Here is a 183,398-nt window from a genome sequence, read left to right as displayed (position 1 = left end):
AGTCGATCGCTCAATAACATTTTTAACCAAAGTGATCGGCATCGATGTTATTAGGTGATCGCCATGAATGGTATTGGCTGATCGGCATCAGTGTTATTGAGCGATCGGGATGGATGAAAATATGCAAATCGAGCTACAAAGCGCGTTTCCAAAAGGGAGTGATGCAGGTAGCCGCGCCAAATCATCAATATGGAGTAAGCCCGCAAAGTTTAATGCCTTGATGTCGCAGATGGAGCAAGGTTATGCCGATATGCTAGAGGGTGTTGAGCGTGAAGATACAGCGTTAGCAAAACTAGGTTTAAAGCAAGTAAATGGCACGTGTAAAGGTTGCCATCGCCAGTATCGTTCAGCTTGGTAAGGTTCATTTCAATTTATTTAAGAGTTAGCACTAAGATTTACATTAAGACCAAACAATAAGGGGATGTTATGAATAGGGTAACAATGAAACGTATACATAAAACGGCAGCGGTTATAGCTTTCCTTATGATTGTCTCATTTTTTTCAAGTAGCCTTTTCGCCGATATATTTGGTGATCATGAAATAATTGCACAAGTTAAACAGACTATTTTATACAGTGTCGGGTTATTGGTTATCGCAATGATGACGACGGGAATAACTGCGAACAAACTGTATGGCGCGAAAGTTCAGGGGGCATTAGCGGTTAAGCAAAAAAGAATGAAAATTGCAGCCGCTAATGGTGTGGTTATTCTTATACCTGCTGCGATTTTTTTAGCGCGTTGGTCGGTAGCTGGTCAATTTGATTCGCTATATTGGGCTGTACAGGGCATTGAATTAATTGCTGGGGCGACGAATGCTATTTTATTAGGGTTAAATATTCGTGATGGTATTCGATTGTCACACGCTACGAGTTAAAACTTTCCCTCTTATACCCAAGTCACCTCAAGATTCTCGCTGAAACGAGCATCTTGAGGTGACTTGGGTATAGCCATTTAGAAATAAGAAAAGGCAGGTAGGGGAACCTGCCTTTGAATATTGTCTAACGTTATTTCCTATCAGGAATCACTGATGTTTAATATTACTCTCAGCCTTAGTCTCAGGGTTTATGCATTTGCCGTTACTGCTGAATCACTTTTAGCTTGAGCTAGGTTAGCTCGAATCAGTTGCTCTGCATTATTCATTGCTTCTTTGGTTTTTGTATCGACAATATGCATGCCATCAAAGCGTTGAATTTCTTTAATCGCGACATCGTGAGCAAAGATAACCAGCTCTGCATTAGCGACATCTTTTGCGGTTAATCGGTTTACAATACCGTTAGCACCTTGGGTTTCGACTTTAATTTTAATGCCTAACTTACTTGCTGCTTTTTCTAAACTTTTTGCTGCAAGAAAAGTGTGCGCAACACCTGATGGACATGATGTAATTGCAAGTACCTGTGCCACACCTTCTTCAGAAATTGATTCAACAGGCGTGTAATTCATTGTTTCGTTTTCATCTTCTTCAGTAACTGGTTTCTTCAGTAAGTTAACGATAAGTGCAGTAACAACAGCACCTGCAATCGTACCTACAATGTAGCCAATTTTACCGTCTACAACAGGCAGTACAATCCAGCCACCCCAAGGTGCGTGGTTCAATACGTTAAACATGAAGCCAGTGACGTTACCCACAATACCACCTACAACAATGGCAGGAATAACACGTATTGGGTCAGCTGCAGCAAATGGAATCGCACCTTCGGTAATACCAATCATACCCATGATAGCGGCTGCTTTACCTGCTTCACGTTCATCTTTCTTATAGCGTTTAGGTGATAAAATAGTCGCCAGTGCCATACCCAGTGGTGGAACACAAATCGCGATGCCTACACCACCCATTAACCATGGCTGTGTATCAACTTGAGTTTGCGCAAACAGTGTTGCGACTTTATTGATTGGGCCACCCATATCAAATGCAGTCATACCACCAAGAATTGCACCGAGTAGTACCTTACCGCTGCCAGCCATGCCTGCTAGCCATTCATTCATTGATGTCATCATGTGTGCAATGGGTTCACCAATGCCCCACATTACGATACTACATACGATGAATGTACCAATCAGTGGGTAGATAAATATCGAGCCGAGTGACGTCATACTATCAGGCAGCTTAATACGTTTAAGTTGCTGCACAACAAAGCCTGCAATAAAGCCGACGACAATGGCACCTAAGAATCCCGTATTATATTGTTGAACTGCAATCCATGAACCAATCATTCCGGGTGCTAAACCTGGTTTATCAGCAATTGAGTAAGCAATATAGCCACCCAAAATAGCGGTAAATAAGGTTAACCCTGCAATACCCATTTCAGCGATGTCTTTTAATACACCGGTTTCTGGCACTGCACCTTTACCTGAAATCATCACTGATAAAGAAAGTAAAACACCACCAGCAACAATGAATGGAATCATGTGCGACGTACCAAACAACAAGTGTTGTTTCATTCGACCTAGTGATGCTTTAAAAGAGGAGGCTGGTACTTCAGGTTGTGTTGGTTGCATAGTTGGTTGTGCTTTTTTCTGTGGCGTTATTTGCGTTAATAACGTGACGGCTTCTTCTGCTGTTTTTGCTGCACGAAGTTTATCTGTGAATCCATCTTCAATTAATTTACTAGAAATTTGTGCTAGTACTTCAATGTGGTGATTATCGCCACCATCGGGTGATGCGATCATAAAGAATATATTAGACAGTTCACCATCATCTGCACCGTACTCTATACCAGCACGGCTAATACCGACAGCAACAGCGGGTTTAATAACTGCTGCACTCTTCGCGTGAGGAATTGCGATACCATCTTCAAAGCCTGTGCTACTAATGTCTTCTCGTGCCCATACGTCTGATAAATAAGCTTTTTTGTCAGAAATGCATTGAGTGCTTTCAAGAAGAGTTGCCATTTCAATTAGCACCTCTTTTTTATTTGTCGCTTTAAGATCTAAGCAAATTAATTGATTGGTTATTAGGGATTCAATCTTCATGATAATTCTCCGTATTAGTCATGCTTGTCTATATATTGAGGCAAAATATAAAACGCAGATATAGGATAAATCATGCATATACTGGATTTTCGTACCCACAAAATTAAAGTGTGATAGAAGTCTTAAATCGCTTGATAATTAACCGCCATGAAAAGCGGTATCGTTGTTTTCGATACCGAATTAAAAAATCATCTCTAAGTCCTTTCGCAATAAAGCATTACTTGATTACCACCAGTCACGATAGCATGATGAAAAACATCCGCTTCTCCATCATTTATTTTTAGCCGCTGTTATTGCCTTTACCTTGCTGAACATAAAATGTGTTCAGCACAGGGAAAACAGTCATACTTACAAATCATTCCCAAGCCACCTCAAGATGCAGGATTCTTGCTGAAACGAGCACCTTGAGGTGACTTGGGTATAATAGTAGTGCTTTTTAGGTAAACAAAAACTGAATGAAGTAAAGCTAAGTAAAAGGATGAGATGGGGTATAGGGAATACAAGATTGGCCGTGTAAATCATTGAGCTGATTGAGAACATTTGAGCGATATGTTTCTGCCACATAGCTTGATTCAGCAGGTGTGGCTTTAAGTTGCGCCAGCGGAAAGCCTTGCAGGGTTCCGACTTCTCCAGCAATAATTATGTTGAAAGATAAATAGGCCCTAGATGAAAAAAAACGATATAACGAAACAGGCTAATTACTATTAACTTCGTTTGAAATAAGAGACAGAGCTTGATCTAATGCTTCATCTCCTTTCATCATACCGTATACCATATTAGGGATAACCGCGACTCGCGTACTATACTTACTGGCAAGTTTCTGTAAATTATCTTTATAGAAGCTAATCTGAGGGCCGATTAAACAAACATCACAATCTTGCATTTTATCTTTCATTTCAATCTCGGCAAACGCTTCAACCGTACAATCGATCCCTCTAGTTTCAGCCTCCGCCCTCATTCTCTTTGCCAGTATACTGGTTGAGAATCCACCACCGCAGCACAATATAATCCTCATATCACTTTCCACCATTTTTAATTACATCATTTTGGTATGAGAACGATAGCATATAGGCCAAATACAAGAGCTGAAACTTTCGGAAATTGATGTGAATAGACTCGCAACCTAACAAACAAAAATTTAATTCGTCACATATCAATAAATTAAGACGTCAGAAACATGTTCAGCACCACGGTACTAACAAGTCAGATGCACACTTTGAAATAAGCTGTAACTAGTGCTTAACCTACAAAACTGTTATCCATGGACCAATGAGATTAGAGGTTTTTGCAAAGCTTTTGTAAGAGTGAGCACCATCAGAGCAAAATATAAAACGCAGTGTCGTTGTTTTCCATACAGAATTAAAAAATCACCTCTAAGTCCCTTGGCTATAAAACATTATGATTTTGCATAAAACGAATGCATTTGTTATTTCGATAATTAAAACGTATCTTGTCATCAATGTGTGCTTTGAAGGCATAATTTTGCAGCACTAATACTTTTTCGATTATTACCAGACTTGCCTCGTAGACTGTATGGATGAGTCGTTTAAATGGAGAGAACAAATGACAATTGAAGTCTGGTTAACCTTTTTGCTTGCAGCCATAGTGTTGAGTGTTTCGCCTGGTGCGGGGGCTGTGAATACGATGGCAAATACAATGAAGTATGGTTTCAAAGCCAGTTTAATCGCAAACCTAGGCTTACAAGTGGGCAGTGCATTTAATATTGTGATGGTTGGTTTGGGGTTAGGTGCGTTGCTTGCACAGTCAGAATTGGCGTTTTCGGTTATTAAGTGGGTAGGTGTCGCTTATCTTATTTTTCTTGGTTATCAAAAGTTTAATGAAGTTAGTAAACTCGATTTAGGTGAAGTGAAAGCGCAAAAACCTGAACCATTCAAGTTGTTTACTAAATCCGTTATTGTGAATGTGACTAATCCTAAAAGTATTGTTTTTTTGGTGGCATTATTACCACAATTCATGAATACCAACGAGCCTCAAATTAATCAGATTATGCTGTTGGGCACAACAATGCTGGTGGTAGATACAGTGGTCATGATTGGCTATTCCTTACTGGCAACGCGTTTAGTACACTTAATTAAAAATGAGCGTCATGTGCGTATTCAAAATAGAATTTTTGGCAGTATGTTTATGGGCGCTGGCTCTTTATTGGCAGTTGCAAGTCATAACTAACGCGTAGTTTTTCTTGTTGTTAACTGCCTTTAATATTAACCACACCAAGTAGTAGAATACTTGGTGTGGTTTTTATTTAATTATTGAATACACATTCGCTAGGTATATTCTCGGAAATAATAGTTGATTCTAAAATATCAATAGCACCATTAAAGTCGATGGCGAATCCACCTTTAGGCTGCTCTACATGCTCAGCGGTGATCTCTACATAAACCGGCTGGTAAGATTCGTTACGCGCATTTTGTAGCGTGATTGACAAGGCTTTCATTGGTTCTACAATGGCCGAGTTTTGTATTACCCAATAATAATTAGCAGAACCGCAAGGTTGAAAGCTGCGTATGCCATCTCCCCAAGTGTAGATACCTTTATAGTTAATGATGTCACCTGTTTGTGGTTCAGTGCTACATCCAATTAATCCCGTCGCTAAAAGTATGGTAAACACTCGTTTTGCAAGGCGAGCAGAAAACATCATCAATTTCTCTATTAATTATTTTTGTGACCAAATAATACCAGAGCCTAAGTTTGTGTCGTATTGATAGTGTCAAATTTTCTCATTATTTTTAGGTATTTTTTAAAAGAATTATCGTTTCTATTCTGTGATGAGCAAAGATTAACCAAGCCATTGTTTACTGTCGGAGTATATTCACATTTAGGCAACATTTATGATGTATATCAATGTCTAGAGTACAAATAAACTTGCACGCTACCCTGTAACGTACTACTGTGGTTATAACCAGTGTGTTTGGGAGGTACTTATGATTAAAGTTAACTTCGAACTGGCAAAGCAAGCTTATGCCAAGGTATTAAAATATCCTTATGGTGGCGAGATAGAGCAACACGAATATATGGCACTCCGTGTATTTCGTTGGGATTTAGCTCGAGCTGGAATGCCTATTGATAAAGCTTTCGACTTACGGTTGGTCGCTTCTGGCTATCGCAAAATTATGGCGCCAGCAGCGAAGGCGCACCGACCCCTTCCTGAGTGTGTTACAAATCAAATGAGCACGAGTTGGAAACATGGGCATGGTTATCACTAGTATTTCTTTTAAATGATATATACGGCGCTTAATATTTATTTTTTATAAAAGGTCTTGGTAGAGGCCTTTTTGAGTATTGTGTTATTTGCGATTGGATAAGCGTCATCCATTATAATTGGTGATATTTATATATGATTAAATTCAATACCATTGACCGTAACTGTACGGTTCTTATTTATTTGTTCTAGCAAAACATTCGCTGCAGCTAAGTGGGAGTATGTTATGCGTGAACCGTTAGTACAGTATTGATTTGCGTGATAAAGATCACCATCATGATTGAGTGATATTTTTTGAGATGAAGGGCTACATTCTTTGTTGGTTTCTATTAATCCAAAGATACCTTTAGTCTCATTGAAAAATAAAGCGCTGCTATTATCTTTAGATTCTATCTGCATGGAATTGTTATTCATTGCGTCATCAAAATTGACTGATGCACTAGCGATACTTGATGTAAGTACAAATAGAATAATAAGTGATTTCTTATACATGATAATCATACCTTCAGTAATGAATTTAAATTAGAGCAACGTAAATATTCCAGGTTAGAGACAGTAAATATACGTGTTTTTTGTCTGCTCATAATATCAATATGGGCTGAATCATTACTGAATGTTATGATCTATTCCTTAAATATATATCTGAACGACTCGCTAAGTGTATTTTTAATCTTAAGGTCGTTTGGATATCGAGAACAAAAAAGCCAGTGCAATGCACTGGCTTCTTGTTACTCGTGGAAGTTAGTCGTTAATAATTTTAACTATGACTTCGCACGTGCTTCTTTCATCGTTTCAGGATGCCATGCACCGTCTAACTCTTCCAGTTCAGGGAACTTAGAGCGATCAAATTCTGGTGTTTTCCCTGCTTTAAGCTGTGTTTCGTAGTCTTTGATAACTTTGAATGCCAACTTAGAGAGTAGAAGCAATGCCACTATATTAATCAGTGCCATCATTCCCATCGATGCATCAGCTAGGCTCCATACCACAGGTAGGGAAGCGACAGAGCCAAACATAACCATACCAAGAACAGTTAAACGGAAGATAAATAGACCTTTCTTCGTGTTACCGTTCAAGAACATGATGTTTGTTTCTGCGTAGCTGTAGTTCGCAATAATAGATGAGAAACAGAAAAGAATGATTGCTGCTGCCATGAAGTAAGTTGTCCAGCCACCTAGTTCACTCGTTAGTGCTTGCTGTAGTAGACCAATACCTGATGCTGCATCTGGCTGATCCATTACGCCTGAAAGCATAATCATTGCAGCAGAAGCTGTACAGATAACGATAGTATCGGCGAATACACCTAGCATCTGAACGAAACCCTGTGATGCAGGGTGGTTAGGGTTTGGTGTTGCACTTGCTGCGATGTTTGCAGCAGAACCCATACCGGCTTCGTTAGAGAATAGACCGCGAGCGATACCACTCTGCATTGCTTGGGCAATCGTATATGCAACACCACCTGCGGCAGCTTCCTGCCAACCAAATGCACTCTTAACGATTAATGTTAATGCTGCTGGTAGCTCTGAGATGTTCATTACAACAACAAGTGCAGCAACGGCTAAGTAACCCACTGCCATTACTGGAACGATTCGAGCAGAAGCTCTTGCAATTTTAGTTAAGCCACCCATGATGAAGAAAGCAGAGGCAATAACAATAATGATGCCCATTGTTGTTTCATCAAAACCAAATGAATGATTTAGTGCATCTGTAATCGTGTTTGCTTGAACGGCGTTGAAGACTAAACCGAACGCAATGATCAGGAATACTGAGAACAGTGAGCCCATCCAGCGTTGACCTAAACCTTTCTCCATGTAGTAAGCAGGGCCGCCACGGTATTGACCATCGACGTCTTTTACTTTGTATACTTGTGCAAGGGTTGATTCAACAAAGGCAGTTGCCATTCCGAATAGGGCGATAACCCACATCCAGAATATTGCGCCAGGTCCACCGACTGTCAGTGCTACAGCAACACCTGCCATGTTACCAGTACCGACACGAGCAGCCATTGATGTACAAAATACTTGATAAGAACTAATTCCTGTTTCGGAATTCTTACCTCTTTTAAGCACGCCAACAGCATGTTTGAATTGACGAATCTGGATGAAGCCTAAACGCACTGTGAAGTATACACCTACGCCAACAAGCATGTAGATAAGCACTTGGCCCCATAGAACACCGTTAACCGCGTTGATAACAGTCATTAGACTGTCATTCATTGATGTTAAAACACTCATAAAATTATCCTGTAACTAAGTCTCATTCAACGGACGTTGATGAGCGAACTGAAACATCCATTTCAGTTATTGTTCATGAATACGATTCTTAATTTATATTTTTTATTTTCCACTATTGCATGGTCTTGAAACCAGTTGCATTTACAATTGTGAAACATTGAATCGATAGCATTGCCCTGATAAGGCGCTGAAATTTAGCATGAAATCTCAAATTGTCAGCGTGATGCAGATCACGTTTTATGAATGATTTCTGTGGGGCGCAGGCATAGCGTATTATGTCCCGTTTAATTTGTTGTTATATAACAGTAACTTAAATAATTCGTGAGCTCTTTTATGGCGATCGCTAAAGAACACCGTACAATTGCAAATAAACAGATATTTAACCTGCTGTTAACGTTTTTTGCGGTTAATAAAGCTGTATTATTGGTTATGTTTGATTTCATATTTGTAACAAAAGCTTAATGGTACTATTTAATTGTGGGTATTTTATCAAGATATCTGAATAAAGAGTGAATCAATACAATGTTCTTTCAGACTGAATAAGTTGATACCAATATTAGGCACTAAAATGTGCCGTTCAATAGGTTTAATCTATAGCAAGATCAGACGAAGTTTGATTATGGGGAAGTTAAAACTCCCCCCAAAGGGAGTTTTAGGATTATCTTCAGCCAACTGTGAATGCCAGTGCCTAGTCTTAATTTTTATATTATGCAGAGAAGTGTTAAACCTCTAGGGATTTGGCGCTGTTGTTGCTCTTAGTGAATCTGATAAGAATCTTCTTTTAGATAACTCATTAAATCTTGGTGTACATCATTACTCTCTAGGGTTGATTCTGTAATTTTGATCTCATGTCCACATATACAAATGTATTTGTTTTCATGGCTAACCAAATATTCATCAGATTGCCCGCATTTGTTACATGTAGGGTATATTTCCATTTTTGTCTCCTTGAGAAAATCTGTTTAATGTTACTACGAGTATTTTTGGCTTGTCTCTAATGCAAAATTAGAAATGAGATTCATAGTTGATTTTTGATGCCTAACGCTAAATGACAGATTGTCATTTTTGCTTTAGAGGTCAGTTATCGACCAGATTCTTCTATATGGATCATATTCTTACAATTTCCTTGAAAACGGCTGCTTTTCGGTGCTTTTTCCAACTGGCTTACCAAATTATCATCAGGGTTAAAATCTCGTTCTAGGTTTAATTGAACTTCTGTTAGATAACGACCTTTACTGCACGATAAGCGTATGCGATTAACCGCATTGGTTCCAAGTGTTTGCGTCAGTTGATTTTTGAACTCAGATACAGAGACTGTTTTCCCAATGTTTTGCTTTATATAAAGGCCAATAGGGGACGCATTCACTTTTTTTACTAGGTCTATCGCTGTTAAAAAATAGTCATCATCGTTTAAATTCTGACATGCACCATGCTTTTTCCATTGATACTCACCAAAGCTATTTTGATAAAAAAAGTTAGGCATCCACGGCGAGATTGTTTTGATTGTTGCAGATGATAGGTTAAGTGTTGCCTGACTATCGCAGTAGCCATAGTTAATGCCACAGCTTCTTTTATTCGGCCACAGACCATGAAGCGTTAAATGTGATATCGTTTTTTCCCCACTGTTAATAGCATTGCACTCGGGCTTACGTCCTTTATAGTTAGCATGCTCGCAAAAGCCTGGTTGCCATGTAACGGCTAGCACATAAGAATCAAAATCATTAGGGGTTTGGCAGCTATTTTGGGTTTGCTGATTGTTATTGTTTGCATTGCTATTGCTTGCGGTATTGCCATTAAGTTTAAAGTCTGCGGTGCCACAATGTTTGTTAACCCAACGAACAGGAGGGGATGCATCTGGAATACGAAGTTGAACCCATAACCAGTCTTTGGTGTTTATCGATAATGCTTCATAGCGTCGGTTACTGATCAATTGGATATTATCTGGATTTGTTTCTTTTCGAAAAGATTGAAAGGCAGGGCAGGTAGCCGATGCAGTAAAATTACCAGAAACAGGAATGGATCCAAATGTTGAGAAACTGGTTATTCCGACAAAAAGCAAGAATACACGAATGATGGGTGCACAAAGCCGATGATGTTTAATCTGTTGAATGATAAACGTGGCAGTTTGCTGTAAGTGCAAATGAGCTTTTAGGTACAGTAACATAAGGATAAATTCTGAGATGTAATCGATTAAATTATTATAGTCTATTGAAAACAAAGAATAATAACAATTGTCAAAAAAGAATAAATTGTCTAAAATTGCGTATCTGTTACTTTTGAGTGTATTATTACACTAAGTGGAATTTGTAGTTTCAATGTGTTTGTTGGGTTGCATTTATGTAATGGTCGCTTGGCGTGTTTAATCATGTAAAGACAGTCGGCGAACATATTCGGCGATATATTTAGGCTAATTATTCTGTAATGATAAATTTATGTTCACATAAATGCATTCTACAGGTATATTTAACACTCAAGTCGTCATCTATGACATCTAAATCGCGAATTTCAATTATAATTAAAATATCCAAGTATCATTCTTGGTATGTTAGTTGGTAGAACTGATTTCAATCTCGTCTTTCAGATGGGTTGTTAATTTTATGCAACCTACGTAATGAACGAATGACCTATACGGAAATTTTCTTGTATAGGAATTATTGTTAATGCAATCCCCTGAGTTTTACCAAGCTCAGTGATTGATTCGTAAGATCCCCTGAGGTAATTCATGGATAGTTTTGCAGCTGCAGAAAAAGCGCTGAGTGAAATGTTAAAAGGTGTTGAATCTGGCACAACGGTTGTTGATTCAAGTACTATTATTAAAGAACCACAAAAACCCGCTAAAAGTGATGAGCGTTTTGATTATAGACAAGCATTGACTGATTTTGCTGATGAAGTACCAGGTCGTCAAAAAGCGGTAATTAAACGTATGCCTCTTTATAAGATCAATAACCTTATTGCTGTATTACATGAATTTAAAGAAGAAGCTCGTCTTGTTCGTATGAATGAAATATTGGCATTAATGGAAAAAGATGGTGTTCATCCTGAAGAGTTAATGGGAAGTGATATCGTTTCAGAAGACAATGTTGCAGAATAATTTATCGTAAGCTTCTGATTCTTAATATATTTCACAAAAAACAACCATTAGGGTTGGTTTAAGTATTCCTGACGTCGGCAATTGAATATTATCGATTGCTGATCGATATTCTATGTTTATCGTAATATTATTTGCCTGATTTAATATACATGCCAGCCTCACTATTTTGTGTAGGCATATAAATGATTTATACAAAATTTAAGTCAACATTTTCACTATTTCGAACTTGTTTCTAAGTGAATCTATTAACTGTCGTTATTTGAATTATTAGGCCTATACCCAAGTTATCTCAAGATACTCGTTTCAGCGAGAATTTGTTGGGTTCTAGGCAAGGCACTTATTTATAGACCTAGTCGTTCTACGTTGAAAATTGGGTATATGATTTAGTAAGCACTATCGACCGCCTTTCTGAATATTGAGAATGCGCGGTTGTATCTTTTTGGCTCCATACCCTGTAATTCTTCCTTCTACATACTTTATTGCTTATAACACTCCTTATCCTCTTTTTAGCTGAGATCACTCTGAATCCTGCATCTTGAGGTAGCTTGGGTATATCGTTTACATGTCTTTGTGTTAGTGGCGTAATTCTGCCTATTTCTTAATATTTTGCGAATTGAATCAATGATACATGCTATGAGACTTGGCATTTCATTGTGTTGGTGTTATATATCACTATAACAGTGGGTGCGATGAGTAAGCGATCGGTGAATGACTGGAATGATGAACTACCAATATATAAACAGTTGAGCCAACGAATTATAGATCAGATAGCTGATGGCACGTGGCTAGAAGGTACGGCATTACCATCGGTAAGGGCTGTTGCCGCTGATTTGAAAATTAACCATTTAACCGTAATGAAAGGCTATCAGTTACTGGCTGATCAAGGATTAATTGAAAAGAAACGAGGCCAAGGAATGTATGTACTATCTGGTGCTATGGATGTTATTCAAGAAAACCAGAAGTCATACTTCTTACAGAAAGAGTTGCCTGATCTTGTAGATAAGTTAAATAGAATTGGTTTGTCGATTGATGAGCTTGTTATTGAATTAGAAAAGAATGGTAGAGTGAAAAGTGGAAGTATTGATTAAAGCTGAAAAGCTAAGTAAGTCTTATCGCCAGCAAAAAGCTTTATCGAATATCAGTTTCGAACTTAAAGCTGGGCAAGTTTTAGGTTTACTCGGTCATAATGGTGCGGGCAAATCGACATTGATTAAATCTATTCTTGGCGCCCAAGATTATACGGGTGAAATGAGTATTTTTGGATTAAATCCGCAAAAAGATCGTGCACAAATAGTTTCACAACTGGCATATATTTCTGATGTAGCAGTATTGCCCGAGTGGATGAAAGTCTCTCAACTCATTAAATATACAGCGGGTGTTCATCCTCATTTTGACCGAAAAAAAATGGATGAATTTTTATCAAAAACAGACATAAAGAATAAAAGTAAAATCGGCAGTCTTTCAAAAGGCATGAAAGTACAGTTACACCTTGCATTGGTGATGTCGACTGATGCTAAAGTATTGATTTTAGATGAACCAACGTTAGGTCTTGATTTGATTTACCGCGATACATTTTATCGTTATTTAATGGAGTGGTTTCATGATGGTGACCGAGCATTAATTATTGCGAGTCATGAAGTATCTGAAATTCAGCACCTGTTAACCGATGTATTAATGCTTCGAAAAGGTGAAGTGGTATTACAAGCACCATTAGCTGATATTGAAGATAACTATATAGCTGTAACTGTTGAGCAAGCGAATTTGTCTTCTGCAGAGGCATTGTCTCCAATTTATGAAAAGTCAGGTTTAGGGCAACATCATTTATTATTTGAAAATATTGAACGAGAGTTGCTTGTGCCATTAGGTAAATTGTCGCAGCCAAATCTAGCCGATATTTTCATTGCAAAACAACTGGAGGGTCAGTTATGAGCCCTGTTATCTATATGCTTGAGAAAGAATTCTTAGAGCATAAATTGGTTACACGTTTACCCTTGTTCTTGGCTATTTTTGCCGTTGTTAATTTTATGCTTGTGATGAGTGGCGGTGATAATTTAAATATCAGCTATCAAATTTCAGGTATGGATGAGTGGGCTGGTTTTTCTAATGTGACGGGTTATGCGGGTATTATCGGTAAATTGAATATTATTGTGGCTGGTATTGTCGCAACGATTACCTTCTTTTCTTATGTACCTAAAACACTACGTAAAGAACGCCAAGAAGGAAGTTTGATGTTTTGGCGCTCAATGCCAGTGTCAGACAATCTTGCGATAGCCGTGAAATTGATTTTTGCACTAGTGGTTATTCCTTTAGTCGCTTCGATATTATTATTATTTTCTGATGTCATTGTTTGGGTATTAGCGAGTTGGTTTATGCCTGCTGATATGTTGGCGACATCATCAATCAGTTTTGCTAGCTTGATTATGCATTGGTTTGATTTTTTAGGGCGCATGGTATTAGTGAGTCTGGCATTATTACCCGTTGCTTGTTTGTTGATGGTTTTGTCGCAAATCACTAATCACCCGTTGGTTACCTTATTTATTGCGGTCGTTATGATTAAATTAATGGCTTATATGGTATTTGGTAGCAGCGTAGTAGGGGATTGGATTAGCAAGATTTACAATCTGCCGTTTAAGATTTTAACCAGTGATAGCCCAGTTACAGTCTTCTCTAGTGTTGGCTCTGTGACATTAATCGCTTTATTAGCGGCAAGTATCGCACTCTTCTGGATGTGTGCGAAGCTACGTTCGTCAGATGACTTTGCTAGAAAGCTAGGGATGAATAGTTAAGGTTAAGTAATACCTAGAACTATTGTTATAAAAAAACGGAGAGCATAGGCTCTCCGTTTTTTTAAACTAAATTCGATGCTTAAGCTGCTGCTACGTTCGTTATGTAATGAACTTCACTTTTGTACTTACGTACATTTCGAGACAAAGTGCCTTTCGGAAGTTCAAAACGTTTTTCTGCTTCATAGCTTGATAATCCATCAAAGATTACTGCTGCAACGGCAGAACGTTGCTCTTCAGATTTAAAGATACGTTGAGCAATTAACTTAAATTGGGAATGTGTCATAACTCTACTCACTATTTTCTCTAAACTCAGATCCAATAGACTTACTACCTATTGAATTTGGTAAAAATGATTTATATGAGCTTATGATAACAACATTTACCCTAACGAAAGCTTAACCGATCAGCCTTAATCCTGTAGGTAGTGCATCACCGAAAACACGTTTAGTTTCTGCTTCTGTTAATACTTTGACCTCTGATACCATTTGAATCCAACTTTCAGGCGCTTTACTTGCTTTCAATTTGTTAATGACTTTGGTTCTATTTTCGTCATTAATATCGAGCGTACGGTCGCCAGTCATTCGGCTCATCATTACTGCGGCAAACCCAATGTTGGGATCTTTGCGCCAATCAAACTCCATGAGTTCTGGTAAACAGTATGAAATATGTTCAGACGATAGCAAATTATGCGTACTGCCATAAAAAGGACTACGCGTGCCAATACGGCCAAGAGCCCACCAATGTGCTTGTGAGTACTGTGGTTTTTGTAAGCGTCCAAATAATGATTCAATCAGTTGTAGCTTGTTTTCGAACGGTAAATGTTCAAGAGATGCCGCTAAACGTACCATGTCTTCGTAACTGCGCTCTTGCATTTCTTTGCTTAGCTTACCGTTACGTGTTGCATTCGGACTAATATATTTAGCGATATCTTTAAAAATAACAAGTTGCTGATCTTGGGTTAGCCCGCCAGCGATGCGACGCCAGAATGTCCACCAATCGCTCCATGTTTGCGTATTGGAATCAAATTGTACACCGTGTTGATACAATGCCCAGACTTGTTCCATGCGGAATTCATCTGCCGGGTAGCCAAAACCAGGGCGCATAGTGAAGCCCGTCAGTTTCAACCAATTACGTTCATGTATATCAGAGCGACGTCGACGTTTACGACTGTCGATTAAGGTATCAGCTAATTCACGTAAACAAGGTACGTCCCAGTTATCACGCTTACCAATCATTTTTTCGAGGTCGTTACGTAGCGTTTTAATTGCTTTACCGCTGTTTATCGCTTGGATATTTGTATTTTTACTGCCGCCATAAACGAGTTTAATGGCAGATTTTGCTTCATCGATACGATTAGGCAATAATTGCTCAGCAAGTGTTGAATTATCTTTATCTCGATTAAGGCGTGCTAAATTCTTACGGATAGCGAATTCGACTTTCCAGCGTTTATTTTCATCTGTCACGCTGACACATTCAATTTGAAGCGTACCCACTTCTGTTAGTTGGCAAGCTAGAGTCACTTCTTCTCGATCTTTTTGGTTTGCGGCTAATTCTGAACGATCTCGTTCACTGTCTAGTGTTGCAATAAACGGTGGAAGATCAACATAACTCCCTTCGTTGTTTTCTTCATCTATTGTTAATAATCCTCCCGCTTCAATCTGGCTATCATCAGTTGATGAAATAAGATTGAAACGAACAGGTTCCCCCAGAGTTAGAGCAAATTTACGTTGGGTTAAGCGAACTTCAGTGCCTTCTTCGGTACCTTTCGGTAATAAACAAATACCTTGTTGATTTTTCTTTTTATCACCCAGCATTAGGAAGAAAGAACGCGCTGAGCCACCACCAATTTTTAACTGTGCACCGTGCCGTGCTTTTGCATACGCAACGGCACCATAAGCAACGGCTAAATCAGGGTGGGGGTTACTTAACTCTGTGACACTGTCACCACGCCAATGTGAGAAAATATCAAGCACTCGCTTGGTCAAAAGTGGGCTATTGAACACACCACCGTTTAGCAATACAGCTGACGGAATAATTGGCTGGCCATCGATGAGGTCAATTTTTGTGTCAGCATGTTGATTATGAGTCAGTAATGCATCGCGGCAAACACTGTCGTGTAGATCAATAAATTGCGCGAGGTGTTTACTAATAGCAGGATCGGCCGCATACGGTAAACCAAATTCGACAACCGCCGCTTGTCTATGACTCGGTTGGTCGTCAAATTCTGTTTCAGGAAAGAAACCGTTTAGGGCAATATCATGTACTTCTTGTCGCGTTAGTTCTATTGTTTTGGCTCCACCGATTAAACGTGAACCACTACCCAGTAACGTGACTTTTGCAGTCTCAGGTGCGTTGCCAGACAACAGCTGTTCTTTTACTTTTCGTGTTTGCTGAATCAGCTTAGATAAACCTGCTGCACTTAATTTTTTAGTGTCGCCGTGTAGACGTTGTTCTGCTTTATGGGCGAGGGCTAAATCAAGGTTATCACCGCCTAGCATGAGGTGATCACCTACGCCGATACGGTTAAGAGATAATTTACCTTTTTCAGTACCGACTTTGATTAAGCTTAAATCGGTTGTACCACCACCTACATCACATACCATTAATAATGGTATGTCTTGAAGCAGTGTTTCAGCGTTCTTTTTATTTTGAGCATACCAGTCGTAACAAACGGCTTGTGGCTCTTCAAGTAAAAGTACATTGGGTAAGCCAGCCATAGCAGCAGCTTCGATAGTTAATGCGCGCGCACCTTCATCAAAAGATGCAGGTACAGTGATCACCACTTCTTGATGGCATAATTTGTTGTCAGGGTGGTGATAATCCCATGCTTGGCGTACATGGTTTAAATAGCTGGCACTGGCAACAACAGGTGAAACCTTTGCAATGTCGCCCGTTGAAGCAATTGAAGATTGACGGCTTGAAGACCAAGGAAGAATAGCTTCACTGCGATCAACACCAGTGTGTGATAGCCAGCTTTTAGCACTGACAACTTGACGACCTTCAACCTTTGCACCTAAATCGCGCGCGAATTCGCCAATAATGGCATTGTTAACTTCACCCTCGACTGGCTGAATGTTCCAAGGTAGCACGAGTTCAGCTTCATTCATTTCCCCTGGTGCAGGGTGGTAACGAAAAGACGGTAATAACGCTTTACGTGCAACTTCACCCGGTGCAATCAGTTGATCAATTTCAAATATTTTTATGGGGCTAACTTCAAGCTGCTGCGTTTTTTCGGCAAGAAATGCGGTTTTATCTAGCGCATGATCTGATGAATGCGGTTCAGAGTCTTGGGGAATGGGTGAGTAAGCAACAACTGTGTGTGTCGTACCTAAATCGATACCGACAAGAAAGCGAGGTGAAGAGGGTGAAGACATTTTTTGCTCCAGAGTCAGTCCTGAGATCATTGCACAATAGAGTGATGAAATTGAAATAAGCAATGAGAATGTTCAGGAGATACTTTGTTATAGGACAGCTGGTTTATACCATTCTTTATTAAAATTAGAAATTCGCTTCGAATGGTATATAGAGACCTAAAAATTACGGCGCATCGTATGATGCGCCGTATGTGTAAGGTTTTAAGCTTCGCGAACGTCGAATTCGACTTGCCATTTCTGGCCGCCATCGCTTGGAATTGCTTCTAAGCAAAGCGTGCCTAATTCTGTTACACGAGAGGCTAAGCGTACGGGAACAATCTCGCCAACACTACGACCATCAGAAACGGGCAGTGTTACCTGAATAGCCGGTAGCTCTTCCAGTTCTTCTGGTTGCCACCAATCTAGGTGAGTACCTACAGGATCTTCTCGACGAACGGTTGAACCGAAGAATTTAAATTGTACTGGCTGACCAATAACAAGTCCGAATTCTTGGCTAGGTACTTCAGCATGAGAGCCTTCTTCCATACCAAATGGTGCGACGCACAATGCTTCCAGTGGTGGTTCCATACCTGGAATTGCAGGCATAGAGCTTTCGATACCCACATAGTAGCTACTTGCGATACCACCACGAATACGTACACCTTGGCCTTTACGAACTGAACCATAGTAAGACGCACCACTTGCAACCGCTAGATCAAGATCTAACCCTTCAAGTAATTTTGCGTCTTCACTACCCGCTGTTGTTAGCCAGTTATTCATGATCGAGAGTAGGCGTTCTGAAATCAGCGATGATTTAAGCACACCACCGTTGAATAGAATCGCAGTCGGGCGAATAAAACCGTCGTGTAATTGGTCGTATTTCTCGAATAATTCATCAACCGCAGCAGACTGGCGGCTTAAGAAGTGCGCTACATGGCGAGTAACCGCGGCATCTTGTGCATACGGTAAACCCATTTGCGTTAGTGCACCACGTGCAGTTTGTACTGGGTGCTCTTCTACGCTTGTGCGAGGGAAGAAGCCTTCAACCAATGTTTGTTGCACTTCTTCTTGCGTTAGCTCAGTTTGCAACGTGCCACCAAGCAGTTTAGAGCCGCGGCTAGGTACAACAATTGGCACAGCATTTAATTCAGCATCGCTTAACAATGCTTCTTTAGCATCACGACAAGCATGAGTAATGGCTTGTATTTGCCAAGGTTGCAGCTGTTTACCCTCTTGAGCTAGCTTCATCTTTAAACGGTAAGCCAGCGCCAGATCCATGTTATCGCCACCAAGTAAGATATGGTCACCAACAGCAACACGGTTAAGTGTCAGGTTTCCATCTTCCTCAGTTACAGCAACCAATGAAAGGTCAGTTGTACCGCCACCAATATCGACAACAAGAATAATATCGCCAACATTTACTTGGTCACGCCATGTAGTATCGTTGTTCTTGATCCAGCTATATACCGCTGCTTGAGGTTCTTCAAGCAATGTAAGGTGTTTAAGACCAATACTACGGGCAGCTTCAGCCGTTAAATCACGTGCCGCAGGGTCGAAAGATGCAGGAACAGTAATCGTGACATCTTGGTCACACAGTGGCGTGTCTGGGTGTTGGTTATTCCACGCGTCAGCCAAGTGCGATAAGTACGCACAGGTCGCATCAACAGGGGATACTTTTGCTACTTCTTCTGGGCTATTTAGCGGCAAAAATGCGTCGCGACGGTTTACACCACCGTGGCAAAGCCAGCTTTTAGCGCTAGAGATTAAGCGAATAGGGGTTTTGCTGCCAAGCGTACGCGCCATTGCACCGACAATGGCATTTGGCTGGCTATTCCAAGGTAATGAAGTATCACCTGGTGCAAGCTCAGACTCGTGTGCTTGGTACATAAATGAAGAAAGCTGATCTTTCTCTTCAACATTACCTGGTGTGGTTAGTTGAGGAATCGGCATAACTTGAACGCTTGCATCTTCATCGTGCAAATCTACATAAGACAATACGCAGTGCGTGGTACCTAAGTCGATACCAACGCTAAATTGATGCTCTTGATTATCTGGCATTATAATTCTACCTCAGCGGCTGCTACGATACGTACATCGTGACCTTCTGCTAGTTTAGGCAGTTTAACATCAGTCACTTTCCAACCACGGTGGATTAGGGTGCCATTGAATGGCGCTTCGCCAACAACGTTACCTGTAAGACGTACTTCTGACGCATTAAAGCCAGCAGGTAATGAGATACGGCTCTCTTCGTCTTCTGAACGGATTGGGGCAAAGGTAAAGTATTCATTTAGTACTTTATGACCGCCTTCGTGAATAACACGGGCAGCAGCCCCGATTTCTGCATCGGCGAAGCCTTTTAGGTCTTCTTGCATAAAGTCAATAAAGCGAGCTTCTTGTTGAAGCAGTGAAAGCAGCTGAAGTGCAGCATCAGGTGCCGATGTTTTTAGTTTTGGTTCAACTTCAACAATCTTTTCAACTTCAACGATTTTTTCTACTGGGATTTCGACGATCTTCTCAACAATCTTTTCGACAGGTTTTTCAACCTCTACGATTTTCTCTACTTCGACTTGCTTTTCAACAATCTTTTCTACTTCTACTGGCTTGCCTTTTTTAGCAATATACAGTACCAATAAAACCAAAACTAAACCGCCTAACCAAGCATGACCTAAGTCAATCGTGGTTGGCATCGTTGACAAATCAACAGTCATACTAGAAAAATCAAAAGCCATAATTCGTTTACTCTTAACAGTGAAAAATCGATTCACTATGAACAATTTGGGATAAATACTACCATAACAGCATTGCATTACATCTAATCGAACAGCAATTTTTGTCCCAAAACTAATAAGAATCGGTGTCTTAGTCTATTTTACAACCAATCATGAGATTGACATAACTTTGTCATAGCTTGATGTTGATTTTGTTATACTTCTAAACCCAATAAAAAACCATGATATATATGTCGAGCTTATCCATTTGTAGATCAAAAACAGGGCTCTTTTTTCATCAATTAGCCCCTTATTTTTACTTGTGTCTGTGACTATCTCTATATCCTTGTGACTTCTGTATTGCACTACTACCCGTGTCAGTGTTTCAATAGGTATATTACTGGTTAGTATGAATGCATTTCAGGTGCTGTTTTTGATGAGTATTGCTAAAAACAGTGATTTAAATTTATGCTAAATAGAGCTGATTAAAGAAATAACAGGTTGAGATATGTCGTCTGATCATTATGGCACAAGTGCCAGCTATGCTCGTAAAGAGCAAGGTTACCGAGAAAAAGCACTGAAAATTTACCCTTGGGTCTGTGGACGTTGTTCTCGTGAATTTGTTTATTCTAACTTGCGTGAATTAACGGTTCACCACATGGATCATGATCATACTAATAATCCTCAAGATGGTAGTAACTGGGAATTATTGTGTCTTTTCTGTCACGATCATGAACATGAAAAATACACTGAACACGATCAACAAAGTGGCAGTGTTATTGTAGCGGGTGAAGATGATCACCAAGCTGCGACGTTTAATCCATTTGCTGATTTAAAAGCAATGATGAACAAGAAAAAATAAATTAAGACGTAATATCGAGCGATTAGACACTCGATATTAACGGTAAAGTAAAGGCAAAAAGAGCGGGGCTTATACAAGCACCGCTCTTTTTTTAGAAATATTGAAGCGCTTTTATTTTATCGCTACGCCCTAAGTATTGTTTGAATCCAGTTTTAAGGCTTAAGTTCCTAGAATCTGCATTGGTAATCGTAGTAGCTCATCACCTGTGCTCGCAAAGTACCATATAATACCGATTAGTGAACTTACTAAGCCGACATACCAAGCGAACGAGAAGATTTGGCCATAACGATCTAATGGCAATAAATGACTCTGATGACGGTGTTTCCATTCAAATAGAATTTCAACACAGCCCATAATCAATAAGAAACCGAATAACGTTAAGCCCAATGTATAGCTTAATACCACCCCCCCAATCGCAGCAGATAGGCATAACGCGATACCCACTTTACTGTTCATCGAGAAGCTGATGCTTTTAAGTACATGCCCACCATCTAAAGGCAGGATCGGTAACAGGTTGAACAAGTTTAATAGGGCATTGAAAACAGCAAGCCCAGCAAAGAACATGTTGCCAGTTACCCAATAGGCAATTACGCAGGCAATTGACATGATTAAGCCAAACAGTGGCCCCATAATCGAGATAACAACGTCTTGCCAACGCGTGTTAATTTTTTCATCACTTAATGCTAAACCACCCAAAAATGGGATTAAGTAAATGCCTTTCGTTTTCATACCAAAGTACTTCATCGCACGGATATGGCCGTACTCGTGAAATACTAAGCAAGCCAGTAATGCTAAGGCGAACTGAATTGAAAATAACCATGAATAAGCGGCAAGGCTGGCCGATGCTAATACGACTTTAATCAATTTTGCACTTTTCAGTGCTTTCATTCCTAACGATGCAAGACCAATTAAGCTAAAGCGGCGCTCTGCTTTAGGGGTAACTTGCGGTGTTTGTTGTTCAATGTCTTTTTCATTACGCGAGCCGTTAGCAACGAGCTGATCATTGGCAGTGGCTTTGTATTCAACGAAAAAAGGTTGCCAGCTAAGATTTACTTCTACACTGCATTTAATGACGTTATCGCCATTAGTCAGTTCAAATTCATGCAGGTGCTTATCGTTATGGTCGGCATGTGCATTAAGTTGTGAAACTAAGGTGTTATTCCAAAACAGCTGTTGCCAACCAGCCATAGAGCCTTCAATACGTAAAGGCTGGCCAAGAAAATCAATTGATAGTAATTCCAAGAGTCATTCCGTTTGTCGAAGATAAATCGATGAGGATTATTGCGCGTAATTATGCCGAGGTGATGTAAAGGCGTAAAGACAAATGATGAATGAGCATGCTTTATGGATAATCTAACGCTGATTTGATATCAGTTAAGTTTTCTTTAATCCAGTGTTTGTTAATGGCACCCCAGTTGGTAATTGTGTAGTGACCACTGTGGTTACGTTCGCCTTTTGTTTGCTGAAAGACACATTCGATGTCTAATTCAGCAAGGCTTTTTATCGTATCTTGCGCTGTACGACGCGGCATACCAGTGTATTCAATAAGTGCTGGTACACTTGCTATACCTGTCTCAATTAAGTGTGCAACGTACAGGCGACGATAATAACTTGATTTTGTTTTGCTGATTGTCATGGGGATTTAACGTCCTTTTAGAATGTTTGCCTTTAACGTTAAGAGCAAAAACGAGCACCTTGAGGTGACTTGGGTATATCAATAATAACATTAATTATCTTCTGCTTATATTGGCAATTATTTCAATTTATGTCGTGAAAATTGTATTGATTGTTCAGCTATTTGTTTCCTAAGTAATGATAAATAGACAGTCGTTGCGAATATTTTTCACTTACTTATCAAAATTCCCATCTATGACTAGAGTTAACAGTAACTCAACGAACACGGAGTAGACGTATGGAACATGAAAACCAACGTCGCATCGAACTTAAAGCCTTTATTTTTATCACTGTTATTTTATTTCCAATCTTGGCTTTTGCTGCTGTTGGTGGCTATGGCTTCTTTGTGTGGTTCCTACAAGTTGTGACGGGGTGAGGGGCTGTAATACAGCCTGTACACAGATGCCATTAATGAAGTAAGAAACGAGTAACGCTGGAGAGGTAATAATGAAAGTTTCTCGACGGAAGTTTATTAAAGCACAGGCTGTTGCTTCGGCAGCTGCTGCAGCAGGTATCTCAATACCAATAAGTGCGAGCAATGTTGTGACTGATGCTTCACTGACTAAGATAACATGGGAGAAAGCACCTTGTCGTTTTTGTGGAACAGGTTGTTCGGTTAACGTGGGCACGAAAGAAGGTAAAGTGGTTGCCACACATGGCGACATTAAATCACCTGTTAATCGTGGATTGAATTGCGTGAAAGGCTATTTTTTATCAAAAATCATGTATGGGCAAGACCGCCTGACTCAGCCACTGTTAAGAATGACTGATGGTAAGTATGATAAAAACGGTGAGTTTTCCCCAATCAGCTGGGATCAAGCATTTGATATCATGGCTGAAAAATGGAAGAAAACATTAAAAGAAAAAGGACCAGAAGCGATAGGCATGTTTGGTTCTGGTCAGTGGACGATTTATGAAGGCTACGCGGCTTCTAAGTTAATGAAAGCAGGCTTTCGTTCAAATAACCTTGAACCGAATGCTCGGCACTGTATGGCGTCAGCGGTTGTTGGCTTTATTCGTACCTTTGGTATTGATGAACCAATGGGTTGCTATGATGATATAGAAGCAGCCGATGCGTTTGTTTTATGGGGCTCAAACATGGCAGAAATGCACCCCATTTTGTGGACACGTATAACAGATCGTCGATTGTCTGTACCTGATGTGAAGGTATCTGTGTTATCCACGTTCGAACATCGTAGTTTTGAGTTGGCTGATCTTCCTATTATCTTCACTCCCCAATCTGATTTAGCCATTCTTAATTACATTGCCAACTACATTATTACCAACGACAAGGTCAACAAAGACTTTACTTCAAAGCATGTTAACTTCCGGCGCGGAGCTACCGACATTGGTTATGGGCTTCGACCTGAAAACCCACTACAGCAAGCGGCTAAGAACCCAGATAGTGGTGACTCGACACCAATGACATTTGAAGAATTCAAAGCGTTTGTGTCGGAATATACGGTTGAAAAAGCCAGTGAAATGTCTGGTGTTAAACCAGATAAACTGATTGAACTTGCCGAGCTTTATGCTAACCCAGAGATCAAAGTTACCTCGTTCTGGACCATGGGGTTCAACCAACATACGCGTGGCGTATGGTGTAATAATTTGGTTTATAACATTCACTTGTTAACAGGGAAAATATCCACTCCAGGTAACAGCCCATTTTCTCTAACAGGTCAGCCTTCTGCGTGTGGTACAGCACGAGAGGTGGGTACTTTTGCCCATCGATTACCTGCTGATCTCGTGGTCGCTAATCCCGAACATCGTAAAACGGCAGAAAAAATCTGGAAACTACCTGATGGCACAATACCAAGCAAAGTAGGGGCACACGCGGTATTGCAATCTCGGATGCTAAAAGACGGTAAGATCAATGCGTATTGGATCCAAGTGAATAATAACTTGCAAGCAGGAGCAAACATAAACGAAGAAACCTTACCGGGCTACCGTAATCCAGACAATTTCATTGTGGTTTCTGAAGCCTATCCAACCGTCACATCACAAGCTGCTGATTTAATTTTACCGACAGCAATGTGGGTAGAAAAAGAAGGTGGATATGGTAATGCTGAACGCAGAACTCAACTTTGGCACCAAATGGTTGAAGCACCAGGAGAATCAGAATCAGATCTTTGGCAGTTGATGGAGTTTTCAAAGCGCTTTACAACCGATGAAGTTTGGCCCAAAGAATTACTAGATGCCAATCCAGATTACAAAGGTAAAACGTTATTCGATGTTCTGTATGTTAACGGTAAAGTGAACAAATACCCGCTTAGCGATCTTGCTGAAGGAAAGTTGAACGATGAAGCTAACTATTATGGTTTCTATGTTCAAAAAGGTTTATTTGAAGAATATGCCGAGTTTGGTCGTGGGCACGGACATGATTTAGCACCCTTCGATATGTATCACGAAACACGCGGTCTACGTTGGCCGGTTGTTGATGGAAAAGAAACGTTGTGGCGCTATCGCGAAGGGTCAGATCCTTATGTAAAAGAAGGGGCTGTTTTTGAGTTTTATGGTAAACCAGACGGTAAGGCGATCATCTTCGCATTACCGTATGAGCCGCCCGCAGAAAGCCCCGATGAAGAATATGACATGTGGCTAAGTACGGGCCGTGTTATTGAGCATTGGCATTCAGGTTCTATGACACAACGTGTGCCTGAATTGTTTAAAGCCTACCCAGATGCGCAAGTCTTTATGCACCCTGACGATGCAACATCGCGAGGATTACGCCGTGGTGATGCAGTAAAGGTGGTCTCTCGCCGTGGTGAGATTATTACACGGGTAGAAACGCGAGGTAGAAATAAGCCGCCAATAGGTTTGGTGTTTGTTCCATGGTTTGATGCTAGCCAACTCATCAACAAGGTGACACTGGATGCAACCGATCCACTGTCTAAGCAAACTGACTTCAAGAAATGTGCAGTCAAGATTGTGAAGGCATAAGGGGGAATGACAATGAAACGATTAATGTTGGCGATTTTATTCTCGGCGGTAGCAATTGTGGGCATAACGGTAAGCGTGGCCGCTACCGTTGATTCTGATTTAGCGACGCTCAGAAAAGTACCGCTTAATCAAGAACCAACTCCGCCACCCATGAGTAAGACACTCAATACAGACATAATACCTGCGCGTAGCTACCCTATGCAGCCTCCACTTATTCCTCATAAAATCGATAACTATCAAGTCGATGTAAAGGCGAATAAATGTATGTCTTGTCACGCAAGAAGCCGCGTGGCAGATACGCAAGCAACCATGATCAGTGTGACCCATTACATGGATCGTGATGGTAATTTCTTGGCAGAGCTTTCACCTAGGCGTTACTTTTGCCAACAATGCCATGTAACGCAATCAGATGCCAAATTGCTGGTGGATACTGATTTTACCGATCTTGACTCGTTAATAGGTCAAGAGCCGTGAGGGAGAAACCAGTATGTGGATTTGGATTAAAAAGTGGTGGAGCGTTATTAGGCAACCCCCTAAATATTTTAGCCTTGGTTTTTTAACATTAGGCGGATTTATTGCAGGGATCATTTTCTGGGGCGCATTTAATACGGGAATGGAATTAACCAATACTGAAAAATTCTGTGCCAGTTGTCACCAGAATGATGTGTACCAAGAAATACAAAGTACTATTCACTTTACGAATCGTACCGGTGTACGTGCTATTTGTTCTAATTGTCATGTACCGCATGATTGGACCGATAAAATGGCGCGTAAGATGCAAGCTTCTAAAGAAGTGTTTGCTTGGCTTACTGGGGCAATATCGACCCCTGAAAAATTTGAAGCTCGGCGGCGTGAAATGGCTGAACGGGAATGGGCTCGGATGAAAAAAAATGATTCATTAGAGTGCCGCAATTGCCATGAATTCGTCTATATGGATTTCACTCGTCAATCAACACGTGCTTCAAAGCAGCATTCAACGGCGCTCGCCGATGGCAGTAAAACGTGTATAGACTGCCATAAAGGTATTGCACATCACTTACCTGAAATGAAAGGGGTTGAAGGCTTTTAAAATAAAAATCGTGTTTTAGTGGAAACCAAGATTGAAATGAAGCGAGTCATGATTGTTCATGGCTCGTTTTTTTCGATCTTGTAAATCAGAGCCTGTAAATCAATAAGGGTAATTTGCTCAATTTTTATCATAAATTGCGCTCTTATTGCCACAAAATGACGCCTTCATACCACTTCAACCAACAAACGTCGGCTATTTCTTTCACAATGCAACTATTGGTAATACAATGCTGAGCGTCAAAAAAAAATAGCTTGGGTGCATGTCTGTTGCATACCAAATAACAAATATAACTAGGTTTCACTTTTTTATTTATGAGTAACTTTACGCCTCCCACATTTACTAAAGCGCTTTTACATCCACGTTATTGGCTAACACTATTCTTTGTTGGGCTAATGTATTTAATTAGTTGGTTACCTTATTTTATTCAATATCGAATGGGGCAGGGAGTAGGGCGCTTAGCAATGCGTTTTATGAAAAAACGCCGTAAAATCATTAATCGTAATTTAGAGCTTTGCTTCCCGAACATGTCGAAAGACGAACGCGAAGTGATGATTAAGAAAAATATAGACAATACTGGTCTCGCGCTGTTCGAATCAGGAATGGCTTGGTTTTGGCCTGATGTACGTGTTAACCGTCACGTTGATATCAAAGGCCTAGAGCACATGAAAAAGCTGGAAGCTGAAGGCAAAGGGGCATTACTCGTTGCAGTACACTCTATGAACCTTGAGTTAGGCGCACGTGCATTTGGTATTAAAATGTCGGGCACGGGTGTTTACCGCCCAAACGGCAACCCTTGTTATGACTTTTTCCAGTACCGAGGTCGAGCACGTTCAAACCGTACGTTGATTGATCGAAAAGACGTGAAAGGCATGTTGCGTGCTCTTCGCCGTGGTGAGCGTGTTTGGTATGCACCTGATCATGATTACGGACGCCGTCGTTCAACGTTTGCCCCTTTATTTGCCGTTGATAACGCATGTACAACAACTGGTACGAGTTTATTAGTGGATGCGACAGATTGTGCTGTTGTACCTTTTACTATGGTACGAGACAGCGCTTCTGGTAAGTACACGTTAACCATGTACCCGCCAGTTGAAGGTTTCCCTCATAAAAATCCTGAAGAAGGTGCAGCTTTCATTAATAAGATTGTAGAAAACTCAATTATGCAGGCACCTGAACAGTACATGTGGTTACATCGACGCTTTAAAACTCGTCCAGAAGGCGAAGCGTGTTTATATACGCAATAATACCAAGCGAGTATATTATGACCAACTACTTACCTAGAATGGTATTACGCTAGAAATTTAGAAGCCCACAACAGTGGGCTTTTTATATCAACGTACGTCAGTACTTGTGCATTGATCGTCTCAATCATCAATTAACGTGCCGTTTTGATAATCCTGAATAGTTTGGTTTATTTCATCCATCGTATTCATCACGAAAGGCCCATAGTGCACAACAGGCTCGTCAATTGGAATACCTGAAAGCAGCAAAACGCCACTGTCTTTTAAGGCAGAAAGTGCTAATCCTTCGCCCTGATCTAAGATTGCCATTTGTCCTGCAATAACGGTTGTACCTTCTACTTCAATTTCGCCTTTATACACATATAGCATGGCTTGGAAATCGGGGTTTAAACAGCTGCCGAATGTTTCACCACTACCAGCTTGCCAATCTGCAATTGTGGTTGGTACACCTGTTTTTTGTAATGGACCAGTTAGGGTTTCCCCTTTAATGGTTAAATCACCTGCAATAATGCGAATAAGGTTTTTCGTATTAAATGCTTTTTCTGTGATTTCTTCTGGTTGAAAATCATGATATTGCGCGGGTAGCATTTTTTTTGCCGCAGGAAGGTTTATCCAAAGCTGGAACCCATGCAGCTTTCCGTCAGACATGACTGGCATTTCACTGTGAATAACCCCGCGACCTGCCGACATCCATTGCGCCCCGCCATCACGTAACTCGCCAGTATTACCCATATGATCTTTATGCTGAAAGTGACCATTTAACATATAGGTTAATGTTTCAATTCCTCGGTGAGGGTGCGATGGAAAGCCACCAATATAATCATCTGGAGTGTCAGATTTAAGTTCATCAAGCATTAGGAATGGAGAGAATAATCCGTTATCAAAACCATGAATACGTTGAATTTTAACACCATCACCATCAGATGATGGGTGTGATTGAAGAATCTGTTTAATACGTCTAATCGCCATAAGGCCTCCGAACTGAAACTCAGATTTTGAATTCAACTGAGTGATGCAATCAGTGTAGAGCGACGATGGATCAGTTAACAGACAGCAGAAGTGAACAGCTTATTAGAAAAATTCGAATGAGTTGTATAACTAAGTTAGATATTCAAGTGACCTAGATATTCAAATGCTCTTGTATTCTTTGCCATGCTTCACAAATTATTCTGAATTGATGCGCATCGCCATTAGGTCTATCTGGGTGCCACCGCAATGCAAGTTTACGCCACTGACGACGAATCTCGTTAGGCTTTGCGTCGATAGTAAGTTCTAAAGTCATTAAATCTTGCTGATTGATTGTATGAAATGTATGCCGTGAACTTGATGGATTCTGTGCTGATTTTTTTGAAGAATGAATGCCAATATGATCTTGGTAACGGTGCCAAAAAGAAGAAAGTAAGTTTTGAATGGTTGCAGTATCAGCATCGTAGTTTTTCCAATTTAAATAGTATTCACGCAGTGGGTCGTTGAATGCTATTTGATTATTGTTCGAGCTAAGATTATGAGAGAGCTGAATGTCCATTGCTTGTGCTTGCAACCATTGTTCTGGCAGCAACATTTCTTGCAGTTGATATAGTGCATTCATCAATAGAAAATTGCGCTTAAATAGATCTTTTTCCGGCTCGTTATCCAGCGTTGATAGTATCCCTCGTTGTTTTAATTCTTCTGAAAGGGTATGGATCATCCAACCTGTTGGCTGCTCTTTTAATAGCGTAATGATGGGCCAAATAAGAGGATTGTCATGGTGTGATTGGCAATATGATTGCTCACTATTCATTTGCATATAAAGGTCATATCCTTGATTGCTACATTCGCAATGAATAAAGCTTATCTATTGTTTACTATAGTGAAAGTTTAGAGTAATTCAATTGATTAGTCATATCAGCAGATGATCTGTGAAATGATTTGCAGGGTCGTGAACGTAGACATGAAAAAGTAGGGGGTGGAATAAATAAAAACGAGACCTTAACAAAGTCTATTTTGTTATCGATCTCGCTATATTTATTTAGGTACTTACGCAGTATTAGTCGCGGAAGTTATCAAACTGGAAGGGTTGACCTAATTCTTCATTATTGCGAACTAACGCCATTGCTGCTTGTAAGTCATCACGCTTTTTAGCGGTTACGCGTACTTTGTCACCTTGAATCGATGCCTGAACTTTTAGCTTTGCATCTTTAATTGTTTTTACTACTTTTTTTGCAGTGTCAGATTCAATGCCTTGCTTGAATTCAACATTACACGCCCACGCTTTACCTGTACGTACTGTGTCTTTTTGCGTCATTGATTGTGCATCAACTTCGCGTTTAGCCAGGTTTCCACGAAGAATAGAAACAAGCTGCGTTAGCTGGAAGTCAGATTCAGTCGTGATTTTTACGATTTCTTTTTCAAACGTGATGCTTGCTTCAACATTTTTAAAATCAAAACGTGTTTTTAGTTCACGTGCTGAGTTATCTACAGCATTTCGAACTTCTACAAAATCGACTTCAGAAACAATATCAAAAGATGGCATGTGTTCAACCTTAGTTGTGATGTCAAAGGGTAAGTTAACCAATGTATATCAACCTAATAACAGTATATATGACACTTTACGAAAAATGCACTGTCATGAAACGGGTTAATATCGCCTTATATTAGACGTGTTGTTGGTACTAAACCTTGGTTTGGTTTTAGTTGCTAAATCTAATGGTTTAGCTTTGGCAATGCAGTATTTTAACAGAAAATAGATACAGTATTTGAGTAACTGTACCTATTTATCTGATTTTATTTACGTGTTTTGATCGCGTCAGCAAGCATATCTAGCATAGTGACGGTATCTTCCCAGTTTACACAAGGGTCTGTAATAGATTGACCGTAGACAAGTTCTTTTTCTTTTCCAGCAACAACAGCTTGGTTGCCTTCAATAATAAAGCTTTCAGCCATAATACCCGCAATGTAATTGCTGCCTTCACGAATTTGAGTACAGATATCAGCTGCGACATCAAGTTGACGACGGTGTTGCTTTTGGCAATTACCGTGGCTGAAATCAACAACAAGGCGTGTTGGTAAATCAAATTCAGCCAGTGTATTACATGATGTTTCAACATCAGCTTGGTGGTAATTTGGCATTTTGCCACCACGTAAAATCACATGACCGTGTGGGTTACCTGCTGTACGGTAAATCGTCATTTGACCATTTTTCGCTGGTGAGCAAAATAGGTGAGATTCACGTGTTGCACGAATCGCATCAATGGCTATTTTGATATTTCCGTCAGTACCATTTTTGAAACCAACAGGACAAGAAAGGGCTGAAGCCATTTCACGGTGAATTTGAGACTCAGTTGTACGCGCGCCAATTGCTCCCCATGTGATTAAGTCAGCAAGATACTGTCCTGTAATCATATCAAGGAATTCAGTAGCAGTAGCCAAACCTAAAGCATTTACATCCACTAATAACTTACGTGCTTTATGTAAACCTGCGACAAAATCTAAGCTACCGTCAAGGTGTGGATCTGAAATTAACCCTTTCCAGCCTACAACGGTACGAGGCTTTTCAAAGTATGTGCGCATAACAATACAAAGTTCATTTCTGTATTGTTCCTGAACAGCAACAAGGCGTTTAGCATAATCCATTGCTGCATCTGTATCGTGAACAGAACATGGTCCTACGACAACTAAAAGTCGAGAATCCTTACCGGTTAGGATGTCTTCAACTTGACGGCGAGAATCAGCAACGTGCGCTGCAATTTCGTCAGTAATAGGAGAGACAGCTTCAATTTCTGCCGGAGTTGGCATTAACCCTAGGCTAACGGTACGGAGCTCATCAGTTTTCATTGGCATAATACGTTTGCCTACCTTGGTATATCAAAAAATAACGACGCGTTAAGATAGCCCAAAAGCCATCAGGAATAAACCAAACTTGTGATATGGCTTAGATTTTTCATTGTTGAATGCCGTTTTTTTAGTAATACCTGCTGGATTGTTAGCCAATAGTAAGTTATGAACATAAAATGACCAAATGGGTTGATGTATTAGTCGCTATAGATAGGGCTAATACATGCATAAAGATAAGTACGAGTAATTTTTATTCTTATTTTTTGAATATTTTTGCAATTTAATATTTTAAAGGCTTGCTACATTAATCATGAAACAGTAATGTCAGAATAAAGCAATGAAACATGATTAACAGTCACTTATCTATTTTCTGTTGCAATGTTTTCCCTCTTGGGAAAAGGTAGCGAGCAAAAGTTGAGATTGCATGTTTAATGCATGATTATTGGTGGTTTATTTTGATGGTGCTGTATCTAATACCGTTTTCATGGAAGTATTCAGATGACGTTATAGAAGATGATGCGCCATTAAGGTAGGGCTGTTTTGTGTTTACATTGTTTTATAAACGGCTTTGACAAACTTAAGCTTCTTAAATGAGGGCGATGTCATCAATGGATGATAACGACACCTCGCGCACTTTTTAACATGGTTGTATTGGTGCCTTATGACAAATAAAACTCAGGCTGAACTGAATTATTTAGAATTACTGACAAACACTGCTCAATTAGCGAACGAGGAGTGTTCAATTGGCTTAGTATCGCTAGATGTTTTGAGTCAGTCACTTATCGGTATTCATCCTTATGCGGTCGTTAATACACATAAGCTGGACGACAAAAAGCAACAGGAAGTACTTGAACTTGCGGGGGAGCATGGCGCACCTTCGGAATACTATGTCTCTGAATTGACAAACGCGTTAGTTAGCGCAGCTCAAAAAATGAAGGGTAAGCCATTAAAGGTAAAACTTTCAGGGGCAGATTCGCATACGCGCAGTGAGTTACTGGGCAGTGAATTAGAAAATAAAGAAATAAACCCTCTGATTGGTTTGCGCGGTGTTTCTCGTTTTGCAGAGAAGAAGCATCGAGGTAGCTTTGAACTTGAGTGTGAAATTATTAAACGTGCTCGTAATGCTGAAGGTATGGTCAATATTGAATTGGTTATTCCGTTCGTTCGTACGTTAAGTGAATCTGCAACCATCATTGATCTATTAGCTGAGCAAGGTTTGTGTCGTGGCGCAGATGGTTTGAAAGTGCACATTATGTGTGAATTACCGGGTAATGCATTGTTAGCCGATAAATTTTTACAGTACTTCGATGGTATGGTGATTGATATTGATCAGTTAGCTCAGTTCACTTTGGGTCTCGATCAGAGTAATGCTTCACTGAGTTATCTGCATGATGACCAAAATGAAGCGGTTTTATCATTAGTGCAGCAAGCCCTTAAATCGGCTGCCAATACAGGTAAACCTTGTGATGTAGTTACACATTTCATTCATCAAGCACCCAAGTTACAGCGTTGGTTGCTTGAACATGATGTTGATACGGTTATTTGTCAGTAATCAGCGGATTTAACCGATAGATCCGTGTTAATACTTCTGAAGTAATAACATCGAATAAATAGACATAGAAAAACGGCATCTTTAAGGCTTTTAGTTATATATACCCAAGTTACCTCAAGATGCTCGTTTCAGCGAGAATTTGTTGGGCTCTAGGCAAGGCACTTATTTATAGACCTAGTCGTTCTACGTTGAAAATAAGTAACACCGCATAGAGCCCAACAAAACTCGCCCTTCGGGAGTGATTCAGCGTATCTACTTCTGTGTCAAATGTGTTTGAAAGGGAAAGCCATTCCTACACACATTTTCCTTGAATTAAATACGCTGAGATCACTCTGAATCCTGCATATTGAGGTAGCTTGGGTATAAAGCCAAGATGCCGTTTTTATTGCTAGTGAACCATACGAGAGCAATACACGAACAAGACGGGATTAATCGTTAACGTAGTAATACACGTTTGAGTGGCGTTAGCTCAATCAACCATATCAATATCATCGAGATGATAAAGGTAAGAGGAATGATAGTGAGATCCCTTATGAGATCGTCGATGTTGAGCATACGCGCAATGTTCAAAATATAAATAATGACTAATAGGTGACATAAATACACCCCCAGTACATCTTTACTCCAACGAGATACTCTTGGGCAGTCGCCAAATGTCGGGTTAGCTTGAAGCAAAAAGAAAATACCTAGCACCCAAATTGGTGTACCGACTAAGAAGTCATGAATATTAAAATCTATCCCTCTAGACATAAAGAAATATGCTTCAGCTAAGTGCAGTGACATTCCCCCTAATAACAGCGACAGAGCGATAGGCTGCGAGATTGTTAGCTTATGCCGACGAATTTCAAAACCAAGCGCAACAATTAAGGTACTAAAGAAAGGACCATTGCGCGTTAATAAAGGTGATTCAATACCAAAAATTGGCTCATAACTGCCAGCAATTAACCCAAAGACATAAAGTGCTAAGGCTATAGGAAGAATATACTTTTCTTGTTTAATAGAGATTAACGTTGCCAGTATTGCTACGGCACTCAGTAATGCTGGAATGTACCATAAATGCACTAATCCACCCTCAAACAGTGTGTTTAGAGGGTTCTGCATTAAGTAATTCCAATAGCCTGTACGTTCGGCTAAATATCCTTTTTCAGCTACCGTTTGTAAGTTAAACGGGATTAGTAGATAAATAATACTCCATGCCGCCCACACCTTGAGTAACGGAAAACTGTAGTGCTTAAGCGCTTGAAAAGGGGCTGCTATTAATCGAGGTTGAACAAGAAAACCCGCTAAAATGAAAAACAAAGGTACAGCAAACCGACTTATCTGGTTAACGAGTAAACCGACCCATGGTAAATCATCAATGATTGGCATTGTCATGAATGGTTTTGCATGAATTGCGATAACGGCAAATAGGGCAATTATTCGTCCCCATTCAAAGCTAGAGATTTGTTTCATAGTATCTACTTATCGATTCGCATTTAACATCACCAAAGTTGTGTTGTGACGTTTTTCAAATTGGGTAGGGAATTTAACAGGCAGGGAATTGTTGTAAATAGAGCGATAGCAATAATTTTCATATTTACGCGAGGGAGTTTATGAAGCGTGAAGCGTGTCGCACATATAATATGGCTAAATCATTTATCTAGTGATTCTTATGTTAGTAACCATTACATACAGTGATTTCATGGTTACTAACTGTGACAGGAAACGTTATTGTTCTGTGTGCGCAAGTGTTACGACGAGCAGCTAATCTCCAGTTTTTTCCCCCAGTATGGCGGCTTATCTGCAAATTGATGAAATTCAAGATGTTCGTCGAAGGGAGATGATAGCACCTGTAATAACTCATCTATCATGGTGAAATCACCATCTTCCGCTTTATCAATAGCTTGCTGAGCAAGGTAGTTTCGTAATATGTACTTTGGATTATGCCGCTTCATCTGCGTTAAGCGTAATGTATCGCCGTCTTTTTCAAAACTTAGCCGAACAGCGTATGCCTTTAGCCATTTTTCTAGTGGTTGGGTACACGTGAATAAATCGTCAAAACGTTCAATGCTATTAGGTAATGAAGTCACAGATAAAGCAGTAGCTGAAATACTCGATAGCGTTCTGAAGAAAAGCGTGTAATCCACCATTTGTGATTGAAGTAGCTCAAACAGACTCGAAAAGAGCACGGTATCTTCTTCTCGTTTTTCGATTAATCCTAATTTATTACGCATTCTTGCGCTGTAATCACGCTGTAGTGTGAGGTGATAACGATTCAATATTGCATCAACATCTTCCTTGTCGATCAACGGTGTGAGTGCATAACCCAATGCTGACAAGTTCCATAAAGCAATGGAAGGCTGTTGATTAAACGCGTAGCGACCACTGTAATCGGAATGGTTACAAATGTAGTCGGGATTATAATCATCAAGGAAACCAAAAGGACCATAATCAAAAGTGAGCCCTAATACCGACATGTTGTCGGTATTCATTACACCGTGTGCAAAACCGACCGACTGCCACCCTGCAATTAACTGGGCTGTTAATTCCACAATACGCGTCAACATGCTGGCATAGATATTATGGTGCTGATTAGGTGATGCAGTTTGTTTATCTTCTTGCTCACTTTCAGTGGTAAGCAGATCGGGAAAGTGATGTTTTATTAAATAGTCTGCAAGCAGTTTAAGTTCGCTGTGCTGGTGGGTATAAAACAAATACTCGAAATGACCAAAACGTAAATGGCTTTCAGCCACACGGATTAAGGTAGCACCACGTTCCATTTTCTCGCGAGAAACCAGTGTTGTACTGCCTAACAGTGCCAACGCGTGAGTGGTTTTAATGCCCAGCCCGTTAAGTGCTGCACTGCCTAGGTATTCGCGAATACTCGAACGTAATACCGCACGACCATCACCTTGGCGAGAGTAGGGCGTTTTACCTGAGCCTTTTAAATGAATATCCCATTTAGCATTCGTTGATGTTAATACTTCACCCAACAACAAGCCACGACCATCCCCAAGGTCAGGATTGTAATGTCCAAACTGATGCCCTGTATATTTCATTGCTAGCGGTGCTGTACCTGCTAACTCTTTATTGCCAGTAAAGGAGTTAATAAAGAGACGTGTTTTTGCTTCTAGCGGGTCTAACTCAAGCATTTCAGCAACTTGTGGATTAACGCTTACCAAAAAAGGGTCTGATAGCGGCTGAGGTATTACAGCTGTACCAAAGGTCGTTGGTAATTCACTGTAAGTATTGTTGAACACAAGTTGGGACAGGGTTTTCATTGACTGCTCACTTATCAAAAGCATGATGATATCGAGTTACTCTTCTTAAAGAGTAACAAGTTAATGCAGAGTAACAAGAGACAAAAAGTAGGGGTATTACAAGCTAAGTAAGAACGAAGCCTTTCTATGATGAGCTAAATATTATGTACTCGATGGTTATTATCCACTTAGATATAACCATTTTAAGCGTGTTTTTGAGGGAGCTTAGCGACAAGTTGTAGTTTATTCGATAATATTCACACCAATTAGAATAATAGGCTAAATTGATATGAAAATTTCCGTTGATGGTGGATCTTTTAAAGTTGCGATTGATACTGAATATGAAGGTGTAATTGCTGAGGCAACAGATATCTTTCAAGAAACCTTAAAGCAAGCTAAATCAAATGATAAGGCTATCTTACGGTTTCTACAGATAATTATTGAGCACCGCGAAAGTGATGATGCGATTGGCTATGCTGTACTAGGCTTGCTTGGTTGGTATAACGAGGTCATTAGTTCAGTGGAAGATAAAGATATCGAGCTAAATTTACCTAAGATTTTGCCTCACCTCATTAATCCTGCTGGTGATCTTACTGCAACTAGCGAAACTGAAACGAATACTTTCAAACACTAGTTAGCCATATTTAAAGCTGTTCCGATATGAAAAATTAAACCTGATTACGCTGGTATAGTCAGGTTTCTTCCCGTTATTTTGTTACGTTGTTATTGAATTTAATGTCGAAAAAAAGCCACCAGAGGGGAATCTCGGCAGCTTTTGATATTATGCGTTATCGAATATACGTAAGGCTGTGATTATGTACGAAACTGATTTAGCTCCGTACGCAATGTAGTTGCCGTGTCAGCCAATTGTTCCGACAAGATAGACGATGCATTCATGCTATCCACCACATCATTGGCGGTTTCGTTGATGATCACTACGTTGCGGTTGATCTCTTCGGTGACCAAACTTTGCTCTTCTGCGGCAGATGCAATCTGGTTGTTCATGTCGTTGACCACGTTAATTGCTGCATTGATTTCTTCTAATGCAGCTTGAGCTGAATCTGTTTCGGTACGGGTTGAGAGAGCTTGTTGTTGACTCTCGGCCATCAAGATCACGATTGATTGGGTTTCGCTTTCGAGGCGAGATAACATGCCACGGATTTCTTCGGTTGATCCTTGTGTGCGATTTGCCAAGCTACGAACTTCGTCGGCAACGACGGCAAAGCCACGGCCAAATTCACCTGCACGGGCAGCTTCAATCGCGGCATTAAGAGCGAGTAAATTGGTTTGATCTGCAATACCGCCAATTTCAGACAAGATATTCTGAATCGCAGCACTGGATTCTGCCAAGTTTTGAATTTGCGCTTGCGCATTGTTAATGCGTTCTGCTAATTCGGTGACTGAACAGGCGGCGTAATCCATTTTCGCAATGCCTTCTTGGCTACTCACTTGCACCTGACTCGCAGCGGTGGCGGCCTGAACAGCAGAGCTTGCCACTTCATTGGCTGTGGCACTCATTTCATTCATCGCGGTGGCTAATGAGTTCACTTCAGCCAACTGTATCGCCAGTTTCGTTTTCGCATCATCTGCTTTTTCGGTGCCAGCAACGGCATTGCGATCCACGGCTTCCGCGGTTTCGGTCGCGTGACGCAGGGTTTCTTGCATACGTGCTACGAACGTATTGAACCAGTGCGCGAGCTGACCCGTTTCGTCTTTGCTGTGAATTTCAATACGGCGGGTTAAATCGCCTTCACCTTCGGCAATATCACGCATGCGATCAACTAACTGCATCATGATTGTACCGATGTTATTTGCCAATAAAATCATGGCCACAATACCCACGACGGCTGCGAATAAGCCCGCCAACACACCGTTTGTGATGGCTTGGTCGTTTTGCTCTGTGCTCCAATCGGTGAAAGCATTCACGTCTTTGGTTAACACGTTAGAAGGAATCGATACCAACACAATCCATGGTTTGCCTGTGGTATTAACTGATGATACGGCCATGATGTCGTTACCGATCGTCAGCAGTGTTTGATTGTTACTTAAGGCGAGCTGTTGAATGTCGCCCCAACGTTGTGAAATATCACCAGAAACAGCCTTACCCACATCGGCAGGTGCTTTGCTGTGCGCCATCACATTACCTTGCCATGAGGTAATCATGATGTCGCCTTGGCCGTCATACAGCTCGCTAGCAAGTTGTTGGCTTTGGCCTTGAAATTCAGCCAACGACCAGTCAAAACCTAATGAACCAACGATTTTTCCGTTAACTTTTAATGGTTTGCTGATAGTAGTGATCAGCTCTTTGTTGCCACGCACGTCGTAATAATACGGTTCCATAACAAACGTATTGCCTGTTTCATACGGCGCGAGATGCCACTCGTCAATACGTTCTCCATTGCTATTAAGCGATTGGTTTTGGAAGGAATCCATTGCTGTGGGTTCAAAGCCACCAGCCGAGGTAGGGGAAAAAAATGGGGCTAGGTAACCCGCTTTATTTAATGAAGCAAGGCCTTCTTGCGTGACTGGTGCAGCCCAAGGTGATGATTCCCATACCATGTAACCGGCAAAAACACTTTTGTTTTGATTTTTAAGGCTAGCAATAAACTGTTGAACTAAAAGATCGGCGCTGCCTTGTTGTGATGCCGTTAATTCGAGCATGGTACGTAATTGGTCAAGATTGGCCAAAACCGGAGCCAGTTGGTTATTTAGCGTGTTGCTTTGCTCGTTAGCTGCAGCTATGAGGTTATTGTCTGTTGCTGTTTTTAATTGTTCAGTAACACGGTTGGTAATTTGCTGCTGAACGGAAGTGAATGATTGCGTGGTAAACCACATTGCAATGGCAAGCGTGAATATCATTGCTACGCCAGAGCTGACTGCAATGCGCGTTTTAATAGATGCAAACACGTGCTGCTCCCTCGTTAATATAAAAAAGAAAAATAGAAAATGGTTAGATTTATTATAAAAATAGTTATTTTTGGAACCGGAGGAATTATAAAGCAAAGATAAAAACAGAAGATGTGTAGATATATTTATTCATTAAAGATAATGAATGAATTGTTAATGTCTTCAACAAAACTTTGTTACGGCGAGAACGCTACTGGGGTAAATCGAGTGATGACAGGCTAACTGGACGATATTCAAAAGGCAGGTACATCATTCGTGCAGAACGGTCATGACTATGGCTTTATGACCATAAACAGGCATAACAAAATAGGATAGGCACACTTAACCATCTTGTCGTGCAAGATGATATTTTAATTTACGAGTGCCAGCCTTTAAATACCGTCATTAAAACAGGTATAACATCCCAATGCTTGCTAGGTTTACTGACGAATCATAGAAGTTAATATCACTATCTTCTTCAAACCAGACCACACCAGCATTGGCCAGCCAGCCTTCCCAACCAAAAGGTTTGTTATAGAAGGCTGTAAAGCTGAGACCGTATCGATTACTGTCTGCTTTTTTACTGTAAACAGGATTGGCTTCATCGTATTCCAGAGTTGCATAACTGGCATTGGTGACAAATTTCCAGCGATTAACTGAGTAAATATAGTTTACATTAAAAGACAGTCCATCATAGGCTACGGCGTCGCCGTCGAGATCTTGATCTATATAGGCTATTGCAGGGGTAATTCTATGTTTATTCTCGTCCCTGTTAAAAGTGTATTGAACAGAGAAACGATTTCTATCGCCGTTACGATCCAGCAGAGCGCGATCGGCAGCAGACAATCCCAGATCTTCACCACTTCGTTCCTTATCGATATCAACTTCCCGTGCAGAGTAGCGAAGCTCTAGTCCGGTTCCGTATATTTTATCCCAGATGAGTCGATAGCCGTTGCTGGTACGATCGGTGTTTGTACGATTGGTGCCGGTGACAAAGGGATCTTCCCACATTTCGGTCGCAAGTGGAGTTTGCAAAAAGCTAACACCGATTACACCAGCATTACCTATTTCTTGCCGCACACCAGCGCGAGCGGCAAAATCGAAGCGGATATAGTCTTCAAGTTGGTTACCAAAAAATATCTGGGTACGGGTGCTGGCAAAAGTGTAGGCGATCTCCAGACCTAGTACAGGTAGACCGGAAGTTTCACTATCAGGTGAGCTAGTGAGAGTGTCGATGCTTTTGTTACCGAGGTCGACACCGCCGAACTTTGCCAGCGTGTTGGACTCGACGCTGGTAACACCGGCTCCGAGATTGATAAAACCACTGAAGCCACTTTGCGGGGGAATTGGCTTCATAGCGTAAGCGGATGATACCATGGTAGTGCTGAAGACAAGAAAACTCAGGTAACGCATAGAAAATCTCATTGGCCAATCAATATTAATATCAACAATAGTCATATTTCCTGTCTGGAGTTTTATTAATGATAAGAAATACACTAAAAGCTTTCCAGCTAGGCTAGATCAGAAGATTAATAGATGTGGTGAAGCCTGTCAGTTTAGGTCACATACTGATTCTTAAACTGACAGATTGAGTCTCGATTAATCCACATTACACAGTGTGATATTATTTTTCAGGTGTGACCGTCTCCATGACTTCCACATCAACAATGCGAGAACGGTTCATGATGATCTTCCATCGCTGAATACGTACCGTATCATCTTCATCTGTCTCTTTGGTGATCAGATTGATTAAGTGACGTTTTTCAACCGACTCCTTGGTAACCTGCCCATCACTGAGTTGATAGATTCGCTGTGACCCTTTCTCCATTAAGCTGGTTAACACGCGTAGATCAAGCATGATTGATTCACGTGTTTGCTCATAACCACTTAAAAACTTAGTGGGTGACATACGAGTGGTACTTTTGTAATGCAATATTGTTTCTTCACGTTGCGACACTTGGTGTTTACGCACCCTTTTAATGTCGCCTTCCAATGCGTCGTAGTTGGTATATTCCAGCCATTCAAGCTGTCGACCTGTTAGGTGGCCCGTGTTTGCATCGAAGAATTGCTTACGCCACTTTGCTTTGCCTTTACGCAGTAGGCGCCATAGCATTATTTTCAAATCGTCTTTAAATACTTCACGAGCCGCATAGATCAAAGACAGTACCAAGATGAAAGAGGCTGTAATATCACCTAAGAAACCGCGCGCTTTAATCAGCATTATTGTAACGAAAATCATCACGATACCCGCAGCCAAACCAGTCACAATTTTCTTGGTATTTTTACCCAGTTCAATGGTTTTTTCTTTCATTGTTACTGGGTATTCAATCAAGCGACGCAGTAAACGCATCTTGTTAGACATACGCGTTTGATCTTGCATTGCTTTTGTTGAGTTGTAGTCGTGCTTAGTACGGTGCTCTGATTCTGTTTTGCAGGTCTCTAGCAGCATTTCCTTTATTTCTGGGTATTCTTTGCTGCGAGGTAGGTGTGCAACTAATGCAAGGCAACGTTGTTCGGTAAACCATGATAAGTAATTATCGATATTTTCGTAGTATTTCAGTAGCTTTTTATCCGTAGGTCGACTTCTACGTAAACGCTTAAGAATGCGCACACAAAGTTGGGCGACTTCTGCAACTTCTTCTAAATCGCGTTCTTGTTTATCATCCAATAATTGCTGAGCTGATTTCTCGAGCGCAAGCGCATACTGATAGGCGTACAAACTCAAACTTAAACGATACTGTTCACTTGATAGTTTACCTCGGCTGGCGAGTCGACTGTGTACTAGCGGTAGGTGGTTAATATCACTGTAGTAAGTACGTTTTCCGTGAATAGCATTGTGATAAAATTCATCCTCGGTAACGATATTGGAATGTAAGCCAAGTTCACCAGGAACGAAAATATACATATCAAGCTGTCGATTAGTTGTTTCCTGGATGACATGGGAAATCTTTAGTTTATGCCCATCTTTTCTTTCGACAGTGATCACTTCGTTTATATGCCTCTATGCAGGTTGTTATTTGATGTTTACGGTTATAATTTTAGAGTATTTAAGCGGGTATTATTAGCTGATTTTGCATTGATTTGTGTCAACAGCATGAAATTTAGTCAAATAACCGAAGATAGGTCAGGCAAGCTGAACTAACATCACGTATAATGCGCGACCAAAGTTCGTATTGATACTCGTATATAGCGTAATGTCTCGCTGTTTGTGACTTAGCTTTACGAAATGTATCACTATTATTTACTCAGAGAGTGTCGGATTCATGATTAAGATTGGACAATACAACACATTAGAAGTCGTCAAGCTAGTTGATTTTGGCGTGTTTCTATATGGTGGTGAAGACATTGGTAATATTCTTTTGCCAAAGAATTCTGTTCCAGCCGGCACGCAACTGGGTGATGAGCTGAACGTTTTTATCTATTTTGATTCGCAAGATGACATCATTGCAACCACGACAGAACCACTGGTTCAGGTGGGTGAGTTCGCTAAGCTACGTGTTGTAGGCGTTAGTAGCTTTGGTGCATTTGTTGATTGGGGTTTGGTTAAAGACCTGTTGGTTCCATTCAGTGAGCAACGCCGTAAACTGGAAGAAGGCGACAACGTGATGCTTCGCGTTTATACCGATAAAGCATCGGGTCGTATCGTTGGCTCAACGAAGTTTAACCGTTTCCTTGATAACACGCCGGCGGATTACACCGTTGATCAAGAAGTGAAGGTAGTTATTATAGAAATTACCGACCTTGGCTACAAAGTAGCAATTGAAAATGAGCATTCGGGTCTTATCTTCAAAACAGAATCTTTCGGTAAACTGTTTGTTGGCAAGAAACTGAAAGCATTTGTGAAAGAACTGCGTCCAGACGGTAAAATCAGCTTATCACTGCAGAAAGCAGGCCGTGGAAAAGTTGACGATTTGTCAGAGAAAGTATTGAAGTCGCTAGAACGTAAGGGTGGTTTTATGCCATTAAGCGATAAATCATCACCAGATGAAATTTTCGAAGCGTTCCGTACAAGTAAAGCAACGTTCAAGAAAACAATCGGTGGCTTATATAAGCAAGGTCTGATTGAAATTACTCGTGAAGGTATTCAGCTTAAAGACAACGACTAGTTAGTCTGAAAATATCACCCCCCCAAAAAAGCCGATGATTATCATCGGCTTTTTTTACAGTAGACACAACCTAAAAGTAATCTATTTAGACTGACATTTGTTAGTCTTTTTATTGAAAAAGTTAGATTAACAATCTAACTTAAAACTAGATTATTTGATTGGTGAGTCTAATGGGACAATATTACCATTTAGTGCAAACAAGTGAGTAAATTGAAATAGGTGATGTAGAGGCTGATGTGTCTGGTGTAGAGCCTACATATACCGTAGACAAGCCCATGCAGTTTAAAGGTGTGAAGCTGCTTTTCTCTAGTGAGGGAAAGCCTGAGTTCTACGCCAATGCTTTTACTTTGAATCGACGGATTGTTGAGCAGTTAAAAGATACCGATACGACTTCCTACCGTCTGTTGAGCTATTTCAGGTTTTTGGCAGCGAACAAGCTTCAGTGGAATGATGAAAACCAAGAGTATCAGCGTTATCCCATTTTTTTATTTAGGGGCTATTTGGATAAGCAGATTACTGAAGGCAAGATGCGTCGAACCGTGGGTGCGTCAACCATGTCTACGATTCGACAATTTAAACGTCATGGCTATATTGATGAACTTCCATTTGAGGTTGTTGGGTACACAAAATATGGACAGATGATATCTGATTGTTCTATTCAAAGCCCAACACAAGAAACACAGCTTGAGCCGCTGAATGGCTTGGACTTGCAACATGTGAAAGGTATCAAGCGGGACTCTTTCAAGAATTTAGAATGATAGTGGCAACCTTGTTAACATCAGGTGTTAGAGCGATTGAGGTGACTGATTTAAAGCCAGAGTATTTTGTTGTTCCAAAGGGCTTTAAAGGTAAAATATTCACTGAAATCAAGATTGGGCCAGCCCATAATTGCCGCACTAAACGTTCCACCAATCGCACGATTTCCATGCCTGTCTGGTTGATGAAAGAGGTTAGTGATTATCATACAACAGACCGATATAAAGAACGAAAAGCCCTGTATTACATGCTTCATGGTGATGATAATGCGCCAGCCTTTATCACAAAGGAAGGAAATCCCTTCAAAGTACCTGAGAAGAAATCAGATACGCTTAATACCTTATGGAGTCGGCTAAGAACTGCGATTAGAGAGAACAGTAACCCGCATTTCAATCATGAGTTTCATGATTGTCGGTGTACGTTTATTGCCTACAAGCTTGAATCTTTAATGGATTAACGGCTATGTAAGCTATGGTTTTAGTGAAAAATGAAGCGGGACATCAAGCTATAAGTACAACTCAGTTGTACTTAACCCACTATGAGGGAAATCCAACTAAAAATCAGATACCCGAAGTGATGATGAACTTATTAGATGAAGGGGCTGATTTATGAGGTGATGATATCACCTCTAACTAGGTGGCCAAATTTACCGTACCACTACACTTTTCTCATACTGTTTTTCATTGATATGATTAAAACTAAACATTAAATTTTCCAAGAGTAGACACCTTTATCTAGGCTTCTTATTTCAATAGATATTAATATAGGAGCTAGCATAGATAAAAATATCTCTGATATTCGTTACAGTAAATAACCACCACTAGCTTGAACACATTGTCCTGTGACCCAACCAGCGCGGCTTTCAGCCAGTAAAATTACTGCATTTGCGACATCTTCTGGTTCTCCTAAGCGTCCCATCGGTGTTTGCGCAATGATCATCCCCAACATTTGTTCGTTTGCTTTAACTTCTTCGGTGATATCTGTGTCTGTAAGGCCTGGCGCAACGGCGTTAACTCTAATACCCATTGGGCCAAGCTCTGCTGCAAGTAATCGAGTGGCATGTTCCACCGCTGCTTTTGAAGAAGCATAAGCTGCAACACCAGGCATCATTGCGCTTGCTGCAACTGAAGAAATATTGATCACCGTACCTTTACTTTCAGCAAGGTGAATTGTTGCTTCACGAATAAGAGCTAAAGGTGCAAACACGTTAGTACGGTAAATACTTTCGATAACCTCATCAGTCGTTTGAGAAAGTGATCCCATGCTACCCGTTCCTGCATTGTTAACTAGCACATCCAATCGTCCAAATTTGCTAATCACTTCTTCAATAATTCGGCTAGGCTCTCCAGTTTTACTAACATCACCAGCAATTGCATAAGACTGCTCCCCTAATTCTTGAGCTGTTTGTTCAAGTACTGCCAATCTACGACCAGTAATGATTACCGTTGCACCTTTAGCGATAAAAGCAGATGCAGTCGCTTTACCTATACCCGTTCCACCACCTGTGATTAATACGACTTTCTTTTCAAAATTTTCCATTTCATTCTCCTAATCTAAAATAATTGGCTGTTATCTTTTACAAAGTGCAATAGATAATTGTCAGTTGTGTGTTTGCTCTTTTGTTAAAACGCTTTAATAAGCTCTTTATTGTGGAACTCAATACGAGGTTTTGTTACATGAGAGATTAGCTCAGCAATGCTAGCTTCTAGTTTGGTTTTGTCCCGACTCATTGCACTATGAAGCACAAACGGTGGCAGATAATTCATACCGACCATACTTGCTGTCTGCTCAAAGGGAGTCAGAAATTCATTCATGCTAAAGCGATTAAACGAGCCTGCTTGGAAGCTCTCAGCCGGGCCTCCTGTAGTGATAGCAAGGATTAACTCTTTACCCTGCAACTTGTCGCCACCTTGACCGTAGGCAAAACCAAACAGTAATACCTGATCAATCCAAGCCTTTAGCACAGGCGGTGAAGAGTACCAATAGAACGGGAACTGCATCACAATGCGGTCGGCCTGTTCAAGAAGTGCTTGCTCAACAGAGGGGGTAAAATGCATTTCAGCCCCAGCTACGGAAGTTAAATTACGAGTAACGATCCCTTCAATGTCTGACAGAGCTTCAAACCACTTTCGGTTAGCCGTTGAGGTAGAAAGATCTGGGTGAGCTGTAAGCACAAGTGTGTTCATAAGTCAAGCCTCTGTTGATGATCTATATGTCGTTTTGTTGTTGCTAACTTTAATTAACATCACTAATATTAACAATACACCGATTATCCATCTCACTAGTGAATGAAATCTAACAATGCGTCTACCCTTAGCTACACTGGAAATATTCAATGCCATTGCCAGCCACAAAAGCTTGCGTGGTGCAGCACAAGACCTTGGCGTTAAACCCTCAACAGTAAGCCACCAGTTAAAAAAGCTTGAAGAACAACTAGGCACTGCGCTATTTATTAGAACCACTCGTTCAATCAGCCTGACCGAGGCCGGACGAGCGCTAGTAAGGCGAACAGGCCCTGCTTTTGAGCAACTCGACGAAGGTTTATACAGTGCAAAAACGGCAGGACATGCGGAGCGAGGCTCACTAAAACTTGCGATACCTGAGTTTGCTTATTTCCTATTAGTGCGAAACAAACTTGCTGGTTTCCAAAAGAGATATCCAGAGATAGAGGTGGAGTTATCAATAACCGATACCTTGACCGATATCCTTGATGAAGGCTTACATGCTGGCTTTCGAATAGGCGGATTGATTTCAGAAGATATGGTTGCGATAAATCTGAGCGCCCCCTTGAAAACAACTGTTGTTGCCAGCCCAGAATATCTTGAAAAATATGGCATTCCACAAGAGCCAAGTGAGCTACTAAATCATAATTGCTTGCGTTATCGCTTCCCTAGTTCAGGACAATTAGCCCCTTGGATATTTGAAGGTGACGATGGAGCTTATCCCGTAAAAGCACATGGCAATTTAATTACCAATTCATCCACAGCGACAATCGATCAAGCACTTCAGGGACTAGGATTGACCTTTACGTTTCGGGATTACTGCACCGACGCCTTAGCAAGCGGTGCGTTAATTGAGGTTTTATCGGATCACTTAACCACATTACCAAGCATGAATATGTATTTTCCTAAGGAGTATAAGTCGATGCTACCGCTTAGGCTGCTTATAGAGCACTTAAAAAATGACGAGCCTGAGCGCAAAGGTGTTTAAGATTAAATGAATTTATATTTTAGGCTTCTTTTTGAGCTTCTAAACTGATGACATTAAATTTGTAGTAGGTTAGTGAGTTTGGCCAAATACTAGAAGGGAATTCACGTAATTTGGAATAGAAAAGGTTATCCGAAAGCTCTGAATATTCAGAGCTTCGTAACTCGTTTATGTCCAGAAATGAGTTAAAAAGTGATCAAACTATATTGGCTTCCGACAAATAAAAAGTTAGATAAATTGGGCTTTATTACTCGATTTAATTTTTGGTCTAAGAGACCAAAAATTAGATTCTAAATAGGCGAAAACTTAGATTTTCAGATAAAAGTTAGATTATGGGTTCTCAGCCCTTACCCAATAAGGGTTTTCTAACTTTTATCTAATTTTTATGTTATCTGTGTTTTTTTGTGACTACTGCCATATATCCCTCATTTTTATCATTTTATTGCTATGAAACTATTCCTCCAAGAGTATTCTTGATGAGCAAATAATTGCATTTAGACAAAACAAAAAACGCGAGATGGAAGTACGTGTTGTATGTGTTTTGTGTTTTCTAATGCCACTCTGAATAAATAATCAGAGAGTTATTTAGATTGGTACCCATGATTAAAAGGATTTGATATGCAAGGCATCAAGAAATCTAAGTTAGCGGCAATGGTTGCTCTTATGGTTGCGGCACCGTTGGTTATTGCCCCCGTTTCAGCTGCAGATGTACCTGCTGGGGTTACGTTAGCAAAGGTTCAAGAGATCGTTCGTGGTAATGGCGATGAAGTGCCAACGCTGGATCCCGCGTATTCATCAGATACGGCGAGCTCTCGTGTTATTCAAGATATGTTTGAGGGGTTAGTGACTCAAGATACTGCGGGCAATATTGTGCCTGCTTTAGCCACAAGTTGGGAAGAGTCAGAAGATGGAAAAGTGTATACCTTCCATTTACGTGAAGGGGCGAAGTGGTCGAATGGCCAGCCGATAACAGCGAAAGATTTTGAATATAGCTTTCAGCGTGTGATCGACCCTGCAACCGCTGCACCTTATGCCTGGTATTACACAATGGCAAATATTGTGAATGCCGATGAAATCAACAAAGGCGAGTTATCGACAGATCAGCTAGGTGTGAAAGCGCTCGATGATAAAACGCTTCAAATTACGCTAACGAAACCCGTGCCGTATTTTGCTAAAATGTTAGTACATGAATCCACTTATCCTGTTTACCAAGCTGCGATCGAAAAATACGGTGACGCATGGACGAAGCCAGAGAATATCGTCACAAGCAGTGCTTATAAGTTAAGCAAGTGGGTATTGAACGAACGTATCGTGTTGGAAAAGAGCCCAGCGTATTGGAACAATGAAAAAACACAAGTAACCAAAGTTACTTACCTGCCAATTCAAGATTTAACCGCAGAATATAACCGCTTCCGTACTGGTGAAATTGATATCACCTCGTCATTTCCTTTAGAGCAATACAATGCGATTAAAAAGCAACGCCCTGACGAGCTATTAACAATGCCATCGTTGGGTACGTATTATTATTTATTCAATATTAATAAAAAGCCGTTTGATGATGTGCGAGTGCGTAAAGCGTTAGCCTATGCTATCGATCGCGATATTGTAACCGACATCATTCTAGGGCAAGGTCAAATTCCGGCCTATGGTGTAACCCCACCTTCAGTGTCTGGTTTTGAAGCACCGAAGCTTGCATGGGAAACCATGAGCCAGAAAGAACGTACCAAGAAAGCTCAAGCGCTATTAAAAGAAGCTGGGTTTGATAAAAAGAACCCACTTAAGTTCGAGTTGGTTTACAACACCAGTGAATCACATAAGAAATTGGCAATTGTTGTATCTTCGATGTGGAAGAAAAGTTTAGGCGTTGAAGTTGAGCTAGCAAACCAAGAATGGAAAACATTTTTACAAAAACTATCTCAGCGTGATTTTGATGTTGCACGTTATGCGTGGGTAGGTGATTACAACGAAGCATCAACGTTTTTATCATACTTTGAAAGTACAGGTATGAACTACGCAAGATGGAGCAATGTTAATTACGATGAGGCGATGAAGCTAGCTATTCAAGCTCCAACAGATAGCAAACGTAATGATTATTACCAGCAGGCAGAAGAAGTATTTGCAGACGAGATGCCAGCGGTGCCGTTATATTTTTATACTCGTTCTGTATTGAAGCAAACGAAAGTGGGTGGCTATTCGAAAACGAATGCATCAGAAGGGCGCTTCACTCGTGATCTGTATGTGACTCAATAAATAATATAGATTGATCAAAATAAAAGCAGAGCACTATTCGTATTACAAACCAGTAATACCGTGCTCTGCTTTTTATTATGATAAATAAGTTATTGTGAGAAATAAGCGGTTCACAATTAGCACGTAATCATTCACTATGAACTCAGTAGCTTATTCGGTGTAGCTTGTTCGGTATGAGTTACTCGCTTATACGACGCTCTATTTAAACTGACGCTCTATGTACACATGCGCTATATAAACACGTGCTATGTAAACAATAGACGAAAGGGGTTCATGAATGGTTATACAAACGTCAAAAAAACGATTTAAGCATGTGCGTGCTTCTGATCTTCGCGGAATGGGGCAGTTGGCTACGCAGGCAACCATGAATGTAACCCGCATTGCTGAAGGTGTTCACCAATCTGTATGGAATACATTGGGAATGCCTGGAGGTAAAGAACCCGGTCGTACAAGAGGTATTACAGGCCTCGTTTATAACAGTATTTATGGCGTAACCCAATTATTGGGAAGCGGTGTAGATAAGGTACTTGAGAAACAACAGCCTTGGTTTGACACTTTAGATAAAGATAAAACAGAAACCAATGAACGTACGGCGGTTTTGTCTGCATTAAATGGGATTATGGGTGATCAGCTCGTTGAGTCAAATAACCAATTAGCAATCCCGATGACCTTTTACCATCAGCAGCAAGTTTTAAGTTGGAATGATGAAGAACAAGCACTTGTTATTCCACAAGCGAAGAATAAAATATTGTTGATGATCCATGGTTTGTGCATGAATGATCGCCAATGGTGTGGTGAGTATGAAGGGACGGAGGTCAATCATGGTGAGCAACTATCATCTACGCTAGGCTATACCCCTGTTTATCTTCGATACAATACTGGCCTCCATGTTTCACTAAATGGAAGAGAGTTGTCTGAGCTGCTTGAACAGTTAGTCGATAATTGGCCTGTTGAAATAGAAGAGCTGACAGTGGTTGCTCATAGCATGGGAGGTCTATTAACACGCAGTGCCGTTCATTATGGTTTTCAGCAATCAAAGCACTGGCCAAATGTGATTAAAAATATTGTTTTTCTTGGTACGCCACATCATGGAGCACCGCTGGAGCGTGCTGGAAATAAACTTGGCGCAATATTAAGTGCAATCCCTTATACCGCCCCCTTCAACAGGCTTAGCAATCTTCGCAGTTCAGGGATCACCGATTTGCGTTACGGTTATATTATTGATGAGGATTGGCAAGGGCAAGAACGCTTTGGTAACCATGATGACGAACGATTGAGTGTGCCGTTACCGCCCCAGATTGCTTGTTTTACTGTTGCTGCTACAACTGCCAGCGAAAGAAGCCTTTTAGCTGATAGATTAATAGGGGATGGGCTTGTTCCACTTCACAGCGCTTTGGGTATCCATAAAGTCGAAGATCATCATTTATCGTTTGCTGATACGTCACAGAAAATTTTCTATGGCATGAATCATATGCAATTGCTAAGTGATCCCGCTGTTACCCAACAGCTAGAAGAGTGGTTGAGTTAATTAGTGAAACCTCTGTAACTTTATCCAGATAAAAAGCAAACGATAACGTTCTGTGTGAATTTCTAGCAGTAAGCTGTTGAAAAAATACGCTAACAGCATTAATTTTTATTTTAATACATAAGTTTTTCTGAAAAAATCATCCGGGGGAATTTCTTTTTTGAATTTAACGTATTGATAATAAGGGAATTAATTTCCAATCATTATTAAGTTTAGATTTTTCACATGTTTGCATTCATAAGGTGAGGTTGATCACTAATTGTAGGGCGGTACAATGCGCGTCCTTTTTGAATTTACATTCTGGTTTAAACCATGATTGCAATTTTTGGTATTATTGTTCTGCTTTTTCTTGCGTGGCTAATTTCGGTTGATAGAAAAAGAATTCCATTGAAAATGGTGTCAGTCGCCTTTCTGCTCCAAGTACTTTTTGCATTATTGGTTTTATATGTGCCTGCGGGTAAATCGGCGCTTCAAGCCATTGCTGGTGGCGTTACTTATGTGACAGATTACGGTAATGAAGGGCTATCATTTCTTTTTGGTGGCTTAGCAACAGGCAGCGTTGGTTTTGTATTTGCGGTTAACGTGCTAGGTATTATTGTCTTTTTCTCTGCTCTTATTTCGATGCTGTACCATATTGGTATTATGCAAAAAGTGATCGATGTGTTGGGTGGGGCTCTACAACGTGTACTTGGCACGGGTAGAGCAGAATCGCTTTCTGCGACAGCCAATATTTTCGTTGGCATGTCTGAAGTACCGTTGGTAATCAAACCTTACTTAAAGAAGATGGATGATTCCCAACTTTTTGCCGTGATGACATGTGGCATGGCATCTGTTGCGGGTAGTACCATGGTGGGTTATGCAGCCGTTGGTGTCGACCTTCAGTACCTTATTGCAGCTTCGTTCATGTCTGCACCTGCTGGCTTATTAATGTCGAAGATGATTGTACCGCCATCGGTTGATAAGCTACAAGACGACGAGATTTCTTCTGTTGTTATTCCTCGAGCAACGAATATTGTTGAAGCACTTGCCGACGGCGCAATGTCGGGTATGCGTATGGCTGTCACAATTGGTGCAACATTACTGGCATTTATCAGCGTAATTGCACTATTAAATGGCATGCTGGGTGACGCAGGTGCCTATTTTGGTATCGAAAATTTAAGTTTTGAATTAATCATTGGCTATTTATTCGCACCTATTGCGTTGCTTATTGGTGTGCCTTGGGTTGATGCTGTCACTGCGGGATCATTGATTGGCCAGAAAGTCGTTATGAATGAGTTTGTGGCATTTATCGACCTAATGAGCTTAAAAGACACGATGCAAGAACACAGTGTTGTTGTGGTGACATTTGCACTATGTGGTTTTGCCAACGTAACAACGCTAGCTATTCTGATTGGCGGTATGGGCAGTTTGATTCCTGAACGTCGTCCGTTTATCGCTGAATATGGTATTCGTGCAGTCATGGCTGGCGTATTAGCTAACCTAATGAGTGCGGCTATCGTTAGTATCATTCTATTGCTTTAGGTTTATACACCTAGTAACGGCAAACTAAAAAAAGCGCAGTCTTCGTTTGAAGATATGCGCTTTTTTGTATTTTCTGGGCGATTAACCGAACCTAAATAGTTCTAGCCACAAACTGAACAGTTAGCTTGTTTACCTAATTTCATTTCTCGCCAGCTCATTGACATGGCATCTAACATTAAAATCTTACCTGTTAATGTTGTTCCCATGTTTGCCACTACTTTAATGGCTTCCATAGCCTGTACGGCACCCACAATACCGACCACAGGTGACATAATGCCAGCTTCTACGCAGCTTAATGTTTGTTGACCGAATAGGGCACTCAAGCATTGGTAGCATGGTTCGTTATCTTGATAGGTATACACGCTAATTTGACCTTCCATACGAATCGCAGCACCTGATATTAACGGTGTTTTCGTTTGGTGGCATAAACGGTTTAATTGATTACGTGTTTCAACATTGTCGCTGCAATCAAGCACAATCGTGTGTTGTTGAATAAGCGGTAACAATTCATCGTCACTTAGGCGTTGTGCAATCGTATCAATGCTTGTGTAAGGATTGATGGTGGTTAACGCTTGTTTCGCTGATTCAACTTTTAACTGACCAACTGTATTATCGTTATGTAATACCTGACGCTGTAAGTTTGACACCTCAACCTTATCATCATCAATCAAAGTCAGCTTACCCACACCTGCTGCTGCTAGGTATTGTGTGGAGGCACAACCTAAGCCGCCAGCCCCTAAAATAAGCATGGAAGCGTCTTTTAATGCTTCTTGTCCGTCAAAATCGAATTGGCGAAGAATGATCTGGCGGTTATAACGAAGCATTTCTGCATCAGACAGTTCTGCCACAATATATTCCTGTTCTGTGAGAGTGAAGGGGGTGCGAAAAACGAGATATCAATGATATCCCGCTTCTTTGATTCGTGTATTTAAGCAGATGCCAGTACATCGAACCTTAGTCTTTAAATGCTTAGTCTATTAAATGCTTAGTACATCGAATGATTAAACAACTCAATAGTCACATCTTCACCTGGCGAAACGCGTCCACGTTCTTGTTCAAGCACAACAAAGCAATTAGCTTGATGCATAGAGCTGAACGCACCTGAACCTTGATTACCTGTAGTGGCAACTTCGAGTTGTCCTTGCGGATTAATTTGATAGATACCGCGTTGGAAATCAGTACGACCAGGACGTTTCTTAAAGAGCGTTGTCGCCTTCGCTGTTATGCGCTGTGGTGGTTGGTACTGAGAATGACCAGATAACTGCGCTAGCATCGGCTGAACAAGCTGGTACAGCGTTAGCATTGCAGAAACAGGGTTACCTGGTAAACCACAGAACCACGTGTTCTCAATCGTACCAAACGCGAATGGTTTACCTGGTTTCATGGCTATTTTCCAGAAACCAATTTCACCTTGTTCTTCAAGAATGTCTTTAGTGTAGTCAGCTTCACCGACGCTAACACCACCAGATGTAACCAGTACGTCAGCCTCTGTTGTTGCTTTTTTGAATGCTGCACGTAGTTTTTCAGGGCTATCTGGAATGATGCCTAAATCCAATACATCACAACCAAATTTTTCAAGTAACGCACGAATACCATAACGGTTGCTGTCGTAAATCTGACCTGCTGCTAATGGTTCGCCAACTGGGCGTAGCTCATCACCCGTTGAAAAGAATGCCGCAACAGGGCGTGCAAAAACGGTGAATTCAGCAATGCCTAAAGAGGCGAGTAGTGGCATTTCACGCGCTGTAATACGTGTACCTTTGGCGATAACCGTATCACCTTGATGTACATCGTCACCAATAGGGCGAACGTTGTCATGAGCTTTAGGCTTGATAAGGAAGCGAACGTTATCACCCTCGACTTCCGTTTCTTCCTGCATGATGACAACGTTAGTGCCTTCAGGCATTTGAGCGCCAGTCATAATACGAATACATTGACCTGCTTCGCATACACCTTCAAAGGGAGCGCCAGCAAAAGATTTGCCAGACAGAACAAGAGTATCGCTATCTTTTAGATCGTCAGCGCAAAGGGCATAACCGTCCATCGCCGAATTAGCAAAGGGTGGTACATTGATTGGAGAAAGAATATCTTCAGCAAGAACACGTCCCATTGCATCAGAAAGTGCAACAGTCATTACTGAACTCAGTGGCTTAACGTCAGCCAAAATTTTATCTAAAGCCGTTTCTACAGGCATTAAACCTGGTGCGTCACAACATCCCATATTGGTGTCCGTCGTTAGTTATAAGTCATAGGCTTGAACAACAACCAAGTAAGATTGAAATTTGCTCAATATTCTTGATTGGTATTTGCTTGAATGATTATTATGACAAAAAAAAGGAGTTTCAACTATTCACTTATCATTTACGTGGTGTAATTGTGTTTATTTACAGGTATCCTTCGGTCAGATTTAGCTCTGGAAGTGTGTTTGTAGGCAATCGCTACACATAAATTTGTAGACGTTTTTAGTACAAACATGACACGTTGGGCTTGTTTTCGCATTAAAGCCCAAGCCAGTTGGAGGGGAAAGAATGACAGCATTAAGCGAATCTGCATTGATGGTACGCGCAGCACTTGAAGAACGTGGGCTTGAAACACCCATGACGAGTAAAGTGGTAAGCCGCGAAGAGAAAAAAGAAAAGATCGAATATCACATGCGTGAGATCTTAGAGTTATTGTCGTTAGATTTAACCGACGATAGCCTAATGGAAACTCCGCATCGCATCGCTAAGATGTATGTTGATGAAGTCTTTTCAGGTTTAGATTATGCGAATTTCCCAAAAATTACCGTAATCGAAAACAAAATGAAATGTGATGAAATGGTACGTGTAAAAGGTATTACGCTGACCAGTACTTGTGAACATCACCTTGTTACGATTGATGGTAAAGCGACGGTTGCGTATATTCCGCGTGGTAAAATCATTGGTCTATCAAAGATTAATCGCATCGTTCGTTTTTTTGCTCAGCGCCCTCAGGTGCAAGAGCGAATGACACAGCAAATCTTAGTTGCGCTGCAAACATTGCTTGAAAGTGATGATGTAGCCGTAACGATTGATGCGACCCATTACTGTGTGAAAGCACGTGGTGTGATGGATGCAACCAGTGAAACAACAACGACGGCACTTGGCGGTATCTTTAAAAGGATTCCTGCAACGCGTGCTGAGTTTTTCCACGGCATTCGCTAGGCAAAAATGATTTATCGGAAGCCGCGATTTTTTCGCGGCTTTTTTGTCGGTAAAGTGTTCTGAACGGTAAGTTGAAGCTTTAAATTGAATGGGTTATGAATAGAGCGATATGGATCTTATAAAGCTTTCTCGAATTAGCATGAAACACTTGATTACCTTGCATGTCATGTTAGATACATTAAGCGTAACGGGCAGTGCAGAGCGTCTTTGTGTTAGCCCGTCATCAGTCAGTAAAACATTAAGCCAGTTGCGTGATTCTTTGAATGATGAGCTGTTTTACCGTCATGGTAATAAGCTTGTTGCAACCCCGTTGGCACGAAGACTTGGTCCAAGTGTTCATCAGATGATTAACGACATGAACCAAATTATGACGCAAGAGGCTTTCGACCCTTCGCGTTATGAAGGTGGTTTTTCATTAGCGATGCGAGAAAGTACTTTTGAGTTAATAGTGGCAAAGTTAAGCACCCATGTATTAAACCTTGCACCGAATATTCGTTTAGATATTTGGTCGAAAGATAGTTTAGGTTTTGATGCGCTAGCCAAAGGTAAGCTTGATTTTGTGATATTACCGCATGATAGAAGCCAGCCACCGAGCACTCAAAATAACCTTATCTGGGAAACCTTAATCGACGATGACATGGTGTGTTTGATGAATCCATCGCACCCTTTAGCCGATCAAACATTGAGTATCGATAACTACCTAAGTTATGGGCACATTGGTATTATGGATACTGATTTAAATGTCCCTTTCTTTGAAATGCAATTAGCGCAACAGCATAAGAAAAGAAAAATCACCGTAACAGTGTCTGATTTTGGTAGCGCGGCATTGATGTGCCATCATAGCGATTTACTGTTTACCTGTTCTCGTCGTTGGGCAAACATTGCCTTTCAAGCTAAAGGTTTGATCAACAAGCCTTTACCGTTTAATTACGGCGATGTGGCTTATAGCTTGGTGTGGCATCAACCAAGTATGAATGATCCGGCTCACCGTTGGATGTATGAACAAATAAAAGCGTGCTGCAAAGATATAGACATGTAATTTAGGTGGGGCACTACATGCCTGCTTTGTATCTGCACCTGTAAATGGCGAAGTGCTATATCCGTTGTTTTATAGATATACAGATGGCATTACAATGTTTGTTACATTACGTTCGGTAAGCTGATTAGCTAAATGGGTAATATCACTTTCTTGGCACGTTTCCCATGTTAATGCTTCACCTGTTACGCCATGATGCTGAAACGCATTTAGCTTAATACGTGTGTCTTTAGATAATTGGGTTAAATAACTGGCAAGCTCATCAACTTCAGCATCAAAATCTGTTTGTCCTGGTATGTGTAACAACCGCACTTCGTACAACTTATTGTGTTGTGCTAGTAGCTCGATACTTTGAAAGACACGATGATGTTGCCGCCCAGTTAACCACAAATGGGTTTCTTCTTGCCATGCTTTTAAATCAATCATTACACCGTCTGTAAAAGGAAGCAGCTTAGCCCAGCTTGTGGTGCGTAAACTCCCGTTACTATCAACCATGCAGGTTAAATGTTGTAAATCTGACGATGATTTAATCGCACTAAATAATCCCTGAATAAAGCCCAATTGAAGCGTAGCCTCACCACCCGTAATGGTAATACCTGATATGAAAAATAGGTTGCTACGTATAACATCCAGCATTTCTATAACTGTATATTGTTGTGTTTTCGGGCTAGATTGCTTCGGGCATACAGCTAAGCAATTATCACAATGGGAGCATAACGACGCATCCCAAATGACTTTGCTAGAAATAAACGAAAGTGCATTCGTCGGACAAGTTGCGACACAATCACCGCAGTGATTACACATATCGATGGTCTGTGGGTTATGGCAGCTTTTGCACTGGTAGTTACACCCCTGCAAGAAAATCACCAGCCTGTTACCGGGGCCATCGACACAAGAGAAATTCAGAATTTTGCTGACTGTCGCTGTTCGCGCATTTAAACGTGTAGCTGTGGAAGCTGCAGTTATCGAATCTTCACCATTTAGCATGTGTTGGTTATGCGATTGAACCGTTTTCTGTCTTTCACTCATGTCGAATATGTCGCTTATTGGGTGTGTGGCTTTATTAGTTCTTAGTCATTGGTATAACAGTTTAGTTCGTCTTGTTTCTTATTCTGTATACTTGGACTCTGTATAAACCGGCGATTGTTCATGACAGGCGACACGTGGTTTACGGTTCAAGATCCCTGTGTTTTCAGATGCCTCTGCACCTAACCAAGTAGTATTGGTGCGAGAGCCTTTTTCTTTAAATACCGCAACATCAGATAACTTGATCATATAGCCCGTCACACGTACTAGGTCGTTAGAAGCAACGTTAGCCGTAAATTCACGAAAGCCAAGGTTTAACGCGCCCTTGCATAATTGGTACATTGCCTCAGGATTGTCTTTTACAGTTTCATCAATCGTCAGAATTTCACTGATACCCGATGTGTAATATTGGTGATGTGCAGCCAATGCTTGGATGTGCGTAACAGGATCGGGTTCTGTGCCATAAGGAATACGCACGCCAGGTGTTACGTCTTTATCAAGGCTAATGCCACCTTGGGCATGCAATAGGGCACGGTTGTTATAGCCATACTTTACGGGTGTCGATCTCACAATACGATCAAGTGTGGCTGAGATCTGATGCCCTAATTGATTCGCTGTTTCATTACGACCATATAGATTTACTGCTGTTGCGTGATGGCTTTCTTTATTTGTAGAGCCTTTTTCTAGCGAATCTTTTTCGATTAAAATATTGACCGCTTCTGCCATACCGTAGATACCAAACATAGGGGCAAAGCGACTCTCTTCAATTAATCCTTCTTTCACCAAGAAACTATCAAAAAAATGTGATTCTTCATGTAGAAACTGCGTGCGCGCTTCAATCAGTTCGTACATGACTTGGCAATAATGTGGCAAGGTTTCAGTTAAGAATGATGCAGTGTTTTGGGCTTGTTGTGCGGCTTGTTTTAAGTTCATACGCACCAATGTATTAGCACCACCTGCTAAAGGTAATGAGTTATAACAGCTTACAATTCCGAAGCCTTTTTCATCATAGGTTTTGGCATGAATCGGGTAGTTAGCAATGTGTGGCTTGCTGCATTCACATATATTGGTCGTTGCTACGCGCAGTAAATCATCTGGTGTGATTTCTGGATCATACATAAAGGTAAGGTTTGGCGCGATTTGTTTCAGCTCTGCATCAATTTTTAAAATGGTTCGGCAGATAATATTATCAGTAGGACCAATATTCACGTGCATGAATGCATCGGGCAAAGTGCGATCAAGCATGATCCAAAATCGTTTCAATTTTCTGTAAATTTCATCGTGTGTTAAATCTTGTACATAATCGATTAAAATATCGTCTAGAGCACCTAAATACACTGGAATATTCGTTACAGAAGGAACATGGTGGTAAATGATTGTTAGCGCATTTAATGCATCATCAAAATCGGCAGCTGGAGGCAATTCTAAATATACCGAGCCATTTTGAAGAAACTTAGCGTAATCAGGTAAGACATAGCGCGGTTTAAAGGGAGCATGTCCTTCAAACATGTCACAGATAATACCTGCTTTCATCGCGGTGTTTACGCCTTCTGTAACGGGAACATAGTCCAGGCTAGCTTCTGCTTCTAATGAGAGGTAGGTCGACTTTTGTTTAACTGTCAGCGTGTTATCTGTAATTATGCGTCTAAGCTTGTCTTGTAAGGTCATCACAATATATCCATTTAAACTGTATGGATATGAATGTAGCGTGAACAATAAGTTTCCAGAAGTGAAAAATATAAAGGTGTATATTTCCATTTGAGAAATCGGCTGTTGTCGATCACGTCTATTTTGTTATATGGAGAATAAAATGATTTCAAAGAAAGTGGCGGTATTATTTGGTGTAGTGACAGCTGCGTCATTTTTATCGGCGTGTTCAACAAAAGAACCAGAGCCAGTAAAGCCTATTGGTATGGCTAATCCTGCTTCTGTTTTCTGTACAGAGCAGGGAGGTAAGCTTGTGATGGAAAAAGATACAGAGGGTAATAGCGTAGGGTATTGCCAGTTATCTGATGGAACAACTGTCGAGCAATGGGTTTATTTTCGTGAAAATCAGAAATAATAAGAGCACTGTCTTGTGGGAGTAATAGATAAAATACCAAATTAGGCATTTTATCTAGGCGTCAAAATAAAGGCATATTAAGAAATGAGATTTAATGTTTTTATTGATTTTAATCAGTGTCTTAAATGTCTTTTTGATCAGGTTGAGATGTTTAGTAAACATTAGTTGAGATAATTAATAATTAAAAATAGAGACGTTAAATTGTATGAATGGTGTTTTTTTGTCTAAATATAAGAGTATGAACATTATTTAGTGATGAGCGAAGTTGGCTCAAGCTTGTATTACTGCTTGATGTACTTTGTGTCACTGATTGGCATTTATCTATTTTTAAACAATAAGGAACGCTATAACGATGTTTAATCATAAGCGAATTGTTATTCAACGTTTCAGCACTCTTGTTGCGTTATCTTTTTTTATTTCTAGTAGTGCCTTTGCGGTAGAGTCGGGTGTTTTTTCAGATCGCTCGTTGATAGATACCCCTGACTTTTCAGTAAAACCACTCGCGCCGATTAATGCTAATTTACCCACAAGCCATGTTGATTGGTCTTATCTTGATGCGATTACGGTAAATAGCAGTCGACAGCTATGCCCTAATTCGGGTTCAACAGTGTGCTTTAAGATGTTGGCAGAGCAAGCCTATGCGGATAATCATTTTTATCCACTGTGGCAAAATCCCGTGCAACGACGAGAGTTTGAATTACAGTTAAAATCCGTTGTTGATACAGGAATGGTTACAGGGCTTGAAGTGCGTTTAGGTGAGCTGTATAGGCTTGATAAATATAATGATCAGCGAGCATACGATTTACTTGCCACAGATAGTTACTTTGTTTACCGCACGTATTTGAATACGATTCAGCGTAATAGAACTACCTTGTTTACATTGGACCCCGTTAATTTTTCGGTACAGCCGAGTTCATTTGGTGCACAGCATTATTTTCCGATAACAATGGATAAATTGACACTTACTCGTCCCGCCAATATTCCCTTTGAGCAAAGCATGTCTGTGATTGAAACATTACAGCAATTGCCGCCCCACAGTTTGACGCACTCAGACCTGAAAGGGCTTATCCGCAAAGGTGATACTATTGTTGCAGGTAAAGAGCTTGCTAAGGTGCTATTCGATTTAAATGACATGACGGAAGCTGAGTACACGTTCATTACACAAATGCCAACAATAACCAACAGTGGCACAATGCTAGAAGCGATTAAGCGCTTTCAACGACGTAATGGGTTAGCTGATGATGGCATTATCGGTGCAGCAACAACAGCCCAGTTAGTGATGCCGTATACTGATATTGCGCGTCGAGTCGCTGTAAATATACAGCGCTTTCGAAATATCAATGTGATTGATAACCAGCCGCATATCTGGGTGAACATTCCTGATTATATGCTGAAAATTTTTGAACAAGGTAATGTGATTTTTGAATCCAAAGTGATTGTTGGCCGAACAAGCCGTCCAACTAACTTGTTCTCATCAGCAATAAATACCATGGTGGTAAATCCAACATGGAATGTACCTGAAACGATTAAACGAAAAGATGTTATTCCTAAAGTGAAGCATTCTCGTGATTACTTAACTGCGCATAATATGCGTATATTGAATAGCTGGCGTGATCGTACTGAAATTCCGGCAGATCAAATAGATTGGTCTAGTGTAAATCCTAAAACGTTCCCCCATGAGTTTCAGCAAGGGCCTGGTCCAAGTAATTCTTTAGGTCGCGTTAAATTTTTAATGCCAAATGATTACTCGATATATTTACATGACACCCCCGCAAGAGGCTTGTTTAATAAAACAAAGCGGAATTTAAGCTCTGGGTGTGTGCGTGTCGAAAAAGCGTATGATTTAGCCAATTTTATTATCGACTTTCAAAAACGTAAGAATATTGAACCGTTTAATACAATGTTGAAAGATGGCGATTTAGATACGGTTAGGCTGTCTCAGCGTTTAGGTGTCGATTTTGTTTATCTTACTGCGTGGGTTGATGAAAAGAACACCCTACAAATGCGTGAAGATATTTACGGGTATGATAGCCCGCAAAAAGAAGCGATCGATTCTCAATTTATATCTATGAAAAACTATCGTAGATAGGGTGTATACCCAAGCTAGCTCAAGATGCAAGATGCAAGATGCAAGATGCAAGATGCAAGATGCAAGATGTAGGATTCAGAGTTATTTCTGTTGTCTTGTGAATATAATAAAGCCCCTAATAAAAAAGGGGCTAATTAAAAGGCTCTACATGTTAGTGGCTAATTTTAAAAGAGCCAACATGATGATCGAGCGTCTGAGCAAGCTCAGATAAGTTCTGGCTTGATCTTTCCAACTCTTGACTAGCCGTTAGGCCAACTTTTACCGAACTATCCACAGTGTCCATGTTGAGGTTGATTTCATTGGCAACGCTAGATTGCTCCTCAGTAGCAGTAGCAACTTGCGTATTCATATCAAGTATCGTCATGATCTGTGCTGAAATTTGTTCAAGGGCTTGCTGAGCTTTTTCAGTTGCTAAAGAACCTTCTATGGTTAATGATTTGCTACTGTCCATCGCATTAACAGCATTTTTGGCTTCATTCTGTAGCTGGTCAATCATATTTTGAATTTCATTGGTTGACTGAGACGTCTTGGTCGCAAGGTTTCTGACTTCATCGGCAACGACTGCAAAACCACGACCGGCTTCACCAGCTCGTGCAGCCTCAATAGCCGCATTTAACGCCAATAGGTTAGTTTGGTCTGAAATACCTCGAATAACGTCAAGAATAGACCCTATGGATTGTGTTCTATCAGCTAGGGAAGTAATCACCTCTGACATACTGTTCATTTGAGAAGCCAGATCAGTAATGCTACTGGTTGCTTCCTGCAAGATTTTTTGTCCTTCCTGAGTTTCGACGTTGGCGTTCTCTGCAGATTCTGCGGCACTGGCTGCATTTTGAGAAATTTCACCAATTGTTGCGATCATTTCATTCATCGAAGTCACGACTAATAAAGACTGTTCGCTTTGTTCGTGACCTCGTGATAGTGCTTTCTGAGATTGGCTATGAAGCTCTGTTGCAGAGTGACCTAGCTCTGTCCCTGTATTGACTACTTGACCAATAATTTCATTGATTTTGCCCACAAAGATATTGAAGGCAGTAGAAATATGGGCGATCTCATCGTTGCCACGTACGGGCAGTCGAATAGTAAGATCGCCATCGCCTTTAGATATGTTTTCTAAGGCATGCTGTAATCCGGAAAGCGGTCTTAAGAGTTTGCCTAGTAGCCACATAAGTATACAGCCACAGATAGAGAAGATAGCTAAGATGGCGATTAACTGAGTCATTACAATGCCTTTCGCCGCTTCACTGACTTCAGTGATAGGAATACCGACATCGAAAGTACCGTACAATTTGCCATCAACATAAACAGGCGTCAAAATGTCGTACACCCAAACATCCTGTATATCTGCATACCACTTTGAATGTTGTGCTTTTCCTTTAGTGGCTCCATCAACGGTATAGTTATCATTATAGATTTTGTTTAATTTCTCAATATCACTATGAGCAATTGCTTTAACATCTTTGTTAATTACGATGGCATAGCTAATATCTGAACGAGTTTTGAGTGATTGAACCAAGTCTTGTAAATCATCTAAAGGCTTCTGAGATGTACTCAATATATATTCGACATTTTTAGCTAACAACTCAGCTTGTGCCTGAGATTTTTTTAAAATGATCTTGTCAATTTCTTGATGAGATATATAAGAAGTTGAAGTAACACTTGTTATTGCAGCAATTGCAAACATTAGACAGACAACAAATAATATTATTTTTTTCATAACTCGTACCTTTATGCCATTTTCAGCAAGAAAGACCTAACCAATTAATATGAATGAGTATCACCAAGGTGTAGCTGACTAAAATGACAATAATAAACTCATGTATCCTCAGCCATGAAAACGCTGATTTCAATGTGAAATATTACACTAAATGCTTACAGGGCATCCTTTATGTAATAAAAATATAGATATTGATCTATTTATAATTTCAAGAATAAAAATATGCCTGTACATTTGCTTACAATCTGAGCGGATTACTATACCTTGTATTTCAAAGGGATAATGATTTAAGTGCTAAAGAGTGACTTGAATGTGTGATAGTGGGTTTATAACAATCTTTGTTTGTCTAGTTATACGTCTGTCTGCTTATAAAAAAGGCTTGCCAACCGACAAGCCTTTTTAGGTATTAATGTAACTTTTACATCAAGAACATATCTTATTATTGTGTTTGTTCAACTTGATCACGAGTTTTCCAAAGTGACGCCACAATAGCCGTTGTAATACTCAGTGCAATCACTGCTAAAGATACTGGGGTAGGAATTGCCCATACAGTTTCCATTAATAGCATCTTGATACCAATGAAGCTAAGAATAAATGCCAGTGCTACACGTAGGTAACAGAAGCGAGTCAGCATACCTTCCAACACGAAATACAACGAACGTAAGCCTAATAATGCGAATACGTTAGCGGTAAAGACTAAAAACGGTTCTTGAGTGACTGCAAAGATGGCAGGAATCGAATCGAGTGCAAACATAACATCAGTTAATGCAATAACGGCAACCACTATCATGAGTGGTGTCGCTATCCAGCCTTTGCTGTCTTTCACCAGCATTTTGTTGCCTTGATATTCATCACTTACCCGGAAGAACCGTTTCACTAAGCGTACTGGCAAGCTGTTAGAAAAGTCTTCGGGTTCCTCTTCACCTTCTTTCCATAACTTGTAACCTGTATATAGAAGAAAAGCTGCGAAGATATATAGAACCCAGTGGTACTCACTAAGAAGCTGAGCGCCAACAGCGATCATTATGCCACGCAGAATCAGAGCACCAACAACACCTAGCATCAGTACGCGAGGGCGTAAATGTGCAGGTACAGAAAATTGACCAAATATAAGGGCAAAAACAAATAGATTATCAACACTTAATGACTTTTCAAGTAAGTAACCTGTTAAGAATGCAGTGGCAGCTTGACCATTTGTATAGCTACTTTCTGGTGCCATTAATGGCCAGTATAAATAGATAACAACATTGAAAAGTAATGCAAGTGCGACCCAGAAAAGGCTCCAGATAGCGGCTTTTTTGATAGTAACTTTACCACCGCGAGTTTGATACAAATCCAGCGCTAGCATAAGTACTGTTAATATAGCGAAACCTTCATAACTAAAAAGGCTCATAGTTTTTATCCTTCCAAGCGAACGCGGAAGGGTATGGATATTAGACGTGACTAATGACCTTCCGCGCATTAAAAACACTACACAAAACGTGCAGTGAATAATGGCGTTGGTCTCGTCAAAATGGTGCTTACTGTTTTACAGAAACAAATCCATTCTCGGCTGCCGGAAGCATGGGGCTTCGTGATGACGACAGACGAACAATTGGTGACTACTCCCCAAACAGGGGCATTCTATGCCTACTTAAACTGAGATACCAGCACTATTTCACCCGTAATTACGCTTATGAATAAAAAGCTTTTCTGTGCAAATACGAGGGCGTATGTCTATTCGCTACCGTTATAATTGAGAGTATAAAAAGGGGGGATATGAGACGGGACTACCGAAAGAACGATCCTGTAAGTCTGACATAAACCGGAGTCAGTTACTGAACCCGGTTTATGTAATTAAAATCAGACCATTTATCGATTGGTCGAGTGAGAGACTGCATTTGCTAATAGTTCTTTGGCAGTATGTTCACACGGTGGCAATTCAATATCAGTTTGATGAATAGCGGTTGTGCGCTCACCCCACTGAATAAACGTTGCTCCCCAAGTTAAACCTGCACCAAAAGCCGCTGAAAGTATTTTACTTCCTGCTTGAATTCGACCTTGTTCAACCGCTTCACATAATGCAATAGGCACGGTTGCTGCAGAAGTATTACCGTATTTATGAATGTTAATAAACGCTTTATCTAATGGGATTTTTGCGTGATCACACAATGCTTCAATAATACGTTTGTTTGCCTGGTGAGGGATAACAACATCAATATCATTACTGTCTAGTTCAGAACGATTAAGCACCGTATTCGCCGCTGATCCCATACCGCGTACGGCGCTTCGGAAAATATCACGCCCAACAAAATCAAAAGCAAAATGGCCTGATTTTGGGTCGTAACGATCCATCGCTGTACCAAATTTAGGTATGGCAAGTACATCACGGCCTTTCGAGTCACAACCTAATTGTGCTTGAAGTACACCGACAGGCTTATCTGTTTTACTTAACACGACAGCGCCAGCACCATCACCAAATAAAACTGCGGTATCGCGCTTGCTCCAGTCTAAATACCAAGATAAACGTTCTGCGCCGATCACTAAAGCGTGACGGTAAGCACCCGCTTGGATCATACGCGTCGCAGTTTCTAATCCGTACAAAAATCCAGTACATGCCGCATTCATATCAAAAGCGGCTGCTTTACTAGCACCGAGTTCTAATTGAACCTTAGAAGCAATATTGGGAATTAAAGTGTCAGGTGAACAAGTAGCAACAATGATTAAATCGAGTTCGTTGGCATCAATACCTGCTGCTGCCAATGCCCGTGCGCCAGCAACATGTGCAAGATCGGATGTATTTACATGGCTGATATGACGAGATTCAATACCTGTACGGCTTTTAATCCATTCATCGGATGTTTCAACAAATGTACTGAGTTCATCATTGGTGAGTATTGCTGGTGGTAAACATTTTCCCCAGCCTGTGATTTCAGCGTAATGCAGCATAGTTCCCTTCGCTATCGTAATGGCCTGTCTTTATTCATGCATAGTTCGGCATCAATAGTGGTTGGCGTATTTTAATGTTTAAAGAATTGAATCGTGGAGGTCTCGTATTTTCAATTGGGTACAGAATTATTTTCTATACTACGTCAGTCGCGTATTAGTGCAAGGCAGAAGCTTATGTTTACCTTCAGTTGGTTAAGTGGATAATAGAACTGTTAACTATGATTGATTTAAACAGGTATAGGGAAGAATAATGGTGCGTTTTGGTGTAATTGGAACAAATTGGATCACTGAAAAATTTATCGAAGGGGCACATGCTTCAGGAAAGATGCAGCTTAGCGGGGTGTATTCTCGAGAGATGGATCGAGCACAAGAATTTGCGGCTAAATTCAGTGTTGATCATAGTTTTGATAGCCTAGAAGAAATGGCTGCAAGCGATACGATTGATGCTGTATATATTGCTAGCCCTAACTCACTTCACGCCCCACAAGCTAAACTGTTTATTGAAAATGGTAAGCATGTTATTGGTGAAAAACCGCTCGCATCGAATATCCATGAAATTGAATCGTTGATTGCGTTAGCGCAAGAAAAAGACGTTGTGCTTTTTGAAGCTCTTAAAACGACTTACAACCCAAATTTTAAAATATTGCAGCAAGCACTTCCTAAGCTTGGAAAACTGCGAAAAGTGCACTTTACCTATTGCCAGCATTCATCACGTTACCAAAAGTTTTTAAACGGTGAAAACCCGAATACATTTAACCCGAAATTTTCAAATGGTTCATTAATGGATATCGGTATTTATCCACTCAGTGCTGCGATTGGTTTATTCGGAGAACCGAATAGCTTTACGGCTCAAGGGGTATTATTACATTCTGGGGTTGATGCGCATGGCACATTGGTACTGCATTATGATGATTTTGATGCTGTCATATCTCACTCTAAAGTCAGTAATGGTTATGCGCCAAGCGAACTGCAAGGTGAGCAAGCATCAATTCTGATTGAAAGCATTTCAGAGTGTGAAACGGTGTCTATATTACGTCAAGGTGAGCCTGCTGTTGTGCTATCACAAGATCAAGGTGAAAATACTATGCAGTATGAAGCTGGCGTTTTCGCTGATCTTATCGAAACAAAACAAACAATGCATTCAGGTTTAGATCGTACATGTATTGTGAGTGCCATTATCACACGCGCTCGCGAGATTATTGGTGTTCGGTTCCCTGCTGATGAAATTGTGTAATATACAGACGGTAACAACCATAAAAAAGGTGGTCTTCATGAGACCACCTGAATGGGGGGGAAGTTGATTATGATTTTAGAATCACTTTAAATCACTGTTACCAGAACAACCATGCAAACGTTGTTAGTGCAACAATACAGGCAAGGTTCAAGTAGATACCCACCTTCATCATCTCACTTTGCTTAATATGCCCGGAACCAAAGACGATGGCATTCGGTGGCGTTGCGACTGGCAACATGAATGCACATGAAGCGGCAACGGCAATAAGCGCAGAAAGAATAACAGGTGAGACACCTAACGCTTCTGCAACCGTAGCAAAAACAGGCACTAGCAGTGCAGCACTTGCGGTGTTACTGGCAAATTCAGTAAGGAATACCACGAAACTTACAATCACTAAGATAGTAAAGAACAAGCCTGCTTGCTCAAGGAAACCACTAAGACTATGCGCTAAGAAGACACTGGTGCCTGTTGCTTTCAGTACGTTACTTAGACAAATACCACCACCGAACAGAATCAACACACCCCAGTCGGTAGACTTTTCGATATCTTTCCATTCAACAACACGTGATACACCAAGCAGAATGATTGCGAATAAAGCGACTAAGGTATCGAACTTGCTAAAGCCACCTAAGAAAGCATTGACTGGTTTACTGAATATCCATAAAGAGACAGTAAGCGCAAAAATAGCGAGTGTAATCAGTTTGCCGTTATTCCACTTTACTGGTGTATGGTCGAGTTCAAATGTATGCGAAAGGTTTGGCTTTAAAATGAAATAAAGTAGCGCCACTGTAATAGGAAGTAGAATCATGGCGATTGGCACACCAAATTCCATCCATTCAGTAAAACTTAAACCAACTTCAGCAGCAGCAATTGCGTTTGGTGGGCTACCAACAACTGTTGCAATACCACCAATACTTGCACAATAAGCGATGCCTAATAGTACGAACACGTAAGTGCCACGTTCACTCTTGGCGTTGACTTTATTAAGCACGCCTAATACTAGCGGTAACATCATTGCTGTTGTGGCTGTATTACTGATCCACATGGAAAGCCCAGCTGTTACACCGAAAAGCATAAAGACAGCAACAGACATTTTACCTTTAGCCAGAATAAGTACTTTATCTGCAATGGCTTTATCAAGCTCTTGCTTATGAAGTGCAGCGGCTAATGCAAACCCACCAAGAAATAAGAATATAATTGGATTTGAAAAGTTGGTTAATGCTTGGGGAGTTTGAAAAATGCCAAAACCTACCGCAAGTACAGGAACGAGAATCGCGGTAATGCTGACATGAACAGCTTCGGTAAGCCAAAGTATCGCGACAAAAGTCAGTATACAAAGCCCGATAACAACATCTCTTTCAAAAGGTAGAGTATTTAGCATGATTGAGAATAATAAGATATTTCCGATGAATATCATGCTGTTTCGATTTAGCAGCCAGTTTTTAAGTGTGAGCGTTAAGGCTGTCATAGACTTTCCTTCCATTGGTTATCGTTGTGTTTATTAGCGGAACCACAACAGTGTAGTTGCTGAGAATGTTACACCTTATTGAACTTTTGTTAATGCCCTGGTGGCCAATTGTTGTTCTGTTGGCGGAGTAATTATAATTTTTGTGAGGTTATTGATTTCTTATGTGTAGAGATCTACCCATTGAATAGGATGGGTAGAAAACAAGGCAAAACGTGAGAAGGGTAGTTAACGTAGTGTCATTAAATATTCATCATTAATGAGAGTATGTATTTTATTATCGGTAGTAATCATTCATAAGTGCAGGCAAAATGTTGTTGCTTTGCGTTATTCGATACGGTCAATGTTAAAGGTTAATTGTCATATATAAATAATCTATCGAATAACTGCCTATTGACTAATATGTTAGTAGTAATCATATGTAGAAAATAACGGGTTAAAGAGGCCTATATTAAAATTTAAGCCTGAAAAAACGTGATTAATATCACATAAAATATTTCATTGATTAAAAATACTCGCTCAAATTTAGTGCGTTAGGTATCATATGTTTAGGTTCTTTTTATGAAGAAGAATCACAAAAATAATACTAAAATAAAGGCTAGGTTAAAATGAGTTCCAAAAATGCACCATTGCGTAAAAGGATACACGCTGAAGCTCAAGAACATATGAGGCAAGTACGAGCTAGGTGTCTGCGAGAACTTAAAAATAATTCAAAAAAACAATAGTTTCTATGAATGATTGAAAAATACATACGGAATTCGAATTTATTTTTCAATAAAAAAGCCAGTATCATTACTGGCTTTTTTAATGGTTTTAAAAGTGATCTATAATAATTTAAACGATTTAATTGGTATTTTCTTTGGCGTTTTTGTTATCAATGTTAGCGTTTGTTTTATCACTTGGTGTTGGCTCAATCGGCTCTTTAGGGCCAAGAAAACGCGGTTGAATATCTAATACGTATAAATCGATCACCGCTTTACCACGAGCCAGTACTTCTCTAAGTCGAATTTTAAACCCTGCAAATCCTCTTGGTTCGGGTACCGCTAAACAAATCGCATCGATGTTATTGCTCTCGGCAATAAAGAGCGCGCGTTCACAATGGAATTTTTGGGTAATAATAACAAAGTGATCGGCTTCAAAAACCTCTTTAGCGCGAACAACAGAATCTAAGGTTCTAAAGCCTGCATAATCGAGCACAATATCGCTATCTGGAATACCTGACTTTAATAAATCACGTTTCATTGTCCAAGGTTCATTATATGAGCGATGGGCATTATCACCACTCAATAAAAAAACGTTAATTTTCCCTTGTTTATAAAGCTCAAGTGCAGCTTCCATACGATAGCTGTAATAAGGGTTTAATGTTTTAGCTATGTATTTACTCGTGCCGAGTACTAACCCAATAGAGCGAGAAGGAATATGAGAAACGTCATAAAAGATACGATCAGAAGTACTCGCTGAAACCCAACGATCGATCAATAAGCTAGTGCTAACTAAAATGATACAGAGAACTGCAAAAAAGCGACATATTGTGAGCAGTTTCATAATTATCCAACGATAAAATAGATATTGATAATATTACCTTAATCTATTGATAATGTTGCGTTAAAAACGTGTCAAAATTGATGTAAATTTTACCTATTGATACAAAAATAAGCATAACGAGTACTTGTTTATCATGTGAGTTATAATGAACAAGTGGTTATTGATTGTAACTTATGCGATTTATCTTTCAATATATTAAAAAGCCCGCTCGAGGCGGGCTTGATGTTTCATTTTTGCAAAGTTAACGTATTAGAAAGAAGTACGTTTGTAATTACGGTAATCAGACTGCCAGAAGTTAGCATCGATTTTCTCAAGAATACGCTCATCAGAGTTTTTCGGCGCTTTACCTTGTTCAATGGCTTTTTTCGCGACAGCAAATGCGATCTTACGTGATACTTTTTGAATGTCTTCCAGTGGCGGAAGTAATGCACCATGGCCATTGATTGCAAGCGGTGAACATTCTGCCAATGCACGGCTACTTGCCATTAGCATTTCATCGGTAACACGGCGAGCATTTACTGCTAGTACACCTAGACCAATACCTGGGAAGATGTAGCTGTTGTTACACTGTGCAATTGGGTATGTTTTACCGTTGTGCACAACAGGTTCAAATGGTGAGCCTGTTGCTACCAATGCGTTGCCATCAGTCCAGTTTATGATGTCGGCAGGTGTTGCTTCTACACGACTAGTTGGATTAGATAACGGGAATACGATAGGACGCTTGCAGTGTGCATGCATCTCACGGATCACTTCTTCACTAAATAGACCCGGTACACCAGATACGCCAATCAGTACCGTAGGTTTTGCATTACGCATAACATCAAGCAGTGAAACATTGTTATCTGCCAGATCCCAATTATTCACAGTATCGCGCTTCTGAACCAGTGCTTGTTGGAAATTAAGCAGGTTTGGCATGTCATCAATCAGCAAGCCCCAACGGTCGACCATGAATACTTGGCTGCGTGCTTGTGCTTCAGAAATACCTTCAGATACCATTTGTGCAACAATCGCTTCAGCAATACCACAACCTGCTGAACCTGCACCTAAGAAAGAAATTCGCTGTTCAGATAGTTTACTTTTCGCTGCTTTACACGCCGCAAGTAATGAACCTACAGTAACAGCTGCTGTACCTTGAATGTCATCGTTGAAACAGCAGACTTTGTTTTTGTAACGCTCAAGCAATGGCATGGCATTCTTTTGTGCGAAATCTTCAAATTGAATTAACGCATCAGGCCAACGTTGCTTAACTGCTTGAATGAACTCATCAACAAAGTTGTCGTATTCCTGTCCAGAAATACGAGTGTGACGCCAGCCCATGTACATAGGGTCAGATAAACGTTGCGGGTTGTTAGTACCTACATCCAGTACAACGGGTAGAGTATATGCAGGGCTTATACCACCACAAGCGGTGTAAAGTGCTAGCTTACCAATGGGAATGCCCATGCCGCCGATACCCTGATCGCCAAGACCAAGAATACGCTCGCCATCGGTTACAACAATAACTTTTACGTTTTGACGAGAGGCATTGTTTAGCATGTCTTCAATGCGGTCACGGTTTGGGTACGAGATAAACAGACCACGACCACGACGGTAAATGTTAGAGAAATCTTCACAAGCCGCGCCAACTGTTGGCGTATAAATAATCGGCATCATTTCTGTGATGTGATTTTCAACCAAACGGTAGAATAAGGTTTCGTTTGTATCTTGGATATTACGAAGATAGATGTGCTTATCCATGTCTTTATCAAATTTTTGGTATTGTTGATAAGCACGTTCTGTTTGTTCTTCTATAGATTCAATTGCTTCAGGAAGCAGACCTTCCAAGTTGAAGAACATACGTTCTTCTATAGAGAATGCACTACCTTTATTTAGCAGAGGTGTTTCAAGTAAAGCGGGACCGGCGTAGGGGATGTATAAAGGTCTTTTATCGTTGTTCATGCAATAGACTCTGTTTATGTTTAGAAGAAGGCATAAATGAAAATTGTAGTATAACTTTCATTTAGGGCGTCAATCGTAGAGCGTCGAGGCGCGTAATTCAAAGAATGATGACATAAATTTCGCGAACGAGATCATGTTTTTGTATATTTGTGGGGATTTTCCCCGTTCCTTATACCTTAAGCGTTAAAAACAATATGCTAAGGTAATTAATAAGTTAGCCAGTAACACTAGTTGTGTGACTCTATATGGTGTTTTGTAACGAAGAATACGTTTACGGCATGACAATATAATGAACAAGCGTAAACATAAAACCCGCAGTTAGCGGGATTTATGTTGTTCATTCTATCGCAGGAATAATGGATTAACTACCGTGAGAACTCAAACCATATTTTTTGATTTTTCGGTATAACGTCGCAATACCAATTCCCAGTTCATCCGCGACTAATTTCCGGTTGCTTAACCGACTAATCGCTTCTTCAATTCGAATTTTTTCCATTTCTTCTAAGCTCATAATGCTGTCATCAATGATCAGTTGATCACTTTTCTGTTCTAGCACTGTGCCTTCAAAGTAGGGAGGTAATAGATCGATATCGATAGCATCACCTTCTGGTACAACATTGACGAGGTATTCAATAAGATTGCTCAACTCACGCACATTGCCCGGCCAATGGTACGCATTCAGTCGCAACATAACGGCAGGTGTAATACCTGGATAGCTAACACCGATTTTACGGGTGTGAATATCAAGAAAGAAGTGGATTAGCAGCTCAACATCTTTTCCGCGTTCTTTTAAAGTGGGTAAATGAATGGGAATGACGTTTAAACGATAATATAAATCCTCTCTGAACTTGTTGGTGGCAATCATTTCTGCGAAATTACGGTTTGTTGCTGAAATCACGCGAATATTGACAGGAATGGCCGTATTTGAGCCAATCGGCATGACTTCTCGTTCTTCTAATACCCGTAATAATTTAGCTTGCAATGTCATCGACATATCACCGATTTCATCAAGAAATAGGGTGCCTTGATTAGCAGCTTGAATCAGCCCTGTTTTGCCTTTGCTTGATGCACCAGTAAAAGCGCCTTTTACATAGCCAAATAGTTCACTTTCTAATAATTGGTCTGGAATCGCGGCACAGTTAATGGCAATAAAAGGCTTATCGACACGATCGCTCATATTATGAACGGCATGCGCGACAACTTCTTTACCTGTGCCACTATCACCATTAATTAATACACTGGAAGGGCTGCTGGCAATACGAGAGATAAGCACCTTCAGTTGCTGCATCTTTTTACATTCACCAATCACACCCGTGAATTGTGCTTTCGGAGCCTCATTATTCGAGAAAGATGTATTCGGTTGATAGAAAGCCATAATAAAGAGTTGGTGCCCTTGAATATCATGGAACTGACCAACCACTAATTCTTGGCGTTTGCCTAAAGAAATAATGTGCTGTTGATGACCTTTAAGATCGTTGTTGTGAATAGATAAAGGTTGGATGTTTACTTCTACCCGTACTAATTCTTCTTTTTCTATATTCAAATTAGTGAGGGCTGGCGTATTACCGTATTGAACACGGCTATGCTCATCGAGTACTAATACCCCTTGATCCATATTTTCGATCAGGCTAGTAAACACTTTATCTAGCCCGTGCTCTGAGTCGTTTATATCTAAAACTTTTGAGACAAACAGCTCTGAGATGTGCCGAATATAGTCGGAAAATAGCTGAGCATTTTCTTTAATCTTTTCACGAGACTCGATATTGAAAGCCACTAAGCTGATCACACCGATACAACGGTCTTCAATCATAATGGGGACGCCAAGAAAAGCGGTTTCACGACAATTAGTTTTGTTAGTACATCCATCGCACAAAGGATCGGTACGTGATTTAACAACGACTTTTTCTTGGTGTGTTTCCAAAATATAGCGAAATATTCTTGAGCTAGTATTTAACTTCTTACCAAAAAATTTACTGTAAGGACCAGTACCCGCAATACGTACTAAATTGGCATCAACCACTTCTGCATCTAATTGAAGCACGGCAGAAAGCATTTGGGTGAAGCGCAGAATGGTTGGCTGCAATTGCATTAATTCTGATTGATGTGTGGTGTTCAACATAATTCAGTTCTATCCCTAAATAATACTTCTATAACTTAATCAAGTATTGCTTGCATCAATTTGATGTGAATCAGGCTTTTATCGTCGAGTGATAATACGAAATAGGAATTGCTAGCGCGGTCACACCAGAATATCAAATAGGAATTGTTAGCGCGGTCACATCAGAATATCAATATGATAATTGACACTGTGGTCACTATCATTTTGGTTACTATCACTGATAGCCGCTGATAGTGATAATTTGGCTATAAATATTAAGTAACTTTTCACGCCTTGGTATAAGCTGTTGTTTTTTAATGCATTAAATCTATTTTAGTTAATTGTTTTTTAATTGGCACAGTTATTGGATTAAGAGAACCAGAAGCTTGTTAACACCCACAAGCATTTCCAGCCTCGCACTCTTACATATTTGATAACTGGATATACACCAATAACGAATTCATAACTGGGAAGAATAAAATGAAAAGCATTAATGAACTGATCAAGGAAATCAATGAACTAAAGTCTGAACTGCATGATAAAGATTTCTTATTAACGTGGGAGCAGAGCCCAGAAGAACTAGAGCGTGTATTAAAAACAGCGCAAGTTTTAAAAGCGATGCGCCAAGAGAATATTGCAACCAATGTATTTAATAACGGCTTAGGTATTTCTCTGTTCCGCGATAACTCAACACGTACCCGTTTCTCTTATGCTTCTGCGATTAATATGTTGGGTTTGGCCCAGCAAGATCTTGACGAAGGTAAATCTCAAATCGCACATGGTGAAACCGTGCGTGAAACAGCAAACATGATTTCATTTTGTGCCGATGCCATTGGTATTCGCGATGATATGTATTTAGGCGCAGGTAATGCTTATATGCGTGAAGTGGGTGCTGCATTAGATGAAGGTGTTAAAGAAGGCGTTTTACCGAGCCGTCCTGCATTAGTTAACCTTCAGTGTGACATTGACCACCCAACTCAATCAATGGCAGATCTTGCATGGCTAGAAGAGCACTTTGGTGACTTGAATCAGCTTAAAGGTAAGAAACTCGCAATGACATGGGCGTACTCTCCAAGTTACGGCAAACCACTTTCTGTACCACAAGGCATTATTGGTTTAATGACCCGCTTTGGCATGGACGTGACATTAGCGCATCCAGAAGGTTACGACCTTATTCCTGAAGTGGTTGAGCAAGCGCGTCAGAACGCAGAAGCATCTGGTGGTAGCTTTACTCAAGTAACGTCTATGGAAGAAGCGTTCGACGGTGCTGATATTGTTTACCCTAAATCTTGGGCTCCGTATCAAGTGATGGAGCGTCGTACCGAATTGCTTCGTGCACAAGACCATGATGGATTAAAAGCCCTTGAGCAAGAATGCCTAGCACAAAATGCGAACTTTAAAGACTGGCATTGTACTGAAGAAATGATGACGAAAACCAAGGGCGGTGAAGCTTTATACATGCACTGTCTGCCTGCTGATATTACAGGTGTTTCTTGTAAAGAAGGCGAAGTAGAAGAGGCCGTATTCGAGAAGTACCGTATTGCCACTTATAAAGAAGCAAGCTGGAAGCCGTATATCATTGCATCGATGATCATGAACCGTAAATACCAAGAACCTGGTTTGGTATTACAACAACTGCTTGATGAGTATAAAACTCGCGTTAAATAAGTTTTGCTCCTTTCGCGGGGTAGTGTGTTCTTCGTTATCCCGCACTTCTTTTTATTCACATCAATGAGGTCTGATCGTGTCTATATTCTCTCTAAAAATGGAGATAGCCGATAACCGTCACTATAACGGTCAGCTGTCTTCTTTGTTCACCATTGATGAAGCGGAAAAAGCCCGTGCCTTCCATCAAAAAGTTGAAGGTTATCAACCAACACCATTGCAATCTCTCGACTGTCTAGCTAAAGAAATTGGTGTCGGCAAAATCTTAGTAAAAGATGAATCCCACCGTTTCGATTTATGCGCATTCAAAATGTTAGGTGGGGCATATGCTATTGCTCGCTTGCTATGTGATGAATACCAACTTGATATAAATGCCTTTGATTTCGATACGCTCAAAAATGACATTAAAGAAAAGATGACGTTCGCAACAGCAACCGATGGTAACCATGGACGCGGCGTAGCATGGGCAGCGAATAAGCTGGGTCAAAATGCGGTTGTGTATATGCCAAAAGGTGCGGCTGACGAACGCGTAAAAAACATTCGCGCTTTAGGTGCTGAATGTATCGTTACCGACATGAACTACGACGATACCGTGCGATTAGCTATTAAGACAGCAGAAGAGAGCGGATGGAAAGTGGTTCAAGACACGGCATGGGAAGGTTATACCAAAATCCCAACATGGATTATGCAAGGTTATACAACATTAGCGGCAGAAGCCGTTGATCAAATGAAAATCCACGCTGTTGCTAAACCAACACATGTGTTCTTGCAAGCCGGTGTCGGTGCATTAGCGGGCGGTGTCTTGGGGTACCTATGTGACCTATATGGCGCTGAAAATTTGCATTCTGTAATAATTGAACCCGACCAAGCAGACTGTATCTACCGTTCAGGTATCAGTGCTGACGGCGGCATGGTGAATGTTGGCGGCGACATGGCAACCATCATGGTGGGTCTAGCGTGTGGTGAACCAAATCCGTTAGGTTGGCCAGTATTGCGTGATTGCGCGACTCAATTTGTTTCTTGCCAAGATAGCGTAGCAGCACTTGGCATGCGCGTATTGGGTAATCCATTAGGTGATGATCCTCGTGTGATATCCGGGGAATCAGGTGCAGTAGGTGCGGGCTTATTAGTAGCCGCCCATTACCATCCAGACCGTGAAGCATTAATGGCGAAGATGGGGCTGAATAAATACTCTGTCGTGCTGTTGATCAATACCGAAGGTGATACTGATCCGGTTCATTATCGTGAAGTGGTATGGCAAGGCAAGCACCCGACGCTTTAGTTACAAAATATATATTAAGAAAATTAATTAGCGTCCTGCGTGCGTCATCAAAAGTGCAGGGTGCCTTGAAAATAGATCATGTCGGGTGTGATGACCACCACTCGACCCAAGGAGAATTACAATGACAAAGAATATTCCTTTCAACACTGTTGTAGAAAAAGCGGAAGAATACAGAGCAGATATGACACGTTTCTTACGTGACATGATTGCGATTCCAAGCGAAAGCTGCGACGAAGAAAAAGTAGTGTTGAGAATCAAAGAAGAAATGGAAAAAGTGGGTTTCGACAAAGTTGAAATCGACCCAATGGGTAACGTACTAGGGTGGATTGGTCATGGTCCACATTTGATTGCGATGGATGCACACATTGATACCGTTGGTGTCGGCAACATGGACAACTGGGAATTCGACCCATACCAAGGCATGGAAAACGACGAAATTATCGGTGGTCGTGGTGCATCGGATCAAGAAGGCGGCATGGCTTCAATGGTTTATGCTGGCAAGATCATCAAAGATCTTGGTCTTGAAGATGAATACACGTTGTTAGTTACTGGTACTGTACAAGAAGAAGATTGTGATGGTCTTTGCTGGCAGTACATCATCGAAGAAAGCAATATTCGTCCAGAGTTTGTGGTTTCTACTGAGCCAACAGATTGCCAGATCTACCGTGGTCAGCGCGGACGTATGGAAATTCGTGTTGATGTAGCAGGGGTGAGCTGCCATGGCTCTGCACCAGAGCGTGGCGATAACGCTATCTTCAAAATGGGTCCAATTCTGAACCAACTTGAAGGGCTATCTCATAACCTAAAAGATGACCCATTCCTAGGCAAAGGCACACTGACTGTCTCTGAAATATTCTTTACCTCACCAAGCCGTTGTGCTGTCGCAGATAGCTGTGCTGTGTCTATTGACCGTCGCTTAACATGGGGCGAAACATGGGAAGGTGCACTTGACGAAATTCGTGCACTACCAGCAGTACAAGAGGCACAAGGTGTGGTGTCTATGTATGAATACAACCGCCCAGCTTACACTGGTTTGGTTTACCCAACAGAGTGTTATTTCCCAACGTGGGTGATTGATGAAGAGCATGTCGCGACCAAGACACTAGAAGCTTCTTACGAATTATTATTCGACAAGAAACCAAAGGTTGATAAGTGGACATTCTCTACTAACGGCGTTTCTATCATGGGTCGTTACGGTATTCCTGTTATTGGATTTGGTCCGGGTAAAGAGCCTGAAGCACACGCGCCAAACGAAAAAACATGGAAAGATCATCTAGTAACTTGTGCGGCAATGTATGCCGTGATCCCACAAATGTATTTGAAACAACTCGAAAAATAGAAACGACTTACAACTTCGCAATGTCGAATGATGTTTCATTAATAACAATAAGCGTTAAACGATATTGATACCGACTTCCGTCCCGAGGGTGTCAGTTCACTCTGCCTTAGAGAACTGACCACATATCCCCCTCGGGATGGCTTTATTGTTTGAGTTTGCGAATGCGATAAAAAAATAACAAAACAGTGTAATAAATAGATTTGATACAAAAAGGACAACGTAATGAAACAGAGCATTCATTCTGCAAACCGTCCGGTCGACAACGATGTTCGCCCAACCTTAATCGTTAACGGTATTGTTGTAGACGCTCATAGCGAAAGTAAAAAACAGATCTTAATTATTGATGGCAAGATTGCCAAGGTTGCTCATACCATCGATGATTACCCCAAAGGCACCAAAGTGATTGATGCCGCGGGATTATACGTGATGCCGGGTGGTATCGATGTACATACCCATTTCAATATTGATGCAGGGTTTACCCGTAGCATCGATGATTTTTATACAGGTACCCGATCGGCAGCTTGTGGTGGTACAACCATGGTTATCGACCACATGGGGTTTGGACCTAAAGGGTGTAACCTGCATCACCAACTTAGTGTTTATAAAGACTACGCTGGTAATAATGCCGTTATTGATTACAGCTTTCATGGCGTTATTCAGCATATAAATGACGAGATTCTTGCCGAAATGGCGTCTATGGTCGAAGAAGAAGGTATTTCGAGCTTCAAGCTCTATCTTACTTATGGCTATAAATTAGATGATGACTCAGTACTGCGCGCATTAACGCAGTTAAATAAAGTGAATGCACTAACAACGGTTCATCCAGAGAACGATGCTGCAATTGCATTACGTCGTACTCAACTGTTGGAAGCAGGTAAAACCGCCCCGAAATACCATGCCATAAGCCGTCCGTTAGAGTGTGAAGCAGAAGCTATTGGTCGAATGATAAATCTTGCACGATTAGCCGATAATGCACCGTTATATATCGTCCACTTATCCAATGGATTAGGGCTGGACTACATTCGCTTAGCCCGCCAAAACAAACAACCTGTATGGGCGGAAACCTGCCCTCAGTATTTGTTACTGGATGAAAGTTGTTACGAACGTGACGATGCATTGAAATTCATTTTAAGCCCACCATTACGCCCAATCGCAGAACGTGAAAAATTATGGCAAGGCCTTATGGATGGCAGTATTGATACCGTTGCGACCGATCATTGCTCGTTTACTTATCATGAGCAAAAACAACGCGGAAAAGATAATTTTAGTGCCTGTCCAAATGGCATGCCTGGTGTAGAGACGCGTATGCCATTGCTCTTCTCTGAGGGTGTGATGGCAGGGCGAATTACGCCAAGCCGTTTTGTGGAATTAACCAGCTATATGCCAGCAAAGCTGTTTGGATTGTATCCACAGAAAGGCAGTTTTGATATTGGTGCTGATGCTGACATTGTGCTGTTTGATCCGAAAGAGAATGTCACAGTCACACACGATTTATTGCACGACAATACCGATTATACCCCGTTTGAATCAATAGAAAGCCATGGCTGGCCAGTTATGACATTAAGCCGTGGCAATGTAGTGGCGTGTATGGGTGAATTTATGGGGAAAGCTGGGAATGGCCGCTTTGTTCACCGCAAACCTTTCTCAACGCAGCATATTTCAATGAGTGAACTCTCAACGGAGCAAACCTCTGCGAATCATGGTGGTGAGAAAGAGTAAGAAGGCAATTTCCCTTTAAAATTTAGAACCTCAAGGAGGTAATATGAAACCCACAGCTGTAGTAGCCCTTGGCGGTAATGCCTTGCTGCGTCGTGGCGACGCGCCCAGTTTTGACAATCAACTCGCTAACATCAAAGTAGCGGCAAAAGCCATTGCTGAAATAGCCAAAGAATACCAAGTTGCTATTGTCCATGGTAATGGGCCGCAAGTCGGCTTATTAGCGTTACAGAACCTAGCGTATGACAAAGTATCACCGTACCCATTAGATGTGTTAGGTGCAGAAAGTGAAGGCATGATTGGCTATATGTTGGCGCAAGAGCTGCAAAACCTCATGCCAGAAATACAAGTGGCGACTTTGTTAACCCGCATTGAAGTCGATGCCAACGATCCAAGCATGTTGGATCCTTCGAAGTTTGTTGGACCCGTCTACAACGAAGAAGAAGCGGGCATTCTTGCAGAAGCCAACAATTGGATCATGAAACGAGATGGCGAATTTGTTCGTCGTGTAGTGCCGTCACCTAAACCAATCAATATATTAGATAAGGTGTCTATAGATACCTTACTTGCGGCCGGGCAGGTCGTGATTTGTTGTGGTGGTGGTGGTATTCCTGTTTGCCGTGCTGAAGTAGGCTACCAAGGTGTAGAAGGTGTGATTGACAAAGATCTTTCAGCCACGTTATTAGCAAAGCAACTCAATGCCGATAAATTATTGATCTTAACCGATGCCGACGCCGTGTATTTAGATTGGGGTACTGATAACCAACGAGCACTGCGTAAGGCAACGCCCACAGAACTGAGTGAATATGATTTCCCCGCCGGTTCAATGGGGCCAAAAGTCGAAGCAGCGACTGACTTTGCCACATTCGGTGGACGTGCCTATATCGGTGCGCTTGAAGAAGGATTAGAAGTATTGGCCGAACGCGCAGGTACATGCGTGAGTATGTAGGCCAAGTGCAGTGATGAGGAAAAGAGGTGTGTATTGGCACCGTGCGTAACGTAACCAATAAGCCTAATTCTTTCACATCACTGCTTTTCATGATCTGCGCCCACTCAAATTATTACATCCAAGGGCGCATTTTTTTACCGTCAAAAAGGTAGAATATGATGAGCAATTGTTCTAAGGATATGACCTTACCCCCAGACCTTAAAATGAAAAAAGGGTCAGGGGCCATTCGTACAAAACTTCCTATCTATTCCAATTCCCTACCACCTTGTAATCACGCCTGTCCTACCGGGAGTAATATACAAGAATGGCTATCCCTCGCTCAGTCAGAGCACTATGAAGATGCCTTTCAAGCGTTAATCAAAAATAACCCAATGCCTGCGATTCATGGTCGCGTGTGTTACCACCCGTGCGAATCGGCGTGTAATCGTACCAACGTGGATCAAGCGGTGAGTATTCATGCCGTTGAACGTTATTTAGGTGATCAAGCGTTAGTCAATAATTGGCAAGTACGTTTTCAGGCCGAGCCAACCGGTAAACGAGTATTAGTTGTTGGCGCGGGTCCTAGTGGTTTAGCGACGGCATATCACCTCAAGCGTAAAGGGCATGAGGTTGAAATACGCGATGCAGCACCAATGGCTGGTGGCATGATGCACTTTGGTATTCCTGCGTACCGTTTACCGCGTGATATTTTAGAAAATGAAATCGCACGCATCGAAGCCATGGGTATCAAGATTATATTGAACCACAAAGTGGAAGATTTACTGGCCGAGAAAGTGAAAGGGCAGTTTGATGCGGTTTTCCTCGCGATTGGTGCACATGTCGGTCGTGGTGTTGATATTCCAAACGATGAGCCTGAAAAAGTCAACGATGCGGTCTCGTACTTACGCGATGTTGAACTGGGTACTGCGCCCGTATTAGGTAAACGTGTTGCAGTCTATGGCGGCGGCAATACCGCGATGGATGCAGCCCGAACTGCACGCCGTTTGGGGGCAGATGTGACGGTGATTTACCGTCGCGATCGTGCACACATGCCAGCCCATGATTTTGAATGTGTCGAAGCAATGGAAGAAGGCGTGACTTTCCATTGGCAGCGCACCATTAAAGAAATCGATGGCACGGCGTTTACGTTGGAAAAAATGGCGATTGATGACAATGGTCGTCCGCAACCGACTGGCGAATTTGAAACAGTGGAAGCGGATTCATTGATTCTGGCTCTGGGTCAGAATATTGATACCAAGCTGACCGAATCGATACCGTGCGTTGAGCATAAACACGATGGAACCGTGATCGTAAATGAACAAATGATGACGGGTTATAAAGGGTTGTTTGCAGGTGGTGACATGGTGCCGAGCGACCGTACCGTTACCATTGCGGTGGGGCACGGTAAGAAAGCTGCGGCACACATTGATGCATTCCTTAATCACCGTAGTTTTAGCAAGATCAGCAAGCAACCACTGATCCGCTTTGATAAGTTACACCTGTGGTACAAAACCGATGCCGAGCAGAGTGAGCAACCTGCGATTCCGGTGATCCAGCGTGCGACTTCATTTGATGAAGTGGTGGGTGGGTTAACACAAGAGGAAGCCTTATACGAGGCACAGCGTTGTTATTCTTGTGGTAACTGTTTTGAATGTAATGGTTGTTTGGGGGCTTGTCCGCAAGGTGCAATTACCCATCTTGGGAAAGGTAAAGGCTATAAGGTGGATTACGATAAGTGCACCGGTTGTGAAGCCTGCTATTCCCAATGTCCTTGTCATGCGATTGAAATGGTCGCGGCACTAACGGAATAGGAGCTTATCATGACAACGAACAACGATCTTATGACTAAAAATGTATCGACAGAATCTGTTATGCACACGTGTGACGGTAACGAAGCCACGGCACATATTGCTTATCGTGTTAGTGAAGTGTGTGCTATTTATCCAATAACGCCATCTTCGACCATGGCGGAATTTGCCGATCAATGGGCAGCGGAAGACAAGCGTAATATTTGGGGTAATATTCCTCTTATTGCTGAAATGCAAAGTGAAGGTGGTGCAGCAGGTACCGTCCATGGCGCATTACAAAGTGGGGCATTAACCACAACATTTACCGCCTCTCAAGGCTTAATGTTAATGCTGCCGAACATGTATAAAATTGCAGGAGAACTTACTTCTGCGGTATTCCATGTCGCAGCCCGTTCGCTAGCGGCACAGGGTTTATCAATCTTTGGTGACCATCAAGATATTATGGCTGCTCGAGGCACCGGTTTTGCGTTATTGGCGTCATCGTCGGTACAAGAAGCTCATGATATGGCGCTGGTGGCTCACGCTGCCACTCTTGATTCTCGTATTCCCTTCATTCACTTTTTTGATGGTTTTAGAACCTCGCATGAAGTGAATAAAATCAAGGTAATTTCTGATGCTCATATCAGAGAAATGATTTCAGATAAGTTAGTACGCGAACATCGGGAGAGAGGCTTAAGACCCGATAAGCCGTTTATTCGTGGTACGGCACAAAACCCAGATGTATATTTCCAAGGTCGTGAAACGGTTAATCCGTTTTATGCTCAAACGCCTGCTATTGTGCAGCAGTGTATGGATAAACTGGGTGAGTTAACAGGGCGTCATTATAAGTTACTGGAATTCCATGGCGCACCAGATGCTGAACATGTCGTGATTGCGATGGGGTCCGGTGTTGAAACCATAAAAGAAACGGTCGAATATTTAGTGGCGCAAGGCAAAAAGGTGGGTGTATTACAGGTACGCCTCTATCGTCCGTTATCTGCAGAGCATCTGTTGGCTGCACTGCCTGAAACAGTAACGAAAATCACCGTGCTTGATCGCACAAAAGAACCGGGTGCCAATGCAGATCCGCTGTATCAAGACATACTGACTGCTTTGATCGATAATCAAGATATGTATAGTGTTAAGCCTAATCAGGTAATGCCGCGATTAGTGGCTGGCCGTTATGGTTTATCGAGCAAAGAATTTACGCCCGCGATGGTCAAAGCTATTTTTGACAACCTTGCACAAGATAAATCGAAGCATCATTTTACGATCGGTATTATTGATGATGTGATGAACTCGCACCTTGAATACGATCCCGCTTTTGATATTGAATCCAACGACGTTGTTCGCGCGATGTTCTATGGGCTTGGTGCCGATGGTACGGTCGGGGCAAATAAGAATACCATTAAGATAATCGGGGATGATCCTAATTATTTTGCACAAGGTTATTTTGTCTATGATTCTAAAAAGTCAGGATCGCAAACTGAGTCACATCTGCGTTTTGGTCATCACCCAATTAATAGTCCGTATTTAATTCAATCGGCGAACTTTGTGGCGTGTCACCAATCAACGTTTGTTGAAAGTACAGACATGTTGGCAAAAGCCGCTGATAAGGCAACGTTCTTACTCAATACCACGGTTCCTGTAGATAAGGTGTGGGATAGTTTACCTGCCAGAATGCAGCAACAATTAATTGATCGCCACATGAGCCTGCATGTTATTGATGCCTACAAAGTCGGGCGTGATACGGGTATGGGCACACGCATTAATACGATTATGCAAACCTGCTTTTTTGCGCTCTCTGGTGTGTTAGATAAAGACGTCGCCATTGCGAAAATTAAAAAAGCGATCGAAAAAACCTATGCCCGTAAAGGTCCCGAAGTGGTACAGAAAAACTTCGCGGCGGTCGATCATACTTTAGCGCATTTATACCAAGTAGAGGTTCAGCAGCAAGTAACAGCAACCAGCCAGCCTAAACCTGTTGTTTCTGCACTGGCACCTGAATTTGTCCAGCAAGTGACAGCACAAATGATGGCAGGAAAAGGGGATTTAATTCCTGTTTCTATGCTTCCTGTCGATGGCACTTATCCGTCGGGCACCACTCAGTGGGAAAAACGTAACATTGCCCAGAAAATACCGGTTTGGGAATCGCAAGATTGTATTCAGTGCGGTAACTGTAGCATTGTCTGCCCACATGCTGCGATTCGTGCCAAGTTCTACGATAAATCGATTCTTGAACAGGCTCCAGATGGGTTCAAATCGGCAGGTATTACTGCCCGTGGTTTCCCAGATACCCGTTATACCTTGCAGGTGTATGCAGAAGATTGCACAGGCTGTACGTTGTGTGTTGATGCTTGCCCAATGGTGATCGAAGAAGCGAGTGACGGGAAGCCAGAACGCAAAGCAATAAACATGGAAATTAAAGCGCCGTATATGGAGCAAGAGAAACAGAATCTTGAATTCTTTGAAACCATTGCTTATAACGATCGCTCTCGTATTGATTTCTCTAATGTGCGTGGCGCGCAGTTCTTGCAGCCGTTGTTTGAATTTTCAGGGGCGTGTTCAGGTTGTGGTGAAACGCCTTACCTTAAATTGATGTCTCAGTTATTTGGTGATCGCTTAATGATTGCCAATGCGACAGGGTGTTCGTCAATTTACGGGGGTAACTTACCCACCACACCATGGTCGAAAAATGCTGATGGTCGTGGCCCAGCATGGGCAAACTCGTTGTTTGAAGATAATGCCGAATTTGGTTTTGGCTTCCGACTTGCGGCGGTTAAGCAGCATGAGATGGCAGAGCAATTGCTGGTGGAAAATAAGGAATCTCTTGATCCACAGTTAGTCGATGAGCTACTGCATGCCGAGCAGCAAACCGAAAGCGATATTCAGAGCCAAATTAAACGGGTTGATAAGCTAAAAACACAGCTTAAAACTCTGGGTACAGAATCAGCCTTAAATCTAATATCGGTCGCCGATCAGCTTATTCGCCGTTCTATCTGGATAGTGGGTGGTGATGGTTGGGCATATGATATTGGCTCTAGTGGCTTAGACCATGTATTAGCCAGTGGTGCTGATGTTAACGTGTTGGTGATGGATACCGAAGTGTATTCAAATACTGGCGGCCAAATGTCAAAATCGACCCCATTGGGCGCGGTAGCGAAGTTTGCCACTGCCGGTAAGCAAGCCACCAAGAAAGACGTCGCGATGCAGGCTATTTCTTACAACAACGTGTATGTTGCTCGAGTTGCCTTAGGTGCCGATCCTCAGCAGGTGTTGTTAGCGATGCGAGAAGCAGAAGCGTATCACGGTCCTTCAATTATTATTGCCTACAGTCACTGTATTGCGCATGGCATTAATATGGAAGAGGGATTACATCAGCAGCAATTAGCAGTGAAATCAGGCCACTGGCCATTGTTCCGTTATAACCCAGACTTACGAGATGTCGATGAAACCCCATTTTCATTAGATACATTACGCCCAAGTATTCCACTGGCTGAGTATCGTTATAATGAAGCGCGTTATCAAATTCTTCGTAGAACTCACCCTGAAGTTGCGGCTGATATTACAGCCCGCGCACAGAAAGTAGCAGAGCGTAAATGGCAACTTTATGAGGAATTAGCGACTCGAAAACAAGGGTCAATTGCCCCTCATGTTGAGTTAGAAAATAATGATTAAATGTAAAGAATAACTGCTTTTGCTAGTAAAGCCTGATGTTAGATTACGTGTCTAACTATCAGGCTTTTTTTGTTTGGGTGTAAATGAATTAAATCAAAATGATAGTGTTGAACAAGATGACTATCATTTTGATAAATTTCAAATGAAAGGTGAAATAGGTAATGACAATACATTTATTTGTGCAGATCTACGATTGCTGCGTTTTGATTAACGATTGATACGCATCTGGCGTATCAATATCTAAATATATTTCATCACACTTCAGACCGAGATACTTCACAGTATGCGCCATAATTAAGGGTTTCATTTTGCTGGTAATCGGTGCGTTTTTTATTATATCAATCATGTTTTTGGGTAATAAAACAGGGTGTCCCGGTTTGTTTAACGTGCCAGGGAAAACGGTACATCTCCCTTTAAGTGCCCATACTTGCTGATAAATGTCTGCGGGAACACATGGCATATCACCATGACAAATAAAGAAATGTTCACTTTCCACGTGTTCAACGCCTACTTGAATGGAACTGAACATGCCTTGTTGATAATGAGGGTTTATCACGACCAGTACATTATCGTGACGACAACAATGTTTCACTAACTCTTCATGGCGATGACCCGCGACAACGATCACACGCGAACAAAAATGGAGCGCGTTTTCGATACTCTCATCAAGGATTGTATGCTGGCGGTAAGGTAGCATTAATTTCCAGTCACCCATTCGTGACGATAATCCAGCGGCAGGCATTACACAATCAAGATGCTTCTGTTTCATTATCATTCTGTGCTCGCAATTTAAATTCTATAGCCACTTAAGTGAAGTAAAGGCGTTGTTATGATCCCAAATAGTCTTATTACTCAGCCTTCGACCCCTTTTGTTATCGCCTTAGTGGGCGGCGGCGGTAAAACATCAACAGCATTTTGGTTAGCGCAAGAATATAAAAAGCGTGGGCATTGTGTATTCGTTAGTACAACCACCAAAATGTATTTACCAGAGAGGCATCAGGCTGACTATTTTATTAGCAGTACCGATTTGATTAATAAAGATAGTGTTTTAAGTACTGATAAATCAAACAATCAAATTGATAGTCAGCCTATTAACAGCTCTTCACCTTTTGATCTCGAATCGCCTCAAAATGTGATGGAAACACCTTTACTAGTATCACGACTTCAATCGAAAAAATCAGAGCCTTCTATCACTTTTTGCTATCAAAAAATAATAAATGAGACATCAGCAACAGGTAAAAAAAAGGTAGCAGGGATCACGCCAGAATGGGTCGATAAGCTAAAAAATGATTCGCCTTTCACAGTTTTTATTATTGAAGCTGATGGTGCTAAGTGTTTGCCAATAAAGGCACCTTCTGGGCATGAGCCTTGCATTCCTCTTAGTTCAGATATGGTAATTGGCGTTACTGGTGCAGAGGTTATTCATACTCAGGCAAGCCCCGAGAGAATTCATAGATGGAACGTATTCTCTGCACTGACTCAATGCTCGGAAGGTGATGATATGGATCACCGAGTATTCAGTCATTTGATTGCAGATCCACAAGGAATGTTTAAGCAAACGCCCAAACATGCCATTAAGATTTGGTTAATAAATAAAGTAGACCTTGCGTGTTCTTATTCCACTGTAAAACAGTTGGCAAAAAGGGTCATAACAGACAACCAGAAACTTGATGAAATTTGGCTTGCTGCGATGTGCGATCACGCGCCAATAAGAGAGATTGTAACGAGGTAGTCGTATGGACCTCTTACAGATAATTAGAGGTTATAGTTCATGAACATTTTTTCGCAGGCCGCTCAGTTAGAACAACAGAATATTCCATTTGCCCTTACAAACATTATTGATACCAAAGGCTCTGCTCCTCGCCATTCAGGGCAGATGATTGTTAAAGCGGATGGGTCAATCATAGGCACTGTTGGTGGCGGTATGATTGAACGTTATGTTATAGAGCAAGCCATAGAAGCGCTACAAGAACGCAAGCCGCGTGTTGTTAAAGGCAGAATGACCCGTTCAGGTCCCGAAGCAATGGGAATGGATTGCGGTGGTGCAATGACAGTCTTCATTGATGTATTCGGATTACGCCCTGCGTTGTTATTAATAGGTGCAGGGCATGTAAACCGTGCTGTTGCTCATGCTGCCCATGTTTTGGGTTTTGATATTACCGTTGCCGATGCGTATGAAGAAAGCCTGTCAGAAGAACATTTCCCCGAAGGTACAAAGCGTGTTTTGGGTAAAACGATGGATGATGCCATCGACCAACTTACGATTGATAAAAACAGCTTTGTAGTGATAGCCACGAATCATCAAGACCAAGATGCGATCACGAAAGTGGTGGGGTGTGACACCCAATATATTGGTTTAATGGCCAGCCGTCGCAAAGTACAAACCTTATTTACCCACCTACGTAAAAGCAGTGTGAGCGAAGCCCATATTCAAGCGATTCATTCCCCCATTGGATTTAATATCGGTGCAGAAACACCAGATGAAATTGCCATTAGCATTATGGCTGAAGTGTTAAAAGTTCAACACCAGTCAGCGGGTGGATTAATGAAAGATGATACCCGCGTGAATCGTAATAAATTAGTGTTAATCCGTGGTGCGGGAGATATTGCTACAGGCGTTGCTGTGCGTTTACACAATTCTGGTTTCAAAGTAGTGATGACGGATATTGCCCAGCCAACGGTCATTCGTTGTACCGTTTCTTTTGCTCAATGTTTATATGGCGATCCGGTAGAGGTTGAAGGCATTACAGCCCAGAAAGCACGAAGTTGTGAAGAGGTTTTTACAGTCCTAGAGCAGGGGAATATCCCTGTAATGGTGGATCAAGAATGCTGTTCACTTAATAACCTTAAACCTACTTTTGTCGTTGATGCGATTTTGGCGAAACGTAATCTTGGTACGACTAAAGATATGGCACCCGTCACGGTAGCGTTAGGTCCCGGTTTTAATGCGGGTGTTGACTGCGATGCAGTGATCGAAACTAACCGTGGGCATTACTTGGGTCGTGTGATTTATCACGGTGAAACACAAGCCAATACGGGTATACCGGGCAATATTGCGGGTTATACCCATCAACGGGTTCTTCGTGCACCTTGCAACGGCATTATGTACAACCATGTATCACTTGGTGACATTGTTGAAGAAGGTGATGTTATCGCACATGTTGCAGATAGCCCTGTAGTGTCCCCATTAAGTGGCATGGTAAGAGGGCTATTAAACGAAGGGCTCACCGTAACCGAAGGATTCAAAATTGGTGATATCGATCCTCGTGGTATAGAGGCAGATTTCACGACGGTTTCAGATAAAGCACGTGCCATTGGTGGCAGCGTACTGGAAGCCATGTTGCACCTAGAGCAGACGACATTGAGTTAGCGCAAGGTGAGTAAGGGTACCCACCTTAGCAAAAATTTTTGAAGGAGAGGGCGACGTTATGAAAATCAAAGGATATGTTCATCGCTTCATTACTTGTTTTGTATTTTTTACGGTAGCAGCCATTGCGATAAAAGGCTTTTTTATGCCTGAACATACAGGCGTACTGCTCATTGATACAGGGCTAATACCAGCAATGTATGTTGAACCCATAACGTTCGCTTTTCCTTTTGCGTTAACTGTCTGTGCGTTACTTGCGTATTTTGACATCGCGAGTCTTAAACCCACCATTTTTTGTTTTACGTTATATACATTTTTAGCCGGTTTTGCGATTCAACAAGGGCTAAATTTAGACTGTAACTGCTACGTGACGGGTTCATTAGAATCGTTGGTTTATCGTGAGTTAGAACCGCAGTTTTTCATTCTTTTAATTGTCACTATTGTTGCCTGTGCTTTGCATGTTTTCAATGCACAGAATTCGGTACAGAACCCACCTTATATGGTGTGATTCAAATTATTACAATAACTTAGAAGGTCTCGTTATGCATATACATAAACACTCGTCTGTACCTTGCCGCCGTGGCTTTTGGTTAAATGTCTTCATTCTTGGCTCGGCGATGTTGTTGTTATTGTATTAGTGAGAATATTTATCCGAACAACTAAATTCGATAATGTGTTATGGCGGTCTTTCTCGTTTCTAAACTGATATTGAGTGAGTGCTAGCTTTAAATGGCTAATTCAATATCTAGTACTTCTTCGTTAATTTGTGACGCACCCCAAAAAAAACTCCCGCTTACTTGTTAAATTAAGGTTATTATTATAACAATAAATAATAACAACTAAGTTGCAGTGCGTTGTGGTGCTTAATTGAGGTGTGAATGAGCAAGTTCTTGATAATAGAAGACAATAAAGTGATGGCAGAGGTGCTAGCTCAAATCATTCGAAAATGCATTACTCCTAAGGAGATCATGAAATGTTCAACTATTGAGTCTGCGCATAAGGTACTCTTGAATTCAAAAGAAAACATAACAGGCATTTTTTTAGATTTAAACATAGAAAAGCGTCTTGATGGATTAGAACTTTTAGCCTTCATTCGCAATAATTACCCCACAATACCGATTTCTATCATTACGTCTGAAAGTGATACTGAAACAGTAAAGCGTACTCTTTTATGCAAACCTCAAGATTATTTAATAAAGCCATTATCCGTTGCTAAAGTTAAACGAAGCATATTGAAATTTGAAGAAAACAAAAAATACAAACTGAATATGACTTCATAGCCAATTAAAGGGAATTGTATGTTTAACGCAAAAGAAATAATCAATGAGTTAATTGTCGATACTATTTTGCCAATAAAACCTGATTTAATTGGCAATGATATAATTAAAGGTTTAATAGAAATTGATCCTATTTCGTTACAATACGTTCCGCCTGAATGGCAATGTAATGAGCTTTGCATGTTAGCCGTAGGACAAAATGGAATCTCTTTACAATTCATAGCAATGACACTAAGGAGTGAAGATGTTTGCAGAATAGCCGTTGGAAATAATGGATTATCTTTGCAGTATGTGCCAGAAGAGGTCAAGAATTTTCATCTTTGTGAGTTAGCTCTTGATAATAATCCAGATGCAATTCAATTTGTATCTGATAAATACATTACAGAGTTACTTTTACTAACATTAGTGAAGAGGAAAGGAAGAGTATTAGCATATATTCACAAATCTTATAAAACGTCAGAACTATGCAGGGTAGCTGTTAAGAATGACTTATGGGCTATATCTTCTGTACCTGTAGAATTGAGGTGCTATGAAATTTGTTTTGATGCAGTCAGTCGCTATGGTTTAGCTATACAGTTTGTACCTAGTGATGTAATTGATATCTATATGGCGATTGCAGCTGTAGAACAAGACCAACGTGCGATAGAATACATTTCGGATGAATTCAAAACATTAAGCCTCTGCGTAACAGCAGTACAACGAGATGGTGATCTACTTGAGTTTATACCCTCTGAGAGCAAATCATTTGAATTATGTATTATTGCACTTAAAAACAAGCCCGCTGCAATTAAATTTGTGCCAGATATGGTACGACAAAAAATCTGCCATAAATATGAAATAAATGAAAACGATTCACCTGAGCTAATTGAGATTGCACTCATTATTCAGAAGGATGAGTAATTCTATTCCCTAGTTTATTTTGTTAACAGAACTCTTTCGTGCCTTTCTTTCGACAATCGTCGCGATTTTCCTTCTTATTTATCGTATTTTAAAAGTTTGGCGCAGTAGTTGCTCTATTGAATGCATTCCGAGGTAAATCGCGCAGACCAAAAACGTTTGATTTTCTTGATTTTACCCACAATTGGGATTTAACTAGAAATCGTAAAGGCATTATTCTGAAGCGAAAGACCATCAAAAAGCGCCTCCTGAGTAAATTAAAATGGATCAGGGTAGAGTTGCGTAAACGACTTCATTTCGCTCAAGTTTAGCCCACTATTATTTGTTAGTAAGTTAGAGGCGTTATGTTTTCTAGCGAACTAAGAAGTATGTATCTTCTATAATTAAATTGTTCAAAAAACAATACATCCTTAGGGGCAAGTGGTCCGATTGTTTCGTGGATGAATAATCAATTATGAGGGTAAGGGCGATGAATTTAGCTGATATCGTACAGAGAGGTTGGGAAGCAGTAGGTGCTGGAGATTTTGATACGTTAGTGGCTGACTACGCAGAGGAAATGGTTTTCATCATGCCGGGGCAAACAGATATTTTAGAAGGACGAGCTGCGTTCCGCTCTGCTTTGGATTGTCTTGGCGAGCTCCTTCCTCCTGGTTTTGAAATAACAGAGTTGCGACAAATTGAAGGTAAAAATGAAGTCATCTCGATTGTTGGTTGGAAGTCTGAGAAAGTATCTGGCTCTCAGTTTTCAGTGTTATTTAAGTTTGTTGACGGGAAAATTCACGAGGAAAGGTGGTTTGTTGATACTGAACAGTGGAATGCTGCTTTTTGATACCACAAGATAAACATAACCAAAAGATCAAGTTGACGCATTTTACTCCACAGTTTTGGTGGGGTTTAGTGCGTTATATGCCATCGTTGATTCGTCCTATGAGTAGCTTGGAGGACGACTACCTTTCATCAATAAATCTAACCTTCTTTGAGCTTGTTTCGGTTTGACTAAGTCTATTGCTTCAATCATTTCACATTCATCTCTAATCATTTCTGGTATGAGACTAGGGTAATGACGGCAGTCTTCAGGTCTATCTAAGTAGATGCTGCATGTATATTTATTTGGGGCAAGAGAGTTTATTTTGGGTGCAAGTTCAAGAAAGGGGCATTTTTTAAGTATTGTTCCAGATTCAGGATCGAACCATATCTCACCATTTTTAACGAATTTGAAGATTTCTGGGTTAAATATTTCCCATAGAGCAATTTCATCTTTTGTCGCCGAAAGATCACCACCTCCGTATTTGATGCAACATTTACCGCATTGATTACAATCTTTCATAATTCGCCAATTAGCAAGGTTTGCAAAGCCGTATTGTACCATCAATGGTATTTTTAATTATCTGTGTATGTGATGACACCATAAGACTTGTAGGTGACTTACGTGTCTACTTATTGAATTGAAAAAGGGTTTTGTAGGGATTGGCAAGTGTTAAGCGCATGAATACGCATCCGTATGCAACTTTGTAGTCATATTGTATATTTTAATGTGGCAGAGCTAATGGAATAAAGTCCAATTTTGGATAGTTATTTAATAAAGGAACTGTTAATGAAATTAAAATCTATGATTATGAATGCAGGGATAATGCTGTTATCTATTTCTCTGACTAATAATTTATACGCGAGTTCAGATGAGCAAAATACTGAAGAGTTTTTCTCGCTTGTTGAGATAAAAAATGCGCCTAAAAAAACAATGGAGCCTCTTCAGTATATACAAGCAACGGATGATGTTTCTTTAGCATATCGCTCTTATCTTCCACAACAGGCACAAGCAATTCTAATTTTTTATCATGGAGCGGGTGCTCATAGTGGGCTTACCTATAATCACATCGGCGCTGGTTTACGTGATGGTTTTAATATAGCCGTATATATGCCAGATATTCGAGGACATGGCAGCTCTGCGGGGGATCGAGGGGATACTCCAGATGTTGAACAAGTGTGGTCAGACACTAATACAATGGTTGAAATTGCCCGTGATAAATATCCTAATCTTCCTATCTTTGTCGGGGGACACTCGGCTGGTGCAGGCCTAGCACTTAATTATTCTAGTTGGGATCAAAGAGCTGACGTTGATGGGTATGTATTCCTCTCGCCATATTTTGGTTTTCGTTCAGAAACTAACTACGAGGAGGGTGAAAATAAAGGCTTTGAGTTTTCTACAGTAAAAACGTCAGATTTTGTCATAAATACTATAAGTGGTGGTTTATTTTTAGGTCATTCAAAGGCGGTGAAATTCAATTTTCCAGACGCAGTGTTAAGGGATAACCCTGAAATTGTGCCATTTAACACCGTTAATATGTCAAACGCTGTTACGCCTCATTCGCCTGATACTCAATTATCTGATGTACAACAGTTTGGGTTGTGGATAGGAAAGCAAGATGAGGCGTTTGACCCATTAAAAGTAACCATGTTTGCACAAAAATACAGTGATAAAAAAGCAAATAAGGAAATTGAAATAGTTGATAAAGAAAATCATTTTTCAATAATTCTGAATGCTTCCGATCTTATTGGTCCATGGATAGAAAACGCGATTAAGTAGTTGTGAACTGCGCATAACAGGTAAGGATATGTATCGATACAATAGGCCGACTTCTTGCTGGGTAAGAATATCGGTTAAAAGGGCGTCGGGTGTTTTATCAAAGTGGTGGATAATGCGACGCACCGCACGTGAATAGGCATCAATGGTTGCAGGGCATTTACCTTGCAGTTTTAAGTTAGTAAGCTGTTGTTAATAAAAGGAATCGACGTTATGTGATGTTGAAAATTTACTATATGAGGAGATTTTAATGGCTAGTTCAGTATTGATTCAACAATCAGACAATAAATTGCGTGTAAATTCGGATACATACGATCTAAGTAAAGTTGTTGGTGTGCAAGTGAATGTACTCTGTTGGAAAGACCATTTACTTAAGATGGTATTACTTGGAGTAGTAGCTTCAAGCTTATTGTTTATATTTATCCCGTCTGAAAATCAGGAATACGGATTGGCATTTTCTTCATACCTCCCAGTTGTGGGTTTTATTTTCGGAGCAATTTTAGGCCTTGTCACAAGTAGTAAGTATGAGTTTCGATTGGAATTTAACCATTTAGATGACACAGGTATTCAATGGTTCACAGCAGCAAAAAGTAGAAAACCCAGTGATTATGCACTGTTCAAGGAACAAGAAATTGCGCTTAAACGAAAGATCACATAACTGTTGTTCCTGTTTGGTGGGGTGGCATGCCAGCGAAGTTAAAAGGGTTAATTGATCGAACTTTTTTGCCAGGCTTCGCATTTAAGTATAAAGGAAAAGGGACAATTCCTGAGAAGTTACTTCAAGGTAGAACTGCGGATATTATATTAACAATGGACACTCCACCATTTTATTATCGTTGGTTTCAAGGTAATCCAGTATATAAACAGTTTAAACGTACAATTCTTGAGTTTTGTGGCTTTAAGCAGATATCGACAACTTATATAGGCCCAGTGATGAACTCAACACAAGTACAAAGAGATAAGTGGGGAAGGCTTGTATCAAATCTTGCTGCAAAGGTTTAGTCGTAATATACATATCCGAAGTGTTGAACAAGCCCGAGTTATCTTATATAACGCTATTTTACCCCGTTCGAAATACACCAGACATCGTATTCAATGGTGACAACAAGGACAAGAGTAATCCGCTTTCGGCTGACGGGTTTATCCTCTAAGAATCCTAGTTGCTGATTTGGAAATGTCGTGAAGCATATAAAGCCAAGGAGAGGTGGATGCATTTAGAAAAATTCACAACGATGGATTATGTGTTGTTGGTTAATTGGATACCAACGGAAGAGTTCAACTATCTCTGGGGTGGGCCTATATACGAGTACCCATTAACCGAGCAGCAAATTATAACTCATGTTACAAGACCAGAAATTACGCCATTCATTTTGAGGCATGGGGATAAAAATATCGGTTATATTGAGTTACTCCAAGAATCTCAAACAACTTACCGATTATGCCGAGTTTTGATTGGTGATAAAGTTCAACGAGGAAAAGGTTCTGGAAAAGTACTTGTTGAATTAGCGATTGATTATGCAAAAACAGTTCTAGATGCAAAAAAGGTAAATTTAGCTGTGTTTGGACATAACAAAAGAGCAATTAATTGTTACCAATCACTTGGCTTTAAAGTGACAAATGAAGAGACAGATTTACGCATATTTAATGATCAAAACTGGACATTACTGTATATGACAAAGGCTTTATAACAGACGGTAGAACATGTTATGTGACCTTACATTTGGCGTTGTTAGTTTGACGTGTGTCTGTGTAGAAATAAGCGAGTAATTAGGCTGCATATTGAAAATAAAGATGCTTTCAATGTGAAAGCATCTGAAGGTTATTTTTGCTCTTCTTCAATGATTTGCTTTTTCAGTTCCTTTACAAAACGAGATAAACGGACTGATTCAGCCGCAGTACTGAAATATTCATTATCAGTAAATGCCCAATTTTCGTCATTCCAATAGACATTTCTGCATGTTGGGTTTAATGGGTCAAAAATCACTTCGCAATCTCCAAAGGGATTACTGGCTGATCGAACTCGCGTAATTAAGCAATCATGAGGGTTTACCCATATCCAACATCCTGCATAAACTGTAGGGCGAACCATCATCGTTATCCTCCTTAAGTTAAATGATTAATGTCATTTTTATCAAAAAGAGGGGAAAGGGCGTGTGACAGATGTCTGCATTTTACAATTCATTAGCATCTGTGTGTGTTTATACATACTTGGTTTTTTCCGGCGGCTTTCGCTTTATACAGTTGTTTATCGGCACGTGCGTAGCAGTTTTTATCGCCATATTGGCAGGGTATAACCCCAATACTTGCGCTGATTGTAATGGCTTCATTATGTTCTGTTTCGAATAGCGGTTGTAAAGCAAGCGCAGACAGAATGGCATCGGCGATGGCTTTCGCTTCAGCTTGGTGAATAACGTTTGACCAAATCGCAAATTCTTCACCACCGATACGCCCAATCATATCCTGTTCACTGAGGCATGATGTGCACACATGTGAGAAATACTTGAGGGCATCATCACCCACTACATGGCCATATTGGTCATTAAACTGTTTAAAGTTATCGATATCGAGAATAAACAACCAGCCACGGTGTAATGGTGATTCTGCGGGTCCTGTTGGCTGATGTAACTGGCGTTCGAATTCATCCCAAAAGTAACGGCGGTTTGCCACGTTGGTGAGAGGATCATAATACGCTAATTGTTGGAGCTTTTGATTGGCTTCGGTAAGTGAGCGTGTGCGCGCTTGAACGCGTTCTTCTAACTTCTGGTTTTGTTTTTCGAGCAAGGCATTTAAACGTGCGGTTTCATCTTGATGTGTATTGAGTTGGTTGATGTAAGATTTTAAGTGCTCAATCATTTTATTAAACGAGCGTGCTAGTTGACCGAGCTCATCTTGGCGTTCAAGGTGGATTTGTTGGCTCCATTTCCCTTGGCTAATGGCTTCAGCGCTGTGTGTGAGCCGTATGATGGGTGTGAGGATATATTTAGTACCGTATGAGCCATAATATATTGCAATGCCAACCAATAGCACTGTAATGATGATGGCAAAATGCATGGTTTCGATGAACTCAGATGTGAAATCGGAAACGGGCGTTAGAAACAATACTAAAATGTCCCGACTCTCACTGAGAGGATAATAGGAAGTAAAACAGACCCATTGTTCACCTTCATAGCGGAACTGATATGCTGAGTTGTTCTTGTAATATTCTGCGGGCGAGATGGTAGGCCAGATGGTTTGTAAAAGAGGTGTTTTACCAGATGCCACATTGAGCAGTTGCCCATCTATTGGGGCGTGCTTGTTATTCGTACTGGCAATGATTTCGCCATTTTTGTTCATTAACAACACTGTGCTGTTAGGGCTCAATTTGCTCTTTTGTAATTGCTTGGTGACACTGTCGAGCGTTAAATCTAACCCCCATACGCCTAATACGTTGCCGTCTGTGTCTTTTAAAACTTTAGAAAGGCTGATACCTAAGATATTCTCGATGGCCCCAGAGTAGATATTACTCCATACAGGTTGATCTTGTTCCAGTGCCCTTTGATACCATTCGCGTTCGCGAGGGTCAAAAAAGGATTTTTGATCTAAAATATGTTCGCCGTTACCATTGAAGTCAACGTTATAACTGCTAATTGGCCCTGCATTGGGTTGATCGGACTCAAAGCGAATATATTGCGTATCTTGAATCTTCCCCAATGAAAGCAAAGCACCTTGGTTATTGGCAAAATAATAATAATCAATATCATGGTGGTGATTCAGAATGTTGGCTATGTGTGCCAATAAGTTGTCACGATCATTAATGGTTTCAATCAAGTTTATGTCTAACCGAGACTGATGTTTATAGACGGTATTGGCTTCGGTGAAAAAATCGTCTAACTGACTTTTAATCACCTCGCTAGAATGGTGATAGAGTTTTTCTATGGTTTTGATCAGTACTTGCTCAGAGCTTGTATACCAAATCAAGCCAATCGGTACAGCTGTAATAAAGACAAACAGAGATAACGTAAACTGAATTCGCCAGCCAAGGTTTTTGGTGAAGAATGTCAGCATAAGTAGTCGGCCTGAATAATCATTATCATAAATGCGCTTTTTTACTTCCTAGGTAAGTGGGGAGAGGATATATTTTTGATGTGAACAATTCAAACATGAACTGTCAAAAAAGTAACGATACTTCCTTTTTATTGACGGTATATTTATCAGGTAATTAATTATAGCCGAGTAAATAGTACTTCAGAGAAACCGCGGCATAAGCACGCGGATTATATCGGTTTCAATCTACATGTTGGGCTTTGTTTTGCTGGCATTGAGTTTTGATGCGTTTCATTTCAGCTAAAAAATTGAGGCATTGTGGGCACATTTTAGGCTGCTTATCGGGATGCATAATCTTGGCGTACTTAAGCGCACTTTCATAACTTGAGTGATAACCAATCATAAGTTGCTCGCTAATATAGTAACCACAGTCAGTACGTTCATTATGTAATAGACTTACGCCAGTCAGGGCATTCTCTTCATCATCCATCCAATAGAACATGATTTCTTACTCGTGTGATTAGGCTAGAGAGTATGGTAAGTCATTGACGTAAATTAAAAAGAGAACATATTTGTTTTGTTTTTTCCTCTTTTAATTCCTCTGATGTAGAGGTGTTTGTCTTGTATGCATTTCTTGAAATAAGGATTCTTCCTACGTAGGTAAGATTTTTATCTCAGTCGCAACGCTAAGTATTGCCTTTAACACTTTTAATCAATGTTAACCCTTCTAATGAAAGCCTTCAAAGAGGCAACTTCTATTGGCTACGCTAGAGGTACGCTTTGTGAAAGGCTTGAATTCTTTTCAAGTAGCTAAACAAAGTTGTCATTTTCACTCTTTTTTTGTGGGTGTAACCTGCAAGTTGTATTAAGGGCTTAATCTATGAAATTCATTGGTATAACCAACCGATTGCTCATGATCGGTGCGGTATGTATGTTGTCGTTTTTTTATTCAGGTGCTTCAGTTGCGTTTGTTGAGCCGCCCAATACACTGCAATTTACCTTGGAAGGTTGCCGAAATGACGGCTCTCCATTGATAACGCCTGGTGGTACATTACCGAATACGGATGGCAATTTTACCTGCCAAGATGTGAATAGCTTAGGGGGGAATGACACACCCTATACGTCAGGGAACTTAGGGAAAGGATGGCATGAGCTGGATTTGGTTCCACACCGCTTAATAACGAAAAATAATCAAAATGGTACAAATGCACAGTATAACGTGCTCATTGCTGCCGATAATGCACTTAATAGTGTAGAAGGGTATGACCAAATTTTTGATGTGCAAATTATCACATCCCCCAGTGACTCGTTAAATGTATTCTCCGACCCTTCATGTAGCTTAATCGTTGGTCCGCAATTGATTGATCAGACTGGTACAGTAACTGGTGGTATTGATGATGTTATTTATCGCGAACTGACGATCTCTCAAAATGCTAATACAACGTGTGTTATTGAGTGGGCTAGCCGTTTGGCTATCGGTGCCAGCCAATTTAGTGGTTCATCACTGCAAGCGTATATGTTTGAATCAGAAGATTTTACAAAAGGAAAGCGAACAGTACCCATTCCAGTCAAAGATATCGTTGCAGCATCGCTGCGTAAAGACATGACCGCGACACAAGGTGGTGGTGATATTTGGAATGTTACCAAGCAAGCTTCCCCGACAGCAGTAAACCTTGGTGATACTTGTGACACCTCTGTGACCAATGAGCAAGATGTTGAAATTAGGGTTGAATGGAGCGTTATTCCAAGCACGGCAGGGGAAGTATTGGTGGTCACCAATATCTACGCCACAAACCCAGCAGCACGTGAAATAACGATCAATGTAACAGATACCATTAGCGGTAATATTGGGGCTGGTATAGTGCCTTTAGATATTGCAAGTTCTGGTGATATTACATTACAACCCAACCAAGAGGAGAATGTACTTACACATACATTTTCTGCTGATGCAGGAGTGACTGATCTAAGTGATACCGTGGTTGCTACATATTCAGACCCTGCATCTTCAGGTTTAGCGCCTTTACCTATTACAGGTCAAACAAGTGCCAGCTTTGACTTAGACACTGATGGTGCTGGTATTCAACCAGGCTCTCAAGACAATACTACAGCCGTGATTACCGACACTGAAACAATTACAGGGAATGGACTCAGTTATGCTGCATTGGGTATGGCAGCAGGTAGTGCTAATGGTGATTTTACCCTCGATGGTGTGGCTTATACATTAGCGACTCTTTTAGACCAGAATGATGAGAATTTATTATGGACATCAGATCTCCAGTCTGCTGCGAACTCAGTCGTCTTTAATAAGCGTGTCTCTGTACCAGCTGCGACAGCAACATCCGGTGTTTTATCTGACTGGGCATTGTTAACTGCATCTGACGGTGCAACAGCATCCAGCGGGTCTAGTCAGAGTCCTGTGAATATTTCAATTGTTAGTACCGCACTTATTGATTTGACGGTATCAGTCGAGATTCCTGTTTTAGGTCCATCAGAAACGTTGGCATGTGAGGTTGAAGTTAAAAATAGCAGCAATGTGGTCGTTGATACTTTAACGTATATGTTTGATGACATTAACAATGTGCTTTCTATTGATGCCAGCGATCTTATTCCTGACGTATATATGCTGAGTGTTAGTACCTGCGGAACATTGATTGTTGATGGACCTGCGATTCAAACCGCTGACCTTACGTTGCCTGCACAGCCTACGATTGATGATTGTTCGGATACAGCAAGTTTTGTTTTAATTGAACCAGAGGTTGATGCGCCGGTATTAGTATCGGTAAACAAAGTTACCCTGCCCGCAGGGCTTGAAAATGATTGGCTAATGACATTAGCAGGTAGCCCACTTATAGGCTCTGTTGAACTAACTACCGCTGATAGTAACGCATCTGCTTTTGAACTATTCCAAGATAACGCTGGTCCTCTGAAGTTGGCTCCAGGTGAGTATACAATAGCTGAAACTCTCAAGCCCGGTTGGGAGCAAATATCCAGTACTGGTTGTGAGTTTACAGTGACGGAAAATGATACTGGAACAACTCAGGCATGTTCGTTCACTAATCGACAGCTTGGTACCATTATTATTCATAAAGTGACTGAGCCTAGTGGAGGCGAAGGTTTTGGTTTTACACATAATATTGGTGATGCGGGAACAGCATTTACCTTAAATGACGCCAATAACCAAACTTTCATGAATGTACCTGCTGGTAGTTATACCGTAACAGAAGACAATCCGGCTCCTACTTACTCATTATCTAATCTTGTTTGTACCGAGGGTAGTCAAAACTCGTCAGTGGATGTGAACAATCGTAGAGTGAATATAGAGTTAGACTCAGGTGAAACCGTAGAATGTACATTTACCAATAGCGAAAAAGGCATGGTGGAAGTACTTAAGTTAACTAAAGGATATGAAACCAATGATGTTTGGGACTTTACACTAACGGGGCCGGGGGTGAATGTGTCGGCGTCTACGCCTCCTACGCGTTTAGATTTCGGTGGCGTAAAATTGGACTCTGGCGTCGAATATACTTTATGTGAAGTGAATATTCCGTTTGGTTGGCGTCCAATTTGGCGAGTTGATACCGATGGTGATGGTAGCGCAGAGACATCAATTGCTTACACTAAAGATACTAGTTCTGTGATTGAACCTGAGTTGGGTTATAGCGAAGTGTTCAATCCAAATGCTGATACCTCTGTAGATTATAAAAGCACCAGTACCTATTGTGTAAACTTCATGGTTGATAATGGGCAAGCGCTAGTGTTCGAGCTGAATAATGTGAAGTACTACAAGGTGGCTAGTTATCCGCCGCAGGAAGAGGTCTGCTATGTGATGAAGCAAGGTTACGAGGTAACGGAAGCACACGTTGCAAATAATGCGTACAGTTTGGGGTATATGCGTATTGATAGCTGTGAGTTACTTTCTACACTTTTTAATAGCCATTATTACAATAATCGACGCTTACCTGCTCATTATTTGGCTGGTAAACTATTGAAAGCGAAAGTGTATCAATCATTAGGTTACGCGATGTGTGATAAATCCTCTCGTCTTATGCAAGACGGTCAAAACTTGTTACTGCATGTAGGGTACGATGGATCTTATGGCTATATGCCTCGAAAATATGCGAGGACTGCAAAGAAGTTGGCGTTAGCACTGAATAAATATAGTAGAGGCAGAATGTGTCGCTAGTGGGTAGGTACACATAAAACGTATTAATTTCACATTATCATACAAATAAATAGAAGGAGGCTAATATGCCTCCTTTTCTTTTGGGATCTACGATAAGAATCGTAGCGATAGTGAGCTATACCAACTTAAATAAGTATTAGTCTGTTTATTGTTGAATCTTTATAGGTTATTGATATAGAAAATGATACTTTAATTACTCTATGATTTGTCTGTCTAAGTTGATGAAAAATGAGTGAAAGATACTTAAAAGGTGCCGAAAAACTGAATGAATTAGAGCCTAATGGCGCTAATAATTTAATAGATACTTTTAGTGAGGTCTGCCCTGATCTTGCGAAGTATACAATTGAGTATCCTTTTGGCGATATATTGCAGCGAGATGGGCTGGATTACCGTACGCGTGAGCTTGTAACAATTGCTGCTTTAACCACACTTGGAAACTGCCAGCCACAGCTGAATGGGCATATTAATGGTGCTTTGAATATAGGTTGTACTCAAAAGGAAATTACTGAGGTTATCCTTCAAATGTCTGTGTATGCGGGTTTTCCTGCTGCAATAAATGGAATGACTGTTGCGAAGGAAGTGTTTGAATCTCGTGACGAAATACCTGTATAAAAAATTGAACAAACACTATTTCTCAGTAGTTCGGGTTTGAATGAGCTTTGTTATTATGGTGTTTAGAGTAGTTGAATGGAGTCATGTATGTCATCAATCCCCCAGAATAAAGATGAGTTAATCAATGCAATCACCTTTGTATCGGGAAGGTTGTTAGATGATTACCGTTCAATTCCTGATGAATTGTCGAGAACAATTGCGATAGAAGGGAATGTTAAAGGTACGGCTATTAGTGTTTGCGATACGCTTGCATATTTGATTGGCTGGGGGAAGCTTGTCTTGAAGTGGTATTCACTACAATCACAGGGGCAAAGCGTCGATTTCCCAGAGACTGGCTACAAATGGAACCAGCTAGGATTATTGGCACAGAGTTTCCAAAAAGATTATCAAAATTGGGATTACCCGAGCTTACAAAGTGAATTCACAACGACAACACAAGATATTTTACTGCTAGTGGTTAGTCTTGATAACCATGCTCTTTATGGTGTGAGTTGGTATGAAAAGTGGACGCTTGGACGTATGATTCAGTTTAATACATCATCACCAATGAAAAATGTTCGAACCAAGGTTAGACGATTCAAAAAAACAAATGGAATCAGGTGAGTATATTTGTATACCAAGGATCATATTGATGCTTTTACATGGAAATTAGAGAGTATTATGATTTTTAGGCATTTGATAGCACTTTAGGAAAATGAGCTATGGATTATTTATTGGTTGTTAGTCATGTCGTTCTTATCTGGATATTAGCGGTTGTGACACCGGGGGCTAATGTGCTGCTTACCATTAATACTGCACTCCATTATGATCGTAAACTTGCAACGTTTTCAGCCTTTGGGGTCAGTTCAGCGATATTGTTATGGGCGCTCTTTGGAGGCTCAGGACTTATCATTCTATTTTCTCTTTTCCCTCAATTATTTTGGGTAATGAAGTTCTTTGGTGGAAGCTATTTACTTTACCTAGGCATACGTCAGATTTACCGTGCACGATTAGATAAAAAGAGGGTAAATGCAACAGATGCACATCAGGTAGTATTTCCCTCAAAACGAAAGGTCTTTTTATCTGCATTTATCACCAGTATTTTAAACCCAAAAACGGGTTTCTTTGTCGTTAGTTTATTCAGTGTTTCAATGCCTCAAGAAATTACTGTGGGGTTGATGTTTACTATTATGCTAATAATGTCATCAATTACATTATGTTGGCACCTTACGCTTGCTGTGATTTTTTCGCACAACTCAGCGAAAGGAGTATATAGCCGAATATCAAGTATTGTTGATTATATTACTGGTGGTTTATTTGCCATGTTTGGCATAAGAGTCATGATGCTTTAGAAAGCAAACCACATTAAAACGGCCTTCGCAGGCTTATACATAAACCTGTGATGTTGTTTTCGCTGCAACTGAAAATGAGATGCATGAAGCGAGTGTGATAATACCGACATAAGTTATTGATCGCGTTTTCATGTTATCGCGTTGCTTTAAGTGACGGCGTCACTTATTTGGTGCTGTAACTATGTATTGAGTTTACCTACTAATTGCTTTTTAATTAAACAACTACATGTGTTTAATCAAAAGGATGTCTAAAAAAGTATACATACATTCACTTTTTGCATACTGACCAGTGTGCATATTGACAGATTAATATATTATTTATAGCAGTGAATATAATGAGCTACAGGATTGTCTAATAAAATGCGTATTGGAGTATTACTTGGAGGGGAGTCTAGCGAAAGAGCAGTCTCCTTAAAGTCAGGTGAGTGTGTAGTAAAAGCGATTGAATCGTTGGGTCATGAAGCTATTTCAATTGACCCTAAGCACATTGATGTCACCCTGATGGGATTTTTCAAACTAGATAAAGTGTTCATTGCGTTACATGGCGGAATAGGGGAAAGCGGGCATATTCAGGCATTGTTAGATTTGCTTAAAATTCCTTATACCGGCAGTGGTACATTAGCCTCTGCAATGTCTTTAAATAAGCTCAATAGTAAAGAAATTTGGCAAAGTAATAGTTTAAAGAGTGCTGATTGGGTAACCCTTCATAAGCATGCACCGATGGAAGACATTAAAGCACAGTTGTCGAGTGTTGTTTGCCCTGTAGTGGTTAAACCTATATCTCAAGGATGCAGCATTGGTGTGTCAAAGGTAGACAATAATGCTGACCTCTTAGAGGCGGTGATCACTGCCTTTGAATATGATGATGATATTTTGATTGAATCGTTTATTGCTGGTCGTGAATATACGTGTGCAGTGCTTAATGGTAAAACATTACCCATTGTTCAAATTCGGTCTGAGCAGTTTTTTGATTATGATGCGAAATTTGGCAGTCAGAGTGCGACTTATCATTGCCCTAGTGATCTAACGAGCGAACAAGAACGCGATATGCAAGCATTAGCGTTAAACGCATATAATGCCCTTGGATGTCGTGGCTGGGGTCGGGTAGATACTATTTTGGATGAATCTGGCGACGTTTTCTTGATTGAAATGAACACGATTCCAGGAATGACAACACGAAGTGTATTTCCAATGGCAGCAAAAGAAGCTGGGCTAAGCTTTGAGCAGGTTATTTCATCGTTGCTCGATTCTGCAAAATATGACGATATTTGTTAAGTCATGCCTCGCATTGCGTGTTGACTAAATGCTGATTGCTATAAAACAAAAAGGGTATCGTAAGATACCCTTTTAAGATCACTAATTAATTAGCGAATTATGCGATTTCAACGTTTGCAGCTTGAGGACCTTTCTGGCCTTGCTCAACGTCAAAAGATACTTTCTGACCTTCAGCAAGAGATTTGAATCCGTCACCAGTGATTGCACGGAAGTGAACGAATACGTCAGCACCGCCGTTATCTTGAGTGATGAAGCCGAAACCTTTCTCGTCGTTAAACCACTTAACGATACCTGTTGTTTTAGACATTTTATGTCTCCTGAATTTGTATTGTGTTATTACGCATTATTGCGCACTTAAGCCAACATAATGTATTACTTATGGACAAAAGAAGTTTGAAGCTCTTCAGGACAACAACACTTATTACTAAGTAGCGGAACGAAGTTTTCTATTTCAATTTGCGGCATAAATATTTCTGCATTACAAGCCGAACTCCATTAAGCCATAGCCCAGGAAGAGGGGCAAGGGGTTACAAATGGTTTAAATGACTTATCATCAAAAATGTGACAAAAATAACATTTGCCCATTTAAAAAGCGTATTAATTTAAGAGGTTAGACCAGGAATGCAATGAAAATGATGGGCTGGGTCAAGGTTGTTAATTAACTTGGTGAAATAACGGAAAAAAGGGCTAAAAAGCCCTATTTTATAAACTGTTATATAAAAGGTATCTACAATTAGATAGCTTCTACATTTGCAGCTTGTAAACCTTTTGGTCCCTGCTCAGTTTCATAAGAAACTTTTTGACCTTCGGCTAGTGTTTTAAAGCCGTCGCCCGTAATGGCACGAAAATGAACGAATACGTCAGCACCGCCGTTATCCTGTGTGATGAAACCGAAACCTTTTTCTTCATTGAACCACTTAACGGTACCTGTTGCTTTAGACATGTTGTCTCCTGATTTTTCTACATCAACTGTTATAGGCAATAACCATTTAACGAGTAGTGCAAATTGAAACGGTGAATATCTTCAAGATAACTAATCTATAGTAGAAATGTTACACGAAGTTTTCATTGTTCAGATTGCGATATTACTGTCAAAAACGTATTAACCTATTAGAAGAGTAGGCACTTATATGCCAAATGCAAATAATCGTGTGAAGATTTTGCGGGTTAATTCACATATCGGTAGGCATGAATGTCTAAATTTTAGGGGTGCCTATGTTTGTCATAATCATTTGTTACAATAGTTCGATTATCTTGAACGAAATCAAGGAAGCCATTTTAGAATCAGTAGATTCTAGTGAGCACTAATTAAGTGCAATTCGAATATCTTTTCCGTAAAAAGCATAATGCTGGTGGTATTGCTTGAGGTTTTATACGAATTTCTGTTATAACGATTTCAGTGATAATGAACTGAGTGATTAAGTGATCTATTGGTGTGTTATAACCACCGAATAAGATCTTGCATTAAGTCAGTTCAGATAGATTTATATTTTTATTAAGGGACAAAAAATGAACAACATCCTTGAGCTAGTACGCCAAACACGCCGCAAAAACAAATTGAAGCGTGAAATTCTTGATAACGACCGTAAAATTCGTGACAACCGCAAGCGTGTTGAATTGCTAGAAAACTTATTGGACTACATTCGCCCAGATATGAGCCAAGACGCGATTCTAGAGATTGTTGAAAACATGAAGGGTGATTATGAAGATCGTGTTGACGACCACATCATCGTTAGCGCAGAGCTTTCTAAAGAACGCCGTGAAGTAAGCAAGAATGTAAAAGATCTTAAGAAAGCAGAAATTGCACACAAATAATTGATGCTTAGTACTCGGTAGTCGTATAGAAACTGAGTCATGTAAAATGAATGTGATATATAAGCCTGATCATGATCAGGCTTTTTTTTGTCATTTTTTACTACTAAACAGTTAAACTAATACAATAAAGTAGTGAGTTAATAACCATTGCATCAAATAATAAGTAAATCTGTAGCATTTGTGGGGATGTAAATTTGATAAAACGCTGGGCTTGTTTCGTACTGTCATTACCTGTATTCGTATTCGCGGGTGGTGAGGGATCTAACGTAGAGCAAAAAGACGCCAAGAAAACAGGCTTTGTATCATTACAAGATCTGCGTGATAAGCGAGATGAAGAACAAAATTGGGGTATTGCTGCTGCTGTTCGAGTGGCGTCTATCCCGTATTCAACGAGTAGCGCAGTTGCAGATAGTACTGTTAGCACGTTTGTACCCATGATGTTTTATCAAGGTGATAGGTTTTTTGTTCATGGTACTGAAGGCGGGTTAAACCTATACCGAGAAGATGAGTGGGAAATGAATGCACTTCTTCGAATGCATTTTATTGATTTACCTTCATCATTCCAAAATGAAATAGGTGGTGACAGTGGCGATGGTGGGCTGCAGTTTAAGTTTAATATTGATGAGAATATCTATTCTAAAGTGGATTTAATGTTCGACTCAAGTATGCGCTTTCATTCTGTGGCTACGATAGGTGCGCGTTACGACGAAGGGAACTGGTTAGTTCAACCAAGTGCTTCATTAATATGGAAAGAATCAGATTATAACTCGTACTACTATGGGCTGAATCAAGAATCTATAGACGGCGGCATTGATTTAAAACTTGGCACCACTGCGCGTTATCATGTCGCGTCTAATTTGTATTTATTGGGCGGCGCATACGCAAGACGTTTTGATAGCAATGTAAGAGATTCAGCGACGATTGATGCTGATTGGCAAGGTGAGTTATATGCTGGCTTTGGTTTCTTCCGTGATGACAGCAAACCTGTAAAATCATCAATATCAAACAAATCATATTGGCGCATAGCCCACGGTTGGGCAACACCTTCTAACATTGGCGATATTTTTAAGTTTAACCGTGAAAAAGATGAATTTGATAATAAGCTTACGTCCATTTTCTATGGGCATCCGCTTACTGATGAACTATTTGGTTTACCGTTAGATATCTATTTAACGCCTGGTGTTGCGTGGCATTGGAAATCAGATGTACAAAGTTCATCGCAAGAATATGTTCTCGCGATTAAAGCCTATTACACTTTCGATTGGCCTGTGCAATGGCGTTTTGGTTTAGCTGAAGGTTTATCCTATGCAAGTCAGATTACCTATATCGAAGGCAGTGAAATGGAGCGTAAGGGCTACGAGCCAAGTAAGTTATTAAACTACCTTGATTTTTCTTTTGATGTAAATCTTGGTGATATCTTTAATCAGAAATCGTTGGATGATGTTTGGGTGGGATATAGTTTGCATCACCGTTCTGCAATCTTTGAATCTGCTTCTCAGTTTGGCAGAATTAAAGGCGGCAGTAATTACAATACTGTTTACGTACAGTTCGGCTTCTAATCGAAAGCCATGCAATGCATCGATTACTTACGGCTGGAGTAATAAAATAAGTGGATGTCGCATGGCTTTTTTGCACAATACGTATACAAGAAGCGTTATTCAGTATAGGGAAGGTAACCTGTAAACCCGCAGATTTTCCAGCCAGTATCTGTGCTTTTTAAATAGTATAGCGTTTGCCATAATAGCTCGTCAGATTGCCCATCAGCGCGTTTAATTGCCCCTTTAAACTGTTTACGCGCAATCGCCCGTCCGTTTTCTATACTAATGTGATTCAATGTTGTTGCCGCGTGAACAGCAGCTTCTAATGGCTCTGCATATTCTGTTCGCTGAGCAAGTTCGGCTTGTTTTAACCATTCATCGCGGTAATGACTTAGCGTCGAGAATGCTAAATTCCATGTGCCTGGGTCAGGGTTCTTATTACCATTCACTGCATAAAATTCTTCTTCGATGAAATCATCAGCCACCTGCGACCAATCTGCATCGCAGTATGCTTTAATGTCGCGGCTAACAAGCATGTGCCAGATTTGTTCACGGTCGGTATCGTTGCCAATGAAGGGGTTTGTTTTAATCACGTTATTACTCTCTCTTTATATTCTGACTGGATCAATGCAGTAGCATGCTTGCCAGATACTGATCTAGATTGGACGCAGAAGAAAAGCAGAGAAAGCTGAAGTTGAGATATCACACCATAAAATAAAAAAGCCTTATCGAACAATGTGATCCGATAAGGCAAAAAGCTAAAAGAATTCTTAGCAGGCAGTAAAGTTAGTCATTCGATACTTATTGGTAGCATCAATGCTTATGCACTGATTTTTTCTAAAGCAGATTTAGCGTTTGTAATACCTTTAGCAGCCATTTCTTCACCCATCGCGAGTGCTTCACCGTAAACAAATTCAACATCGGTTAAGCCAATGAAACCAAGGATTGTTTTAAGGTATGGCACCATTGTATCGGTAGGGCCATCTTTGTGCATGCCGCCACGTGTTGTTACAACAATCACTTTCTTACCTGTAATTAGCCCTACAGGACCATTTTCAGTATATGAAAAAGTAACACCAGCACGTGCAATAATATCGAACCAGTTTTTAAGCTGAGTGGGTACAGAGAAGTTATACATTGGCGCAGCAATAACGATTGTATCGCTGTTTTGTAATTCGTTGATAAGCATATCAGATAGTGCAAGGGCTTCTTCTTGACGAGCAGTCAGTGTATCACCACCACGCAAACCACCTGCAATCTCTCCATCTAATACAGGAATAGGTGTTGCGACTAAATCACGTTCAATGACAGAACTGACACTGTTTCCCCATGAAGAAACAAGATGTTCGATAAGACCATTTGATTGTGAGTAGTCACCAAGAATGCTTGATTTAAGTACGAGTACATTAGACATGTTGTATTCCTTATTCGGTATTAGCTGTTTGCTATGGGTTTAACTATAAAAGGGAGAGCATGCAGAAGATAGTGGAAAAATTTGTGTGTCTTATTCAAAAAAATAGAACGTTATTGTTCGGCTGTAATTATGGCTAATAATCATGATGTTACTGTTTTATTTGTTGGGGGTTAGACGCGAAATTCTGAAGGTTAGAGTATGCTAAGACAATTTTGGTCAGAAAATATTAAGCCGTATTCATTAACGCGATGCAGATTATTTTGCTGCCAAAATAACCTGACCACTTCATCTTTTTACGCTAAACAACAACAATTAAATGTATTAGGTGAGCAGCGAGATAGCAGTTTTGTGCATGCGCAGATCGCCAAACGCACAATGCAATATCATGTTGCAACACCTCCCATCGCAAACATGGCACTGAGTATTGGAAATAATCGTTGAGTTGACTGAATCAAATCTGGTATCTAATCTTTTTTTACCCACACCATAAGTGAAAGGTTTCTGTTGGCGATGCAATTTGCTTGTATTCAGTGAGTCTTTTGGACGCTGCTTATTAAACATATTGCGAGTTATAGCGTCAGCATAATAAGAAAAAAGGAGGGGGCATGGCTCAGAAAAACAATTTCATTCGGCGTTATTGGCGATTATTGAAAGGTAGAAGTTCTGTCCCTATGGGTATTGTGGCGGCCTTCTGTTTCGTCGCTGGTATTATCTTCTGGTATGGATTTAACTGGACGATGGCCGTCACCAATACAGAAGCGTTTTGTATTGGTTGCCACGAAATGAAGGATAACGTTTACCCGTCTTATACCAAGAGTATTCACTACAGCAACCGTTCCGGCGTTCGTGCTGTTTGCTCTGATTGCCATGTACCTCATGAAATGGTAGACAAAATCGTACGGAAGATCCAAGCCAGTAAAGAGGTCTGGGGCAAGATTACCAATAAGATCAATACACCGGAGAAGTTTGCTGAGCACCGTTTGTCGATGGCGCAACGTGAGTGGCAACGTTTTAAGAAAAATGATTCTCTAGAGTGTCGTAATTGCCATGATCAGGCCTTCATGAACTTCGACAAACAAGGTGCCCCAGGCGTCTTTATGCATAGAGAAATGCTGAAAACCGGCAAATTTACCTGCGTTGATTGCCACAAAGGAATTGCTCATGTTCTTCCAGAGATTGAACAGCTAGATGAAATCGCGCCCGATACGCTAGAGCCGACCATGAGACCACCCTATAACCATAGCCAGATGACGTTGGAGTAATTGGTATGAGTACACTCGAATCTATTATTTGGCATGTTCTCGGTTACTCGGCGCTGCCCATAATTCTCTTGATTGGATATTGCATCACAGTCGCTTTTGGCTGTTTTTTGCTGGAACTTACCGGGTATGGAAGCGATGAATAGTATGCGCGTCAAAATGAAAATGTTCTCTCTCAGTATTGCATTTCTATTGTTCCCTTGGATGACGTTGGCTCAGGAGGATATCGAAAGTGGCAAAAAGGTCTATATTCGTGAATGCGCAACTTGTCATGGAGAGTATGGAGAGATCAGTAATGATGTTATTCCTAATATCCTGGGTCAATATTCCGGTTATATGCTCACGCAGATGCAAGCCTTTCTCTCAGATGATCCGAAGATGGCGCGTGGTGGTATTGCCGGCTCGTTAAAACGTTCGATATTGTCGAATATTACGGTTCAGGAAATCAAAGATATTGTCGCCTATTTGGGAACGATTGAGTACACCGTGACGGGTGCTAGTAAAGAGGACGCCGAGGCGCGCGGCGAGTTGGCGATGAATGGATGGTGGTTGGCTAACTTTGCCGGTTGCGGCAACTGCCATGGCGATGATCAGATGGGACTTCGGGTGCGCAACCCAGGCACGGGAGAGCTCGACCCAAATGTGGGGGATCCTTTCACACCTAAATTGGTCGGTCTTAAGTACGGTTATATTAAACGGCAGTTGGAGGCGTATGAGTCTGGGCGGCGTGCCGGTGGTATGTCGGCAATGAAACATATTATGGCTCCGCTGTTTCAGACGCCTCGTATGTTACAAGCCATCGGCCACTATGCAAAAGATGTTCACGTGATACCCGTGATTAAAAAACAAACGAGGGATACACAATGAGAACGTTGAGTACGGTATCGCTGTTGGTATCCATTCTGTTTGCTAGCCCCGTTTTTTCAGAGATCCCCTACAAGCTTCGGGACGGGATAGAGGAAGTTGATTACGCAAAACTCAATCCAATCAAAGGATTCAGGTTACCTGATTCGGGGCAGTTCAGGGAAACGACTTGGGTACGTGGTGAGGATCGGGATCATCAAAGAAATCCGATGTCGTTCACCATTAGCGATGATGGCAACATAGTTATCGATAATAATACCGGGCTGATGTGGGAACGACACCTGAACTGGAAGTGGGAAAAAACCGTGCCGCCGAAGGGGAAGTGGCGTCCTCAAGACATATTTAGTTACCAAGACGGAGAGCCCAGACGTCGTCCGTATCACGAGGGTGTTCAGTATTGTAAGCAATTGCGACTGGGTGGTTATGACGACTGGCGTATGGCGAACATGAAAGAGGGGCATACAATCGCTCACTATGGTGCAGCTCGCCCGACCATAGATATGAAATATTTCAAGGATGTATTTGCCGGTATTCCAGGCTACGGGGATCGCGGCAAAGGGGGGATGTGGGCCGGTCCTATCGCACCGGATCACAACAATAGTGGTTGGCATTTAGGCTTTATCGACGGACACTTTATGGGGTATCCACGTGGTGGTTATAAAACCACACGCTGTGTACGCGCTGATAACAACGGGACCTATTTTATTCCTGAGTATGTCGATAATAATGATGGCACGGTGACGGAGAAGGTTGCCAAGCTGATATGGGTGAAGAAGGTGGAAAGCGGGTTACTCGACTGGGAAGAGGCGCTTCAGTATTGTGAAGATCTTAACTATGCCAGTCATCGTGACTGGAAGTTACCCAGTAACAAAGAGCTAACCAGTATTGTTGATCTCAACCGGCACAAGCCTGCGTTAGACGCGAGTGTTTTCCCTGATACGGATTATAAGGCTTACTATTGGTCCCGAACGCCCGAGACACGTGATGCTGCGCGAAACCTTATGTCTGAGACCACTGTTCAGCCCGAGGATAAAGAAATCAATAATGCCCATGAGAACGCTTGGATACAGGCCTATATGCTGGGCGGAAACTGGCGCGCTCCACGACGGTTTAAGGGGTATGCACGTTGTGTTCAATGGATAGAGTAAATGTCGGTGTTGATGCTAATCGGGTTGTGAGTATAGAGCTGATTCCTTCTATTTTCCGGATTATCGTTCTAGCTGTTATATTTATGTCGACTATCGGTTCTGCTGTCGCCGATACAGAAAAAAAACAGTACCCAGCTCTGCCGTTCAGTAGTGATTTCGGAGGTTCATTCAAGTTGACGGATCATACTGGTCAGATTGTTACCGATAGAGACTTTCTCGGTCAATACGTGATCCTTTATTTCGGCTATACCCAGTGTGCAGATGTTTGCCCAATGGTCCTTTTCTCAATTGGTCAGGCTCTAAAAAAGATCGAGCCTGTCGCCGGTAACATTACTCCGCTGTTTGTAAATCTTGATCCAGATCGTAGCTCTTTGATTGTTATGAAGCAGTACGTCCACAATTTTCATCCGCGTTTTATTGGGCTGACCGGTTCAGAACGGGAGATAATCCGTGCGGCTGGCGCCTATGGTATTCGCTATCGTTACGTAAAGGATGATAACGGTATGACAAGAATGGAGCATAGCGGGAAAATTTTCTTCATAGGGCCGAACGGGGAGGTTCTGACTTATTTCCCTCATGAGGCTTCTGTGGACTGGATTGCAACGGTTATGGAACGTTATGTGCGAAGTAGTTTAGATCAGTGAGAATGACGCATATAGCCAATACGAGTCCTGCCGTATTTGTTTCAAACGTATTTCTTGTAATCCTGTTTTTTGCAAACCTATTTTTTTCGGCTAACGCCAGAGCCGAGCTGTTAGATGGAGCGATGCTCTATAAAAAATATCAGTGTCATATTTGCCACGGTGAGCGTGGTGGTCATCCCGCAAGAAGCGGCTACCCAGTTATTGCGACCCTTGCCATTAATATAGTTGTCATTGGGGAGTTTACTTTATAATAATGGGCCGGGCACAGAAAACAAACAAAAAATAGCCCGAAACGACTCCTGTCTCGGGCTTAGGGGAATGGCTCGTGAGAGCCTTGCGCTAACTGGTTAATATATGATTATCGATTACACTATCAATGTTAGCTCACACATTACAATTTGCCAGTTTAACTAATGAGAATGTAGATTAGCTGCACATTACTTCCCGTTTGTTGCCTTCTAGATTGTTTAATGGTCAAAGGCTTATCTAGATGGTATTAAATATCGAATAAGTTGGTATCACGGACCAATTCACGTGGAAGACCATTTTTAATTCGGTTGCCTACCCATTTGCCTATACCGATAGGGTAGTCGCGGTAAGTCACTACGACCTCACCTTTACCTAAAAGGTTTTCTGGGCGAATATCTCTTCCCATGAACCATTCTTTAGCTTGCTCTGGGGCTAAATCGATCGCAACGTCTTCTTTCCCTGTTGCAAGAGTCATAACGGCTTCATGTTGCCAGCGGTAACCTTTCTTGTGCTGCTCTGCTAATTTAACACCCATGCGTTGGAATCGTATTTCACCGATAAGTGGGCGAAGGTTCGCAGGGAATAGCCATACTTCTTTCTCTCGTATCCAGACATCACTCTCTGCTGGTAGAGTAATACTCAGTGTAGCTTGAAGCTGTTCTGCAATTATGGCTTTATCGGCATCTGCAACAATAGTGAATGGGAATTTACCCATACGTTTTTTAACTTTAGGTGTTTCAACAGCTGCATGTTTACGAATGCGGGCAACAAAGAAGCCTTCACTGTCGAATATTTGAGGATAAATGTGTAAGAAACCTTCTTCTGTTAAGGACTTTTCTGCACCTTCAAATAGGTCGCCTAATGGCTCAAATTCAACGGCATCACCAAATGTTTCTTTCAAAAAATGGCAGACGTGCTGATTTTCGCTAAGGTTAAGTGTACACGTTGAATACACCATCATGCCGCCTGTTTTCAGCGCCTGAAAGGCACTAATAATAAGGTTTCGTTGAATGGCTGCGATGTCTTCAATGGAACTTAGGCTCCAGTTCGCCATTGCATCGCCGTCTTTACGAATAGCGCCCTCACCTGAACAAGGCGCATCAAGCAAAATAGTATCAAATGACTCTGGTGCCCAACCACCAAACACACAGCCGTCAAAGTGGGTGAGTGCTGCATTGTAAACACCACAACGCTGTAGGTTTGCGTGAAGCACTTTAATACGGCTTGCGGCTAATTCATTCGCCACTAATGCGCCACGGTTTTGCATCGCACAAGCAATTTGCGTTGTTTTTGAACCGGGAGCCGATGCCATATCAAGTACACAATCTAACGCATCGTTATCTTTTAATAATGCAGTGACAGGCATCATAGAGCTTGCTTCTTGAATATAGAACAAGCCAGCCATGTGCTCTGCTGTATTGCCTAACGATACCGACTTTTCATCTTCTCGTTCAATCCAAAACCCTGTATCACACCATGGTACTGGTGTTAACGTCCAATCTTTATCAGACACACGAACAAGAAAATCTTCAACGCTAATTTTTAATGTATTCACGCGAATACTACGGCGTAAAGGTGTTCTACATGATGCGATAAATTCATCCATGCTTAGATGCTCTGGCATGATTTCACGGATCATTTCAATAAATGTGTCTGGGATATAGGTTTTAGGATTCAAGAGACTATCTCGATTAACTAGCAATGGGGCGAGATTCTATACCAAATACTAGGAATAATCGAACGCTCAAGCTTGATTGAACAGGTTTTTTGCTATCATTTTTCTAAAAATAAAGGAGCGCAAAAGCGCTCCTTTAATCAAAAGTTACATCGTTATAACAGCTAGGTGTTACTAGTCACGAGGAATGGCGGTACGCCATGTTTTCCATTTGTTATCAGCTTCTTTATGCAGCAAGAAATGCTCTTCTTGTTTAGCTAATGGTGACAAAGGTTGTTCTTCTGGTGTGGCAAAAGAAATACCACCACGCAGTAAACTATCTACGGTACCTGTTTGTATTTTGGCACCCGTTAAGCCGATGGTGAAATCAACACCTGAGGCATTCCAGAACACAGTATCGGTACGAATAAGGTGGCTGTATTCCTTTTCAATCTGAATCTTAATTAATACGCGATCCGATAAATCACCCAAAGCGACTTCGATGACTTGACCCACTTGAATATCACGGTAAAGAAGTGGGGTGCCTTCACTCACTGAACCTCGGTCTTCACTTTCCAGAATCAATGTTAAACCTGATGAGATCAGCTCTGCTGTACCCAACTTAAACGTTTGGGAATAAGCGCCATCACCTGGTTGCACAGCAATATAGCTGTTTAATAATGAATCTAAGTTTTTTGCACCTGATAGGCTTAATTTGGGTGTGACAGTCCAGAAATAGCTGTCTGATTTTGCCAAAATATTGGCGTATTTCGGAAACAGGCGCGCTTTTATCTGAACATTACCAGCGTTAAAGTTAGGTTCGATGCTAACAACCTTACCCACATTGACGCCTTGATAACGGATATCAGCATTTTTTGATACAGAACGTGCATCTGGCGCTGTTAGGGTAACCAATAAGCCAAAATTCTGAGCGTCACTTAGGCTTGGATATAATTTGAATTTCGACCCTGCCTTATTTGTCACACCGACGATATCATCAAATGCGATACCCCCTTTAATAAGGGTACTAATAGGGTCGGCTTTGACTTTAATCCCATCGAACCCTGCTTCGATTTCGACACCTGAACGATTCCAAAAAACCGTACTCGGGCTGATTAAATGACGATATTTATTCTCAATCTTAAATGACACGGTGACACCGTAACGCACTAGGGCATAGCCAGTCACTTCACCAACTTGCAGGTTACGGTAAAGGATAGGGCTACCTTCTGAAACAGGCGGTAATTCGTCGGCAAATAGCGAGTATTTAGCGAATCCGCGTTGGTTATCAGCGGCAAGGTTAGACAGGCGCTTATTTTCGTAAAGAGGGTAACTCTTTTGAATGCTCTTAGAGCCTGAAGATGTAAAGCTAATACCGTTACTGATTAGTTGATCGGCTGGCGGCATTGATACGTCGATGCCTTTAGCACTGATGCTCGCTTGAATACCACCGTCTATAAAGAAACGACTGTTAGAACGAACAAGTGATGTGTATTGAGGGCGAACAATAACATCGAAACGCACTTTACTACTTTCAAAAGAGACTTTCTTAACTCGCCCTACATCTAAACCACGGTGACGAAGCTTAGAGCCACGCTCTATACCGTAACTGTTATTGGCATATAACGCGAAGCTAACTGTACCGGGTTGCTGTTCCTGTAATTGGTCTTGAGTGATCGCTTGGAACATCCGCGTTTTCTCACCTTCACCTGGAATTAAGGTTAGGAAGTTACCGCGAATAAGGTTACCAATATTTTTGACCCCATTTAAAGACACTTCTGCTTCTTCTAATAGTAAGCGAGAGCCCGTATTTAGCAAATCACTCATGCTTGGTTCGATTGCCGCGTTAGCAATGATTTTGTTGGTTTCTTTATCAAGGCGAAGGCTCGAAATTTGACCTATTTCTAATCCGCGGTAGATAATAGGCGCACCACTTGTGCTGATGTTATTACCATCGGGTAGTTCGACTTTAATGGCAATACCACGACCTGCAGTATTCAAGTCAGGGTATAAGCGAAATAAGTGATTGGGTTCTATAGCAACGCCTTCATCAGGTGAATCAAATGCAATTGCACCACCAATCATGGCTGATAGGCTCTCAAATTGAACATCAACCCCATTAAAACCAATGTTGGCACTCATACCGCTGACATTCCAGAATCGACTCTTATTGGTTATCAATTCAGAATATTGTGGTTTGATGGTGACATCAATTAATACCTGCTTTCGATTCTGACTTAGCGTGTAGTTATACACTTCACCAACAGGAATTTTCTTATAAAAGACTTGCGAGCCAATACTGACAGAAGCAAGGTCAGGTGAGCGCAATTGCAGGGTTAACCCTTCCCCCAATGGTGTATCGGCAGGTTGGGTATCCAGCGCGGTAAATTTCTTGGTGGTTTTGCCTTCCCCTGGTTGCAAGGCAATGTAATTACCAGATACCAAGGCATCTAACCCCGATATACCAGTGATTGATGCTTTAGGCTTTACTAACCAAAAACGCGTGTTTGCTTTTAATGTTTGTACGGCTTTAGGGTAAATATCCGCATCGACATAAATACTTTGGAGATCTTCTGATAAGTTCACATCACGAACAATACCGACTTCAAGGCCTTGATAACGAATAGTTGTTCTACCTGCAATCAAGCCAGCAGCATCGTTAAAATGGATTTGAATACGTTCACCAGATTCATTCACAGCTTTGAATACGAGCCATCCCGCCAGCACAAGTGCAAGTAGGGGCAGTAGCCATAAAGGGGATAATCCACGGTCACGGCGTATATCTACTGCTTCGGGTTGTTGATCATTTTGTCCGTTGTTCATAGTTGTCCCATATCAGGCGAGAATCTAAGTTTTCTACTGCTAACATTGTTAAGACCACTACCACCCCAAACGCAATAGCGCCTGGCCCAGGAGTGAAATCCAGAATTTGTCCACGGTCGATCAGCGTCACCATGATGGAGATAACAAATAAATCCATTACTGACCATTTGCCTACCCATTGAATAACACGAAAAGCATGCATGCGTTGCTTGTGATAAACTCGGCGCTTAAATTGGATGCAAATCAGAATGTAAGCCATGCCCAATATCTTAGCGACGGGTACAACTATACTGGCTACAAATATAATAATTGCTATACCCGTCATATCGGTTTTTACTAAATGAGCAACACCTGAGAAGATCGTATCTTCTGCTCTTTTCCCATTATTTAAAAAGATCGAAATAGGGTACAAGTTTGCAGGGAAAATAAAGACTGTCGCGGCAATTAAAAACGCCCACGTTCTTTGAATTGAGCGTGGTTTACGATGATGCAAAGGTGAATCACAGCGAATGCAGTGTGAAGAATAAGCCTGTGTCATGTGGCATGTTTCGCAATGAATCTCTTCCAGTGTTTGTAATTGATTATTTAGTGGATTCGTACATTCATTATCACTTTTAGCCCGTTCGCCAGCTAAAGGTCGAAGCGTCTTAAACGTAGGGTGATCTTTTTCTGGTTGCCATGATTCCCAATAACGGTTTGGGCTAACACGGGTAATAAGTAAAGACATCAACACCTGCAAGATAACCAAACAATATAAGCCGGGTCCTACGTAGATATCGGCATAATCTTGTACTTTGAAGCATGATATTGCCAAGCTAACTAAGAATACATCGTACATTGCCCAATGCTTTAAGTGGGTGATTACCCATAAAGATGATTTTAATAAACGAAAATTTTTCACCTTTAACGCTAGCTGAGCACCTAGTACAGACAGGCTAACTAATAAAGGGGCAATAGAGCTACAAAATAAAATAAGAAACGCAACGGCAGGAAATTCTGATGCAAGGCTAAATGTACCAGACGGGAGTGTTGCAGGAATCATTACCCCAAATAAACGTATCGTGATTAACGGAAAAATATGGGTTGGAACAAAAAGGATGAGACAAGCGAAAGCGATGGCAAGTTCGCCATTGAATCGACATTTACCACCACGGTAAAGACGAGTGCTACAACGTGGGCAATATGCGCTTTTACCACGAGGTGCTGCATGGGGCATTATAGATAAGTCGCAGCCTGGGCAACGTCGAGCCATCGACATGTTGATGTCATCCTTAATATCAAACCAAATGGATCGGTTTAAACTGTATATGATAATGGCCTTATTTAAAGGCCATTATTCAATTGTAAACGAACACTATATTATTTTGAGTTCATTCTGGCTACTGCCAAGTTATCTTCACTGGTATTACCATCAAGCTTTTTATGATCAATAACTTGTGAATTGTGCGTTTCTTGACCGCTTTCATTGGTGCTGTTATTGATCATGTCTGAAACCAACACTGATTGATGTTTTTCATCAGGTGATTGCACTGAACCATATAAAGTTTGGTATAAGCCTTTCTCATTAACAAGTTCTTTATGTGTACCTGTCTGACTTACTTGCCCATCTTCAAGCACGTATATTAGATCAGCTTGCTTAACCGCAGATAAACGGTGCGCAACAATCAGTGTTGTTTTGCCAACTAAAAATTCATTCAAAGCAGTATGTAGCGCAGCTTCTGTTGCTGTATCTAAAGCTGACGTTGCCTCATCAAGTATGACAAATTCAGGATCAGACAAAACCATACGTGCAATAGCAAGACGTTGTCGTTGCCCACCTGATAAGCGAATACCTTGACGGCCAATTTCAGTGTCTAAGCCATTGGTTAGGCGCTCAGTGACATCGGTTAATTGGGCTATATCTAATGCTAACCACAATTGTTCATCAGTATAATCAGCACCTAACGTTAAATTCTGCCTTAACGTATCATTAAATAACACAGGGTGCTGTAATACCACCGCCATCTTGTTTCGAAGATTGTCGTAACCAACATCTTCAATAGGGTGGTTATTAATTAAGATATCCCCAGTATTTTTTTGATAAATGCCTAATAGCAATTGAATCAACGTTGATTTACCGCCGCCTGAAGAGCCGACTAACGCCACTCTTTTCCCTGCAGGGATAACTAAATTCAGATCGTGTAATACTTCCTTATCTTCATCGTAGGCGAAATGTAGATTTTTCACTTCTATGTGTAATGTTTCACCATCGACGAAAGGATTTACTTTTGGTGTTGGACGAACTTCTTCTTCTAACACCAATAAGTTGTTTAAACGTTGCATCGCAGCTGAAGCACTGTACCAAGCAAACTGAATACCTAATAACTCTTGTACGGGACCCAACATAAACCATAGGTAACCAAACACGGCAAACATCTGACCAATAGATAAATCACTGAACAGCACCATCAACATTGCAGCAGCGCGGAATAACTCAAAGCCTAATAAAAAGAGTAGAAAGGAAACGCGCCCCGCGGCTTCTGATTGCCAAGCGTATTTATCCGCATTGTGACGAATGTCATTCGCGTTCGATTTTAATTGGGCCAGAAATTCACGCTCACGGTTAGATGCGCGTAACTGGTATAGACCCTCAAGCGTTTCAACAAGGCGTTGTTGGAACTTTTCAAATGCTTGGTTTTCTTTCTTTTTCAGGTTTTTTACACGGTTCCCCATTAACCGAGAAGCGTAAACCACCACAGGGTTAACAAGCAGAATCAGTAAACCAAGCTGCCAATTTAACCAAAGCAGAATAACGGCTGTACCAATTACTGTTAATAGACCGATTAAAAAGCGGCTTAATGTGTCACCTACAAATTTATCGATGGTTTCGACGTCTGTAATCAGATGTGACGTAATACCACCACTACCTCTTTCCTCATATTGACGCATACTGATGCGGCCCAGTTTATCGAGGAGGTGACCACGAATGTTATAAGTTATATCTTTTGCGACGAGGGTAAACTGCCGACTTTGCAGTATATTAAGCGCTTGACCTGCTACGCGCATCAATACAACAAGGAACAACACCATTAAGATGTAACCCGTTGCGCCATGAAGTGACTCCGGCAATAATAAATTTAAAAATTTGACCCCATCAGCAGGTTTATCAAGTAATACTTCATCAACCATTAATGGCATTAGAAGGGGGATTGGCACGCTAACCAGAGTTGCTATGAGAGCAATAATATTTGCAGCGACAAGTCTTGGGCGGTGACGTTTTGCTTGCTTTAGAAGCCAAGACCAGTTAATTGTTTGGTTTACAGAATCTTTCACAATGATAATGATTCCTATTATTAGTGGAAGGGCTATATTAACGGCTATATAAGGAGTAAGCCATGGAAAATAAGAGCGCGTTCTATAAAAGATTAACTCAGCAGGCAATTGCACTGACTGACGGTGAGCCAGATCTGATTGCTAATATCTCTAATATTAGTGCGTTACTGAATATGGAGTTAGAAGATATTAACTGGGTAGGCTTTTATTTGCTTAAAGGCGACCAGTTAGTGCTTGGTCCATTTCAAGGAAAAGTAGCTTGTGTACGTATTCCGGTAGGGCGAGGTGTGTGTGGTACTGCCATCTCAGAAAATAAGGTACAACGTGTTTCTGATGTGCATGCCTTCCCTGGACACATTGCTTGTGATGCCGTAAGTAATTCTGAAATTGTAATACCATTAACAGTTAAAGGTGAATTGATTGGCGTTTTGGATATTGATAGCCCAAGTTTGTCAAGATTTGACCAAAATGATGAAGATGGACTAGTGTATTTTGTGAAAGAACTACAAAAAAGCCTCTAATTGTATGCTTTCGGTGGTTTTTCATTGTTAGGTAACTATAATAGCGACACTATTTCTTTTTGATCACAGTACACACAGCGAGATCTCTCGTTTTATGTCAGGAAACTCCATGGAAAACTCTGAAAAGTTAACGAACAGTAAAGAAGTTATTGCATACATTGCTGAGCGTTTCCCAAAATGTTTTACTATTGAAGGTGAAGCTAAGCCACTTAAGATTGGTATCTTCCAAGATTTAGCTGAGCGCTTAAATGAAGATGAAAAAGTAAGTAAAACACAATTACGTACTGCACTACGTCAATACACATCTTCTTGGCGTTATCTTCATGGAGTAAAAGCCGGTGTAAACCGTGTTGACCTTGATGGCAATGAATGTGGCGTTCTAGAGCAAGAGCACGTAGAACACGCACAAAAAGCCCTTGAAGAAAGCAAAGCTAAAGTTCGTGCTCGTCGTAAAGAGCAAGCAGTTGCTAAAGCTGCTGCAAGCAAAGATGGCGAAGCGAAAACAAATAAAAATCATGCTAAATCAGCTAAACCTAAGAACACTAAGCCAAAAACGTCTAAGCTAGATAAAAAGCCTGCAGATACATCCCGTGCTTTAACAGCTGATGAAGTAAAAGTTGGCAACAATGTTTTAGTGAATATGGGCTCTGGTAACATGCCGGCATCTATCGTTGAATTTAACAAGGACGATGTGCGTGTTCGTTTAACCAATGGTTTGACCATGGTTGTAAAAATGGAGCACCTGCGTTCGTAAAGGAGAATGCTCGACGCATGAACTGTCGATTCCGTTTTTCCCTGATCGCTGCTGGCATGATGCTGGCAGCCTCAGCGCAAGCCCTAGAGGCTAAGTATTCATTAAGTGATTTGCCCCAACTTGCGCCTGAAAAGCAGCATGCTACGGCAAGTAAAAGGGTTGCTTCGCGGTTTACACGTTCGCACTACAAGCAATTCTCTCTTGATGATCAATTTTCTTCTGACATGTTCGATCGTTATATCGAAATGTTGGACTTCAACAAAAGCTTCCTTACTGCGGCTGATGTTAGGCTACTTGAAAAATGGCAAAACCAATTCGATGACCAACTTAAAGTCGGTGATACATCGGGGGCTTTTGAAATTTTCAATAAAGTGCTTCAACGTCGTTATGATCGCTATCAATACGCGTTAACATTGCTAGATAACGAAATTAAATTCAATACTAATGATGACTTTGTTGTTGATCGTTCAGAATTGGATTGGGCTGCAGATCGTAATGCATTAAATGAAATTTGGCGTCAACGTGTAAAATACGATGCGTTAAATCTGAAACTTGCAGATAAAGATTGGAAAGAAATTAAAGAAACCTTGAGCAAGCGTTATAACAATGCGTTAAAACGTCTCACACAAACTCATAGTGAAGATGTATTTCAAATTTACATGAATGCATTTGCACGTGAAGTTGATCCGCATACCAGCTATTTATCTCCTCGTAATGCAGAACAATTCCAATCAGAGATGAACCTATCTTTGGAAGGGATCGGTGCTGTGCTTCAAGTTGTTGATGATTACACTGTTATTCGTTCACTTGTTGCTGGTGGTCCGGCTTCATCATCTAAAAAACTTGCTGCAGGTGACCGAATTATAGGTGTTGCGCAAGATGGAAAGAGCGTTGTCGATGTTATCGGCTGGCGTCTGGATGATGTTGTTCAGCTGATTAAAGGCCCTAAAGGTAGCAAGGTTAAGCTTGAGATTCTTCCAGAAGGAAAGAACACTAAAAGTTACGATGTAACTATTGTGCGAGATAAAATCCGTTTAGAAGATAGGGCTGTGAAATCTGAAGTGAAGACAGTCGGCAGCAAGAAAATAGGTGTCATTGAAGTACCTAGTTTCTACGTTGGTTTGGCTGAAGACACGAAAAAAGAGATCGCAAAACTAAACGAATCTCAAGTCGATGGTGTGGTTATCGATCTTCGTAATAACGGTGGTGGTGCGCTTACAGAGGCAACAGCATTAACCGGTTTATTTATAAACAGTGGTCCGGTTGTTCAAGTGCGAGATAGTTATGGCCGTGTAAAAGTAAATGGTGATTCTGATGATCGCGTTTATTTTGATGGACCGTTAACCGTACTGCAAAATCGATACAGTGCATCGGCTTCTGAAATTTTTGCCGCAGCAACACAAGACTATGGCCGAGCTGTTGTACTTGGCGAGCAATCTTTTGGTAAGGGTACTGTTCAGCAGCACCGTTCACTGAATCATATTTATGATTTGTTTGATAAGCCTTTAGGTCATGTCCAATATACAATTCAGAAATTCTACCGTATTAACGGTGGTAGTACTCAGAATTTAGGTGTTGTACCTGATATTGCTTTCCCAACGGCTGTTGATCCAGCTGAAACGGGTGAGAGTGTTGAAGATAACGCTTTACCGTGGGACAGTATTAAACCTGCAAGTTATCAAAAATTAGTAAACTATTCCCCAATATTGCCTTCTTTAAAAGCGAAGCATGAGCAACGCATAAGTAAAGATATGGAATTCGGTTTTATTCTTGATGACATTCAAGAATACAAAAAGGATAAAGATATTAATACCATTTCTTTGAATGAGAAAACGCGTATTGAGGAACAGGATAAGACAGACAGTAAACGATTAGCACGTTTGAATAAGCGCCAGAAAGTATTAGGTAAAAAGCCTTTTGCTACACTGGAAGATGTGCCAAAAGATTATGAGTCACCAGATGCTTACCTTGATGAAGCTGTTGATATAACAGCGGATTTAGTTAACGCTCAAAGTTAATTGCGGTAATAAATTATAAAACGGCACTGCTTAAAAGCAGTGCCGTTTTTATTTGTGCTGATAGTACGGTACTGACTAATACCAATTCCATTAATTAACTCTCGCTGAACTGATCAGATAATTAATGGATTTGGTACAATATCCGGCTGATTATTGGACACTTTTTCCCTCTTCTTGCTATCGATTATCGTTGTCTTATAACTGAGAAGCTCCGAGTTTATACTGTGATATAAATCATATTTTTAAGCAGAAAAGAGCATTGGCATCTAAGGTTTATATAGGTCTTTTTTTCGGGAGTTGAGACATGTATAAATCGTGTATGGTAGCTTTTATACTTTTCTTTAGCAGCTTCAGTGTTCACTCTGTTGCCGATGATCTGACTGAGTTTGATTACCCCTTATTATTAGGTGATTGGTATTGGTTTAGTACTTCTGATGATGGTATTGAAAGTGAGGGGGAGAGTTATCGGGCGATGAATATTAAATTCAAGTCGTCTTACAATTTTGTTATTCGGTTATTACGTGTCGATGGCTCGGTTGATGAGTGGGCGGGTAAATACGATGTTGATGAAACGAATATTGTATTTTCTTCTGAAGGGCAGTTAGAACAAAACCATAATTATATGCTCACGTATAATCAATTTATTTTAGACGGGGCTCGATTCACTAAATTAGCGCCAGAAAATTTACCGGGTGAATGGCGCTCATCGAAAATTTCGGGGCGAGACGTTGCGGAAGGTATTTCTGAATTATCTATTTCATTGCGACCTGACTTCTTATTTTCGGCTGAAGTATCGAATAATGAGGGGAAAAAGAAAGAACACCGTGGAATCTATTATTTGGAAGATGACCATATTGTTTTAATCTACGAAGGTGGTCAGCAAGACAGCCAGTTTTTATTAGGTTCAGATACATTGACACTATCTAATACACAATTTGGTATGGAAGCGGTTATGCAGCGAGAATAGTGTTGTAGATAAATAAATTATATGTATAAAAAAACTCGTCATCGTGACGAGTTTTTTGTATATAAAGCAATTTTAAAATAGATAGAATTTAGTTAGCAATTTTAAATGCTTGGCGAAGCTGCGTTAAATAATTTTCATCTCGGCACATGATTTTGCCTGGTTCATCAGAGATTTTAGCCACTGGTCGACCTTCACATTGCGTCAGTTTTAGCACAACATTTAATGTTTCAACACTCGGTAAATCACATGTTAATTGAGTGCCAATTCCAAAGCTGACGTTAATACGTGAAGCAAAGTGTTTATAAATGTTTAATGCTTTATCCAATGTTAAGCTATCTGAAAAGATTAAAGATTTTGTCTTTAAATCAATGCCCAAAGATTCATAATGCTTAATGGCTTTTTCACCCCAAGTGATTGGGTCGCCGCTATCGTGGCGTAACCCGACGAAACGTTCAGATAACTCTGAGTTAAAATCACGTAAAAACGCGTCGGTATTAATGCAATCGGTTAGGGCAATACCTAACGAATCTGGGTACTCTTGTAGCCATCGGTTTAATGCTAGCTGTTGTGAATCGGCAAGTTCACCGGTTAATTGCTGGTGAGCTTGAAACCATTCATGTGCTTGTGTACCAAAGGGGGGTAAATTTCGTGTTCGAGCCAAATGGTAATTTGATGTCCCTTTAAATTCAGGTACGTTTGCCGCTAAATAATCGACAACTTTGTGGTGTACATCTTTAGAGAAACGTCGACGGCTACCAAAATCAATTAGATCAAATTGGCTTAAATCCGTGACTGTCTGTGTTTCATCATCTACCGTTTTAGCGTTTTGGTAAAAACGCTCGATTTTAGTTTTAAGTTGTGCGATTGCGTCATCTGCTGTTGAATTTGGGTAACAAATGGATGAACGAATTTCGCATATGATAGCAAGTAATGGGACTTCCCATAAAATGATATCAATCCACTTACCCTTAATCTTGATTGAAAGCTGATCGCCTGAACCATCTACCGTTACTTGTTCACTGTTGAGTGAAAAGTCTTTTAAATAAGTAAGGTAGTCTTTCTTGAAGAAAGAGAGTGATGCAAGGTAATCTAACTCTTCTTGTGCAAATGACAATGTTGAGATGTGTTGAATTTGTGCTTGAATTGCGTTGGCGTAGGGACGGAGGTCTTCTTTGCTTCGGCAATGAAATTCAGCAACGGCTTCTACGTGTGGATATTGATGATAAATCGCTTGCTGCATGTGCAGCTTATACGCATCGGTATCAAGTAGGGAGTCAATAATCCCAATGAGTTTTGTGTGATTCATATCTAATGCTGCTGTTTAATGCAATCCGGAAATTTTACATTATTTTGAGCCTGATTTGATATGAAATATGAAAAATAAATGCAATATCAGTTTATAAAAAAGAATTGAGGGCGCGTTCAGTTATTATTTAAGCAATAACTTTGAGGTAGCTTGGGTATAAGTCTTTATTTTTAGCTGAATTATTACGCACTGAAGCGACAAAAGCATGAGTTTACGAGTATAGTTGACATTAATTCTTGTTTGAGTGCCATAAAGGCAGAATAATAATGACAGGCGTCAGTCGTTTAGAATGAGGACTTCTTGTTCTAGCGGATAACAAAGGAATAAAAAAGAATGAGCGAATTATCGACACAAACAGCAAGCCCTAAAGCAAAGTACCGTGCAGATTACATAAAGCCAGACTATACAATTACCGATATTGATTTTGAATTTGACCTGCATGATACAGCAACACACATTGTTGCAGTCAGCAAGGTTGTTCGCCAAGTCGAAACCGATGCGGCGTTAGTCTTAAATGGTGATGGGTTAGAGTTAGTTCGCGTAGAAGTAAATGGCACTGCATGGTCTGATTATGACGTGTCAGAGTCATTATTAACGCTACGTAGTTTGCCTGCAAGTTTTGATCTGACAATCGAAACATTAGTTAATCCAGAAGCCAATACATTGCTTGAAGGTTTGTATAAATCGGGTGGTGGTTTTTGTACTCAGTGTGAAGCTGAGGGTTTCCGTCGAATTACTTTTTATCTTGATCGTCCTGATGTACTTGCTCGTTTCACCACAAAAGTCATTGCAGATAAAACAAGCTTCCCTTATTTATTAAGTAACGGTAACCGTGTTGCTGAAGGTGATTTAGACAATGGTCGACATTGGGTACAGTGGCAAGACCCATTCCCAAAACCTTCTTACCTGTTTGCACTTGTTGCTGGTGACTTCGATGTACTGCGTGATAAATTCACAACCATGAGCGGTCGTGATGTTGAGTTAGAAATATTCGTTGATAAAGGTAATCTTGATCGTGCAGATTACGCGATGGCTTCACTTATCAATTCAATGAAGTGGGACGAAGAACGTTTCGGCTTAGAATATGATCTTGATATCTACATGATTGTCGCTGTTGATTTCTTCAACATGGGCGCAATGGAGAACAAAGGCTTAAACGTCTTTAACTCTAAGTTTGTTTTAGCCAATTCAAAAACAGCAACTGATACAGACTATCAAGGTATTGAAGCGGTAATCGGTCATGAGTATTTCCACAACTGGACGGGTAACCGTGTTACTTGTCGTGACTGGTTCCAGTTAAGTTTAAAAGAAGGGCTAACGGTTTTCCGCGATCAAGAATTCTCTTCTGATCTTGGTTCTCGTGCCGTTAATCGCATTCAAAATGTTCGTATTATGCGTGGTCCTCAATTTGCTGAAGATCGTGGTCCTATGTCTCATCCAATTCGCCCTGAAAAAGTGATTGAGATGAATAACTTCTATACGTTAACAGTGTATGAGAAGGGCAGTGAAGTCATTCGTATGATGCATACTTTATTGGGTGAAGATAAATTCCAAGCAGGTATCAAACTGTACTTTGAACGTCATGATGGTACCGCGGCAACATGTGATGATTTTGCACAAGCAATGGAAGATGCATCGGGTGTTGATCTTACTCTGTTCCGTCGCTGGTACAGCCAAGCGGGTACACCTATCGTTACGGTGACAACCGATTATAACGCAGAACAGAAACGTTACCTTGTCACTATTGAGCAAAATACAGCACCAACAGCTGGCCAAGACGATAAACTTCCGCTTCATATCCCAATGGACATCGAATTATATGACAGCGTAGGTCATGTTATCGCCTTAGAGTGTAATGGCGAGCCAATTCATCACGTACTTAACGTTACTGAAGCCAAACAAGTCTTTGAATTCGATAATGTAAATGAAAAACCCGTAATATCATTACTCCGTGAATTTTCTGCGCCCGTTGTATTGGAATACGGTTATTCTGATGAAGAGTTAGTGTTCTTGATGGTGCATGCGCGTAACGAGTTTGCACGTTGGGATGTGGGTCAAATGCTACTTGCTAAGTACATTCGTACAAATATTGCCAATGTGCAGCAGGGTAAAGACGTTGAACTTCCTGAATCGGTAATTGATGCGTTCCGTGGTGCGTTATTGGATGAAAATCTGGATCCTGCATTCATTGCCGAAATGCTGGCATTACCAAGTGAAAATGAAATTGCAGGTTGGTATAAGATCGTTGATGTTGATGCGATCAATGCGGTTGCGGGCAAGATCAGTGCGATCTTAGCTTATGCACTAGAAGATGAATTAACCGCTATTTATCACTCTCTTTCTCAAGGCGAGTATAATTTAGCTCATGAAGCAATGGCTAAACGCGCACTGCGTAACCGTTGCCTTTCTTATCTTGCTCATACTGAAGAAGGTAATAAGTTAGTTGCAGAGCAATATGTGTCTTCAGATAATATGACAGATACAATGGCATCAATGGCTGCTGCAAATAATGCAGAATTACCATGCCGTGCAGAGCAAATGACAGACTTCAGTGATAAATGGACACATGATGGCTTGGTAATGGATAAGTGGTTCATGTTGCAAGGTGCAAACCCTGCGGCAGATTCACTGGCTAATGTGCGTAAAACAATGTCTCATCCAGCATTTGATTTGAAAAACCCGAATCGAACCCGTAACTTGGTTGCAAGCTTTTGTGCTAATAACCCAGTTCGCTTTCATGCAAAGGATGGTTCAGGTTATGCGTTCTTGACCGAGATTCTAACGGCACTAAACGCAAGTAACCCACAGGTTGCTTCACGCTTGATTGAACCATTCTTGAAGTACCGTGTATATGATGAACAGCGTCAGGCATTAATGCGAGCAGAATTAGAAAAAATAGCGAAGCTTGAAAACCTCGCTAACGATCTATTCGAAAAAGTGCAGAAGGCGTTGGATCAATAGTATTTGATTTAGCAGCCTAATAAGGGCCTCTAACGAAGAGGCTCTTATTTTATGATCATCTACTTATCCAGATAGGTATGATCTTTTTGTTTGTTTCTTTTTTATCTTTCTTTTATTTTTGTATGGTGCCATGACGACGTATACATTTTCGATGAACATTAGCTACCAGTCTTATCTTAACCATTATTCTGGTGCAGCTAGCACGGTACTGGTTGTAACAGATAGCGGACTTAAACTTCAACTGCCAGCCTCGCGCTTTCGTCCATTCTTGAGCCAATTAGGTGTAAGAGGGCGTTTTAGAATTGTAGTGAATGCACAAAATAAATTTGAAAAGATAGAACAGATCTAAATTTAGCATTATTCATTGCCAGTTTCATAACATCAAGTTATTAACATCTTAATAAGTATTCACCTATTGTGATTGTCTATTTATTTATATTGTGTAGCGGTTTCCCTCATAAAATTTATTCTCGCCATTAGAAAAATTGATATATGAAATAATTGGTTAGACCAATGACTAAGGTAAAAGAAGTGGCCTATTGCTTATATGCATTCAGCTAGATAGAACCGCCAGTCAAAATCTTAACCTTAGTCACATATTCGATTTTTTCTTCTCTTTATAGTGTAATTAACGTAACCATTGCGCAACAAAACCCCCTACAATAGCTATCACGCTAAAGCGTTCAAACCCCCTATACTGAACTATAAACATAATAATGATGGAGCAATTGCTATGACCGCACCCGATCCGATAGTGCCGGTACTGCTTGAGAAGGTATATGGCTTAATCCAGAATAAGATTGAAGCCCCTCAGCAGTCATTAGTGGATGTTTTTGCTCAACGATTGTTAGGGCAACTGGCTGATGATGATCTGCTTCAACGGAATGAATCTGATTTATATGGTGCTGTACTTAGCTTATGGCACCATTTGATGCAAAACAAACCTGAACAAAGCTCTGTTCGAGTATACAACCCAACACTTAGTCGATATGGATGGCAGTCAACACATACTGTGGTTGAAATTGTAACGCCTGATTGTCCGTTCCTTGTTGATTCAGTGCGAATGACATTGAACCGTCTAGATATTACTAGCCACCTTATGCTCAATGGTCCGTATTTCTTCAAGCGTGATGAAGACGGTAATATTGTAGAAGCATGTGGAAAGGAGGGTGATTACCAAACACTTTTCCACATTGAAGTGGATCGCCTAACCAGCAAAGAAGAAATGCAAGCACTCAAAAAAGAATTAGAACACGTGCTAAGCGATATTGACCTGGTTGTGAACGATTGGCAGGCGATGCAAGATAAGATGCAAGACATTGCTCAGGATCTTAAAACTGCAGATTTGCCAGTAAACAATGTTCATCGCGAAGAAGCTGTCGAATTTATTAATTGGTTAACACGCCATAACTTCATGTTCATGGGTTATCACCAATATGATTTAAACCCTATAGAAGGGGATTACAAGCTTTGTCCAAGTGATGAAAGTGGCTTAGGGCTATTAAATAAGACAGATATAAAGCATTGCTTACTATTGTCTGATTTACCAGAATCAGCCCGTATCGAAGCACGTAAGCACGATATTTTGATTCTAACGAAAAGCAACGGTAAATCCAAAATCCACCGTCCTGCTTATGTTGATTATATTGGTATTAAACGCTTTGATGAGAAAGGCAATGTTATTGGTGAACATCGCTTTGTGGGGCTTTACGCGTCAACGGCTTACCATCAGAGTGCACTGAATATTCCTCTGATTCGAGATCGCGTTTCACGTATTCTTGAGGCGAGCGGCTATAGCGAAGGTTCACATTCGTGGAAGGCGTTAAATAATTTACTCGAAACCTATCCTCGCGATGAACTCATTCAAGCAAATGAAAAAGAAATGCTAGATGTGGGTTGTGGCGTTGTTCAAATGCAAGATCGTGATTTGCTACGATTATTCGTACGACGTGACCCATTCGGTCGTTTCTTCTCGTGTATGGTTTACGTAACAAAAGAGCGCTATAACACCGAACTTCGCAGTAAAACACAGGAAATTCTTAAAGACTATTTTGGCTCTGAGCAGACTGTTGAATTTACTACTTTCTTTTCTGAAAGTTCATTAGCGAGAACTCATTATATCGTGCGAGTTAAAAATAATAATTTCAATATCGATGCGAAAGGCATTGAACACAATCTTGTTGAGGCTGCGGCTTCTTGGGAAGATCGGTTAAGTAACTCGTTAATTGCTAATTTTGGTGAAAGTAAAGGTATCCCGCTTGGTAAGAGCTATGCACGTGCTTTCCCACGCTCGTATAAAGAAGAAATGCTACCGGGTTCTGCCGTGGCTGATATTGAACAGCTAGAAAGCTTGAGTGAAGATAACAAGCTTGGCATGTTGTTTTATCGCCCTCAAGAAGAAGCGAACGATTCACACTTTGTTAAGTTGAAGCTTTTCCACCGTGACGAGCCCATTCACTTGTCTGATGTTATGCCAATGCTTGAAAACCTTGGCTTACGTGTAATTGGTGAATCACCTTACCAAGTCGTTAAAGCAAATGGCACGGTGTATTGGATTCTTGATTTTTCTATGCTGCATAACGCATGTACAGGAATCGATTTAAGTGAAGCGCGCGATCGTTTCCAAGATGCATTCTCTTCGATTTGGCACGGTAACTTAGAAAGTGATGGTTTTAACCGTTTAGTACTTTGCGCAGGGTTAACGGGTCGCGAAATTACCGTGATTCGTAGTTATGCTCGTTACATGCGTCAAGTGGGTTTCCCATTCAGCCAACACTACATTGAAGAAACATTATCGAGTCATAGCGATCTTGCTCGTGATTTAGTGAAGCTGTTTACACTGCGTTTTGAACCAAGGAAAAAGTACTCACCAAAAGCTGAGCAAGATCTGATTAAGAAGCTGCATGATAAGTTGGATCGTGTAGAAAGCCTTGATGATGATAGGATCATTCGTCGCTTCATGGATATGATCCTTGCAACGCAACGTACTAACTATTATCAAACAGATGAAAAGGGCAATGCAAAGCCTTGGCTATCATTGAAGCTTCGTCCTTCAGAAATTCCAGAGATTCCAGCACCGGTTCCTTTCTTTGAAATCTTTGTCTACGCACCTGATATAGAAGGTGTTCACCTACGTGGCGGTAAAGTCGCGCGTGGTGGTTTGCGTTGGTCAGATCGTCAAGAGGATTTCCGTACAGAAATTCTTGGCTTAGTAAAAGCACAACAAGTTAAAAATACCGTTATTGTACCTGTGGGCGCTAAAGGCGGTTTCATCTGTAAGCGTCAGCCTCAGATGACAACACGTGAAGAAATCTGGAATGAAGGTCAGCGTTGTTACAAGCGTTTCATTCAAGCCTTGCTGGATGTGACCGATAACATTGTTGATGGCGAACTAATGCCGCCAGTGAATGTTGTTCGTCACGATGAAGATGACCCGTATTTGGTCGTTGCAGCTGATAAAGGTACCGCAACCTTCTCTGATTTGGCAAACTCAGTATCAGATGATTATAATTTTTGGCTAGGTGATGCGTTCGCATCTGGTGGCTCAAATGGTTACGATCATAAGAAAATGGGTATTACGGCAAAAGGTGGCTGGGAATCAGTCAAGCGTCATTTCCGTGAGCTAGGTATTGATTGCCAATCTACCGATTTCACGTGTGTGGGTATCGGTGATATGGCAGGTGATGTGTTTGGTAACGGTATGTTGTTATCAAAGCACACGCGCTTAGTTGCTGCATTTAACCATATGCATATCTTCTTGGATCCAAATCCGGATGCAGCGAAGACTTGGGAAGAACGAGATCGTCTATTTAACCTTCCGCGTTCAAGTTGGGAAGATTACGATAAAAGTTTGATCTCTGAGGGTGGTGCGATCTTCTCTCGTCGTAGCAAGTCGATCAAACTAACCCCGCAGATCCAAAAACTCTTGGGCACACGTAAGCAAAGCGTACCGCCTAATGAGTTGATTGGCCTTATCTTGCGCATGGAAGTAGATCTTCTGTGGAACGGCGGGATCGGTACTTACGTTAAAGCGACCACTGAAACACATACTGACGTTGGCGACCGTGCGAACGATGGTTTACGCATTAATGGCGGTGAGTTACGTGCAAAAGTAATTGGTGAAGGTGGTAATCTGGGTATGACCCAGCTTGGCCGTGTTGAATTCGCTAAAACGGGTGGCTTAGTTAACACCGATTTCGTTGATAACGTTGGCGGCGTAGATTGTTCAGATAATGAAGTAAACATTAAAATCTTGCTAAATAGCCTTGTCGCTGGTGGCGATCTTACTTATAAACAACGTAATGAAGTGCTTGAAAGCATGGAAGATGAAGTAGGAGAGATCGTACTAGATGATGCGTATTGTCAGAGTGAATCTATCTCTGTAACGCAACAACAGCACGTGCAACTGCTGAAAGAGCAAATCCGCTTTATCCATCATTTAGAGCGTGCCGGTAAGCTAGATCGTGCACTTGAGTATTTACCTGATGATGAGACATTGGCTGAGCGAGAAAAATCAGGCATGGGTCTGACTCGACCTGAACTTGCTGTATTGGTCGCTTACGGAAAAATGGTGCTAAAAGAAGATCTAGTCAGTGATGAGATAGCAAATGACCCATACCATGCCCGCTTGCTACCTGCGTATTTTCCTAAGCAACTTAAAGAGAAATACCGTGCACAGATGGATCAACACCCGCTAAGAAAAGAACTGATTGCAACATCGCTCGCAAATCAAATGTCTAACGAAATGGGCTGCAATTTTGTCACACGTTTGCAAGAAGAGACGGGTGCTACGGTTGTAGAAATTTCATCGGCTTATTCTGTAGGGCGCGAAGTCTTCCGGTTTGATACGTTCTTTCATCAAATTCGTGAACTAGACAATAAAGTGTCAGCAGAAGTACAGTACGAAATGCTTTATCGCTGTCGTCGTATGTTACGCCGCGCCACGCGCTGGATATTACGTAATCGCGAACGCAAACTAGCAATAGAACAACAGATTGCATTGTATCAACCTATTTTGAATACGTTACAAGAAAACCTTGAAAGTTACCTTGTAACAGGAGAGGTTGAAGAGCATAACGATCAAGCGAATGTGATGATTGAGCAAGGTGTTCCTGCTGAGCTAGCACACAATATTGCACGACTAACTAGTTTGTATTCTGCGATGGATATTGCTCAGATAGCAAAAGAACTGGATAAAGATATTGATCATATCTCGCGTGTTTACTTTGTTGTTGGCTCTAAATTGTCTTTGCATTGGTTCTTACAGCAAGTACACAATCAGCCAGTAGAAAACCATTGGCAAGCGTTGGCTCGTGCTTCGTTTAGAGAAGATCTGGATTGGCAGCAACGCCAGTTAACATCTGCCGTTATCAGCAGTAATCAAAATGATGAGTCTGCAGAGCAAAGTATAGAAACATGGATAGGGATGCACGAGACTGCTATTCATCGTTGGAACAGTGTACTCGCTGAATTTAAAGTGGGTACAGCCCATGAATTCGCGAAATTTTCTGTAGCCTTACGTGAATTAATGTTACTGAACCTGAACTGCCGTCCCAATATGTGAGGCGCCAGAGATAACTATCATAAGTCTATGATATAAATTTGGTTCCTACTAAAAAGCCATTACATAACAGATGTAATGGCTTTTTTTATTGCTTAAATAACGATTGGTCAACATGGCTGTTACATATTGCTGGTTAAACGGAATCGTTTGCGTTGTTTTTGATAAATTAATGACAAATTTGAAACTGTAACTCATTGTAAATAAACGTCTAAATGTAAGTAATTGTTTTATTGATACAAATGGCGTAAATAGTCATTGAAGTAGAAGGGATAACTGTGAATAATAAGCCCGTTTATTTGGAGCTTTTTATAAGGAGAGACAATGATTTATCGCCTCGCACGATCCGTTTTTTTCCAGCTAGATGCTGAAAAGGCGCATGATCTTGCTATTCAGAACTTTTCTCGTTTTACCGGCACTCCGCTTGATCTCTTCTATCGTCAACATGTACCTGATCGCCCCGTTGAAGTCATGGGTATTAAATTTAAAAACCCTGTTGGATTGGCTGCTGGCCTAGACAAAAATGGCGAATGTATTGATGCATTTGGCGCAATGGGTTTTGGTTTTGTAGAAGTGGGTACAGTAACGCCACGTCCACAATCAGGAAATGACAAGCCACGTCTTTTCCGTATATTGCCTGCTGAAGGTCTTATTAATCGTTTTGGCTTTAATAACCTTGGCGTTGATAATCTGGTTGAGAATGTAAAAAAAACCAAATATGACGGTGTTATCGGTATTAACATTGGTAAGAATAAAGACACACCAATCGAGAAGGGTGCAGAAGATTACTTAATCTGTATGGATAAAGTTTATGAGCATGCTGGCTATATTGCGGTAAATATCTCTTCACCTAATACCCCAGGGCTTCGTTCTCTTCAATATGGAGAAGCGCTTGATGATCTTTTGTCCCAGTTAAAAGCGAAACAAGAAGAGCTGGCAGAAAAACACGGTAAGTATGTCCCGTTAGCACTGAAGATCGCACCCGATCTAGAAGATCATGAAATTGTGCAAATCGCAGAATCTTTGATCAAAAATAAAATTGATGGCGTGATTGGCACTAACACGACATTAGATCGCACATTGGTTAAAGGTATGCCACATTGTGATGAGATGGGGGGGCTAAGTGGTCGTCCGTTACAAAATCGCAGTACTGAGGTTATTCGTCGTTTAGCTGAAGAGTTAAATGGCGCTTTACCAATTATTGGTGTGGGTGGTATTGATTCTGCTATTTCAGCACGTGAAAAAATGAATGCAGGCGCACAGCTTGTACAGATTTATTCTGGTTTCATTTATCACGGACCAAAATTGGTAAAAGACATCGTGACGAACTCTTAAATTGACCATTTCTTAAATTGAGTACTTCTTAAATTGAACTTTGATGAAATGCATTTTTAAGTACTGCTTTCGAAAAAGTTCCACCTTTTAGTTCTCGGTAGCTAAAATATCATTGAAAATTGTCAAAATTACATTTTCATGTAACAAAAAGGGGATATTTATTCCCCTTTTTTTTTATCCTAACCCCCGTAAAATTCTCCTAAAGTTTTTTCTGTATTGTTAGATACGTAGTACAAAGAACTGTTTCTGGAGCGTTTACGTGTTAAAACCAAATAATTCATGGATGTGGTATTTCGACCTTAAGGATAATTCCCTAATGTTAGATTTGGGAAGTGATATGGTTTTTCGTGTAGGTATTCCAGCAAAACATCTTATCCCTTCGGCGAGTGAACAGTGTGAATTTACTGTTGATGACGCCTCTATTTTCCAGAACTATAAAGAAAACGTTTCACATTTAGAGATATCTGAACCGCGTAAAGCTGAATTAGCACTAAATGCGGTTGCAGCCAGTCGATTCCATAAACCGATGATGCCCAAAAGTTGGTTTTTTGAGACTCAATCAGTAAGCTGTGAGCCTGAGAATGGTGACATCGTAACCCTTCAAACACCTTTAGGTATGGCAAAGTTCATTGTTATTGAGAATAGCGGCTGTGCAAGCCTATGTATGATGGTCGATGTAGAGCCTTTAGCGCTGTCTAGCACTAAGGAAATGCGCTTTTGTGACACTATCAAGGTTATGAACGATCGTATCACTGCTTACGAAGAAGACGCGATACTGAACCTAGCACTCGTAGGTTAATGTTAATAGTGTCGCTTAACGAGTGTTAGCTACTTATTTCTTACCACATTCCTACAACCACCGATATAAAGCCATGTCTCTAGGGTTATCGATACTCTTGCCTATAAGCCTTCTGCGTATCTAATCTCTGCCACACACATACCCAATCCATTAATTATATTTTGTCGCCACACCATCTTTCACCTTCTTACCTTCAATTTAAACCCAGCCTTCAATCTTATTATTACAATCTATAGCATTAAGCGTCTGATGAAAGTGGCGCTTGATGAATCTAAGCATCTGATAAGAAGTACTGGGAAACGTTTTTTTGTATAAAAAACAAACATGTTTGGTGAGGCTAATCCAGTTATTGACTAATAAATGGTATTTTTTATTGCCTCCTTTAGGCAATAAATGCGTCAAATTACTGACACTCATTGCTAAAGTAAGCGCGAATAAACAAGAAAATTTCCCGTTTTTCCTCATTTTCGTAATTTTATTACGCACAAAACGCTGACCGTATCTTAATACTTTCCAAAATGGAAAGTATGTGGCAGTGGGTTTTTATTCACGATGACATCTAGTGCGATATATCGCTTTATAGTGTGAGATTTACTGCGATTCATAATTTAATTCGCTGTTAATTCATTTGTAATCAATTGGTTGAGTGCTTGTTTCTGTGTGTGGATAATCAATTGACGTGTTTTGTGAACATTTACCGCATTATTTTATTAGGGGGGGGATACCATTGTTTCCACTGGTGGATGATGTTGAGTGAGCGATGGTTGCTATGTTCTGAACCCCATCAGCGCCGAGAAATCGTTATTTCATTATTTTTTAACCAAATAATGCGTATGCAATGGGGAATAGAGAGGCATTTAGTCTGTTTTACGTTATAATTCCCGGCAACATAAGTGCGAAAAGAATTCCATGAATCAATATCTAGCTATCACATCTCGAGGTCTTGAAAACCTCCTTGCAGAAGAATTAGAACAACTTGGTGCTCAGAGCATTCAAGTTGTTCATGCCGGTGTACGTTTTAAAGCCGATCAGTCAACCGCTTACCGTTGTTGCCTATGGACACGTATATCGTCTCGTATCATTCAAGTTCTTAGCGAATTTACCGTTCGTGACGACATGGACCTGTACCTTGGCGCTGCGGCGATCAATTGGACTGAGTATTTCAGCAACGCTACACGTATTGTCGTAGATTTTAACGGTACAAACCGTGAAATCCGTAATAGCCAATACGGCGCAATGAAAGTTAAAGATGCTATCGTCGATCGTTTTACGAAAGCAGACCTTCGTCGTCCTAATATCGACCGTGAACAACCTGATCTACGTATTCACATGCGTCTATCTGGCGAAAAAGGTGTGTTAGGTCTTGATATGGCGGGTAGTGGTCTTCACCAACGTGGTTACCGTACTGAAGCTGGTCGTGCGCCATTACGTGAAACGCACGCTGCTGCATTAGTACTGAAAAGTGGCTGGACGCCAGGTCAACCGTTACTCGACCCAATGTGTGGTTCAGGTACATTGTTGATTGAAGCTGCAATGATGGCGGCAGATATTGCACCGGGTCTTAAACGTAAGCGTTGGGGCTTTGAGTCAATCAAAGATTTCGATAAAGATGCATGGCTTGAAATTCATGCTGAAGCGTCTGTTAAAGCACGCCGTGGCCCTGCAAAAGTTCAAACTAAGTTCTTTGGTTTTGAATTAGAGCACCGTGTATTAGCCATTGCGCGTGATAACGCTGGTCGTGCTGGCGTTAAAGAACTCATTAACTTCCAACAGGGCGATGCGACAGAGCTGAAAGCACCTGAAGGTTTTGATGCCGGTATTGTTATCTGTAACCCACCATACGGTGAGCGTTTAGGTACAACACCTGAATTAATCAACTTATACACAGAACTTGGTAATCGTCTTAAACTGGCGTTTGCGGGTTCATCTGCGTCTATCTATTCTGGTTCTAACGAATTACTTAGCTGCTTACGTATGCGTGCTGATAAGCAATTCAAACTACCAAACGGTGCACTAGATTGTGTACTTAAAACGTATTTGATTACAGCCGGTAGCGTTAAGAAAGAAGAAGGTGAAGCTGAAGGTCACGTTGAACAAGAAAACGTAGCACCTGATTTTGCTAACCGTCTTAAAAAGAACATTACTAAGCTGAATAAATGGGCAAAGAAAGAAGGTATTGACTGCTACCGCATTTATGACGCTGATTTGCCAAATTACAATGCAGCTATCGATAAATATAATGACTACCTGATCATTCAAGAGTACGCCGCACCTAAAACCGTACCTGAAGAGATTGCTCGTCGTCGTATTATGGACGTGTTACGTGCAACAATTGAAGTTACTGGAGTTCAAACTGATAAAGTTATTCTAAAAGTGCGTGAGCGCCAGAAGGGTAAAAATCAGTACCAGAAGCTTTCAAATGCAGAGCGTCACATTATCGTTAACGAATATGGCGTAGACCTTAAGGTTAATCTTTACGATTACCTTGATACAGGTTTGTTCTTAGATCACCGTATAACGCGTAAAATGTTAGGTGACATGGCGAAAGGGAAAGATTTCCTTAACCTATTTGCTTACACCGGTTCAGCCTCTGTACATGCTGCTTGCGGTGGTGCTAAATCGACTACAACTATCGATATGTCAAACACATACCTTGGTTGGGCTCAAGAAAACATGGAGCTTAACAACCAAGTTGGAGATCAACATGAGTTTATTCAAGCAGATTGCTTGCAATGGCTTCAAGAAGTTGATGACACGTTTGACCTTATCTTTATTGATCCGCCAACATTCTCTAACTCTAAGCGTATGAAGCAGACGTTTGATATTCAGCGTGATCACATCATGCTAATGGAAAACTTGAAGCGCATGCTACGTACTGATGGCAAAATTGTTTTCTCAAACAATAAGCGTCAGTTCAAAATGGATTTAGAAAAATTGAATGAACTTGGTTTGGATGCTAAGAACATTTCTGATAAAACGCTGCCAATGGATTTTGCAAAGAATAAGCATATTCATAACTGTTGGATTATCACTCACAGGGAAGATTAAGTGCTGATAACCCTTTATAGCACGGAAGGATGCCATCTTTGCGAGCAAGCTTATAGCTTGCTCGTAGAGGCAGGGGTACAAGAGCACGTTCAGGTAATAGATATTGCCTTTGATGACGTGCTCTTTTCACGTTACGGCGTAACAATACCAGTTGTCTCCACACAACCCGTAACATCAACGTCTTCAGAGGCTTGTTCTGTAACAGCATATCCTGTAATAGCAGACAGCGTTTCTGATGAATCTACACATTCAATTTCTGAACTTGGTTGGCCGTTTGATAGTGCCGACCTTGCAGCATGGTTAAAAAACAATGGCTTTAATTAATATTAGTAACGCGCAACTTGCGTATGGTGATCACGCTTTGCTTGATAAGGCGGAGTTCGTTCTTCAACCAAATGAACGTGTATGTTTAGTGGGCCGTAATGGCGCAGGCAAATCAACGTTCATGAAAGTGGTTACAGGCGATGTATTGCTTGATGATGGCAGTATTCAGCGTCAGACAGAGCTTACAATCTCTCGCCTAGAACAAGATCCACCGCGTAATGCACAAGGCAATGTATTTGATTATGTTGCTGAAGGTTTGGCTGAAGTGGGTAAGGTACTAAAAGAATATCACCACTTATTGGATTTAATCGGTGTTGACCCAAGTGAATCAAACCTTAACAAGTTGATGAAAGCGCAAGAAAAAATTGACCATGCGAATGCTTGGCAGTTTGATAGCCAAATAGCGACTGTATTAGAAAGCTTGCACCTTGATCCGCATACAATGCTTAGCGATCTATCGGGTGGTTGGCAACGTAAAGCTGCGCTGGCACGTGCATTGGTATGTAACCCTGATATCTTGCTTCTTGATGAGCCAACCAACCACTTAGATGTTGCAACTATCGAATGGCTTGAAGGTTTCCTTAAGAACTTCCGTGGTTCAATCATCTTTATCTCTCACGACCGTGCTTTCATTCGTTCGATGGCGACACGTATTCTTGATTTAGATCGCGGCAAACTTGTTTCTTTCCCTGGTGACTATGAACTGTATCTTGAAAGTAAAGAAGAGATGCTACGAGTAGAAGCGGAACAAAACGCAGAATTTGATAAAAAGCTAGCACAAGAAGAAGTATGGATTCGTCAAGGCGTTAAGGCTCGACGTACTCGTAACGAAGGGCGTGTTCGTGCATTAAAAGCATTACGTAATGAGCGCAGTGAACGCCGTGAAGTGGTTGGTAAAGCCGACATGAAACTTCAAGAAGCGAACCGCTCTGGTAAGATTGTATTTGAAGCTGAGAATATCTCATACAGCTATGGTGATACTCCACTCATCAAAGACTTTAGCTTCACTGTTATGCGTGGTGACCGTATCGCACTTATCGGACCAAATGGTTGTGGTAAGAGTACATTGCTAAAAGTAATGCTAGAGAAACTCACTCCAACATCGGGTAAGTTCCACTGTGGTACTAAGATTGATGCCGCATACTTTGACCAATACCGTGAAATATTAGACCCTGAAAAAACCGTAATGGATAACCTTGCAGATGGTAAGCAAGAAGTGACCGTTAATGGTGTAACACGCCATGCATTAGGCTATTTACAAGACTTCTTATTCCATCCACGTCGTGCACGCACCCCTGTTAAAGCACTTTCTGGTGGTGAGAAAAACCGTCTATTACTGGCTAAATTATTCTTAAAACCAAATAACTTATTGATTCTCGATGAACCAACAAACGATCTAGATATCGAAACATTGGAACTTTTAGAAGAAATACTTGCCAACTATCAGGGTACTTTACTTTTAGTAAGCCACGATCGTCAGTTTGTTGATAATACTGTGATGACAAGCTGGATTTTTGAAGGCAATGGGGTTATCGACGAATACGTAGGCGGTTATCATGATGCTCAAGAGCAGCGTGCTAACTCTCTAACAAATATTGCGAAAAATCAGGCTGCTGAATATGAGCAGGCGAAGAAAAAGCAAGAAAATAATAAGCCGCGAGAGGCTACTCGTTCTACGCCAAAAAAGAAGCTTTCTTATAAGTTTCAAAAAGAGCTAGAAGGTCTACCGCTTATAATTGAAGAATTGGAAAATGAAATTGCACAACTGCAGGAACACGTTAATGATCCTGCATTCTTCCAAGACGTAAAGAATGATACTGAAGCGACATTGGCTCGCCTTGCAGAAGCAGAGCAAAGGTTTGAAGTAGCATTTGAGCGCTGGGAAGAATTAGAGGCAATGCAAAAGGAATCCTAATGCAACATAAGATGTTAAAGCTTTCTACACTGGCGATGCTTATCGCCAGTGCTACTAGTGCCAATGCTGCTGTGTATAAAGTGGTAGAGGTGCCTGCTGATAGTGCTGTCGGCTCACAAGACTACTATGGCATGAACACTGCTGATACTTTTGAAATTTATGGTCAAGGTATAACGCAATCCTCCAGTAGTGATAATTGTTTCGATCCTTCTGGAACGTGTAATTCATCAAATTATACTGTTTTTGGTGAAAGTCGATTAGGTACAGATGGTGTAAGTTACCGTGATGAAATTCCATATTTAACTGATAACTATCAACATGCGATCGATTATAATGGAATCTATCGCTACTGTATTGATAACTTGGGCTTTAATACCTGCGATGTATGGGCTGAAACACAGTATTATGGTAAGGGCTTTAACCGTGATGATATTAAAGATCGTACGGGGTTTGGTGGTCTTCAGCGTGAACAAGCTGCTTGGTCTCGTAGCTATTCAGCGAATGCGTATCCATTAGTTGACGGTTCTATTATTGATACGTTTGCTACAAGTCAAACGCCTATCGCTGATGCTGGTCTTGGTGCACAAGTAGTGAACAGCTCAAATGCTGTTGTAAATGGTATTGTTGACGATATTCCATTCGGTAATGCGAGCTCGTCATTCTTTGCAAACAGCGCGGGTAAATATGTTCGTCAGTTCGATAAGCGCGGTTTTGTAAAAGCTCCTGCAGCTAACGTTGAGTTACTGCCAGCTATTGCAACAACAGGTTCTGCAACTGAAAAAGCGCTTGTGACTAAGATGGGTCAAACAGTAGCTTGGGATGCGGTTGAATATCCAGCGAATTCAGGACAATTACTTATTGTCGGTAGTGGTTCATTTGCCCCAAGTAATTTGGATGACAGCGACAAACTACCAGATACTGATGACGTTGACATTGGTGTTGGTGTTTCTTCAAGTACACTCTCGAAATGTGCATCTGAGTACTCAGCTACATCAAAGACTTTGTTTGATACTTATGAGTGTCAGTTCTCTGTTTTTGCTAACGATGCCATGCTGTGGTCGCTTGACTCGAGTTCAACATCATCAGTACCTCAGAACGGCCAGTTCATTGCGAAAACGTCACTGAATCCAGAAGATCCTGATAATGAAGATCGCTCTGCACAAGCGTCTGCACGCGCTGTTGAAGTGGTCAAGAAAGGTGAAGCAGCAGGTAAACCCGTTGCTGTTGGTTATTCAACCGTTTATCAAGATAATGACTATTACGTTCTGCGAGCAACTATTTATACGCCTGATACATCTGAAATCACTGGTAAATGGTCGACGAAATTTATTCCGGGCACGGAAGTTGAAAATAATGATGGCGATCGCCAGTTCAGTTATTCGACTGGTACAGATATCAATAGCAACAACAAAGTTATTGGTATTGCGAAAAACTATCGCGCTGAAAACCGCTCTTATGCACAGAAAATGTTTGTGTTTGATAACGTAACAGGTACCACTAAGTTCCTTGATACAAGTATCGATTCGACGATTTTCTTTGACGGTAGTAATGGTTATACGGCAGCAATTAATAACCATGATGTTGTTGTTGGCTGGGTTGACTCTGAAACCGTTAACCAAGTTGATGGCCGTGAACGTCGCCAACGTGCATTCTTGTTTAACGATGGTGCTACAATTGCCAACTCTCCATTGAGTGCCAATGGTGCGTGGATGTTAGATACTTTAACTAATGACAATGGTGATAAAAGCGCGATATCGAATCAGTTCCGTATTGCACAAGCAACTGGGATTAATGATGCGGGTGTTATCTCTGCTACGGCGCTAAGATGTGCTGGTGGTTATGACAACCTAACGAGTGAATCGCAGTGTAGCGGTGATGAGCGTCTAGTTGCCGTTAAACTTGTGCCAATTGTAGATGGTACTATTCAAGCGCGACCGAAAGATTCAGGTACGATAGAGCGTTCTGGTGCTTCTTTTGGCATGTTTGCTTTGACACTGCTAGGTCTATTTGGTTTCAGAAGAAGAAAATAAATTTTTGTCATAATTATTTATTTTTCACTAAGGCTCACAATTTGTGAGCCTTAGTTGTTTCTAAGGTTGAAAAAATAGTAAAGATCGCTAATTCTTATATTAGGAGTCACCAAAACTCCATCATTACGAAACTGTGGTGAAACAATATAAATAAGGTTGAGGACGAACTATGAAGAGACAAAAGCGGGATCGATTAGAACGTGCGCAAGCTCGCGAGTATCAAGCTGGCTTGAATGGCCGTTCTAATGAAGTGTGTCCGTACCAAGGTGTGGACGCCCGTACTAATTGGCTTGGTGGTTGGCGAGACGCAAGAGAGGAAATACAAACAGGTCTCTATAAATAAATATCCCTCCCTCATAGAAAGAACCCTTATTTAGCCCCATAGGAGAAGGGGTTTTTTATTGCCTAATATTTACTAAGTTTCACTATATATGATTTTAAAATCAAAGGATTAAATTGATTCTAGTGTGATGATTTGTGTTGGGTAAAGGTGGCGCTGCTCTTAGTTGTTCGCTTAGGTGCTTGGTAGTTACGGGGTAACTAAGTTTGGTGTTAACTGAATAGCAGATAGAAAAAAGGCCGCATAAGAGCAGCCTTTTTTGTACTTGTAAGTGAACCCAAAAGGGACGACTTAGAAGTTTGTAGTGTCAGAGAATAGACCTACTTTTAAATCTTTAGCAACGTAGATTTCTTTACCGTCTACCAATACACGGCCGTCAGCAACGCCCATGATAAGCTTACGGTTAATAACACGCTTAAGCTGAATGTCGTACGTTACTTTCTTTGCTGTTGGTAGAATTTGACCTGTGAATTTAACTTCACCTACACCAAGAGCACGACCTTTGCCTTCGCCACCTTGCCAGCCAAGGAAGAAGCCAACTAGCTGCCACATTGCATCTAAGCCAAGACAACCAGGCATTACAGGGTCACCTTTAAAGTGACAATCGAAAAACCATAGGTCAGGGTTAATGTCTAGTTCCGCATGAATGAAGCCTTTACCGTGCTCGCCACCTTCGCTTGAAATTTCAATCACGCGATCGATCATCAGCATATTGTCAGAAGGTAAAGAAGGGAAAGCTGGACCATAAAGTTCACCTTTACCACATGCTACTAATTCATCGTATTCAAAAGATTGTTGGCGTTTCATCAGATTCTTACTGCTCCAAGAAAGTATGAGAGCAATTTAGCGTACACGTGTACGCTAAACAACTCGGATCAGTGCTGGACAAACCAGCTGCGAATAATAGATAACCAGCTGACATCATTAGGTTCATCACCATGATGGAAAGCATCTATTCGCATTGCAATTCTCGCAAGAATTGTATCATTGTCGTCTTCTTCGCCTCTTAATGCTTTTCCCATAATTAGCGGAACAGCCTCATCGACGTTTTCAACAGCCCAAATATGGAATTGTCCTGACTTTATTGCTTCAAGAACATCTTCATTTAAGCATAAGTGACTTAAGTTTGTCTTCGGTAATATGATACCTTGAGTGCCTGTTAAGCCACGATGAAGACAAACCTTATAGAAACCTTCAATCTTCTCGTTAATGCCGCCTACCGCTTGTACACGACCAAATTGGTCTACTGCACCCGTAATGGCAACTTGTTGATTGATTGGCTGCATCGCTAATGCTGAAACGAGTGTACATAGCTCAGCTAACGACGCACTGTCTCCATCGACTTCGCAGTAAGACTGTTCAAATACAATAGAGGCAGAGAAGGGTAACGCTTGATCTAAGTTTAGCGCGGCACTCACAAATGCCTGCATTATCATCATGCCTTTAGCGTGAATATTACCACCAAGTTCAGCTTTACGCTCAACATCGGAGATATCACCATCACCAAAGTGTACAACACAAGAGATACGTGCGGGTTCTCCGTAAGAAACAGGATGACCTTGTACATCAATGACGGTTAAGGCATTCACTTGGCCAATTTGTTCGCCTTTACAATCAATTACGACCTGGCCGTGATGAATATCTTCAATAGCACGTTCAGGTAAGTATGATTCGCGGAAATGACGCGCCTTTAAAGAAGACTTTAAATTTTCAGCTGTAATCGTTTGTCCGTCAGCATCAATAGCCGCTTCAGAAATTAACCCCTGGTGCCAAATAGGACAAAGCGGGACACGCGTTTGATCTTCAGCATGGCGAGCGCCCGTTGCTAATAACACATTAATAGCATCAGCATCGGCAAGGTCAGGTAAACCTGCTTTGTTAATAATGGCTTTCACGTAAGCAAGATAGGAAGGAAGACTTTGCTCTGAAATAATCAAGTCTTGCTCAAATTCACTGTACATTGAAAAACCGGACGTGAAGTCGGGTTCACCATTATCAAATTCACCCATTAAATACCGATCGCCCATTACGACAAGCTTCAGATTCAGCTTTTCAGGCACTGGTAGTGGGTAAAGTGTTTTATGAGAGGCAGCTTGCCATTCTAGCTCACCATTCATTAAGACGCTTTTTAATCGCGGCCACAATGCAGGGTTACTTAAAATACTCGTAACAGAAAGCACAAGATAGCCATTATTCGCTTGATGAACAAGACCATGCTTAACTTGTGCTTTCGATATTTTTCCATCTTCAGAAGGGGGATAAACCGCACCAAAAAGGCTTAGCTCAGTCACATTTTCGCCAGCAATAATAACAGTTGATTCAGCATTCTGATTTTTGTTATTGATTTGCTCCTCAGAATCAACCTGCTGTGATTTTTTTTTCTTGTTCTCTACGTCATATTTAGCGAGAAGCTCAATCACGTAATCGCGATAGACTTTGTTGTCAGGCGCGGTAATACGAAGAACACGAGGTTGCAGTTCAATTGCGGTGAAGCGGCGGACGGCGTCACTAAGACGGTCTTGCAAAGTACCTACAGGGGCAGGTTGAAGATTCTCATAATCTTCCATGATTGTTTGGTACTTCGAGTAATCTGGGATCATTGTACGCCAGGATTCTTCATGCATAGACTTGTGCTTTCTTTCGTTACTGTGAAAAGGACTGCAGTATAAAGGAATCAATGCCCTCATAATAGTTAGATATGCAGGATATTGAGTTTGTGAGAAAACAAACAGTTAATATCGTGATGTAATTGAGCTTTCATCTAGAATCAGTTACGCTGTCACTGTTTGTTTTGGACTTTTGAGAATTATCCCCTTTTATGAAATATCAGCAACTTGAAAACCTCGAAGCCGGTTGGAAATGGACTTACTTGGTCAAAAAATGGAAAGAAGGAGAGGCAATCACCTGTCATATCGATTCGAGTGAAGCCGAAGCTGCTATTCAATCTTTACTTACCATTGAACACGAACCGACAAAAGTGATTGAGTGGATTGATAAGCATATGTCTCCTGAGCTTGAAAATAAGCTGAAACAAGCTATTCGAGCAAAACGCAAGCGTCATTTCAATGCGGAGCAGGTACATACGCGTAAGAAATCGATCGATCTTGACTATCGTGTATGGGAGAAGTTAGCAGAGAAGTCACAAGAACTGGGTTCTACGTTATCAGATACGATTGAATACTTGTTGAGTGAGAGCAATCGCACAGAGACAGTCACTAAGACGGTTTCAGACATCCGTAAAGATTTATCAGATCTATTAGATTGAGAGTGACCTATTTGTAGTGAATATTAGATTCGTTACAGTAAAATTTTCAAACTGATATAGGCTTATAATAAAACATACAGAAAGGAATCATTGAATGGAATATGTCATCATACTTGCCGTTGCCGTCATTTTTCTTGTTTTTAAAGACCGTCCTGTAATGACGATGAAGTTCAAAGACGGTGAACTGACGCATTCAAAAGGGGAAATCCCCCATGGTTTTTTGATCGGTTGTAAAGAGATCGCGCATAAGCAGCCGTTCTCTGGTCAAATTAAAGTCTACAAGAATCGCTTTACAACAAAGCTCACCTTTTCTAAGACCGTGCCAAGTAAGGTAAAGCAACGTATACACAATGTGTTCCCACATACTGGTACGAATAAGAAACAAGGTCGACGAGCCTAATCTTTACTTTTTTAAAATGTAGTTATCTGACAACGGCTTCTAATGAGGCCGTTTTTGTATCCGCTTAATATGGAAATGCTTATCTTATGATTCAACCTCATGCCTTTCGATTAACTCAAGGGGACGATTTAAAAGCCTCTGTTTTAGCCTATGTGAAGGCGAATAGCATTAAAGCAGGCTCACTATTATCTTGTGCGGGATGTTTAACAACAGCGCGTATACGCCTTGCTGATGAGTCTAAATCATTAACGCTTGATGGGCCTTTAGAAATTCTGACACTTTCTGGCACATTAACGGCTGATCATGTTCACCTTCATATTTCTGTTGCAGATAAAGAAGGCAGGGTATTTGGTGGTCATTTAATGGATGGGAATCTAGTGTCTTACACTGCTGAGATCTGTTTATTGAGTTTTACTGAGCAACACTTTTCTCGTGAATACGATGCAGCAACGGGTTTTGATGAGCTGGTGGTTGATAATTAATGGAATTGGTATAGAGACTGAACCACCTAAAAATGGGTTTCTATGCTTTGATTAAACTTATTTATACAAAGTAGAAACCCAAATAGTAATGCCATTCTGGATAAGTAAATGGTCAGATACTTGTCTAGATTGGTATAACACCCGTGTGAAATATAAAAAGGAAAAAGGGTTAGTTAATTGCGCCTAAAAGCGCTCGCTGGCTTTCAATATAGTTGGCTAATTTCTCTTTTAATTGTTTCAATTCATCTTCTGCTTTTATCCGTGATTCCATTTCAGCTTCAAGCTGCTTACCAAGATCAACGGCAAGGTAACCGCCTTGTATAAGCGCTTTTGTTGTAACGTTACTTTTAGTTAATTTTTTTAAATCTTCGATCATATAATAATGCTGATCGAGATCTCGAATCGTAATAGCCATTAATACTCCTTGTTAAGGGAGCATTTTACCTTATTATTATGTCTATTACCTAGAATGATTGCATTTCTCCTGGCGGGAATAATGGGTCATACTGGTTTTTGATTGCATTATTTAAAATGAATGTGTTTTAAAATTCCTACATAGATACAAATAATCAATGCTTTTTCCCTTGTATTGTAACGATCTGCTTGATAATTAAAGCCACATCACTACACTCTGATAGATTATAAATATAATGATTATTATTAATAGTCGAAAGCGGTAGGGTTGTCTTTTGAATGTAAATGGAAATGCGCTAAGAGAACGGCTTTTAGCTAAACGTAGTGAAGAATCAGTGCCTGGTATACGCGGTATATGTATGATTAACCATGGTAGTAGTATTACGATTAGTATTAAAACCCCGCTAGGACGCTTGTTTCAATGCGAAACGACATTCATTGGCTCTAATGGTACCGATTATTTTATTTTGGCTTTACCAGAAGTCAGCCCACATGATTTAGATGATTATTTTTGTGAAGGGTACTGGGTATCGATTAAGGCAATTTCCGACCGTGGCGAAGGGGCGATAGTCCGATTCAAAACTCAAATGGATAATATTATTCAAAAACCCGAGCGAATGATCACGCTCAGAATTCCACAAATTATAGGGTTAACACAGCTTCGTAGCGAGGCGCGTTATGAAGTGAAATTACAAGGTCATGTCTCAATTTCCAATCGCCTTTTGCTGGTGGAATTTAAAGATCTTTCATCAAAAGGGTGCTGCTTCGTTTACGGTGCGAATGGTCCTTCATTTGATACCGATAATAAAATAACCATTGTTGTGAAACACCCAGTAACAGAACAAAATTACCGCCTTACCGGTGTCGTACGTAGTGCGCAAAAAATGAGTGGGTTAAATAATTGTGGTGTTCTATTTGATAACGACGGGCAAGATATAACTAAACAGTTATTAGCACAGCTAATTTTTGATGGCTCTCGGTTGTCATTTAAAGCTTAATAGTTGTCTGCCTACGATCTATCCAATAACATGTGATTGTTGTATTACTGTATTAACTATTCAATTAAATAGAGTCATTCAACACTGGCATTACAAGTTACGCCGTCACGCTAATCGTCATTTATGCCGTTACTGTTTGGGCCCCTAACGCACTATAACTTCACATTCTTAAGTAATTTAAACAGCTTCGTTATATAGCACCAAAGATTTATCAATAACTCGGGAAAAGAAGAGGTTTGTTACAGCGTGTGACGCTGTAACAATTAATTTATGAGCCACTTGTACCAATAAGAACACTATTTAAATGAATTAGTTTGCCATTTTTAGCGACAAAAACACCCCTTTGATCTGAAATCAAAAAAGCATCGCTCTTATTCACATTATTTATATAGAAACTACGGACTGTAAAACTTTGATGTTTTTCTGCACCGTCTTGTTCCGTTGCATATAAATAGTAGTGTGAACCAAAACGTAGGAAAAAACCAAAAAACTGCTTCGATATAATTATAGCGTCTTTAGTGTCTTTACCGATAAATTGCATCTTCATACGCCCGCGATTATAAGTAATCTTAAGCGTTTCTTTTCCATAGCCATCATATTGACTAGAAAAATGGTATGAACTCTTAGTTAATAAGGCTGATGCTAAACCGAACAAAACAATGAACAATAGGGCAAGTACAATTCCCGTTATTATTTTTCCAGCTAACTTATTCATTGTTGCAATCACCTTGATCTATCTTTGCTGTAAAATCTACAATACTCATATCATTGAAACCGATAATTTGAAAAGATGAGCAAAGGCCACCAAGTGGATACACTATCAACTCTGACATATCGCTGGGAATACTATTAACAGATAACGATATGCGCTCGGGAATATCTACACCGTCGTATAAAGTACTTATCCCATTCACGCTGGTATGCTCGACAAACAAAAAATACTTACTGAAAACAACTAACGTGAGTAGAAAAAAAACAACGGAAACAAAATGGTTTTTAACAAAAAGAAGAGTCGTTGATTTTACGTTTATCTTTTCATGCTCTGTAAAGTGGGCTGTTTGTTCAATGTTCTGTGGTAATGATGTTGCTTCTGGTAAAGGGTCGATACCATTTGAGGGTAATTTAGGTGCATGTAATGGCACATCATTTTCTTGTAGACGTATTGAGTAACCTTTTTTAGGTTCGGTAACGATAATATTATCATCACCGATTATCGCAAATGCATTACGTATATTTTTAATCGCAACAGTTAAAGAGCTATGCGTAACGACTTTCCCTGGCCAACAACACTTAAGTAAATGCTCTCTACAAATCGTAACACCATGATTAGAAGCTAATAATGCAACAATAAGCACTTCAGACTTTGATAATTTAATCGATTGTTGATCGGTTGTACGAGTAACAGTTTGAGTCAAAGTATCAATATAATAATTACCGATTGTAGAATGTGAGGCCAAAGGTTGTTCATTGAACATTGTTTTTAACTCATCGACAGGTATAAAAAAACAGGTTTGAATGAACAAACCTGAAAGCAGCGATATTTTACCTTATTGGTATTAGAACAATCAATAAAGCGTTATAAGTTCATTTTGAACCCTAGGTGCATTACCTTTACAGTTGCTAAACCAGATTTTACAGCTTCAAGATTCATGGCCATCTCTTTTGCTGCTTTCTCATCTTTCGCTAATACCGCAATAGAATAAATAGGTCTTAACTTTTCACTGTTGGCAGAATTTTTATCTTCTATTTTTTGAACATTCAGATAGGAAGATGTCACTTTACCACTGGTATTCCAGTCAACAACTTGCTGTAAATCTTTACCTAAAATTTGGTCAACAACATAGGGAGAATGTGCATCTGTCCACTCTAATTCAATTGCATAGTTTTCTTGAACCAGTTCTGTATTTAGCCACTTGTTCCCAAGATCTCTAGCATCGACAATTGTGACTAAGTCTTTTTTAGAAAAGGGAAGTTGGCTAATTATACTCTTTACCGACTCTTCATTATCAGCTTCAATAACGAAACGAATCATAGGGAACTCTTTATCACCGACAACACTTTTACGAACAAATACATCGTGAATAATACCGGCATCTATTAGTTGAGAAAAAGCACTTTTTTGCGCAGTCATCGTCTCAAATATCTGCTGAGGATCTTCTGTTTTCCACTCGGTACTCACACCGTAGGCTGCACTATTGGCAGACATAGCGTTAAGTAGTAATAAAGGGGCTGCAATTAATCTTATTATCGTTTTAGCTTTCATCGTATATCCTTCTTTAACATTATGATTCAGCAATCGTGAGATGTTTAATTACGAATGACTTCATACAAGGCGGGATAATTTTTCACACCATCAAGTTCTAGTGCTGGAATTACTTTTTGCATGTTTGATATAGCACCTTGAAAATCTTCTGTAGATTCCCATTTAGCAATATTGATCAAGAAGAAAGTACTATTAGGCTGTAATGATTTATGCAGTTGAGTTGAAACATACCCAGGTTGAGTTTCAAGAAAATCACGGGCTTTCTCCCAATGCTCAATGGTTGCCTTTTCATGCACCGCTGGTACTTCAAAAGGGTTAATTAAAGTAATATCTTGGGCTAGAACAGGTGAAGAGCAGAGTAGTGATAGGCTTAATAATTGTATTTTCATTTATTTCTTCCTTATCGGCTCGTTTATTTAATTAGAGGATGAGCCAAGAAGAAATCTACCAGAGTCAGCGTTTATAAGAAGCCTTGAATCATTTAATTCATGTGAATTAAGAATAACGAAATGAGAAGGCAATACTAAGATCACCTTTTCAACAGTTTTTAATATCAGAACGTGTAACGTATACCCACTTGGTAATTCATCTCTCTTATATTAAGCTCTTGACCAAATGTATTCGCGCCTAATGCTCGGTGAGCAAAGTTTGCCTCTAGACCTATATTTTTCGTAATACGAATAGTATTTGCTAATCGTAACTCATACATTTTTTCGTCATAATCAGCAATTCTGATTGCTGGTTCAATTTGCCAAGCATCTAGAACATTGAATTTTGCACCAAGTTCCACTGTTAGTGCATTGTCTTTTGCTCCAACATAACCATTCATGCTTGAGATACTAATATCAGCTTGATGCACAAATTTATTAACGTCGAATTGAACATCAATTTCATCAACGCCGACAAGCCCATATAATGAAAAACTGTCGGTGAAAGAATGAAAATAGCCTAATCCAGCAGTAGTCTGTGTTATCGACAAGCTGTCTTTAGATGTTGAGTCATGACGAACTTCAGCAAAGAAATTATTATAAAAATTCCAACTGCCACGCAAGTAATACCCAGTCGTGTAGTCGTAACTTTTACCTAAGGCTGTAGGAATATATTCATCAAAAGATGATAGCTGGAACCCGCCAGATATAAAATCATAATCAGAATTCGCACTAGTGTTGAAAGAGGTTGCTGCAAGAATAACAGCAAGTAGTGGTGTATAGTTTTTAACATTTAATGCAAGCATGGTTCAACTCCTAATTATTAGGCAGCGAACCATAAATTAAAGTGTTTATTTACGATACATCACGAAGCATTAATTCATATTAAAGAGTAACTAAAAATATTAAATCTATCTATAAACAATGGCTTACATTGTTACGTTTCATTTCATTAAAACAAAAGTAACAAGCAATAGGTGACGCCGTCACTGCTTGTTATGAGGGTATAAGAATTTAAATGGGGGTTAAATGTATACAGATTGTTGGTAAAAAAGGGCAATTATCAGTGTTAATTGCCCTTCATCTGTTCTTACTTATCTTCAGAAGTGTAACTTGAATATGAACAGTAATAGCAGCCATTAGATTGTGGATAGATTTCTTTCGCGGCATTCACTGCAGTGCTGCATGCAGTATGGTAGCCAAGCGGATCACAGTTTTTTACACCAGGGCTGTGAGTACATGTTGCCGTATGAACTTCATGATCGCCATTATCTTGTGCTTTCTTATCAACATAAAACAAACTCATAATCACCTCTGACAATTAATGTTCAATCGGATTCTTGAATAACCACACTACTCCTATACAATTATAGGTGATAGGTAAGAATACAAATAGTTAGATGAGCGTCACTAGTTGTTCTGTAGGGAAGTGATTCAACTCACGCTAAAGATTCCCATCAAACCCTAAAGGTTACGGTGTCACTTAATTTGGCGGTATTTCCTGCTTTAATTTGTTACATCGCAATCACTCATCAATAATCTTTGGTGGCACAATTATAGTCAGAATACAGTTTTTTTAACGCTTTCTTCTGCTTTCGATATTCTTTTTTCTTCTTTTTATTGCCCATCGAATATTTTTTATCTATATCTTTCATTTTTGTTACTAGCCCTGAACACGGTAGATTTTTGTACTGCTTAATATATTGATCTACAGTTTTAGCATTTAAAGGGAAACAAAATAATAACGCTGCGAGTAAAATCCATTTCATAATGATCTGTCTTTTTTTGCGAATATAATTAGCGTATCAGGCATTAATGAATGAATAGACGATGGCATAGAATAAATAGAGAGACAGTATGTATTTAAGCGTAGATAAATAATCATTACATTTTAAATTGAATCGAAATCTCATACCTTCAGCATGCTGAAGCGTGGGCAAGAAGTATCAAAGACGATCATTGATAACTGTCAGTAAGCCTGTTTACCGCTAACACTTTTTTGTATTTCAAGCTCGTAGATGATCTTTTCAATAATATTTTTGGCATAAAGCTGGCCGAAATTGGCCAGCTTTATTTCGCTATCTGAGTATCAGAAACGGTAACCTACGTTGAAGTTAACCTGATCAATACCGTTGCTATCGTTGTGTGTGTTATTGCTCCACACCAATGCTTCAGCGCTAACAAAGAAACGGTCTACCGGTTCATACATAACACCTACACCCGTAGTAAGAAGTACATCAGTGCTATTGTGATTATGTTCTGCAAATTGGCTAAAATCACGATGTACTAACACACCAACAGGAATGTAGGGTTTGATTTTTTGGTTGTCACCAAACTCGAATGTTTTACCAAGTTCAGCCATTAAGCCAAGTTGGTATGTTGTCGTTTCAGTTTTAAATGTTGTTTCACCATCACCTGAAGGTAGATTCTTATTACCATTTGAATATGCAAAGCGTAAAGATGTTCCAACATATTCATTGATATCAGTACCTACTGATAAATTAAAACCTTTGTTATCTGTATTGCTATAATCCATTGTTGTGTAACCGATAGAAGAACGAATATTCATCTCATCAAAACTCAATGATTCATTAGCGATAGCAGAGGTTGATACAGAGGAAATAATAGCAATTGCAGCGATATAGTTTTTCATTAATAAAACCTTTTTATTTTCTTTGATTGTTAGTGGTAACTATGAGCTTATTTTTCAATAGCTTATGCTTATCACCTTTATTTAATACGGTGTACAATATCAGAAAGTAACCATGATTAAAGAGAAAAATAGTTTATTAAGTTAGTTTCACAATTAATAAATTAAGCGTTAAAAATAAATATAAAAAAACAAAAAGTGAATGTTTCAGAATGTAATAAAGTGAAACATAACTTATCCATTCTTATCATTATTTACGAGACTTGTTGTTTATTGGTGGCGACATTTCACTTGTATTTTTTCAATGGTTACTCCAATGAAAATCACAAAAAAAGACGAATATAGAAAGTTAGTTGGAATTGCATTCAATTAATGGGGTTCAACTGTTCTCGCTCAGTGAAAGCGCATGAATCGGTATTGAGTGAGTTTAAAAAGATGTTAGCAGGGTATGAAGTTGAAATGGGGAATGGATGGACATAAGCAGCAAAATGAGTAAAAACTTATTGAATATCGTGGTGTTGAGTGTAACTTAAGTTGAGTGACTGACTGTATTTAAAGGAGCGTTGCATGATTGATACTCTGATCTCAGCAATTGAAAATAGACAAGAAATCAAATTCACATACAGTGGTTCCCCCCGTGTTGCCCAACCAGCAGCTGTCGGTGAATCTTCAAAGGGAAGTTTAGTTCTTAGATGTTATCAAACACAAAGTGAGCATGTTACTCCAGGACATGAATGGGATTTGTGTAGCATTTCAGATATAGAAGAACTTGAGATTACAACAGATACCTTTTTAGTCGACCCACCTGATTACAAACGTGGTGATAGCCACCTCAGACGAATCTACGCTCAACTATAATGTTAATAATATACCAAGCCCGCAATAGCGGGCTTTGTTCTAAATAAAGGGTAGGGAAGTTACCAATATATTTTCTTTTCTATTACCCGCCGAGTCTATATCCCATGTTGAACCAACGCCAGTGATGCGTTTATCGCAAATATCTTAGATCAGTTTTATCCACAGTAATTCATCATCAGTCATGGTCAGCAACATCTCATTGGCCCCAGAATGTAGGCGCTTAATGACACCTTTATTCTGGACGGGAATTGCTTTGATTGAAATCGGAGCTGAAGGTGATAGGGAATACATGTCTAAGATAATAAGAACAGCAAGGCAATTGAAAGAGCTACCGAAGAACCGCAGAGGCAGTTAATCAGTAGCTATCAATCATCTAACAGTCAGCAGAGTGTTGGCTGTTAGTTCCTGTATCAAAACCGCCGAGTGTAATGCAACACCTTGATTGCTTAGTTATATTTTTATCGACGACAGGTACACTACTATTGCATTATAATTAATAGCGACAAAAGCTATTGGACTCAAAAATAGAAACAAACCTAACCATTTTGTAGCTTGAAACATTTTTTCGCCAGACTTTACTCTTACCCACTCAGCTTTAAGCATGTCTTGAGTTAACGAAATTAACTCATTTTCTTTTTTCGTAATATCTGCAACAGTGTAATCAATCGTACCTCTTGCAGCAAAGCTATAAAGATCATCTAGAACATCTACAATTTTTTTGTCGTCCTCTTTATTGAGGTGCAATCTAATTGAGTTATAACTTCTTGAGAGTTCATTCATTAGTTCTAAGTTATCATCAATAAACTTTGTAACATCATCAAGATTACCTTTTCTCGATACTAGATGTGAGGTAAAGCTTCCGACTGAATAAGTAAATTTCGAAACCTCTCCTCTTACCTCATTTATCCAATCTTGTCGAAACTCAGATGTTTTCTGCTCTTTAGAGATCAGAATATTAGTAAAGGTAAATAAACCACTAATAAGAGCGGCCAAAATCGCGCCAATAGCGACAAAAACTGTTGCTGGTAATTCCATTAATACTCCTAAAAAAATATAACGCTTACATAAGCGGAAAATTAAAGTTGGCTATAATGTTTGAGGAACGAAAAACAGCCAACTGTAATTTTCCGTTTGATGTTCTTGTGTACGCCCAGCATGGGCATGAACTAATGAGGTGAAAGTCCTCTGTAGGAAAATCAACATTTAATATTCAACTCGTTGATATTAAATGTTAACTACTAGCAAATGGCAAGGGCTTTTCCGCGAGGAATGGTCTGAAGGAAGCCGCGAGCTGATGAACAAGAACATCATATGAGGCGTAGGTCAGAGGCGAGTTGGCACAAGACGACGAAGCCAAGTGATTTAATGACCACCGTAAATGATGCAGTTGCGCAGTGAAAGTCCATGTCCTTATCTGGGGAGATCTGCTTAACATGCGATCGTTAATCTAACCAGCTTGGCCTCTGGTTCAACAGGCCTGGCGTGTAAGCGTCATCAACTTACGCGAGCGAAGCCGATGAACAACGATAGCGCTTTACGAGGTAACTCGTTAAGTGATTAAGCAGAAGTCAGCAGACGGCATAGTAGCCAAATGCCCATCGTAATGGTTGGGACACGGTGAAGGCCTGAACAGTTAGAAAAAGGAGGAGCCTTGCCACATTTGAAAACACGAATGCCGACCGGTAGTGACGCGATTCAGCATGCTGACATGAAGCCAGCCTTTAACCAAAATCTATTCGAACAAATCTTGCAGCGAGATAATTTACAAGCCGCATGGAAACGTGTTCGAGCCAATAAAGGGGCTGCTGGCGTCGATAGCATGACTATCAGCGAATTCCCCGACTGGGTTAAATCAGGCCAATGGGACAGAGTTGAAACCGATCTGCGAGCAGAGCAGTATCAACCCTCACCCGTCAGGCGTGTTGAGATAGATAAACCCGATGGAGGTAAACGCCAACTGGGTATCCCAACCGTCATTGACCGGGTGATCCAACAAGCCATCGCTCAGGTACTGACACCCATCTTTGACCCCGGTTTTTCGAACAACAGTTACGGATTTCGTCCGGGGCGAAACGGGCAGCAAGCCGTCAGGCAGGTTCAAAGCATCATTAAGCAAAGACGTCATTATGCAGTCGATGTTGATTTGTCGAAATTCTTTGACCGAGTCAACCACGACCTATTGATGACTCACCTTGGCTACAAAGTGAAAGATAAACGTCTACTTAAGTTAATTAGTCGATATCTTAGAGCTGGCGTCATTTGTCAATCAAAAGGCGATAACCAGCTTTATATGAAGAGTCGAGAAGGCGTCCCTCAAGGAGGCCCATTGTCACCATTATTGGCGAACATCATGCTCGATCCGCTCGACAAAGAACTTGAGAAACGAGGACATAAATTTGCCAGGTACGCCGATGACTTCACCATTATTGTAAAAAGTCAGCGTGCGGGCCAACGCGTGCTCCTAAGTATCAGTCGCTATTTGCAAAACCGCCTGAAACTCACGGTGAACACAACCAAAAGTCACGTTGTCAGAACCACTGAAAGCAAATTTCTGGGATTCACATTCCGGGCAAACCGTATTCAATGGCATGCCAAAACATTGCAGAAGTTTAAGCTGCAAGTTAGGCGACTGACAAATCGCAACTGGGGAGTATCGATGAAATATCAACTCTTCAAAATCAGCCAATATCTACGAGGCTGGGTTAATTACTTTGGTATCGCCAACTGCTATCAATTCTGTGTCAAGCTCGATCATTGGATCAGGCGCAGAGTCAGAATGGCTTATTGGCGACAGTGGCGAAAGCCTCGCACTAAAGTAAAAAGTCTGTTGAATCGAGGAGTTCAGATTCAATCAGCCGTTGCGTGTGACATTACCAGTAAAGGCCCATGGCGAAGTTCAAAGACACCGGGAATACAGCAAGCATTATCCAATGCTTACCTAAGATCTCAGGGTCTGGTTGAACTACGTGATGGATGGATTAGGCTTCACCATTCTAAGTGAAACGCCCTGTGCGGATCCGCATGCAGGGTGTTGTGGGGGCTGAGGGTTAAAGACCCTCGGCTACCCGATTAGGCTTTAAGTTACTTCAATCTTGATAAAGTAACTTAAAGAAGTTATATTTAATTCGAAAGGTTACTCATCCAGCATGCCGAGGTGCTAAAATGTTACCTGAACCTAATTCAGGAAATTTTCCAAGACAATTAAGACGTGAAAGAAAAAATGCCGAACTTACTTTAGCCGAATTAGCAGAATCCGCGGAAATTTCAAATGTGATGCCTGGCAGGTATGAACGAGGTGAAGCCGTTCCGACAATGCAAACCTGGCAAAAACTTAATAAAGCTCTTTTTGGTGAAGAAGGTGAAATACCGTCTTTTGATTCTTCACTTGAAACGGCTACCATTGAAGAACTGGTAGAAGAGCTTAAAAACCGTGGTGTAACCAAAGTAAATTTAATTTTCTAAACCGCAACAGAGATGAAAATCACACTTCTGCTAACAAAATAAGGTAGTTATCATGCCAAGCAAAGTTGAAATTGAAAGTAAATTGTCGTCACTGCTCGATATCGCAGCAACCGATGTATCAAAAAGTGAAAAACGCATAACTGATAACATTTTCATTTGTATAGAAAACAATTCAGATTTATTAGATACTTATACGAATATCTGCAATCTAACAAGTCAGAATTATATTAATCGTAAACTTGGTAAATTAATCAAAGAGACGTTTAGTTTATCGGATACAGCCTTCAAGGTAAAAGCTAAAAGTAGCTTGATTAAAACCTTTACAATGCACTAATTTGGCAAAATTAAAGCCTAACATTTTATTCAACGATCTAAGATCGTATATCTCATAACTGAACCAAACTAAGAACGAAAACTTGGTATTGGCTGCTAGTGTATGCCAAACTTTTCCCCCGTGTTACTAGACGGGGAACTTACTCGCATCACACGATTTCAGCGGTGGTGATTTTTTCTATTGGTTTCTTTTTCAAACTATCCATAAGAGGGTCAAGAAAACCTGATATTTGACGGTCAAAAACACTAAAGTCAATATTATCCAATTTTTCTCTGCTTTTATTCTCAGTTAATTTTTTACATGACTTAAACTCTTTGCCCCCACAAATTTTAGATAATATGAGTAATTCTTTATCTAGAGTATCAATAAATTTGTTAAAGACAGAAGATCGTAAGTTGCTTACTCTATCAGTCATGTGATTTTGTAAAGGTTTCTCATTACTTTTAACCATTAATATGTTATTTGAATCTTTAATAGCTTTCTTACAATGGTCAAAGGTTTGTAATATTTGATCTTTAGTTCTTAATCTATGAGCGATTATGGGGTTTTCTTTTGATAGTTCAAATATTGCTTTTTCATACGGTTCAAGAAGTCTTGATTCAATATCAACACACAGAGAGCCCAATATCTTCTCAAAAAAATTACTGAGCAATAATCGAAATTCATCAGGTAATTGAGACTCATCAAAATCAAGACCTTTATCTCTCAAAAGCTTGCTGAAGTAAGTTAAATATCGACTTGAAATAGCTACAGGATCAAAGAGCTCCGTTAATAAAGAACGCCTTATTTCTAACAAGAGATATAGTACATGCTTCGCATTTTTTTTTGATTCCATTCTTACTCGTAAATAATAGCCAAAGCTAGCAAAAAGTGCTGAAAGACAAAGACCAAATACAGCAATCATAGCAGCAATAACTTTCGCATCTATTTCCACACACAACCCCTAAGCTTATCGAGAAAAAATTAAATCGCTTTTCTAGCAGAGAAAAATCACACTAAGCACCAACTATTTTAGCTTGTCATGTATGGCAAATAATACAAAATGTATCTAAAATTTCAATGCATATGATATTGATCATGTTATCAATTCAGATTCGTCATGATTTGAAGGTTAACCGCTCAAAATCATAGCCTTAGTGATCTAGCTAAGAGCAAAAGCGGTTTGGCAGTGTGAAGGGCGGTTATGTGGATTTTTGAGTCAGTAGCGGTTTCGACCAGCGAGCTATGCCGGAAAATTGGGGTATAGAGAGTGGTCTTATATGGCTGCGCTATGGGGCAGTCAACCACTCAATATTGTATGGTTTTTTATATTACAGTGACCTTGATTAACACTGACATTTGAGAGCTCACCGATTTATCAGAAGTTGTTCTAAATAAACCCCCAATCCACGGTATATCTTTCAATAGCGGCACACCTGATTCTGATTGTCTCGACTCATCTGGCACCAAGCCACCCAAGATAATGGACTGACCATCCAGCACTTGAACCACCGTATTGATTTCTCGATTGTTGGTAATAATATCGGAGGCAACATCACTATCAGACACGCTCGATGATGTTTGGTTGATCGTGAGAACCATGGAATTATTCACGATATGAGGCACAACACTCAAACCCAGCCCCACATTTTGTCGCTCGATTTTTGCACTAGCGAACCATTGTTTGAGGTTTCAGTGGAGACTAAGAAGGGCACGTTCTGACCGACATTAATAGAACCTTTTTTTCTATCCATCACTAACAGATACGGCTTGGTATTCTGGTTTTTTGTAATCGCCGTTACCAAGGCGTGTATCCATCACAACCGCATCAATCAACACGCGTAATCAGGTTATCAACTTGCGTTAATTGAGAAGGTGACCCCGTAACAATCATCAAGTTGATATTGGGTAAGGAAATCACAGAGTAGGCGGTTAAAGGGTATGCAGTCACAGCTGTGATTGCACTGCTTGTCGCTGCTGGCGTTGTCTGGGCATCAAATAATGTTGATGTCGTTGAAGACCAAATCGGTTAAGGCAACCTTATTGCATGCGTTTTTTTACATATATGCTCAAGTGGCAAAAAATATCGAGTATGCTTAAATGACTGAAATACGTCTAAAAAAGGCATCTGAATTATGTTAAAACGACTAATATTATTATCACTTCTATCAACATCACTATTAGGCTGCGATAGTAATGACGATGTGAAAGAATTAGATTCAGTGCTTATCAAGAAGAATGAATACTTTTCAACGCAATTCAATGTAGACGGCAATCAACAAGTTAACGTCAAAGTTAGTTTATTGGATAATGTCCCTTCAGAAGCATTTATCATTACAGAAGAAGAGTACAAAAACTGGGAAGATGAAACACAGACAAATGACTTTGCGAATGCAACGTTAGTTTCACTTGTTACGTTTTCACCAATCCCATCAAGTCAAACAGAGTCTGGTTGGATGAAGTTGGATTCTGGTGACTACCGTATACTTATAGAGAACACAGCCTTTGGTTCTGTAAGCCCACCATCAAGCAACATTTCAAACTCAACTAATGTCATGTATTCCATACTCTACAAATAAGTTATCTAGCTAAGAACAAAAGCGGCTTGGCAGTGTGAAGGGCGGTTAATGCGGATTGCTGAGTTCGTAGCGGTTTCAACCAGCGAGCTATGCCGAAAAATTGGGGTGCAAGGAGTGCTCTTATATGGCTGCGCTATTGGGGCAAATAATCAGAACAGTAAGGCAATTGAAAGAACTACCAAAGAGCCGCAGAGGCTGTTAATTAATAGCTCTCATTCTAACAGTCAACAGGGTGTTGGCTGTTATTTTTCGTACCAAAGTTGCCGAGTGGAACGCATCATTTTGATTGTTTTATGTTATCGAATCTACATACCCCTTACCTTTACAATGCTCACAATCTCTTAGGTTTGGTTTTAATCCAGTAGCAGATGAAACTAAGTTTTGTAAAGAGTTTTCAAATGTTTGGAACTGATGTTCATCTAATTCAGCACCTGACTCTCTTAGCTCCAGTATTAACCGAGACACTTCATCTGTTGCATCAATTATATTAATTAAATTCATATTAAACGCTCCAAGAGGACATTTCCGCATACACTTTTTTTACAGTTTCAGTGATTAAATCTTTTCCACAATAGTCAACATCAGGTAAAAGCATTGTATGCGCAAATAATTGACAGTAAATGGACTTGTACCTATCAAAGAATAGATCGTAAATTAAGTTTTTGCTTACACCACAATCAATCCACATAGCTGCAGTAATTTTTAATGCATTAGTTCCATCAATAGCGATCAACGTCTTAGGGGTACTTGCTTCAAATACTTTATTGTGCGGTGGTTTTATATCATCGTGACCTTAATTAACACAGACATCTGAGAACTCACCGACTTATCAGAAGTTGTTCTAAATAACCCCCCAATCCACGGTATATCTTTCAATAGCGGCACACCTGATTCTGACTGTCTTGATTCATCCGACACCAAACCACCCAAGATAATAGACTAACCATCAGTATCAAAAACGATCATTGATAACTGCCAATATGCGTATGTGATGATGCAAAAAGCCGATGATTGTGCCCATTACATCCAGTGCAAGACGGGGATTCCCGCATTTGAATAGCTGATCTTTTTCGATTCACATCAACACGTAGCAGTAAGTAATATATTTATTATAAAGCTGATCTGTATCATCACCCTAAAAATTTAATGTTAACAACCATCTATAACTGAAATTGTGATTATAGTACCGTCACTGAAAACTTAGCACGGCTATTTGCATGGAAAGCTCGATTAAAAATCTACCTGATGATCCGTTCTGCATATTACGTCGTCAAGAAAATAGATAAAAGGAAACACGTAATGTTAACTGCCATGGAAAAACAAATTCTTCGTAAAAATCTTGAAAAATACGAAGGTAGAATTGAGCATATGTATAAAGATACCAAAGGGTTTATTACCGTGGGGGTTGGCCATTTAATAAAAGATCTTACAGCTGCGCAAGCGCTAGACTTTATCCATCAAACAACAAACAAAAAATCAACAAAAGAAGAGATCAAGATCGACTTTGAATCTGTTAAAAACTCTCCAGCAGGTTTATTTGCTTCAATTTATAAAAATCGCACCAAACTTAAACTTACGCCTTCAACTATTGATAAAATCACTAATAAGCATATAGACGACTTTGAAAGTGAACTTAAACGATTATATGGTGCAGTAGAATTTACACAGTTTCCATCTGAGGTGAAATTGGCATTGTTTGATATGATTTTTAATCTAGGCATGACAAAACTTAGGAATGGTTTTCCAAATTTCAATAAAAGTATTAAAGCTAAAGATTGGAATAAAGCAGCAAATGAATCTAACCGTTTAGATATAGCACTGGCACGGAACAAATACGTAAAAGAGTTGCTGAATAAAGCTGCAAAATCAACTAAGCTTTAAGGATCTATGTAGTGAAAAAGATTAATCCTTCATTGTTTTTAATAATAGGTATTTCGGCTCTGATTCTCGTCAGTGGATGTTCTGATAGAAAAAAATCATTAACGGAAAATACAATGAATATTCCTGTATTTATCAATCCAGCGCTTACGATGGTTGCTTATATGGTAGATGCAAGTGTTGTAGATAATTTAGAAGACGAACTGAGCATACCTTGGAGCATGACGGTCGCTGTAAAACAAATTTCAGGTAAAAAAACACGAGAAGTGGGTAATTGCAGCTCAATTTTAGCAGCCCAGAATGACAATTTCGAGCCAGTAGAACCTTCGCATCATACGCCTTACCTGAATGCATTAATGCAATGTAGGGCTATTACTATTGCCGTTGATATGGCTCCATCTAATATCTCGTACTTAACTGGGAGCTTGGATAAAAGAGCAATAGGTGCATTACCTGTCGCTATGGCGTTTATACCATCAAAAAGCCAACAGTCATCTATCAAAGCTAACGGCTTACTGAAAAGTATAAACGACGTAACACCTATAATAGGGTTTACTCAAGTTAATGATTACGAGATCGAACTGAAAATTAATGGTGGGTCACAAACAATGCTGGTATTAGCTAAAGGCGACACCAATGGCGATCAGATAGAGGATCTTTTAATGCAAGTGATTAATGCGACGGAAGGAGGAACTTATAGTGCAACACGGCTTTTTGTTCTTTCAAGAAAAGAGAAGGATGGAAGTTGGTCGCTACTTTCTGAATATTAGAAACGTATTGAGCACACGGCTAAACATTAAGTAAATGGTGTTTTGAAGTTAGTTCAACGTGACATTTCAATCTGGGAATAAAGTGTCGTTTTAAATCAAAACTGACAAACAACAGAAATCATCTCTACGTCACATACAGTATGATGATAAGTGCATATAATGTTTCTTGTTGGCTGATTCAATGAATGATAATTAGCAAAGGATTGGTACATATCAATAATTCCCCCTTAGTTCAATTGGAAGAACAATAGACTCTTAAGTGAATCTTTAGATGCTGGTTCGAATCCGGCAGGGAGACCCAAATTCATATTTTTCATTTCTAAATGGTTCTAACACCGTCTGTTTATCCCAATTTAAAATGTCCTGCTTTGTTCCCAGATTAAAATGTCTCCTTTCAAGGTAGTTCATCCTGCTCTTAAACTGGTTGTAGAGTAGGGAAGTCAGCCTTTCTTGGTGCTGGGTTTGAACGTTTCAGGGCTGGCTAAGACTGGGTTGATTCCCCGCAGCTGCTGTACTGCTCGTTGTTGGGCTGTCCGTTTAGGGGCGCTTTTACTGCGACTGCGTTTGTGTTGCTGATCGAACTCTTGTTGTTTCTCTTGGGCAAATTTCAATACCGCGCCAAGCCGTTTGTTATCGACTACTTGGCCTTGGTCCACATCAGCCAGTTTGTCGAATATTTTGAATTCTAATTTTCGATGGCCATATTGGATTGCAATTGTCCCATCGGGATAATCCAGCACTTTCACAGCCTCTTGTGTTAGCCGACTATTTTCTTCTGTAGGATCAATAAGGTAAAGAACCTTGTCGTACTGAAAAGTCAGTGATTTCGATAGTTTACGTATTTCGTGCCAGGCAAAGATATCGTCCAAATCTTCAGGTGTTTCTCTGACGGTACGGTGCATGTCTTTGGGGTAACAGGCTGGTTTGGCAAAGCGTCGGTTGAAATCAGCGATAAAGTCGGGGAGCCAGACATTCGCTTGTTCAATTGTATCAATGCCTTGTAATCTCATCTCTTTCACTAAGCGATCTTGTAACGTTTTGTTCGCACGCTCAACGCGGCCTTTGGCTTGTGAGCTGTTGGCACAAATCAGTTCAATGTTTAAATCGTTCAGCACACGGCCAAACTGGGTGAGTCGTTCAGTTTGAGCATCACGTTTACTGACATGGAATACTGCATGGCGATCGCTGTAAAAGGCCGACGGTTTACCGTGTTGATTGATGTATTCGCGGGTTGCAGCCATATAATCAAAGGCGGATTCCGTTTCACTGAAGCGCAGGTTCATTAGACGACCGGTGGCATCGTCGATGTATACCAGCAAGCAGCATTTATTGCTGCGACCTTCAAATCACCCAAGCAATCACGACGGTGACGAGGTTGATAAATCCGCGGCTTGCGTTTGGCATGCGGCACCCAAAGGCCATCGGCAATCATCCATTGGCGCAAAGTTTCTAACGAGATATGAACGTCATGAACTTCAGCCAATTTCTCATGAGCAAGTGTGGGCCCAAAATCGATGTAGTACTCATGGATGATGGCTAATGTCCGTAATTTTAATCTCTCATCATGACGATGATTACTGGGACGGCCACGTTTGAGTGACAGTAAACCGCCAGAGCCCAGCGCTATAAAACGCTTAACTAAACGATAAATTTGTCGGCTACTCAAACTGAGAATACGAGCAGCCTCGACGCCAGTGATACGTTTATCACAAATATCTTGGATCAGTTTTATTCGTAGCAGTTCATCATCAGTCATAGTTAACAACATCTCATTGGCTCCAGAGCACACATTAAGTAAATGGTGCTTTGAAGTTAGTTCAACATGACATTTCTAACTGGCTCAAACATGACACTTCTAAATGGGTCTAACACCCTCGGTGCGCATTATGTATAGTATGGTAGTGTAAAATTAAGAGGTCGTTTCTGGTCGTAAGGCTTTGATAAGGCGGGGGTTTTCGTACTTGTCATCAAGCAATCCATGAACGACTTCTTGATCATTAATTTCAAGTAAATCAGCGACTTGGAAAGCCATATCCCAGTCCATAGAGTTTAGCTCTTTTCTCCATTTATACAAACGTGAATCATTGATACCTAATTTCTTCGCAAGTTGGTACTCGGAAGTCAGGTTATACCTAGATTTCAACATATCTAATAATACATTTGTATAAGTCATATTTACGCCGTTTGTTTAGCTCTATTGTTAAATAATAGGCGATCAATTTGATCATTCCTAGACCCATCGCCGAGTTGTATACATCTAAAAGTTGGTTAATCATATAAGCACACATGCAAACAACTGCTTATAGGGATGTAACAGATGGATATTAAAGAACAAATTGATCACAACCCCATTCATAGTCCATGTCCAGACATGGCTGGCTGCGCAAATCCTAAGTCGGAATTGACTCAAAATTCGTTAGCTATCGTACGCCAACTTCGTCAGAAATTTCGTTTCAAAACCCAATCACAGCGTAATCAAGAAAAGAGTCAATATAAGCAGTATCTCGCCACTTTTCGATTGGGGGGCGCATTATGAACATGACAGCCAAAGAGCATTTCAAGGTTATGTATGGCGCCGTCCGCATGGGGCGCATACCTGCACTAATTACCACTGCTGCTTTTGATGCAAGTGACGATTTTGGACGGGGATTCGCTGTTAAGGTTGCCATTGCAGCAAGACTGGCGGCAGATGATTGTTTTCATCGAGACCTGAAATTACGGCTAACTATTTTTAAGAATGACAAAGAGTTTCAATGTGAAAGTCGACGTTTAGTAGAACATGTTTCACCAGTATTGGGTGGTGCGCGATGAAACAGCATAGCCTTAAAATTAGAACTGAGTATTTAAACGCCATTCTTGATGGAGATAAAACCTTTGAGATTCGAGAGAATGATCGTGACTTCAAAGTCGGAGACCGTATACATCTTAGTGATGGAAATCGTTACTTAGTTATTCGAATCAAATACATCACTGATTTTGCACAACAAGACGGCTATATCGTTTTTTCATTCGATTGGATTGAAGGAGGCAAATTATGATGTTTGCTGATTTTAATACAATGTACCTCTTAATTACTGATGGTGAAAACCTTCAGATTATCTTTGCCGTTCCAAAAGACGAAAGCCCACTGCCATTTGAGCTGGAAAAGGAAGCCTTAGAGCTAGCTCCAAATATAGCGAGTGCATTAATTGCAGACGGTACTCCCGTTCAATATTGGGGTAAGTGCCTTGTCCCTGTTCGCAATCAAATCCCTAAGCAAGTGACTAAAGCCCCTTCGGGGGCGGCGGTTTCTTCTATGCCATTGCACGAAGTTGCGATCCCAGTAGATAAATCAATCACCGCACAGTACATGGCTGACCATGCTTATCGTGAATGTAAGCGTTCTCTAATGATTGCGCGTCAAAATCGTCTTAATGGCGATCATGAAGATGTCGCGTTTTTCTTGAATGATGCAGCTGAGTTTCGTCGCATCTATCAGGCTTTTGCTAACGCCGTTGATGTTATGGGCGGCTTGTAATGAACAGTACCCTTTACCAACTATTGAAAAATGACATTCGTGCCAGCATTGCGCTGGCGCGGAGTTATCGATTGGCGGGCGAACGTCGCACCGCCATTCAATTTATGGCCGATATCCAAGAGACTCGAAAGGAATTAACGGAGGTGATTGCTAATGTTGCCACCTAACGATGTTCTCTATGTGGCTGGCGCTGTTCAGCCAGCCGATATTACTAAAAGCAATCAAGCCGCCTTCGAGAGCGGTTTTTTAGGATTCAATTTTTGTGGTCCACGACCTCAAGAAGTAACACCGCAACAGTTTTGGGATTTAAATCGCGTTAACCGAGATACTGATTTTATTGCCAATAAACAAAAAGCGTATGCTGCTTCTTTGCCTAACTATAACGCTAAACATCTCCGCGAAGCGGCGGCACGAAGTGACGAAAACAATAGGCTTGTCCAAGGGCGCAAAAGTCCGACACACCCACAACAAGCCGCGTTAGACCGTATTCTGAGACAAGAACGCAAGCTACAGCGCGGTGACACGGTGCTATCCAGCACTGAGGCTTTCTACAATCATGACACCTTGTACGAGCTAGCAGAGACCAATGAAACCAAGCCGTTATCCACAGTTAGATTGATGAATCGTGATTGGTCAAATCAATATCGCGTTTTGCACCACACCCAAACCCGACCAAGTGCCGCACCTGAGGCACAATCGGGTGAACGCTACACTGAAAAACTGACCCAACGCGCCGTGACCAAGATTTTCGAGTCGGGTGCGTATGTCGCAGCTTGCCATGATGGCTTTACCACCTTTCTAACCCCGACATTTTCACCCGAACAGCGTGAAAAAATCTTTTCTGGCGAAACCACCATTGGCAAAGAGGTATCCCGTTTTCTGGATGGCATCAAAAAGATGTACCAACGCGGTTGGCATGGCATTGATACCGATAACGAACCGTTTGAATTAGAGCCGATAGAAAAACCCTTTCACTACATTTGGGTGGCGGAATGTCCTGCCAATGATGATGGTGAACCGAATCCCCACGTGCATATCTTGCTGCAATGGACAGTTGAACGTGAATATTTTGAGGCGTGGGCATCACGCATCGAAAACATTTGGGGGCATGGGTTCGCCAAGCTAGAAAAAATTAGACATACCCAAGCTGCTGGCTCTTACATCATAAAAGCCGTGGGGTATGCCGCCAAAGGAGGCAATGCTAACCAAGGTTTAATCAAAGGCAATCGCTATAACATCGCCCGTTGCAGTCGCGCTCCAGGTTGGGATTGTTTAGCCAGTTTTGAAGCAGGCAACATGGCGGCGATCATCAAAGAACTAGGTTACAAGCTAGAACAATGGCGTAAGCCAATTGACCGCTATATTCGCCGCCTTCAAAAGCAGCATGACCAAACCATCAAGGCAAAAGCGATAGCGAAACAAGCCAAGAAACCAAAAGAGATACAACAACGGTTAAGTGCAAGGCTGGCGAAAATTGAACACCAAATGCGGGCAAGTCGTGACCAACTCAAAAGTCGTGGTGTGTATGCCACGACAAAAAATAGCTATTGCGCGTCATTCGATGGCGAACAAGCCGAAGAAAAAGCCTTTGATTTTCTGCTTTGGGCGGCGGGTGCACGTGGTTGGTCAATGGAATCTAAATCTGATGATGATACCTACCGCCAAACCGTCAATGAAGCCAAACAGTTAGCCCGTATTGAATACGCCAACAAATACGAACGATTCAAAGAAAAACGCGCTTACTGGCAAAGCGTTCTAAGCGATCCATTAGTACCAAATGAAACCGATAACGAAGCGGAATTAGCCAAATCAATGCTAATCCGCGAACAGTATGAAACCCACGCATTAGCTGCATAGAGGAAACCGTAAACCATGGATGAATTGAAAGGAATCACAGTAGAACTGGATAAAGAAGTGCAAAAAGCCAAAGGCAATATGTTCGCCTCAAAGCTGATCGCGCCATTACGTTTGGTATTGGTTTGGATGAATGGCGTTAACCAGAAACTGGCTGAATTAGAGCAACGTGGTGGAGGGCATTTTTAATGGATAACAACGGATGGCCAACACGCGCCTCAGTCAATCCGACCGCTGGCGGTCAACGCTGTGAATGTGGTGATGTGCGTACCTTGCACCGTTCTCGCGGCAAGCGTTCTAAATTCTTGTATTCGATTTGCGATACCTGCGGCACCGACCAACGTACCGGTGATCCAGTTCAACGTGTATTCAATCAATTCTATGTGACTAAAGCGGAGTTAATCACCAGTGAGCAAGCGCAACCCGAAGAATCCAGCATCATTAAAGAAGCATCGCCAGCATCAACAGAAACAAGCGGTGAAAGCGAAGGCAATAAAAGCCCAATCATTAAACCAGCCAAGCCAGCAACTACCTGCCTTGCAGAGCAAACCAGCAACCGAACCACAACCGATAATCAAACCGAAAACGAACCGCAAAAAAAACGTATTGGTTGGGGTGCTGTGCTTGGCGGTATTGTACTTGGCGGGCTCACTGGTGGTGCAATCGTTAAATTCAACTAACCCAACAAACCTATAGGAAACAGCATGGAACTCGAAGAGCCAATCAAGCCAGAAGAAGCCGAACAAATTGAACATCATTCAGAAGATGATGAGAAACGCTTTGCCAATAGCTTTAATGATGATGTTGATTTTGACCCCACTCAAACCGACGTTAAACCGAAAGATGAACCAGAAGCCATGTCTATTGAAGCGGCGGCTGGCATCGTGTTTATGGGGTTAATGGCAACTGAATCAACACTTAAAATGGCAGTACACAAAGACTTTAAATTTGATGCCGACCAAGCCGAAAACGTAGCCTATAAGGTTGCACCTTTGATCGTGAAATACGGCGGTAAGCCACCTCCATGGTTAGAACCGTATATGGACGAAATCATGGCATTGTTTGCGATTGGTTTATTAGGGTTCAGCAGCATGATGCAAGTCAGGAAATTAAAGCTAGAAGATGTTAAATCGAAGAAGGCAGCGAATGACGATAATAATGACAAGGAGGCGGCTTGAAACTCCAACCCGTTAACCAAAACAATACGCTAGATAATCATCATGCGTATGCGGTTGGCATGTCTGGCTGCGGGAAAACCTCCGCAGCCAAAAAGCTGTTTGTTAAGGCAACCGACCAAGTGGTGATTTTTGACCCTCTTAACGATTACCAAGGCAAACTCGCGGGGCGTGTCGTTCGCAGCTATTCCAACCTTCGTGATTTTGCGATCGCCGTTATTGCGGGGCGTAAAACCAAGCAAGGGTTTAAGATTGCGTATTACCCGAAACGAGAAACCACCGAAGAAGATTTTGACCGATTCTGCTCTATTGCATGGGGTGTCGGTGATGGTAAACATGCCAAACCAATAAAGGTGATTTGTGAGGAAGTGGCAGAGCATAGCCACACCACGGGTAAAGCAACGGGCTATCATGGCAAGCTGTTACGGTTAGGTAGAAAGTACAACATTCACACCATCAACATGTTTCAACGTGGTCAGGAAGTATCAAAAACCATCATTGATAACTGTCAGTATGCGTGTGTAATGATGCAAAAAGCCGATGACAGTGCACATTACATCCAGCGTAAAACGGGGATACCTGCGAGTGAAGTTATTCCTTTAGTTAAACTTGAGTACATTCTGCAGAATGGTAAGGCGTGGAAGAAAGGAGTGATTCGTTGGTAATAATGGAAAGCATTCGAATTATTTAATTTACCGCTAATTCCATTTTAAGTTTACTTAGAACATTCAGTGGCTAATTATCCCTATGGACTTCTAATGTAGTAAATAGTGATTTTTGTGAGCTAACTCTCTGATTTGCAATAATAAGCAATTAGTGTATAAAATTTTCAATCTCCAACTGTAAGTGTCTGGTAGCATAGTGATATATACACCGATGATGCTCTTTTAATGTTACTTATTTAAGTAAATATGAATATTAAGTGATTTATAATATGGAAAATTCAGGTATACACGCAAGACCAATGGTCTGTGCTTTTGATATTAGTGATGATGTTAAAGAAAGTTTGGTTAAATCAAAGTTCAACATTCAAGAGGGGACTACTGGCTCTACAATTAAGGTTTTAAATAAAAATCGAAATGATCAAAAGTTGTTGAACCTTAATTATGAGTCACCTAGTAACTTGCATGAGTTTGATATTGTTATCTTTGATATGACAAAGGGAAAAGAAGAAAAGTATGATCAGAATAAACATACCATTAAATCCCTTCAAGCTAAAAAGGCTGTAGCATTATTAAGCCAATACCCTCAGGATATTTTTGACCCTCGTCCATTTTCAATAAATATAATATCAGGTGAAATCTCAGAGCTACTTACAAAAAGTTCTATTGTAATAGTTTTTTGTTCTACTGAAGTTAATGCTCATTATGACATCGTTGAAATTGACTCATATCAAACAAAAATTTCCGATAGTATGAACTATTCTAATTTGAACTTTTATTCTGGTTTGCCTCAAATAAAATCTAGAACCGGAAAAAGAGTTAAAATATCTTCTAATAATAAGTTATCCTCTTTACTTGAGAAGCATTTAGATAAAGTTTCATATGGAACAACATTTATTCACCCTAAAAAATGGTTCAAACAAAAAACAGAGTTAGATAATAGTTTTATCCCTCTACTGGAAAATGACCAAGGTGAAGTTGTTAGCTATTTTCATACTTATAATGAAGGCTCTGTTTTTGTTTTTCCTGACTTTGAAAATAAGGAGTCATTTACTTCAGAGTTATTAAATTCCGTCCTTCCCGATATGTTTCCTGATTTATTTCCTTATCATGGTCAATTTGGATGGTTATCTAATGGTGAGTATTTATTGCCAGGTGAAGAAGGATTATTACAGAAGAAGGCTGAACTTGAATTTGAATTTGAAAATAATTTACAAAGTATCAAAGAGAGTATAGATAATACAAGAGTAGAATATAATTTCTTACATGATCTCATATCTCAAAGTGGCGATGAATTAGTCAAAGCTATACAAAAGTATATGATTTGGCTTGGTTTTGAATCTGTAATTGATATGGATGAGCAAGTAATTGATGTGTTTGAAGAAGATTTACAAATTGAAACAGATAAAGGCCTTCTTGTTATAGAAATAAAAGGTATAGGCGGCACTTCAACTGATAAAGCATGCTCTCAAATAAGTAAAATTAAATATAGGAGAGCTGAGGAACGTGGGAAGTTTGATGTTTTTGGTTTGTATATTGTAAACCACCAACGCTATATGGCGCCTAAGAGTAGAACTAATCCACCATTCACAGAAAATCAACTTAAAGACTCAGTTCGAGAAAAAAGAGGTTTATTAACTACTTATGATTTATATCAAGCCTATTTTATGATTGAAAAAGGGGTTTTATCTAAGTGTGATGTTCGGAATAGCTTATATGAATTTGGTTTGGTTTCACTTGAACCAAAGGATTTAATACTCATTGGAACACCAAGTGAAATATTCAAAAATGGTACAGTAGCAATTTTAAACTTATCTGGGAACTGCACAATAACAAAAGGAACTACTCTTATTGCAAGGAAAGATGGGGGGCTATCAAATTTAGTTGTTGATTCAATCCAGCTCGATGGAGTTGATGTTGATGAGGCTTCTTCTGGTGAGGTTGGTATTTGCTTAAGTATTCCAATTAAAAAAAGTACTGAATTATTGATGAAGGCATAGTAATAATATAGTCGAAAACATGCCAGTACTAATTATATTATCTTTTATACACCATGACAAAATGTCTGCCTAGAGCAGGCATTTTTTGTGTTTCGTACAGAAATCCGAGATTCGAAAATGAATTAACATTAATAAACTGTGAATGATTTCAGCGCTAACATGCAATAGGGACAAAGCTTAGACTCAACCTAACTATTTAACCTATAGCCTTAGTAGTCCTTTTTTGTTTGCCTTAAAACCGAATCACCTGTTTTCCTATTGGCTCTTAACCACGTTTATACAGAGAGCTAATAAACATGAATGCAAAAACTAAAGGGTATGTGGTCACAGCTGTGATTGCACTGCTTGTCGCGGCTGGCGTTGTCTGGGCATCAAATAATGTTGATGCTATTGAAGACCAAATCGGTTAAGGGGCAAGCATGGAATTGTTAAGCACAAACTTCGCACCACGCCCTAAAGAACTTGACCCGATTGAAGGTGTGGGTTGGGGAAACCGCGCTTCACTGCGTATGGTGTCGGGTCCGACTTATCACAGTATCGAATTAGTGACTGACATTACCGATCCTAAAGACATTGAACGTGTTGAAGTGTCTTTGAATGGTTCGGCTAAATACAGTATCTCAGGTGAAACACTGGTTGCACTGCAAGCCCACCGTAAAAATTACGCCCAAGCGGGTCGCTATACCATTTCATTTGGTGATGCGACGCTACGTACCAAGATTGGTGTTCGTCAAACAGACCTCGTTACCTTAGCGGGTGAAATCTGGTTTATTCACATCACACTGAAAGCCAAAGACGCGTCTGCAAAAGTGCCGACAATGCGTGCTCGCGCCCACGTTCTGCCAGCACAGGCCGAACGCTACTACATGCCGCGTTTGTATGAACTGACTTGGTTTGCTGCGGCATCGGGTCGAACGCCTTTCGACTTTTCAGAGCGTAGCGCAGGGTTAAACCTCAAACGTATCCACTTCAAAGATGATTCCATTCAACGTGTTCGTGTCATTCGTGATACCTACGAAGAAATGAACATCACCAAAGATGACAACGCTTACGATCTTGCTCAATCAAAGAAAGAGCAAACCGTCGGTTGGTTTAGCCTCGACTTTATCCGTTACGGTTTTGGCGCCGATGGCATGTTAAACACTGCCGCGCGTAGCCAATTGTGTTTCGAGCTGGATAAAAACGAAGTTGGCAGTATTCCGGTGATTGTTGAAGCGGTTGAACAGGTCAAGCCATTGCCGAACGCGGCATAAGGGGACGCCATGAGTTTAATGGATAGCTGGGGCGAAAGCCTCAGCGGAATTACCGACTCTATTTTCACGGGCGGTGAAAGTCTGGTTAATGCTTGGTTTGATAGTGAAGCCGAAAAAGTAGCATCAGCCGCACCCGAAGAAAACCGCCCAAAACAAGAGCAAGCCCAACAGCCAACGGGGCAACCGATAGCGTACGCGCCAATCAACAACAACATGTTGATGATTGGTGGCGGTGTCGTGCTTTTGATGATGTTCATGATGCTAATGATGCGAGGTAAATAAATGCCATTACTATTTTGGCCGTTATTCGCGGGCAGTATCGGTTTTGCGGGCGGGTTGTTTAGCGGTGAAGCGTTTTCCCGAACGTTTAAGATCTTGATTTTTGTCGTAATGGGGCTTTGGTTAGCCAACATCATGGGGGTGATGAAATGATCCCCGGTCTCGGAGCATCGGCAGGCGGTTCAATGCCAATCAGTGCGGGCGGTGGTGCGGCAGGACCATCAACCGCAACGTCTGAATCCAACATGGGTTTCAAGGTGGGTGCTATCAACATGGGTGGCGGTAATTCGTTATCCAATTGGCTTCCTGTCTTATTGGCCTTGATGGCGGTCTGGTTCTTAGTGAAAAAGGTGGGCTAATGCGCTTACAACTGATGCGACCGAACCGCGCCGATATTAACAGCCAATTCTTGTTATTGCGTCCAGCGTTTGATCGCGTCCAGAACGCTAAAACAGAATTTGAGTTTTGTTGTGATGCAGTGAAAAACAAACACGCCAGCTTGTACCACTTAACAAGCAAAGGCGTGTCGGTTCGGTTTGTGGGGATGGTAACGCCAGAGAATGACTACCTGATTCTAGCCATGACAGGGTGCGGGCTGATACATGCCGCACCAACCATCATTGAGGCCGTCAAATCACAAGGCTACCGCTCGATTAAGTACCACACAGTGCGCCAAGGCATGACACGTATTTTACAACGCTTTGGTTTTTCTATTTTAGACACGACGACACATGACACCGTGTTGTCACTCAGTTTGGAGGGTTCGTAATGGGTGGCGGCGGCAGTAGCTCCAGTAAGAACACCACAACCAGCACCAATGTAAGTGGTCAAAATGCCATTCAAGGTGACAATTTAGGTGTCACCATTTCGGGCGTTAATGACTCAAACATTGATGTCACCATGACAGACCACGGCGCAATGGAACGCGCCGCAGAGTTAGGGGAATTAGCCTTAACCAGCAACGTAAAAGCATTGGGGATTGCAGCCAATCTAGGCAGCGATGCCATTGATGCGAATAAAGACATTGCCAGTGATGCAATCGCACTCAGTCGTGATACCACCAAACTGGTGAGCAATTCACACAGTGAAAACTTGCAGTACGTGGCAGGGCTAGCGGGTAATCAAGCCAAGCAAAATACCGACAACCTTGAAACCCTCAAAGAGCTGGCAGAAATGAAAATCGACGGCGGGCAAGTGGCAACCTCTAAACAGATGACCATTGTTGTTTCAGTGATCGCGTTCTTATTGGTTGTGGCCTTTGTGATGCGGGGTAAGAAGTAATGAGCTTTAAACAATTAATGCAACCGCGCCAACGTAACCAATTTCAGATTATGGGTGAATTTCTGTATGTCGAAGCCTGTAACGATAAGGTTTTACTGCAAACAGAGCGCGGTGAATACCGATTACAGCAAGGCGCTCAAATCATTGATGACAACCTTAGCGGGTTAGTCACCATTGAGAACTTGGGTGAAGCGGGCAACGTTGAAATCCTGTATGGCTTTGGGCGATACGTACCCCCAATAGACGGTAAATCAGTGACCGTGTCACAAATGCCGCCCGTTCAAGTATCCGAATTACCCGCAATGCAACTGGCTGAAAATCAACAGGTTGCTATTTCAACCTTGCCAGAAATGGTATTGGCTGAGAATCAACAACTGGCGATTTCACAGCTACCCAAAGTGCAACTGGAAACAGGGCAAAGAGTAAATATCTATGCCACTAACCCTGTATTAACTAAACCCGTTGGCGGTGCATCCATCGACAGCCAAGTTTTGACTATCGCCAGCGGGTTGGCGGTATTAGCAGCTAATTCATTACGTTGTCACGTTTTGCTAAAAGCCAGCGTAACCAATGTGGGCGTTGTCACCATTGGCAATGGCTTCACATTATCAGCGGGGGAAAAGCAGCGCATAGACAGCTTTGGCGGTTTGAGCTTTTCAGGTACAGACGACGACACAATAGAAATCATTGAGGTGATTCGATGACAGAGAAAACATTAAGCCAGCGTTTACCCGTTGGCGACCCACGCAACAAAGTAGAGTTTCTTGCTGATGAGTTTGAGAAAACCGCGGCTGACCTTTACGCACTGATTAATGGTTTAAGTTCTGGCTCACAGCCAGCCGCCGTTAATTTATTAAAGAACGCGGGTTTCAATGAAAATGCCGATATGCAGCAACAAGGTATTTTCTTGCGTTCAAAGTCTGGTGTTACACCTGATGCTATGAAAACAACGTATAACGGGCGCAGTTCTATGGCGATTGCCAGCCATTGGGCGGTGGAAGTGCCGCAAACCTATGACGGTAATACCGAGTTTAAACCATTTTCACCAACTCGCAGCCCGTTAAGTGGTACTGCTGGTATTCCTGATAATAGTAATTGTCTGAATTTTTTTGGTAAGGAGTTTACTTTTTACCAAGTGCTTACCGTTCCGCATAACGGTAAGAATCATTCAAAATTAAAAGGACGAATTACATTAGCTGCGACTGCGGGAACGGTAGTGACGGTTGGTATTGCGCGACTTTATTCAAATAGTGACAAGTTACAAGCGAGTCGTTTTGAAGGTGAAACTACATACACATTTGCAGGTAATGATCCATTTCAGCCCGTAAGCATTGATACCAAAGAAATCACATGTTTACGAAGCCCTGATGCGGGCATGATGGCGTTTTACGTCAAGATTGAAAATGGCAGTAGTGGCTATGTGTATGATTCCAAATTGTGGCATGTTGATCAGTTTGGTGACAATCCCGCTCAGTTCTTGGACTCACATAATTCAACCGCTTACGCTGATTATATGGCGTGGAAAAACATTACATCAACCAGTGCCGAAATTGTCGGTGTAAACACTGTTAAGTGGAATCTGAATCGTCACTTCCCTATGTGTTTTAATCCTGCACACCACATAGCAATCAATCACCAAATGATTGATTCAGCAGTCATTACTGAGTTAACACCGGATTCAATCACAGTGAATTACAGCGAAACTGAGTTCAATTCCCGCGTGATTAATGGCAGTAATCAGGTTTATCAAATGCTGAGGGTTCAATATTCCGTCATGCCGTTTGGTATTGGGTTTTATTAATGCGTGGGGTCTTGGGTTTAACCGTCCTTTGTGGGCTGTTTATATGGCTAAGACAGAAAAGCATTGCCACCAATCAGGGTGGCAATAGCAGTCCGATTAATAATTTTTGGTGGTCAGATTTACTCGATAATTCAGGGACGCTTAACGATATGACAACAGGTTCAACGGTTCGCGGTATCCGTAACAAAAACCCGCTCAACATCGAATACAACAAGCGTAATAACTGGCTAGGCCAACAAGGTACAGACGGGCGATTTTGTATTTTCTCTGATAATAAGTACGGCTTTAGAGCGGGCGCTCGTGTACTGCGCAGCTACCAACGACGCGGTATCAATACCATTCACAGCATCGTGCATACCTTTGCGCCAAGCCATGAAAACGAAACTGACCACTACGCAAACATGGTCAGCGAATGGATGGGTATCAGCAAGCATGCACCGATTGATGTCAGCAATGATCATGTCGCGGCGAACATAATCAAAGCGATGGCAAAAATGGAAGTCGGGCAGAGCTACCCAATCAACACGGTATTAGCAGGGGTAAAACTGGCATGAATCCAACCGTAAAAAGCATTGGTATCAGTGTTGTTGGTGTCGTGATTGGCGCGTACACCTTAAAGTTTCTACGCAAAAAAGGATGGTTATGATCGACTTTAAACAAAAAAGCACCCAAACAGGTTTGGTACTTATCGCCAGCGTTGCCACTGGTATTTTAACGGGCAACACCGAACTAGCCGATGTGACTATCGGTGAATCAGGTATTCAAGTTTCTGGTGCAATTCCAGCCGTTGCCGCCATGCTAATTGGCTTATGGGATACATTCAGAAAAGAGTGCATATTTTCATCCATCCCGATCGCTCAATAACACTGATGCCGATCAGCCAATACCATTCATGGCGATCACCTAATAACATCGATGCCGATCACTTTGGTTAAAAATGTTATTGAGCGATCGACTT

The 183,398-nt window shown here is 40.7% G+C and carries 170 protein-coding genes, 1 tRNA gene and 3 pseudogenes; 107 read left to right on the top strand and 67 right to left on the bottom strand.

The genetic code is table 11. The features are described 5' to 3' along the window. Positions 1–121 precede the first annotated feature (121 nt). Together C9J12_RS12510 and C9J12_RS12505 are read left to right on the top strand one after the other, a co-directional pair. Complete coding sequence (locus C9J12_RS12510) at positions 122–358, top strand: cytochrome c (protein WP_227876347.1); 237 nt, start codon at positions 122–124, stop codon at positions 356–358. A gap of 68 nt (positions 359–426) precedes the next feature. Further along, positions 427–873 (top strand): hypothetical protein, encoded by a 447-nt coding sequence (locus C9J12_RS12505; RefSeq protein WP_107243013.1) that lies wholly within the window; start codon positions 427–429, stop codon positions 871–873. Between the two features lie 188 nt (positions 874–1,061). Here C9J12_RS12505 and C9J12_RS12500 read toward each other — a convergent pair whose 3' ends face one another. Together C9J12_RS12500 and C9J12_RS12495 are read right to left on the bottom strand one after the other, a co-directional pair. Beyond that, the gene (locus tag C9J12_RS12500) at positions 1,062–2,969 is read right to left on the bottom strand and encodes a PTS fructose transporter subunit EIIC (protein ID WP_107243012.1); all 1,908 of its coding nucleotides are present in this window, start codon (positions 2,967–2,969) and stop codon (positions 1,062–1,064) included. Between the two features lie 694 nt (positions 2,970–3,663). Beyond that, the gene (locus tag C9J12_RS12495; protein WP_227876346.1) at positions 3,664–3,984 is read right to left on the bottom strand and encodes a PTS sugar transporter subunit IIB; all 321 of its coding nucleotides are present in this window, start codon (positions 3,982–3,984) and stop codon (positions 3,664–3,666) included. A gap of 548 nt (positions 3,985–4,532) precedes the next feature. On the opposite strand from C9J12_RS12495, the gene rhtB reads away from it, so the two are divergent. Beyond that, positions 4,533–5,156 carry a homoserine/homoserine lactone efflux protein gene (gene rhtB, locus C9J12_RS12490; protein ID WP_107243010.1) on the top strand — a complete coding sequence of 208 codons (624 nt, stop codon included), beginning with the start codon at positions 4,533–4,535 and terminating at the stop codon, positions 5,154–5,156. Between the two features lie 76 nt (positions 5,157–5,232). Here rhtB and C9J12_RS12485 read toward each other — a convergent pair whose 3' ends face one another. After that, entirely contained in the window at positions 5,233–5,628 is a 396-nt protein-coding gene (locus C9J12_RS12485; protein WP_227876345.1) for a hypothetical protein, read from the bottom strand. A 283-nt stretch (positions 5,629–5,911) separates the two neighbouring features. Between C9J12_RS12485 and C9J12_RS12480 the strand changes: the two genes are divergently transcribed. Further along, a complete protein-coding gene (locus tag C9J12_RS12480) occupies positions 5,912–6,193 on the top strand; it encodes a hypothetical protein (RefSeq protein WP_107243009.1) in 282 nt (93 codons plus the stop codon). A 125-nt stretch (positions 6,194–6,318) separates the two neighbouring features. Here C9J12_RS12480 and C9J12_RS12475 read toward each other — a convergent pair whose 3' ends face one another. From C9J12_RS12475 to C9J12_RS12460, 3 genes are all read right to left on the bottom strand, one after another. After that, a complete protein-coding gene (locus C9J12_RS12475; RefSeq protein ID WP_107243008.1) occupies positions 6,319–6,681 on the bottom strand; it encodes a hypothetical protein in 363 nt (120 codons plus the stop codon). A gap of 269 nt (positions 6,682–6,950) precedes the next feature. Continuing rightward, positions 6,951–8,420 carry an alanine/glycine:cation symporter family protein gene (locus tag C9J12_RS12470; protein WP_107243007.1) on the bottom strand — a complete coding sequence of 490 codons (1,470 nt, stop codon included), beginning with the start codon at positions 8,418–8,420 and terminating at the stop codon, positions 6,951–6,953. A gap of 1,081 nt (positions 8,421–9,501) precedes the next feature. Beyond that, positions 9,502–10,584 carry a ribonuclease T2 family protein gene (locus C9J12_RS12460; protein ID WP_107243006.1) on the bottom strand — a complete coding sequence of 361 codons (1,083 nt, stop codon included), beginning with the start codon at positions 10,582–10,584 and terminating at the stop codon, positions 9,502–9,504. A 558-nt stretch (positions 10,585–11,142) separates the two neighbouring features. On the opposite strand from C9J12_RS12460, the gene C9J12_RS12455 reads away from it, so the two are divergent. The 4 genes from C9J12_RS12455 (at position 11,143) to C9J12_RS12440 (ending at position 14,297) form a co-directional block, all read left to right on the top strand. Further along, entirely contained in the window at positions 11,143–11,511 is a 369-nt protein-coding gene (locus C9J12_RS12455; RefSeq protein WP_011218739.1) for a hypothetical protein, read from the top strand. A 704-nt stretch (positions 11,512–12,215) separates the two neighbouring features. Continuing rightward, positions 12,216–12,599 carry a GntR family transcriptional regulator gene (locus tag C9J12_RS12450; protein ID WP_107243020.1) on the top strand — a complete coding sequence of 128 codons (384 nt, stop codon included), beginning with the start codon at positions 12,216–12,218 and terminating at the stop codon, positions 12,597–12,599. Beyond that, positions 12,583–13,440: an ABC transporter ATP-binding protein gene (locus tag C9J12_RS12445; RefSeq protein ID WP_107243005.1), complete on the top strand. Its 858-nt coding sequence runs from the start codon at positions 12,583–12,585 to the stop codon at positions 13,438–13,440. The genes C9J12_RS12450 and C9J12_RS12445 overlap by 17 nt, the downstream gene beginning before the upstream one ends. Further along, positions 13,437–14,297 (top strand): ABC transporter, encoded by an 861-nt coding sequence (locus tag C9J12_RS12440; protein ID WP_107243004.1) that lies wholly within the window; start codon positions 13,437–13,439, stop codon positions 14,295–14,297. The genes C9J12_RS12445 and C9J12_RS12440 overlap by 4 nt, the downstream gene beginning before the upstream one ends. Before the next feature lie 79 nt (positions 14,298–14,376). Here C9J12_RS12440 and C9J12_RS12435 read toward each other — a convergent pair whose 3' ends face one another. The 4 genes from C9J12_RS12435 to C9J12_RS12420 all read right to left on the bottom strand — a co-directional run bounded on the left by C9J12_RS12435 (position 14,377) and on the right by C9J12_RS12420 (position 20,358). Then, positions 14,377–14,580: a hypothetical protein gene (locus C9J12_RS12435; RefSeq protein ID WP_006232059.1), complete on the bottom strand. Its 204-nt coding sequence runs from the start codon at positions 14,578–14,580 to the stop codon at positions 14,377–14,379. Between the two features lie 112 nt (positions 14,581–14,692). Further along, entirely contained in the window at positions 14,693–17,671 is a 2,979-nt protein-coding gene (locus C9J12_RS12430; protein ID WP_107243003.1) for an Hsp70 family protein, read from the bottom strand. A 201-nt stretch (positions 17,672–17,872) separates the two neighbouring features. Beyond that, positions 17,873–19,708 (bottom strand): Hsp70 family protein, encoded by a 1,836-nt coding sequence (locus C9J12_RS12425; RefSeq protein WP_107243002.1) that lies wholly within the window; start codon positions 19,706–19,708, stop codon positions 17,873–17,875. Then, on the bottom strand, positions 19,708–20,358 hold the full coding sequence (locus C9J12_RS12420) for a DUF2760 domain-containing protein (RefSeq protein WP_107243019.1): 651 nt from the start codon (positions 20,356–20,358) through the stop codon (positions 19,708–19,710). Before C9J12_RS12420 ends, C9J12_RS12425 begins: the two co-directional genes overlap by 1 nt. Positions 20,359–20,866: 508 nt before the next feature. Here C9J12_RS12420 and C9J12_RS12415 point away from each other — a divergent pair. Then, a complete protein-coding gene (locus tag C9J12_RS12415) occupies positions 20,867–21,220 on the top strand; it encodes a YajD family HNH nuclease (RefSeq protein WP_006232055.1) in 354 nt (117 codons plus the stop codon). A gap of 159 nt (positions 21,221–21,379) precedes the next feature. Here the strand turns inward: C9J12_RS12415 and C9J12_RS12410 are convergent, their stop codons facing one another. Both C9J12_RS12410 and C9J12_RS12405 read right to left on the bottom strand, forming a co-directional pair. Then, a complete protein-coding gene (locus C9J12_RS12410; protein WP_107243001.1) occupies positions 21,380–22,462 on the bottom strand; it encodes a site-2 protease family protein in 1,083 nt (360 codons plus the stop codon). A 100-nt stretch (positions 22,463–22,562) separates the two neighbouring features. Next, positions 22,563–22,856 carry a winged helix-turn-helix domain-containing protein gene (locus C9J12_RS12405; RefSeq protein WP_107243000.1) on the bottom strand — a complete coding sequence of 98 codons (294 nt, stop codon included), beginning with the start codon at positions 22,854–22,856 and terminating at the stop codon, positions 22,563–22,565. A gap of 276 nt (positions 22,857–23,132) precedes the next feature. Between C9J12_RS12405 and C9J12_RS12400 the strand changes: the two genes are divergently transcribed. From C9J12_RS12400 to lpxL, 5 genes are all read left to right on the top strand, one after another. Next, the gene (locus C9J12_RS12400) at positions 23,133–23,270 is read left to right on the top strand and encodes a periplasmic nitrate reductase, NapE protein (RefSeq protein ID WP_081470346.1); all 138 of its coding nucleotides are present in this window, start codon (positions 23,133–23,135) and stop codon (positions 23,268–23,270) included. A 71-nt stretch (positions 23,271–23,341) separates the two neighbouring features. After that, entirely contained in the window at positions 23,342–25,834 is a 2,493-nt protein-coding gene (napA, locus tag C9J12_RS12395; RefSeq protein ID WP_107242999.1) for a nitrate reductase catalytic subunit NapA, read from the top strand. A 12-nt stretch (positions 25,835–25,846) separates the two neighbouring features. Then, the gene (locus C9J12_RS12390) at positions 25,847–26,308 is read left to right on the top strand and encodes a nitrate reductase cytochrome c-type subunit (protein WP_107242998.1); all 462 of its coding nucleotides are present in this window, start codon (positions 25,847–25,849) and stop codon (positions 26,306–26,308) included. A gap of 13 nt (positions 26,309–26,321) precedes the next feature. Further along, entirely contained in the window at positions 26,322–26,903 is a 582-nt protein-coding gene (locus C9J12_RS12385; protein ID WP_011218729.1) for a NapC/NirT family cytochrome c, read from the top strand. A gap of 311 nt (positions 26,904–27,214) precedes the next feature. Then, positions 27,215–28,147: an LpxL/LpxP family Kdo(2)-lipid IV(A) lauroyl/palmitoleoyl acyltransferase gene (gene lpxL / locus C9J12_RS12380; protein ID WP_107242997.1), complete on the top strand. Its 933-nt coding sequence runs from the start codon at positions 27,215–27,217 to the stop codon at positions 28,145–28,147. A 120-nt stretch (positions 28,148–28,267) separates the two neighbouring features. On the opposite strand, the gene C9J12_RS12375 is transcribed toward lpxL, so the two are convergent. The 4 genes from C9J12_RS12375 to C9J12_RS12360 form a co-directional block, all read right to left on the bottom strand. Next, positions 28,268–29,113, bottom strand: coding sequence for a pirin family protein (locus C9J12_RS12375; protein ID WP_107242996.1), 846 nt, complete (start codon positions 29,111–29,113; stop codon positions 28,268–28,270). 151 nt (positions 29,114–29,264) lie between these two features. After that, positions 29,265–29,930, bottom strand: a complete 666-nt coding sequence (locus C9J12_RS12370) for a DNA-J related domain-containing protein (RefSeq protein ID WP_107242995.1) — start codon at positions 29,928–29,930, stop codon at positions 29,265–29,267. A gap of 240 nt (positions 29,931–30,170) precedes the next feature. After that, the gene (locus C9J12_RS12365; RefSeq protein WP_107242994.1) at positions 30,171–30,656 is read right to left on the bottom strand and encodes a YajQ family cyclic di-GMP-binding protein; all 486 of its coding nucleotides are present in this window, start codon (positions 30,654–30,656) and stop codon (positions 30,171–30,173) included. 251 nt (positions 30,657–30,907) lie between these two features. Continuing rightward, positions 30,908–31,963, bottom strand: coding sequence for a 3-deoxy-7-phosphoheptulonate synthase (locus tag C9J12_RS12360; protein ID WP_107242993.1), 1,056 nt, complete (start codon positions 31,961–31,963; stop codon positions 30,908–30,910). 655 nt (positions 31,964–32,618) lie between these two features. On the opposite strand from C9J12_RS12360, the gene C9J12_RS12355 reads away from it, so the two are divergent. Beyond that, complete coding sequence (locus C9J12_RS12355; protein ID WP_107242992.1) at positions 32,619–33,509, top strand: putative PEP-binding protein; 891 nt, start codon at positions 32,619–32,621, stop codon at positions 33,507–33,509. A gap of 435 nt (positions 33,510–33,944) precedes the next feature. On the opposite strand, the gene C9J12_RS12350 is transcribed toward C9J12_RS12355, so the two are convergent. Both C9J12_RS12350 and C9J12_RS12345 read right to left on the bottom strand, forming a co-directional pair. Further along, entirely contained in the window at positions 33,945–34,961 is a 1,017-nt protein-coding gene (locus C9J12_RS12350) for an acyltransferase (protein WP_107242991.1), read from the bottom strand. A gap of 278 nt (positions 34,962–35,239) precedes the next feature. Beyond that, on the bottom strand, positions 35,240–36,769 hold the full coding sequence (locus C9J12_RS12345) for a protein adenylyltransferase SelO (RefSeq protein ID WP_107242990.1): 1,530 nt from the start codon (positions 36,767–36,769) through the stop codon (positions 35,240–35,242). 268 nt (positions 36,770–37,037) lie between these two features. On the opposite strand from C9J12_RS12345, the gene C9J12_RS12340 reads away from it, so the two are divergent. Then, on the top strand, positions 37,038–37,382 hold the full coding sequence (locus C9J12_RS12340; protein WP_006232038.1) for a hypothetical protein: 345 nt from the start codon (positions 37,038–37,040) through the stop codon (positions 37,380–37,382). 179 nt (positions 37,383–37,561) lie between these two features. Here C9J12_RS12340 and C9J12_RS12335 read toward each other — a convergent pair whose 3' ends face one another. The 3 genes from C9J12_RS12335 to C9J12_RS12325 all read right to left on the bottom strand — a co-directional run bounded on the left by C9J12_RS12335 (position 37,562) and on the right by C9J12_RS12325 (position 42,620). Further along, positions 37,562–39,655 carry a methyl-accepting chemotaxis protein gene (locus tag C9J12_RS12335; protein WP_107242989.1) on the bottom strand — a complete coding sequence of 698 codons (2,094 nt, stop codon included), beginning with the start codon at positions 39,653–39,655 and terminating at the stop codon, positions 37,562–37,564. A gap of 384 nt (positions 39,656–40,039) precedes the next feature. Further along, positions 40,040–41,092, bottom strand: coding sequence for a DUF2860 domain-containing protein (locus C9J12_RS12330; RefSeq protein WP_107242988.1), 1,053 nt, complete (start codon positions 41,090–41,092; stop codon positions 40,040–40,042). 166 nt (positions 41,093–41,258) lie between these two features. Further along, positions 41,259–42,620, bottom strand: coding sequence for a hypothetical protein (locus tag C9J12_RS12325; RefSeq protein ID WP_011218717.1), 1,362 nt, complete (start codon positions 42,618–42,620; stop codon positions 41,259–41,261). 277 nt (positions 42,621–42,897) lie between these two features. Here C9J12_RS12325 and C9J12_RS12320 point away from each other — a divergent pair, with 277 nt between their 5' ends. From C9J12_RS12320 to C9J12_RS31090, 3 genes are all read left to right on the top strand, one after another. Then, positions 42,898–43,740 carry a CvfB family protein gene (locus C9J12_RS12320; protein WP_107242987.1) on the top strand — a complete coding sequence of 281 codons (843 nt, stop codon included), beginning with the start codon at positions 42,898–42,900 and terminating at the stop codon, positions 43,738–43,740. 236 nt (positions 43,741–43,976) lie between these two features. Then, the gene (locus tag C9J12_RS31095) at positions 43,977–44,498 is read left to right on the top strand and encodes a hypothetical protein (protein WP_227876344.1); all 522 of its coding nucleotides are present in this window, start codon (positions 43,977–43,979) and stop codon (positions 44,496–44,498) included. After that, entirely contained in the window at positions 44,495–44,953 is a 459-nt protein-coding gene (locus C9J12_RS31090; protein WP_227876343.1) for a hypothetical protein, read from the top strand. Before C9J12_RS31095 ends, C9J12_RS31090 begins: the two co-directional genes overlap by 4 nt. Before the next feature lie 344 nt (positions 44,954–45,297). On the opposite strand, the gene C9J12_RS12310 is transcribed toward C9J12_RS31090, so the two are convergent. Then, positions 45,298–46,035 (bottom strand): SDR family NAD(P)-dependent oxidoreductase, encoded by a 738-nt coding sequence (locus C9J12_RS12310; protein WP_107242986.1) that lies wholly within the window; start codon positions 46,033–46,035, stop codon positions 45,298–45,300. A gap of 83 nt (positions 46,036–46,118) precedes the next feature. Continuing rightward, a complete protein-coding gene (locus tag C9J12_RS12305) occupies positions 46,119–46,682 on the bottom strand; it encodes an NAD(P)H-dependent oxidoreductase (RefSeq protein WP_107242985.1) in 564 nt (187 codons plus the stop codon). Positions 46,683–46,797: 115 nt separating this feature from the next. Between C9J12_RS12305 and C9J12_RS12300 the strand changes: the two genes are divergently transcribed. From C9J12_RS12300 to C9J12_RS12285, 4 genes are all read left to right on the top strand, one after another. Beyond that, on the top strand, positions 46,798–47,706 hold the full coding sequence (locus tag C9J12_RS12300) for a LysR family transcriptional regulator (protein ID WP_107242984.1): 909 nt from the start codon (positions 46,798–46,800) through the stop codon (positions 47,704–47,706). A 624-nt stretch (positions 47,707–48,330) separates the two neighbouring features. Beyond that, positions 48,331–49,953 carry a peptide ABC transporter substrate-binding protein gene (locus tag C9J12_RS12295; protein ID WP_193944661.1) on the top strand — a complete coding sequence of 541 codons (1,623 nt, stop codon included), beginning with the start codon at positions 48,331–48,333 and terminating at the stop codon, positions 49,951–49,953. Positions 49,954–50,230: 277 nt separating this feature from the next. Next, positions 50,231–51,481, top strand: a complete 1,251-nt coding sequence (locus C9J12_RS12290) for a PGAP1-like alpha/beta domain-containing protein (protein ID WP_107242982.1) — start codon at positions 50,231–50,233, stop codon at positions 51,479–51,481. A 309-nt stretch (positions 51,482–51,790) separates the two neighbouring features. Then, complete coding sequence (locus C9J12_RS12285; protein WP_107242981.1) at positions 51,791–52,999, top strand: NupC/NupG family nucleoside CNT transporter; 1,209 nt, start codon at positions 51,791–51,793, stop codon at positions 52,997–52,999. A 101-nt stretch (positions 53,000–53,100) separates the two neighbouring features. Here the strand turns inward: C9J12_RS12285 and moeB are convergent, their stop codons facing one another. Together moeB and moeA are read right to left on the bottom strand one after the other, a co-directional pair. After that, on the bottom strand, positions 53,101–53,847 hold the full coding sequence (gene moeB, locus C9J12_RS12280) for a molybdopterin-synthase adenylyltransferase MoeB (protein WP_107242980.1): 747 nt from the start codon (positions 53,845–53,847) through the stop codon (positions 53,101–53,103). Between the two features lie 137 nt (positions 53,848–53,984). Then, on the bottom strand, positions 53,985–55,220 hold the full coding sequence (gene moeA, locus C9J12_RS12275; protein ID WP_107242979.1) for a molybdopterin molybdotransferase MoeA: 1,236 nt from the start codon (positions 55,218–55,220) through the stop codon (positions 53,985–53,987). 307 nt (positions 55,221–55,527) lie between these two features. Here moeA and folE point away from each other — a divergent pair, with 307 nt between their 5' ends. Next, positions 55,528–56,181: a GTP cyclohydrolase I FolE gene (gene folE, locus C9J12_RS12270; protein WP_006232024.1), complete on the top strand. Its 654-nt coding sequence runs from the start codon at positions 55,528–55,530 to the stop codon at positions 56,179–56,181. 109 nt (positions 56,182–56,290) lie between these two features. Beyond that, a complete protein-coding gene (locus C9J12_RS12265) occupies positions 56,291–57,220 on the top strand; it encodes a LysR family transcriptional regulator (protein WP_107242978.1) in 930 nt (309 codons plus the stop codon). A 69-nt stretch (positions 57,221–57,289) separates the two neighbouring features. On the opposite strand, the gene C9J12_RS12260 is transcribed toward C9J12_RS12265, so the two are convergent. Together C9J12_RS12260 and C9J12_RS12255 are read right to left on the bottom strand one after the other, a co-directional pair. Further along, positions 57,290–58,246 carry a YjjW family glycine radical enzyme activase gene (locus tag C9J12_RS12260; protein ID WP_107242977.1) on the bottom strand — a complete coding sequence of 319 codons (957 nt, stop codon included), beginning with the start codon at positions 58,244–58,246 and terminating at the stop codon, positions 57,290–57,292. A 78-nt stretch (positions 58,247–58,324) separates the two neighbouring features. Beyond that, a complete protein-coding gene (locus C9J12_RS12255; protein ID WP_107242976.1) occupies positions 58,325–59,911 on the bottom strand; it encodes a YjjI family glycine radical enzyme in 1,587 nt (528 codons plus the stop codon). Positions 59,912–60,053: 142 nt separating this feature from the next. Between C9J12_RS12255 and C9J12_RS12250 the strand changes: the two genes are divergently transcribed. Together C9J12_RS12250 and C9J12_RS12245 are read left to right on the top strand one after the other, a co-directional pair. After that, positions 60,054–60,305 carry a putative hemolysin gene (locus C9J12_RS12250; protein ID WP_107242975.1) on the top strand — a complete coding sequence of 84 codons (252 nt, stop codon included), beginning with the start codon at positions 60,054–60,056 and terminating at the stop codon, positions 60,303–60,305. A gap of 352 nt (positions 60,306–60,657) precedes the next feature. Further along, positions 60,658–62,394: a L,D-transpeptidase family protein gene (locus tag C9J12_RS12245; protein WP_107242974.1), complete on the top strand. Its 1,737-nt coding sequence runs from the start codon at positions 60,658–60,660 to the stop codon at positions 62,392–62,394. Between the two features lie 151 nt (positions 62,395–62,545). Here C9J12_RS12245 and C9J12_RS12240 read toward each other — a convergent pair whose 3' ends face one another. The 3 genes from C9J12_RS12240 to C9J12_RS12230 form a co-directional block, all read right to left on the bottom strand. After that, positions 62,546–64,111 carry a methyl-accepting chemotaxis protein gene (locus tag C9J12_RS12240; RefSeq protein ID WP_107242973.1) on the bottom strand — a complete coding sequence of 522 codons (1,566 nt, stop codon included), beginning with the start codon at positions 64,109–64,111 and terminating at the stop codon, positions 62,546–62,548. A 439-nt stretch (positions 64,112–64,550) separates the two neighbouring features. Further along, entirely contained in the window at positions 64,551–65,504 is a 954-nt protein-coding gene (locus tag C9J12_RS12235; RefSeq protein ID WP_107242972.1) for a TerC family protein, read from the bottom strand. A 458-nt stretch (positions 65,505–65,962) separates the two neighbouring features. Then, positions 65,963–67,039, bottom strand: a complete 1,077-nt coding sequence (locus C9J12_RS12230) for a ketoacyl-ACP synthase III (protein WP_107242971.1) — start codon at positions 67,037–67,039, stop codon at positions 65,963–65,965. A gap of 250 nt (positions 67,040–67,289) precedes the next feature. Between C9J12_RS12230 and C9J12_RS12225 the strand changes: the two genes are divergently transcribed. Continuing rightward, complete coding sequence (locus tag C9J12_RS12225) at positions 67,290–68,273, top strand: Gfo/Idh/MocA family protein (RefSeq protein ID WP_107242970.1); 984 nt, start codon at positions 67,290–67,292, stop codon at positions 68,271–68,273. Positions 68,274–68,370: 97 nt separating this feature from the next. Here C9J12_RS12225 and C9J12_RS12220 read toward each other — a convergent pair whose 3' ends face one another. The 4 genes from C9J12_RS12220 to C9J12_RS12205 form a co-directional block, all read right to left on the bottom strand. After that, positions 68,371–69,741, bottom strand: a complete 1,371-nt coding sequence (locus C9J12_RS12220) for an SLC13 family permease (RefSeq protein WP_107242969.1) — start codon at positions 69,739–69,741, stop codon at positions 68,371–68,373. An 840-nt stretch (positions 69,742–70,581) separates the two neighbouring features. Next, positions 70,582–71,283: a SanA/YdcF family protein gene (locus C9J12_RS12215; protein ID WP_107242968.1), complete on the bottom strand. Its 702-nt coding sequence runs from the start codon at positions 71,281–71,283 to the stop codon at positions 70,582–70,584. 249 nt (positions 71,284–71,532) lie between these two features. After that, positions 71,533–73,221 carry an NAD-dependent malic enzyme gene (locus tag C9J12_RS12210; protein ID WP_107242967.1) on the bottom strand — a complete coding sequence of 563 codons (1,689 nt, stop codon included), beginning with the start codon at positions 73,219–73,221 and terminating at the stop codon, positions 71,533–71,535. Between the two features lie 361 nt (positions 73,222–73,582). Continuing rightward, on the bottom strand, positions 73,583–75,340 hold the full coding sequence (locus C9J12_RS12205) for a sigma 54-interacting transcriptional regulator (RefSeq protein WP_107242966.1): 1,758 nt from the start codon (positions 75,338–75,340) through the stop codon (positions 73,583–73,585). A gap of 459 nt (positions 75,341–75,799) precedes the next feature. Between C9J12_RS12205 and ygeW the strand changes: the two genes are divergently transcribed. The 7 genes from ygeW to nifJ all read left to right on the top strand — a co-directional run bounded on the left by ygeW (position 75,800) and on the right by nifJ (position 87,714). Continuing rightward, positions 75,800–76,987, top strand: a complete 1,188-nt coding sequence (ygeW, locus tag C9J12_RS12200) for a knotted carbamoyltransferase YgeW (RefSeq protein WP_107242965.1) — start codon at positions 75,800–75,802, stop codon at positions 76,985–76,987. 76 nt (positions 76,988–77,063) lie between these two features. Then, positions 77,064–78,266: a diaminopropionate ammonia-lyase gene (gene dpaL, locus C9J12_RS12195; protein ID WP_107242964.1), complete on the top strand. Its 1,203-nt coding sequence runs from the start codon at positions 77,064–77,066 to the stop codon at positions 78,264–78,266. A gap of 121 nt (positions 78,267–78,387) precedes the next feature. Beyond that, on the top strand, positions 78,388–79,605 hold the full coding sequence (locus C9J12_RS12190; protein ID WP_107242963.1) for a YgeY family selenium metabolism-linked hydrolase: 1,218 nt from the start codon (positions 78,388–78,390) through the stop codon (positions 79,603–79,605). 222 nt (positions 79,606–79,827) lie between these two features. Then, complete coding sequence (hydA, locus tag C9J12_RS12185) at positions 79,828–81,324, top strand: dihydropyrimidinase (protein WP_107242962.1); 1,497 nt, start codon at positions 79,828–79,830, stop codon at positions 81,322–81,324. A 43-nt stretch (positions 81,325–81,367) separates the two neighbouring features. Beyond that, the gene (gene arcC / locus C9J12_RS12180) at positions 81,368–82,270 is read left to right on the top strand and encodes a carbamate kinase (protein ID WP_107242961.1); all 903 of its coding nucleotides are present in this window, start codon (positions 81,368–81,370) and stop codon (positions 82,268–82,270) included. 155 nt (positions 82,271–82,425) lie between these two features. Continuing rightward, a complete protein-coding gene (locus C9J12_RS12175; protein ID WP_170111767.1) occupies positions 82,426–84,060 on the top strand; it encodes an NAD(P)-binding protein in 1,635 nt (544 codons plus the stop codon). A 9-nt stretch (positions 84,061–84,069) separates the two neighbouring features. Further along, a complete protein-coding gene (nifJ, locus tag C9J12_RS12170) occupies positions 84,070–87,714 on the top strand; it encodes a pyruvate:ferredoxin (flavodoxin) oxidoreductase (protein ID WP_107242959.1) in 3,645 nt (1,214 codons plus the stop codon). A gap of 187 nt (positions 87,715–87,901) precedes the next feature. Here the strand turns inward: nifJ and mocA are convergent, their stop codons facing one another. Further along, entirely contained in the window at positions 87,902–88,483 is a 582-nt protein-coding gene (gene mocA, locus C9J12_RS12165) for a molybdenum cofactor cytidylyltransferase (RefSeq protein ID WP_227876342.1), read from the bottom strand. 60 nt (positions 88,484–88,543) lie between these two features. Between mocA and yqeC the strand changes: the two genes are divergently transcribed. From yqeC to C9J12_RS12135, 6 genes are all read left to right on the top strand, one after another. Next, positions 88,544–89,446: a selenium cofactor biosynthesis protein YqeC gene (gene yqeC / locus C9J12_RS12160; RefSeq protein ID WP_107242957.1), complete on the top strand. Its 903-nt coding sequence runs from the start codon at positions 88,544–88,546 to the stop codon at positions 89,444–89,446. 39 nt (positions 89,447–89,485) lie between these two features. Beyond that, positions 89,486–91,084 (top strand): selenium-dependent molybdenum cofactor biosynthesis protein YqeB, encoded by a 1,599-nt coding sequence (gene yqeB / locus C9J12_RS12155; RefSeq protein ID WP_107242956.1) that lies wholly within the window; start codon positions 89,486–89,488, stop codon positions 91,082–91,084. Positions 91,085–91,142: 58 nt separating this feature from the next. Further along, positions 91,143–91,589: a MauE/DoxX family redox-associated membrane protein gene (locus C9J12_RS12150; RefSeq protein WP_107242955.1), complete on the top strand. Its 447-nt coding sequence runs from the start codon at positions 91,143–91,145 to the stop codon at positions 91,587–91,589. Positions 91,590–91,959: 370 nt separating this feature from the next. Next, on the top strand, positions 91,960–92,361 hold the full coding sequence (locus tag C9J12_RS12145; protein ID WP_107242954.1) for a response regulator: 402 nt from the start codon (positions 91,960–91,962) through the stop codon (positions 92,359–92,361). Positions 92,362–92,379: 18 nt separating this feature from the next. Then, a complete protein-coding gene (locus C9J12_RS12140; RefSeq protein WP_107242953.1) occupies positions 92,380–93,258 on the top strand; it encodes a DUF4116 domain-containing protein in 879 nt (292 codons plus the stop codon). Between the two features lie 466 nt (positions 93,259–93,724). Further along, positions 93,725–94,084, top strand: a complete 360-nt coding sequence (locus tag C9J12_RS12135; RefSeq protein ID WP_107242952.1) for a nuclear transport factor 2 family protein — start codon at positions 93,725–93,727, stop codon at positions 94,082–94,084. Positions 94,085–94,180: 96 nt separating this feature from the next. Here C9J12_RS12135 and C9J12_RS12130 read toward each other — a convergent pair whose 3' ends face one another. Then, on the bottom strand, positions 94,181–94,582 hold the full coding sequence (locus C9J12_RS12130; RefSeq protein ID WP_107243018.1) for a YkgJ family cysteine cluster protein: 402 nt from the start codon (positions 94,580–94,582) through the stop codon (positions 94,181–94,183). A gap of 267 nt (positions 94,583–94,849) precedes the next feature. Here C9J12_RS12130 and C9J12_RS12125 point away from each other — a divergent pair, with 267 nt between their 5' ends. Beyond that, positions 94,850–95,839 carry an alpha/beta hydrolase gene (locus C9J12_RS12125; RefSeq protein ID WP_107242951.1) on the top strand — a complete coding sequence of 330 codons (990 nt, stop codon included), beginning with the start codon at positions 94,850–94,852 and terminating at the stop codon, positions 95,837–95,839. 57 nt (positions 95,840–95,896) lie between these two features. Here the strand turns inward: C9J12_RS12125 and C9J12_RS31610 are convergent. Next, positions 95,897–96,028, bottom strand: a pseudogene (locus C9J12_RS31610) (integrase); the annotation flags it as partial. A 58-nt stretch (positions 96,029–96,086) separates the two neighbouring features. On the opposite strand from C9J12_RS31610, the gene C9J12_RS12115 reads away from it, so the two are divergent. From C9J12_RS12115 to C9J12_RS12105, 3 genes are all read left to right on the top strand, one after another. After that, the gene (locus C9J12_RS12115; RefSeq protein WP_107242949.1) at positions 96,087–96,494 is read left to right on the top strand and encodes a hypothetical protein; all 408 of its coding nucleotides are present in this window, start codon (positions 96,087–96,089) and stop codon (positions 96,492–96,494) included. A gap of 26 nt (positions 96,495–96,520) precedes the next feature. Continuing rightward, the gene (locus tag C9J12_RS12110) at positions 96,521–96,838 is read left to right on the top strand and encodes an NAD(P)H-dependent oxidoreductase (protein ID WP_265416146.1); all 318 of its coding nucleotides are present in this window, start codon (positions 96,521–96,523) and stop codon (positions 96,836–96,838) included. Positions 96,839–97,044: 206 nt separating this feature from the next. Then, positions 97,045–97,524 carry a GNAT family N-acetyltransferase gene (locus tag C9J12_RS12105; protein WP_107242948.1) on the top strand — a complete coding sequence of 160 codons (480 nt, stop codon included), beginning with the start codon at positions 97,045–97,047 and terminating at the stop codon, positions 97,522–97,524. Between the two features lie 131 nt (positions 97,525–97,655). Here C9J12_RS12105 and C9J12_RS12100 read toward each other — a convergent pair whose 3' ends face one another. From C9J12_RS12100 to C9J12_RS12090, 3 genes are all read right to left on the bottom strand, one after another. Then, positions 97,656–97,928 carry a hypothetical protein gene (locus tag C9J12_RS12100; protein WP_041394317.1) on the bottom strand — a complete coding sequence of 91 codons (273 nt, stop codon included), beginning with the start codon at positions 97,926–97,928 and terminating at the stop codon, positions 97,656–97,658. Between the two features lie 89 nt (positions 97,929–98,017). Continuing rightward, the gene (locus C9J12_RS12095) at positions 98,018–99,880 is read right to left on the bottom strand and encodes a diguanylate cyclase domain-containing protein (protein WP_107242947.1); all 1,863 of its coding nucleotides are present in this window, start codon (positions 99,878–99,880) and stop codon (positions 98,018–98,020) included. Between the two features lie 220 nt (positions 99,881–100,100). Continuing rightward, positions 100,101–100,361: a hypothetical protein gene (locus tag C9J12_RS12090; RefSeq protein ID WP_107242946.1), complete on the bottom strand. Its 261-nt coding sequence runs from the start codon at positions 100,359–100,361 to the stop codon at positions 100,101–100,103. A gap of 378 nt (positions 100,362–100,739) precedes the next feature. Here C9J12_RS12090 and C9J12_RS12085 point away from each other — a divergent pair, with 378 nt between their 5' ends. From C9J12_RS12085 to C9J12_RS12060, 5 genes are all read left to right on the top strand, one after another. Further along, positions 100,740–104,042 carry an MSCRAMM family protein gene (locus tag C9J12_RS12085; RefSeq protein ID WP_227876341.1) on the top strand — a complete coding sequence of 1,101 codons (3,303 nt, stop codon included), beginning with the start codon at positions 100,740–100,742 and terminating at the stop codon, positions 104,040–104,042. Between the two features lie 228 nt (positions 104,043–104,270). Beyond that, a complete protein-coding gene (locus tag C9J12_RS12080) occupies positions 104,271–104,654 on the top strand; it encodes a carboxymuconolactone decarboxylase family protein (protein ID WP_107242945.1) in 384 nt (127 codons plus the stop codon). Between the two features lie 87 nt (positions 104,655–104,741). Continuing rightward, entirely contained in the window at positions 104,742–105,257 is a 516-nt protein-coding gene (locus tag C9J12_RS12075) for a ClbS/DfsB family four-helix bundle protein (protein ID WP_107242944.1), read from the top strand. Between the two features lie 98 nt (positions 105,258–105,355). Then, on the top strand, positions 105,356–105,985 hold the full coding sequence (locus C9J12_RS12070; RefSeq protein WP_107242943.1) for a LysE family translocator: 630 nt from the start codon (positions 105,356–105,358) through the stop codon (positions 105,983–105,985). A 348-nt stretch (positions 105,986–106,333) separates the two neighbouring features. Beyond that, positions 106,334–107,260 carry a D-alanine--D-alanine ligase gene (locus C9J12_RS12060; RefSeq protein ID WP_227876340.1) on the top strand — a complete coding sequence of 309 codons (927 nt, stop codon included), beginning with the start codon at positions 106,334–106,336 and terminating at the stop codon, positions 107,258–107,260. A gap of 97 nt (positions 107,261–107,357) precedes the next feature. Here C9J12_RS12060 and cspE (C9J12_RS12055) read toward each other — a convergent pair whose 3' ends face one another. Continuing rightward, a complete protein-coding gene (cspE, locus tag C9J12_RS12055; RefSeq protein WP_006231983.1) occupies positions 107,358–107,567 on the bottom strand; it encodes a transcription antiterminator/RNA stability regulator CspE in 210 nt (69 codons plus the stop codon). Positions 107,568–107,993: 426 nt separating this feature from the next. Beyond that, positions 107,994–108,203 carry a transcription antiterminator/RNA stability regulator CspE gene (cspE, locus tag C9J12_RS12050; protein WP_006231982.1) on the bottom strand — a complete coding sequence of 70 codons (210 nt, stop codon included), beginning with the start codon at positions 108,201–108,203 and terminating at the stop codon, positions 107,994–107,996. A 566-nt stretch (positions 108,204–108,769) separates the two neighbouring features. Between cspE (C9J12_RS12050) and C9J12_RS12045 the strand changes: the two genes are divergently transcribed. Both C9J12_RS12045 and C9J12_RS12040 read left to right on the top strand, forming a co-directional pair. Further along, positions 108,770–109,075, top strand: coding sequence for a DUF496 family protein (locus tag C9J12_RS12045; RefSeq protein WP_107242941.1), 306 nt, complete (start codon positions 108,770–108,772; stop codon positions 109,073–109,075). A gap of 194 nt (positions 109,076–109,269) precedes the next feature. Next, positions 109,270–110,634 carry a MipA/OmpV family protein gene (locus C9J12_RS12040; RefSeq protein WP_107242940.1) on the top strand — a complete coding sequence of 455 codons (1,365 nt, stop codon included), beginning with the start codon at positions 109,270–109,272 and terminating at the stop codon, positions 110,632–110,634. 95 nt (positions 110,635–110,729) lie between these two features. Here the strand turns inward: C9J12_RS12040 and C9J12_RS12035 are convergent, their stop codons facing one another. Then, positions 110,730–111,206, bottom strand: a complete 477-nt coding sequence (locus C9J12_RS12035) for a hypothetical protein (RefSeq protein WP_107242939.1) — start codon at positions 111,204–111,206, stop codon at positions 110,730–110,732. Between the two features lie 227 nt (positions 111,207–111,433). Next, on the bottom strand, positions 111,434–112,027 hold the full coding sequence (locus C9J12_RS12030; RefSeq protein WP_107242938.1) for an FMN-dependent NADH-azoreductase: 594 nt from the start codon (positions 112,025–112,027) through the stop codon (positions 111,434–111,436). A 198-nt stretch (positions 112,028–112,225) separates the two neighbouring features. On the opposite strand from C9J12_RS12030, the gene C9J12_RS12025 reads away from it, so the two are divergent. From C9J12_RS12025 to C9J12_RS11995, 7 genes are all read left to right on the top strand, one after another. Next, positions 112,226–112,468: a hypothetical protein gene (locus C9J12_RS12025; protein WP_107242937.1), complete on the top strand. Its 243-nt coding sequence runs from the start codon at positions 112,226–112,228 to the stop codon at positions 112,466–112,468. A gap of 164 nt (positions 112,469–112,632) precedes the next feature. Then, complete coding sequence (locus C9J12_RS12020) at positions 112,633–113,289, top strand: NapC/NirT family cytochrome c (RefSeq protein ID WP_107242936.1); 657 nt, start codon at positions 112,633–112,635, stop codon at positions 113,287–113,289. A 5-nt stretch (positions 113,290–113,294) separates the two neighbouring features. Then, on the top strand, positions 113,295–113,432 hold the full coding sequence (locus tag C9J12_RS12015) for a TIGR02808 family protein (RefSeq protein ID WP_107242935.1): 138 nt from the start codon (positions 113,295–113,297) through the stop codon (positions 113,430–113,432). Further along, complete coding sequence (locus C9J12_RS12010; protein WP_107242934.1) at positions 113,416–114,153, top strand: c-type cytochrome; 738 nt, start codon at positions 113,416–113,418, stop codon at positions 114,151–114,153. The genes C9J12_RS12015 and C9J12_RS12010 overlap by 17 nt, the downstream gene beginning before the upstream one ends. Next, positions 114,150–115,298: an Lcl C-terminal domain-containing protein gene (locus tag C9J12_RS12005; protein ID WP_107242933.1), complete on the top strand. Its 1,149-nt coding sequence runs from the start codon at positions 114,150–114,152 to the stop codon at positions 115,296–115,298. Before C9J12_RS12010 ends, C9J12_RS12005 begins: the two co-directional genes overlap by 4 nt. Then, positions 115,286–115,942, top strand: coding sequence for an SCO family protein (locus C9J12_RS12000; protein WP_107242932.1), 657 nt, complete (start codon positions 115,286–115,288; stop codon positions 115,940–115,942). The genes C9J12_RS12005 and C9J12_RS12000 overlap by 13 nt, the downstream gene beginning before the upstream one ends. Positions 115,943–115,944: 2 nt before the next feature. After that, on the top strand, positions 115,945–116,193 hold the full coding sequence (locus C9J12_RS11995) for a hypothetical protein (protein ID WP_107242931.1): 249 nt from the start codon (positions 115,945–115,947) through the stop codon (positions 116,191–116,193). Between the two features lie 245 nt (positions 116,194–116,438). Here the strand turns inward: C9J12_RS11995 and rsmF are convergent, their stop codons facing one another. The 4 genes from rsmF to C9J12_RS11975 form a co-directional block, all read right to left on the bottom strand. Next, entirely contained in the window at positions 116,439–117,869 is a 1,431-nt protein-coding gene (gene rsmF / locus C9J12_RS11990) for a 16S rRNA (cytosine(1407)-C(5))-methyltransferase RsmF (protein ID WP_107242930.1), read from the bottom strand. A 171-nt stretch (positions 117,870–118,040) separates the two neighbouring features. Beyond that, positions 118,041–120,668 carry a PqiB family protein gene (locus tag C9J12_RS11985; protein WP_107242929.1) on the bottom strand — a complete coding sequence of 876 codons (2,628 nt, stop codon included), beginning with the start codon at positions 120,666–120,668 and terminating at the stop codon, positions 118,041–118,043. Then, the gene (locus tag C9J12_RS11980; RefSeq protein WP_107242928.1) at positions 120,649–121,926 is read right to left on the bottom strand and encodes a paraquat-inducible protein A; all 1,278 of its coding nucleotides are present in this window, start codon (positions 121,924–121,926) and stop codon (positions 120,649–120,651) included. Before C9J12_RS11980 ends, C9J12_RS11985 begins: the two co-directional genes overlap by 20 nt. Positions 121,927–122,027: 101 nt before the next feature. Further along, positions 122,028–123,980 (bottom strand): ABC transporter ATP-binding protein, encoded by a 1,953-nt coding sequence (locus C9J12_RS11975; RefSeq protein ID WP_227876339.1) that lies wholly within the window; start codon positions 123,978–123,980, stop codon positions 122,028–122,030. Between the two features lie 62 nt (positions 123,981–124,042). Here C9J12_RS11975 and C9J12_RS11970 point away from each other — a divergent pair, with 62 nt between their 5' ends. From C9J12_RS11970 to C9J12_RS11955, 4 genes are all read left to right on the top strand, one after another. Then, on the top strand, positions 124,043–124,501 hold the full coding sequence (locus C9J12_RS11970) for a GAF domain-containing protein (RefSeq protein ID WP_107242926.1): 459 nt from the start codon (positions 124,043–124,045) through the stop codon (positions 124,499–124,501). Between the two features lie 109 nt (positions 124,502–124,610). Next, the gene (gene proQ / locus C9J12_RS11965) at positions 124,611–125,255 is read left to right on the top strand and encodes an RNA chaperone ProQ (protein ID WP_107242925.1); all 645 of its coding nucleotides are present in this window, start codon (positions 124,611–124,613) and stop codon (positions 125,253–125,255) included. Positions 125,256–125,272: 17 nt separating this feature from the next. Continuing rightward, complete coding sequence (gene prc / locus C9J12_RS11960) at positions 125,273–127,273, top strand: carboxy terminal-processing peptidase (RefSeq protein WP_107242924.1); 2,001 nt, start codon at positions 125,273–125,275, stop codon at positions 127,271–127,273. A 304-nt stretch (positions 127,274–127,577) separates the two neighbouring features. Then, positions 127,578–128,240 (top strand): lipocalin-like domain-containing protein, encoded by a 663-nt coding sequence (locus C9J12_RS11955; RefSeq protein ID WP_107242923.1) that lies wholly within the window; start codon positions 127,578–127,580, stop codon positions 128,238–128,240. Between the two features lie 88 nt (positions 128,241–128,328). On the opposite strand, the gene pncB is transcribed toward C9J12_RS11955, so the two are convergent. After that, on the bottom strand, positions 128,329–129,546 hold the full coding sequence (pncB, locus tag C9J12_RS11950; RefSeq protein ID WP_107242922.1) for a nicotinate phosphoribosyltransferase: 1,218 nt from the start codon (positions 129,544–129,546) through the stop codon (positions 128,329–128,331). Between the two features lie 333 nt (positions 129,547–129,879). Between pncB and pepN the strand changes: the two genes are divergently transcribed. The 10 genes from pepN (at position 129,880) to rmf (ending at position 147,861) form a co-directional block, all read left to right on the top strand. Beyond that, positions 129,880–132,507, top strand: a complete 2,628-nt coding sequence (gene pepN, locus C9J12_RS11945; protein ID WP_107242921.1) for an aminopeptidase N — start codon at positions 129,880–129,882, stop codon at positions 132,505–132,507. A gap of 130 nt (positions 132,508–132,637) precedes the next feature. Beyond that, positions 132,638–132,856 (top strand): DUF2835 domain-containing protein, encoded by a 219-nt coding sequence (locus tag C9J12_RS11940; protein WP_107242920.1) that lies wholly within the window; start codon positions 132,638–132,640, stop codon positions 132,854–132,856. Between the two features lie 384 nt (positions 132,857–133,240). Then, a complete protein-coding gene (locus tag C9J12_RS11935) occupies positions 133,241–138,070 on the top strand; it encodes an NAD-glutamate dehydrogenase (RefSeq protein WP_107242919.1) in 4,830 nt (1,609 codons plus the stop codon). Between the two features lie 321 nt (positions 138,071–138,391). Beyond that, positions 138,392–139,402 carry a quinone-dependent dihydroorotate dehydrogenase gene (pyrD, locus tag C9J12_RS11930; protein WP_107242918.1) on the top strand — a complete coding sequence of 337 codons (1,011 nt, stop codon included), beginning with the start codon at positions 138,392–138,394 and terminating at the stop codon, positions 139,400–139,402. Between the two features lie 259 nt (positions 139,403–139,661). Next, positions 139,662–140,201 carry a cell division protein ZapC gene (locus C9J12_RS11925; RefSeq protein WP_107242917.1) on the top strand — a complete coding sequence of 180 codons (540 nt, stop codon included), beginning with the start codon at positions 139,662–139,664 and terminating at the stop codon, positions 140,199–140,201. A 909-nt stretch (positions 140,202–141,110) separates the two neighbouring features. Then, the gene (gene rlmKL / locus C9J12_RS11920) at positions 141,111–143,249 is read left to right on the top strand and encodes a bifunctional 23S rRNA (guanine(2069)-N(7))-methyltransferase RlmK/23S rRNA (guanine(2445)-N(2))-methyltransferase RlmL (protein ID WP_107242916.1); all 2,139 of its coding nucleotides are present in this window, start codon (positions 141,111–141,113) and stop codon (positions 143,247–143,249) included. Next, positions 143,250–143,573: a glutaredoxin family protein gene (locus tag C9J12_RS11915; protein WP_227876338.1), complete on the top strand. Its 324-nt coding sequence runs from the start codon at positions 143,250–143,252 to the stop codon at positions 143,571–143,573. Beyond that, complete coding sequence (locus C9J12_RS11910; RefSeq protein WP_107242915.1) at positions 143,560–145,488, top strand: ABC transporter ATP-binding protein; 1,929 nt, start codon at positions 143,560–143,562, stop codon at positions 145,486–145,488. The genes C9J12_RS11915 and C9J12_RS11910 overlap by 14 nt, the downstream gene beginning before the upstream one ends. Continuing rightward, the gene (locus C9J12_RS11905; RefSeq protein WP_107242914.1) at positions 145,488–147,518 is read left to right on the top strand and encodes a DUF3466 family protein; all 2,031 of its coding nucleotides are present in this window, start codon (positions 145,488–145,490) and stop codon (positions 147,516–147,518) included. Before C9J12_RS11910 ends, C9J12_RS11905 begins: the two co-directional genes overlap by 1 nt. 169 nt (positions 147,519–147,687) lie before the next feature. Next, positions 147,688–147,861: a ribosome modulation factor gene (rmf, locus tag C9J12_RS11900; RefSeq protein ID WP_107242913.1), complete on the top strand. Its 174-nt coding sequence runs from the start codon at positions 147,688–147,690 to the stop codon at positions 147,859–147,861. A 288-nt stretch (positions 147,862–148,149) separates the two neighbouring features. Here rmf and fabA read toward each other — a convergent pair whose 3' ends face one another. After that, positions 148,150–148,665 (bottom strand): bifunctional 3-hydroxydecanoyl-ACP dehydratase/trans-2-decenoyl-ACP isomerase, encoded by a 516-nt coding sequence (fabA, locus tag C9J12_RS11895; RefSeq protein WP_006231956.1) that lies wholly within the window; start codon positions 148,663–148,665, stop codon positions 148,150–148,152. 68 nt (positions 148,666–148,733) lie between these two features. Continuing rightward, the gene (locus C9J12_RS11890; protein ID WP_107242912.1) at positions 148,734–150,482 is read right to left on the bottom strand and encodes an AAA family ATPase; all 1,749 of its coding nucleotides are present in this window, start codon (positions 150,480–150,482) and stop codon (positions 148,734–148,736) included. A 194-nt stretch (positions 150,483–150,676) separates the two neighbouring features. Between C9J12_RS11890 and matP the strand changes: the two genes are divergently transcribed. From matP to C9J12_RS11875, 3 genes are all read left to right on the top strand, one after another. After that, on the top strand, positions 150,677–151,123 hold the full coding sequence (gene matP / locus C9J12_RS11885; protein ID WP_107242911.1) for a macrodomain Ter protein MatP: 447 nt from the start codon (positions 150,677–150,679) through the stop codon (positions 151,121–151,123). A 94-nt stretch (positions 151,124–151,217) separates the two neighbouring features. After that, a complete protein-coding gene (locus C9J12_RS11880) occupies positions 151,218–151,523 on the top strand; it encodes a DUF3634 family protein (protein WP_107242910.1) in 306 nt (101 codons plus the stop codon). 86 nt (positions 151,524–151,609) lie between these two features. After that, positions 151,610–152,005: a PPC domain-containing DNA-binding protein gene (locus C9J12_RS11875; protein WP_107242909.1), complete on the top strand. Its 396-nt coding sequence runs from the start codon at positions 151,610–151,612 to the stop codon at positions 152,003–152,005. Positions 152,006–152,174: 169 nt separating this feature from the next. Here C9J12_RS11875 and C9J12_RS11870 read toward each other — a convergent pair whose 3' ends face one another. Then, on the bottom strand, positions 152,175–152,420 hold the full coding sequence (locus C9J12_RS11870; RefSeq protein ID WP_107242908.1) for a hypothetical protein: 246 nt from the start codon (positions 152,418–152,420) through the stop codon (positions 152,175–152,177). Between the two features lie 274 nt (positions 152,421–152,694). Here C9J12_RS11870 and C9J12_RS11865 point away from each other — a divergent pair, with 274 nt between their 5' ends. Further along, positions 152,695–153,417, top strand: coding sequence for a flagellar brake protein (locus tag C9J12_RS11865; RefSeq protein WP_107242907.1), 723 nt, complete (start codon positions 152,695–152,697; stop codon positions 153,415–153,417). A gap of 268 nt (positions 153,418–153,685) precedes the next feature. On the opposite strand, the gene C9J12_RS11860 is transcribed toward C9J12_RS11865, so the two are convergent. From C9J12_RS11860 to C9J12_RS11825, 8 genes are all read right to left on the bottom strand, one after another. After that, positions 153,686–154,132 carry a hypothetical protein gene (locus C9J12_RS11860; protein ID WP_107242906.1) on the bottom strand — a complete coding sequence of 149 codons (447 nt, stop codon included), beginning with the start codon at positions 154,130–154,132 and terminating at the stop codon, positions 153,686–153,688. After that, the gene (locus C9J12_RS11855) at positions 154,125–154,892 is read right to left on the bottom strand and encodes a winged helix-turn-helix domain-containing protein (protein WP_107242905.1); all 768 of its coding nucleotides are present in this window, start codon (positions 154,890–154,892) and stop codon (positions 154,125–154,127) included. The genes C9J12_RS11860 and C9J12_RS11855 overlap by 8 nt, the downstream gene beginning before the upstream one ends. A 101-nt stretch (positions 154,893–154,993) precedes the next feature. Then, complete coding sequence (locus C9J12_RS11850) at positions 154,994–155,680, bottom strand: hypothetical protein (RefSeq protein ID WP_107242904.1); 687 nt, start codon at positions 155,678–155,680, stop codon at positions 154,994–154,996. Positions 155,681–155,724: 44 nt separating this feature from the next. Further along, positions 155,725–156,069, bottom strand: coding sequence for an antibiotic biosynthesis monooxygenase family protein (locus C9J12_RS11845; RefSeq protein ID WP_107242903.1), 345 nt, complete (start codon positions 156,067–156,069; stop codon positions 155,725–155,727). 164 nt (positions 156,070–156,233) lie between these two features. Then, a complete protein-coding gene (locus C9J12_RS11840) occupies positions 156,234–156,914 on the bottom strand; it encodes an outer membrane beta-barrel protein (RefSeq protein ID WP_107242902.1) in 681 nt (226 codons plus the stop codon). A gap of 284 nt (positions 156,915–157,198) precedes the next feature. Beyond that, positions 157,199–157,414 (bottom strand): hypothetical protein, encoded by a 216-nt coding sequence (locus tag C9J12_RS11835; RefSeq protein ID WP_041394241.1) that lies wholly within the window; start codon positions 157,412–157,414, stop codon positions 157,199–157,201. Positions 157,415–157,640: 226 nt separating this feature from the next. Further along, entirely contained in the window at positions 157,641–157,877 is a 237-nt protein-coding gene (locus tag C9J12_RS11830) for a hypothetical protein (RefSeq protein ID WP_107242901.1), read from the bottom strand. Positions 157,878–158,197: 320 nt separating this feature from the next. Further along, positions 158,198–158,761: an outer membrane beta-barrel protein gene (locus C9J12_RS11825; protein WP_107242900.1), complete on the bottom strand. Its 564-nt coding sequence runs from the start codon at positions 158,759–158,761 to the stop codon at positions 158,198–158,200. A gap of 564 nt (positions 158,762–159,325) precedes the next feature. On the opposite strand from C9J12_RS11825, the gene C9J12_RS11820 reads away from it, so the two are divergent. After that, a complete protein-coding gene (locus C9J12_RS11820) occupies positions 159,326–159,616 on the top strand; it encodes a hypothetical protein (RefSeq protein WP_107242899.1) in 291 nt (96 codons plus the stop codon). 450 nt (positions 159,617–160,066) lie between these two features. Here the strand turns inward: C9J12_RS11820 and C9J12_RS11810 are convergent, their stop codons facing one another. After that, positions 160,067–160,651, bottom strand: a complete 585-nt coding sequence (locus C9J12_RS11810; RefSeq protein WP_107242898.1) for a hypothetical protein — start codon at positions 160,649–160,651, stop codon at positions 160,067–160,069. A gap of 616 nt (positions 160,652–161,267) precedes the next feature. Between C9J12_RS11810 and ltrA the strand changes: the two genes are divergently transcribed. The 3 genes from ltrA (at position 161,268) to C9J12_RS11795 (ending at position 163,412) form a co-directional block, all read left to right on the top strand. Further along, entirely contained in the window at positions 161,268–162,617 is a 1,350-nt protein-coding gene (ltrA, locus tag C9J12_RS11805) for a group II intron reverse transcriptase/maturase (protein WP_227876337.1), read from the top strand. A 161-nt stretch (positions 162,618–162,778) separates the two neighbouring features. After that, a complete protein-coding gene (locus tag C9J12_RS11800; RefSeq protein ID WP_107242896.1) occupies positions 162,779–163,078 on the top strand; it encodes a helix-turn-helix domain-containing protein in 300 nt (99 codons plus the stop codon). Positions 163,079–163,130: 52 nt separating this feature from the next. Then, positions 163,131–163,412 (top strand): hypothetical protein, encoded by a 282-nt coding sequence (locus tag C9J12_RS11795; RefSeq protein ID WP_107242895.1) that lies wholly within the window; start codon positions 163,131–163,133, stop codon positions 163,410–163,412. 148 nt (positions 163,413–163,560) lie between these two features. On the opposite strand, the gene C9J12_RS11790 is transcribed toward C9J12_RS11795, so the two are convergent. Together C9J12_RS11790 and C9J12_RS31085 are read right to left on the bottom strand one after the other, a co-directional pair. Beyond that, complete coding sequence (locus C9J12_RS11790) at positions 163,561–164,346, bottom strand: hypothetical protein (RefSeq protein WP_107242894.1); 786 nt, start codon at positions 164,344–164,346, stop codon at positions 163,561–163,563. A gap of 371 nt (positions 164,347–164,717) precedes the next feature. Next, positions 164,718–165,017, bottom strand: a complete 300-nt coding sequence (locus C9J12_RS31085) for a hypothetical protein (RefSeq protein WP_265416147.1) — start codon at positions 165,015–165,017, stop codon at positions 164,718–164,720. Between the two features lie 509 nt (positions 165,018–165,526). Between C9J12_RS31085 and C9J12_RS11780 the strand changes: the two genes are divergently transcribed. Then, complete coding sequence (locus tag C9J12_RS11780; protein WP_107242892.1) at positions 165,527–165,970, top strand: hypothetical protein; 444 nt, start codon at positions 165,527–165,529, stop codon at positions 165,968–165,970. A gap of 291 nt (positions 165,971–166,261) precedes the next feature. Here the strand turns inward: C9J12_RS11780 and C9J12_RS11775 are convergent, their stop codons facing one another. Together C9J12_RS11775 and C9J12_RS11765 are read right to left on the bottom strand one after the other, a co-directional pair. Next, positions 166,262–166,471, bottom strand: coding sequence for a hypothetical protein (locus tag C9J12_RS11775; RefSeq protein ID WP_107242891.1), 210 nt, complete (start codon positions 166,469–166,471; stop codon positions 166,262–166,264). Positions 166,472–166,747: 276 nt separating this feature from the next. Then, positions 166,748–166,855, bottom strand: a complete 108-nt coding sequence (locus C9J12_RS11765; protein ID WP_407675678.1) for a hypothetical protein — start codon at positions 166,853–166,855, stop codon at positions 166,748–166,750. 64 nt (positions 166,856–166,919) lie between these two features. Between C9J12_RS11765 and C9J12_RS31080 the strand changes: the two are divergent. The 4 genes and pseudogenes from C9J12_RS31080 to C9J12_RS11745 form a co-directional block, all read left to right on the top strand. Beyond that, positions 166,920–167,021: pseudogene (locus C9J12_RS31080) on the top strand (ATP-binding protein); the annotation flags it as partial. A 248-nt stretch (positions 167,022–167,269) separates the two neighbouring features. Next, positions 167,270–167,851: a pesticin C-terminus-like muramidase gene (locus C9J12_RS11755; RefSeq protein ID WP_227876336.1), complete on the top strand. Its 582-nt coding sequence runs from the start codon at positions 167,270–167,272 to the stop codon at positions 167,849–167,851. Between the two features lie 11 nt (positions 167,852–167,862). After that, a complete protein-coding gene (locus tag C9J12_RS11750) occupies positions 167,863–168,618 on the top strand; it encodes a hypothetical protein (protein WP_107242888.1) in 756 nt (251 codons plus the stop codon). A 221-nt stretch (positions 168,619–168,839) separates the two neighbouring features. Next, a tRNA-OTHER gene (locus tag C9J12_RS11745) sits at positions 168,840–168,919 on the top strand. Between the two features lie 139 nt (positions 168,920–169,058). On the opposite strand, the pseudogene C9J12_RS11740 reads toward C9J12_RS11745, so the two are convergent. Both C9J12_RS11740 and C9J12_RS11735 read right to left on the bottom strand, forming a co-directional pair. Next, positions 169,059–170,374: pseudogene (locus tag C9J12_RS11740) on the bottom strand (ISNCY family transposase). A gap of 153 nt (positions 170,375–170,527) precedes the next feature. After that, positions 170,528–170,791 (bottom strand): transcriptional regulator, encoded by a 264-nt coding sequence (locus C9J12_RS11735; protein ID WP_107242887.1) that lies wholly within the window; start codon positions 170,789–170,791, stop codon positions 170,528–170,530. A gap of 144 nt (positions 170,792–170,935) precedes the next feature. On the opposite strand from C9J12_RS11735, the gene C9J12_RS11730 reads away from it, so the two are divergent. From C9J12_RS11730 to C9J12_RS11645, 21 genes are all read left to right on the top strand, one after another. Further along, on the top strand, positions 170,936–171,154 hold the full coding sequence (locus C9J12_RS11730) for a hypothetical protein (protein WP_107242886.1): 219 nt from the start codon (positions 170,936–170,938) through the stop codon (positions 171,152–171,154). Then, positions 171,151–171,429 (top strand): hypothetical protein, encoded by a 279-nt coding sequence (locus tag C9J12_RS11725; RefSeq protein WP_107242885.1) that lies wholly within the window; start codon positions 171,151–171,153, stop codon positions 171,427–171,429. Before C9J12_RS11730 ends, C9J12_RS11725 begins: the two co-directional genes overlap by 4 nt. Continuing rightward, positions 171,426–171,656 carry a DUF3850 domain-containing protein gene (locus C9J12_RS11720; protein WP_107242884.1) on the top strand — a complete coding sequence of 77 codons (231 nt, stop codon included), beginning with the start codon at positions 171,426–171,428 and terminating at the stop codon, positions 171,654–171,656. The genes C9J12_RS11725 and C9J12_RS11720 overlap by 4 nt, the downstream gene beginning before the upstream one ends. Continuing rightward, positions 171,653–172,135 carry a hypothetical protein gene (locus C9J12_RS11715; RefSeq protein WP_227876335.1) on the top strand — a complete coding sequence of 161 codons (483 nt, stop codon included), beginning with the start codon at positions 171,653–171,655 and terminating at the stop codon, positions 172,133–172,135. The genes C9J12_RS11720 and C9J12_RS11715 overlap by 4 nt, the downstream gene beginning before the upstream one ends. After that, a complete protein-coding gene (locus tag C9J12_RS30685; protein ID WP_170111766.1) occupies positions 172,135–172,302 on the top strand; it encodes a hypothetical protein in 168 nt (55 codons plus the stop codon). The genes C9J12_RS11715 and C9J12_RS30685 overlap by 1 nt, the downstream gene beginning before the upstream one ends. Continuing rightward, the gene (locus C9J12_RS11710; RefSeq protein WP_107242883.1) at positions 172,289–173,992 is read left to right on the top strand and encodes a rolling circle replication-associated protein; all 1,704 of its coding nucleotides are present in this window, start codon (positions 172,289–172,291) and stop codon (positions 173,990–173,992) included. The genes C9J12_RS30685 and C9J12_RS11710 overlap by 14 nt, the downstream gene beginning before the upstream one ends. A gap of 15 nt (positions 173,993–174,007) precedes the next feature. Beyond that, positions 174,008–174,178, top strand: a complete 171-nt coding sequence (locus C9J12_RS30680; RefSeq protein ID WP_006231930.1) for a hypothetical protein — start codon at positions 174,008–174,010, stop codon at positions 174,176–174,178. Further along, entirely contained in the window at positions 174,178–174,669 is a 492-nt protein-coding gene (locus C9J12_RS11705) for a hypothetical protein (RefSeq protein ID WP_107242882.1), read from the top strand. Before C9J12_RS30680 ends, C9J12_RS11705 begins: the two co-directional genes overlap by 1 nt. A 24-nt stretch (positions 174,670–174,693) precedes the next feature. Next, positions 174,694–175,167 carry a hypothetical protein gene (locus C9J12_RS11700; RefSeq protein WP_107242881.1) on the top strand — a complete coding sequence of 158 codons (474 nt, stop codon included), beginning with the start codon at positions 174,694–174,696 and terminating at the stop codon, positions 175,165–175,167. Positions 175,168–175,226: 59 nt separating this feature from the next. Beyond that, entirely contained in the window at positions 175,227–175,829 is a 603-nt protein-coding gene (locus C9J12_RS11695; RefSeq protein WP_107243014.1) for an ATPase, read from the top strand. A 269-nt stretch (positions 175,830–176,098) separates the two neighbouring features. Continuing rightward, positions 176,099–177,826 carry a hypothetical protein gene (locus C9J12_RS11690; protein WP_146150084.1) on the top strand — a complete coding sequence of 576 codons (1,728 nt, stop codon included), beginning with the start codon at positions 176,099–176,101 and terminating at the stop codon, positions 177,824–177,826. 419 nt (positions 177,827–178,245) lie between these two features. Then, a complete protein-coding gene (locus tag C9J12_RS11685) occupies positions 178,246–179,079 on the top strand; it encodes a major capsid protein P2 (protein ID WP_107242879.1) in 834 nt (277 codons plus the stop codon). 9 nt (positions 179,080–179,088) lie between these two features. Beyond that, entirely contained in the window at positions 179,089–179,361 is a 273-nt protein-coding gene (locus C9J12_RS11680) for a hypothetical protein (protein WP_107242878.1), read from the top strand. After that, positions 179,362–179,511 carry a hypothetical protein gene (locus tag C9J12_RS30675; RefSeq protein WP_170111765.1) on the top strand — a complete coding sequence of 50 codons (150 nt, stop codon included), beginning with the start codon at positions 179,362–179,364 and terminating at the stop codon, positions 179,509–179,511. Next, a complete protein-coding gene (locus C9J12_RS11675) occupies positions 179,508–179,717 on the top strand; it encodes a hypothetical protein (protein ID WP_107242877.1) in 210 nt (69 codons plus the stop codon). The genes C9J12_RS30675 and C9J12_RS11675 overlap by 4 nt, the downstream gene beginning before the upstream one ends. Further along, the gene (locus C9J12_RS11670) at positions 179,717–180,127 is read left to right on the top strand and encodes a hypothetical protein (RefSeq protein ID WP_107242876.1); all 411 of its coding nucleotides are present in this window, start codon (positions 179,717–179,719) and stop codon (positions 180,125–180,127) included. The genes C9J12_RS11675 and C9J12_RS11670 overlap by 1 nt, the downstream gene beginning before the upstream one ends. Next, complete coding sequence (locus C9J12_RS11665; protein WP_107242875.1) at positions 180,127–180,639, top strand: chemotaxis protein; 513 nt, start codon at positions 180,127–180,129, stop codon at positions 180,637–180,639. The genes C9J12_RS11670 and C9J12_RS11665 overlap by 1 nt, the downstream gene beginning before the upstream one ends. After that, complete coding sequence (locus C9J12_RS11660) at positions 180,639–181,343, top strand: hypothetical protein (protein ID WP_107242874.1); 705 nt, start codon at positions 180,639–180,641, stop codon at positions 181,341–181,343. Before C9J12_RS11665 ends, C9J12_RS11660 begins: the two co-directional genes overlap by 1 nt. After that, a complete protein-coding gene (locus tag C9J12_RS11655; protein ID WP_107242873.1) occupies positions 181,340–182,440 on the top strand; it encodes a hypothetical protein in 1,101 nt (366 codons plus the stop codon). The genes C9J12_RS11660 and C9J12_RS11655 overlap by 4 nt, the downstream gene beginning before the upstream one ends. Next, positions 182,440–182,994, top strand: a complete 555-nt coding sequence (locus C9J12_RS11650) for a virion protein (RefSeq protein WP_193944659.1) — start codon at positions 182,440–182,442, stop codon at positions 182,992–182,994. Before C9J12_RS11655 ends, C9J12_RS11650 begins: the two co-directional genes overlap by 1 nt. Before the next feature lie 88 nt (positions 182,995–183,082). Continuing rightward, the gene (locus C9J12_RS11645; protein WP_107242872.1) at positions 183,083–183,304 is read left to right on the top strand and encodes a hypothetical protein; all 222 of its coding nucleotides are present in this window, start codon (positions 183,083–183,085) and stop codon (positions 183,302–183,304) included. Positions 183,305–183,398: the final 94 nt, after the last annotated feature.

Origin of the sequence: Photobacterium frigidiphilum (assembly GCF_003025615.1) — a bacterium.
Taxonomy (GTDB): Bacteria; Pseudomonadota; Gammaproteobacteria; order Enterobacterales; family Vibrionaceae; genus Photobacterium; species Photobacterium frigidiphilum.
The sequence above is the reverse complement of the archived record's forward strand: the minus strand, read 5'-3'. Positions and strand labels throughout refer to the sequence as shown.

Coding starts and splice junctions, on each gene's coding strand:
- C9J12_RS12285 (WP_107242981.1), top strand. CDS start 51,791: ATGATTGCAATTTTTGGTATTATTGTTCTGCTTTTTCTTGCGTGGCTA.
- C9J12_RS12435 (WP_006232059.1), bottom strand. CDS start 14,580: ATGACACATTCCCAATTTAAGTTAATTGCTCAACGTATCTTTAAATCT.
- C9J12_RS11890 (WP_107242912.1), bottom strand. CDS start 150,482: ATGCATGAAGAATCCTGGCGTACAATGATCCCAGATTACTCGAAGTAC.
- pncB (WP_107242922.1), bottom strand. CDS start 129,546: ATGAATCACACAAAACTCATTGGGATTATTGACTCCCTACTTGATACC.
- C9J12_RS12485 (WP_227876345.1), bottom strand. CDS start 5,628: ATGATGTTTTCTGCTCGCCTTGCAAAACGAGTGTTTACCATACTTTTA.
- C9J12_RS12245 (WP_107242974.1), top strand. CDS start 60,658: ATGTTTAATCATAAGCGAATTGTTATTCAACGTTTCAGCACTCTTGTT.
- rlmKL (WP_107242916.1), top strand. CDS start 141,111: ATGAATCAATATCTAGCTATCACATCTCGAGGTCTTGAAAACCTCCTT.
- C9J12_RS30680 (WP_006231930.1), top strand. CDS start 174,008: ATGGATGAATTGAAAGGAATCACAGTAGAACTGGATAAAGAAGTGCAA.
- C9J12_RS11955 (WP_107242923.1), top strand. CDS start 127,578: ATGTATAAATCGTGTATGGTAGCTTTTATACTTTTCTTTAGCAGCTTC.
- fabA (WP_006231956.1), bottom strand. CDS start 148,665: ATGAAACGCCAACAATCTTTTGAATACGATGAATTAGTAGCATGTGGT.
- C9J12_RS12145 (WP_107242954.1), top strand. CDS start 91,960: ATGAGCAAGTTCTTGATAATAGAAGACAATAAAGTGATGGCAGAGGTG.
- C9J12_RS11705 (WP_107242882.1), top strand. CDS start 174,178: ATGGATAACAACGGATGGCCAACACGCGCCTCAGTCAATCCGACCGCT.
- C9J12_RS12375 (WP_107242996.1), bottom strand. CDS start 29,113: ATGGCGATTAGACGTATTAAACAGATTCTTCAATCACACCCATCATCT.
- C9J12_RS11655 (WP_107242873.1), top strand. CDS start 181,340: ATGACAGAGAAAACATTAAGCCAGCGTTTACCCGTTGGCGACCCACGC.
- C9J12_RS12090 (WP_107242946.1), bottom strand. CDS start 100,361: ATGTTCTATTGGATGGATGATGAAGAGAATGCCCTGACTGGCGTAAGT.
- C9J12_RS12085 (WP_227876341.1), top strand. CDS start 100,740: ATGAAATTCATTGGTATAACCAACCGATTGCTCATGATCGGTGCGGTA.
- C9J12_RS11775 (WP_107242891.1), bottom strand. CDS start 166,471: ATGAATTTAATTAATATAATTGATGCAACAGATGAAGTGTCTCGGTTA.
- cspE (WP_006231982.1), bottom strand. CDS start 108,203: ATGTCTAAAGCAACAGGTACCGTTAAGTGGTTCAATGAAGAAAAAGGT.
- C9J12_RS12225 (WP_107242970.1), top strand. CDS start 67,290: ATGGTGCGTTTTGGTGTAATTGGAACAAATTGGATCACTGAAAAATTT.
- C9J12_RS12440 (WP_107243004.1), top strand. CDS start 13,437: ATGAGCCCTGTTATCTATATGCTTGAGAAAGAATTCTTAGAGCATAAA.
- C9J12_RS12130 (WP_107243018.1), bottom strand. CDS start 94,582: ATGAAAGATTGTAATCAATGCGGTAAATGTTGCATCAAATACGGAGGT.
- C9J12_RS12425 (WP_107243002.1), bottom strand. CDS start 19,708: ATGCCAGATAATCAAGAGCATCAATTTAGCGTTGGTATCGACTTAGGT.
- C9J12_RS11880 (WP_107242910.1), top strand. CDS start 151,218: ATGGAATATGTCATCATACTTGCCGTTGCCGTCATTTTTCTTGTTTTT.
- C9J12_RS11835 (WP_041394241.1), bottom strand. CDS start 157,414: ATGAGTTTGTTTTATGTTGATAAGAAAGCACAAGATAATGGCGATCAT.
- prc (WP_107242924.1), top strand. CDS start 125,273: ATGAACTGTCGATTCCGTTTTTCCCTGATCGCTGCTGGCATGATGCTG.
- C9J12_RS11700 (WP_107242881.1), top strand. CDS start 174,694: ATGGAACTCGAAGAGCCAATCAAGCCAGAAGAAGCCGAACAAATTGAA.
- C9J12_RS12475 (WP_107243008.1), bottom strand. CDS start 6,681: ATGTATAAGAAATCACTTATTATTCTATTTGTACTTACATCAAGTATC.
- proQ (WP_107242925.1), top strand. CDS start 124,611: ATGGAAAACTCTGAAAAGTTAACGAACAGTAAAGAAGTTATTGCATAC.
- C9J12_RS12235 (WP_107242972.1), bottom strand. CDS start 65,504: ATGAGCCTTTTTAGTTATGAAGGTTTCGCTATATTAACAGTACTTATG.
- C9J12_RS12385 (WP_011218729.1), top strand. CDS start 26,322: ATGTGGATTTGGATTAAAAAGTGGTGGAGCGTTATTAGGCAACCCCCT.
- napA (WP_107242999.1), top strand. CDS start 23,342: ATGAAAGTTTCTCGACGGAAGTTTATTAAAGCACAGGCTGTTGCTTCG.
- C9J12_RS12105 (WP_107242948.1), top strand. CDS start 97,045: ATGCATTTAGAAAAATTCACAACGATGGATTATGTGTTGTTGGTTAAT.
- C9J12_RS31090 (WP_227876343.1), top strand. CDS start 44,495: ATGATAGTGGCAACCTTGTTAACATCAGGTGTTAGAGCGATTGAGGTG.
- C9J12_RS11665 (WP_107242875.1), top strand. CDS start 180,127: ATGGGTGGCGGCGGCAGTAGCTCCAGTAAGAACACCACAACCAGCACC.
- C9J12_RS12150 (WP_107242955.1), top strand. CDS start 91,143: ATGAAAATCAAAGGATATGTTCATCGCTTCATTACTTGTTTTGTATTT.
- C9J12_RS12020 (WP_107242936.1), top strand. CDS start 112,633: ATGGCTCAGAAAAACAATTTCATTCGGCGTTATTGGCGATTATTGAAA.
- C9J12_RS12255 (WP_107242976.1), bottom strand. CDS start 59,911: ATGACCTTACAAGACAAGCTTAGACGCATAATTACAGATAACACGCTG.
- C9J12_RS12030 (WP_107242938.1), bottom strand. CDS start 112,027: ATGTCTAATGTACTCGTACTTAAATCAAGCATTCTTGGTGACTACTCA.
- C9J12_RS12175 (WP_170111767.1), top strand. CDS start 82,426: ATGATGAGCAATTGTTCTAAGGATATGACCTTACCCCCAGACCTTAAA.
- C9J12_RS12260 (WP_107242977.1), bottom strand. CDS start 58,246: ATGAGTGAAAGACAGAAAACGGTTCAATCGCATAACCAACACATGCTA.
- C9J12_RS12365 (WP_107242994.1), bottom strand. CDS start 30,656: ATGCCATCTTTTGATATTGTTTCTGAAGTCGATTTTGTAGAAGTTCGA.
- C9J12_RS12415 (WP_006232055.1), top strand. CDS start 20,867: ATGTCGTCTGATCATTATGGCACAAGTGCCAGCTATGCTCGTAAAGAG.
- C9J12_RS11795 (WP_107242895.1), top strand. CDS start 163,131: ATGCCAAGCAAAGTTGAAATTGAAAGTAAATTGTCGTCACTGCTCGAT.
- C9J12_RS12010 (WP_107242934.1), top strand. CDS start 113,416: ATGGAAGCGATGAATAGTATGCGCGTCAAAATGAAAATGTTCTCTCTC.
- C9J12_RS11980 (WP_107242928.1), bottom strand. CDS start 121,926: ATGTCGATGGCTCGACGTTGCCCAGGCTGCGACTTATCTATAATGCCC.
- C9J12_RS12330 (WP_107242988.1), bottom strand. CDS start 41,092: ATGACTATTGTTGATATTAATATTGATTGGCCAATGAGATTTTCTATG.
- C9J12_RS11970 (WP_107242926.1), top strand. CDS start 124,043: ATGGAAAATAAGAGCGCGTTCTATAAAAGATTAACTCAGCAGGCAATT.
- C9J12_RS12205 (WP_107242966.1), bottom strand. CDS start 75,340: ATGTTGAACACCACACATCAATCAGAATTAATGCAATTGCAGCCAACC.
- C9J12_RS11910 (WP_107242915.1), top strand. CDS start 143,560: ATGGCTTTAATTAATATTAGTAACGCGCAACTTGCGTATGGTGATCAC.
- C9J12_RS30685 (WP_170111766.1), top strand. CDS start 172,135: ATGAACAGTACCCTTTACCAACTATTGAAAAATGACATTCGTGCCAGC.
- C9J12_RS11995 (WP_107242931.1), top strand. CDS start 115,945: ATGACGCATATAGCCAATACGAGTCCTGCCGTATTTGTTTCAAACGTA.
- C9J12_RS11715 (WP_227876335.1), top strand. CDS start 171,653: ATGATGTTTGCTGATTTTAATACAATGTACCTCTTAATTACTGATGGT.
- C9J12_RS11645 (WP_107242872.1), top strand. CDS start 183,083: ATGATCGACTTTAAACAAAAAAGCACCCAAACAGGTTTGGTACTTATC.
- cspE (WP_006231983.1), bottom strand. CDS start 107,567: ATGTCTAAAACAACAGGTATCGTTAAGTGGTTTAACGACGAGAAAGGT.
- C9J12_RS12480 (WP_107243009.1), top strand. CDS start 5,912: ATGATTAAAGTTAACTTCGAACTGGCAAAGCAAGCTTATGCCAAGGTA.
- hydA (WP_107242962.1), top strand. CDS start 79,828: ATGAAACAGAGCATTCATTCTGCAAACCGTCCGGTCGACAACGATGTT.
- C9J12_RS12115 (WP_107242949.1), top strand. CDS start 96,087: ATGGCTAGTTCAGTATTGATTCAACAATCAGACAATAAATTGCGTGTA.
- C9J12_RS11675 (WP_107242877.1), top strand. CDS start 179,508: ATGATCCCCGGTCTCGGAGCATCGGCAGGCGGTTCAATGCCAATCAGT.
- C9J12_RS11875 (WP_107242909.1), top strand. CDS start 151,610: ATGATTCAACCTCATGCCTTTCGATTAACTCAAGGGGACGATTTAAAA.
- C9J12_RS12310 (WP_107242986.1), bottom strand. CDS start 46,035: ATGGAAAATTTTGAAAAGAAAGTCGTATTAATCACAGGTGGTGGAACG.
- C9J12_RS12045 (WP_107242941.1), top strand. CDS start 108,770: ATGAACAACATCCTTGAGCTAGTACGCCAAACACGCCGCAAAAACAAA.
- C9J12_RS12500 (WP_107243012.1), bottom strand. CDS start 2,969: ATGAAGATTGAATCCCTAATAACCAATCAATTAATTTGCTTAGATCTT.
- C9J12_RS12355 (WP_107242992.1), top strand. CDS start 32,619: ATGACAAATAAAACTCAGGCTGAACTGAATTATTTAGAATTACTGACA.
- yqeB (WP_107242956.1), top strand. CDS start 89,486: ATGAACATTTTTTCGCAGGCCGCTCAGTTAGAACAACAGAATATTCCA.
- C9J12_RS11850 (WP_107242904.1), bottom strand. CDS start 155,680: ATGAAAGCTAAAACGATAATAAGATTAATTGCAGCCCCTTTATTACTA.
- rhtB (WP_107243010.1), top strand. CDS start 4,533: ATGACAATTGAAGTCTGGTTAACCTTTTTGCTTGCAGCCATAGTGTTG.
- nifJ (WP_107242959.1), top strand. CDS start 84,070: ATGACAACGAACAACGATCTTATGACTAAAAATGTATCGACAGAATCT.
- C9J12_RS12320 (WP_107242987.1), top strand. CDS start 42,898: ATGATTAAGATTGGACAATACAACACATTAGAAGTCGTCAAGCTAGTT.
- C9J12_RS12070 (WP_107242943.1), top strand. CDS start 105,356: ATGGATTATTTATTGGTTGTTAGTCATGTCGTTCTTATCTGGATATTA.
- C9J12_RS11840 (WP_107242902.1), bottom strand. CDS start 156,914: ATGCTTGCATTAAATGTTAAAAACTATACACCACTACTTGCTGTTATT.
- arcC (WP_107242961.1), top strand. CDS start 81,368: ATGAAACCCACAGCTGTAGTAGCCCTTGGCGGTAATGCCTTGCTGCGT.
- C9J12_RS11820 (WP_107242899.1), top strand. CDS start 159,326: ATGATTGATACTCTGATCTCAGCAATTGAAAATAGACAAGAAATCAAA.
- C9J12_RS12420 (WP_107243019.1), bottom strand. CDS start 20,358: ATGACTGTTGATTTGTCAACGATGCCAACCACGATTGACTTAGGTCAT.
- C9J12_RS11985 (WP_107242929.1), bottom strand. CDS start 120,668: ATGAACAACGGACAAAATGATCAACAACCCGAAGCAGTAGATATACGC.
- C9J12_RS11855 (WP_107242905.1), bottom strand. CDS start 154,892: ATGTTCAATGAACAACCTTTGGCCTCACATTCTACAATCGGTAATTAT.
- C9J12_RS11685 (WP_107242879.1), top strand. CDS start 178,246: ATGGAATTGTTAAGCACAAACTTCGCACCACGCCCTAAAGAACTTGAC.
- C9J12_RS12110 (WP_265416146.1), top strand. CDS start 96,521: ATGCCAGCGAAGTTAAAAGGGTTAATTGATCGAACTTTTTTGCCAGGC.
- C9J12_RS12220 (WP_107242969.1), bottom strand. CDS start 69,741: ATGACAGCCTTAACGCTCACACTTAAAAACTGGCTGCTAAATCGAAAC.
- C9J12_RS11720 (WP_107242884.1), top strand. CDS start 171,426: ATGAAACAGCATAGCCTTAAAATTAGAACTGAGTATTTAAACGCCATT.
- C9J12_RS11725 (WP_107242885.1), top strand. CDS start 171,151: ATGAACATGACAGCCAAAGAGCATTTCAAGGTTATGTATGGCGCCGTC.
- C9J12_RS11735 (WP_107242887.1), bottom strand. CDS start 170,791: ATGACTTATACAAATGTATTATTAGATATGTTGAAATCTAGGTATAAC.
- C9J12_RS12230 (WP_107242971.1), bottom strand. CDS start 67,039: ATGCTGCATTACGCTGAAATCACAGGCTGGGGAAAATGTTTACCACCA.
- C9J12_RS11660 (WP_107242874.1), top strand. CDS start 180,639: ATGAGCTTTAAACAATTAATGCAACCGCGCCAACGTAACCAATTTCAG.
- C9J12_RS11690 (WP_146150084.1), top strand. CDS start 176,099: ATGGAAAATTCAGGTATACACGCAAGACCAATGGTCTGTGCTTTTGAT.
- C9J12_RS12250 (WP_107242975.1), top strand. CDS start 60,054: ATGATTTCAAAGAAAGTGGCGGTATTATTTGGTGTAGTGACAGCTGCG.
- C9J12_RS11905 (WP_107242914.1), top strand. CDS start 145,488: ATGCAACATAAGATGTTAAAGCTTTCTACACTGGCGATGCTTATCGCC.
- rmf (WP_107242913.1), top strand. CDS start 147,688: ATGAAGAGACAAAAGCGGGATCGATTAGAACGTGCGCAAGCTCGCGAG.
- folE (WP_006232024.1), top strand. CDS start 55,528: ATGACAGCATTAAGCGAATCTGCATTGATGGTACGCGCAGCACTTGAA.
- C9J12_RS12470 (WP_107243007.1), bottom strand. CDS start 8,420: ATGAGTGTTTTAACATCAATGAATGACAGTCTAATGACTGTTATCAAC.
- mocA (WP_227876342.1), bottom strand. CDS start 88,483: ATGAAACAGAAGCATCTTGATTGTGTAATGCCTGCCGCTGGATTATCG.
- C9J12_RS12305 (WP_107242985.1), bottom strand. CDS start 46,682: ATGAACACACTTGTGCTTACAGCTCACCCAGATCTTTCTACCTCAACG.
- C9J12_RS11935 (WP_107242919.1), top strand. CDS start 133,241: ATGACCGCACCCGATCCGATAGTGCCGGTACTGCTTGAGAAGGTATAT.
- C9J12_RS12190 (WP_107242963.1), top strand. CDS start 78,388: ATGACAAAGAATATTCCTTTCAACACTGTTGTAGAAAAAGCGGAAGAA.
- C9J12_RS12125 (WP_107242951.1), top strand. CDS start 94,850: ATGAAATTAAAATCTATGATTATGAATGCAGGGATAATGCTGTTATCT.
- C9J12_RS12430 (WP_107243003.1), bottom strand. CDS start 17,671: ATGTCTTCACCCTCTTCACCTCGCTTTCTTGTCGGTATCGATTTAGGT.
- C9J12_RS11780 (WP_107242892.1), top strand. CDS start 165,527: ATGTTAAAACGACTAATATTATTATCACTTCTATCAACATCACTATTA.
- C9J12_RS12135 (WP_107242952.1), top strand. CDS start 93,725: ATGAATTTAGCTGATATCGTACAGAGAGGTTGGGAAGCAGTAGGTGCT.
- C9J12_RS12025 (WP_107242937.1), top strand. CDS start 112,226: ATGCTAAGACAATTTTGGTCAGAAAATATTAAGCCGTATTCATTAACG.
- C9J12_RS12000 (WP_107242932.1), top strand. CDS start 115,286: ATGGATAGAGTAAATGTCGGTGTTGATGCTAATCGGGTTGTGAGTATA.
- C9J12_RS12215 (WP_107242968.1), bottom strand. CDS start 71,283: ATGAAACTGCTCACAATATGTCGCTTTTTTGCAGTTCTCTGTATCATT.
- C9J12_RS11710 (WP_107242883.1), top strand. CDS start 172,289: ATGTTGCCACCTAACGATGTTCTCTATGTGGCTGGCGCTGTTCAGCCA.
- C9J12_RS12095 (WP_107242947.1), bottom strand. CDS start 99,880: ATGCTGACATTCTTCACCAAAAACCTTGGCTGGCGAATTCAGTTTACG.
- C9J12_RS12015 (WP_107242935.1), top strand. CDS start 113,295: ATGAGTACACTCGAATCTATTATTTGGCATGTTCTCGGTTACTCGGCG.
- C9J12_RS12455 (WP_011218739.1), top strand. CDS start 11,143: ATGGATAGTTTTGCAGCTGCAGAAAAAGCGCTGAGTGAAATGTTAAAA.
- C9J12_RS12080 (WP_107242945.1), top strand. CDS start 104,271: ATGAGTGAAAGATACTTAAAAGGTGCCGAAAAACTGAATGAATTAGAG.
- C9J12_RS12300 (WP_107242984.1), top strand. CDS start 46,798: ATGCGTCTACCCTTAGCTACACTGGAAATATTCAATGCCATTGCCAGC.
- C9J12_RS11845 (WP_107242903.1), bottom strand. CDS start 156,069: ATGAAAATACAATTATTAAGCCTATCACTACTCTGCTCTTCACCTGTT.
- C9J12_RS12210 (WP_107242967.1), bottom strand. CDS start 73,221: ATGAACAACGATAAAAGACCTTTATACATCCCCTACGCCGGTCCCGCT.
- C9J12_RS12360 (WP_107242993.1), bottom strand. CDS start 31,963: ATGCCAATGAAAACTGATGAGCTCCGTACCGTTAGCCTAGGGTTAATG.
- C9J12_RS11650 (WP_193944659.1), top strand. CDS start 182,440: ATGCGTGGGGTCTTGGGTTTAACCGTCCTTTGTGGGCTGTTTATATGG.
- C9J12_RS11870 (WP_107242908.1), bottom strand. CDS start 152,420: ATGGCTATTACGATTCGAGATCTCGATCAGCATTATTATATGATCGAA.
- C9J12_RS11830 (WP_107242901.1), bottom strand. CDS start 157,877: ATGAAATGGATTTTACTCGCAGCGTTATTATTTTGTTTCCCTTTAAAT.
- C9J12_RS11680 (WP_107242878.1), top strand. CDS start 179,089: ATGAGTTTAATGGATAGCTGGGGCGAAAGCCTCAGCGGAATTACCGAC.
- C9J12_RS12510 (WP_227876347.1), top strand. CDS start 122: ATGCAAATCGAGCTACAAAGCGCGTTTCCAAAAGGGAGTGATGCAGGT.
- C9J12_RS12240 (WP_107242973.1), bottom strand. CDS start 64,111: ATGAAAAAAATAATATTATTTGTTGTCTGTCTAATGTTTGCAATTGCT.
- C9J12_RS12265 (WP_107242978.1), top strand. CDS start 56,291: ATGGATCTTATAAAGCTTTCTCGAATTAGCATGAAACACTTGATTACC.
- C9J12_RS11800 (WP_107242896.1), top strand. CDS start 162,779: ATGTTACCTGAACCTAATTCAGGAAATTTTCCAAGACAATTAAGACGT.
- C9J12_RS12460 (WP_107243006.1), bottom strand. CDS start 10,584: ATGTTACTGTACCTAAAAGCTCATTTGCACTTACAGCAAACTGCCACG.
- ygeW (WP_107242965.1), top strand. CDS start 75,800: ATGAAAAGCATTAATGAACTGATCAAGGAAATCAATGAACTAAAGTCT.
- C9J12_RS12340 (WP_006232038.1), top strand. CDS start 37,038: ATGAAAATTTCCGTTGATGGTGGATCTTTTAAAGTTGCGATTGATACT.
- pepN (WP_107242921.1), top strand. CDS start 129,880: ATGAGCGAATTATCGACACAAACAGCAAGCCCTAAAGCAAAGTACCGT.
- yqeC (WP_107242957.1), top strand. CDS start 88,544: ATGATCCCAAATAGTCTTATTACTCAGCCTTCGACCCCTTTTGTTATC.
- C9J12_RS12140 (WP_107242953.1), top strand. CDS start 92,380: ATGTTTAACGCAAAAGAAATAATCAATGAGTTAATTGTCGATACTATT.
- moeA (WP_107242979.1), bottom strand. CDS start 55,220: ATGGGATGTTGTGACGCACCAGGTTTAATGCCTGTAGAAACGGCTTTA.
- C9J12_RS11810 (WP_107242898.1), bottom strand. CDS start 160,651: ATGGAATTACCAGCAACAGTTTTTGTCGCTATTGGCGCGATTTTGGCC.
- C9J12_RS30675 (WP_170111765.1), top strand. CDS start 179,362: ATGCCATTACTATTTTGGCCGTTATTCGCGGGCAGTATCGGTTTTGCG.
- C9J12_RS12100 (WP_041394317.1), bottom strand. CDS start 97,928: ATGATGGTTCGCCCTACAGTTTATGCAGGATGTTGGATATGGGTAAAC.
- C9J12_RS12290 (WP_107242982.1), top strand. CDS start 50,231: ATGGTTATACAAACGTCAAAAAAACGATTTAAGCATGTGCGTGCTTCT.
- C9J12_RS12495 (WP_227876346.1), bottom strand. CDS start 3,984: ATGAGGATTATATTGTGCTGCGGTGGTGGATTCTCAACCAGTATACTG.
- C9J12_RS12405 (WP_107243000.1), bottom strand. CDS start 22,856: ATGACAATCAGCAAAACAAAATCAAGTTATTATCGTCGCCTGTACGTT.
- C9J12_RS11940 (WP_107242920.1), top strand. CDS start 132,638: ATGACGACGTATACATTTTCGATGAACATTAGCTACCAGTCTTATCTT.
- C9J12_RS12345 (WP_107242990.1), bottom strand. CDS start 36,769: ATGAAAACCCTGTCCCAACTTGTGTTCAACAATACTTACAGTGAATTA.
- C9J12_RS11755 (WP_227876336.1), top strand. CDS start 167,270: ATGTTAACTGCCATGGAAAAACAAATTCTTCGTAAAAATCTTGAAAAA.
- C9J12_RS12390 (WP_107242998.1), top strand. CDS start 25,847: ATGAAACGATTAATGTTGGCGATTTTATTCTCGGCGGTAGCAATTGTG.
- C9J12_RS11860 (WP_107242906.1), bottom strand. CDS start 154,132: ATGAATAAGTTAGCTGGAAAAATAATAACGGGAATTGTACTTGCCCTA.
- C9J12_RS12350 (WP_107242991.1), bottom strand. CDS start 34,961: ATGAAACAAATCTCTAGCTTTGAATGGGGACGAATAATTGCCCTATTT.
- C9J12_RS12400 (WP_081470346.1), top strand. CDS start 23,133: ATGGAACATGAAAACCAACGTCGCATCGAACTTAAAGCCTTTATTTTT.
- lpxL (WP_107242997.1), top strand. CDS start 27,215: ATGAGTAACTTTACGCCTCCCACATTTACTAAAGCGCTTTTACATCCA.
- C9J12_RS12505 (WP_107243013.1), top strand. CDS start 427: ATGAATAGGGTAACAATGAAACGTATACATAAAACGGCAGCGGTTATA.
- C9J12_RS11730 (WP_107242886.1), top strand. CDS start 170,936: ATGGATATTAAAGAACAAATTGATCACAACCCCATTCATAGTCCATGT.
- C9J12_RS11825 (WP_107242900.1), bottom strand. CDS start 158,761: ATGAAAAACTATATCGCTGCAATTGCTATTATTTCCTCTGTATCAACC.
- C9J12_RS11670 (WP_107242876.1), top strand. CDS start 179,717: ATGCGCTTACAACTGATGCGACCGAACCGCGCCGATATTAACAGCCAA.
- C9J12_RS12005 (WP_107242933.1), top strand. CDS start 114,150: ATGAGAACGTTGAGTACGGTATCGCTGTTGGTATCCATTCTGTTTGCT.
- pyrD (WP_107242918.1), top strand. CDS start 138,392: ATGATTTATCGCCTCGCACGATCCGTTTTTTTCCAGCTAGATGCTGAA.
- C9J12_RS12370 (WP_107242995.1), bottom strand. CDS start 29,930: ATGCAAATGAATAGTGAGCAATCATATTGCCAATCACACCATGACAAT.
- matP (WP_107242911.1), top strand. CDS start 150,677: ATGAAATATCAGCAACTTGAAAACCTCGAAGCCGGTTGGAAATGGACT.
- C9J12_RS11695 (WP_107243014.1), top strand. CDS start 175,227: ATGTCTGGCTGCGGGAAAACCTCCGCAGCCAAAAAGCTGTTTGTTAAG.
- C9J12_RS12075 (WP_107242944.1), top strand. CDS start 104,742: ATGTCATCAATCCCCCAGAATAAAGATGAGTTAATCAATGCAATCACC.